General features: G+C 73.7%; 215 protein-coding genes, 1 tRNA gene and 3 rRNA genes (2 of these 219 only partly in view). 76 read left to right on the top strand and 143 right to left on the bottom strand.

The features are described from left to right. Positions 1–306: the 3' portion of a ParA family protein gene (locus FGG90_RS05670; RefSeq protein ID WP_094129420.1), read on the top strand. It extends 507 nt beyond the left edge of the window; only the last 306 of its 813 coding nucleotides appear in the window; its start codon lies beyond the left edge, outside the window; it ends in the stop codon at positions 304–306. Positions 307–510: 204 nt separating this feature from the next. On the opposite strand, the gene FGG90_RS05675 is transcribed toward FGG90_RS05670, so the two are convergent. From FGG90_RS05675 to FGG90_RS05690, 4 genes are all read right to left on the bottom strand, one after another. Beyond that, the gene (locus tag FGG90_RS05675; protein ID WP_012038569.1) at positions 511–1053 is read right to left on the bottom strand and encodes a MerR family transcriptional regulator; all 543 of its coding nucleotides are present in this window, start codon (positions 1051–1053) and stop codon (positions 511–513) included. Between the two features lie 324 nt (positions 1054–1377). Further along, positions 1378–2079 (bottom strand): transcriptional regulator FtsR, encoded by a 702-nt coding sequence (gene ftsR / locus FGG90_RS05680; RefSeq protein ID WP_086518227.1) that lies wholly within the window; start codon positions 2077–2079, stop codon positions 1378–1380. Next, complete coding sequence (locus FGG90_RS05685) at positions 2079–2561, bottom strand: FHA domain-containing protein (protein WP_094129417.1); 483 nt, start codon at positions 2559–2561, stop codon at positions 2079–2081. The genes ftsR and FGG90_RS05685 overlap by 1 nt, the downstream gene beginning before the upstream one ends. Positions 2562–2649: 88 nt before the next feature. Then, complete coding sequence (locus FGG90_RS05690) at positions 2650–4035, bottom strand: cation:dicarboxylate symporter family transporter (protein ID WP_094129414.1); 1386 nt, start codon at positions 4033–4035, stop codon at positions 2650–2652. A 144-nt stretch (positions 4036–4179) separates the two neighbouring features. Here FGG90_RS05690 and FGG90_RS05695 point away from each other — a divergent pair, with 144 nt between their 5' ends. The 5 genes from FGG90_RS05695 to FGG90_RS05715 all read left to right on the top strand — a co-directional run bounded on the left by FGG90_RS05695 (position 4180) and on the right by FGG90_RS05715 (position 8911). Continuing rightward, positions 4180–5928: a sensor histidine kinase gene (locus FGG90_RS05695; RefSeq protein ID WP_094129411.1), complete on the top strand. Its 1749-nt coding sequence runs from the start codon at positions 4180–4182 to the stop codon at positions 5926–5928. Continuing rightward, on the top strand, positions 5925–6632 hold the full coding sequence (locus tag FGG90_RS05700; RefSeq protein WP_094129408.1) for a response regulator: 708 nt from the start codon (positions 5925–5927) through the stop codon (positions 6630–6632). The genes FGG90_RS05695 and FGG90_RS05700 overlap by 4 nt, the downstream gene beginning before the upstream one ends. 93 nt (positions 6633–6725) lie before the next feature. After that, positions 6726–7772, top strand: a complete 1047-nt coding sequence (locus FGG90_RS05705) for a M4 family metallopeptidase (protein ID WP_094129405.1) — start codon at positions 6726–6728, stop codon at positions 7770–7772. Positions 7773–7811: 39 nt separating this feature from the next. Next, a complete protein-coding gene (locus tag FGG90_RS05710) occupies positions 7812–8054 on the top strand; it encodes a hypothetical protein (RefSeq protein WP_414146760.1) in 243 nt (80 codons plus the stop codon). Then, on the top strand, positions 8051–8911 hold the full coding sequence (locus tag FGG90_RS05715) for a DUF3097 domain-containing protein (protein ID WP_094129399.1): 861 nt from the start codon (positions 8051–8053) through the stop codon (positions 8909–8911). The genes FGG90_RS05710 and FGG90_RS05715 overlap by 4 nt, the downstream gene beginning before the upstream one ends. A 20-nt stretch (positions 8912–8931) precedes the next feature. Here FGG90_RS05715 and FGG90_RS05720 read toward each other — a convergent pair whose 3' ends face one another. Continuing rightward, positions 8932–10005 (bottom strand): LacI family DNA-binding transcriptional regulator, encoded by a 1074-nt coding sequence (locus FGG90_RS05720; protein WP_094129396.1) that lies wholly within the window; start codon positions 10003–10005, stop codon positions 8932–8934. A 112-nt stretch (positions 10006–10117) separates the two neighbouring features. Here FGG90_RS05720 and FGG90_RS05725 point away from each other — a divergent pair, with 112 nt between their 5' ends. Genes FGG90_RS05725 through FGG90_RS05745 form a run of 5 tightly spaced genes read left to right on the top strand, consistent with a single transcriptional unit; the run spans position 10118 to position 15848 of the window. Continuing rightward, entirely contained in the window at positions 10118–11326 is a 1209-nt protein-coding gene (locus FGG90_RS05725) for an extracellular solute-binding protein (protein ID WP_237583526.1), read from the top strand. Further along, positions 11323–12285 carry an ABC transporter permease gene (locus tag FGG90_RS05730; protein WP_094129393.1) on the top strand — a complete coding sequence of 321 codons (963 nt, stop codon included), beginning with the start codon at positions 11323–11325 and terminating at the stop codon, positions 12283–12285. Before FGG90_RS05725 ends, FGG90_RS05730 begins: the two co-directional genes overlap by 4 nt. Then, complete coding sequence (locus tag FGG90_RS05735) at positions 12285–13100, top strand: ABC transporter permease (RefSeq protein ID WP_086518237.1); 816 nt, start codon at positions 12285–12287, stop codon at positions 13098–13100. The genes FGG90_RS05730 and FGG90_RS05735 overlap by 1 nt, the downstream gene beginning before the upstream one ends. A gap of 7 nt (positions 13101–13107) precedes the next feature. Then, complete coding sequence (locus FGG90_RS05740; protein WP_094129390.1) at positions 13108–14280, top strand: ABC transporter ATP-binding protein; 1173 nt, start codon at positions 13108–13110, stop codon at positions 14278–14280. Beyond that, the gene (locus FGG90_RS05745) at positions 14277–15848 is read left to right on the top strand and encodes an inositol monophosphatase family protein (RefSeq protein ID WP_094129387.1); all 1572 of its coding nucleotides are present in this window, start codon (positions 14277–14279) and stop codon (positions 15846–15848) included. Before FGG90_RS05740 ends, FGG90_RS05745 begins: the two co-directional genes overlap by 4 nt. A gap of 4 nt (positions 15849–15852) precedes the next feature. Here FGG90_RS05745 and FGG90_RS05750 read toward each other — a convergent pair whose 3' ends face one another. Continuing rightward, entirely contained in the window at positions 15853–16809 is a 957-nt protein-coding gene (locus FGG90_RS05750; RefSeq protein WP_094129384.1) for an NUDIX domain-containing protein, read from the bottom strand. 40 nt (positions 16810–16849) lie between these two features. Between FGG90_RS05750 and FGG90_RS05755 the strand changes: the two genes are divergently transcribed. After that, positions 16850–17329, top strand: a complete 480-nt coding sequence (locus FGG90_RS05755; protein ID WP_094129381.1) for a hypothetical protein — start codon at positions 16850–16852, stop codon at positions 17327–17329. Between the two features lie 69 nt (positions 17330–17398). On the opposite strand, the gene FGG90_RS05760 is transcribed toward FGG90_RS05755, so the two are convergent. Further along, positions 17399–18406: an NADP-dependent oxidoreductase gene (locus tag FGG90_RS05760; protein ID WP_237583527.1), complete on the bottom strand. Its 1008-nt coding sequence runs from the start codon at positions 18404–18406 to the stop codon at positions 17399–17401. Between the two features lie 117 nt (positions 18407–18523). Here FGG90_RS05760 and FGG90_RS05765 point away from each other — a divergent pair, with 117 nt between their 5' ends. After that, the gene (locus tag FGG90_RS05765; RefSeq protein ID WP_237583528.1) at positions 18524–19324 is read left to right on the top strand and encodes a Pr6Pr family membrane protein; all 801 of its coding nucleotides are present in this window, start codon (positions 18524–18526) and stop codon (positions 19322–19324) included. 49 nt (positions 19325–19373) lie between these two features. On the opposite strand, the gene FGG90_RS05770 is transcribed toward FGG90_RS05765, so the two are convergent. Continuing rightward, complete coding sequence (locus FGG90_RS05770) at positions 19374–20867, bottom strand: flavin monoamine oxidase family protein (RefSeq protein ID WP_094129378.1); 1494 nt, start codon at positions 20865–20867, stop codon at positions 19374–19376. A gap of 43 nt (positions 20868–20910) precedes the next feature. Here FGG90_RS05770 and FGG90_RS05775 point away from each other — a divergent pair, with 43 nt between their 5' ends. Next, the gene (locus tag FGG90_RS05775; RefSeq protein ID WP_094129375.1) at positions 20911–21330 is read left to right on the top strand and encodes an RNA-binding S4 domain-containing protein; all 420 of its coding nucleotides are present in this window, start codon (positions 20911–20913) and stop codon (positions 21328–21330) included. 58 nt (positions 21331–21388) lie between these two features. On the opposite strand, the gene FGG90_RS05780 is transcribed toward FGG90_RS05775, so the two are convergent. Then, entirely contained in the window at positions 21389–22354 is a 966-nt protein-coding gene (locus FGG90_RS05780) for a 3-methyladenine DNA glycosylase (protein ID WP_094129372.1), read from the bottom strand. 92 nt (positions 22355–22446) lie between these two features. Between FGG90_RS05780 and FGG90_RS05785 the strand changes: the two genes are divergently transcribed. After that, positions 22447–22881 carry a hypothetical protein gene (locus FGG90_RS05785; protein ID WP_086517751.1) on the top strand — a complete coding sequence of 145 codons (435 nt, stop codon included), beginning with the start codon at positions 22447–22449 and terminating at the stop codon, positions 22879–22881. Positions 22882–22951: 70 nt separating this feature from the next. Continuing rightward, complete coding sequence (locus FGG90_RS05790; protein WP_094129369.1) at positions 22952–23209, top strand: hypothetical protein; 258 nt, start codon at positions 22952–22954, stop codon at positions 23207–23209. A gap of 96 nt (positions 23210–23305) precedes the next feature. Here the strand turns inward: FGG90_RS05790 and FGG90_RS05795 are convergent, their stop codons facing one another. The 3 genes from FGG90_RS05795 to FGG90_RS05805 form a co-directional block, all read right to left on the bottom strand. Continuing rightward, on the bottom strand, positions 23306–24283 hold the full coding sequence (locus tag FGG90_RS05795) for a J domain-containing protein (RefSeq protein WP_094129366.1): 978 nt from the start codon (positions 24281–24283) through the stop codon (positions 23306–23308). After that, positions 24280–25956, bottom strand: a complete 1677-nt coding sequence (locus FGG90_RS05800; protein ID WP_094129363.1) for a stealth family protein — start codon at positions 25954–25956, stop codon at positions 24280–24282. The genes FGG90_RS05795 and FGG90_RS05800 overlap by 4 nt, the downstream gene beginning before the upstream one ends. Before the next feature lie 137 nt (positions 25957–26093). Beyond that, positions 26094–26828 carry a hypothetical protein gene (locus FGG90_RS05805; protein ID WP_094129360.1) on the bottom strand — a complete coding sequence of 245 codons (735 nt, stop codon included), beginning with the start codon at positions 26826–26828 and terminating at the stop codon, positions 26094–26096. A 173-nt stretch (positions 26829–27001) separates the two neighbouring features. Between FGG90_RS05805 and FGG90_RS05810 the strand changes: the two genes are divergently transcribed. After that, the gene (locus FGG90_RS05810) at positions 27002–27919 is read left to right on the top strand and encodes an FAD binding domain-containing protein (protein ID WP_094129357.1); all 918 of its coding nucleotides are present in this window, start codon (positions 27002–27004) and stop codon (positions 27917–27919) included. Beyond that, on the top strand, positions 27910–30888 hold the full coding sequence (locus FGG90_RS05815) for a molybdopterin-dependent oxidoreductase (protein ID WP_094129354.1): 2979 nt from the start codon (positions 27910–27912) through the stop codon (positions 30886–30888). Before FGG90_RS05810 ends, FGG90_RS05815 begins: the two co-directional genes overlap by 10 nt. A gap of 84 nt (positions 30889–30972) precedes the next feature. Here FGG90_RS05815 and FGG90_RS05820 read toward each other — a convergent pair whose 3' ends face one another. Continuing rightward, positions 30973–32187: an APC family permease gene (locus FGG90_RS05820; protein WP_237583564.1), complete on the bottom strand. Its 1215-nt coding sequence runs from the start codon at positions 32185–32187 to the stop codon at positions 30973–30975. 98 nt (positions 32188–32285) lie between these two features. Then, positions 32286–33392 carry an XdhC family protein gene (locus FGG90_RS05825; RefSeq protein ID WP_094129347.1) on the bottom strand — a complete coding sequence of 369 codons (1107 nt, stop codon included), beginning with the start codon at positions 33390–33392 and terminating at the stop codon, positions 32286–32288. 250 nt (positions 33393–33642) lie between these two features. Between FGG90_RS05825 and FGG90_RS05830 the strand changes: the two genes are divergently transcribed. The 4 genes from FGG90_RS05830 (at position 33643) to FGG90_RS05845 (ending at position 37257) form a co-directional block, all read left to right on the top strand. Further along, the gene (locus FGG90_RS05830) at positions 33643–34284 is read left to right on the top strand and encodes a hypothetical protein (protein ID WP_094129344.1); all 642 of its coding nucleotides are present in this window, start codon (positions 33643–33645) and stop codon (positions 34282–34284) included. A gap of 71 nt (positions 34285–34355) precedes the next feature. Beyond that, complete coding sequence (locus FGG90_RS05835; protein WP_237583529.1) at positions 34356–34955, top strand: hypothetical protein; 600 nt, start codon at positions 34356–34358, stop codon at positions 34953–34955. Between the two features lie 13 nt (positions 34956–34968). After that, positions 34969–35601 (top strand): hypothetical protein, encoded by a 633-nt coding sequence (locus FGG90_RS05840; RefSeq protein WP_237583530.1) that lies wholly within the window; start codon positions 34969–34971, stop codon positions 35599–35601. A 207-nt stretch (positions 35602–35808) separates the two neighbouring features. Continuing rightward, a complete protein-coding gene (locus tag FGG90_RS05845) occupies positions 35809–37257 on the top strand; it encodes an amidohydrolase family protein (protein WP_094129341.1) in 1449 nt (482 codons plus the stop codon). Positions 37258–37279: 22 nt separating this feature from the next. On the opposite strand, the gene FGG90_RS05850 is transcribed toward FGG90_RS05845, so the two are convergent. The 6 genes from FGG90_RS05850 to FGG90_RS05875 form a co-directional block, all read right to left on the bottom strand. Continuing rightward, positions 37280–37567: a DNA-binding protein gene (locus FGG90_RS05850; protein ID WP_133065158.1), complete on the bottom strand. Its 288-nt coding sequence runs from the start codon at positions 37565–37567 to the stop codon at positions 37280–37282. Between the two features lie 122 nt (positions 37568–37689). Next, entirely contained in the window at positions 37690–38301 is a 612-nt protein-coding gene (locus tag FGG90_RS05855; RefSeq protein ID WP_094129335.1) for a nucleotidyltransferase family protein, read from the bottom strand. 97 nt (positions 38302–38398) lie between these two features. Further along, positions 38399–39112, bottom strand: coding sequence for a response regulator transcription factor (locus tag FGG90_RS05860; protein ID WP_094129332.1), 714 nt, complete (start codon positions 39110–39112; stop codon positions 38399–38401). Beyond that, a complete protein-coding gene (locus FGG90_RS05865; protein WP_094129329.1) occupies positions 39109–40500 on the bottom strand; it encodes a sensor histidine kinase in 1392 nt (463 codons plus the stop codon). Before FGG90_RS05865 ends, FGG90_RS05860 begins: the two co-directional genes overlap by 4 nt. An 80-nt stretch (positions 40501–40580) precedes the next feature. Next, entirely contained in the window at positions 40581–41369 is a 789-nt protein-coding gene (locus FGG90_RS05870) for a phosphatase PAP2 family protein (RefSeq protein ID WP_094129326.1), read from the bottom strand. Then, positions 41366–41734, bottom strand: a complete 369-nt coding sequence (locus tag FGG90_RS05875) for a hypothetical protein (protein WP_094129323.1) — start codon at positions 41732–41734, stop codon at positions 41366–41368. Before FGG90_RS05875 ends, FGG90_RS05870 begins: the two co-directional genes overlap by 4 nt. 67 nt (positions 41735–41801) lie before the next feature. Between FGG90_RS05875 and FGG90_RS05880 the strand changes: the two genes are divergently transcribed. Together FGG90_RS05880 and FGG90_RS05885 are read left to right on the top strand one after the other, a co-directional pair. Further along, on the top strand, positions 41802–42458 hold the full coding sequence (locus tag FGG90_RS05880) for a nucleotidyltransferase family protein (protein WP_094129320.1): 657 nt from the start codon (positions 41802–41804) through the stop codon (positions 42456–42458). A 159-nt stretch (positions 42459–42617) separates the two neighbouring features. Beyond that, entirely contained in the window at positions 42618–43895 is a 1278-nt protein-coding gene (locus tag FGG90_RS05885) for an LCP family protein (RefSeq protein ID WP_094129317.1), read from the top strand. A 22-nt stretch (positions 43896–43917) separates the two neighbouring features. Here the strand turns inward: FGG90_RS05885 and FGG90_RS05890 are convergent, their stop codons facing one another. Together FGG90_RS05890 and FGG90_RS05895 are read right to left on the bottom strand one after the other, a co-directional pair. After that, positions 43918–44451, bottom strand: coding sequence for an iron-sulfur cluster assembly scaffold protein (locus FGG90_RS05890; RefSeq protein WP_094129314.1), 534 nt, complete (start codon positions 44449–44451; stop codon positions 43918–43920). Then, positions 44448–46259 (bottom strand): gamma-glutamyltransferase family protein, encoded by a 1812-nt coding sequence (locus tag FGG90_RS05895; protein ID WP_094129311.1) that lies wholly within the window; start codon positions 46257–46259, stop codon positions 44448–44450. The genes FGG90_RS05890 and FGG90_RS05895 overlap by 4 nt, the downstream gene beginning before the upstream one ends. 105 nt (positions 46260–46364) lie before the next feature. Here FGG90_RS05895 and FGG90_RS05900 point away from each other — a divergent pair, with 105 nt between their 5' ends. From FGG90_RS05900 to FGG90_RS05920, 5 genes are all read left to right on the top strand, one after another. After that, entirely contained in the window at positions 46365–47804 is a 1440-nt protein-coding gene (locus tag FGG90_RS05900) for an MDR family MFS transporter (protein WP_094129308.1), read from the top strand. 105 nt (positions 47805–47909) lie between these two features. Further along, entirely contained in the window at positions 47910–48938 is a 1029-nt protein-coding gene (locus FGG90_RS05905) for an LLM class flavin-dependent oxidoreductase (protein WP_094129305.1), read from the top strand. Positions 48939–49052: 114 nt separating this feature from the next. Beyond that, on the top strand, positions 49053–49811 hold the full coding sequence (locus tag FGG90_RS05910; protein WP_237583531.1) for an SGNH/GDSL hydrolase family protein: 759 nt from the start codon (positions 49053–49055) through the stop codon (positions 49809–49811). Continuing rightward, the gene (locus tag FGG90_RS05915; RefSeq protein WP_094129302.1) at positions 49811–50494 is read left to right on the top strand and encodes an NAD(P)H-hydrate epimerase; all 684 of its coding nucleotides are present in this window, start codon (positions 49811–49813) and stop codon (positions 50492–50494) included. The genes FGG90_RS05910 and FGG90_RS05915 overlap by 1 nt, the downstream gene beginning before the upstream one ends. A gap of 158 nt (positions 50495–50652) precedes the next feature. After that, complete coding sequence (locus FGG90_RS05920; protein WP_094129298.1) at positions 50653–50940, top strand: hypothetical protein; 288 nt, start codon at positions 50653–50655, stop codon at positions 50938–50940. A 105-nt stretch (positions 50941–51045) separates the two neighbouring features. On the opposite strand, the gene FGG90_RS05925 is transcribed toward FGG90_RS05920, so the two are convergent. The 4 genes from FGG90_RS05925 to FGG90_RS05940 form a co-directional block, all read right to left on the bottom strand. After that, on the bottom strand, positions 51046–52074 hold the full coding sequence (locus tag FGG90_RS05925; RefSeq protein ID WP_094129295.1) for an NADPH:quinone reductase: 1029 nt from the start codon (positions 52072–52074) through the stop codon (positions 51046–51048). Positions 52075–52114: 40 nt separating this feature from the next. Beyond that, positions 52115–53680 carry an amidohydrolase gene (locus tag FGG90_RS05930; RefSeq protein ID WP_094129292.1) on the bottom strand — a complete coding sequence of 522 codons (1566 nt, stop codon included), beginning with the start codon at positions 53678–53680 and terminating at the stop codon, positions 52115–52117. Then, entirely contained in the window at positions 53677–54417 is a 741-nt protein-coding gene (locus FGG90_RS05935) for an FMN-binding negative transcriptional regulator (protein WP_237583532.1), read from the bottom strand. The genes FGG90_RS05930 and FGG90_RS05935 overlap by 4 nt, the downstream gene beginning before the upstream one ends. Before the next feature lie 124 nt (positions 54418–54541). After that, the gene (locus tag FGG90_RS05940; protein ID WP_094129289.1) at positions 54542–56269 is read right to left on the bottom strand and encodes an AMP-binding protein; all 1728 of its coding nucleotides are present in this window, start codon (positions 56267–56269) and stop codon (positions 54542–54544) included. Positions 56270–56393: 124 nt separating this feature from the next. Here FGG90_RS05940 and FGG90_RS05945 point away from each other — a divergent pair, with 124 nt between their 5' ends. Then, on the top strand, positions 56394–57230 hold the full coding sequence (locus FGG90_RS05945; protein WP_094129286.1) for an alpha/beta fold hydrolase: 837 nt from the start codon (positions 56394–56396) through the stop codon (positions 57228–57230). Positions 57231–57271: 41 nt separating this feature from the next. On the opposite strand, the gene FGG90_RS05950 is transcribed toward FGG90_RS05945, so the two are convergent. Further along, complete coding sequence (locus tag FGG90_RS05950; protein ID WP_094129283.1) at positions 57272–57619, bottom strand: LysR family transcriptional regulator; 348 nt, start codon at positions 57617–57619, stop codon at positions 57272–57274. A 117-nt stretch (positions 57620–57736) separates the two neighbouring features. Here FGG90_RS05950 and FGG90_RS05955 point away from each other — a divergent pair, with 117 nt between their 5' ends. From FGG90_RS05955 to FGG90_RS05985, 7 genes are all read left to right on the top strand, one after another. Continuing rightward, a complete protein-coding gene (locus FGG90_RS05955) occupies positions 57737–58354 on the top strand; it encodes a (deoxy)nucleoside triphosphate pyrophosphohydrolase (protein WP_094129280.1) in 618 nt (205 codons plus the stop codon). A 187-nt stretch (positions 58355–58541) separates the two neighbouring features. Continuing rightward, positions 58542–59438, top strand: coding sequence for a dienelactone hydrolase family protein (locus tag FGG90_RS05960; RefSeq protein ID WP_094129277.1), 897 nt, complete (start codon positions 58542–58544; stop codon positions 59436–59438). Positions 59439–59678: 240 nt separating this feature from the next. Next, a complete protein-coding gene (locus FGG90_RS05965) occupies positions 59679–61115 on the top strand; it encodes a threonine/serine exporter family protein (RefSeq protein ID WP_237583533.1) in 1437 nt (478 codons plus the stop codon). Between the two features lie 72 nt (positions 61116–61187). Beyond that, a complete protein-coding gene (locus tag FGG90_RS05970; RefSeq protein ID WP_094129272.1) occupies positions 61188–61865 on the top strand; it encodes a response regulator transcription factor in 678 nt (225 codons plus the stop codon). Between the two features lie 28 nt (positions 61866–61893). Continuing rightward, positions 61894–63228: a sensor histidine kinase gene (locus tag FGG90_RS05975; RefSeq protein WP_337249881.1), complete on the top strand. Its 1335-nt coding sequence runs from the start codon at positions 61894–61896 to the stop codon at positions 63226–63228. A gap of 82 nt (positions 63229–63310) precedes the next feature. Next, entirely contained in the window at positions 63311–63934 is a 624-nt protein-coding gene (locus FGG90_RS05980) for a PepSY domain-containing protein (protein WP_094129266.1), read from the top strand. A gap of 165 nt (positions 63935–64099) precedes the next feature. Beyond that, positions 64100–65335: an amidohydrolase gene (locus FGG90_RS05985; protein WP_094129263.1), complete on the top strand. Its 1236-nt coding sequence runs from the start codon at positions 64100–64102 to the stop codon at positions 65333–65335. 84 nt (positions 65336–65419) lie between these two features. Here FGG90_RS05985 and FGG90_RS05990 read toward each other — a convergent pair whose 3' ends face one another. Further along, positions 65420–65911, bottom strand: coding sequence for a DoxX family protein (locus tag FGG90_RS05990; protein WP_094129260.1), 492 nt, complete (start codon positions 65909–65911; stop codon positions 65420–65422). A 225-nt stretch (positions 65912–66136) separates the two neighbouring features. Between FGG90_RS05990 and FGG90_RS05995 the strand changes: the two genes are divergently transcribed. After that, complete coding sequence (locus FGG90_RS05995) at positions 66137–67138, top strand: trypsin-like serine peptidase (RefSeq protein ID WP_094129256.1); 1002 nt, start codon at positions 66137–66139, stop codon at positions 67136–67138. A 90-nt stretch (positions 67139–67228) separates the two neighbouring features. Here FGG90_RS05995 and FGG90_RS06000 read toward each other — a convergent pair whose 3' ends face one another. The 4 genes from FGG90_RS06000 to FGG90_RS06015 all read right to left on the bottom strand — a co-directional run bounded on the left by FGG90_RS06000 (position 67229) and on the right by FGG90_RS06015 (position 72247). Continuing rightward, positions 67229–68362: a hypothetical protein gene (locus tag FGG90_RS06000; protein WP_094129253.1), complete on the bottom strand. Its 1134-nt coding sequence runs from the start codon at positions 68360–68362 to the stop codon at positions 67229–67231. Next, on the bottom strand, positions 68359–69522 hold the full coding sequence (locus FGG90_RS06005) for a hypothetical protein (RefSeq protein ID WP_094129250.1): 1164 nt from the start codon (positions 69520–69522) through the stop codon (positions 68359–68361). Before FGG90_RS06005 ends, FGG90_RS06000 begins: the two co-directional genes overlap by 4 nt. A 116-nt stretch (positions 69523–69638) precedes the next feature. Further along, a complete protein-coding gene (locus tag FGG90_RS06010) occupies positions 69639–70880 on the bottom strand; it encodes an acyl-CoA dehydrogenase family protein (protein ID WP_094129247.1) in 1242 nt (413 codons plus the stop codon). Continuing rightward, positions 70877–72247, bottom strand: a complete 1371-nt coding sequence (locus FGG90_RS06015) for an LLM class flavin-dependent oxidoreductase (RefSeq protein WP_094129244.1) — start codon at positions 72245–72247, stop codon at positions 70877–70879. Before FGG90_RS06015 ends, FGG90_RS06010 begins: the two co-directional genes overlap by 4 nt. Positions 72248–72638: 391 nt before the next feature. Between FGG90_RS06015 and FGG90_RS06020 the strand changes: the two genes are divergently transcribed. From FGG90_RS06020 to FGG90_RS06030, 3 genes are all read left to right on the top strand, one after another. Continuing rightward, positions 72639–73673 (top strand): trypsin-like serine peptidase, encoded by a 1035-nt coding sequence (locus FGG90_RS06020; protein WP_094129241.1) that lies wholly within the window; start codon positions 72639–72641, stop codon positions 73671–73673. A gap of 319 nt (positions 73674–73992) precedes the next feature. After that, the gene (locus tag FGG90_RS06025) at positions 73993–75465 is read left to right on the top strand and encodes an MFS transporter (protein ID WP_094129238.1); all 1473 of its coding nucleotides are present in this window, start codon (positions 73993–73995) and stop codon (positions 75463–75465) included. A 128-nt stretch (positions 75466–75593) separates the two neighbouring features. After that, complete coding sequence (locus tag FGG90_RS06030) at positions 75594–76085, top strand: GNAT family N-acetyltransferase (RefSeq protein ID WP_094129235.1); 492 nt, start codon at positions 75594–75596, stop codon at positions 76083–76085. Positions 76086–76276: 191 nt separating this feature from the next. Here the strand turns inward: FGG90_RS06030 and FGG90_RS06035 are convergent, their stop codons facing one another. From FGG90_RS06035 to FGG90_RS06060, 6 genes are all read right to left on the bottom strand, one after another. After that, positions 76277–76603: a hypothetical protein gene (locus FGG90_RS06035; protein WP_094129232.1), complete on the bottom strand. Its 327-nt coding sequence runs from the start codon at positions 76601–76603 to the stop codon at positions 76277–76279. A 16-nt stretch (positions 76604–76619) separates the two neighbouring features. Beyond that, positions 76620–77930 carry a DUF2510 domain-containing protein gene (locus tag FGG90_RS06040; protein ID WP_094129229.1) on the bottom strand — a complete coding sequence of 437 codons (1311 nt, stop codon included), beginning with the start codon at positions 77928–77930 and terminating at the stop codon, positions 76620–76622. Between the two features lie 131 nt (positions 77931–78061). Beyond that, on the bottom strand, positions 78062–78493 hold the full coding sequence (locus FGG90_RS06045) for a very short patch repair endonuclease (protein ID WP_237583566.1): 432 nt from the start codon (positions 78491–78493) through the stop codon (positions 78062–78064). Between the two features lie 134 nt (positions 78494–78627). Continuing rightward, positions 78628–79083 carry a hypothetical protein gene (locus FGG90_RS06050; RefSeq protein WP_133065157.1) on the bottom strand — a complete coding sequence of 152 codons (456 nt, stop codon included), beginning with the start codon at positions 79081–79083 and terminating at the stop codon, positions 78628–78630. Positions 79084–79332: 249 nt separating this feature from the next. Then, positions 79333–79406: transfer RNA gene (locus FGG90_RS06055), tRNA-Pro, on the bottom strand. Positions 79407–79500: 94 nt separating this feature from the next. After that, entirely contained in the window at positions 79501–80049 is a 549-nt protein-coding gene (locus tag FGG90_RS06060; protein WP_094129220.1) for a hypothetical protein, read from the bottom strand. 332 nt (positions 80050–80381) lie between these two features. On the opposite strand from FGG90_RS06060, the gene FGG90_RS06065 reads away from it, so the two are divergent. Next, a complete protein-coding gene (locus tag FGG90_RS06065; RefSeq protein ID WP_210433059.1) occupies positions 80382–81749 on the top strand; it encodes an acyl-CoA dehydrogenase family protein in 1368 nt (455 codons plus the stop codon). 93 nt (positions 81750–81842) lie between these two features. Here FGG90_RS06065 and der read toward each other — a convergent pair whose 3' ends face one another. The 20 genes from der to tyrS all read right to left on the bottom strand — a co-directional run bounded on the left by der (position 81843) and on the right by tyrS (position 105912). Beyond that, positions 81843–83351 carry a ribosome biogenesis GTPase Der gene (der, locus tag FGG90_RS06070; protein ID WP_094129217.1) on the bottom strand — a complete coding sequence of 503 codons (1509 nt, stop codon included), beginning with the start codon at positions 83349–83351 and terminating at the stop codon, positions 81843–81845. Between the two features lie 42 nt (positions 83352–83393). Beyond that, the gene (gene cmk, locus FGG90_RS06075; protein WP_094129214.1) at positions 83394–84137 is read right to left on the bottom strand and encodes a (d)CMP kinase; all 744 of its coding nucleotides are present in this window, start codon (positions 84135–84137) and stop codon (positions 83394–83396) included. After that, positions 84134–85252, bottom strand: a complete 1119-nt coding sequence (locus tag FGG90_RS06080) for a prephenate dehydrogenase (protein ID WP_094129211.1) — start codon at positions 85250–85252, stop codon at positions 84134–84136. The genes cmk and FGG90_RS06080 overlap by 4 nt, the downstream gene beginning before the upstream one ends. After that, positions 85249–86109, bottom strand: coding sequence for a pseudouridine synthase (locus tag FGG90_RS06085; RefSeq protein ID WP_094129208.1), 861 nt, complete (start codon positions 86107–86109; stop codon positions 85249–85251). The genes FGG90_RS06080 and FGG90_RS06085 overlap by 4 nt, the downstream gene beginning before the upstream one ends. Continuing rightward, the gene (scpB, locus tag FGG90_RS06090; protein WP_094129205.1) at positions 86093–86707 is read right to left on the bottom strand and encodes an SMC-Scp complex subunit ScpB; all 615 of its coding nucleotides are present in this window, start codon (positions 86705–86707) and stop codon (positions 86093–86095) included. Before scpB ends, FGG90_RS06085 begins: the two co-directional genes overlap by 17 nt. Further along, entirely contained in the window at positions 86697–87554 is an 858-nt protein-coding gene (locus tag FGG90_RS06095) for a segregation and condensation protein A (protein WP_378143564.1), read from the bottom strand. Before FGG90_RS06095 ends, scpB begins: the two co-directional genes overlap by 11 nt. Next, positions 87538–88386, bottom strand: coding sequence for a ParA family protein (locus tag FGG90_RS06100; protein WP_250891237.1), 849 nt, complete (start codon positions 88384–88386; stop codon positions 87538–87540). Before FGG90_RS06100 ends, FGG90_RS06095 begins: the two co-directional genes overlap by 17 nt. A 104-nt stretch (positions 88387–88490) precedes the next feature. Further along, positions 88491–89477 (bottom strand): site-specific tyrosine recombinase XerD, encoded by a 987-nt coding sequence (xerD, locus tag FGG90_RS06105; protein WP_094129199.1) that lies wholly within the window; start codon positions 89475–89477, stop codon positions 88491–88493. Beyond that, entirely contained in the window at positions 89474–90145 is a 672-nt protein-coding gene (locus FGG90_RS06110; RefSeq protein WP_165771396.1) for an NUDIX domain-containing protein, read from the bottom strand. The genes xerD and FGG90_RS06110 overlap by 4 nt, the downstream gene beginning before the upstream one ends. Next, positions 90142–91881, bottom strand: coding sequence for a CTP synthase (locus FGG90_RS06115; RefSeq protein WP_094129196.1), 1740 nt, complete (start codon positions 91879–91881; stop codon positions 90142–90144). Before FGG90_RS06115 ends, FGG90_RS06110 begins: the two co-directional genes overlap by 4 nt. Before the next feature lie 62 nt (positions 91882–91943). Then, positions 91944–93659, bottom strand: coding sequence for a DNA repair protein RecN (gene recN / locus FGG90_RS06120; protein ID WP_094129193.1), 1716 nt, complete (start codon positions 93657–93659; stop codon positions 91944–91946). Beyond that, positions 93652–94569 carry an NAD kinase gene (locus FGG90_RS06125; RefSeq protein WP_372584815.1) on the bottom strand — a complete coding sequence of 306 codons (918 nt, stop codon included), beginning with the start codon at positions 94567–94569 and terminating at the stop codon, positions 93652–93654. The genes recN and FGG90_RS06125 overlap by 8 nt, the downstream gene beginning before the upstream one ends. A 5-nt stretch (positions 94570–94574) precedes the next feature. After that, complete coding sequence (locus FGG90_RS06130) at positions 94575–95372, bottom strand: TlyA family RNA methyltransferase (protein ID WP_094129187.1); 798 nt, start codon at positions 95370–95372, stop codon at positions 94575–94577. 34 nt (positions 95373–95406) lie between these two features. Continuing rightward, on the bottom strand, positions 95407–95658 hold the full coding sequence (locus tag FGG90_RS06135) for a hypothetical protein (protein ID WP_210433109.1): 252 nt from the start codon (positions 95656–95658) through the stop codon (positions 95407–95409). A gap of 9 nt (positions 95659–95667) precedes the next feature. Next, positions 95668–96708 (bottom strand): HAD-IIA family hydrolase, encoded by a 1041-nt coding sequence (locus tag FGG90_RS06140; RefSeq protein ID WP_094129184.1) that lies wholly within the window; start codon positions 96706–96708, stop codon positions 95668–95670. Continuing rightward, entirely contained in the window at positions 96698–97696 is a 999-nt protein-coding gene (locus tag FGG90_RS06145) for a hypothetical protein (RefSeq protein ID WP_237583534.1), read from the bottom strand. Before FGG90_RS06145 ends, FGG90_RS06140 begins: the two co-directional genes overlap by 11 nt. 1049 nt (positions 97697–98745) lie before the next feature. Beyond that, a 5S ribosomal RNA gene (rrf, locus tag FGG90_RS06150) occupies positions 98746–98862 on the bottom strand. 117 nt (positions 98863–98979) lie between these two features. Next, positions 98980–102099, bottom strand: a 23S ribosomal RNA gene (locus FGG90_RS06155). 426 nt (positions 102100–102525) lie between these two features. After that, positions 102526–104046 (bottom strand): 16S ribosomal RNA (locus tag FGG90_RS06160). The 16S, 23S and 5S rRNA genes sit together here, the layout of an rRNA operon. Positions 104047–104601: 555 nt before the next feature. Further along, complete coding sequence (gene tyrS, locus FGG90_RS06165) at positions 104602–105912, bottom strand: tyrosine--tRNA ligase (RefSeq protein ID WP_094129181.1); 1311 nt, start codon at positions 105910–105912, stop codon at positions 104602–104604. 217 nt (positions 105913–106129) lie between these two features. On the opposite strand from tyrS, the gene FGG90_RS06170 reads away from it, so the two are divergent. Together FGG90_RS06170 and FGG90_RS06175 are read left to right on the top strand one after the other, a co-directional pair. After that, the gene (locus FGG90_RS06170) at positions 106130–106840 is read left to right on the top strand and encodes a DNA-binding protein (protein ID WP_094129178.1); all 711 of its coding nucleotides are present in this window, start codon (positions 106130–106132) and stop codon (positions 106838–106840) included. Next, entirely contained in the window at positions 106837–107436 is a 600-nt protein-coding gene (locus tag FGG90_RS06175) for a hypothetical protein (RefSeq protein ID WP_094129175.1), read from the top strand. The genes FGG90_RS06170 and FGG90_RS06175 overlap by 4 nt, the downstream gene beginning before the upstream one ends. Before the next feature lie 31 nt (positions 107437–107467). Here FGG90_RS06175 and FGG90_RS06180 read toward each other — a convergent pair whose 3' ends face one another. The 19 genes from FGG90_RS06180 to infC all read right to left on the bottom strand — a co-directional run bounded on the left by FGG90_RS06180 (position 107468) and on the right by infC (position 125955). Next, positions 107468–108082, bottom strand: a complete 615-nt coding sequence (locus FGG90_RS06180; RefSeq protein ID WP_094129172.1) for a DNA-3-methyladenine glycosylase — start codon at positions 108080–108082, stop codon at positions 107468–107470. Between the two features lie 7 nt (positions 108083–108089). Further along, the gene (locus FGG90_RS06185) at positions 108090–108227 is read right to left on the bottom strand and encodes a hypothetical protein (protein ID WP_165771395.1); all 138 of its coding nucleotides are present in this window, start codon (positions 108225–108227) and stop codon (positions 108090–108092) included. After that, a complete protein-coding gene (gene argH, locus FGG90_RS06190; RefSeq protein ID WP_094129170.1) occupies positions 108224–109705 on the bottom strand; it encodes an argininosuccinate lyase in 1482 nt (493 codons plus the stop codon). The genes FGG90_RS06185 and argH overlap by 4 nt, the downstream gene beginning before the upstream one ends. A 4-nt stretch (positions 109706–109709) precedes the next feature. Beyond that, complete coding sequence (locus tag FGG90_RS06195; RefSeq protein WP_094129167.1) at positions 109710–110963, bottom strand: argininosuccinate synthase; 1254 nt, start codon at positions 110961–110963, stop codon at positions 109710–109712. 45 nt (positions 110964–111008) lie between these two features. Then, a complete protein-coding gene (gene argF, locus FGG90_RS06200) occupies positions 111009–111932 on the bottom strand; it encodes an ornithine carbamoyltransferase (protein ID WP_094129164.1) in 924 nt (307 codons plus the stop codon). 145 nt (positions 111933–112077) lie between these two features. Continuing rightward, positions 112078–113295, bottom strand: coding sequence for an acetylornithine transaminase (locus FGG90_RS06205; RefSeq protein WP_094129161.1), 1218 nt, complete (start codon positions 113293–113295; stop codon positions 112078–112080). Beyond that, positions 113292–114203, bottom strand: a complete 912-nt coding sequence (gene argB, locus FGG90_RS06210) for an acetylglutamate kinase (RefSeq protein WP_175345450.1) — start codon at positions 114201–114203, stop codon at positions 113292–113294. Before argB ends, FGG90_RS06205 begins: the two co-directional genes overlap by 4 nt. Before the next feature lie 23 nt (positions 114204–114226). Further along, positions 114227–115381, bottom strand: a complete 1155-nt coding sequence (gene argJ, locus FGG90_RS06215) for a bifunctional glutamate N-acetyltransferase/amino-acid acetyltransferase ArgJ (protein WP_094129155.1) — start codon at positions 115379–115381, stop codon at positions 114227–114229. Then, positions 115378–116427, bottom strand: a complete 1050-nt coding sequence (gene argC, locus FGG90_RS06220; RefSeq protein WP_094129152.1) for an N-acetyl-gamma-glutamyl-phosphate reductase — start codon at positions 116425–116427, stop codon at positions 115378–115380. Before argC ends, argJ begins: the two co-directional genes overlap by 4 nt. A 120-nt stretch (positions 116428–116547) precedes the next feature. Further along, positions 116548–119091 carry a phenylalanine--tRNA ligase subunit beta gene (gene pheT, locus FGG90_RS06225; RefSeq protein WP_094129148.1) on the bottom strand — a complete coding sequence of 848 codons (2544 nt, stop codon included), beginning with the start codon at positions 119089–119091 and terminating at the stop codon, positions 116548–116550. A gap of 2 nt (positions 119092–119093) precedes the next feature. Continuing rightward, positions 119094–120131 carry a phenylalanine--tRNA ligase subunit alpha gene (gene pheS, locus FGG90_RS06230; protein WP_094129145.1) on the bottom strand — a complete coding sequence of 346 codons (1038 nt, stop codon included), beginning with the start codon at positions 120129–120131 and terminating at the stop codon, positions 119094–119096. 120 nt (positions 120132–120251) lie between these two features. Further along, positions 120252–121076, bottom strand: coding sequence for an amino acid ABC transporter permease (locus FGG90_RS06235; protein WP_094129141.1), 825 nt, complete (start codon positions 121074–121076; stop codon positions 120252–120254). Beyond that, on the bottom strand, positions 121073–121720 hold the full coding sequence (locus FGG90_RS06240; RefSeq protein ID WP_086516347.1) for an amino acid ABC transporter permease: 648 nt from the start codon (positions 121718–121720) through the stop codon (positions 121073–121075). Before FGG90_RS06240 ends, FGG90_RS06235 begins: the two co-directional genes overlap by 4 nt. Positions 121721–121838: 118 nt before the next feature. Then, positions 121839–122762, bottom strand: coding sequence for a glutamate ABC transporter substrate-binding protein (locus tag FGG90_RS06245; protein WP_094129138.1), 924 nt, complete (start codon positions 122760–122762; stop codon positions 121839–121841). A gap of 157 nt (positions 122763–122919) precedes the next feature. Next, positions 122920–123708 (bottom strand): amino acid ABC transporter ATP-binding protein, encoded by a 789-nt coding sequence (locus FGG90_RS06250; RefSeq protein ID WP_094129135.1) that lies wholly within the window; start codon positions 123706–123708, stop codon positions 122920–122922. 163 nt (positions 123709–123871) lie between these two features. After that, positions 123872–124672: a TrmH family RNA methyltransferase gene (locus FGG90_RS06255; protein WP_094129132.1), complete on the bottom strand. Its 801-nt coding sequence runs from the start codon at positions 124670–124672 to the stop codon at positions 123872–123874. A 62-nt stretch (positions 124673–124734) separates the two neighbouring features. Then, the gene (rplT, locus tag FGG90_RS06260) at positions 124735–125127 is read right to left on the bottom strand and encodes a 50S ribosomal protein L20 (protein WP_063070530.1); all 393 of its coding nucleotides are present in this window, start codon (positions 125125–125127) and stop codon (positions 124735–124737) included. A 47-nt stretch (positions 125128–125174) separates the two neighbouring features. Beyond that, positions 125175–125369, bottom strand: coding sequence for a 50S ribosomal protein L35 (gene rpmI, locus FGG90_RS06265; RefSeq protein ID WP_012298616.1), 195 nt, complete (start codon positions 125367–125369; stop codon positions 125175–125177). Next, on the bottom strand, positions 125362–125955 hold the full coding sequence (gene infC / locus FGG90_RS06270; protein ID WP_081234801.1) for a translation initiation factor IF-3: 594 nt from the start codon (positions 125953–125955) through the stop codon (positions 125362–125364). The genes rpmI and infC overlap by 8 nt, the downstream gene beginning before the upstream one ends. A 393-nt stretch (positions 125956–126348) precedes the next feature. Between infC and FGG90_RS06275 the strand changes: the two genes are divergently transcribed. Beyond that, positions 126349–126810, top strand: coding sequence for a DUF1844 domain-containing protein (locus FGG90_RS06275; RefSeq protein ID WP_210433057.1), 462 nt, complete (start codon positions 126349–126351; stop codon positions 126808–126810). A gap of 117 nt (positions 126811–126927) precedes the next feature. Here FGG90_RS06275 and FGG90_RS06280 read toward each other — a convergent pair whose 3' ends face one another. The 5 genes from FGG90_RS06280 to FGG90_RS06300 form a co-directional block, all read right to left on the bottom strand. Next, entirely contained in the window at positions 126928–127695 is a 768-nt protein-coding gene (locus FGG90_RS06280; protein WP_094129128.1) for an SseB family protein, read from the bottom strand. Beyond that, positions 127695–128441: a bifunctional 1-(5-phosphoribosyl)-5-((5-phosphoribosylamino)methylideneamino)imidazole-4-carboxamide isomerase/phosphoribosylanthranilate isomerase PriA gene (priA, locus tag FGG90_RS06285; RefSeq protein ID WP_086516353.1), complete on the bottom strand. Its 747-nt coding sequence runs from the start codon at positions 128439–128441 to the stop codon at positions 127695–127697. Before priA ends, FGG90_RS06280 begins: the two co-directional genes overlap by 1 nt. A gap of 74 nt (positions 128442–128515) precedes the next feature. Then, on the bottom strand, positions 128516–129157 hold the full coding sequence (hisH, locus tag FGG90_RS06290; RefSeq protein WP_094129125.1) for an imidazole glycerol phosphate synthase subunit HisH: 642 nt from the start codon (positions 129155–129157) through the stop codon (positions 128516–128518). Then, positions 129154–129762 carry an imidazoleglycerol-phosphate dehydratase HisB gene (gene hisB / locus FGG90_RS06295; RefSeq protein WP_094131473.1) on the bottom strand — a complete coding sequence of 203 codons (609 nt, stop codon included), beginning with the start codon at positions 129760–129762 and terminating at the stop codon, positions 129154–129156. Before hisB ends, hisH begins: the two co-directional genes overlap by 4 nt. A 111-nt stretch (positions 129763–129873) precedes the next feature. Further along, positions 129874–130257: a LysM peptidoglycan-binding domain-containing protein gene (locus FGG90_RS06300; RefSeq protein WP_210433056.1), complete on the bottom strand. Its 384-nt coding sequence runs from the start codon at positions 130255–130257 to the stop codon at positions 129874–129876. A gap of 361 nt (positions 130258–130618) precedes the next feature. Between FGG90_RS06300 and lexA the strand changes: the two genes are divergently transcribed. Beyond that, complete coding sequence (gene lexA, locus FGG90_RS06305) at positions 130619–131299, top strand: transcriptional repressor LexA (RefSeq protein WP_086516356.1); 681 nt, start codon at positions 130619–130621, stop codon at positions 131297–131299. 81 nt (positions 131300–131380) lie between these two features. Here the strand turns inward: lexA and hflX are convergent, their stop codons facing one another. Next, positions 131381–132943, bottom strand: coding sequence for a GTPase HflX (gene hflX / locus FGG90_RS06310; protein WP_094129122.1), 1563 nt, complete (start codon positions 132941–132943; stop codon positions 131381–131383). A 41-nt stretch (positions 132944–132984) separates the two neighbouring features. Between hflX and FGG90_RS06315 the strand changes: the two genes are divergently transcribed. Continuing rightward, entirely contained in the window at positions 132985–133602 is a 618-nt protein-coding gene (locus FGG90_RS06315; protein WP_094129119.1) for a class I SAM-dependent methyltransferase, read from the top strand. A gap of 57 nt (positions 133603–133659) precedes the next feature. Here FGG90_RS06315 and dapF read toward each other — a convergent pair whose 3' ends face one another. The 16 genes from dapF to thyX all read right to left on the bottom strand — a co-directional run bounded on the left by dapF (position 133660) and on the right by thyX (position 151198). Beyond that, positions 133660–134538: a diaminopimelate epimerase gene (dapF, locus tag FGG90_RS06320; protein WP_094129116.1), complete on the bottom strand. Its 879-nt coding sequence runs from the start codon at positions 134536–134538 to the stop codon at positions 133660–133662. Positions 134539–134547: 9 nt separating this feature from the next. Further along, positions 134548–135471: a tRNA (adenosine(37)-N6)-dimethylallyltransferase MiaA gene (miaA, locus tag FGG90_RS06325; protein ID WP_094129112.1), complete on the bottom strand. Its 924-nt coding sequence runs from the start codon at positions 135469–135471 to the stop codon at positions 134548–134550. Next, positions 135468–137045, bottom strand: coding sequence for a tRNA (N6-isopentenyl adenosine(37)-C2)-methylthiotransferase MiaB (gene miaB / locus FGG90_RS06330; protein ID WP_094129110.1), 1578 nt, complete (start codon positions 137043–137045; stop codon positions 135468–135470). Before miaB ends, miaA begins: the two co-directional genes overlap by 4 nt. Positions 137046–137094: 49 nt before the next feature. Then, a complete protein-coding gene (locus FGG90_RS06335) occupies positions 137095–137952 on the bottom strand; it encodes a regulatory protein RecX (RefSeq protein WP_237583535.1) in 858 nt (285 codons plus the stop codon). Positions 137953–138259: 307 nt separating this feature from the next. After that, a complete protein-coding gene (gene recA / locus FGG90_RS06340) occupies positions 138260–139348 on the bottom strand; it encodes a recombinase RecA (protein ID WP_094129107.1) in 1089 nt (362 codons plus the stop codon). Between the two features lie 267 nt (positions 139349–139615). Next, complete coding sequence (locus FGG90_RS06345; RefSeq protein WP_094129104.1) at positions 139616–139840, bottom strand: DUF3046 domain-containing protein; 225 nt, start codon at positions 139838–139840, stop codon at positions 139616–139618. 123 nt (positions 139841–139963) lie between these two features. Beyond that, positions 139964–140272 carry a helix-turn-helix domain-containing protein gene (locus FGG90_RS06350; RefSeq protein WP_012298599.1) on the bottom strand — a complete coding sequence of 103 codons (309 nt, stop codon included), beginning with the start codon at positions 140270–140272 and terminating at the stop codon, positions 139964–139966. Between the two features lie 139 nt (positions 140273–140411). Further along, positions 140412–140942 carry a CinA family protein gene (locus tag FGG90_RS06355; RefSeq protein ID WP_094129101.1) on the bottom strand — a complete coding sequence of 177 codons (531 nt, stop codon included), beginning with the start codon at positions 140940–140942 and terminating at the stop codon, positions 140412–140414. Next, positions 140939–141565, bottom strand: a complete 627-nt coding sequence (gene pgsA, locus FGG90_RS06360) for a CDP-diacylglycerol--glycerol-3-phosphate 3-phosphatidyltransferase (RefSeq protein ID WP_094129097.1) — start codon at positions 141563–141565, stop codon at positions 140939–140941. The genes FGG90_RS06355 and pgsA overlap by 4 nt, the downstream gene beginning before the upstream one ends. 3 nt (positions 141566–141568) lie before the next feature. Further along, positions 141569–144409, bottom strand: a complete 2841-nt coding sequence (locus FGG90_RS06365; protein ID WP_094129094.1) for an FtsK/SpoIIIE family DNA translocase — start codon at positions 144407–144409, stop codon at positions 141569–141571. Positions 144410–144486: 77 nt separating this feature from the next. Next, positions 144487–145719 carry an ABC transporter permease gene (locus FGG90_RS06370; protein WP_094129091.1) on the bottom strand — a complete coding sequence of 411 codons (1233 nt, stop codon included), beginning with the start codon at positions 145717–145719 and terminating at the stop codon, positions 144487–144489. Next, entirely contained in the window at positions 145716–146423 is a 708-nt protein-coding gene (locus tag FGG90_RS06375; RefSeq protein ID WP_094129088.1) for an ABC transporter ATP-binding protein, read from the bottom strand. Before FGG90_RS06375 ends, FGG90_RS06370 begins: the two co-directional genes overlap by 4 nt. Further along, positions 146420–147397: an efflux RND transporter periplasmic adaptor subunit gene (locus FGG90_RS06380; protein ID WP_237583536.1), complete on the bottom strand. Its 978-nt coding sequence runs from the start codon at positions 147395–147397 to the stop codon at positions 146420–146422. Before FGG90_RS06380 ends, FGG90_RS06375 begins: the two co-directional genes overlap by 4 nt. A 300-nt stretch (positions 147398–147697) precedes the next feature. Continuing rightward, a complete protein-coding gene (locus tag FGG90_RS06385) occupies positions 147698–149374 on the bottom strand; it encodes a ribonuclease J (RefSeq protein WP_094129084.1) in 1677 nt (558 codons plus the stop codon). Between the two features lie 58 nt (positions 149375–149432). Then, positions 149433–150416, bottom strand: coding sequence for a 4-hydroxy-tetrahydrodipicolinate synthase (gene dapA, locus FGG90_RS06390; RefSeq protein WP_094129081.1), 984 nt, complete (start codon positions 150414–150416; stop codon positions 149433–149435). 32 nt (positions 150417–150448) lie between these two features. Further along, positions 150449–151198, bottom strand: a complete 750-nt coding sequence (thyX, locus tag FGG90_RS06395) for an FAD-dependent thymidylate synthase (protein ID WP_214582457.1) — start codon at positions 151196–151198, stop codon at positions 150449–150451. Positions 151199–151385: 187 nt separating this feature from the next. Between thyX and FGG90_RS06400 the strand changes: the two genes are divergently transcribed. Then, on the top strand, positions 151386–152306 hold the full coding sequence (locus FGG90_RS06400; protein ID WP_094129075.1) for a TIGR01777 family oxidoreductase: 921 nt from the start codon (positions 151386–151388) through the stop codon (positions 152304–152306). Positions 152307–152344: 38 nt separating this feature from the next. Here FGG90_RS06400 and FGG90_RS06405 read toward each other — a convergent pair whose 3' ends face one another. The 7 genes from FGG90_RS06405 to FGG90_RS06435 form a co-directional block, all read right to left on the bottom strand. Then, positions 152345–152797 carry a hypothetical protein gene (locus FGG90_RS06405; protein WP_094129072.1) on the bottom strand — a complete coding sequence of 151 codons (453 nt, stop codon included), beginning with the start codon at positions 152795–152797 and terminating at the stop codon, positions 152345–152347. Beyond that, the gene (gene dapB, locus FGG90_RS06410; protein WP_094129068.1) at positions 152797–153630 is read right to left on the bottom strand and encodes a 4-hydroxy-tetrahydrodipicolinate reductase; all 834 of its coding nucleotides are present in this window, start codon (positions 153628–153630) and stop codon (positions 152797–152799) included. Before dapB ends, FGG90_RS06405 begins: the two co-directional genes overlap by 1 nt. Positions 153631–153718: 88 nt before the next feature. Then, on the bottom strand, positions 153719–154321 hold the full coding sequence (locus FGG90_RS06415; RefSeq protein ID WP_094129065.1) for a histidine phosphatase family protein: 603 nt from the start codon (positions 154319–154321) through the stop codon (positions 153719–153721). 8 nt (positions 154322–154329) lie between these two features. Next, positions 154330–155685 carry a M16 family metallopeptidase gene (locus FGG90_RS06420; protein ID WP_094131470.1) on the bottom strand — a complete coding sequence of 452 codons (1356 nt, stop codon included), beginning with the start codon at positions 155683–155685 and terminating at the stop codon, positions 154330–154332. A 67-nt stretch (positions 155686–155752) separates the two neighbouring features. Continuing rightward, positions 155753–156232, bottom strand: coding sequence for a hypothetical protein (locus FGG90_RS06425; RefSeq protein ID WP_237583537.1), 480 nt, complete (start codon positions 156230–156232; stop codon positions 155753–155755). A gap of 398 nt (positions 156233–156630) precedes the next feature. Then, positions 156631–157050, bottom strand: coding sequence for a hypothetical protein (locus tag FGG90_RS06430; protein ID WP_237583538.1), 420 nt, complete (start codon positions 157048–157050; stop codon positions 156631–156633). 293 nt (positions 157051–157343) lie between these two features. After that, positions 157344–158480 (bottom strand): aldo/keto reductase, encoded by a 1137-nt coding sequence (locus FGG90_RS06435; protein ID WP_094129059.1) that lies wholly within the window; start codon positions 158478–158480, stop codon positions 157344–157346. A 555-nt stretch (positions 158481–159035) separates the two neighbouring features. Here FGG90_RS06435 and FGG90_RS06440 point away from each other — a divergent pair. Continuing rightward, entirely contained in the window at positions 159036–159566 is a 531-nt protein-coding gene (locus FGG90_RS06440; RefSeq protein ID WP_094129056.1) for a YbhB/YbcL family Raf kinase inhibitor-like protein, read from the top strand. A 16-nt stretch (positions 159567–159582) separates the two neighbouring features. After that, a complete protein-coding gene (locus tag FGG90_RS06445) occupies positions 159583–159966 on the top strand; it encodes a hypothetical protein (protein WP_094129053.1) in 384 nt (127 codons plus the stop codon). A 102-nt stretch (positions 159967–160068) separates the two neighbouring features. On the opposite strand, the gene FGG90_RS06450 is transcribed toward FGG90_RS06445, so the two are convergent. Both FGG90_RS06450 and rpsO read right to left on the bottom strand, forming a co-directional pair. Further along, positions 160069–162342, bottom strand: coding sequence for a polyribonucleotide nucleotidyltransferase (locus tag FGG90_RS06450; protein ID WP_094129050.1), 2274 nt, complete (start codon positions 162340–162342; stop codon positions 160069–160071). Between the two features lie 476 nt (positions 162343–162818). Next, positions 162819–163088 (bottom strand): 30S ribosomal protein S15, encoded by a 270-nt coding sequence (gene rpsO / locus FGG90_RS06455; RefSeq protein WP_012038735.1) that lies wholly within the window; start codon positions 163086–163088, stop codon positions 162819–162821. A gap of 202 nt (positions 163089–163290) precedes the next feature. On the opposite strand from rpsO, the gene FGG90_RS06460 reads away from it, so the two are divergent. Then, a complete protein-coding gene (locus tag FGG90_RS06460) occupies positions 163291–164643 on the top strand; it encodes an MFS transporter (protein ID WP_210433055.1) in 1353 nt (450 codons plus the stop codon). Between the two features lie 26 nt (positions 164644–164669). Next, a complete protein-coding gene (locus tag FGG90_RS06465; RefSeq protein WP_237583539.1) occupies positions 164670–165404 on the top strand; it encodes an HNH endonuclease family protein in 735 nt (244 codons plus the stop codon). Between the two features lie 262 nt (positions 165405–165666). Here the strand turns inward: FGG90_RS06465 and FGG90_RS06470 are convergent, their stop codons facing one another. From FGG90_RS06470 to FGG90_RS06480, 3 genes are all read right to left on the bottom strand, one after another. After that, the gene (locus FGG90_RS06470) at positions 165667–167274 is read right to left on the bottom strand and encodes a DASS family sodium-coupled anion symporter (RefSeq protein WP_237583540.1); all 1608 of its coding nucleotides are present in this window, start codon (positions 167272–167274) and stop codon (positions 165667–165669) included. Positions 167275–167378: 104 nt separating this feature from the next. Further along, complete coding sequence (locus tag FGG90_RS06475; RefSeq protein WP_210433054.1) at positions 167379–169655, bottom strand: HelD family protein; 2277 nt, start codon at positions 169653–169655, stop codon at positions 167379–167381. 105 nt (positions 169656–169760) lie between these two features. After that, positions 169761–170249 carry a VanZ family protein gene (locus FGG90_RS06480; RefSeq protein ID WP_094129038.1) on the bottom strand — a complete coding sequence of 163 codons (489 nt, stop codon included), beginning with the start codon at positions 170247–170249 and terminating at the stop codon, positions 169761–169763. A 241-nt stretch (positions 170250–170490) separates the two neighbouring features. On the opposite strand from FGG90_RS06480, the gene FGG90_RS06485 reads away from it, so the two are divergent. Further along, the gene (locus FGG90_RS06485; RefSeq protein WP_094129035.1) at positions 170491–171750 is read left to right on the top strand and encodes a cobalamin-independent methionine synthase II family protein; all 1260 of its coding nucleotides are present in this window, start codon (positions 170491–170493) and stop codon (positions 171748–171750) included. Between the two features lie 75 nt (positions 171751–171825). Here FGG90_RS06485 and FGG90_RS06490 read toward each other — a convergent pair whose 3' ends face one another. Next, positions 171826–172353, bottom strand: a complete 528-nt coding sequence (locus FGG90_RS06490; RefSeq protein ID WP_094129032.1) for an adenine phosphoribosyltransferase — start codon at positions 172351–172353, stop codon at positions 171826–171828. 124 nt (positions 172354–172477) lie between these two features. Between FGG90_RS06490 and FGG90_RS06495 the strand changes: the two genes are divergently transcribed. Further along, positions 172478–173209, top strand: a complete 732-nt coding sequence (locus FGG90_RS06495; protein ID WP_094129029.1) for a M50 family metallopeptidase — start codon at positions 172478–172480, stop codon at positions 173207–173209. An 80-nt stretch (positions 173210–173289) separates the two neighbouring features. Here the strand turns inward: FGG90_RS06495 and FGG90_RS06500 are convergent, their stop codons facing one another. Genes FGG90_RS06500 through FGG90_RS06520 form a run of 5 tightly spaced genes read right to left on the bottom strand, consistent with a single transcriptional unit; the run spans position 173290 to position 176870 of the window. Continuing rightward, complete coding sequence (locus tag FGG90_RS06500; protein WP_094129026.1) at positions 173290–174123, bottom strand: aldo/keto reductase; 834 nt, start codon at positions 174121–174123, stop codon at positions 173290–173292. Between the two features lie 20 nt (positions 174124–174143). Continuing rightward, positions 174144–174767: a signal peptidase II gene (locus tag FGG90_RS06505; RefSeq protein ID WP_094129023.1), complete on the bottom strand. Its 624-nt coding sequence runs from the start codon at positions 174765–174767 to the stop codon at positions 174144–174146. 9 nt (positions 174768–174776) lie between these two features. Then, complete coding sequence (locus tag FGG90_RS06510) at positions 174777–175298, bottom strand: hypothetical protein (RefSeq protein WP_094129019.1); 522 nt, start codon at positions 175296–175298, stop codon at positions 174777–174779. A 49-nt stretch (positions 175299–175347) separates the two neighbouring features. Beyond that, positions 175348–175914: a type 1 glutamine amidotransferase domain-containing protein gene (locus tag FGG90_RS06515; protein WP_094129016.1), complete on the bottom strand. Its 567-nt coding sequence runs from the start codon at positions 175912–175914 to the stop codon at positions 175348–175350. A gap of 53 nt (positions 175915–175967) precedes the next feature. After that, entirely contained in the window at positions 175968–176870 is a 903-nt protein-coding gene (locus tag FGG90_RS06520) for an SMP-30/gluconolactonase/LRE family protein (protein ID WP_094129013.1), read from the bottom strand. 297 nt (positions 176871–177167) lie between these two features. Here FGG90_RS06520 and FGG90_RS06525 point away from each other — a divergent pair, with 297 nt between their 5' ends. The 5 genes from FGG90_RS06525 to FGG90_RS06545 all read left to right on the top strand — a co-directional run bounded on the left by FGG90_RS06525 (position 177168) and on the right by FGG90_RS06545 (position 180832). Beyond that, the gene (locus FGG90_RS06525) at positions 177168–177728 is read left to right on the top strand and encodes a Dps family protein (RefSeq protein ID WP_086516392.1); all 561 of its coding nucleotides are present in this window, start codon (positions 177168–177170) and stop codon (positions 177726–177728) included. A 113-nt stretch (positions 177729–177841) separates the two neighbouring features. Beyond that, positions 177842–178639: an SDR family NAD(P)-dependent oxidoreductase gene (locus FGG90_RS06530; protein WP_094129010.1), complete on the top strand. Its 798-nt coding sequence runs from the start codon at positions 177842–177844 to the stop codon at positions 178637–178639. Continuing rightward, on the top strand, positions 178639–178848 hold the full coding sequence (locus FGG90_RS06535) for a hypervirulence associated TUDOR domain-containing protein (RefSeq protein ID WP_094129007.1): 210 nt from the start codon (positions 178639–178641) through the stop codon (positions 178846–178848). The genes FGG90_RS06530 and FGG90_RS06535 overlap by 1 nt, the downstream gene beginning before the upstream one ends. Positions 178849–178928: 80 nt before the next feature. Continuing rightward, positions 178929–180173: a sensor histidine kinase gene (locus FGG90_RS06540; protein WP_094129004.1), complete on the top strand. Its 1245-nt coding sequence runs from the start codon at positions 178929–178931 to the stop codon at positions 180171–180173. Next, positions 180170–180832 (top strand): response regulator, encoded by a 663-nt coding sequence (locus FGG90_RS06545; protein WP_094129002.1) that lies wholly within the window; start codon positions 180170–180172, stop codon positions 180830–180832. The genes FGG90_RS06540 and FGG90_RS06545 overlap by 4 nt, the downstream gene beginning before the upstream one ends. A 65-nt stretch (positions 180833–180897) precedes the next feature. Here the strand turns inward: FGG90_RS06545 and FGG90_RS06550 are convergent, their stop codons facing one another. The 5 genes from FGG90_RS06550 to FGG90_RS06570 all read right to left on the bottom strand — a co-directional run bounded on the left by FGG90_RS06550 (position 180898) and on the right by FGG90_RS06570 (position 186267). After that, positions 180898–182283 (bottom strand): D-alanyl-D-alanine carboxypeptidase/D-alanyl-D-alanine-endopeptidase, encoded by a 1386-nt coding sequence (locus tag FGG90_RS06550; protein ID WP_094128999.1) that lies wholly within the window; start codon positions 182281–182283, stop codon positions 180898–180900. Positions 182284–182365: 82 nt separating this feature from the next. Further along, the gene (locus FGG90_RS06555; RefSeq protein ID WP_094128995.1) at positions 182366–182965 is read right to left on the bottom strand and encodes a recombinase family protein; all 600 of its coding nucleotides are present in this window, start codon (positions 182963–182965) and stop codon (positions 182366–182368) included. A 101-nt stretch (positions 182966–183066) separates the two neighbouring features. After that, entirely contained in the window at positions 183067–183345 is a 279-nt protein-coding gene (locus tag FGG90_RS06560) for a DUF3072 domain-containing protein (protein ID WP_094128992.1), read from the bottom strand. 157 nt (positions 183346–183502) lie between these two features. After that, positions 183503–184708, bottom strand: coding sequence for a PrsW family intramembrane metalloprotease (locus FGG90_RS06565; RefSeq protein WP_094128989.1), 1206 nt, complete (start codon positions 184706–184708; stop codon positions 183503–183505). 113 nt (positions 184709–184821) lie between these two features. After that, positions 184822–186267, bottom strand: a complete 1446-nt coding sequence (locus FGG90_RS06570) for an FAD-binding oxidoreductase (protein ID WP_237583541.1) — start codon at positions 186265–186267, stop codon at positions 184822–184824. Between the two features lie 58 nt (positions 186268–186325). Between FGG90_RS06570 and FGG90_RS06575 the strand changes: the two genes are divergently transcribed. Then, positions 186326–187270 carry a DNA-3-methyladenine glycosylase family protein gene (locus FGG90_RS06575; RefSeq protein ID WP_094128986.1) on the top strand — a complete coding sequence of 315 codons (945 nt, stop codon included), beginning with the start codon at positions 186326–186328 and terminating at the stop codon, positions 187268–187270. A gap of 3 nt (positions 187271–187273) precedes the next feature. On the opposite strand, the gene ku is transcribed toward FGG90_RS06575, so the two are convergent. Continuing rightward, positions 187274–188368, bottom strand: a complete 1095-nt coding sequence (ku, locus tag FGG90_RS06580) for a non-homologous end joining protein Ku (protein ID WP_094128983.1) — start codon at positions 188366–188368, stop codon at positions 187274–187276. A 36-nt stretch (positions 188369–188404) separates the two neighbouring features. Here ku and FGG90_RS06585 point away from each other — a divergent pair, with 36 nt between their 5' ends. The 4 genes from FGG90_RS06585 (at position 188405) to FGG90_RS06600 (ending at position 193170) form a co-directional block, all read left to right on the top strand. Next, on the top strand, positions 188405–190912 hold the full coding sequence (locus FGG90_RS06585) for an ATP-dependent DNA ligase (protein WP_094128980.1): 2508 nt from the start codon (positions 188405–188407) through the stop codon (positions 190910–190912). Positions 190913–191008: 96 nt separating this feature from the next. After that, positions 191009–191887 carry a fumarylacetoacetate hydrolase family protein gene (locus tag FGG90_RS06590; RefSeq protein ID WP_094128976.1) on the top strand — a complete coding sequence of 293 codons (879 nt, stop codon included), beginning with the start codon at positions 191009–191011 and terminating at the stop codon, positions 191885–191887. A gap of 43 nt (positions 191888–191930) precedes the next feature. Next, positions 191931–192068: a hypothetical protein gene (locus tag FGG90_RS06595; protein WP_165771393.1), complete on the top strand. Its 138-nt coding sequence runs from the start codon at positions 191931–191933 to the stop codon at positions 192066–192068. A gap of 43 nt (positions 192069–192111) precedes the next feature. Continuing rightward, on the top strand, positions 192112–193170 hold the full coding sequence (locus FGG90_RS06600; RefSeq protein ID WP_094128973.1) for a hypothetical protein: 1059 nt from the start codon (positions 192112–192114) through the stop codon (positions 193168–193170). A gap of 81 nt (positions 193171–193251) precedes the next feature. On the opposite strand, the gene FGG90_RS06605 is transcribed toward FGG90_RS06600, so the two are convergent. Beyond that, positions 193252–194769 (bottom strand): aspartate ammonia-lyase, encoded by a 1518-nt coding sequence (locus tag FGG90_RS06605; protein WP_094128970.1) that lies wholly within the window; start codon positions 194767–194769, stop codon positions 193252–193254. A 104-nt stretch (positions 194770–194873) separates the two neighbouring features. Here FGG90_RS06605 and FGG90_RS06610 point away from each other — a divergent pair, with 104 nt between their 5' ends. Next, positions 194874–195725: a DUF429 domain-containing protein gene (locus FGG90_RS06610; RefSeq protein ID WP_094128967.1), complete on the top strand. Its 852-nt coding sequence runs from the start codon at positions 194874–194876 to the stop codon at positions 195723–195725. 63 nt (positions 195726–195788) lie between these two features. Here the strand turns inward: FGG90_RS06610 and FGG90_RS06615 are convergent, their stop codons facing one another. After that, entirely contained in the window at positions 195789–196535 is a 747-nt protein-coding gene (locus tag FGG90_RS06615) for a polyprenol monophosphomannose synthase (RefSeq protein ID WP_094128963.1), read from the bottom strand. A gap of 198 nt (positions 196536–196733) precedes the next feature. Here FGG90_RS06615 and FGG90_RS06620 point away from each other — a divergent pair, with 198 nt between their 5' ends. Next, a complete protein-coding gene (locus FGG90_RS06620; protein ID WP_094128960.1) occupies positions 196734–197267 on the top strand; it encodes a GtrA family protein in 534 nt (177 codons plus the stop codon). Positions 197268–197279: 12 nt separating this feature from the next. Here the strand turns inward: FGG90_RS06620 and FGG90_RS06625 are convergent, their stop codons facing one another. From FGG90_RS06625 to FGG90_RS06650, 6 genes are all read right to left on the bottom strand, one after another. Further along, the gene (locus FGG90_RS06625; RefSeq protein WP_094128957.1) at positions 197280–198557 is read right to left on the bottom strand and encodes an Nramp family divalent metal transporter; all 1278 of its coding nucleotides are present in this window, start codon (positions 198555–198557) and stop codon (positions 197280–197282) included. Positions 198558–198653: 96 nt separating this feature from the next. Then, the gene (locus FGG90_RS06630; RefSeq protein WP_094128954.1) at positions 198654–200129 is read right to left on the bottom strand and encodes an NCS2 family permease; all 1476 of its coding nucleotides are present in this window, start codon (positions 200127–200129) and stop codon (positions 198654–198656) included. A 126-nt stretch (positions 200130–200255) separates the two neighbouring features. Beyond that, complete coding sequence (locus FGG90_RS06635) at positions 200256–200507, bottom strand: hypothetical protein (RefSeq protein ID WP_094128951.1); 252 nt, start codon at positions 200505–200507, stop codon at positions 200256–200258. After that, positions 200504–201685 carry an inorganic phosphate transporter gene (locus FGG90_RS06640; protein ID WP_094128948.1) on the bottom strand — a complete coding sequence of 394 codons (1182 nt, stop codon included), beginning with the start codon at positions 201683–201685 and terminating at the stop codon, positions 200504–200506. The genes FGG90_RS06635 and FGG90_RS06640 overlap by 4 nt, the downstream gene beginning before the upstream one ends. Positions 201686–201800: 115 nt before the next feature. Continuing rightward, positions 201801–203537, bottom strand: a complete 1737-nt coding sequence (locus tag FGG90_RS06645; RefSeq protein WP_094128946.1) for a carboxylesterase/lipase family protein — start codon at positions 203535–203537, stop codon at positions 201801–201803. A gap of 22 nt (positions 203538–203559) precedes the next feature. Then, positions 203560–205143 (bottom strand): CYTH and CHAD domain-containing protein, encoded by a 1584-nt coding sequence (locus FGG90_RS06650; protein WP_094131467.1) that lies wholly within the window; start codon positions 205141–205143, stop codon positions 203560–203562. A 90-nt stretch (positions 205144–205233) separates the two neighbouring features. Here FGG90_RS06650 and FGG90_RS06655 point away from each other — a divergent pair, with 90 nt between their 5' ends. Beyond that, positions 205234–206499: a YihY/virulence factor BrkB family protein gene (locus FGG90_RS06655; protein ID WP_237583542.1), complete on the top strand. Its 1266-nt coding sequence runs from the start codon at positions 205234–205236 to the stop codon at positions 206497–206499. Here the strand turns inward: FGG90_RS06655 and FGG90_RS06660 are convergent. The 4 genes from FGG90_RS06660 to FGG90_RS06675 form a co-directional block, all read right to left on the bottom strand. After that, a complete protein-coding gene (locus tag FGG90_RS06660) occupies positions 206444–207463 on the bottom strand; it encodes an NADP-dependent oxidoreductase (RefSeq protein WP_094128944.1) in 1020 nt (339 codons plus the stop codon). The genes FGG90_RS06655 and FGG90_RS06660 overlap by 56 nt on opposite strands. A gap of 175 nt (positions 207464–207638) precedes the next feature. Beyond that, the gene (locus FGG90_RS06665; RefSeq protein WP_094128942.1) at positions 207639–208583 is read right to left on the bottom strand and encodes an NmrA family NAD(P)-binding protein; all 945 of its coding nucleotides are present in this window, start codon (positions 208581–208583) and stop codon (positions 207639–207641) included. After that, positions 208580–209194, bottom strand: a complete 615-nt coding sequence (locus FGG90_RS06670) for a MarR family winged helix-turn-helix transcriptional regulator (RefSeq protein WP_094128940.1) — start codon at positions 209192–209194, stop codon at positions 208580–208582. The genes FGG90_RS06665 and FGG90_RS06670 overlap by 4 nt, the downstream gene beginning before the upstream one ends. Before the next feature lie 85 nt (positions 209195–209279). Beyond that, on the bottom strand, positions 209280–209972 hold the full coding sequence (locus tag FGG90_RS06675; RefSeq protein WP_094128938.1) for an SDR family oxidoreductase: 693 nt from the start codon (positions 209970–209972) through the stop codon (positions 209280–209282). Positions 209973–210111: 139 nt separating this feature from the next. On the opposite strand from FGG90_RS06675, the gene FGG90_RS06680 reads away from it, so the two are divergent. Beyond that, positions 210112–210459, top strand: a complete 348-nt coding sequence (locus tag FGG90_RS06680; protein ID WP_094128936.1) for a hypothetical protein — start codon at positions 210112–210114, stop codon at positions 210457–210459. A gap of 128 nt (positions 210460–210587) precedes the next feature. Beyond that, positions 210588–211046 carry an Hsp20/alpha crystallin family protein gene (locus FGG90_RS06685; RefSeq protein WP_094128934.1) on the top strand — a complete coding sequence of 153 codons (459 nt, stop codon included), beginning with the start codon at positions 210588–210590 and terminating at the stop codon, positions 211044–211046. Between the two features lie 104 nt (positions 211047–211150). On the opposite strand, the gene FGG90_RS06690 is transcribed toward FGG90_RS06685, so the two are convergent. From FGG90_RS06690 to FGG90_RS06700, 3 genes are read right to left on the bottom strand one after another with little or no spacing between them, the layout of a single operon-like run. Then, a complete protein-coding gene (locus FGG90_RS06690; RefSeq protein WP_272930236.1) occupies positions 211151–213661 on the bottom strand; it encodes a GNAT family N-acetyltransferase in 2511 nt (836 codons plus the stop codon). After that, positions 213658–215028 carry a lysine N(6)-hydroxylase/L-ornithine N(5)-oxygenase family protein gene (locus tag FGG90_RS06695; RefSeq protein WP_094128932.1) on the bottom strand — a complete coding sequence of 457 codons (1371 nt, stop codon included), beginning with the start codon at positions 215026–215028 and terminating at the stop codon, positions 213658–213660. The genes FGG90_RS06690 and FGG90_RS06695 overlap by 4 nt, the downstream gene beginning before the upstream one ends. After that, the gene (locus FGG90_RS06700; RefSeq protein ID WP_094128930.1) at positions 215025–216668 is read right to left on the bottom strand and encodes a pyridoxal phosphate-dependent decarboxylase family protein; all 1644 of its coding nucleotides are present in this window, start codon (positions 216666–216668) and stop codon (positions 215025–215027) included. The genes FGG90_RS06695 and FGG90_RS06700 overlap by 4 nt, the downstream gene beginning before the upstream one ends. A gap of 208 nt (positions 216669–216876) precedes the next feature. Here FGG90_RS06700 and FGG90_RS06705 point away from each other — a divergent pair, with 208 nt between their 5' ends. The 6 genes from FGG90_RS06705 (at position 216877) to FGG90_RS06730 (ending at position 219817) form a co-directional block, all read left to right on the top strand. Next, the gene (locus tag FGG90_RS06705; RefSeq protein ID WP_094128927.1) at positions 216877–217188 is read left to right on the top strand and encodes a hypothetical protein; all 312 of its coding nucleotides are present in this window, start codon (positions 216877–216879) and stop codon (positions 217186–217188) included. 1 nt (position 217189) lies between these two features. Beyond that, entirely contained in the window at positions 217190–217342 is a 153-nt protein-coding gene (locus tag FGG90_RS06710; RefSeq protein WP_165771392.1) for a hypothetical protein, read from the top strand. Between the two features lie 100 nt (positions 217343–217442). Further along, complete coding sequence (locus FGG90_RS06715) at positions 217443–217727, top strand: hypothetical protein (protein ID WP_094128924.1); 285 nt, start codon at positions 217443–217445, stop codon at positions 217725–217727. Positions 217728–217729: 2 nt separating this feature from the next. Further along, complete coding sequence (locus tag FGG90_RS06720) at positions 217730–218023, top strand: hypothetical protein (RefSeq protein ID WP_237583543.1); 294 nt, start codon at positions 217730–217732, stop codon at positions 218021–218023. Between the two features lie 53 nt (positions 218024–218076). Beyond that, positions 218077–218973 (top strand): glucose 1-dehydrogenase, encoded by an 897-nt coding sequence (locus tag FGG90_RS06725; RefSeq protein ID WP_094128918.1) that lies wholly within the window; start codon positions 218077–218079, stop codon positions 218971–218973. Positions 218974–219085: 112 nt separating this feature from the next. Beyond that, positions 219086–219817: a hypothetical protein gene (locus FGG90_RS06730; RefSeq protein WP_094128915.1), complete on the top strand. Its 732-nt coding sequence runs from the start codon at positions 219086–219088 to the stop codon at positions 219815–219817. A 109-nt stretch (positions 219818–219926) separates the two neighbouring features. On the opposite strand, the gene FGG90_RS06735 is transcribed toward FGG90_RS06730, so the two are convergent. The 3 genes from FGG90_RS06735 to FGG90_RS06745 form a co-directional block, all read right to left on the bottom strand. Next, positions 219927–220193: a hypothetical protein gene (locus tag FGG90_RS06735; RefSeq protein ID WP_094128912.1), complete on the bottom strand. Its 267-nt coding sequence runs from the start codon at positions 220191–220193 to the stop codon at positions 219927–219929. A gap of 315 nt (positions 220194–220508) precedes the next feature. Continuing rightward, positions 220509–220940, bottom strand: a complete 432-nt coding sequence (locus tag FGG90_RS06740) for a hypothetical protein (RefSeq protein WP_094128909.1) — start codon at positions 220938–220940, stop codon at positions 220509–220511. A gap of 301 nt (positions 220941–221241) precedes the next feature. Further along, positions 221242–221673, bottom strand: a complete 432-nt coding sequence (locus FGG90_RS06745; RefSeq protein WP_094128906.1) for a hypothetical protein — start codon at positions 221671–221673, stop codon at positions 221242–221244. Positions 221674–221910: 237 nt separating this feature from the next. Here FGG90_RS06745 and FGG90_RS06750 point away from each other — a divergent pair, with 237 nt between their 5' ends. Further along, positions 221911–222792 (top strand): Rieske (2Fe-2S) protein, encoded by an 882-nt coding sequence (locus tag FGG90_RS06750; protein ID WP_094128903.1) that lies wholly within the window; start codon positions 221911–221913, stop codon positions 222790–222792. Here the strand turns inward: FGG90_RS06750 and FGG90_RS06755 are convergent. Continuing rightward, positions 222789–224021, bottom strand: a complete 1233-nt coding sequence (locus FGG90_RS06755; RefSeq protein WP_094128900.1) for an MFS transporter — start codon at positions 224019–224021, stop codon at positions 222789–222791. The two genes, FGG90_RS06750 and FGG90_RS06755, sit on opposite strands and share 4 nt — an antisense overlap. A 49-nt stretch (positions 224022–224070) precedes the next feature. Further along, positions 224071–224417 carry the end of an SPFH domain-containing protein gene (locus tag FGG90_RS06760; protein ID WP_094128897.1) on the bottom strand. 1105 nt of this gene lie beyond the right edge of the window, so 347 of the gene's 1452 nt are visible here — the last part of the coding sequence; its start codon lies beyond the right edge, outside the window; its stop codon occupies positions 224071–224073.

Genomic DNA, 224417 nt, shown 5'->3' on the forward strand with positions numbered 1-224417 from the left:
GAGGAGATCCGCCGCGGCCTCTCGCCGCGACTGCAGCCCCTCGGCATCATCGTCAACCGCGCCCGCGTCCAGTCGCTCGAGCACCAGTTCCGCATCAAGGAGCTCCGCGACATGTTCGGCCCGCTCGTGCTGAGCCCGCAGCTGCCCGAGCGCACGTCGCTCCAGCAGGCGCAGGGCGCCGCCAAGCCGCTGCACGTGTGGCCCGGCGAGAGCGCGCAGGAGATGGCGCGCAACTTCGACCAGCTGCTGGAGCGCATCATGCGCACGGCGAAGATCGGCGACTACGCGGAGAACGCCTCCCGCTGACCCGCACTCTTCCGGACGCCGCCCCTCCTCGAGGGGCGGCGTCCGTCGTCTGCGGGGCGCGCTCGAGGAGCTCCCCCGCCGAGCGAGGGCGAGGCCGTGGGCGCACGACGATGCACGGGTGCAGCGGAGGGCTGACGGGACGCGGGAGACGTGCGCGGACATCGCCCGCGACGGGGAGTCGCCGGGTGGAGCGGGCCCTCGGGCCTAGGAGGCCTTGACGGCGCGACGGGCGGCGAGCTCGTCGGTGGGGTCGACCGTCTGCGTGTCGATCTCGACGAGGGAGTGCTCGACCTCGCGGAGGACCTTGCCGACGGCGATGCCGAAGACGCCCTGGCCGCGGCTCACGAGGTCGATGACCTCGTCGTTGCTGGTGCAGAGGTAGACGCTGGCGCCATCGCTCATGAGCGTGGTCTGCGCGAGGTCGACGACGCCGGACTCGCGGAGCTGGTTCACGGCGGTGCGGATCTGCTGCAGGGAGATGCCGGTGTCGAGGAGGCGCTTGACGAGCTTGAGGACGAGGATGTCGCGGAAGCCGTAGAGGCGCTGCGTGCCGGAGCCGGAGGCCCCGCGGACGGTGGGCTCGACGAGGCCGGTGCGGGCCCAGTAGTCGAGCTGGCGGTAGGTGATCCCGGCGGCGCGGGCGGCGACGGCGCCGCGGTAGCCGGCGCTCGCGTCCATCTCGGGGAGGCCGTCGGTGAAGAGCAGACCGAGGTCGTAGCGCCCGGAGTCCGGGGTGGAGTCGCTCATCGTTCTGCCTTCCACCCCCCCAGCGCGGATCCCGGAGGGGATCGTGCGCTGATGCGGGTCGGTTCGTCGGGTTCGTGTTCTCACGGTAGCGGGGCCCGCGGGCCCGATCAACGACATCCGGCCTGAGCGCCCGGCGTGTCGTCCGGGCCCGAGCCGCGCCCCCGTCGGGGGTGCCGGTCGGCCGGCGCCTCTCGGATCCCCCGTCGTGCGGTGGCCCCGAGCGGACACGTCAGTCTACGGGCCGGGGCCCGCCGCGCGCTCCCCTGCGCGCGAGGATGCGGCGCCGATCCTCCGCGGGACCGCCCCCGGGCGCCTGCGGACCGCTCAGGACGAGAGGCGGCCGAGCGCGGAGCGGATGAGGCTCCCGCGCACCACCTCGAGCTGCGTGGCGATCTCCCGCGCGAGCTCGGCGGCGTGGGCCCGGCTCGACGCGTCGCGGCGCCGGGACACCGGCACCAGCGCCGACTCGATGAGGCTCAGCTCGCGCTCCGCCGCCTGGCGGAAGCCGCGGAGGTGGCGGGGTTCGATGCCCGTGCGCTGCAGCTCGACGAGCGCGCGCATGACCTGCACGGCCTCCTCGCCGTAGACCTCGGCCGGCATGAGCACGCCCGCGGTGATCGCGTCGCCGAGGAGCGGGGCCGTGGCGCCGGACTCGCGGACGAGCTCCGCGCGGTTGAATCGGCGCTCCTGGTCGAGCATCGAGGTGGCGGGCGCCGTGGCCGCTCCGGGGAGCGCGGGCGACAGGCCGGCGTCGAGGTCGCGGAGGTACGCGCGGATGACCTTGAGCGGGAGGTAGTGGTCGCGCTGCATGCCGAGCACCGTGCGGAGGCGCTCGACGTCGGCGGGGCTGAACTTGCGGTAGCCGGACTCCGTGCGGGAGGGCTGGACGAGCCCCTGCTCCTCGAGGAAGCGGAGCTTGCTGTTCGTGAGGTCGGGGAACTCCGGCGTGAGGCGTGCGAGCACCTGCCCGATGCTGAGCAGTCCGGGGGTGCGTGCGGGCGTCGGCCGGGCGGCGGACGCCGGCACTACTCGGTCGTCCGGCCGACGAGGTCGGCGCGCGAGGCGTAGAACGTGAGGCGGAACTTGCCGACCTGGACCTCGGCGCCGTCCTGCAGCAGGGCCGTGTCGATGCGGACGCCGTCGAAGTACGTGCCGTTCAGCGAGCCGAGGTCCTTGACCTGGAACGTCGTGCCCTCGCGGACGAACTCCGCGTGGCGACGCGAGACGGTGACGTCGTCGAGGAAGATGTCGGCGTCGGGGTGGCGTCCCGCCACGGTGACGTCGGCGTCGAGGAGGAAGCGGGCGCCCTGGTTCGGGCCGCGACGGACCACGAGGAGCGCGGATCCGGACGGGAGCGCCGTGACGGCGTCCTTCTCGTCGGCGGAGACGCCGCCGTCGAGGCCCGCGAGCGCGGCCCCGAGCTCGTCTCGGAAGGTGGCCGTGGTGTCCGTGCTCGTGTACTGCTCGGGCACGCGCGCGGCGCCGTGACCCTCTTGGCGTGCATCCATGGTCGTACCTCCTGTGACCTCACAGCGTAACGGATCGGACACGGCCGGGACCACGTCGGGATCGCCCCGGCGCCGCCCCGACCGAGCGTCACCGGCTGGTGCCGCGGGCCTCGTCGCCGAGGTCGCCGGAGCGCGTGACGTCCGCCTCGAGGGCGTCCGCCGGCGCCTTCAGCCCGGCGTCGTGCTCGGTGCCCATGCTCGTCTCGTCGAACGGGTCGCCGCCGCCGAGGACGAGGGCCACGCGGTCGGCGTCGATGCCGCGGGTCCAGGTGCCGATGAGGATCGTGGCGACCGCGTTGCCGGTGAAGTTCGTGAGGGCGCGCGCCTCGGACATGAAGCGGTCGATGCCCACGATGAGGCCGACGCCGTCCACCAGGTCCGGACGGTGCGACTGCAGGCCGCCCGCCAGCGTGGCGAGGCCCGCGCCCGTGACGCCCGCGGCGCCCTTCGACGCGATGATCATGAACACCAGCAGCGAGACCTGCTCGCCGAGCGCCAGCGGGCTGCCCAGCGCGCTCGCGATGAAGAGCGACGCCATCGTCAGGTAGATGGCCGTGCCGTCGAGGTTGAACGAGTAGCCGGTGGGGACGGTGATGCCGACGACGGGCTTGGAGACGCCCACGTGCTCCATCTTCGCGATGAGGCGCGGCAGCGCGACCTCGGACGACGAGGTCGAGACGATGAGGAGGTACTCGCGGCCGAGGTACCGCATCAGCTTGAAGATGCTGACGCGGGCCGCGAACCAGAGCAGCGTGCCGAGCACCACGACGATGAACAGCGCGCACGTGATGTAGAAGCCGATCATGAGGGTCGCGAGGCTGATGACCGCCTGGAACCCGGTGGCGCCGACCACGGCCGCGATCGCGCCGAACGCGCCGAGCGGGGCCACCCACATGACCATGCTGAGGATGCGGAACACGAGGACCTGGATGTTCCGGATGCCCTCCAGCACCGGCTCGCCGCGCTTCCCGAGCTGCTGCAGCGCGAAGCCGACGAGGAGCGCCACGAACAGCGTCTGCAGGATGCTGCCCGAGGTGAGCGACGACAGGAGCGACGTGGGGATGATCGAGAGGAGGAAGTCCTTCTCGTCGGTCGCCTCGGTCGAGCCCTCGGGCGCCCGCAGGCCGCTGAGGTCGAGGCCCTCGCCCGGGTGGATGAGGTTGCCGACCACGAGGCCGATCGCGAGCGCGAACGTCGACATGACGATGAAGTAGAGGAGCGCGAGCCCGCCGACGCGGCCGACGGTGGCGGCCTTGGCCACGGATCCGACGCCGAGGACGATGGTGCAGAAGATGATGGGCGCGATCATCATCTTGATGAGGGCGACGAACGCGTCGCCGATCGGCTTGAGCGCGACGCCCGTCTCGGGGGCGACGAGCCCGACGGTGACGCCGAGGATCACCGCCACGATGACGGCGATGTAGAGGTAGTGCTGGCGATCCAGGCGGCGGAGAGCGGCGATCGGGTTGGTCATGGGACGTCCTTGTCTCGTGAGCGGCGACGGGCACGGGGTGCCGGGCGACGGGTACCCGTCAGGATGGCGCAGGCGCGGGCGACCCCCGGCGTTGTGTTCATAATGTTCCTGCCGGGGTGACCGCCGCGGAGGCGAGGAGGCGGCATGGCGGAGCGCGCGCTCGCCGTACGACCGCACCGGCCCAGGCGCCGGCGCCCCGCCCTCCCCCGCGGCATCGCCGCCCGGCTCCTCGTGGTCCAGCTCACCGTGCTGCTCGTGGTCGCGGTGGCGGCCACCGCGGCCCTGTGGTCGGACTCGCGCCAGCGGGCGCAGCAGGCGGCCGCCGATCGCAGCCTCGCCGTCGCGACGACCGTCGCCGACTCGCCGCGGGTGGCGGAGGGGCTGGCGTCCGCGGATCCGACCGCTGCCCTCCTCGACTACTCGCTCGACGTGACGCGCGACACGGGCGTGGACTTCGTGACGATCATGGACCGCGACACCGTCCGGGTCACCCACCCCGACCACGACGAGATCGGCCGGCGCTACCTCGGCACGACCGGGCCCGCGCTCGCCGGCCGGCCGCTGACCGAGACCTCCACGGGCACCCTCGGTCCGAGCGTGCGGGCCGTCGTCCCCGTGCGGGACGCGGCGGGCGGGATCGTCGGGCTCGTCGCCGCGGGCGTGACCGTCGACCGCGTCTCCGAGGTGCTCGGCGCGCGGCTCCCGGGGCTCCTCGGCACGGTCGGCGCGCTGGCGCTGCTGCTCGCCGCCGGCGCGGTGCTCCTCAGCCGGTCGCTCGAGCGGACGACGTGGGGGCTCGGCCCCGAGGAGATGGCGCGCATGCTCGCCTACTACGAGTCGGTGCTGCACTCGGTGGGCGAGGGCATCGTGCTCGTGGACCGCGACCGGCGGCTCGTGCTGCACAACGACCAGGCGGCCGGGCTGCTCGACCTCGACGTGGATCCGGCCGCCGGGCCCGTCGAGGTCGCCGCGCTCGGGCTCCCCGCGCCCCTCGAGCGGCTGCTCGCCGGCGGCACGACGGCCGACGAGGTGGTGCACCTGCCCTCCGGCCGGGTCCTCGTCGTGACGCAGCGGCCCGCCCTGCCCACGGGCCGCACCGGGAGCGCCGCCCGGCTCGGGACGGTGACGACGCTGCGGGACCGGACGGAGGTCCAGCGCCTGTCGGGCGAGGTCGCGACGCTGCGGACGCTCTCCGACGCCATGCGCGCGCAGACGCACGAGTTCGCGAACCGGCTGCACACGATCGTGTCGCTCATCGAGCTGGAGCGGCCGCGCGAGGCGCTCGCGCTCGCGGCGTCGGAGCTGGAGACCGACCGGCGGGCCGCCGCGGGGGGCCTGGCCGACGGCGCGGATCCCGTCGTGCAGGCGCTCGTGCGCGGCAAGACCGCGCAGGCGGCGGAGCGCGGCGTCGAGCTCGCCGTGCGCGTCGCCGACGGCACGGGCGCCCCGGGCGTCGCCCCCGCCGACCTCGTGACCGTCGTGGGCAACCTCGTCGACAACGCCATCGACGCGGCCGCCGACCCGTCCCGCGCCACCGCGCGCGGCGACGACCGGGGACGCGTGGAGCTCGCGATCGCGCGGGCCGACGACGGCGCGCTCGTCGTCGAGGTGGCGGACGACGGGCCCGGCGTCGATCCCGCGGTGCGGCCGCGCGTGCTCGAGTTCGGGGTCTCGACGAAGCCGGACGCCGGGGCCCCGCGCGGCGTGGGCCTCGCGCTCGTCGCGCGCACGGCGGAGCGGCTCGGCGGCGCGGTCGAGGTCGGGGACGCCGACCCGCGGCTGGGCGGCGCGCGGTTCCGGGTCGTGCTGCCGGCGGATCCGGGTGCCGGGCGGGGCGACGACGCGCAGGCCACCGCTGGCCCGGGTGACGACGCGGCGGGGGTGCGCCCGTGATCCGCGTGCTGGTCGTCGACGACGACGCGCTCACCGCGGAGGCGCACGCGGCGTACGCCGGCCGGCTCGACGGCTTCGCGGTCGTCGGCGTCGCCCACACCGGCGGCGAGGCCCTGCGCCTCATCGCCGAGGCGGGCCCCGACGGGATCGACCTGGTGCTCCTCGACATGACGCTGCCCGACATGCACGGCCTCGAGGTGTGCCGCCGCCTGCGCGCCGCGGGACGGGCGACCGACGTGGTGGCGGTGACGGCGGTGCGCGACCAGGCCGTGGTGCGCAGCTCCGTGACGGCGGGGATCGTGCAGTACCTCATCAAGCCGTTCACGTTCGCGGCCTTCGCCGAGAAGATGGCGGCCTACGTCGGGTACCGCGAGGGCCTCGACACCGGGAGCGGGAGCACGACGCAGCTCCAGGTCGACCGGGCGCTCGCGGCGCTGCGCTCGCCCGCGCCGGAGGCCCGGCTGCCCAAGGGCATGTCGGCGGAGACGCTCGACCTCGTGCGCGGGATCGCCCGCGGGTCCGGGGCGCCCGACGAGCGCCCCGCGGACGGCGTCTCGGCGGCGGAGGTGTCGGCCGTGCTCGACGTCTCGCGCGTGACCGCCCGGCGCTACCTGGAGTACCTCGCGGACGTCGGCCAGGTGGAGCGCGTGCCGCGGTACGGGACGCCCGGCCGGCCGGAGCTCGGCTACCGCTGGACCGGCTGAGGCACCGTACGGCACGCGACCCCGACGCGCGACCCCCGGGCCGGATCCGCCCGCACCGGTGACGATGTCGTCGCCCCGTGCGAGTCTCGGGACATGAGACGCACGATCCTCCCGCCGTACCTGCTGACCCGCCTCGCCGAGGCCGACCCCGAGAGGATGTCCGCCGCCCGGCAGGCCGCGCGCCGCGCGCTGCGCGACCAGGGGCCGCTCATCCACGAGCGGCGGGGGCCGGGCGCGGCGCCCGACCCGTCGGCGCTCGCGGACCGCGACCCGTCCGGGATCCACCGCACCATCTCCGACGCGGGGAACCGCGAGGAGCTGCCGGGCCGCACGGTGCGCGTCGAGGGCGCGCCCGACACCGGGGACGCCGAGGTGGACGAGGCGTACGCCGGGCTCGGCGCCACCCACTCCCTCTTCTCCGAGGTCTACGGCCGGGAGTCGCTCGACGACCGCGGCCTGCCGCTGCTCGCGACCGTGCACTACGGCGAGGAGTACGACAACGCGTTCTGGGACGGCACGCGCATGGTCTTCGGCGACGGGGACGGCGAGGTGTTCGCGCCGTTCACCCGCTCGCTCACGGTCATCGGGCACGAGCTGACCCACGGGGTCACCGAGCTCACGCTCGGCCTCGTCTACCAGGGCCAGTCCGGCGCGCTCAACGAGTCGATCTCCGACGTGTTCGGCGTGCTCGTGGAGCAGCACGCGCTCGGGCAGTCCGCCGACGAGGCGACCTGGCTCGTGGGCGCCGAGCTGTTCCTCGACCGGTCGACCGGGCTCGCGCTCCGCTCGATGCGGGCGCCCGGCACGGCCTACGACGACGACGTGCTGGGGAAGGACCCGCAGCCCGGCCACCTCGACGACTACGTGGAGACGCAGGAGGACAACGGCGGCGTGCACATCAACTCGGGGATCCCGAACCGCGCCTTCTTCCTCGCGGCGACCGGCATCGGGGGCGCGGCCTGGGAGGGCGCCGGCCGCGTCTGGTACGACGTCATCGAGTCCGGGGCCGTGCGCCCCGACGCCGACTTCGCCGCCTTCGCCCGGGCCACGGTCGACGCGGCGTCCGCGCGGTACGGTGAGGGCGCGTCCGAGGTCGCCGCGGTCCAGGCGGCGTGGGAGGGCGTCGGGATCGAGGTCTAGGTGGAGATCGCCGTGTCACGCACGGGCGGGATGGCGGGCATGACCCGCACCTGGTCGGTGCGCGTGGACGACGACGGCGACGAGCTGCCCGACTGGAGCGCGCTCGTCGACGCGTGCCCGTGGGACGAACCGGCCGTGCCGACCCCGGGCGCCGACCGATTCGTCTACCTCGTGCGCGCGGGCGACCGCGAGGCCCGCCTCGGCGAGGCCGCGGTGGACGGCCCGTGGCGTCGGCTCGTCGACCGGGTGCGCGACGCGTCCCGTGAGAACCTCGGAGGATGACGCCGCCTCCCTCCCCCGACGACCGCTACGGACAGGACGTGCTCGCCGCCGGCTGGCGCGGGCCCGCGAAGAAGGCACCCCGGCCGCAGGACGCGACGCGCGACCTCGTGGTCGAGGAGCTGTCGACCGGGTTCTGCGGCGCGATCGTGCGGGTCGAGTCCGGCATGGTCGTGCTCGAGGACTACAAGCGGAAGCAGCGCACGTTCCCGCTCGGCGGGTCCTTCCTCCTCGAGGGCGAGCCCGTGGCGCTCCGCGTGCCCCGCGCCGCGCCCGCCGGCCCCGCGCGCACGGCGTCGGGCTCGCTCGCGGTCGCCGACCGGCAGGCCCGCGTGGCGCTGCCCAGCCGGATCTTCGTGGAGGGCCGGCACGACGCCGAGCTCGTGGAGAGGGTGTGGGGCGAGGACCTCCGCATCGAGGGCGTGGTCGTCGAGTACCTCGAGGGCGTCGACCACCTCGACGAGGAGCTCGACCGCTTCCGCCCCGGCCGCGGGCGTCGCGTGGGCGTGCTCGTCGACCACCTCGTGCCCGGATCCAAGGAGAGCCGGATCGCCGAGGCCGTCGCCCGCGGGCCGCACCGAGCGCACGCGCTCGTCGTCGGCCACCCCTACGTCGACGTGTGGCAGTCCGTGAAGCCCGCGCGGCTGGGCCTCCGGGAGTGGCCGGTGATCCCGCGGAACGTCGAGTGGAAGCACGGGATCTGCGCCGCGCTCGGCTGGCCGCACGCCGAGCAGGCCGACATCGCGCGGGCGTGGCAGCGGATCCTCGGCCAGGTGCGCTCGTACCAGGACCTCGAGCCCGCGCTCCTCGGCCGAGTGGAGCAGCTCATCGACTTCGTGACCGACCCCGCGGGGCGCTAGGGCCGACGGGCCCGCGCGGCTCAGGCGGGCGCGGCCGCGGTCTCGCCCGTGCGCAGCCGGACGGGCAGCACCACGCTCGCCGCCGCGCGTCCCGCGAGCAGCTCGCCCACCATGCGCCCCGCGTGCACGCCGCGGTCGTGCAGCGGCTGCTCGACCGTCGTGAGACGGCGGCCGAGCCACGGCAGGTCGGCGCCGTCGAAGCCCGTGACCGTGAGGTCCTCCGGCACCCGGATGCCCCGGGCGGCGGCCGCCTGGAGCGCGCTCGCCGCGAGCATGTCGTTCTGGGCGAGGATCGCGGTGGGCGGCGAGGGCAGGTCGAGCAGCACGCCGGCCGCCGCCTCGCCCGCCTCGAGGTCGCGCCCCCCGGCCTCGACGCGCACCGCGTCGGGGAACACGCTGCGTGCCGCGCGGAGGCGCTCGCGGATGGTGCGGTTGACGATCGCCTCCAAGCCCTGGCCGACGGGGACGACCGGGCCGGGCGGGCCGTCCTCCTCGATGCGCGTCGTGCGCATCAGGACGCCGACGCGGCGGTGGCCGAGCCCGCGGACGTGCCGGGCGAGCTCGCCCATGCCGCGGGCGTCGTCGATGTCGACCACGGCGACCCCATCGCCGTGCGGTCCCTCGACGCCGACGATGGGGATCCGGCGTGCCCGGAGGCCCGGCAGGAGCGCGTCGACCTCCTCGCCGCGGGTGAGGAAGACGACGGCGTCGACGGGCATGCCCTCGAGCAGCGGCGCGGCCCCCGCGTGCGGCTCGCGGCGGCCGGGCAGGAGCAGCTGCCCCACGTCGAGCTCGTCGAGCGCCTCCGAGAGGCCGGCCATGGTGGCGAGGGCGACGGGGTTCTGGAAGGCGCGGCGGATGCTGCCCGCCACGACGACGCCGACGATGCCCGAGCGGCCGCTCTTGAGCGAGCGGGCCATGGGGTCCGGTCCCGCGTAGCCGAGCTCGGCGGCGGCGCGCAGGATCCGGGCCCGCGTGGCCGGCGTGATGGACCCGGTGCTGCGGTAGGCGAGGGACGCCGTGGAGGTCGAGACCCCCGCGAGGGCGGCCACGTCGGCGAGCGTGACCGAGCCGCGCGGCGAGTTCCTCCTCATGCCGCTCACCCTATTCACGGCCCGCTCCCCGACGCGCACGTTCGCCCTCGGGGAGCCCGATCGCAACGTTCCGTTCATGTCCGGGCCACCGGCGGGCCGCACCATCGAAACGATGCGATCCGCATCGTCCCCCGAGCAGAAGGACACCCGACCCGTGATCCCCCGCCGTCACCTCATCGCCCTCGCCGCCGCCGCGTCCGCCGCCGTCGCGCTCGCCGGCTGCGCGCCCACCACGAGCAGCGAGGCGCAGGCCCAGAACCACGCCGTGACCGACGCCTCGGGCAGCGCCCGCGTCTTCATCTCCGGCGACACCAACGTCAAGAGCCTCTGGGACGACGGGATCATCCCCGCGTTCGAGAAGGCGAACCCCGGCGCCTCGGTCACCACGACCCTCGACCTCCACGGCGAGCACGACGCCCAGACCATGGCGACGCTCACGAGCTCGGTGCAGGGCGGATCCGACCCCGGATACGACCTCATCGACGCGGGCTTCACCGCGGCCGCCGGCACCGGCGGACTCCTCGCCCCCGTCTCCGCCGACACCATCCCGAACCTCGCGACCGTGCCCGACGCGACCGTGCAGTCCGGCGGCGGCTTCGGGATCCCGTACCGCGCCTCCTCCGTGCTCCTCGCCTACGACTCCACCAAGGTGACGACGCCGCCGAAGACGCTCGACGAGCTGCTGGACTGGATCACCGCGAACCCGGGCGAGTTCGCCTACAACTCCCCCGCGACGGGCGGCTCCGGCGGCGCGTTCGTCACGACCGTGCTCGACTCCCACCTCGACGACGCGACGCGCGAGAAGATGACGACCGGCTACGACCAGTCGCTCGAGGGCGCGTGGGACGCGGGCTTCGACCAGCTGAAGAGCCTGAACGCCTCCATGTACCAGGGCGGCGTCTACCCGAACGGCAACAACCAGGTGCTCGACCTGCTCGGCACGGGCGCCGTCGAGATGGCCCCCGTCTGGAGCGACCAGGTCATCACGGCCCAGAAGTCCGGCACGCTGCCGTCCACCGTGAAGTACGCGCAGATCTCGAACCCGGCCTTCACGGGCCACGCGTCCTTCCTCGGCATCCCGAAGACGGCCGCGCACGCGGACGTCGCCCAGAAGCTGGCCGACTACGTGCTCTCCGCCGAGGGCCAGGCCGTCATCGCGAGCACCATCGCGGGCTACCCCGTGATCGCGCTCGACCAGGTGCCGGAGGACCTCAAGGACCAGTTCGCGTCCGCCGACCCGACCAACCTGCGCCCCGGCTACGACAGCAAGATGGCCTCGGACATGGCGAACCTCTGGGACCAGAAGGTGCCCGGCCAGTGACGGCGATCCGGCAGTCGGCCCCCGCCGCGCCGGTCGCCCCCGCGCGGCGCGCGACCCGGGTCTCCCCGGGCGCGCGCCGCGCCGGCGTCGGCCTCGCGCTCGCCCTCCCGCCCGCGCTGCTGCTCGCGGTGTTCGTCGGGATCCCCGTGGTGCTGGCCATCGGCTTCAGCCTCGGCCACACGGGCGGGCTCAACAGCACCATCGCGTCCATCGGCCTCGGCACGCGGACCGCGACCGGCTGGTGGGGCACGCTCGACGCCTACGCCGACGTGTTCCAGGACCCGCGCTTCCTGCGCGACCTCGGCGTGACGGTGGTCGTCACGGTCGTCTCGACGGCCCTCGTGATCGCGCTCGCCCTGGCGATCTCGCTCAACCTCCGCCTCCGCGGCGGCCGGCTCGCGACGCTGTTCGCCGGGCTCGCGGTCGTGCCGCTGTTCATCCCCGTCGTCATCGCGTCGTGGGCCATCCTCACCTTCTACTCGGGCGACGGCTTCGTGCGCACCGTGTTCGCGCTCGTCGGCCTCGAGGGGCCGACGTGGGGCTACACGACCGTCGCGGTCGTCATCGGATCCGTGTGGACGAGCCTCCCCTTCGCCACGCTCATGGCCACCTCGGGCGTGCAGGGCATCCCCGACGCGATGATCGAGGCGGCGCGCGACGCCGGCGCGTCCACCTGGGCGATCGTCACCCGCGTGCTCGTGCCGCTCGCCGCCATCCCGCTCGTCATCGCGACGACGTTCACGGCGATCGGCGTGCTCGGCTCCTTCACGGTGCCGTACTTCACCGGGCCCAACGCGCCGAGCATGCTGGGCGTCGACATCTCGAAGTACTTCACCGGCTTCAACCACCCGCAGCAGTCCATCGTCATGGCCGTCGTGGTGTTCGTCCTGGCGTCGGGGATCGCGTTCCTCTACGTGCGGGCGAACTTCCGCTCCGCGAAGGCGGAGGGCCGGGTCTGATGCGCGCGCTCCTCTCCGCCCGCGGCTGGGTCCAGGCCGCGCTCTTCGCGGTCGTCGCCGTGTTCGTCCTCGGGCCGCTGCTGTGGCTCGCGGCGCACGCCTTCGCGACCTCGTGGGACTATCCGAGCCTCCTGCCCGCCGGCCTCACCCTGCACTGGTGGGAGGTCGTCCTGCAGGACGCCGAGCTCGCCGCGGCCGTCCGCAACTCGCTCTACTTCGCGCCGCTCACCGTGCTCGTCTCGGCGCTCGTCTGCCTCCCGGCCGCGTACGCGTTCTCGCGCTTCTCGTTCCCGGGCCGGCGGATCCTGCTGGTGGGCCTCTTCGCCACCAACGCGTTCCCGAAGATGGGCCTCTTCGTCTCGATGGCGTCGCTCTTCTACGGGCTGCACCTGATGAACACGGTCACGGGCATCGTCATCGTCCAGCTCATCGGCACGGTCGTGTTCATGACCTGGATCCCGGCCGCCGCGTTCAGCGCCGTGCCGCGCTCCCTCGAGGAGGCCGCGCGCGACGCCGGCGCCGGACGCGTGCGGACGTTCCTGCACGTGACCCTGCCGCTCGCGCTGCCCGGGATCCTCGTGGCCGTGCTCATGTCGTTCCTCGCCGCGTTCGACGAGGCCCAGGGCACGTACCTCGTGGGGGCGCCGGTCTACATGACCATGCCGACCGAGATGTACTCGCTGGTCCTCAACCACCCGGTGCAGGTCGCCGCGGTGTTCTCGATCCTCCTCTCCCTGCCCTCCGTCGCCCTCCTCCTGCTCGCCCGCCGCCACATCATGGGCGGGCGTCTGGCCGAGGGCTTCCAGATCCGTTAGGCCGGTCATGACCGCATCCGCATCCCCCACCACCGCCGCGGCGCCGCCGCTCCACCACGACGACGGCACGGGCACCCGTCCGGCGTCGGGCCTCGTCGTCGCCGGGCTCTCCAAGGACCTCGGCGGACGCACGATCGTCGACGACCTCCACCTCGACGTCGCGCGCGGCGAGCTGGTCGCGCTGCTCGGCCCGTCCGGCTGCGGCAAGACCACGACGCTCCGGATGATCGCCGGGTTCCTCGAGCCCGACCGCGGCTCCGTGGTCATCGGCGGCCGCGACGTCACCGCGTCCGGCCCCGACCGGCGGCCGAGCGCGATGGTGTTCCAGAACTACGCGCTCTGGCCGCACCTCACGGTCTTCAAGAACGTGGCCTTCCCGCTGACGCTCAAGAAGCTGCCGAAGGACGAGATCGCCCGCCGGGTGATGGCCGCCCTCGAGACCGTGAACCTCGCGCACCACGCGCACTCGCGACCCGCCCACATCTCGGGCGGCGAGCAGCAGCGCGCGGCGCTCGCCCGCGCGATCGTGCAGGAGCCCGACCTGCTGCTCCTCGACGAGCCGCTGTCGAACCTCGACGCGAAGCTGCGCGTGAAGGTGCGCGAGGAGATCCGCGACATCCAGCAGCGGCTGGGGATCACGACCGTCATGGTCACGCACGACCAGGACGAGGCGCTCGCCATCTCCGACCGCGTCGCCGTGATGCACCAGGGCCGCATCGAGCAGGTCTCGGCGCCGACCGAGCTGTACGCGCACCCGCGGACCCTCGTGGTCGCGTCGTTCATCGGCAGCATGAACCTGCTGCCCGCGCCGCGCCTGACGGGCACGACGCCGGAGACGGTAGGAGCCCAGGCGCCCGTCGCCTTCGCGCCCACCTCCGCGGACGCCGACGTGTGGGCGGTGCGCCCGGAGGACGTGGCCTTCGCGCCACGTGGTCCGCGCGCCGAGGCGGACGCGACGTCCGTCGTGGTCCGCCGGGTCCTCCCGCACGGCCACTTCCAGGAGCTCGTGCTGGACGCGGGCGGCGTCGAGGTGCGCGCCCTCACGACCGGCGTCGCGCCCTCCGTGGGCGACGGCGGCACCGTCACCCTCCGCGACGTGCGGCACTACCGCGGCGGGACGCTGGTGGGATCGTCCGCCGACTCCCCCGCGGGCGCCGCGGCGTCGGACGCGATCCGATGACGACCGCGACCGCCCACCGCGGCGACTCCTCGCGGCACCGCGAGAACACGCTCGCCGCGATCCGCTCCGCCGCGGAGTCCGGCGCGACGACCGTCGAGATCGACGTGCAGGTCACGCGCGACGGCGAGGTCGTGCTGGTGCACGACGCCACGCTCGAACGCCTCTGGGGCCTCGACGCCCGGGTCGCCGACGTGGACGCGGCCGACGTGCGGGCGCTCGGCGGCGGCGAGCTGCGGATCCCGCTCCTCGCCGAGGCGCTCGAGCTGCTCGCCGGCACCGGCGTGGAGCTCGTGATCGACATGGCGTCCCCGGATCCGGCCGCCGCCGCCCACGCGGTCGTCGCCCGGGCGCCGCGCACGCCGCGCGTCGCCTGGTGCGGGCACCTCGCGGGCATGCGGGTGATCCGCTCCCTCGACGCCGACGCCGTGATCTGGCTGCCCTGGGCCGACGCCGAGCCCCCGACCGCGGGCGAGCTCGCGGAGCTCCGGCCCGCGGTCGTCAACATGCCGCACCTCCTCGTGGGCCCCGCGCTCGTCGACGCCGTGCACGCGCAGGGCGCCCGCGTCGCCGCGTGGACGGTCGACGCGCCCGAGCAGATGGCGTGGCTCGCCTCCATCGGGGTGGACGCCATCACGACGAACCGGCTGCCGCTCCTCCTCGAGGTGCTCGCGCGCGGGGAGGCGGGCGCGGCGGAGGCCGTGTCGCCGGCGGCCGAGCGGATCCGCGCCCGCGCCGTCGCGCGCGACCTCGCCGCGTGGGCCGTGCACCGCGTGCGCTCGCACGAGGTCGGCGAGGTGGGCACCAAGGCGAACCCCGCCGACCACGTCACCGAGATCGACCGCGCCGTCGAGCGCGACGTGCGGGCCGTGGTCGGCGCGCAGTTCCCGCACCACGTGCTCGTGGGCGAGGAGTACGGCGGCGAGGCCGTGCCGGGCCGCCCCTGCTGGTACCTCGACCCCGTCGACGGCACCGCCAACCTCGCCAACGGCGTGCCGTGGACGAGCTTCTCGCTCGCGCTCGTCGTGGACGGGGCACCCGTCGTGGGCATCGTCGCGGACCCGTGGCGCGGCACGGTCGTCGAGGCCGCCGCGGGCGAGGGCGCCTGGTGCGACGGGCGCCGGCTCGACCTCGCGGCCACGCCGCACGGGGTCGCGCCGGACGCGGATCCGCTGCGGGGCCGCATGGTCAGCACCGAGCTGGCCGGGCACGCGCCGTGGCCGGGGATGCTGCCGCTCCTCGCCTCGCTCGCCGGGCGGTTCTGCACGATGCGCGTCATGGGATCCGGCACGCTCACGGTCGCGGGCGTCGCGCTCGGGCACGGCGCGGGCGCGGTGATCGGGTCCTTCGGGCCGGTCGACCACCTCGCGGCGACGCTCATCGTGCGCGAGGCCGGCGGCGTGGTGCTCGACGCGGACGGCGACGACACCCTGTTCCCGGCGACCGGCGGCGTGCTCGCGGCGCGCGACCGGCCGACCGCGGAGGCGCTGCACGCGCTGTGGCGGTCGGGGATCGCGGACGCCCTGGCGGCGGCCGTGCCGGTGCCGGCCGCGGAGGCGCTCGCGGGCTAGGCGGTCAGCCCGCGTCGCGGTCCGCGCGCGCGTCGAGCAGCGCGCGGATCCGGCCGGGGCCCGTCACGCGCGCGCCGAGCGCCTCGACGCGCGCGACCAGGCCGCGGTCGGCCGTGATCACGACGACCTCGCGGCCGGCGTCGCGGGCCGCCCCGACGACACGCACGATCTCCGCGTCGCCGTCGGCCGGGGCGGCGACCACGGCGACGCCGGGCGCGCGCAGGGTCGGCTCGTCCGGATCCGACGCGGGCGCCGCGGGCACCGACGCGTCGCGCGCGCCGCCCTCGACGACCGCCACGACGTCCGGCCAGCGCACGGCGCCCGGCAGGCCGAGGTCGGCGGCGGGCAGGCCGTCGCGCGCCAGCAGGTCGAGCTCGGCGAGGAGGCGGGACGTGGCTCCGGCGCGGTCGCGCCACCAGCCGTCCGGTCGGGAGCCGAGGAGGTTCGCGGTGTCGACCACGAGCGTCACGTCGCGCGCCAGCTCGTCGCGCAGCGTGGGCCAGGATCCGCCGAAACCCGGGTGCAGCGGCAGCGCGTCGACCTCGTCGACGGGCACCCAGCGCAGCTCGATGCTCTCCGCGTCGGCGACGCGGGGCGCGAAGGGCCGGAGGACGCGGGCGGTGACGGTCGTGTAGCTCCAGAAGCCGAGGTCGAGCACGGTCGCGAGCAGCGGCCGGATCCCCGCGGGCGGCACCCCCGCCTCCTCCGCCGACTCGCGCGCGGCGCCGTCGACCGCGGATTCGCCCGCGTGGCGCGCGCCGCCGGGCAGACCCCACGTGCCGCCGTGGTGGCTCCACGCGACCCGGTGCTGGAGCAGGACGCCGCGGTCGGGATCGTGCACGAGGAGGCCCGCCGCCCCGAACGCGCCCCAGTAGCGCTGGCCCTCGGGGCTCTCGACCCAGGCGTCGCCGCTGTCTCGGGGCGCTCCGCGCGGAGGCTCGGGCGGGCGGTCGGCGGTCATGGATCCACCATCTCACGGGCTCCTTCGATAGCGTCGGGGCATGTCGTGCATCAGGTTCACCACCGCCGCGCAGCTCGAGGCCCTGCACCGGACGGCGCCCGCCGTGCTCACCGCGGAGCAGGCCGCCGCGCTGCATCCCGCGCCCGAGGTCACGCCCAGCAAGATCCGCCGCCTGCGCCTCCTCGCCGAGCACCGCGACCCCAAGGTGCGCGAGAGCGTCGCGAGCAGCCGCCACGCGCCGCTCGACGTGCAGCACGCGCTCGCGCACGACGCCGACGAGGGAGTACGCGCCTGCCTGGCGCGCAACCCCGTCGCGCCGGCCGAGGTGCTGTCCGTGCTCGTGGGCGACACCTCGGAGCGCGTGCGCTCCTGGCTCGCGGTCAACGACGCGACGCCGCCGGCCGCGGTCGCGCTCCTGGAGTGCGACGAGTCGCCCGCCGTCCGCGACCTGCTGCTCTGGCGCGAGGCCCACATCGAGCGTCCCGCGGAGCCCGCGCCCGCCGAGGTCGTCGCGGGCTGACGCCGTCTGTCGCCCGGACGTCGCCCCGACCGGTAGGGGTGACGGTCCGCCGTCACCCCGACCGCCGGATCAGGCCCGACCGTCCGCCACGTCGCGCGCCTTCGCCGTGCTGCGGCGGTCCCCCGGGTAGTGCACGGGCCGCATGCCGAGCACGATCTTGCCGCGCGCGTGCCGGCGCTCGAGGTCGTCGAACGCCTCCTGCACCTCGGCCAGCGGGTAGAAGCCGGACACGAGCACGTCGACCTCGCGCTTGGCCGCGAGCTCCGCGACCGTCGCGAGCGTGCGGGAGCGGTGCACGTCGTCCTCGTCCACGGGCGGCAGCACGGCCTCGAGCTCCAGCTCGCGGCGGTCGTCGCTCGAGCTGAAGCGCTTGCCCTGCACGCCGAGCTCCTCCGCGACGGGCTCGCCGCCCCCGAAGTTGTCGATGAAGCCCTGGACGCCGTTCGGCGCGGCCTTCCGGATCCGCTCGGCGAGGCCGTCGCCGTAGACCACGGGCGTGACGCCGACCTGGCGGAGGTAGTCGAAGTTCCGCTCGCCGCAGGTGCCGATGACCCGGGCGCCGCGCCGCATCGCGAGCTGCGCCTGGATGCTGCCGACGCCGCCGGCCGCCGCCGTGACGACGAGCGTGTCGCCCTCGCCGACGGACACCGCGTGCAGCACGTCGTGCGCGACGAGGCCCGCGAGGAAGAGGCCGCCCGCGATCTCCCACGGGAGCTGCGCCGGCTTCAGCACGACGTTGCCCGCGGGCACGACCACGTGCGTCGCGTGCGCGGCCATGACCGTGTGGCCGAGGACGTCCTGCCCCTTCTTGAAGCGGGTCACGCCCTCGCCGACGGCCGCGATGCAGCCGGCGAAGTCGCTGCCCTGGCCGTTCGGGAACGCGGTGGGCACCTCGTCCGGGAAGCGGCCCTGGCGGATGTACGCCTCGATGTGGTTGATGCCCGCCGCGAAGACCTCGACGAGGACCTCGCCGGGGCCGGGCGACGGACGCGGCACGTCGACGACCTCGAGGACGTCGACGCCGCCGAAGGACCCGAACTGCACCTGCTGGGTGGTGGATCTCGATGAAGGGCTCATGCGCGTCATCCTGCCGTCCCCGCCCGCGGCGCGCGAGGGCACGGAGGCGATCGTGAGACTCGCGTTCGTAGACTGGATGCGGCCCGGCAGCCTCGAGCCGGCCGCGATCGGAGTGCCGTGCAGAGGATCCTCGGTGCCGTGCGCCTCGTCGCCGCGGTGGTGGGCGCAATCGCGCTCGCCGGGGACCTCGACTACGTGCAGGGCTTCACGAGCTTCGCGACGGCAAACTGGTTCAGCTACTTCACCACGCAGAGCGGCATGGCGGGCGTCGTCGTGCTCGCCGCGTCGGGCGTCCACGCGCTCCGCGGCGGCATCGAGCCGAGGCTGATGGCGGCCGTGCGCGCCGTGGTCGTCAGCTACGTGGTGGTGTCCGGCGTCGTCTTCGGGCTGATCGTGCTGGAGTCGAGCGCGCAGTCGTACTACGTGGAGGTGCCGTGGTCGAGCCGCCTCCTGCACTTCGTGCTGCCGGCGTACGCGCTCCTCGACTGGACCCTCGCGCCCGGCCGCCCGCGCGTCCCCTGGCACGCCGTCGGCTGGGCGATGGCGTTCCCGGTGGCGTGGTGCGCGTTCACGGAGGTGCGCGGGCCGCGGGTCGGCTGGTACCCCTACTTCTTCATGGATCCCGCGCAGGTCGGCGTGCCGCTCGGCATCGCGGCGTGGTTCGCGCTCGTGGCGGGCGTGCTCGCGGCGATCACGGCCGTGGTCGTGGCGCTCAGCCGCATCCGGCCGGCGGACGGGCCGGCGGGCGGCGTCAGGCGGGGACGCGGGCGGGCGGCGGCGCGCGACCGCGGGGTGGACGTCCCGGCGGAGATCGCGGACGATCGCGCCCGCGCCGGGGACGCCGAGGAGGACGACCCCCGCCCGGCCGAGGGCGCGCCCGAGCCGGCGCGACGCCGCCGGGCGGGCATCGGACGGTGACCCTCCCCGACGCACGTCCGGTCCGCGCCGGGCGCGCGTCCCGTCCCGCCTAGGGCGCCGGGGTCGCGCCGCCGTCGGGCGCGGGCGTCGGCGTGGCCGTGCCGTCCGCGACGAGCGCCGGATCCGCGAAGGGCGCGAGCGTGCGGAGCGCCGCCCGGCGCAGCGTGGCGTCGTCCATCCGCCCGACCCGCTCCGCCGCCTGGCCCCCGACCTCGGCCATGAGCACGGGCTCTCCCGTGACGGGCATCAGGTTGTACCAGCGCGTGTGGCTGCCGCCCGCGTCGTGCGAGGTCCAGACGGTGGCGGTCGTCGACCAGAACGGCTCGCGGAAGCGCATCCACACGCGGTCGGCGCGGCCGGATCCGAGCGCGCGGACAGCCGTCTCGTGCGCGGCGGGCAGCGCCGGGTCGAACGCGATGGCGCCCTCCTGCAGCACGCCGAGCGGCACGGTGACGACCACGCGGTCGACCGAGAGCGACTCGCCCGAACCGAGGCGGATGCCCACGCGCCCGTTCCCGTAGGAGATGCGCGAGACGGTGGACTCGCGGAGCACGTCGATCCGCTGGTCCTGGAGGAGGTGCTGCACGAGTCCCGCGAACCCGCCCGTGACGGCGACGTTGGCGACCGGCGCGGGCTCGTCGAGGCCGTGGGCCGCAGACAGGTCGCCGGGCGCCGCGCCGTGGGCGATGGCCACGTCGGTGGCGAGGAGGCCCGCGAGGCGCGCGGCGGGCGAGGCCGCGCCGCCGTCGGCGGAGAGCGCGTCGCCGCCGGTCGCCAGGAGGGCGGCGGAGACGCTGGCGTCGACCGGACGCTCGCGGGCCCAGGCGCGCGCGGCCGCGAGGGCGTCGGATCCCGCGGTCGACGGCTCGAGGACCCGGCCGTCGGGCCCGCGGTCCTCGGCGACGAGCGCGAGCCCGTAGCGGGATAGGCCCGCCTGCTCGACGGCGTCGCGGAGGGCGTCGTCGGGGTCGGCGGCGATCCAGAGCGCGCCGAGCTCCGCGGGCTGGGGCCAGTCCGGGCTGGTGACGGCGCGGATCCGGCCGCCGAGGTCGGCGCGCGCCTCGACGAGGACGACGTCGTGGCCCGCGTCGCGGAGGGCGCGCGCGGCGGCCGCGCCCGCGATGCCGGCGCCGACCACGGCGATGCGCTCGGATCCTGCGCCCGCCCGCTGCACCTCGGCGGCGGCCCGCAGGCCGGACGCGTGCGCGCCGGCGACCGTGCCCGGGCGGTCGGCGCTCGTGGCCTCGCCCGCGAAGAAGACGCGGTCGGCGACGGGACGCGCGAGCGCCTCGCGGTCGGCCGAGGTCGCGCCCGGGCGCAGGAAGCTGCCGGCCCCGCGAGCGAACGGATCGCCCGACCAGTCCGAGCGCGCGAAGGCGACGGGCTCGGGCACGCCGGCCGCGGTGACCGTCGGCGTCGGGCTCGGGGTGCCGGCAGGCGTCGGCGTCGCGGGGGCGGGCGTCGTCCGCGTGCACGCCGCGAGCCCGAGGAGGGAGAGCCCCGACGCGGAGGCGGCGAGGAGGGTGCGGCGGGAGATCGACATGCTCCGGTCAGCGTACCGGGGAGCCGTCGTCTAGGGTCGGGGCATGCCCATCGACGACGCGTCGGCCCCGGTCCCCGGCGGCCAGGCGGCCGTCCGGGTCGACAGCTGGCTCTGGGCGGTGCGCGTGTACAAGACGCGGTCGCAGGCCACGGCCGCGTGCCGCGCGGGCCACGTGCGCGTCGGCGACGAGCGGGCGAAGGCCTCGCAGTCGGTCCGGCCGGGCGACGAGGTGCGGGTGCGCGTCGCGGGCGCCGAGCGGATCCTCGTGGTGCGCCGCACGCTCGTGAAGCGCGTGGGGCCCGCGGTCGCCGCCGAGGCGATGACCGACCTCACTCCCCCGCCGCCGCCCCGCGACGCCGCGCCGGCGACCGTCGTGCGCGACCGCGGCGCCGGGCGGCCGACGAAGCGCGACCGGCGCGAGATCGAGCGGCTGCGCGACCCCGAGGGGATGCGCGGGCGCTGATCGCCCGCCTCCTCGCCGTGACGCGACGGGGTCGGCCCGGATGCGGATCCGCCGCGCGTCAGAGCCCGGCGTCGGCCGCGCGACGCGCGTGCGCGAGCTCGCCGAGGATCCGCCGCCGCAGCCCGTTCGACCGCTCGGCGAACCCGCGCTGCTCCGCCGCGTAGCGCGCCTTGCCGGCCGGCTCCTCGATCCGCACGGCCTCCAGCCCGAGCCCCGAGACGTCGTACAGGCTCGCGCGCATGTCGAGCGAGCGGATGTCGCGGGCCAGCTCGAACGCGTCGAGCAGCACCTCGCCGGCGACGAGCGGGCCGAGCTTGGTCGCCCACTTGTAGACGTCCATGCCGGCGTGCAGGCAGCCGGGCTGCTCGAGGTCGGGCTGCGTCTCGCGGGTCGGCGCGAGGGCGTTCCGGGGAACGGCCTCGGGCGTGAAGAATCGGAAGGCGTCGATGTGCGTGCAGGCGAGCCTGTGGGTCTCGACGACCTCGTCGGTCGCGGCGGATCCGAGGCGCAGCGGCAGCCGCTCGTGCCGCTGCTCGCCCGCTGCCACCCGGTAGACCATCGCCCACTCGTGCAGGCCGAAGCAGGAGAAGCGGCCGGGGCGCGCGGCGGTGCGGGAGAGGATCCGCTCGACGAAGGACGCGGTGGATCCGCGCGCCGCCAGGTACGCGGACGCGTCGACGCGGACGCCGCCGGGCGCGCGCTCCTCGTCGCCGACGTACCAGCGCCAGCCCGCCCGCTCCTCGCCGGCCGCGCCCGCGAGCACGACGCCCGCGCCCGGATGCCAGCGGCGCAGCAGCGACGGCTTGTGCGGGTAGTAGGTGAAGAGGAAGTCGTCGACCTCGTGCGTGCGGCCGGCCAGGCGGCGCTCCCGGAAGCCCGCGGAGAAGGCGTCGGCGCGGGCGGCGTGCCGGTCGGCCCGGTCGCGCCAGGCGTCGGGGTCGAGGACCGTCGAGGCGATGGCCTCCCCCGCGACGGTCGCCGGATCCGCCGCGGGCGCGGGCAGGAGGTCGGCGGCGGGGATCACCCGTCGAGGCTACCCGCGGCGGCCGCGGGATCCCGCGCGGGAGGCAGGCGGATCCCGCCCGCCAGGGAGCCGCGGATGGATAGCATTGGCGCATGGATGACGACTCCCCCCTCACGCCTCCCGGCGTCGCCGGCTACACGATCACCGAGATCGTCGAGAGCGAATCGGGCGGCGAGCCCCTGTTCATCTCCGCGATCCTCCTCGACGGCGAGCACGTGGCCAACTGGATCTCGACCGACCTCGACGAGGACGACGGCATCGTCGCCGACCTCGACCACGCGTTCGGCGGCCCGGCCACCGACCGCATGTTCCGCCAGGCCGCGGCGATCTTCCCCGACGCGGTGCTGTCCGAGATCCTCCCCGAGCTCGTGAGCTTCCTCTGGGTCGTGGCCGACGTCGCGGGCGTCGCCGACGACCAGGACCTCGACTTCGAGGCCGCCATCCGCATCGTCGCGGCCGAGGGCGACCTCGACGCGCAGGACCGCGACCTGCTCGGCCGCCTCGACGGCCTGAAGCGCATCGACTGACCGTCGTCCGCCGCACGACCGGAGCCCCGCCCGCCCTGACGCGCGCGGGGCTCCGGCGTACGGTCGAGTGATGAGCGACTCCGACATCGATCCCCTGTCCACGGTCCAGGGCGCCCCGGGCGTCACGCAGGACATGCCCGGCGAAGGCGACTCCGACTCGGCCGTCGGCGGCACGGTGCCCGACGGCGAGAGCATCCAGCACGTCGACGACGACGAGGCCCCCGGCGACGGCGGGCTCTCCAGCGGCGGCGACTCCCTGGGCTCCGACGAGGACGCGGCCGACACCGCGTCCGGCGCGGGCGACGCGCCGACGGACCTGCCCGCCTGATCAGCACCGCATCCCCACCCGCACCGCCGAGGGCCCGCCGCGATCCGTCGCGGCGGGCCCTCGCGCATGCGCCGGCCGAGGGCGGAGTCGGCCGGGTCAGCCCGCGTCCGGCCCCAGCAGCGTCAGCCGCTCGCGCAGCAGCGCCCGGACGGCGTAGGGATCCGCGACGCTGAGCCGCCCCTCCTCGGAGACGCCGTCGCGCAGCACCAGCGGGAGGACGGATCGGCGGACCACCAGCGCGCCCCGGTGCGGCCCGCGCTCCACGCGTTCCCGCGGTTGCGCGAGCGCGTCGTCGGGGACGACGACCACCGCGGCCGCGAAGCGCACGCCCACCGAGGCCGCGAGCGACCGGGCCGTCCCGACCAGCCACGCGACGGGCGCGTCGCCGGGCGCGAGGGCGCCGTCCGGATCCGGGTCGACGGGCTGCAGCTCCCCGCGCACCAGCTGCACGGGCTGGCCCCAGTCCTCGGAGCTCAACGCGAAGAGGCCCGCGGGCGCGAGGACGACGTGGTCGACCTTGCCGGCGCCCGCCAGCGGCCGCACGTCGTGGAAGACCGTGGCGCCCATGCCGAGCGACGCGGCGGCGCGGGCGGTCGCCTCCTCGGCCAGGGCCTTGGCGAGGAGCCAGCGGACGTCGCGCGGGGCGCGGCGCACGAGCTCGGGCGCCCAGGGGTCCACGCCGAGGTCGCCGCCGGGCGCTGTGCCCTGCCACGCGGCGACCCGCTCCAGGTAGTGCGCGCGGGCGAGCGCGCCCGCGGTGCCGTGCACGGTCGCGCCGAGGCGGGCGCCGGATCCGGGGGCGGGCGCGTAGCCGGCCTCGTCGGGGTGCAGCGGGTCGTCGTCGGAAGACGCGCGGCCCTGCCCGCGGTCGTAGCGGGCGCGGTCGTCCGGATCCCCGACCAGCTCCCACGCGCGCTGCACCGCGTGGAAGAGGTGCGCCTCGCCGCCCGTGTCCGGGTGGGTCGCGCGGACGAGGCGGCGGTACGCGGCACGCAGGGCGGAGGTGCCCGCCGCGGGATCCACGCCGAGCACCTCGTAGGGGGTGCGGTCGGCGGGGCTGCCCGCGGGGGTCACTCCGCCGGGTCGGCGGGGGCGGCGGGCAGCGCGGACGCGTCGGACGCGTCGGCGACCTCCGCCTCCCACGGCGCCGGGATGCCGTAGTAGCGCTCGAGGAAGTCCTGCACGCGCGCCTGGCGCTCGTCGGACGGGACCTCCGGGAAGGAGCCGTCGTTGAGGCAGAAGAAGTCCTGCGAGCGGCGCTTGAGCAGGCCGGGCAGCATGTCGAGGCCCGCGCGCGACGTGGTGTCGACGTAGGCGACCTTGGCGTTCTCCTGCTGCACCGCCCGGGCCGTCATCTGCGCGTAGTAGTGGTACAGCGAGTTGGTGACGGAGATGTCGGTGCTGGAGCGGAAGCGGCTGAGCTGCGTGCGGTGGAAGTCCTCCGCGAACTCCTGCTCGAGCTCGAGCAGCACGCTCTTGCGCAGCGGCGTGGCCGCGTGCTCGAGGTGGCGGGTGATGAGCCGGCCGAAGCGCTCCATGAGGAGCCGGCGGTTGACGCGCGCCGAGTTCTCGAAGCCGCTGCGGTCGCTGTCGTTGTCGCCGAGCCCGATGCGGGTGGACGCCTCGATGAACTTGGTGATGCCGCCGGGCGAGAAGAACATGCCGGGCTGCACCGGGCGGCCGAAGAACATGTCGTCGTTCGAGTACAGGAAGTGCTCGCTGAGCCCCGGGATGTGCTGGAGCTGCGACTCGACGGCCTGCGAGTTGTGCGTGGGCAGCGCGGCGGGATCCGTGAAGAACTCCTCGCTGCGCACGAACGTGACGCCCGGGTGCTCGGCGAGCCAGGCCGGCTTCGGGGAGTCGGTGACGATGAAGATGCGGCGCACCCACGGCGCGAACAGGTAGACGGAGCGCAGCGCGTACTTGAGCTCGTCGATCTGGCGGAAGCGCGCCTCGGAGTCGTCGCCCTCGCCGACCACGACGTCCTTCATCCGCTCGGCGCGGCGCTTCTGGAACTCGGGGTCGTTGCCGTCGACCCAGGAGAAGACCATGTCGATGTCGAAGGTGATGTCGGACGCCTGCGCGTCGAACATGCCCCGGAGCGTCTTCCACTCGTGGCCGTACATCTCGACCGTGGTGGGCACGACCTCGGCGGCCGGGAGGATCTCGCGCGTGAGCGAGTTCTCTACCGGCCACACGATGGTCTCGCCCTCGAAGCGGAAGAACTGCAGCTCGACGGCGGTGGACGCGCCGTACGCGAGGAGGCCGTCCGGCTCGATGCGCGGGCGGTAGAGGCGGAAGATCCCGGCGTCGGGGTTGTCGGTGAGGCGGCCGTCGGCGACGAGCAGCGGCGGGCGGCGGCGGCCGTCGACCGTCTTCGCGTAGAGAGGCTCGTCGGCGCACGCGGCGACGAGGGCGCGCACCACGGTGTCGCGGTTCTGCACGTCGATGGCGATGACGGGCCGCTCGTCGTTGCCGCGGATGAGCCAGAAGTCGATGCCGGTCGCGAGGAGCGCATCCCGGATGAAGAGGAGGTCGGTCACGAGCGCCTGGTGCGGCGTGAGCGTGCGGTTGACCAGCGTGGCGAGGCCCTTGCGGACGACGACGTCGGGCCGGTGGTGCGTGGTCGGCCACGTGGCGGGCGCGGGGGCGACCGCGTCGTCCTGGCGGGAGTACTCCTCCTCGCTGGTGGCCGGATCGACCGTCGGCTCGAGCGCCACGTTGAACTGCCGTGCGCTGCCCGCCATGGATCATCCCCTTGGTGCTTCTCGTGTGCCGATGCGTGCGCCTGGCCCGACGGGTGGCGACGGATCATTCTACCGAGCGACGGGGCGCGCCCCCGGTCGGGGGCGGTCGGCGGACGATGCGGTCATGACGGCGTCGGTCACCCCTCCACCTCGGCGGCCGGCAGCGGGTCGACCTCCCACACGACGGGGGCGTCGAGGAAGGGGTGGGTTGCGGGATCCGGCGCCTGGATGACCGTGCGCGGCACGTCGTGCCAGCGCAGCTCCGCGAGCTCCTGGCCGGCGGGCACGGCGTAGACGACGCACTCCATCCGCTCGTCGATCTCGTGGCCGTCCTGGAGGCCGAGGTCCGGGACCTCGTACGGGCACTCCGCGCTCGCGCTGATGCCGCCGAGCTGGCGCTGGATGATGTCGGCCTCGGATCCGTCGGCGAGGAACGGGCGGAGCACGGGGCCGTTCTGCGGGCCGGCCTCGCCCTCGAGCCAGCGGGTCTGCACGAAGGCGAAGTACGGGATCCGGTCGGCGAAGCGCTCGCCGTCCTCGTAGCCGGACCAGTAGGTGGGCTGGCCCTCCGCGACGCCGAGGAGGGTGGTCGCGACCAGGTCGGAGACGACACCGGTCGTGTCGACGCTCGGCAGGGCGACGGGATCGCCGACCGCGACGCGCTGGCCGGGGTCGGCCGTCGCGACGTCGGCGGGGAGCGTGATCGCGTCGAACGGCGGCGCGGGCGGACCGGACGGGCCGAAGGAGCAGCCCGCGAGGAGCAGGGACGCGGCGAGCGCGGATCCGGTCGCGGCGAGCGCCGCACCGCCGCGGGACCTCCGGCGGGGACGGGGCGTGCGGGTGGTCGGGCGTGCGGGCGTGCGGATGTCCATGGTCTCCCCCGGGTCTCCTCCCGAGCATGCCAGGAGCCCTGGGCGGCGACCACCGGGGGCGCCGGTTCGGGGGCGCGGCCCGCCGGATGCGAGGATCGCTGTCGAACGCCCGACGCGCGACCGCCCTCCCGACGAGGACGCGGCCGCCGACCGGGACGCCCGGGAGGAGACCCATGGACCAGCCGACCGTCCGCTCCGTCCTCGCCGCCCGCACGCGGGACGACCTCGCGGCCCTCGGCCCGGACGTCGCGGCGCTCGCCGGCGGGTCCGGGATCTTCGCCGAGCCGCATCCGCACCTCACCGGCCTCGTCGACCTGCAGACGCTCGGCTGGCCCGCGCTCGTCGTGACGGACGCGGGGCTCGAGATCGCCGCGACGTGCACCATCGCCCAGGTGGCCGGCATCCCGGCGCGCGACGGCTGGGCGGCGCACCCGCTCTTCCTCCGGGCGTGCACGGCGCTGTTCGGATCGACGGAGATCTGGCGCGTCGCGACCGTGGGCGGCAACATCTGCTCGGCCCTGCCCGCGGGGCCCATGACCGCGCTCGCCGCCGCGCTCGACGCCGAGGCGCTCGTCTGGCGGGCCGCGTCCGACGGCTCCCCCGCGCACGACGCGCGGATGCCCGTCGCCGAGCTCGTCACGGGCGACCGCACGACCGCGCTCCGGCCGGGCGACGTGCTGCGCTCGATCCACGTGCCCACGGCGTCGCTCCGGGCGCGCACGGCGTTCCGGAAGATCGCGCTGTCGCCCATCGGCCGGTCCGGCTCGGTCGTGATCGGGCGGCTCGACGAGGACGGCGCGTTTACGCTCGCGGTGACGGGCGCGACGCTCCGGCCCGAGCTGCTGCGGTACGCGTCCCTCCCCGCGGCCGAGGCGCTCGCGGACGACGTGCGGGCGATCGGATCCTGGTTCACCGACGCGCACGGCGCCGCCGACTGGCGCCGCGCGGTGAGCGCGCTGCTGGCGCAGGAGGTCCTGGCCGAGCTGGCGGGCGACGCGGCGGGATCCGGGGACGGCCCGCCCTCCGGCGAGCGCGGCACCCCGCTCGCCGCCGCGGCCACGACGACGGCGGGAGCGCGCGCATGGGCATGACGGTGGACGGCCGCGAGGTCCCCGGCGACCCCGCCCCCGGGCAGAGCCTCCGCACCTGGCTCCGCGAGCACGAGGTGTTCAGCGTGAAGAAGGGCTGCGACTCCGGCGACTGCGGCGCCTGCACGGTGCTCGTCGACGGGGATGCCGTGCACTCGTGCATCCTCCCCGCGTTCCGGGCCGCGGGCCGCGAGGTCACGACGGCGGCGGGGCTCGGGACGCCGGGCGACCTGCATCCGGTGCAGCGGGCGTTCGTGGAGGCGGCCGGGTTCCAGTGCGGGTTCTGCACGCCCGGCATGGTGGTGACCGCGTCGACCCTGGAGCCGGACGCGCTCGACGACCTGCCGCGGCTGATGAAGAGCAGCCTCTGCCGGTGCACGGGGTACCGGGCGATCGACGAGGCGATCCGCGGGGCGCACGCGCAGGGGGACGGCGACGCGGGCGACGGCACGGCCGGCGATGGCATCGCGGGCGACGGCACGGCCGGCGATGGGGCCCCTGCGCACGGTGCCGGCTGCGGCGGGCGGCCCGCGGGCCTCGGTCCCGTGCGGCCGACGGGATCGGCGCGGCCGACAGGACCCGCGCGGTCGACCGGATCGGCGCGATCGACCGGATCCGCCGCCGAGGCCGTCGCCCGCGAGGCCGAGCGCGCGCAGACCGGCCGCGTCGGCACGTCCCTGCACGCGCCCGCGAGCGAGCGCGTCGTCAGCGGCCTCGAGCCGTACACGCTCGACGTGGCGGTGCCCGGGCTCCTGCACGCGAGCCTCGTGCGCAGCCCGCACCCGCACGCGCGCATCCGCTCCATCGACGCGACCGCGGCCCTCGCGCTGCCGGGCGTGCACGCCGTCCTCACGCACGAGGGCTCCCCGGCGACGCTCTACTCGTCGGCCCGGCACGAGGACCGGTTCGACGACCCCGACGACAGCCGCGTGTTCGACGACGTCGTGCGGTTCCGCGGCCAGCGCGTCGCCGCCGTGATCGCGGACTCGGTCGGGATCGCCGAGGCCGCCGTGCGCCTGGTGCGCGTGGACTACGAGCCGCTCCCCTCCGTGCTCGACCCCGACCTCGCCCGGCAGCCGGGCGCGCCCCTGGTGCACGGCGACAAGGATCCGGCCGTCTCCCGCATCGCGGACCCGCGGCGGAACGTCGTCGCCGAGATGCACGGCGAGCACGGCGACGTGGCCGCCGGCCTGGCGCGGGCCGACGAGGTCGTCTCCGGCACGTGGTCCACGCAGCGTGTCGCGCACACGCACCTCGAGACGCACGCGACCGTCGGCTGGATGGAGGAGGGCCGCCTCGTCCTCCGCACCAGCTCGCAGGTCCCGTTCCTCGTGCAGCGCGAGATCTGCCGGTTGTTCGAGCTCGAGCCGGAGCGCGTGCGCGTCTTCACGGCGCGCGTGGGCGGCGGGTTCGGCGGCAAGCAGGAGATCCTCACCGAGGACGTCGTGGCGCTCGCCGTGCTGGCGACCGGCCGGCCCGTGCAGCTGGAGTTCACGCGCACGGACGAGTTCACCCTCTCCCCCGCGCGGCACCCGATGCGGGTGGGCGTGACGGTCGGCGCGACCTCCGACGGCGTCCTGACGGCGCTCGCGGTCGACGTGCTCAGCGACACGGGCGCGTACGGCAACCACGGGCCGGGCGTCATGTACCACGGGTGCAACGAGTCGATCAGCCTGTACCGCGTGCCCGCCAAGCGCGTCGACGCGCAGGCGGTCTACACGAACAACCTGCCGTCGGGCGCGTTCCGCGGCTACGGCCTCGGGCAGGTGATCTTCGCGGTCGAGTCCGCGCTCGACGAGCTCGCCCGGCGCCTCGGCATCTCGGGCTTCGAGATCCGGCGGCGGAACGCGGTCGTGCCGGGCGACCCGCTGGTCATCACCGACGCGGAGGGCCCCGATCTCGGCTTCGGCGGCAGCTACGGCCTCGACCAGTGCCTCGACCTCGCCGAGGCGGCGCTCCGCGACGGCGGCGGGGATCCGGTGCCGGCCGGCGACCGCTGGCTCGTGGGCGAGGGCATGGCCGCGGCGATGATCGCGACGATGCCGCCGCGCGGGCACTTCGCCGACGTGACGGTCGCGCTGGCCCCGGACGGCACGGTGACGGTGTCCGTCGGCACGGCCGAGTTCGGCAACGGCACCACCACGGTGCACGCGCAGCTCGCCGCGACGGCGCTGGGGACGACGCCCGACCGGATCCGCATCCGCCAGTCCGACACCGACGTCACGCGCTACGACACGGGTGCGTTCGGGTCCGCGGGCACGGTCGTCGCCGGGAAGGCCGTGCACCGGGCCGCGACCGCGCTCGCCGACCTGCTGCGGGAGGCCGCCTCGGCGCGCACGGGGATCCCCGGCGCCGCGTTCGCGCTGACGCCCGACGCGCTCGTGGCGGGTGCCGTCGCGGTCCCCGTCGCCGACTTGGTGGGCCCCGAGGGCCTCGCGGCCGAGGCGCACGAGGACGGCGCGCTGCGGTCGCTCGCGTTCAACGTGCACGCGTTCCGGGTGGCGGTGGATCCGGCGACGGGCGAGGTGCGCATCCTCCGGTCCGTGCAGGCCGTGGACGCGGGCACCGTCATCAACCCGGCGCAGCTGCGCGGCCAGGTCGAGGGCGGCACGGCGCAGGCGCTCGGCACGGCCCTGTTCGAGGAGGTCGTGCACGACGGCGAGGGGCGGATCCTCACCGACGTGCTGCGGAACTACCACATCCCCCAGCTCGCCGACCTGCCCGCGACCGAGGTGCTGTTCGCCGACACGCACGACGAGCTCGGGCCGCTCGGCGCGAAGTCGATGAGCGAGGCGCCCTACAACCCGGTCGCGCCGGCGCTCGCGAACGCCGTGCGCGACGCCGTCGGGATCCGGCCGCACGACCTGCCGATGTCGCGGGACCGCGTGTGGCGGCTCCTGCACGGCGGCGGCCCGCAGCCCGCGTTCGACAGCCCGACGACCCTCGGGGAGCGGGGGACGCGGGAGTCCTGACGCGGACTCCGGACGGGCCGGCGCGAGGACGGGCGGGAGCGGGGACGGGCCAGCGCCAGAACGCGCGGGCGCGGGCGCGGCGGCTCAGGCCGCGGTCGCGGATCCGCGCCGCCGCCGCGCGAGCACGACCGCCCGGCCGACGACGCCCACCGCCAGCACGCCGACGCCCGCGGCGATCGACGGCACGGGCAGCGTCGCCACGAGCACCAGGCACCCCGCGACGCCGAGCGCCTGCATCGCCCGCGGGTACCGCCGATCGGCGCGCCCCTGCGTGAAGGCGGCCGCGTTGGCGACCACGTAGTACAGCAGCACGCCGAAGGACGAGAAGCCGACGACGCCGCGGAGGTCCACCGTGAGCACGAGCGCCACGACGACCGCGGCCACCGCGATCTCCGCGCGCTGCGGCACCCGGTACCGCGGGTGCACGACGGCCAGGCCGCGCGGCAGGTCGCCCTCGCGGGCCATCGCGAGCGAGGTGCGGCCGATGCCGGCGAGGAGCGCGAGCAGGGCGCCGAGGCACGCGGCGGCCGCGCCGATCCCGACCACGGGCACCGCCCACGCCCAGCCGGCGGCCCGCACGACGTCGGCGAGCGGCGCGGTGGATCCGCCGAGCCGCGCCTCCCCGAGCACCCCGAGGAGCGTCACGGCGACGAGCGCGTAGACGACGAGGGCGCCGCCGAGCGCCAGCAGGATCGCGCGCGGGATGGTGCGGGCCGGATCCCGCACCTCCTCCCCCATGGTCGCGATGCGCGCGTATCCCGCGAAGGCGAAGAACAGGAGCCCGGCGGATTGCAGGACGCCGTAGGGGGTGGTGTCGACCACGCCCGCGACGGGCCCGGCGGCGGCGTCCGGCCCACCCGCTCCGCCCGCGGCGAGGCCCGCCACGAGCACGAGCGCGATCACGGCGAGGACCACCGCGACGATCACGCGGGCGAGCCGCGCCGTGCGGGTCACGCCGAGGCAGCCGACGACCGCGAGCGCGGCCACGGCGAGCGCCGCGACGGGCCGCTGCCACGCGGCGGGCACGGCGTACGCGGCGAAGGTCAGGGCCATGGCGGCGCAGCTCGCGGTCTTGCCGATCACGAACGACCACCCGGCGAGGAACCCCGGCCACTCCCCCAGGCGCTCGCGGCCGTAGAGGTACGAGCCGCCGGACGACGGGTAGCGGGCGGCGAGCTGGGCGGACGCGGTGGCGTTGCAGAGCGCGACCAACGCGGCGATCGCCAGGCCGACCAGGAGGCCGCCGCCCGCGGCGCGCGCCGCCGCCGGCATGACCGCGAAGATCCCGGCGCCGATCATCGCGCCGAGGCCGAGCACGGTGGCGTCGAGGAGGCCGAGGCGGCGGGCGAGGCCGGGCTGGCCGGGCTGGCCGGGCTGCGCGGATCCGGCGGCGGTGGTCACGCGTCCTCCCGGTGGATCGGCCCGGTGGTCGTCGTCAGCGGCGCGCCTGCGGATCCGGCGCGCGCCGCGAGCACCTCCGCGAGGATCGAGACGGCCGTCTCCTCGGGCGTCGACGCGCCGATGTCGAGGCCGATGGGCGACCGCAGCCGCGCGAGCTCCTCCTCGCCCAGGCCCTCCGCCACGAGCAGGGCCCGGCGGCGCACGTCGGTGACGCGGGACCCCATCGCCCCCACGAACGCGACGGGCAGCCGGAGCGCGGCGACCAGCAGCGGCACGTCGAAGCGGTCGTCGTGGGTGAGCACGCAGATCACGGTGCGGGCGTCGACCGCGGTGCGCGCCAGGTACTCGTCCGGCCACTCGGCGACGACCTCGTGCGCCGACGGGAAGCGCGCGCGGGTCGCGAAGGCGGGGCGGGCGTCGCACACCGTGACGCGGTAGCCGAGGAGCGCGGCGGCGTCCGCGAGGGCGGCGGAGAAGTCGACGGCGCCGAACACGAGCATCCGGGGCGGCGGCGCGACGACGAGGTGCAGCACCCGCCGCGGCCCGTCGGCGCAGCCGACCTCGGTCGCGCCGGAGCGGCCGGCGGCCAGACGGGCGGCGAGGCCGGCGCGGATCCGCCGGGCGGGCTCGGCGCCGACGGCCGCGTCGACCGCGGGGTCGGCGGCACCCGTGATCCACGTGCCGGCGGCCGGTCCGTCGAGCACGAGGGCGAGCGACGCGGCGCGGCCGGCGCGCGCGTCCTCCAGGGCGGCGCGCGCCGCGGCCGGGACGGGCGACCGGGCGTCGCCCGCGGGGTCGAGCGCGACGACGACCACGCCGATCCGCCCGCCGCAGGTGAGGCCGACCTGGAACGCGTCGTCGTCGCTGACGCCGAAGGACGTGAGCCGCGGGACGCCGTCGGCGAGCACCTCCTGGGCCACCTCCACGACCGCGCCCTCGACGCAGCCGCCCGAGATGGATCCGATGACCCGGCCCGCGTCGTCGACCGCCATCGCGGTGCCGGCCGTGCGGGGCGCGCTGCCGAGCACGTCGGTGACGCACGCGACCGCGAGCCGGCGGCCGGCGGCGAGGGCGTCGAGCACCTCGGCGGCGATCTCGAGCACGGCACCTCCAGGGCGGGACGCGGGGCGGACGGGGCGGACGGAGGGCGGCGGCGGGAACGCGGGCAGGCGGGCAGGCGAAGCGGATGCGCGCCGCCGCGCCCAGCCTCCCACGCGCCGGGTCGGGATCCGCTCGCGCGGGATGGTACCGCCGCCGTCGACCCCCTCCGACCCCGTGGATAGGGTGGGAGCGGATGTCGGGGGGCTCCCTCGATGTCGTGCGCGCATCCGCCGCGCAGGACGAGGAGGACCCATGACCCCGACCGCTCCCGCGCCCGATCGTCCGCAGCCGCTGTTCCGGCGGGTCCGCCGTGCATGGGCCGACGCGCCCGCGGTCGTGCGCGTGCTGCTGGTCGCCGCCCTGGCCTTCGCGTGGTTCACGGTGCTGGACACCGGCCGGTCGGAGACGGGCCCGGGCAGCCTGCTGCTCCGCGCCGTCATCGCGCTCGCCGTCGGCGGCATCGCGGTGGGATCCCGGTGGATCAGCCGCCTCGACCGGCCCGGGGCGCCGCGCGAGGTCGAGGTGTCGGAGGCCGCGGAGGACGGCGAGCTCCCGCCCGGAGCGGATCACGTCGCGTGGATCGCCGCGCTCGAACGGCGCCGCCGCGAGATCCGCCAGGAGGCGTGGGCCGTGCCGATCGCGCTGGCGCTGATCGTCGCGATGGCGTTCCTCCCGCGCCCGGACCCCTTCCGCTCGTCCGACGGGGCGTTCCTCGTGCTCCTCGCCGTCTTCGTGACGTGGGGCATGTCGAACGTCGTGTCGCGCTTGCGCCGCCGCGACGGCGTCGACGCCCTGCTCATCCCGCTGCAGGAGCAGGCGAGCCGGGACGCCGCGCAGCGCGCCGACTGGGCGCCGCCCTCCCCCGACGATCGGATTCCCCCGGCTGCTGGATAATGTGCACCGCGTGCGACGACCGGCGCCCGACCGATCCGAGGAGCGACCATGACATCGACGACCCGCCGCACGTGGGCCACCCCGGCATGAAGGCCCTGTCCGACCGCTTCCAGCGCGCTCCGCTCGGGGTCGTCTTCCTCGTCCTCTCCGTCATCGCGATCGTGGTCCGGCTCGCGGTGGAGGCGGTGCTGCTCGACGACGGCCTCTCGGTCGGGCGCGCGATCGCGAGCGTCATCGGCTCTCTGGTCCTCAGCGGCGTGCTGACGCTCGTCGTCGCCCGCCAGCGCCGTCGCAGCGGCGGCGCCGACACCATGGCCGACGTCACCACCGCTGTGAAGGCCCGCCGCCTGCCGCTCGACGCCGACCCGGCCGTCTGGATCCCCGCCCTCGAGTGGCGGCGCCGCGTGCTGCGCCGTTCGCTGTGGCTCACGCCGGCGCTGGTCGCCGTGATCATCGCCATGGGCGTCGCGGCGCTGGTCCTCATCCCCGACTCGCCCGCGGGCGGGGTCGTCATCGTCGTCTTCCTCGCCCTCGGCGTCGTGAGCGCGATGCAGACGAGCCGCACGATCCCGCGCATCGACGACCTGCTGCGCCAGCTCCGTGAGCGCGACGGGGCGCGCGGGCCGGTCGCGCCCGCGGACGCCGCGCCGTCGCCCGCCACCGGCGCCTGATCCGCATCCGCCCGTGACCGGCACCGCCCCTCCGACGCACGGCCGCCTCCGTCGAGCCCGCCGCCGGCTCGCCGACGCTCCCGCCATCGTCCCGGCTATGGGCGTGGCCGCCGCCTTCGCCGCGATCACGGCCTACTCGCGGGTCGCGCTCGGTCACGAGGTGAGCGCCGAGCGGATCCTCGCGACGCTCACGATCGGCGCCGTCGTCGGCCTCGTCCTCACGGCCGTCCTCTCCCGACGGCGCCGCGGCGCCCCGTCCCGGATGCGCTGGATAGACGTCTCGGAGGCGATCGACGACGGGCGCCTGCCGGCCGACGCCGACGCCGACTCGTGGCGGTGGCTGCTCCTCCGACGGCGCGAGATGCACGACCAGCTCGGCGGACCGTGGGCGGTGCTCCTCGCCGCGGTCGCGCTCGTCGGGACGGTCGTCCTGGGCGCGCTCGGCGGGCCGCCGCTCGCGTGGACGCTGCCCGCGGTGGTCGCCGTCGCGGTCGCGGGCATGGCCGTCGTGCGTCGCCGCCGGGTCGAGCGGATCGACGAGCTCCTGCAGCCGCTGCTCGACGCGGAGACGCCGGAGGGCGCCGACGCGGACCCGGACGCGGGACCGGGCACGACACCGGCACCGATCCGCCGACCTCCGGCGTGACGACGCCGGAAGGGGTCACCGCTTCCTGAGCGCCGCCGACGCCCGCGGCGTGTCGGGGCGCGCTCCCCATCCGGAGGTCGACGATCGACCGGGCTCCTGATCCCGCCCGACGCGACGCCGTGCCACCCCGGGATCCGGCCCGTCGCGCGGGCCCCCGGGCTCCCGCCGTCCAGCACCGCCGCGCATCAGCCGAGCGAACGGATCCGCATGACCGACCACCGGACCACCAGCACCCCCGCGTCCTCCCCCTCCCGCCGCGCCGTCCACCGCGGCCACGTGCTCCACATCACGGGATCCCCGCTGGTGCAGGACGCCCGCCGCCACCTCGTGTCCGTGCCCGACGGCGCGCTCGCGGTCGACGACGCCGGCCGGATCGCCTGGGTCGGCCCGTTCCGCCAGCTCCCCGCGTCCTTCGCCGACGCCCCGGTGCACGGCGACGCCTCCGACTTCCTGCTCCCCGGCTTCGTCGACGCGCACGTGCACTTCCCGCAGACCTACACGACGAGCGCGCACGGCGGCGGCCAGCTCCTCGAGTGGCTCGACTCCTGCGTGTTCCCGTCCGAGGCGCGGCTCGAGGACGAGGGCTTCGCGCGGATGATCGCCCGGGACTTCACCCGGCGCCGGATCATGGCGGGCACGACGAGCGCGCTGGTGTTCGGATCCGCGTTCCCGCACGCCCAGGACGCCCTGTTCGAGGCCTCGCGGGACGCGGGTCTCCGACTCGTGAGCGGCCGCGGGATCCAGACGGTCGGCTCCGGCCCCGCCACCCCGCTGCTCACCTCGGAGGAGGACGCGATCGCGCTGTCCTGCGCCGAGATCGACCGCTGGCACGCCGTCGACACGGGCGACGCGACGACGGCCACGCTCCAGGTCGCGATCGTGCCGCGCTTCAGCCTGTCGGTCACGCCGACGACGCTCCGCGGCCTCGGCGAGCTGTACGACGTGGCGCGCGGCGAGGGCGTGCACTTCCACTCGCACCTCAACGAGAACGACCGGCCCGGCACGGGCGAGATCGCCGCCGTCCGCGAGGTCTTCGGCACCGACACCTACCTCGACACCTACGACGGCCGGTTCCTGCCCGGGTCGGAGCGCGGCGCATCCAGCCTCCTCGGCCGTCGCAGCGTCTTCGCCCACGCGGTGCACTGCCAGGACTCCGAGCTCGCGCGCCTCGCCGAGACGGGCAGCAGCATCGCGCACTGCCCGACGTCGCAGCAGTTCCTCGGCTCGGGCACCATGCCGTGGCGGCGCACGATCGCGTCGGGCGTGAACGTGGCGATCGGATCCGACGTCGGCGCCGGCGACGAGTGGCTCGTCTCGCGCGTGCTCAACGACGCGTTCAAGGTGCACCTGTCGGAGCCGGGCGACGCGGGCGTGGAGATCGACGCCGCCGAGCTCCTCTTCACCGGCACGCTCGCCGGCGCCCGCGCGCTCGACATGGAGGAGCGCTACGGCAACCTCGACGTGGGCAAGGACGCCGACTTCCTCCGCGTCACGCCGGACCTCTGGGAGCCGCTCGCGCGGACGCTCGAGCACGGCATCCGCGCGGACGACGACGCGCGCGCCACCGACCAGATCCTCTTCACGCTCCTGATGGGGCTGCGCGAGCCGGCCATCGCGGGCGTCTTCGTGCAGGGGCGGCGGGTGTCGGCGGGCTGACGGCGCTGACGGCGCGCGGGCGTCACCTCGTTCGGGCGAGCACGTCCTCCATGGCCTCCACGAGCCGCCCCGCCCAGACCAGCGATCGGGTGGCGACGTCCGCGCTGGTCAGCGCCGGGCTGTACTGGGCTGCCGTCTTGATCTCCAGGAGCCGCCGCAGCTCCTTCGCGTAGGCGGGCCCCTGCGGGGTCGCCGTGCGCAGGAGCTCGACGGCCTGCGCGTGGTCCTCGCCCGAGGATGCGACCCGGAGCACGCAGCCGCAGATCGCGTCGCTCGCCGCGATGCCCGCGAGCACGGCGTTGGACGCCATGACATCGGTCCAGTCCTCGTGCAGCGTCTGCGTCTCGCGAGCGACCTCGAGAAAGCGACGCGCGGACTCTGCCCGCGCCCGCGCGTCCGTGAGGGACATCGGGCGCGTGCGTCCCCGGGGCATCACGCCGCTCCGATCACGCGCGTGAGGTCCTCCCCGGAGAGCGTGCGGGACTCGCGCCGCCATGACTCGACGAGGGGGTCCTCGTCACGCGCCATGCGCCGCAGCTGCGCCCGCGACACCTCGACCACCTGCACGGCGTTGCCCGTGAGCTCCTCGACCGTCTCCGTCAGGTCGTCGCGCAGCCGCTCGATCTCATCGGCCTGCATGTCGTCCCCGGCGACCAGCACCAGGTCGATGTCGCTGTCGGGACCGGAGTCCCCGCGCGCGACCGATCCGAACAGGGCCACGGTGCCCCGCGAGCCGGTGCGCTCGTGCACCATCTCCGCGATCACCTGCTCGACGCGCGCGGGGGACGCGAGGATCCGTTCGATCGGGTCCCAGAGGACGTGCTGGCGGTTCAGCGAGAAGAGCGTCGCGTGCGCGTGCTCGTCCCCGTGCACCAGACCGACGGTCCTCCACCGGGCGAGCGCGCGCCGGGTCGACGACTGGTTCTGGCCCGACAGCCGGGCGACCTCCCGACCGGACACCGCACGACCCTGGGATGCGAGCACGCGGAGCACCGCCGCGTCCGGCTCCCCGAACACGTCCGCTCCGACGTCGCTGATCCGCATGCACCTCTCCCGTCCCGCTGCGAGGCCGCAGCATCATGACGCTATTGTGCATCACATGAGTCATGAATGACTCGCGCTCTCCCCGGACTCGAGCGCGTCAGGACCGCAGCAGTCCGTTCTCGTACGCGTGCACGACGATCTGCGCGCGGCTGCGGAGGTCGAGCTTCGCCAGGATGCTGCTGATGTGCGTCTTCACGGTCGTCTCGCTGACGAAGGCGGCGGCCGCGATCTCGCTGTTGCGGAGGCCCTTGGCTGCCAGGAGGAACACCTCCCGCTCGCGCGGCGACAGCGCGGCGAGGGCGCGCTCGGGCTGCATCGCGGTGGATGCCCGGGCGTGCTCGGCGACGAGGTCGGTGAGCGGCATCGGGGCGGCGTCCCCCACGTGCACGGCGCGGATGGTCTCGAGCAGCGTCTCGGGCGTCGCGTCCTTGGTGATGAAGGCGCTGGCCCCGTGCTTCATCGATTGGAAGAGCGCCTCCTGCTGCTGGAACGTGGTGAGGATCACGACGCGAGGCCGCGAGCCGGGCTCCCCCTCGACCGCCTCCGGGTCGTCGCGCGTGATCCGGTGGGTCGCCTCGATCCCGCTCATCACGGGCATGCGGATGTCCATGAGCACGATGTCGGGCCGCGTCGACGTGACGAGGTCCACGGCCTGCCGCCCGTCGGTCGCGGAGCCGACGAGCTCGAGGTCGGGCTGCGACTCGATGAGCATGCGGATCCCGTAGATGAAGAGGCGCTGGTCGTCGACGACCACGACGCGGATCCGGCGGCTCGCGAGGGCGGGCGCGACGGCTTCGGCGTCGGCGCTCATGCCGCCGCCTCCGCCCGGTCGTCCTGCCCGTCGTCGCCGCGAGGATCGTCGGAGGGCGCACCGTCCGCGGGCGCGGCCGCTGGACGCCGCCCGTCCGCTGGGTGCTCGCCGTAGGTCGGCACGAAGGCCGTGACGAGGTGGCCGTCCGTCGCATCGCCCTCCTCCGGATCCGTGGGCTCGGCCCTCAGCCAGCCGCCCGCGAGCCGCGCCCGCTCCTGCATGCTGCCGACGCCGAAGCCGCCGCGCGGCCGGGCCGGCGGGAGCGTCGAGGCCGGCTCCGGCGCGGGCTCGGATCCGCGGCTCCGCACCGTGAGGGCGAGGCCCGGCCCCTCCCACACGAACGAGACGTCCACGGTGGCGGTCCCGCGCGTGTGCTTGAGGGCGTTCGTGAGGCTCTCCTGCACGATCCGGTAGACGCTGAGCTGCTGCGACGGCGTGAGCCCACCGGGCCGGCCGGTGGTGCGCAGGTCGACGCGCATCCCGGTGGCGGCCATGCCGCGGATCAGCGCGGGCAGGTCGGCGAGGTTCGGCTGCGGCCGGTGCGCGTCGTCGGTGAGCTCCTCGATGAGGCCGCGCAGGTCGAGCAGCGCGGACCGGGCCGTCCCGGCGATCTCGCGCAGCGCTTCCTCCGTCGTCTCCGGCCGGGTCTCCCGGAGGAACCGCGACCCGTCGGCGACGGCGACCACCACGGCGAGCGAGTGCGCCAGCACGTCGTGCACCTCCTGGGCGATACCGCTGCGCTCCTGCGCGATCCGCAGCTCGACGCCGGCGACCTCGAGGTCGGCCTCGGCGACCTCGAGCCGCTGCCGCACCTGTACGCCCCGGGTGCCGACCTGCAGGGCGATGCCCAGGCCGAGCGCCGCGAGGTAGACGGATGCCGTGACGCCCGAGAGGATCAGCGCCCACTGGAGTGAGACGCTGCCGCGGTCGATCGAGGTCTCCCCGTACCCGGTCCAGGAGGGCCAGCGGCCGCCGGACGTGATGGCGAACCCCACCAGGGCCGCCTGCAGGATCCCGACGCCCGCCGCGGCGAACCGGACGGGAGCACGGGCCGTCAGCCCCACGACGAACGCCACGATGGCCGCCGCGCCCGCGATGGGCCACGTCGTCGACTCGAGCGGCGCGACGAGGCGCTGGAGCGGCGAGAGCCCCGCCGACCCGACCATCTGCAGGAACGGGACCACGACGACGATGCCGAGAGCCCACTGCGGCGCGACCCGGGCGATCGCGATGGCCAGCGAGTACAGGCCGAGCATCACGTAGAAGCCGAGGTCCTGGAGGTTCGGGTGGCGGCCGACCTCCCCGATCATCCAGAGAACGAGGAAGACGGACCCCGCGACGGGCTCCAGCAGCGGCCGGAGCGGGGAGAGGACTCGGGAGGTCGGCATGCCCTCACGCTAGGGGCGCGCCCGCCCCGGATCCGAGCCGCCGCGGCCATCGTCATCCGAAGGGACGAGACGGCACCCGCTCACGCGCGGCCGGCGTCCCGCTCCCGCGCCTCCCCCATGCGCAGCCGCACGCGATGCGCCACCACGACCAGGGCGAGCCACGCCAGCGCGAGCAGCCAGCCGGCGATCACGTCGGTGAGCCAGTGGTGGCCGAGGTAGACGCGGCTGAGGCTGACCGACGCGGCGAACGCGATCGCGACGACGTACGTGAGCACGCGCGTCGCCCGCCGCACCTGCCGGAGCACGAGGAGGTACGCGACGATCCCGGCCACGACGCTCGCGTTGAGGGTGTGGCCCGACGGGAACGACGGCGACGTCTCGTAGGGCGGCACGGCGTCGGCGCGCGGCGGGCGGTCGCGGCCGACGAGCTCCTTGCCGACCTCGGTCATGGCGAGGGATCCGACGCCCGCGGTGAGCCCGAGCACGACGGGCACCCACTGGCGTCGGCGGATCGCGAGGACCACGATCACCGCGACGCCCACGATCGGCACGGCGTACACGCCCGCGGCCTCCGTGAAGACGGTGACGGCCGTGTCGAGCCACGGCGAGCGGACGTCCCTGGCGAGGTGCAGCACGGGCTCGTCGAGGAGGGCGACGCTGTCGTCGTCGATCACGGCGACGTAGAGGCCGGCGAACAGGCTCGCGGCGGCAGTGATCACGAGGAGGCCGAGGACCAGGAACGCGGCGAAGGCGCCGGTCGGGCCGACGCGGGTCGCGACGCCCGTGGCCGCGCGGCGGATCCGACCGGGCGGGCGGGTGCGCGCACGACGCGCGGGGAGGCGGTCGCCGGCGGGGGCGGGGCGGCTCACCCGTGGACGAGCGCGGAGGACGGCACGCGGTCGCGCTGGCGGACGGCGGCGGCGATGAGCCCCACCACGCCCGCGATGAGGCCGACGACGAAGGTCGCGACGCCGCCGAGGACGCCCATCACGACGATCCCGAAGGTGCTGACGCCCTCGTCGAGGTAGTCGACGCGCGTCTGCGCGGCCCAGGTGGCGAGGATCGCGAGGCCGAGCGCGAGCACGAGCGCCACGACCGTGCAGCCGACGACGTACCAACCCCAGGTCGCCCCGCGGGCCTTCGCGACGGCGAGGACCACGGCGACGAGGATCGCGAGCACGGGCACGCCGAGCGACAGGGTGAGGGCGAGCGCGGACGTTGTGTCGGGATCCATGCGTCGAGCGTAGGCCGCTCGTACGGCCGGGGCGAGGGCACGGCGGGTGCGCTCCTAGCATGGGCGGATGGTGGAGTCGGGATCGGCGGGGACGGCGGCGGATGCGCCGGCGGCCGCGGGGGCCGCTCGGGCCGGGGGCGTGGCGGGCGTCGCGGGCGTCGTGCTCGCCGCCGGCGCCGGCTCCCGCTTCGGCAGACCGAAGGCGCTCGCCGCGCACCCCGACGGGACGCCGTGGCTGGCGACCGCGATCCGGGCCCTCGCCGACGCCGGATGCTCCCCCGTCCTGGTCGTGCTCGGCGCACGCGTCGCCGAGGCGGAGGCGCTGCTCGCCGCGCTGCCCGAGGCCGCCGACGCGCGCGTCGTGCGCGCCGACGACTGGGCCGACGGCATGTCCGCCTCCCTGCGCGCGGCGCTCCGGGCGGCCGCGGCATCGGATCCGCCGCCCGTCGCCCTCGCGGTCGTGCCGGTCGACGTGCCGGACCTCGACGCGGCCACGGTGCGCCGCGTGCTCGACGCGGGGCCCGTGGATCCGTCGTCGCTCCGCCAGGCCGTCTTCCACGGCCGTCCCGGGCACCCCGCCCTGATCGGCCGCGCCCACTGGGGAGCGCTCGCCGCCGAGGTGCGCGGCGACGCGGGCGCCCGCGCCTACCTCTCCGCGCACGACGCGCGGCTCGTCGAGGCGGCGGACCTCAGCACGGGGGCGGACGTCGACCGGCGGGCCTGATCGTCGTCCGGCCGACGGGACGATCCGCCCGCCCCGCGGCCGGCCCGCAGTACGGTGACCCCGCGCGTCGGGCGCCCCGCGCGTCCGGTGCCCCGCGCGGATCGCGCAACCCGCGCCGCCCGCCGTCCACCGCGACGCCGATCCCGCACAGGAGCGACCATGCCCTTCGACGACGCCCCCTCGGCCGGCGACGACCCCTTCACCGGCGACGACCCGCTGTCCGGAGCGACGCGGTCCCCGGGCTCGGGGATCGCGCGGCACGGGCGCCTGCGCCGGCCGAGCGCCGCGCGGCACGTCGCCGTCGTCCTCACCGCGACCGCGGCCGTGGTGGCCATCAGCGTCACGTCGATCGCGGCCATCGCCGCCTGGGACCTGAGCCGCACCGTCTCCGCGAACTCCGTCGACATCTCGGACGGCGCCGCCCTGCCGCCGACGCTCGGCGGGCTGGACGGCGGCGTCGACATCCTCCTCGTCGGCAGCGACAGCCGCGAGGGCCAGGGCGACGAGTACGGCGACCCGAAGGTCGTGGGCACGGGCCGCTTGAACGACGCGAACGTGCTGGTGCACGTCAGCGCCGACCACACGCGGGCGACCGCCATCTCGTTCCCGCGCGACATGCTCGTCGACATCCCGTCGTGCAAGGGCGAGGACGGCAAGGCGGACGTCCCAGGAGCGACCCACGTGATGCTGAACACGGCGCTCAGCCGCGGCGGGCTGGGCTGCGTCGTCCGCACGATCAAGGCCATCACCGGGATGGAGATCCCCTACGCGGGCGTCGTGCAGTTCACGGGGGTCGCCGCGGTGTCCGACGCGGTCGGCGGGGTGCCCGTCTGCCTGGCGAAGCCCATCAAGGACAGGTACACCGACCTCGACCTCCCGGCCGGCCTCGACGTCATCCAGGGGAAGCAGGCCGCCGAGTTCCTGCGCACGCGCCACGGCGTGGGCGACGCGAGCGACATCGACCGCATCAGCAACCAGCAGGTGTTCCTCGGGGCCCTCGTCCGCACGGTCACGAGCAGCGGGACCCTGACGAACCCGGCGAAGGTCTACGGCATCGCCCGCGCGGTCGTGGAGAACATGAGCCTCTCGACGTCGATGGACAGCCCGGCCGCGATCGCCTCCATCGCCCTCACCGTGAAGGACATCCCCGCCGACCGCTTCACGTTCGTGCAGTACCCGAGCGTGCGACGCGCCGACGGCCGGGTCGACCCGGACACGCACGCCGGCAAGGACCTCATCGGCGTCGTGTCCTCCGACTCCGACTTCCGCCTCGCACCCGGCTCCGTCGGAGGTGGGGTGCAGGCCCCGACGCCCGCCCCCTCGGCATCCACGGATCCGGCCTCCGGCACGACGGGCACGACCCCCGACCCCGGCACCGTGCTGCCGAAGGACGTGACGGGCCAGACCGCCGCCGAGGAGACGTGCGCGCACGGCTGACCGGCGCGCGTCGGGACGCGCCTCAGCGCCCCAGCGCCTCCTCCAGCGCGTGCCAGGCGAGCAGCGCGCAGGTGCCGCGGAGCGGGTAGCGGCCGGAGTCCGCGAGGGCGAAGGCGTCGCCGAGGCGGTCCTCGGCGCCGGGCCGGAGCTCGTGGGACCGGATCAGGGCGCGCAGCTCGACGACGAGCGCGGCGGCCTCCGCGGCCGTCCGCCCCTCGACGAGCTCGGCGAGCATCGACGCGGACGCCTGCGACACCGTGCAGCCGCGGCCGTGCCAGCGGACGGCGATGCGCTCGGCGGGATCCACCGACGCGCCCGCGGAGGCGGCGGGGTGCGCCGGATCCGCCGCGAGCACCCGCAGGTCCACCACGTCGCCGCACGTCGCGTTCCGCTGCTCGGACGCGCCGAGCACGACGCCGACCGCGGGCGTGGCGGCGTCCGGCTCGGCGACGAACCGTCCGGGTGCCGAGGCCGCCCGCAGCTCCGCGGCGCTGCCGACGCGGCGGCGGGCGTGGTCGGCGATGAGGGCCGACGCGATCTGCCGGTCGAGCGTCATCGTCCGACCGCGTACCCCTGGGCCCCGCGCGGGTTGGCCGCGGCACCGAGCAGCCCGGTGGCGGGATCCCGCGTCACGGCCGAGAGGCGCCCGAGCGTCCAGTCCCCCGCCACCTCCACGACGTGCCCGCGCGCCCGGAGATCCGCGATGACGTCCTCGCCCACGCGCCCCTCGACCACGAGGCCGCCGGGCGTCCAGGTGCGCGGCCAGAAGGAGCCGGGGACGCTCGTCGTGTGGAACGTCGGCGCGTCCACGGCCTGCTGGGGGCTGAAGCCGCCGACGATCGTGCGCAGCAGGTACGGCAGCTGCCACTGGTCCTGCTGGTCGCCGCCGGGCGAGCCGAGCGCCTCCACGGGCTCGCCGTCGCGCGTGATCAGCGTGGGCGTCAGCGTCGTGCGCGGACGGCGGCCGGGGACGAGCGACGACGGGCCGCCGGGCTCGAGCCAGGTCATCTGCAGGCGCGTGCCGAGGCAGAAGCCGAGCGACGGGATGAACGGCGACGACTGGAGCCAGCCGCCGGAGGGCGTGGCCGAGATCATGTTGCCGAAGCGGTCGACGATGTCGAGGTGGCAGGTGTCGCCGCGGGTCTCGCCCGTGCGGGAGACCGTGGGCTCGCCCGTGCCGCCGGCGGACGCGGGCGCGTCGCCCTCGACCACGAGCGGCGGCCGGAACGGCTCCACGCCGTCGACGTGCCCGGGACGCAGCTCGTGCGACGCCTCGTCGGCGATGAGCGCGCGCCGCTCCGCCGCGTACTCCGCGCTGAGCAGCACGTCGAGGGGCGCCCCGCCCGGCACGGCGTCGCCGTAGTACGACTCGCGGTCGGCGAGCGCGAGCTTCTGCGCCTCGATGATGCGGTGGATCCCCGCGGCCGTCGCCGGGTCGATCTCCTCGTCCGTGAAGCCGTCGAGGATCATCAGCGCCTGCAGCAGCGCCGGCCCCTGGCCCCAGGCGCCCGTCTTCCAGATCCGGAGCCCGCGGAACTCGATGGACACCGCGTCCTCCCACGTCGCGCGCGAGCCGGCGAGGTCCTCGGCCGTGAGGAGGCCCGCGTGGTCGGCGCCCGTGGAGTGCCGGTGCGGATCCTGCACGCTCGCGACCATCTCCTCCGCGACGAAGCCCTCGGCCCAGACGGTGCGGGCGGCCTCGACGCGCTCCTCGCGCGTCGCGCCCGGGCCCGCGGCGGCCGACGACTCCGACAGGATCCGCTCCATGGCCGCCGCCCACGCGGGGTTCCGCACGAGGGAGCCGGCCGCGGGCGCCGCGCCGTCGGGCATCCAGAACCCGGCGGAGGCGGACCAGTGCTCGCGGAACAGGTCGGCGACGCCCGCGATGGTGCGGCGCACGCTCTCCAGCACCGGATGCCCGTCCCGCGCGTACCCGATGGCGAACGCCCAGGCGTCGGCGAGCTCCCACGTGCCGTGGTCGCGGAGCAGCAGCAGCCACGCGTCGACCGCCGCGGGCACGGCCGCGGCGAGCGCGCCGGCGCCGGGCACGCGGTCGAGGCCCTCCTCCCGGAAGCGCTCAGGGCTCGCGGCGGCGGGCGCGGATCCCTGCCCCATGAGGAGCTTCGGCCCGGCCTCCCCCGCGACCTGCACGACGGCGGTCATGTCGCCGCCGGGGCCGTTGAGGTGCGGCTCGACGACGTGCAGCACGAAGGCCGCGGCGACCGCGGCGTCGAACGCGTTGCCGCCGCGCTCGAGCACGGCCTGGCCGGTGCCGGAGGCGAGCCAGTGCGTGGAGGCGCTCATGCCGAACGTGCCGCGGAGCGTGGGGCGGGTGGTGAATGCGTCGGGGGCGCGGAACGTCACTCGGGGTCCTTCCGGTGGGGGTGGACCCAGTCGACCACATGGGATCCTCCCCGTGCGGGAATGCGGCCGGCCCCGCGCCCGTTCACCGTTCGACCCGGGAGGCTCATGACTGACACCAGCGGCGTCGGATTCCGATCCGAGCGCGGCCCGATCCTCATCGCCCTGATGATGACGACGGGCCTCGTGGCCATCGACTCGACCATCCTCGCCACCGCGGTGCCGTCCATCGTGGACGACCTCGGCGGCTTCGCCTCGTTCCCGTGGCTCTTCTCCATCTACCTGCTCGCGCAGGCGGTGTCGGTGCCGCTCTACGCGAAGCTCAGCGACACCGTGGGGCGGAAGCCGATCATCCTCGTCGGCATCGGCCTGTTCCTCGTGGGCTCCGTGCTGTGCGGATTCGCGTGGAGCATGCCCGCGCTCATCGCGGCCCGGGCGATCCAGGGCCTCGGCGCCGGCGCGGTGGCGCCCATGGCGATCACGATCGCGGGCGACATCTACACGGTGGCCGAGCGCGCCAAGACGCAGGGCTACCTCGCGAGCGTCTGGGCCGTCTCGAGCGTCGTCGGCCCCACCCTCGGCGGCGTGTTCTCCGAGTTCACGACCTGGCGCTGGATCTTCTTCGTCAACGTGCCGCTGTGCCTCGTCGCCGGCTGGATGATCGTCCGCCGCTTCCACGAGTCCATCGAGCGCACCCGGCACCGCGTCGACTACGCGGGCGCCGCGCTCCTCACCGTGGGCCTCAGCCTCCTGATCCTCGCGGTGCTCGAGGGCGGCCAGGCGTGGGCGTGGGACTCCGTGCCGAGCATCGGGTCGTTCGCGGTCGGCGGCGTGCTGATCGTCGCGTTCCTCCTCGTGGAACGACGCGCGGCCGAGCCCGTGCTGCCGCTCTGGGTGTTCTCCCGGCGGCTGCTGCTCACGACCACCCTGGTGTCGCTCGGCGTCGGCGCGATCCTCATCGGCCTCACCTCCTACGTGCCCACCTACCTCGAGGGCTCCATCGGCGTCACGCCGCTCGTCTCGGGCCTCGCGCTCGCGGCGCTCACGATCGGCTGGCCGATCTCGGCGTCGCTGTCGGGCCGTCTGTACCTCCGCATCGGCTTCCGCCGCACGGTGCTCATCGGCATGGCGCTCACCATCGTGGGCACCGGATCCATCGCGCTGCTCGCGGCGACGCCCACGCTCGTCGGCATCGCGGCCGGCTGCTTCGTGGTGGGCCTGGGCCTCGGCCTCGTCGCGACGCCCAGCCTCATCGGCGCGCAGTCGAGCGTCGGCTGGGGCGAGCGCGGCGTCGTGACGGGCGCGAACCTCTTCGCCCGGTCGATCGGCAGCGCGGTCGGCGTCGCCGTCTTCGGCGCGATCGCCAACGCGATCTTCCAGGCGTCGGACGGCGGCCAGCGGGATCCGGACGCCGTGATCGCCGCCTCGGGCGCCGTGTTCCTCGCGGTCGGCGTGTGCGCGCTCGCGACCGTGGTCGCGGGCCTGCTGATGCCGGAGTCGCGCGTCGAGGACACCGAGCTCGCGCGCGCGGAGCCCGTCGTCGACTGACCCGCCCGACGCCCGCCCGCGCCGCCCCGATTCGCGGGAATGCGATCCCCGCACCTAGGGTTGACCCAGATGCATACGTTCGCATGGATAGGGAAGCAGGGCAGCATGGCGCAGGAGATCGAGCTCGGACTGGACACGTTCGGGGACGTCACGGTCGGACCGGACGGCCGCGAGCTGCCCTACGCCGAGGTCATCCGCAACGTGGTCGCCGAGGGCGTCCTCGCCGACCAGGTCGGCATCGACTTCATCGGCCTCGGCGAGCACCACCGCGACGACTACGCGATCTCCTCCCCGGAGGTCGCGCTCGCCGCCATCGCGGCGAAGACCTCCCGCATCCGCCTGGGATCCGCCGTCACGGTCCTCAGCTCCGACGACCCGGTGCGCGTCTTCCAGCGCTTCGCGACGCTCGACGCCGTCTCGAACGGGCGCGCGGAGGTCATCCTCGGCCGCGGCTCCTTCACCGAGTCGTTCCCGCTGTTCGGCTACGAGCTGAGCGACTACGAGCGCCTCTTCGAGGAGAAGCTGGGCCTGTTCGCCGAGCTCGTCAAGGAGACGCCCGTCACCTGGAGCGGCTCGACGCGCGCCGGCCTCACCGAGCACGACGTGTTCCCGAAGACGGCCAACGGCATCAAGACCTGGGTCGGCGTCGGCGGCAGCCCCGAGTCGGTCGTGCGCGCCGCGCGCCACGGCTTCCCGCTCATGCTCGCGATCATCGGCGGCGAGCCGCACCGCTTCGCCCCCTACGCCGACCTGTTCGCGCGCGCCCTCGACCAGCTCGAGCAGCCGCGCCTGCCCGTCGGGATCCACTCGCCCGGCTACGTCGGCGAGACCGACGCCGACGCCCGCGAGGCGTTCTTCCCCGACTACCAGGTGATGCACGCCCGCATCGGCAAGGACCGCGGCTGGCCGCCGCTCGCCCGCGCGTCCTACGAGCAGGAGATCGAGCACGGGTCGCTGTACGTGGGATCGGCCGAGACGGTCGCCCGCAAGATCGCCGCGACGCTGAAGGCCGTCGGCGCCACGCGCTTCGACCTCAAGTACAGCGCCGGGCCCTTCTCGCACGAGCGGATGATGGGCGGCATCGAGCGCTACGGCACCGTCGTCGCGCCCATGGTCCGCGACCTCCTGGCCTGATCCGCCGGCCCCGCGCGGGCGGCCGATCCGCGTCGCCGCCGAACGGGGGCCCGAGCGCGGGATATCCTGCGTCTCGGGCCCGGCACGGGCGGGCATGAGGGAGGACGGGCGGCGATGACCAGCGCACCGCAGCCGCCCCCGCATCGGGGGCCCCGCGCCCTGGCCTCCGGCATGCTCGCCACGCTCCGCTCCGCCACCCTCGGCCGCGTCCAGTACCGCCTGCTCTACCGCGAGATGCGCCGCGCCACCTTCCCGCGCGACTCCCCCACGGGCTCGCAGCCGGGCCCGGATCCGTACGGCCTCGCCGTCGTGGGCGAGGGCACCGCGGTCGGCTACCAGACCGTCTCGCACGACCTCGGCATCGCCGGGCAGGTCGCCCACAAGCTGTCGATGCGCACGGGCCGCGGCGTCTTCTGGTCCGCGCAGCCGTTCCCCGACTTCACCGTGCGCTCCTGGCGCCCGGGGCTCGACGCGTTCCCCGCCTGGGCGAGCACCGACGTCGCGGTCATCGTGCTGGGCATCGGCGACGCGATCCGCTTCACGCCGACGCCGCTCTGGGAGTCGCTGCTCGGCGCGTGCATCGTGGGCGCGCACGAGCGGATGCCCGCCGACGCGCTGGTGCTGATCGCCGAGGTCCCGCCCCTCCAGGACTCGCCCGCCACGCCGCCGCTCATCGCGGGCGCGATCGGCCGCCACGCCGAGGCCCTCAACCTCGCCACCCGCCGCGTCGTCGCCCGGCACGCGCGCACCGCGAGCGTCCCGTTCCCCACGTGGCGCATCCCCGAGTTCACGGCGCCCAACCCCCAGGACACCCTCTACGGGCGCGTGTACCGGGCGTGGGCGGACCTGATCGTCGACGAGATCGCGCCGTAGTGGGGCGGATCGAGGACGGGTACGCGGCCGCGGACATCCGCGCCGCCGAGGCGCCCCTGCTGGCCGCGGGCGCGCAGCTGATGCGCGTGGCGGCCGCGGGGCTCGCCCGGGCCTGCCGGGAGGTCGCGCCCACCGGAACCCTGCTCGTGCTGGTCGGCGCCGGGAACAACGGCGGCGACGCGCTCCTCGCGGCGGCCGAGCTCGCGCGGGAGGGGCGCGAGGTGCGCGTGATCCGCACGGCCTCCCGCATCCACGATGCCGGCGCCGCGCAGGCGGCCGCGGCGGGCATCCGGATCTACCGCGCGGAGGATCTGGACGATGCCGCGGTGGCGGCGCTCGGCGCGGCCTCGGCGCTGGTGGTCGACGGGATCCTCGGCATCGGCACGACCGCCGACCCCGCCCTCCGCGGCCCGGCGCGTCGCGTGGTCGCCGCGCTGCTGCCCGTGGTCGCCCGGCCCGACGGCCCGCGCGTCGTCGCGTGCGACCTCCCGAGCGGCGTGGGCTGCGACGACGGCGCCGTGCCGGATCCGACGGTGCTGCCCGCCGACCTCACCGTCACGTTCGGCGCGGGGAAGGCCGGGTTGCTGCGGGACCCGGCGCGCGCGCTCGCGGGCCGCGTCGTGGTGGTCGACGTGGGGCTCGACCTGGCGGACGTCCCGCCGCTCGCCGTCGCCCGGCCCTGACGACGCGCCCGGGCCGTCGTGTGTCCCCCCTTCCGACGACTTCACCCGACGCTCCCGTCACGTCAGAGTGGGACCAGGCCGACCGGCCCGTCGAAGGGGGACGACACCATGCACGAGCACGCCAGGACATCCATCGCACCACCCGGGAGCGCGGTCTCGTGAGCGCCGCGCTCGTCATCGCCGTCGTGAACGCCGGGATCATGGCGCTCGTCGCCCTGGCCGCGCCGCGCCTGCCGCAGTGGACCCGCGGATCCTCGTGGCTGCTGCTCGTGCTCGCGCTCGTCGTGCTCGGGCTGCACCTCGTGGGCGACGCGTGGGGAATCCCCGCGACGCTCCTCGCGATCGCGTTCCTCGTCTCCACGTGCCTCAACGCGAGCGCGCTGGCGCCGCTGATCATGCAGGGCCTGATCGCCCGCGCGCCGGGTTCGCGCCGCGCGGTCGAGTAGACCGAGCCCGGCGCCCCGGCGCCCCGGCGCCCGGGCGACCGGCGCCCGACAGGCCGATGGCCGCACCGCCCGAGGCGGTGCGGCCATCGCCGTCGTGGGGTCGGATCAGGCGGGCGTCACGTCGATGAGCACCTTGCCGGTCACGCCGTCCTCGACCGCCTGGTGCGCGGCGGCCGCGTCCTCGAGCGCGAAGCGCGTGATCGGCAGGCCCGCCTCCTCGCCGACGGGCAGCGCGCCGTCGATCAGGGCGAGGTGGATGTCCGCGCGGGCGGTGTCGAGCGCCTCCCGGCCCACCGTGTACAGCAGCAGGAACTGGTAGCGGAGGTTCTTCACGAAGCTGTCGACCACGGGGAGCGTCACGGTGTCGCCGCCGTTGTTCGCGTACACGGCGACCGACGCGCGGTTCTTCGCGACCGCCTGGTTGAGCTCGGCGTTCTGCGCCGGGGCGACCTCGACGATCAGGTCGACGCCGTCGGGCGCGATCGACTGGATCTCCGCCACCGCGTCGCCGTGCTTGTAGTCCACGACGTGCTGCGCGCCGGCGGCCGTCGCGAGGGCGGCCTTCTCGGGCGAGCTGACCGTGGTGATCACGGTGGCGCCGGCCCAGCGCGCGAGCTGGATGGCCGCGTGGCCGACCGCTCCCGCGCCGCCGGCGACGAGCACGTGCTTCCCGGCGAGGGCGCCGGGCGCGAGCCGCGACGGGCCGTCCTCGGAGACGGTGAGCGCGCGGTGCGCCGTGACGGCGGGCACGCCGAGGCTCGCGCCGAGGTCGAAGGAGAGGCCGTCGGGCAGCGGCGCGACGCGGTCGACGGGGAGGACCGTCGTCTCCTGCGCGGTGCCGGTGGGGCGGCCGTGGGCGGCCAGCATGATCCAGACGCGGTCGCCGACGGCGAGGTCCGTGACGTCCGGGCCGACGGCGTCGACGACGCCCGCGCCGTCCTGGTTCGGGACGACCTCGGGGAAGGGCAGCTCCTGGCCGGGCGATCCGCCGTCGCGGGACTTCCAGTCGGTGGGGTTCACGCCCGAGACGACGATGCGGACGCGCACCTCGCCGGGGCCGGGCGCGGCCTCGTCGCGGTCGACCAGCTGCAGGACGTCGGGGGCACCGGTGCGGGTGTAGGCGATTGCTCTCATGCCCTGCCCAACGCCCGGCGCCCGCGCGGTGTTCCTGCCGTCAGCCGCCGAGCGTGTCGTGCGTGAACCGGCCGCCGAGCAGGGTGGCGGACACGCGCATGGCGCGGAGGTCGTCGGCGGTGGTGGCGTCGGCGAGCGGATCCGCGTCCACGACCGCGAGGTCGGCCCGCTCCCCCGCCGCCACGCGCGTGCGTACGGACGCGTCGAGCGCGGCCGCCCGGTCGATCGCCTGCTCGGGGTGCCACGGCGCCCGGCCGTCGCGCGCCCGGCCGACGGCGGCGCTCATCGTGGCCCACGGATCCAGCGGCGCGACGGGCGCGTCGGAGCCGAGCGCGAGGCGCGTGCCCGCCGCGCGGAGGTCGGCGAGCGCGAAGGCGCGGCCCGTGCGGCCGGCCCAGTAGACGTCGGCGACGTCGCGGTCGTCCATCGCGTGCTCGGGCTGCACGCTCGCGACCACGCCGAGCGCGGCGAACCGCGCGACGTCCTCGTGCGTGAGCAGCTGCGCGTGCTCGATGGATCCGGCGAGCCCCTCCGCGTCGCGGTGCGCGCCCCGGAGCTCCCGGTCGAGGTGCGCGAACGCGTCGAGCGCCAGGCGGTTGGCGTGGTCGCCGATGGCGTGGATCGCGGGCCGGAGCCCCTGGCGGGCCGCGCGCAGCATCAGGCCGCGCAACTCCTCGGGCGGGACGGAGAGCGTGCCGCAGGCGCCGCCGTGCGCGTCGCCGCCCTGGCCGTCGAGGTCGGGGTACGGGTCGAAGCAGTACGCGGTGCGGGTGTTGAGGGATCCGTCGGTGACGACCTTCGCGGGCCCCACGCGCACGAGCCCGCCGGTGCCCTCGAGCAGGTCGCCCGTGCGGAGGCCCGCGTCGCGGGCCCGGTCGAGGTCCTGCGGCCAGATGCCGAGCTCGACGCGGAGCGCGTCGTGCCCGAGGGCGGCCAGGCGGCGCCAGCGAGCCGGGTTCCAGTCGATCTCGAGGTCGACCACGCCGACCACCCCGCGGCGGGCGGCGTCCCGGGCGACCTCGACGGCGCGGGCGTCGAGCGCGGACGCGTCGCCCTCCTCCACGCGGTACATGAAGTCGAAGCAGTCGTCCTCGCGCAGGAGGCCGGTCGGGTGGTCGCCGTAGCCGTGCGGGGCGAGCGCGGCGGAGCTCGCCCAGCAGCAGTGCAGGTCGCCGCTGACGAGCAGGACCGGGGTGTCGCCCGCGACCGCGTCGAGGAGGTCCTTCGTGGGGAGGTCGGGCCAGAGGCCGTCGCGGAAGCCGTAGCCGACGAGCGCCTCGGGTGCGTGACCTGCGCCGGTCACCGCGCCGGAGGACGCGGCGTCGCGCGCGGCGAGCGCGTCCCGGACGAGCGCGACGGCCTCCGCGGCCGACGCGACGCGGGAGAGGTCGAGGCGGCGGGACACCTTGGTCCACTGGGTGAAGTGCACGTGGTGGTCCCAGAGGCCCGGGATCACGAACCGGCCGTCGAGCGCGCGGGTCTCGACGCCCGCGGCGTCGGCGGATCCGGCGGGGCCGACGGACGCGATCACGCCGTCGCGCACGAGCACGTCGACGGGCGCGGCGGATCCGGGCAGGCGTCCGCCCGCGAGCAGCAGCGCGGTCACTCGGGGCGCTCCGCCGTCGCGGCCGGGGTCGGGGCGGCGTCCGCGGCGGCGTCGGCGTCTGCGTCGGCGGTCGAGGCGTCAGCGGCCGGGGCGTCGGCGGCGCGCGCCTGCGCCCGGCGCATCTCCGCGGCGAGCGCCGGGTTCGGGTACTCCGCGCCGTGCTCCAGCTCGTGGAGCACGCGCTCGACGACGTGCGGCGGCTTGTTCTGGCTGAGCTTGGCCTTGGCGACGAACCGGGTGGCGACGAGCCGCAGGCCGACGGTGCCGGCGCTGATCCGGGCGGAGTACGCGGCGTCGGCGACCGTGCCCGCCATGCGGCGCGGCTCGGGCATGCGGTCCTCGAAGCGGTCCACCAGCTGCTCGAGCACCCGCAGGTTCTCCTCGGGCGAGAGGATCTCGACGCGGCAGGTCAGGTGCGCGCTGACGTGGTTCCAGGTGGGCACGGCGGGGTCGGCGTCGTACCAGCCGGGCGACACGTAGCCGTGCGGGCCCTGCACGAGGACGAGGACCTCGCCGTCGGCGCCGTCCCGCTGGCCGAGCTCGTGGATCCGCTCGTCGGGGCGCCCCACGTGGGTGAGGAGCGTGAGGTCGTCGCGGTCGGGATCCAGCAGCACCGGGTAGTGCGAGGCGACGAGCCCGGCGCCCGTGCCGCTGACGATCGTGGCCCACGGGTTCTCGTCCACGAGGCGGCGGATCTCGGCGACGTCCTCGAGCGCGAAGGACGGGTTCTCCCTCACCGGGCGGCCCGCCGCGGCTCGAGGGCGGGCGGGGACGCGAGGGGCATGACGGGATGCTACCGGCCGCCGGGCGCCGCTCCCGTCACCGGCGCCGGCCCGGCCGACCCGTGCGTCCGACGCCGGATCAGCGCGCCCGCAGCCCCGGGAACTGGTCGTCGCGCCACTCCCCGTCGAGCCGCTCCCCCGCGTCGGCGGCCGCGACCTCGCGCTGCCGCAGCTCGACCCGGCGGATCTTCCCCGAGGCGGTCTTCGGCAGCTCCCCGAACTCCACGCGTCGCACGCGCATGAACGCCGGGCACCGCTCGCGCGCGTGCTTCAGCACGGCGAACGCGGTCTCCTCGTCGGGCTCCCACCCGGCGGCGAGGTGCACGTACGCCTTCGCGACGTTGAGCCGCACGGGATCCGGCGCGCCCACGACCGCGGCCTCCGCGACGGCCGGGTGCTCGATCAGGACGCTCTCGACCTCGAACGGCGAGATCTTGTAGTCCGAGGACTTGAAGATGTCGTCGGTGCGGCCGATGAAGGTGATGGTCCCGTCGGGGTCGCGCCGGGCGACGTCGCCCGTGTGGAAGAGCCCGTCGCGCATCGCCTCCGCGGTGCGCTCCTCGTCGCCGAGGTAGCCGGCCATGAGGTTCACGGGCCGGGTGGCGAGGTCGAGGCAGATCTCGCCCTCGTCGGCGCGGTCGCCCGTGACGGGATCCACGAGCACGAGGTCGACGCCCGGCAGCGGCGTGCCCATCGAGCCCGGCACGACGGGGGCGCCGGGCGGGTTCGCGACGATGGCGGTGGTCTCGGTCTGGCCGTAGCCGTCGCGGATCACGAGCCCCCACCACTCCTCGATGCGCGCGATGACCTCGGGGTTGAGCGGCTCGCCCGCCGACATGATCTCGCGGAGCCTCCCCGGCCGCTCGCGGATCCCGGCCTGGATGAGCATCCGCCACACGGTCGGCGGCGCGCAGAACGTCGTGACCTCCGCGCGGTCGAGCTGCTCCACGAGCGCGTGCGCGTCGAAGCGCGCGTAGTCGTGCACGAACACGGTGGCCTCCGCGATCCACGGCGCGAAGAAGCAGCTCCACGCGTGCTTGCCCCAGCCGGGCGAGCTGATGGCGAGGTGCACGTCGCCGGGCCGCAGCCCCAGCCAGTACGTGGTCGAGAGGTGCCCGACGGGGTACGAGACGTGCGTGTGCACGACCATCTTCGGCTTGCTCGTGGTGCCGGAGGTGAAGTACACGAGCGCCGGATCCGTGGACGCGACGGCCACGCCCACGGGCTCGGCCGCTGCGTGGTCGGCGTCGCGGTAGTCGGTCCAGCCGGCCGCCGTAGGCGCGCCGTCGGACGCGCCGTCGGGCGCGCCGATCGCGATGCGCAGGAAGCCGCCCGGCACCTCGTCGAGCACGTCGGCGTGCGCGGCGTCGGCGATGACGGCGCGCACGCCCGCGCGCTCGACGCGGTCGGCGAGGTCCGCGGATCCGAGCACGGTGGAGGTGGGCAGGATCACGGCGCCCGCCTTCATGATCGCGAGCATCGACTCCCACAGCTCCACCCGGTTGCCGAGCATGAGCATGACGTGGTCGCCCTTCCGCACCCCGAGGCCGACGAGCCAGGTCGCGACCCGGTCGGAGCGCGTCGCCATCTCGTCGAAGGTGACGCTGCGCTCGGATCCGTCGCCGGCCACGACGCGCAGCGCCACCCGGTCGTTCCCGCGCGCGATCCCATCGAACCAGTCGACCGCCCAGTTGAAGGACTCCCCCACGTCCGGCCAGCGGAAGCGCGCCGCCGCGCCTGTCCGGTCGGTGCGCATCTCCTGCAGGAGGTCACGGGCGGCGCGGTAGAAGGAGTTGGCTTCGGTCATGGGTCCATCCTGCTGCCCGCGCCCCGGTGCGCGCCGCAGGCGATCCGGAGACCGCACCGCTCCGCGGACGGCTCCGAAGCATTTCAGTAGTGCACGAACTCATGAATGAGGGAAGGACGATCGCATGACCGAGATCACCGCCCACCACGGGCTCCTGAAGGACACGAACCTGCACGTCGACGACACCGGCGGCTCCGGCCGCCCCGTGGTCCTGATCCACGGCTGGCCCCTGTCCGGCGAGTCGTGGAAGAAGCAGGTGCCCGCGTTCGAGGCCGCCGGCTACCGCGTCATCACCTACGACCGCCGTGGCTTCGGCCGCAGCGACAAGCCGCTCACGGGCTACGACTACGACACGTTCGCGTCGGACCTCGACGCCGTGCTCACCGAGCTCGACCTCCGCGACGTGACCCTGGTCGGGTTCTCGATGGGCGGCGGCGAGATCGCCCGCTACATCGGCACCCGCGGCGAGGAGCGCCTGCACAGCGTGGTCTTCGCGTCCGCCGTGCCGCCGTACCTGGAGAAGACCGACGACAACCCGGACGGCCCGCTCACGAAGGACGCCGCCGCCGAGATGACCGCCGGCCTCACCAAGGACGAGGACTCCTTCTACGACGAGTTCACGACCGGGTTCTTCTCGGCGAACGGCGTGCTCAAGGTCACCGAGGCGGAGCGCCAGGAGGCGATCGCCCTCGCGCACCAGTCGAAGAAGCACGCGGCGCTCGCGTCGATGGCCGCGTTCGCGACCACGGACTTCCGCGACGACCTCACCAAGGTCACGGTGCCGACTCTCGTCATCCACGGCGACAGCGACGCGACCGTGCCGTTCGAGGGATCCGGCGAGCGCACGCACCAGGCCATCGCCGGCTCCGAGCTGCACGTCGTGGAGGACGCCCCGCACGGCGTCACGGTCAGCCACCCCGAGGAGTGGAACCAGGCCGTGCTGGAGTTCCTGAAGAAGTAGGACGCACCACCGCTCGCGCAGGGGCGTCGATCCGATCCGGGTCAGCGCCCCTGCGTGCGCTTGTAGGGCTTCGGCTGGCCCTTGACCACGGGCGCGCGGCCCTGGCCCTTGGACGCCTTCGCCTTGCCACCCGCGGGCGGCCGCGGCGGCTCGGGCGGGGTCGACGGCTTCGCGAGCTCCTCGAGCGCCTCCTCGTAGGCGAGGCGGCCGGCCTTGGTCAGGCGCGTCTCGGTGGCCTGCGGGTCGAAGACGGACTTGCCGTAGTGCTCCTCGACCGCGCGGATGGAGGAGGCGAGCTTCGCGCGCGAGATGCCGAGCTGATCCGCCGCCTTCGGGTGGTGCAGCACCTCGGCCGCGACCACGAAGTGACGCTGGTGGCTGATCTTCACGTGCGTGAGCCTCTCGTCGCGGCGGACGCCGGACCCCCACGGTACAGGGCGGGTGCCGCCGCCCGGGGCGCGGCCGGTAGCGTCGACGCGGGCGGACGACCCGGACGGAGGCGCGGCATGGCGGGACTCGAGGTCGTGGCGGCCGTGCTGATCCGCGACGGGCGCGCCCTCGCCTGCCGCCGCGCGCCGCACACGTCGGGCGCCGGCACGTGGGAGTTCCCGGGCGGCAAGGTCCAGCCGGGCGAGGCGCCGCGGGCGGCGCTCGCGCGCGAGATCCGCGAGGAGCTCGGGATCGACGTGACGGTCGGCGCGCTCGTCGACCGCTCCGAGGTCCCCGTGGGCGACCGCGTGATCGACCTCGCCTGCTACCTCGTGGGTCCGGTCGGCGACATGCCCGCCGCGAGCACCGACCACGACGAGCTCCGCTGGGTGCCGCTCGCGGACCTCGGCGGGCTCGACTGGTCGGCGCCGGACCTGCCCGCCGTGCGGCGGCTCGTGCTGCAGGCGCGGCATCCGCACGCCGACTGGGTCATCGACGTCGGGGCGGCGCGGCCGGTCCCGGATCCGGAGCGGGACCGGCACGCGGCGCGCCTCGCCGAGCTCTCCGCCGGCCACGCGGACGCCGGCGCGCTCCGGTCCGGCGTGCGCGCGGCCCACGCGGCGGGCCTCGACGAGCACCGCATCGCGGTCGCCGCGCGGCTGTCACTCGCGGACGTGCGCGCGCGCCTCGGCTGACGGGTCCTCTCGACGCGGGACGGCGGACGGCACGCGCGCGTGAGGCGCATCCCGGTGCCGCGCGCGGATCCTCAACAGCCGGCGGCGCTGGGGAGAGCGGCGGCGCCCGACTGCCCAGACACCCGTAACGTCTCGCCGCACCCTGCGGCGCTCGCCGCCGGGCCCCTCACGAACAGAGAGATGACCCATGTCCGTCATGTCCTCCGCCCTGCGCCGACCCGCCGCGGTCGCCGCCCTCGCGCTCGTCGCGACGCTGGCGATCCCGACCGCCGCGCAGGCGTCCGCGCCCGTCCACCACCCGGCCCCCAGCACCGCCCGTCACCACCACGCGCCGTTCGCCGTGCGCACCACGGTCGTCCCGAAGAAGTCCGTGAAGGCCTTCGGCGGCGGCGTCCTCTACGAGCCCCAGGACACCGGCAAGCCCGTCCTCGGCGCCGTCGTCATCACGCCCGGCTTCACGGACACCAGCGCCGACGAGAAGGAGTACGCGGAGCTCGTCGCCTCGCAGGGCTTCGTCGCGTTCGCGATCGACACGCTCGACGTCGGCGACGTCCCCGCCGACCGGGCCACCCAGATGCTCGCGGCCGTCGACTGGCTCACGGGCTCGAGCCCGGTGAAGCACGAGGTCTCGCCCGACCGCGTCGGCCTCCTGGCCTTCTCGTTCGGCGGCGGCGGCGCGATGCAGGCGGCGCAGTCGCGCCCGTCCATCAAGGCCGTGGTGGCCATGATGCCGTTCGACGGGCCGCCGGAGGACGACCCGAAGGCGACGACCCCGGAGTACCCGAAGCTGACGTCCCCGACCCTCGTCATCACGGGCCAGAAGGACGACATCGCCGTCCCGAAGGACTACGGCAAGCCCGCCTACGACTCCATCCCCGCCGGCACGCCCAAGCAGTACCTGGAGCTGACGGGCCTCGGCCACGGCGCCGGCGAGCACGTGCCGGCCGGCACGATCCGCGTCGCCGTCACGGCGTACCTCAAGCGCTACCTCGACGACAACCACGAGTACACGAAGTTCATCTGCCCGGCGCCGAAGGCCACCGGCCCCATCAGCGCGTCGGACAGCTCCTGCCCGACGGGCTGATCCGTCCGCTCGTCCCGCGCGGCGTCCGACCTCCCGGTCGGGCGCCGCGCCCGCGTCCGGGATCCGGGTCGTAGGGTATGGACGATCCACCATCCGCCCCCGCCTCGCGCGGGCCGGCAACCGAACGGAGCGCTGATCGCGCTGAGCACCACCCCGCCCGCGGATCCGCGCCGCCCCCGCCGGGACCCCGGCGCCGCGCGTCCGCCGCGCCAGCGCCGCCGCCGCGTCAACCCGCAGGAGATGCGCGACGTCCGCGCGCGCCTCCGCGGCACCATCTACGAGGGCACCGAGCCCGCCCACGGCCGCCTCGGCGACCTCTACTCCCCGCGCCAGATCGTCGACTTCTGCCTCGACCTCGGCGAGGTGATGCTCGCCTCCGGCGCCGACGTGCGCGCGGTCGAGATCGCCATCGTCGCCGTGAGCACGAAGTGGAACCTGGCGCCGCTGGAGCTCGACATCACGGGCACGGCCATCACCATCCAGTACGCGCCGCACGAGGGACCGCCGCTCGTGAAGCTGCGCGTGGTCACGGCCGAGGGCAGCGACCTCCACCGGCTGTCGCTCGTGTACCAGATCGTCGACGAGCTCCTCCACGACGACCGGGACATGACGAGCGCCGTCGACGGCCTCGTCGAGGTGCTCAAGTCGCCGCCGCGCTGGCCGTCGTGGATCACCGACGCGGCCATGGGCCTCTTCGGCGTCTCCGTCTCGCTGCAGGCCGGCGGCTCGCTCGCGGGCGCGATCGGCGCGTTCCTCCTGATGATCGGCTCGATGGTGCTCGGCCGGCAGCTCGCGCGCCGCGGCATCCCGCCGTTCTTCGTGGTGGCCGTGCAGTCGGCCGCCGTCGCCGCGGTCGGCACGCTCGCCATCTGGTCGGGCGTCATGCCGGCCGGCAGCGCGGCCGCGATGGTCGCGGCGGTGGTGGTGCTGATCCTCCCCCACGTCACGATCGTCACGTGGGCGCAGGACGCCATCTCGGGGTTCCGGGCCATGGCGCTGTCGCGGGCGATGATCATCGTGCTCATCGTCGCGGGCATCGCCGTCGGCATCCCGGGCGGCCTCGCGCTCACGGCGGGCGTCGACATCGAGGTGGACCCCACCGACATCACGCTCCGCTCCCTGCCCTTCTGGATGCTGCTCATCACCACGTTCTTCGCGGCCGGCGCGACCGGCATCACGCAGGGCGCCAACGCGCGCGTGATGCCCGTGGCCATCGCCGTCGCGCTCGTGGGCACGGCCTCGCTCTACGTCCTCAAGGCCGCGGGCGTGCCGCTGCTCGCCGCGACCTTCCTCGTCGCGACGCTGCTCGGCGCGCTCGGGACGGTGGTCGCGGCGCGCCTGCGCGTGTCGGCCACGGCGATCGCGGTGCCCGCCTTCTGCGGGTCGTTGCTGCCGTCGCTCGCGGTCGCCTCGGCGCTGCTCAACTCGATGGCCGGCACCTCCGGCGCGACGGGCGCGTTCGTCGGCGCGATGGCGACGACCCTCGCGATCGGCGCGGGCCTCGTGCTCGGCAGCCTCCTCGCGACACCGCAGGCGCGCCGGCACCTCCGCCGCCGCTCGAAGCGCGTGGTCGTGCAGTCGGTGCGGCTGGACACGACGCCCATCGGCATCATCCGGGACCCCGCGCTCCTGGATCCGCCGCAGCGGCCGGCGGGCGGCGGCGTCGACCTCGGCTGAGGCCCGGCGGCGCACGCCGCGGCCGCGCACGCCGCGGGCGCGTCCGGCGCGCGCGTCTGGCACGGTGGTGGGGTGAGGATCCTCGTGGTGGACGACGAGCGGCGGCTGGCCGACGGCATCCGGCGCGGGCTGCAGGCCGAGGGGTTCGCGGTCGACGTGGCGCACGACGGGGTCGACGGCCTGTGGTGGGCCCGCGAGAACCGCTACGACGCGATCCTCCTCGACCTGATGATGCCCGGCATGAGCGGCTGGGCCGTCTGCCGCACGCTCCGCGAGGAGGGCGTCTGGACGCCCGTCCTCGTCCTCACCGCCAAGGACGGCGAGTGGGACGAGGTCGAGGCGCTCGAGGCGGGCGCCGACGACTTCGTCACCAAGCCGTTCGCGTTCCCCGTGCTGGTGGCCCGGATCCGCGCCCTCGTCCGCCGCGGCGCCCCGGCGCGGCCGGTCGCGCACCGCATCGGCGACCTCGTCGTGGACCCGGGCCCGCGGCGGGCCTCGCGCGGCGGCGAGGAGATCGAGCTGACGAGCCGCGAGTTCGCGGTCCTGGAGTTCCTCGCGCGGAACGCCGGCCGCGTCGTGTCCAAGCGCGAGGTGGTGGCGAACGTGTGGGACGACGACTTCGACGGCGACCCCTCCATCGTCGAGGTGTACGTCGCGCACCTCCGCCGGAAGCTCGACCGGCCGTACGGCACGGCGACCATCGAGACGGTGCGGGGCGCGGGCTACCTGATGGGCGGATCCGATGCGTGAGCCGGCCCGTCGGCGCCGGTCCCTGCGCGTGCGGGCCACCACCGCGGTCGCGGTCCTCGCGCTCCTGCTCGGGGTCCTCGGCGCGGTCGCGTTCGCGCTGCTGCTCCGCGGATCGCTCGAGGACGGCGTGCGCGACGCCGCGGACCGGACGCTCGAGACGGTCGCCGACGCGGTCGCGGCCGGCGGACCGCAGGCCGTGACCGACCTCGGCGACGACGACCTCGTGCAGGTGCTCGACGGCGACGGCCGGGTGATCGCGCACGGCGAGGACGCGGACGGCCCGCCGCTGTACGACGGCGAGCGGGCCGACGACGTGGTCGTCGACGGGGAGCGACGGCTGGTGGTCGCGGGCGACGTGGAGGCCGCGGGCGACGTGACCGTGGTCGTCGCCGCGTCGCTCGAGGACGCCGACGAGGCCGTGGCCGCGGTCGTGCGCCTGCTCGCCGTGGCCGTGCCGCTGGTCGTCGCGCTCGTGGCGCTGCTGGCGTGGGTGGTCGTGGGGCGCGCGCTCCGGCCCGTGGAGCGGATCCGCCGCGACGCCGAGGCGATCGGGTCCTCCCCCGGCGACGCGCGAGCCGACGGGCGCGGCGACGCTCGCGTGCACGCCCGCGTCGACGAGCCCGGCACCGGCGACGAGGTCGACCGCCTCGCGCGCACCCTCAACGGCATGCTCGCCCGGCTCGACGCCGCCCGGACGGCGCAGCGGCGCTTCGTCTCCGACGCGTCGCACGAGCTGCGCTCCCCGCTCGCGACCGTGCGGCAGCACGCCGAGCTCGCCCGCATCCACCCCGACCGCACGAGCCTCGCCGAGCTCGCCGACGTGGTGCTCGCGGAGGGCGCGCGGCAGGAGGAGCTCGTCGACGCGCTCCTCGTGCTCAGCCGCCTCGACGAGGGCGCCGGGCTCGACGCCCGGCCGGTGGACCTCGACGACGTGGCGCTGGAGGAGGTGGCGCGGCTGCGGGGGCGGGCGGACGTGCGGGTCGACGGATCCGGCATCCGGGCCGCCCGCGTCACCGGCGACGCGCGCCTCCTCGCGCTCGCGGTGCGCAACCTCGCGGAGAACGCCGCCCGGCACGCGGCGTCGACCGTCGCCGTCTCCACCGCGGCGACGGACGACGGCGTCGTGCTCGCGGTCGACGACGACGGGCGCGGGATCCCGGCCGCCGAGCGCGAGCGCGTGCTCGACCGGTTCGTGCGCCTCGACGAGGGCCGCGACCGGGACTCCGGCGGATCCGGGCTCGGCCTCGCCATCGTGCGCGCGGTCGCGGAGGCGCACGGCGGATCCGCGCGCGTGGAGGAGGCGCCGGGCGGCGGCGCGCGCGTGGTGCTGCGGCTGCCGGCCGCCCCGGACGACGCCGGCTGACGACGGCCGACGACGGCCGACGGCCGACCTCGCCGGGCGCCGCTTAGGGTCCGATTAAGGTGCCCCCGGGCAGGGTGGCCGCATGACCACGCACACGACATCGACCCCCGTCCGCCGCGCCGCCCTGGCGCTCGCCCTCCCGCTCCTCGGCGGCATCGCCCTCGCCGGCTGCTCCGCCGGATCCGCCCCCGCGTCCGCCCCGGGCACCGCCCCGTCCGCCGCCTCCGCCGCCCCGACCGCGGGTGCCGGCACCGACGGCACCGGGCAGGCCCCGGCCGACGGCGCGCTCGCCGCGGCCGTCGACACCGCGATCGCCGCCGTCCCCGGCAGCGAGCTGGTGTCGGTCGACCAGGAGGCGGGCGGCACGTCGTGGGAGGTCGTCGTCGCCGAGCAGGACGGCCGCGAGCACGAGGTGCACACGGGAGCCGACGGATCCGCGGTCACGGCGGGCCCCGTCACCGACGCGGACGACGCCGACGACCTCGCCGACACGGCGGCGCTCCTCCGCGGCGCCAGCGTCGGCCACGCGGACGCGGCCTCCGCCATGACGGGCGCCGTCGCGGGCACCGTCACCGAGCTCGCCCTCGACGAGGACGGCGGCCGGATCCTCTGGGAGGGCGACGTCGTGGACGCCTCGGGCGTCACGCACTCGGTGCGCGTCGACGCGGCCTCGGGCGAGGTCGTCGACCGGTCCGTCGAGGACTGACGGCCCGCGCGGGCGCCCGACGCGGCCCGCACCGGACGCAGCGACCGGCGGGACGACGACGGAGCGCACCCCCGCACCGCCCGCCGCGGGCGCTCCCGAGGCCGGGCATAGCCTGGAGCGAGAGGTCCCCATGAGGGACGCGACCCACTCCCGAGGAGGATCCCCATGGACGTGCACCCCGGCGTCACCCTGCTGGACGACGACGTGCGCGACGCGCACGAGCTGTTCCGCTCGCTGCACGCGCACCCCGAGCTGTCGATGCAGGAGCACGCGACCGCCGCGGCGATCGAGGCGTACCTGGAGGCGATCGGCGCCGAGACGAGCCGCTGCGGCGGCACCGGCGTGGTCGGGATCCTCCGCAACGGCGACGGTCCCGTGGTCGCGTTCCGCGCCGACACCGACGGCCTCCCCATCCTCGAGGAGACGGGCCTCGCGCACGCGAGCCGCGACACGGGCATCGACCCGTCGGGGAAGGAGGTGCCGACGATGCACGGCTGCGGCCACGACTTCCACGTCGCCGCCGCGCTCACCACCGCCCAGGCGCTCGCCGCGAACCGCGACGCGTGGGCCGGCACGATCGTCTTCGTCTTCCAGCCCGGCGAGGAGACCGGCGAGGGCGCCCGCGCGATGCTCGCCGACGGCCTCTGGGAGAGGGCGCCGCGCCCCGAGGTGATCCTCGGCCAGCACGTCTTCCCGCTCCCCGTCGGCATGGTCGCCACGCGCGAGGGCGCGTTCATGAGCATGAGCGACTCCTGGCGCGTCACCGTGCGGGGCCGCGGCGCGCACGGCTCGCAGCCGCAGAACTCCATCGACCCGATCGTCGCCGCCAGCGCCATCGTGCTCCGCCTGCAGACCGTGGTCGCGCGCGAGATCGACCCGCAGGCCGCGGCCGTCGTGACCGTCGGCACGTTCCAGGCGGGCACGAAGGAGAACATCATCCCCGAGCACGCGGTGCTCGGCCTCAGCATCCGGACCTTCGACCCGGCCGTGCGCGAGCGCGTGCTGGCGTCGGTGCGGCGGATCATCCTCGCGGAGGCGGCCGCGAGCGGCGCCCCGGAGCCCGAGATCGAGGAGATCGTGTCGTTCCCGCTCAACCTCAACGACCCGGAGGCGACCCGCGGCGTCGTCGCGGCGCTCACCGCGCAGCTCGGCGAGGACATGGTGAGGGAGTCGCCGCCCATCATGGGCAGCGAGGACTTCGGGATCCTCGGGGAGGCCATCGGCGTGCCCACCGTCTACTGGGCGTTCGGCGGCGTGGAGCCCGAGGCGTTCGGCGGGGCGACCCCGCCGCCCGGCAACCACACGCCGCAGTTCGCGCCCACCATGGCCGGCACGATCGAGACGGGCGTCAAGGCGGCGACGGCCGCGCTGCTCTCGCGCGTCGGCGTGGCCCGCGCGTAGGGTCGAGCCGACACGCTCCGGTTCGGCCTCTAGGCACGCTCCGCCGATCCCGTCGGATCCGCCGCGCCCGCCGCTCGACCCCGGTCAGCGGCGGGCGCGCCTGTTCCGCCAGGCGGACCACGCGCCGGTCGCCCAGAGCGCCCAGATCACGAGGAGCGGCTGGAACACCAGGCGGGTCGCGCGGGCGGCGTCGGTCTCCAGGCCGAACGCGGGCGTGCGGGTGACGAGCTGCGAGATGTTGCCGGGGAAGATCGCGACGAAGAACGCGGCCACCACGAGCCCGACCCAGATCCGCCAGCGCCCGAGCAGCACGAGCGACAGGCCCAGCAGGATCTCCACGACGCCCGACGCGAGCACCACGAAGTCGGGATCCATCGGCAGCCACGTCGGCACCTGCGCCTGGAACGACTCGCGCGCGACCGTGAGGTGCCCGGTGCCCGCCATGACCAGCACGAGGCCGAGCAGGATCCGCGCGAGCGTGCGCGGGATCGAGCGCCGGCCGCCGTCCGGGGCGATGCGCGGATCCGCCGTCCGCTGATCGGCGTCGGTCGGGCGGGAGGCGGGGCGAGAGGTCATGCCCCCAGTCTGACGCGCGGCGGATGTGCGCCCGTCGGCCAGCCGACCCGTGCGACGCCCGCGCGCGGGGGCACCGTCGGCTCGGCAAGGCGGCCCGGCGCGCCCGCCCGGCCGCCCGCCCGCCCGGCCGGCTGTTCGGCGTCCGCGCGCGGGGGCGCGGCCGACGGATACCGTCGGTGCCTCGGCCGCCGGACCGGCGGTCGCTCCCCCACGGAAAGGCCGCCCATGACGCACGCGTCCCGCACCGCCGCACGGATCCTCGCCCGCACGCTCCTCCGCCGCCCGGCCCTCGCCGTGGCCGCCGGCGCCGCGGGCCTCCTCGCCCTCGTCGCCGTCTCCCCCGCCTCATCCGCCACCGCCGACGACACCGTGCCCGCTCCCACGACCGTCACCCGGTCCGCCGCCGAGGCGGCCGACGCCGTCGCCTTCTGGACGCCCGAGCGGCTCGAGGGCGCGGGCTCGCCCGAGCTCACGCGCGTGACCGGCACCCCGACCTCGCCGGACGACACCCCGTCCGCGGACGAGCTCACCACCTCCGCCGCCCTCGAGCAGCGCCTCGCCCGCCCCGTGATCCCGGTGGCCCAGCAGGTCGACCCCGTCCCGCACATCGGTATCGTCGCGTACGTCGTGGACGGCAAGGAGATGAGCTGCACGGGCAACGCCGTCGAGTCCGCCAACGGCCTCACCGTCGCCACCGCGGGCCACTGCGCGTTCCCCGGCAAGGACCCGTCGAGGATGGTCTTCGTGCCCGGCTACATGAAGGGCCAGCCGTACACCGTGTGGCCGGTCACCTCGGTGACGCTCGCGGCGGGCTGGCGCGAGACGCTGGATCCGGCGCGCGACACGGCGTTCCTCACGGTCGGCAGCCCCGACGGGCGCACCCTCACCGAGGCCGTCGGCGCCTCCCCCGTGGAGTTCCACCAGGGGCTCACGCACTACACGACGATCATCGGCTACCCCGCCTCGGGCCGCTTCACGGGCGACGCGCCGTTCCTCTGCAGCGGCACCGCCCGCGCCACGCACCTCGAGGGCCAGTCCGGCCAGGAGCTCGACTGCGACATGAAGGAGGGCGCGTCGGGCGCCCCGCTGTTCGACGGTTCGGGCCCCGGCGCCCGCCAGTACAGCGTGCTGTCCGGCGGACTGGAGGACCAGCCGCTCGTGGTCGCGCCCGTGTGGGACCGCGTCATCGAGGCGGCCTACCGAGCGGCCCAGGCGCACGTCGGCTGATCCCGCGCGGGTCGCGCGCCCTCCCCGCGAGGGCGCGCGACCTCCCCGCGAGGGCGCGCGGTCGGGGCCGCTCGGGGCGCGTGATCCCCGTCAGTCGAGCACCAGCACGGCCACGATCCCGGCCGCGAACAGGAGCAGGGGCACGCCCACCGCGATGACGCCGCCCAGCGTCGGCGTCATCCGCAGTCGGCGCACCGGCCGCGGACGGGATGCGCGGTCCGGCTCCGGCAGGCCCATCGCCCGCAGCACGGCGTCGAGCGCGGACGGGTCGTCGGGATGCTCGATCGGGTCGGCGCGCCAGCGCTCCCACCGGTCGACCTTCGCGACCAGCGCGGTCGTCGCCTCGATCACGTCGCGCCAGCGCTCGGGGTCGCGCGTCACGACGTCGTCGGACGAGGTGAGCAGCAGCCGGTCGCCCACGACCTCGACGTCGAGGCCGCGCACCCGGTCGATGAGCAGGGCGAGGATGTCGGGCGTGAAGAGGTAGAGGGCGTCGCGCTCGCTGCCGGCCGGGCAGTACAGGGCGAAGTGGCGGTCGACGTCGCCCTCGAGCGACAGGCGCTGCTCCCGCTCCGGCCGCGACATCATCGTCAGCGCCCGCCGCAGGAGGCCCCGCCGCGCGATCACGCGGATGTGCGGCATCTCGTGCGCGAGCCGGATCATCGCGTACCCGCCGAAGCGCGGCGCCCCCTCGCGCCGGCCCGCCGTGACGATCTCGTGGTTCCCGAACTCGACGCCGGGAGCCGAAGCCGGCCGCATCACCCGGGTGAGGTCGAAGTAGCGGCGCGCGGATCCGAAGTGCCCGTCGGACATCGGCCCCGGCAGGTACGTCATGCCGTTCGCTTCGGCGAAGCGCGCGAGCCGGAGGTGCGCGCGGTAGCCGCCGCGGCGCTCGCGCGAGCGGATCACCCAGCTGCCGAAGACGACCAGCAGGATCGCGGGCAGCGCGCCGATCAGCGCCTGCCAGGCCGCCTCGCTCGCGGCATCAGGGGCGCCCTCCTGGAGGGTGTCGGCCATGATCCCCGCGAGCAGGACCACCATGAGGGCGCTCGCGCCGGCGATGAACACCATGAGCGCGGTCCGCGCCTTCACGCCGATCCCCTCCGCCTCCGGATGCGCGCGGCGGAACCCCCGGCGGAAGGCGCGCAGGTCGCGCCGGCGGATCCGGTCGGTGAGCGGATCCGTGTCGAGCCGCGCCCGGGTGAGCGCCCGCTCGCCCGTCACGGCAGCGTCGTGATGAGGAAGCCGGCGCCGAAGAAGGCCGCGGCGAGCGCGATCAGCAGGAGCAGGCCGACCGTCGGCCGGTTGCGGAGGCGTCGCCCCGCGGCGGCGACCCCGCGCGACCGGCGGGCGCGCCGACGGGCCTTCCCAGGCGGCGGCACGGCGAGCGCCTCGTCGGACGCCGTGAGCACCGACGCCTCCTCGCCCTCGAGCGACAGCAGCCGGTCGTCGCGCCAGCGCTCCCAGCGGTCGACCTTGGCCATGAGGGCGGCGGTCGCGTCGATCACGTCGCGCCAGCGCGCGGGATCGAGCGTCACCATGTCGGCCGGCGAGCGCAGCAGCAGCCGGTCGCCGCGGATCTCCACGTCGAAGCCGCGCACCCGGTCGACGAGCACCGCCATCACGTCGGGCGTGAAGAGGTACAGGGCGTCGCGCTCGTACCCCTCGGGGCAGTACAGCGCGGCGTGCCGGTCGAAGTCGCCCTCGAGCTCCAGGCGCTGGCCGCGGGCCACGTCGAGGGTCGGCGTCATGGCGCGGCGGAGGCGCGTGCGGGTCGAGATGACCTGGATGTGCGGCAGCTCGCGTCGGAGCCCGATCATCGCGTAGCCGCCGTACTGGGTGATGCCCGCGGCCTTCGAGGCGCTGCTCAGCTCGTGGTTGCCGAACTCGACCGGGCGGGCCGTGCGCGGCCGCATCACGCGCGTCACGTACACCCCGCGGGAGGCGGCCTCGCCCATGTGCGCGTCGCTGATCGGGCCCGGCACGTATTTCAGCCCGTTGACCCGGCCGAAGCGGGCGAGGCGGTAGTGGGAGCGGATCCGGCTGCGGCGTCGGCGGGTGCGGACGAGGCGCCACGCGAAGAAGACGCCGGCGCCGAACATCGGCAGCGCGAACACGGACATGCCGAGGGCGTCGCCGCGGGTCTCGGGGTCGTCCGTGAAGATCGCGCCCAGCGCGCCGGCGAGGAGCAGGACGCCGCCGAGCGGGATGGAGACGACGGCGAGGATCCCCTGGGCGATGCGGCCGAGCGCGAACAGCGGCGAGACGAGCACCGGGAACCGGGCGGTGAACTCGCGGCGGAACCGGCGGAGGTCGGCGCGGTCGATGCGGCCGGTCAGCGGCGTCGTGTCCAGCTGCGGCCGGCTGGGCGCGTGCGTCGTCATGGATCCCCTCGTCCCGCGGCGTCGCGGCCGCGCCTCCACCGTACCGAGGGCGCCGGTCGCGATCGGGCGCGCGGACGCCCCCAGGTCGGGCGGCACGGCGACGCGCGGCGCGGCCCTCAGCGCGGGAAGGGCGTCGCGCCCACCTTCTCGTAGGCGGCCCACGCGTCCACCGGGCCGCGGCCCGCGACCGCGTGCTCCCCGATCACCCGCGCCTTGTAGACGGCCGGGTTGTGGCTCGCGACGACGCGCGCGTTCCGCCAGTGCCGGTCGAGCGCGCGACCGCCGGAGGTCGCGGACGCTCCCCCGACCTCGAACAGCCGCGTCGCGGCGGCGGGCACCTCGTCGACCGCGTGCACCTGCGCCCGGTAGACCGCGTCCTCGGCGGCGTCGAGCATCGGCCGGTCGAGGGGCTCCCCGGGCGGGGCGGTGGCGACGGCGTCGTCGAGGAGCGCGGCAGCGGCGAGGGTCGCGGCGCGCACGGCGAAGGCGGCCGCGGAGATCCGGCCGACGACCTCCAGCACCTGCGGGTCGTCCTTCGGCAGGGCCGCGGTCGCGTGGATGTAGGTGCGCGTGCGGCTCCGCACGAAGTCGACCGCGTCGCGCTCGACCTCCTCGGCGATGCCCGCCAGCACCGCCACGAGGTAGAGCTGGTAGAAGGCCTGGATGTGGCTCAGCGGCGCCTCGCGGTACGCGGTGACGGTCGCCGGATCCACCTCCACGCCCTGGAAGGTCGTGGTGCCGCTCGCGGTGAGGGTCTGGCCGAACGCGTCCCAGTCGTCGACCGCCGTGACGCCCGGCGCATCCGTGCGGATCGCGAGCGTCACGCGCTCCACGCCGTCGGCGGCCGCGCGGCCCGCGGCCAGGTAGATCCAGTCGGAGTAGAGCGTGCCGGTGGAGTAGTACTTGGTGCCGTCGAGGATCCAGCGGCCGTCGCGCTCGGTGAGCGTCGTGGAGATGTCGGCGAGCGTGGTGCCGGTCTGCTCGCTCGTGGCGTTGCCGACGAGGGCGCCGTCGGCGATGCGGCGGATCCACTCCGCGCGCGCCGGTCCCGGCGGCCGGCGCAGCACGAGCTCGACGTAGCCGAAGTGGCCGCGGAGCAGGTGCCCGACGTTCGCGTCGGCGGCCGACAGCTCGATCACGAGCTCGGTCAGCTGCGCGAGCGAGGCCCCGCGTCCGCCGTCGGCGACGGGGAGGCGGATCGCCCCGAACCGAGCCTCGCGGAGGAGCGCGACCGCGTCGAACGCGAGGTCCCGGCTGCGCTCCCGGGCGACGGCGCCCGCGCGGATCCGGTCGAACAGCGGCAGGAACTCGGCCCGCAGGTCGGCGGTGGAGGCTCCATCCGGCGAGGCGACCGTCACGAGAACGCGCCCCGGTACGCCGCCGCCGGGTGCGAGTCCGGCAGCCGGTCGCGCCCGGTGAGCTTGTGCCGGAGCGTGCCCGGCTCGTACTCGCGCTGCTGGAGGCCGCGCTCCTGGAGCACGGGCGTGACGTGGTCGACGAAGTCCTCGTAGCTGCCGGGCAGGGTCCAGTTGATGACGTTGATCCCGTCGACGCCCGCCTCCTGCCAGCCCGCGAGCACGTCGGCGATCTGCTCGGGCGTGCCCACCACGCGGCCGCGCAGCTTCGCGGAGAGCCGGGCGAGGTCGGCGATGGTCGGCTCGCGGTCGGACGACGCCTCGCGCAGCCAGTTCAGGTGGCTCTGCCCGGCCTGCGTCTCGACCTGGCTGAGCGGGGTGGACGGATCCAGCTGCTCGCCCGTCTTCGGGTCGAACCCGAGGTTGGAGTGCAGGAGGAAGCCGTCGGCGCTCAGGTACTCGTCGATCTCGGCCTCGTTGCGCTTCGCCTCCTCCTCCGTGCTGCCCGTGATGAAGGAGAGCCCGAGCCAGAAGGAGAGGTCGTCCGCTCGGCGTCCGGCGTCCACGGCGAGCGCCCGGGTGTCCTCGATGAGGGCGCGGGTCTTCTCCGGCGTCGACGACAGGATGAACTGCGCCTCCGCGTTCCGGGCGGCGAAGCGGCGGCCGACGGGCGAGGATCCGGCCTGGAAGAGCACGGGCGTGCGCTGCGGCGACGGCGACGAGAGGTGCGGCCCGGCGACCGTGTAGCGCGGCCCCTCGTGGTCGATGCGGTGGATCCTCGACGCGTCCGAGAACACCCCGCGCGCCTTGTCGCGCTGGAGCGCGTCGTCGTCCCACGAGCCCTCCCACAGCTTGTAGACGACCTCGAGGTACTCGTCGGCCCAGGCGTAGCGGGCGTCGTGGTCCTCGAGGCCGTCGTGCCCGAAGTTGCGGGCGGCGCCGTCGAGCGCGCTCGTCACGACGTTCCAGGCGATGCGCCCGTCCGTGATGTGGTCGAGCGTCGACACCTTGCGCGCGAAGTCGAACGGGTGCGCCTGGAGCACGGAGCTCGTGAACGCGAACCCGAGGTGCTCGGTGCTCACGGCGAGCGCGGAGATCAGCACGGACGGGTCGTTGCTCGGGAACTGGAGGCCCTCGCGGGCGTTCACGTCGTAGGCGCCGTCGCCCGGGCCGTAGAGCCCGACGACGTCGGCGAAGAACATGGCGTCGAAGCGGCCGCGCTCGAGGGTCCTCGCGAGGTCGACCCAGAGCCGCACGTCGTCGAACTCGTGCTGCCGGGCGGCCGGGTGCCGCCACAGGCCGTGCTGGATGTGGCTGGCGGTGTTCATCACGAAGGCGGCGAAGCGGAGCGGGGGCCGGGCGTCGGGCATGGGGATCCTCTCGTCGGGATCCCAGCGTCGCACGGGTGGGGAAATGCGGGTCGGGTGCGCGTAGCGGTCCGTCACATGGGCGCCCGCCGGCGCGCTGTGCAGGACCGGCCCGGCCGATCCGGGCCCGTCGCTACGGTCGGCGCGGGCTCCGGTCGGCGTGGGCTCCGTCCGGCGCGCGGGACGCACGGCGGCGGGGCCGCATCCGCCTCGACGCAGCGCGCACGACGCCACCCGCACCGCGCTCCACGCACGACGCACGACGCACCACGCACCACGCACCACGCACCACGCACCAGGCAGCCCGCACCACGCACTCGCACCGCGCACCACCGGCGCCGACGCCCGTCCGCGCCGTCCCCGCCACGCCCCGTGGCCCGCCCGAAGGATCCGCATGCCCTGTCGCCCTGCCCTCTCCGCGCGCCGGCCGCTCGCCGCCGTCGCCGTCCTCGGCCTCACGGCCGCCCTCCTCGGGGTCGCGTCCGCGGCCTCGGCCGACGAGGCGTCCGGCGCCGTCGTCGGCTCCTCGATGGCGAGCGCGGAGCACGCGAGCCCGGTCGCGGGGACGGCTGATGCACCCGACTCCGTAGCCGTCGACGTCACGAGCGCGCAGGCCGCCGACGCCGTCGCGTTCTGGACGCCCGAGCGCCGGGCCGTCGCGATCGACGCGGACGCGCGGACGTCCTCGTCCACGTCCACCGCGGACGACGCGGCGCGCTCCGACGCGGCCCGCACCGACGCCGTCGGCACGGACGCCGCCGCCGACTCCTCCCGCGCCGTGCAGGTCGCCCCCGTCTCCCACATCGGCCGGATGTACTACATGCAGGCCGGAGTCGGCTACGCGTGCACGGCCAACGTGGTCGAGTCGGCGAACCGGTCGACCCTCGCGACCGCCGGCCACTGCATCACCCAGAACCAGGTCTTCTCCGACCACATGGTGTTCTACCCGGGCTTCGACTCCGGCCCGTCGGCGTCCGGCGCATGGCCCGTCATCACCGGCTACGTCCCCTACGGCTGGTACGAGCGCAACGCCGGCGACCAGTTCGACGACAGCGGCTTCCTGGCCGTGAAGAGGGACGCGTCCGGGCGCGACATCCAGAGCGTCGTGGGCGCCTCGCCCGTGCTGTTCGACCAGTCGAACGCCGAGCGCGCGGCGGTCTACGGCTACCCGGCCACGGGGCGCTTCGACGGCCGGACGCTGCAGCGCTGCGGCGGCCTCACCGAGGGCGTGTCCGTCGAGGAGTTCGCGCTCCCCTGCGACATGAACGCCGGATCCTCCGGCAGCCCCGTCTTCGCGGGCGACGGCGCCGACGGTGCGCAGTTCGCGAACGTCGCGGAGCACTACGGCGACAGCAGCCACGTGCTCGGTCCGGTGTGGCAGGGCACGGAGCACGACGCGTACGACCTCGCGGCGGCCGTCGCGAACTGATCGGGACGGGTCGCCGGGAGGGCGGTCGGCGGGCGCGATGCCCGCCGGCCGCCCTCGTGCGTGCGGGGCGCCCGCAGGTGCGGTGTTCGCGATGCGGTCCTCGGCGCCGTGTTCGCGGCGCGGTCCGCGGAGCCGCGGCTCCGCGCTCGGCTCGCTGCGCCGCTCCCTCCGCGTGTGACGCCCCGTGACCGGCACGCGTTACGCACCGTGACCGCGGGTCTTCCCGGGCCGGGTGATCACGGGCCACGGTGGGCGGCACCCGAGCGGATCCCCGCCCGGACCGCTCCCCCTGCACCGCAGCCGCACCGCTGGAGACCCGATGACCACCGCACCGCCCGCCGCATCCGCCGCACCGACCGCCACGCCTCCCGATCCGCCCGCCGCACCCGAGACGCCCGAGGCGCCGGCCGACGTGTCGCGCCGCCGACGCCGCGTCCTCGCCGCGTCGTTCGTCGGCACCACCGTCGAGTACTACGACTTCTACCTCTACGCCACGGCGTCCGCGCTCGTGTTCGGCAGCCAGTTCTTCCCGAACCAGACGCCCGCCGTCGGACTCCTCTCGTCGTTCGCCGCGTACGGCGTCGGGTTCCTCGCGCGGCCCATCGGCGGGATCGTCGCCGGGCACCTCGGCGACCGCATCGGCCGCAAGCGCATGCTCGTCTACTCGCTCGTGCTCATGGGCATCGCGTCGACGCTCATCGGCGTCCTGCCCACCTACGCGACCATCGGGCTCGCGAGCGTCGTCGGCCTGGTGTTCCTGCGGCTCGTGCAGGGCATCGCGGCGGGCGCCGAGTGGGGCGGATCCGCGCTGCTCTCCGTCGAGCACGCCCCCGCCCACCGCCGCGGCCTCTTCGGCGCCTTCACGCAGATGGGCTCCGCGGGCGGCATGCTCCTCGCCACCGGCGTCTTCGCCGCGACCCGCTTCGGCCTCGGCGAGGAGGCGTTCCTCGCCTGGGGCTGGCGCCTCCCGTTCCTCCTCAGCGCCGTGCTCGTGGGCGTCGGCCTCGTGATCCGCCTCCGCGTGGAGGACGCCGCCGAGTTCCGCGACATCAAGGCCGCCGGGGCGGTCGAGCGCTTCCCGCTCGGCGTCGTGCTGCGGAGGCACCCGCGCGCCGTGCTGATCACCGCCGGCCTCCGCCTCGTGCAGCCCGCGCTCTACTCGATCCTCACCGTCTACACGCTCTCCTACCTCGCGTCGAAGAGGGGCGACTCCGGCGTCGCGCTCACGTCGGTGCTCATCGTGTCGGCGCTCAGCGTGCTGACCACTCCGCTCTGGGGCTGGATCTCCGACCGGGTCGGCCGCCGTCGCCTCACCATCGCGAGCGCCGCGGGCATCGGGATCCTCATCTGGCCGTTCTTCGCGTTCCTCGACTCCGGCCCGCTGCTGCTCCTCCCGCTCGTCTTCGCGCTCGGCATGAACGTCTTCCACGACTCGATCTACGGCCCCCAGGCCGCGTGGTTCGCCGAGCAGTTCCCGACGGGCGTCCGCTACAGCGGCGTCTCGCTCGGCTACCAGGTCGGCAGCATCTTCTCGGTCGGGCTCACGCCGCTCCTCGCGGTGCTGTTCCTGCAGTGGGGCGGCGGATCCCCGTGGATCCTCTGCGCCTACATCGGGCTGTACGCGGTGCTGACGATCGCGGCGGCGGTCGCGGCGAAGGATCCGGCGCGGGAGGCGATCGACCGGCGGCGGGGTGCCGCTGCCTCCGGGTCCGCTTCCGGCTCCGCCGACGACGACGCGCCCGGATCCGTCGCGGTCGAGCTCCGCGAGCGGGAGCGCGCGACGACGCGATAGGCGCGGGTAGCCGAGGGGCGAGGCGGATGCGCCCCGCCCCTCTTCGCGTCCTGCGGCCGTCCGCGCTCCCGGCCTGGTCGCGGAGGGACGGCTCGTCCGCGGAGGGACGGCACCCGTATCGTGGCGCCATGACCGCCGCGCCGACCGTCCGCCCCGCCGTGCCCGCCGACGCCGACGGGATCGCCGAGGTGCACATCCGCACCTGGCAGGAGACGTACGCGCACCTGCTCCCGGCGTCGTACCTCGACGGGCTCGACGTCGCGACGCGGGCCGAGGACTGGCGCCGGACGCTGACCTCCTCGTCCTCAGCGCCGCCATGGGTCGCCCTCGACGGCGACCGGATCGTCGGATTCGCCCTCTCGGGACCGGCGCGCGACGAGGATCCGCCCCGTCCCTTCCAGCTCTACGCGATCAACGTGATCGCGTCCGCGCACGGATCCGGCGCCGGCCAGGCCCTGTTCGACGCAGCCGTCGGCGACTCGCCCGCCTACCTCTGGGCCGCCGACGACAACCCGCGCGCCGAGGCGTTCTACCGCCGGAACGGCTTCGTCCGCGACGGCGGCGTGGAGCGGCAGGTGTACCAGGGGGCGGAGATGGTCACGGTGCGGATGGTGCGGTGAGGGTGGGCGTCGTGGGGTCGCCCGGGAAGATCGCCCCCGCACGGCCGTCAGGGACGAAAGTCGCCTGGCGTGGGAAGCGGGTCCTTTATGCGCATCACACGTTCGATCTTCCGCAAGCTCCCGATCAGCCGCCCCCGGAGCTGCATGAGTCTGAACTGCCAGAGCTCCGGCGTCTGCTCGTATGACTCCTTCTAGTCGGCGCAATACCGCACCATCTCGTGAAGGGCTTCTCGCAGGCGCTCGTTCGGAGAAATTTCATCACGGAGGGCGCTGATCCGCTTCTGAGCCGAGTGGACGCTGTCGAAGCAGTACTGAGCAGCCGGCTCATCGCCCGTCGCCTCCATGGGAGTGATCAGCTCGAAGGCACGCCGCACCGCCAGATCATCCGCCAGGTTGAACACCAGCTGACGGTTCTTGCGCCGAAGCTGAAGCAAGTAGGAGACGATCGCGATCCCGACCGTCAGCGATGCACCCACTGCCGTCACTATGAGGTCGGGAATGAATGTCGACCAGCTCATCAGATGTCCCTGCGCGTCACATCGTGTTCCAGTGGTACTTCCCGCTGGCGTCCGGGCCCTTGCCGCCGCACCTGTAGCTGCGTCCGTTGTCGGCCTGCGCCACAGCGCCCACCGAAGAGCAGAAGCCGCCGGGGTTGATGCCGCCGGTCTGCTGCGCCGGCTCGGGAGCAGGCGCAGGGGCCGCCGGAGCCGGTGCGGGCGCGACGGGCGCCGGAGCGGGAGTCGCCGGCTTCGGCGCGGGAGCCGGTGCGACGGGTGCCGGGGCCGGAGCCGGCGCGACCGTCGGCTCGACGGTGGGCGCCGGGGCGGGCGCCAGCAGCGTGAGCGTCACGATGGATCCGGCATCGACGCGCGACCCGGGCGCCGGGCTCTGCGACTTCACGGTCATGCCGTTCGTGAGGGCGGTCTTCTCGCCCGACTCGAGCACGTACTGGACGACGTAGCCGGCCTCGCGGAGGAGCGACCCGGCGCCCGCCGCGGTCTTCGCGCTGACGTCCTCGACGACGTGGACGACCGGCGTGGGCGTCGCCGACGGCGTGGGGGTGGGGCTGGGAGTCGATGACGCGCTCGCGCTGATCGCCTCCGCCGGACGCGGGCCGGGTGCCGAGGCGGCGACCGGGACGGCGGCGCCGATGATCAGGAGCAGGATCGCGCCCGCCGCGGTCGCGCTGTTGCGGGGTCGGGTGGCGAGCGCCGGGACCCAGCTGCGGCGTCCGGTGAAGAGCGGGTACAGCGCGGTCACGAGGGCGACCAGCCCGACGGAGACGAACATTCCCCCGAAGCCCCCGACCGCTGTCGTGATGAGCACCGCGAGCGCGACGACGGCCGCGATGACCCACGTCGTCGCCGGGTGTCGGCTCGGGCGCGTGTCGGTGACGACCGCGGTCGGGGCCGCAGGGAGGACAGGGGCGGCCGGCGCGGCGATGGCCTTGCGCGCCTTCCGCGCGGGCTTCGGCGCCGGCGTGGCGACGGTGGCTGCCGTCGCCCGCTGGGACCGCGCTCGCGTCGCAGCCGCCCGCTCCGCGGCCTTCGCCTGCATCGTCGCCTCCCGCTGCGCGACCTTCGCGGTCCGCTGCTGCTCGGCGACGACGGCGCGCTCGGCCTGGACCCGCGCGGCATCCGCGGCGCGAGCGGCCTTCGCCTGCTCGGCCTGCTGCGCGGCGGCGACGGCGGCCAGCGCCGCGGCGCTCGGCGCCTGCGCCTGGGGCGCGGCGGGCTGCCCCATCGGCGCGACGTGCTGCGTCCACGCGGATCCGTCCCAGTAGCGGAGCTGGCCGGATCCGTCGGGGAACCAGCCGGCGGGAGCGGCGGAGGGGACGTCGGGCATGGTGCTCCTCGGGTGCGTGCCGCGGCGAAGGGGTAGGCGGCAGGTGATGCCGTCGAGTGACGACGCTTGAGGCTATGAGCGCGCTCTCGCGGGCGTAAGCCCTCGTGTGGGGGTGAATGGGGGGGGCGGGACTACTGGGATCCGCTGCCACGACCGGCATCGTGCGGATCCCTCTCCGTCGACGTCGACGATCGCGCCTTCTCGACCGCAGCGATGATCCGGTCCGCCACCTCCGGTGCCGGCTCGTGCTCCCAGAACCGCAGCACGGTCCAACCCAAGCCTCGGAGTACGGCGGTCACCTCCGCATCCCGCTCGACGTTCCGCGTGAGCTTCGGGATCCAGTAGTCGGCGTTGGCCTTGGGGAGGTGCAGGTGCTCCGGGCAGCTGTGCCAGAAGCACCCGTCGATGAAGACGGCGATGCGCTGGCGGGTGAATGCGATGTCGGCTCGACTGCGGGTCTCGCGGACCACACGAGAGTCGATCCGGTACCTCATGCCCTCCGCGTGCAGGATCCGCCGCACGGCTAGCTCAGGAGCGGTGTCACGACGCCTGTTCGAGCGCATGACCCGCCGGGAAGCGTCGGAAGAGGCCCAGGACACGGGCAGAGGAGAACACGAACGTCCGACCTCGGCCATGGAGCGTCGGAGCCTCTTGCTGGACAGGCGTCCTCCCACGGCCAGCGCCGGGTCTCCTCCGGTCACTTGGAGCGTGACACCGTCCAGATCGAGTCCATGCCACGGTCGGGGTGGTACGACCAGGACACCTCGATGCCGTCGAACTCCTCCACCTGTCGGCCGTCCATCGAAGTCGTCTGCTCCATGTGCGAGACGATGCTCGCCGGCGTCTTCATCTCATCGACGAAGCACCACAGATCCGCGCTGCTCACTCCCGCGTAGTCGTCTTGGCCCCGGTTCTCCAGGTCGAGGGTCAATCCGCCATCCCCGATCTCAGCCTGCGACGAGTCGAGATTGCATGACGCCACGGCGTTGCTGAGAAGCGTGGATCGCGCTGCTTGGTCCCGGGCGACGGCCTCCTCCGCAGTGGCGCGTTCCTCAGCTTTCCTGCTGGCCTCAGCGGCATCGGAGAGCGCACTCCCGACACCGAAGAGCGAAACTCCGACGATCAAGCCGGCTAGCCCTCCGGTAGCGCCCACGACCAGCGGATGCACACGGAACCAGATAGGACGGGACGAATCAATCGGTGATTCCGGCTCACGAGGCGAAGCCTCCTGAGACGGGGAAGCAAAAGGAGAAGGAGGCGATTCGGGCACCATCTGAATCTATGCGTCACGCACGTACGCAGACCTCTCGGAGCGCGATGTCCGCTGCCCCCAGTTGGTGGGCGATCCCAGATGCGACGAATGCCCCGGCCGGACCCATAGGGTCCTTCCGAGGCATGTCCGTCGGGCTGACAGGATTTGAACCTGCGACCCCTTGACCCCCAGTCAAGTGCGCTACCAAGCTGCGCCACAGCCCGCTGTCCCATCGCTGGGCAACTCGTAGAGCCTACCGCATCAGCGGCACTGCTCCGGCACGCGCCGAGCGCGAGGCCGGCGGAGGCCGGCGCCGTGTCAGGCCGCCGCGCCACCCGACGGCCGAGCCGACGACGAGCCCGCCGCCGCGCCGCGCTCCGTCCGCGCCACCCGCGCCGGCTTCGGGAACGCATCCCGCATGTGGTCGCTGCGCAGGATGTCCGCCACCCCGATGAGCAGCAGCGAGAACACGATCTGCTCGATGACCATCCAGAGCGGGTAGAGGCCCGGGATCGCGGCGATCACCAGGGTCACGATGGGGAAGATCTGGCTGAAGAGGCGGAGTCGCGAGTACGCCCACCAGTAGCCGGCCGAGGCGCGCCAGGCGAAGTAGTAGAGCGTGACGGTCATCGCGAGCACCACGAAGGAGCGGAACCAGACGGCCGGGGCGACGGCGATGCCGTCGGAGGCGAGGGTCAGCGCGATGGCCACGGCGGTCGCGCCGACGGCGGTCTCGGCGACGAGGATCCACCGGATCCAGCGGAAGGCCCGCGCCGTGAAGGGGTGGTCGCGCTTGTCCTCGGCGATGACGTGGCCCGCCTGGCGGCCGGCCGCGATGCGGTCGAGACGGCTGAGCAGCTGGTCCACCGGTGTCGTCCTCCTCGGGTCGGGCGAGCGGGCGTCGGATGCGCCCGGATCAGGGTACGACGCCACGCCGCCCGCCCGCCGGGAACGAGCCGGGCTGCGCGGGACGGACACGTCAGCATCCCCTCATCTCGCCGCCGAGGCGCGGGGGCGACACGATCCGGGCACGCGCGCCGACGACCCGCCCGCTCCCCCGCATGACACGCCATGACGCCCCGCGTCGTCACACCCCGCAACCCCGCGTCACACCCCTCGCCAGCCCGCCGGACCCGCCCCTACCGTGGCCCCACCGCGAGGCGCGGCACCGGTCGCGCCCCTTCACGAGAGGACAGGACATGACCCTGATCGACCGCGAGCCCCGACCCGCATCCGGCTCCCCCACGCCCGCCCGCAGCACCGCGAACGCCAGCGCCGACGCCCACGCCAGCGCCAGCGCCAGCGCCAGCGCCCACGCCGACCGCCCGCGCCCCGCTCCCCTCGGCGACGCCCCCGTCGACCGCTGGAAGGGAGCCCCACGCCCCACGACGCCGGCGGCGTGGATCGCCCGTGCCCGCGAGGTCGGCGACATCCTCGCCGTCGACCAGGTCGAGCGCGATCGCGCCGGCGCGAGCCCGCACCAGGAGGTCGCGCTGCTCAAGCACGCCGGCCTCGTCACGCTGCTCGGCCCTGCGGAGCACGGCGGCGGCGGGCAGACGTGGGACACCGCGTACAAGGTGATCCGCGCGGTCGCCCGCGGCGACGGATCCATCGGCCAGCTCCTCGGCTACCACTACCTCTGGGCGTGGGCCGTGCGGCTCGTCGGCACGGACGCGCAGATCGCGGCCGTCGAGAAGCTCGCGACCACCGGGAACCTCCTCTTCGGCGGCGCCGTGAACCCGCGCGACTCCGACCTCGTCATCCGCGAGGACGGCGACGAGCTCGTCTACTCGGGCCAGAAGTCCTTCTCTACGGGCGGCGTCGTCTCCGACCTCACGGTGCTCGAGGGCGTGATCGAGGGCACCGATACCCACGTCTTCGCGATCGTGCCGACCGACCAGCCGGGCATCGTCTTCGGCCACGACTGGGACAGCCTCGGGCAGCGGCTCACGGAGTCGGGCTCTGTCGAGATCCGCGACGTGCGGGTGCCGTGGGCGGATGCGGCGGGCTTCGTCGACAGGGTGTTCCAGCCGCTCGTCTACGGAACGCTCAACGTGCCGGCCATCCAGCTGGTGTTCGCGAACTTCTACCAGGGCATCGCCGAGGGCGCGCTCGAGACGGCCGCGGCCTACACGCGGAGCACCACGCGCGCCTGGCCCTACGGCGGCGACGACAAGGAGCGCGCGACCGACGAGTGGTACGTCCTCGAGGGCTACGGCCAGCTGCAGTCGAAGGTGTGGGCGTCGGAGGCGCTGCTCGATCGGGTGGGCGCCGAGATCAGCGCCGTGCTGCACGCGCCGCGCGAGAGGCTGACGGAGCGGAAGCGCGGGGAGATCGCCGTGCGGGTCGCCGCGGCCAAGGCGCGCATCGCGGAGGACGGGCTGGAGGTCGGCACGCGCATCCTCGAGCTCACGGGCGCCCGCGCCTCCTCGGCGAAGGCCGGGCTCGACATCTTCTGGCGGAACCTGCGCACGCACACGCTGCACGACCCGATCCCCTACAAGCGCCGCGAGGTGGGCCGGCACCTGCTGCTCGGCGAGATCCCGGAGCCGACCTGGTACACGTGATCCCCGCCCGCACACGCACGGACGGCGCCGACCCCGAGAGGGATCGACGCCGTCCGTCGTGCTGCGAGCCGGAGCCCGCGGAATGCGCGAGCGCTAGCGCTTCCGCTTCTCCCGCACGCGCATGTTGACGATGATCGGGCTGCCCTCGAAGCCGTAGATCTCGCGCAGGCGACGCTGGATGTAGCGGCGGTACTGCGGGTCGAGGTACCCGGTCGTGAAGAGCACGAATGTCGGCGGGCGGCTCGAGGCCTGCGTGCCGAACAGGATGCGCGGCTGCTTTCCGCCGCGCACGGGGTGCGGGTGCGCCGAGGTGAGCTCCGCGAGGAACGCGTTGAACTTGCCCGTCGCGATGCGGGTGTCCCACGACTCCAGCGCGACCTCGAGAGCCGGGACGAGCTTCTCCATGTGGCGGCCGGTGCGCGCCGAGATGTTGACGCGCGGCGCCCACGACACGTGCGCGAGGTCGGTCTCGATCTCGCGCTCCAGGTAGCGGCGCCGCTCGTCGTCGAGGAGGTCCCACTTGTTGAAGGCCAGCACGAGCGCGCGGCCCGACTCGAGCACCAGCTCGATGATGCGGATGTCCTGCTCGCTGATGACCTCGGAGACGTCGATCATGACGACCGCGACCTCCGCCTTCTCCAGCGCGGCGCTCGTGCGGAGCGACGCGTAGAAGTCGGCGCCCTGGGCGAGGTGCATGCGGCGGCGGATGCCGGCGGTGTCGACGAAGCGCCACACCTTGCCGGCGATCTCGACCTGCTCGTCGACGGGATCGCGCGTCGTGCCGGCGAGCTCGTTGACGACCACGCGCTCCTCGCCCGCGGCCTTGTTGAGCAGGCTCGACTTGCCGACGTTCGGGCGGCCGAGGATGGCGACGCGACGGGGTCCGCCCACCTCCTCCTTGGCGACCTTGGAGACGAGCGGCAGGGTCTTCAGCACGAGGTCGAGGAGGTCCGCGACGCCGCGGCCGTGCAGCGCCGAGACGGGGTGCGGCTCGCCGAGGCCGAGCGACCACAGCACGGCGGCGTTCGGCTCCTGGCGCACGTCGTCGACCTTGTTGGCCGCGAGGAGCACGGGCTTGTTGGTCTTGCGGAGGAGGCGGACGACGTGCTCGTCGGTGCTCGTGGCGCCCACGTTCGCGTCGACGACGAAGAGCACGGCGTCGGCGAGGTCCATCGCGATCTCGGCCTGCATGGCCACGGACGCGTTGATGCCCTTCGCGTCGGGCTCCCAGCCGCCGGTGTCGACGAGCGTGAACCAGCGGCCCGCGTGCTCGGCCTTGTAGGAGACGCGGTCGCGCGTGACGCCGGGGGTGTCCTCGACGACGGCCTCGCGGCGGCCGAGGATCCGGTTGATGAGGGCCGACTTGCCCACGTTGGGGCGGCCGACGACCGCGAGCACGGGCAGCGCCGGCAGGTACGTGACCTGGTCGGGGTCGTCCGTGGCGGTCTCGAGGACCTCCAGGTCCTCGTCCTCGAGCTCGTAGTCCTCGAGCCCGGCGCGGAGCGTCTGCGCGCGCTGCGCGGCCAGGTCCTCGTCGATGCTCGACAGGCGCTCGTGGAGCCCGCTGTCGAGCTCGGGGAAGTCGTCGTCGTGATCAGCCATGCGTGTGTCCTCTGGCGTGTCGGCCCGTCACCGGGCCGCGCCTCAATCTGTTCGTGCGTGAACGAGATCGACCACCGCCTGGACGGTCTGGTCGAAGTCGATGTCCGTGGAGTCGATGGTGGTCACACCATCTGCGGCGTTCATGAAATCGACGACCTGCGAGTCGGCCCGATCCCGGGAGGCGAGTGATTCGCCGACCGCGGCGGCCGACTGATTCGTCGTCTCCGCGGAACGCCTCCTCATCCTAGCTTCCGGGGAGGCCGTGAGGAGAATGCGCACCTGGGCGTCCGGCGCGACGACGGTGGTGATGTCGCGCCCCTCGACCACGATGCCGGGCTTGTCGCTCGACGCCATGAGCGAGCGGAACAGCTCCACCATGTAGTGCCGCACCTCGGGCACGCGCGCCACGTGGCTGACCACGGCGGAGACGCGCGGCTCGCGGATCGCCTCGGTGACGTCGGTGCCGCGCACGCTCACGCGCGTCTCGGACGGGTCGATGCCGATGTCGTAGTCGAAGCCCTCGATGAGGCTCGTGACGGTCGCGGGGTCCTCGGTGTCGACGCCGCTCTCCAGCGCGAACCAGCTGAGCGCGCGGTACGCGGCGCCCGTGTCCTGGTAGTCGAAGCCGAGGGCGCGCGCGGCGGCGCGGCTCACGCTCGACTTGCCGCTGCCGGCGGGGCCGTCGACGGCGACGACCGTGCGGTTGAGCGTGGCGTCGACGAGGAGGGCGTCCTCGAGCGGGTCGGGTGCGGTCGTCTCGGGTGCGTCCACGGCGTCTCCGGTCATCCGGCGATCCTCCAGTTCCGTTCTTCGAGCCGCGCGACCAGGCGGTCACGGGCCTCGGGCAGCACGGCGATCTCGACGAGACCGACCTGCGCGCCCTGGGAGTGCTCGAGGCGCAGGTCCTCGATGCTGACGTCGGCGGCGCCGACGTCCGCGATCAGCGCGGCGAGCTGGCCGGGCCGGTCGTCGATCATCACGGTGAGGGCGGCGAAGCGCCGGTCCTGCCCGTGCTTGCCGGGGATGCGGGCGACGCCCGCGTTCCCCGCGTGGATCCGCTCGGCCACCCGCAGCCGGGCACCCTGCGCGTCGACGTCGTCGAGCGCGCCGATGACGTCGTCGAGGTCGGCGCGCATGGCGCGCAGGATCGGCACGATGCGGGAGGCGTTGGCGCCGAGGATCTGCACCCACAGCGCCGCGTCGCTCGACGCGATGCGCGTGGTGTCGCGGAGCCCCTGGCCGGAGAGGCCGAGCGCGGTCGCGGATCCGTCGGCGAGCCGCGACGCCAGCAGGCTCGCGACCACCTGCGGCACGTGCGAGACGAGCGCCACCGAGGCGTCGTGCTCCTCCGCGGTCATCTCGATCGGCACGCCGCCGAGGTCGAGGATCAGCTGCTCGACGGGCGCGCCCGCCGCGTACGTGATGCCGCCGTGGCCCGCGATGACCCAGGGCCGGCCGAGGAAGAGGTCGCCCGTCGCGGAGACGGGGCCGCCGCGCTCGCGCCCGGCGAGCGGGTGCGAGCCGAGGTAGCGGGAGAGGTCGGCGCCCATCGCGGCGAGATCCGCGAGCGGCGCGGCCTTCACGCTCGCGACGTCGGTGACGAGGGCGTCCGGATGCGCGGCCAGCTCGGCCGCGACCACGCGCGCGGTCACGTCCGGCGGCACGCACACGACCACCAGCGACGGCCGGTCGGGCGCGGACGACGCGTCCGCGATCCGCCCGGCGCCCATGTCCGCCGCGAGCCGCAACGTGGTCGGCGACGCGTCCGCGAGCACCACGTCGACGCCGCGGGCGGAGAGCCCGAGGCCGATGCTCGTGCCGAGGAGCCCCGTGCCGACGATCCGGACGGTCCCCTGCACGCGCGTGTCGGTCGCCTGGACGGCGCCCGCGGCCTCGCTCACTCGCCGTCCTCGCGGTCGACGTCCCCCTGCGCCTCGGCCGCCGCGCCGGCGCCCTGCGGGGTCGCGGGTCCGGCCTGCGCGCGGGCCTCGCGCGAGATGGTGAGGAGCTGGCCGAGCTCGTCGGAGGTGAGGTCGCGCACGCGGCCGACCCCGAGGGATCCGAGGTGCAGCGGCCCGAACTGGCGGCGCACGAGCTCCTCCACCGGGTGGCCGACCTCGTCGAGCATGCGGCGCACGATGCGGTTGCGGCCCGAGTGCAGCGTGATCTCCACGAGCGTCTGGTCGCCGCCGCCCGAGAGGATGCGCGCGCGGTCCGCCTGGATCGGCCCGTCCTCGAGGTCCACGCCCTGCGTGAGCCGCTGGATCGTCTGCGGCGTGACGCGGCCGGTGACCTTGGCGATGTACGTCTTCAGCACGCCGAAGGACGGGTGCGCGAGCACGTGCGCGAGGTCGCCGTCGTTGGTGAGGATGAGGAGCCCGCTCGTCTCCGCGTCGAGGCGGCCGACGTTGAACAGGCGCTCCTCGAACTCCTCGGTGAACTCGCGGAGGTCGGGGCGGCCGCGCTCGTCGCGGAGCGAGGAGTAGATGCCGACGGGCTTGTTGAGCATCAGGTAGCGCTTGGAGGTGTCGAGCTGCACGGCCTGGTCGTCGACCGCGACCTCGTCGACGTCGGGGTCGATGCGGCGGCCGGGCTCGGTGACGACCTCGCCGTTCACGGTGACGCGGCCCGCGGCGATCATGTCCTCGCAGACGCGGCGGCTGGCGACGCCGGCGGCGGCCATCACCTTCTGCAGGCGGATGCCCTGCACCGGCTCGTCCGGGTTCCAGGCGTGCTCGTTCTCAGTGGAGGGGGTCATGGAAGCCTTCCGCCCCGTCGGGGAGCAACGGGGAGATCGGGGGGAGCTCGTCGAGCGAGTTGATGCCGAGCTGCGTGAGCAGGTGGTCTGTCGTACCGTAATGGATCGCGCCGGTCTCGCCGTCGGTGAAGGCCTCCGTAACGAGGCCCCGCGCGAGCAGCGTCCGCACCACCGAGTCGACGTTGACGGCGCGGATCGCCGCGACCTGGCTGCGGCTGATCGGCTGCTTGTAGGCGATCACCGCGAGCGTCTCGAGCGCCGCCTGCGAGAGGCGCGTCGGGTTCTGCGTGAGCACGTGGTCGCGGATCACCGTGTCGTACTCGGCCCGCACGTACACGCGCCAGCCGCCGCCGACCTCGCGCAGCTCGAAGCCGCGGCGCACTCCCCCGGTGCGGCCGTCGAAGTCGTCGACGAGTCGCTGGATCGCGCGGCGCACCTCCTTCACGGGCGTCGAGGTCGCGGTCGCGAGGGTCGTCACGCTCTGCGGCTCGTCGGCCACCATGAGCAGCGCCTCGAGCGCGCGGTCGAGGTCGAGCGGCGCGTCGGACTCGGGCGCGGCGGCGGCGCCGTCAGCGGGATCCCCCGGCTCAGCTGTCATAGCCCGCCCCCAGGCTCGCGAGCGCGTCGTCGCTCCAGCTCTCGGCGGTCCAGCGCAGCGTCAGCTCGCCGAGCGCCTCGGGCTGGTCGAACTCGATGGCGGCGACGCGGTACAGCTCGAGCACCGCGAGGAAGCGCGCGATCACGACGCCCGTGAGCCCGGCATCCGCCACGAGCTCGCGGAAGGTGACGGGCACCCCGACCCGCAGCCGCGCGACGACCACGGCCGCCTGCTCCCGGATGCTCACGAGCGGCGCGTGCAGGTGGTCGAGTCCCACGGTCGGCACCTCCCGCGGCGCGAGCGCGAGCAGCGCGATGGCCGCGAGGTCGGCGGGCGAGGTCGTCCAGACGAGCTCCGGCACCTGCGCCCGGAAGCGCTCCTCGAGCGGCACGTCGCGGAAGGCGCGCGTCGACTCGGTCGCGAGGCGCTGCTGGAACCAGCTCGCCGCCTCCTTGAACGCGCGGTACTGCAGCAGGCGCGCGAACAGCAGGTCGCGCGCCTCCAGGAGCGCCACGTCCTCCGCGTCCACCAGCTCCCCCTGCGGCAGGAGCCCCACCAGCTTGAGGTCGAGCAGCGTCGCCGCGACCACGAGGAAGGAGCTGGCCTCGTCGAGGTCGTCCGGTCCGTCGAGCCCGCGGATGTGCGCGATGAACTCGTTGGTCACGAGGCTCAGGCTCACCTCGGTGATGTCCATCTCGTGGCTGCCGATGAGCGACAGCAGCAGGTCGAACGGCCCCTCGAAGTTGCCGATGCTGACACGGAACGCGCGCTCGGGATCCGTCCGCGGCGCGTCCTCCACCGCGAGGCCGGCGCCGGCCGGGGACGAGCCCCTACGCGACGGCGCCACGCGCGATGAGCTCCCGCGCCACCTTGCGGTACGCGAGCGCGGCCGGGTGCTCGGGCGCGAACTGGATGATGGGCTTGCCCGCCACGGACGCGTCCGGGAACTTCACGGTGCGGCCGATCACGGTCTCCAGCACGCTCGCGTCGAACGCCTCGACCACGCGCTGCAGGACCTCGCGCGAGTGCAGGGTGCGGGAGTCGTACATGGTCGCGAGGATCCCGTCGAGCTCGAGCCCCGGGTTCAGCCGGTCCTTGACCTTCTCGATGGTCTCGACGAGGAGCGCGACGCCGCGCAGCGCGAAGTACTCGCACTCCAGGGGGATCAGCACGCCGTGGCTCGCCGTGAGCGCGTTGACGGTGAGGAGGCCGAGGGACGGCTGGCAGTCGATGAGGATGACGTCGTAGTCGCCGCTCACCTTGCGCAGCACGCTCGCGAGGATCTGCTCGCGCGCCACCTCGTTGACGAGGTGCACCTCCGCGGCCGACAGGTCGATGTTGGCGGGGATGACGTCGAGGCCCTCGAAGCCCGTGGTCTGGATGGCCTCGCGCGGGTCCTTCACGGTGCCGAGCAGGAGGTCGTACACCGTGACCGCGTCGTGCGTCTGCACGCCGAGGCCCGCGGACAGCGCGCCCTGCGGGTCGAAGTCGACGGCCAGCACGCGGCGGCCGTAGCTGGCGAGCGAGGCACCCAGGTTGATGGCGGTGGTCGTCTTGCCGACGCCGCCCTTCTGGTTGCAGAGGGAGATGATCTTCGCGGGCCCGTGCCCCGCGAGCGGCTCGGGCTCGGCGAACTCGCGCAGCTCCCGGCCGGTGGGTCCGAGCACGGGGACGTCCATTCCCGGGAGCTCGGTCACATCTGGCTTGCGCGTCACGTGGGTCTCTTCCTGCCGCTCCTCCGACGCCGTCCGCCGGATCCTGCGAGTCTACCGGGGAGGGTCGCTCACGCCCGGCGGGCACGCGGGTGCGCGGTCGTGTAGACGTCGCGCAGGGTGTCGACCGTCACGCGCGTGTAGATCTGCGTGGTCGCGACCGACGAGTGGCCGAGGAGCTCCTGCACGACGCGCACGTCGGCGCCGCCCGCGATGAGGTGCGTCGCGAACGAGTGGCGGAACGTGTGCGGCGAGATCTCCTCGGAGACGCCCGCGCGCTCGGCCGCCGCCTTGATCACGAGCCACGCGTTCTGCCGGGAGAGCGCGTGGCCGCGCAGCCCGAGGAACAGGGCGGGGGTCGCGGATCCACGCGCGGCGAGGATCGGGCGGACGCGCACGAGGTACGCGTCGACGGCCCGGCGCGCGAACGACCCGACGGGCACGATCCGCTGCTTGCCGCCCTTGCCGAGCACGCGCACGAGCTCGTCGGCCGCGCCGTCGGGGCCGAGCACGTCGTCGACCGTCAGCGCCGTGATCTCGCTCACGCGCGCGCCGGTCGCGTACAGCAGCTCGAGCAGTGCCTTGTCGCGCACGCGGAGGGGGTCGTCGCCGTCGGTGGCGTCGAGGATCCGCCCCATCGTCTCGATCGAGACGGCCTTCGGCAGGCGGCTCGGCAGCTTCGGCGGCCGGGCGTCGGCGGACACGTCGACCTCGACGATCCCCTCCTCCAGCAGGAAGCGGTGGAACGACCGGACGCTGGAGAGCATGCGCGCGAGCGACGACGCCGTGAGGCCGCCCTGCGCGGGGTCGCGGACGCGCTGCGCGAAGCCGGTGACGTGCGCGGGCGTCGCGTCGGCCGGATCCCGCACGCCCGACGCGGCGAGGTGCGCCGTGTAGCGGGCGAGGTCGCGGCGGTAGGCCTGGACCGTGTTGCGGGAGAGGCCGCGCTCCACCTCGACGTGCCGGAGCCAGCGGTCGACGGCGCCACGGAGCGCGACCGGCACCTCGGGGGCGGCGTCGGGCGCCGCTCCCCCCGGTGCGTCGGCCGCGTCCGTCACGAGGCGGGCGCGGACCCGTCGTCGCGGAGCTTCGGGTGCCTTGGCCAGGGCGCGTCCGCGGGGCCGAGCGTCGTCCAGCCGCGCGAGCGCGCCACGTGCGCCTGGAGCACCGCGATCACGGTCGACGGGTTCTGGATCCGCCGCTCGAGCACCGCGGTGACGACCTCGTCGAGGTCCACCCAGCGCTTCTCGATGTCGGCCTCCTCGTCCGTGCGCGCGAACGCCTCCGCCGTGGCGGTGAGGCCGCGCGCGAGGTACACGCGGATCGCCTCGTCGCTGCCCCCGGGCGTCGTGAGGAACTCCGCGAGCACGCTCCAGTCGGCGGCCTCGAGGTCGGCCTCCTCCGCCAGCTCGCGCTGCACGGCGGCGAGCGGCGGCTCGTCGGTCACGTCGAGGAGCCCGGCCGGGATCTCCCACTCGCGCATCCGCACTGGGTGCCGGTACTGCTTGATGAGGAGCACGCGGTCCTCGTCGTCGATCGCGAGCACCGCGACGGCGCCCGTGTGGTCGACGAACTCCCGCGTGATCTCCGCGTGGCCGTACCGGAACGTCTCGCGCCGGACGTCCCAGACCATGCCCGCGAACGCCTTCTCGCTCGACGTGATCTCGTACGCGGCCGGGTCGTCGACCAGCTCGGCGTCGCCGGATCCGCTCACGGCGTCCGTCACGCGACGGCCTCGGCGTCGTCCTCCGCGAACAGCGTGCTGGCCGCCTGGCGGTCGAGGGCCGCGCGGACGAGGCCGGCGAACAGCGGGTGCGCGCGGTTCGGACGCGACCGGAGCTCCGGGTGCGCCTGCGTGCCGATGTAGAACGGGTGCACCTCGCGCGGCAGCTCCACGTACTCGACGAGCGTGCCGTCGGGCGAGGTGCCCGAGAACACGAGGCCGGCGTCCTGGATGCGCTCGCGGAACTGGTTGTTGACCTCGTAGCGGTGGCGGTGGCGCTCGTGGGAGACGGGCGCGCCGTACAGCTCCGCCGCGAGCGAGCCGGGCGCGAGCGCCGCCTCGTAGAGGCCGAGGCGCATGGTGCCGCCCAGGTCGCCGCCCGCGATGATGTCGACCTGCTCGGCCATCGTCGCGACGACCGGGAACTCGCTCTCGGGATCGAACTCGCTCGAGGACGCGCCCGCGAGGCCCGCCTCGTTGCGCGCGTACTCGATGACCATGCACTGGAGGCCGAGGCAGAGGCCGAGCACCGGGATCATGTTGTCGCGCGCGAACTTCAGCGCGCCGAGCTTGCCCTCGATGCCGCGGATGCCGAAGCCGCCCGGCACGCACAGCGCGTCCAGGTCGCTCAGCCTCTTCGCGGCGCCCTCGGGCGTCTCGCACTCGTCGGACGCGACCCAGCGCAGCTTCACGCGCGCCGAGTGGGCGAACCCGCCCGCCCGCAGCGCCTCGGTCACCGACAGGTACGCGTCGGGCAGGTCGATGTACTTGCCGACCAGGCCGATCGTGACCTCGTGCTTCGGGTCGTGCACGGCGTCGAGCAGGTCGCTCCAGCCGGACCAGTCGACGGCGTCCGCGGCCGGGAGGCCGAGGTGGTCGATGATGTAGCTGTCGAGGCCCTGCCCGTGCAGCATCTCGGGGATGTCGTAGATGCTCGGCACGTCGACCGCGTTCACGACGGCCTGCTCGTCCACGTCGCACATGAGCGCGATCTTCTTCTTGTTCGAGTCGGAGACGGGCCGGTCGCTGCGGAGCACGAGGGCGTCCGGCTGGATCCCGATGGAGCGCAGCGCCGCCACCGAGTGCTGCGTGGGCTTGGTCTTCTGCTCGCCCGACGCGCCCATGTACGGCACGAGCGAGACGTGCACGAAGAAGACGTTGTTCCGGCCGAGCTCGTGGCGCACCTGGCGCGCCGCCTCGATGAAGGGCTGGCTCTCGATGTCGCCGACCGTGCCGCCGATCTCGGTGATGATCACGTCGGGCTGCGGCTCGTCCGAGGACTGCAGGCGCATGCGGCGCTTGATCTCGTCGGTGATGTGCGGGATGACCTGCACCGTGTCGCCGAGGTACTCGCCACGGCGCTCCTTGGCGATGACCTCCGAGTAGATCTGGCCGGTGGTCACGTTGGCCGCCTGGTCCAGCTCGATGTCGAGGAAGCGCTCGTAGTGCCCGATGTCGAGGTCGGTCTCCGCTCCGTCGTCGGTCACGAAGACCTCGCCGTGCTGGAAGGGGTTCATGGTGCCCGGATCCACGTTGAGGTAGGGATCCAGCTTCTGCATGACGACGCGCACGCCGCGCGCCGTGAGGAGGTTGCCCAGGCTGGCCGCCGTGAGGCCCTTGCCGAGCGAGGAGACGACGCCGCCGGTCACGAAGATGTGCCGGGTGATCCTGCCGCCTGCCGTGCTGGTCGTGCTGTCCGTCGTGCTCGAGTCCGTGTCCGTTGTTTCGATGTCCGCCACGGGCTTCCATCCTACGTGGGAATCGGCGCGCCGCCACACCCCCGACGCGCCGCGTCCCCGCGTCAGCGCAGCGACGCCGCCGTCTCCACGAGCTCGCGCGCGTGCGCCAGGCCGCTCTCGCTGTCCGGCAGGCCCGAGAGCAGGCGCGCCATCTCCTGGATCCGCGCGTCGCCCTCGAGCTGCGTGACGCTGGAGGCCGTGACCTGCCCGTCGCCGCCCTTGACGACGCGCAGGTGGTTCGTGGAGAACGCCGCGACCTGCGCGAGGTGGGTGACCACGATGACCTGCGCGCGCTCGGCCAGCCGCGCGAGCCGCCGGCCGATCTCGATGGCGGCCGCGCCGCCGACGCCCGCGTCGACCTCGTCGAACACGAAGGTGGGCACGGGGTCGTCGCCCGCCACCACGACCTCGATGGCGAGCATCACGCGCGACAGCTCGCCACCGGACGCCCCGCGGCCGAGCGGCCGCGCCTCGGCGCCCGCGTGCGGCCGCAGCAGGATCTCGACGCGGTCGGCGCCCGACAGCGCGGGCTCCTCCCGCGGGCTCACGCGCACGTCGAGCGACGCGTCGGCCATCGCGAGCGCGCCGAGCTCCGCGGTGACGGCGTCCGCGAGACGCGCGCCGGCCTCCTCCCGGACGGCCGTGACGCGGGCGCCCAGCTCGCCGACGAGTTGCTCGTCGCGCTCCACCTCGACGCGCAGCAGGTCGATCCGGTCGGTGTCGCCGTCGAGCTCGAGGAGGCGCGCGCTGCCCGTGTCGAGGAAGGCGAGCGCGTCCTCCACGGTGGGCCCGTGCACGCGGGTGAGGGCCGCGAGCTCGGCCCGGCGGTCCTGCAGCGACTCGAGCTCGCGGGCGCCGTCGGCGTCGAGCCCCGCGAGGTAGCCCGAGAGCTGCACGGCGATCTCGGAGACGAGGATGCGCGCGCTGTCGAGCGACTCGATGACCTCGGCGAGCCCGGGGTCGTGCGCGGCGACGCGGTCGAGGCGCCGGTGCGCGGTGTCGAGCACCGAGGCGGCGTCGGCCGTCTCCCCCGCCGCGTCCTCCGACGACATGAGCTCGTGCGCGGCGGACGCCGCCGCCCGCAGGTCCTCGAGGTTCGTGAGGCGGTCGATGCGCTCGCGCAGCTCCTCGTCCTCGCCGGGCTGGGGCGCGACCGCCTCGATCGCGTCGATGGCCGCACGGAGGTCCTCGGCCTCGCGCGTGCGGGCGTCCTGCTCCGTGACGAGCCGGTCGAGCTCCGCGCGGGCGGCCTGCCAGCGCCGGAAGACCTCCTGGTACTCGGCGAGCACGGGCGCGAGCGCGGATCCGGCGAAGCGGTCGAGGGCCTGCCGCTGCGCCGTGGACGACCGCAGCCGCATCTGGTCGGACTGGCCGTGCACCACGACGAGCTGCTCGCCGATCTCCGTGAGCAGCGCCGCGGGGGCGCCCCGGCCGCCGACCGAGGCCCGGCTGCGCCCCTCGGACGACAGCTGCCGCGTGACGATGAGCTCGCCGCGCGTGCCGTCGCCGAAGGGGTCGACGTCTCCCCCGGCGTCGCGCACGCGTTCGGGCACGGGCCCGTCGGCCGCGATGATCCAGCGGCCTTCGACGACCGCGCGCTCGCTCCCCTGCCGCACGGCGCCCGAGTCGGCGCGCGCGCCGAGCAGCAGCCCGAGGGCGGTGACGACCATGGTCTTGCCCGCGCCGGTCTCGCCCGTGACGGCCGTGAAGCCCGGCCCGAGCGGCAGCGTGGCCTGGCCGATCACCCCGAGGTCGCGGATGGTGATCTCCTCAATCACGGTCGACGGGCCCCCTCCAGCCGGTGACCGGCAGCTCGAACTTGTTCACGAGGCGGTCGGTGAACGGCGACTGCTTGAGGCGCGCGAGGCGCACGGGGATGGTGGACCGCCGCGCCTCGACGCGCGCCCCGGGCGGCATGTCCCGCGTGCGCCGGCCGTCGCACCACAGCACGCCGGAGCCGGAGGTGCGGCTGAGCACCTCGACGGCGACCGTGGACTCCGGCCCCACGACGAGCGACCGCGCGAAGAGCGTGTGCGGGCTGAGCGGCACCACGAGCATGGCCTCGAGGCTCGGCCACACGATGGGGCCACCGGCCGAGAACGCGTACGCCGTGGATCCGGTGGGCGTCGACACGACCATGCCGTCGCAGCCGTAGGACGCGAGCGGCCGCCCGTCGATCTCGACCACCACCTCGAGCATCCGCTCGCGGCTGGCCTTCTCGACGGTCGCCTCGTTGAGCGCCCAGGTGCGGTAGACGATGTCGGCGCCGACCTTGAGGGTGACGTCGAGCGTCATGCGCTCCTCGACCGTGTAGTCCCGGTCGAGCACGCGACGCACGGTGGCCGTGAGGTCCTCCCGCTCGCTCTCGGCCAGGAAGCCGACGTGCCCGAGGTTGACGCCGAGCAGCGGCACCGACGTGCCGCGCACGAGCTCGGCCGAACGGAGGATGGTGCCGTCGCCGCCGAGCACGATGACGATCTCGAGGTCGGCCGTCTGCACGTCCTCGCCGAGCACCGCCACCCCGGCCATCTCGGGCGCGAACGGCAGGATGTCGGCCTTCTCCTCGGCGGTGAGCACGATGCGCACGTCGGCCTCGGCCAGCTGCGCGCACACGCTGAGCGCCGCGTCGATGGAGTCGCGCCGTCCCGTGTGGGACACGACCAGGATGTGCCTCGCGGGTCCAGCCACTTCGCTCACGCTCCTGTGATCTCGTTCGACGTCGATCTCCATTGTGTCGGATTGCTCCCCGCGCGACCGCTGAACCAGGCGAGGTACTCGTGGTTCCCGGCCCCTCCCACGATGGGGGAGGGGACGAGGCCGGCGGTCCCGAGGCCCAGGTCCCATGCGGCCCAGAGCACGCGCATCACGGCGTCGTCGCGGAGCCCCGGGTCGTGCACGATGCCCTCGCGGATCCCGGTGCGCCCCACCTCGAACTGCGGCTTGACGAGCAGCACGAGGTCGGCGTCGGGCGACGCCGTGCGGGCGAGAGCCGGCAGCACGAGCCCGAGCGAGATGAAGGACAGGTCCCCCACCACCAGGTCGGGCGCCTCCGCCTCGCCGCCGAGCGCGCCCGCGAGCGTCTCGGGCGTGAGGTCCCGCACGTTGAAGCCCTCCACGACGTCGACGCGCGCGTCCCCGCGGATGAGCGGATCCAGCTGACCGTGGCCCACGTCGAGCGCGACGACCCGCCGGGCCCCGCGCTCCAGCAGCACCTGCGTGAACCCGCCCGTGGACGCGCCGACGTCGAGCGCCCGCCGCCCCGCGACCCGCACGCCCGGGAAGGCGTCGAGCGCGCCGATGAGCTTGTGGGCGCCGCGGCTGACGTACGCGTCGGTGCCCGCGACGGCGACCGCGGATCCCGGGAGCACCCGGAAGGACGGCTTCACCACGACGCGCCCGTCGACCGTGACGAGGCCGTCGGCGATGAGCCGGGCGGCGTGCGTCCGCGATCGGGCGAGGCCGAGGGCGGGCAGGGCGGCGTCGAGCCTCATGTCCCCGCCCGAGGAGGAGGGGTCGTCCGTCGCGTCAGCCACGCGATGACGCCCCGTCGCCGCCCTCGAGCCGCGCGCGCAGCTCGTCGTGGAGCAGGGCGAAGGACGCGGCGCGCTCCCCCAGGGGCTGTCCCTCGATCAGCTCGAGCCGGGAGACCAGCTCCTCGGCGACGTCCGCGTCGCCGGCGGCGCCCTCGGCAGCGTCCGACGGCGCGTCGACGATGCCCACGGCATCAGCCGCGGCGGCCGCGTCACCCGATCCGCGGATGCCCGCCTCGTCGCTCACCCCGCCACGCTACGCCCGGCCGGCGCCGGTGGCGCCCGCCGCGACGTAGAGGGACTCGGGCACGTCGAGCCCGTAGATGGGCCGTCCGGAGTTCCAGATGACCGCGCACGCCGCACGCAGCGTGTCGATCGTGGAGCCGCCGTCCTTCACGACCTCGACCCGGTCGCCGACGATGCGGACGGACGCCTTCCCGACGGTCGCCACGCTCCCCTGCCCCGAGAACCGCGTCTCCGGGTAGGGCTCGTGCAGCTGACCGAGGTGCTCGAGGATGAAGGTGGGCCGCTGGTCCTCCTCCGCCGCGAGCAGCTGCTTGGCCCGGTCGATCCCCGTGAGCACGTGCACGGACGCCATGCCCGCGCGCGTGGCGCCCAGGATGTCCGTGTCGAGCCGGTCGCCGAGGAACACCGGCCGCTCGGCGCCGAACCGCTCGCGAGCGACGTCGAAGATCGGCGTCTCGGGCTTGCCGGCGACCACCGGCAGGCGCCCGACGGCCGTGTGGACGGCGGAGACGAGGGTCCCGTTGCCGGGCGCGATGCCGCGCGCGACGGGGATCGTCCAGTCGGTGTTGGTCGCGACCCAGACGACGTCCGGGTCCGCCAGCGCGAAGGACGCCTCGGCGAGCTGGGCCCAGCCGACCTCGGGCGCGAAGCCCTGGACGACGGCGATCGGGCGATCCTCGACCGAGCGGGTCACGACGTACCCGGCCTTCTCGAGCTCGTGCACGAGGCCCTCGCCGCCGACGACGAGCACGGTGGATCCGGCCGGTACGCGATCCGCGAGCAGCCGGAGGGCGGCCTGCGGCGACGTGACGACGTCCTCGGGCGCCACGGTCAGCCCGAGCGAGCTCAGGTGCTCCGCGACGGAGGCGTCCGTGCGCGATGCGTTGTTCGTGATGTAGCCGAGCCGCAGCCCCGCGGCGGCCGCGGCGTTCAGCGCGTCGACCGCGTGCGGGATGCTGTCGGGACCCGCGTACACGACCCCGTCGAGGTCGGCGAGGATCACGTCGACCCCGTCCAGCGGCGTGCTGCCCTTGGCCGCCCTAGCGAACATCGCGGTCGCCCTCCGCGTGCTCGGGCTCGAGAGCCGCGGCGTCGGTGGTGTCCGCGGCAGCGGGTGCGCGGTGCGCGTCGCCTTCGCCTTCAACGCCGTCGTCGCCGGCATCCTGCGCGATCTCGGCGTCCACGTCGACGGCGATGTCGTCGTCGTCCCCGTCCTCGCTCGGCGGCACGGGCACCGTGTCCGCGTCCGCGTCGTGAACGGCATCGGCGTCCGCGTCCGCCTGGTTCGCGTCGGCAGAGTCGGCCCCGTCAGCGTCGGCGTCGGCGTCGTACGCGCCCGTCTCGGCGCCGGCCTCGGCGTCGCCGTCGTCATCGGACGTGTCCACGACGAGGTCCTCCTCGACCACCTCGACGGTGTCGTCCCAGCCCTCGTCCGGATCCGCGAACGCCGCCTCGGCCGCATCGGCACGGCGGCGCCACTCGTCGGCCTCGCCGGAGCGGCCGAGCTCCTCCAGCACCTCCGCGTACGCGTGGAAGAGGTCCGCGCTGTAGGAGTACGCGACGTCGCGGTTCAGCTGCGCGATCGACAGCTCGTCGAGCGCCGCCTCGGTCTGCCCCAGGTCGAGCCGTGCGCCGGACATCGCGATCGCGAGCGCGACCTGCTCCGCCGCCGGCAGGCTCTCCTTCGGCACCGATCGACCCAGCTCCAGCGCCTTGTCCGGTCGCCCCTGGCCGCGCTCGCTGTCGACCATGAGCGCCAGCTGGTCGTCCTTCCCGGAGATGCGCCGGTAGGTCCGCAGCTCCCGGAGGGCCAGGGCGTAGTCGCCGACGGCGTACGCGGTGATGGCCAGCGACTCGCGGACCACGGCGATGCGTCCCGCTCGTCGTGCCGCCGAGATCGCGTGCCGGTGCGCCAGCTCGGGATCCTCCTCGATGAGCCGCGCGGCCATCACGAGGTGCTGCGCCACCCCCTCGGCGTTGTCCTTGCTCAGCGTCTTCAGCTCGTTGCGGGCCACGCGATCCAGGTCGCCGGGCTGCACGCCCTCCGGGATCTCCGGGTCATCGTGGCGCGGGCGGACGGACCGCAGCTCACGGGCGCGGAGCTGCTCTTCGGTGAGCGCCTCCTCGTACCGCGGGGCGTCCCGGTCGTTGCGGGCGGGACGACCGTCGCGCGTCCAGAGCTTGTCGCCGTCACGGGGAGGGCGAGCACCGCCCCGATCCCCTCCACGAGGTGCGTCCTTGGACCACGGCTTCCGCTCACCATCCCGCGCAGGACGGCCACCAGACGGCGCGTCCTTCGACCAGGGCTTGCGCTCACCATCCCGGACTGGTCGCCCACCGGAAGGTGCGTCCTTGGACCACGGCTTGCGCTCCCCATCCCGTGCGGGGCGCCCACCCGACGGCGCATCCTTGGACCACGGCTTGCGCTCAGCATCCCGGACCGGGCGCCCACCCGACGGCGCGTCCTTCGACCACGGCTTCCGCTCACCATCCCGTGAGGGGCGCGCACCGGACGGTGCGTCCTTCGACCACGGCTTCCGCTCACCGTCACGTTGCGGACGGCCGGCCCCCGTTCCGCGCGCACCCGAACCGGCTCCGTCGCCGCGAGGACCACGCGGCGCTCCCGACGACCCGCGATCGTACGGCGACTTCCCGCCGTCGCGTCCGCGCGCGGAGTGCGACGATCCGCGGTCCTGGCCCTCGGGCCGGCTGTCTCGATCGGATGAGTCGCTCACTGTGCTCCTGTCGGCCCCGCGGGCCAGATGATGTCTGTGGTGTTGTGGGACGTGCTCGAGTCCTCGACCAGGCTAGCCGTTCACGCAGGCCCGCTCCGCGTGGACCGGGCCTGGTCGGTCTCGGCTCGGGCCGCTCCACGGCCCGCGTCGGCGGCGCACGGATCGCGACGAACGGCCCAAGGCCGCAAGCCGCAAAGTGTGGCCTGCGAGCTGCGCGCTAGGGGCTCGGCAAGTGCAGCATGACTGCGTCACGCGCGAACCGGAAAGGAGCGAACTGCGTCTCTGGCCGTGCGTGTTAACGCAGAAAGGCCCGTCGCACGAATGCGACGGGCCTTCCCGTTTACCCAAGTTAAGTCCGGCGGTGTCCTACTCTCCCACAGGGTCCCCCCTGCAGTACCATCGGCGCTGAGAGTCTTAGCTTCCGGGTTCGGAATGTGACCGGGCGTTTCCCTCTCGCTATGGCCGCCGAAACACCTCATACACACCCACAAAGGGCATGAAATCTGTGATGAATCGACCAGTCAAGCTGGTTGTTCAATTGATACCCGACCGTATATCGGGAACCACATAGTGGACGCAAGCAAAGTGTTTTCAAGATATCGGCTTATTAGTACAGGTCAGCTCCACGAGTCTTTAGTCCTCGCTTCCACATCCTGCCTATCAACCCGGTAGTCTAGCCGGGAGCCTTCACCCTAAAAGGGATGGAAATCTCATCTCGAAGCCGGCTTCCCGCTTAGATGCTTTCAGCGGTTATCCGTTCCGAACGTAGCTAATCAGCGGTGCTCCTGGCGGAACAACTGACACACCAGAGGTTCGTCCATCCCGGTCCTCTCGTACTAGGGATAGATCTTCTCAAATTTCCTACGCGCGCAGCGGATAGGGACCGAACTGTCTCACGACGTTCTAAACCCAGCTCGCGTACCGCTTTAATGGGCGAACAGCCCAACCCTTGGGACCTACTCCAGCCCCAGGATGCGACGAGCCGACATCGAGGTGCCAAACCATGCCGTCGATATGGACTCTTGGGCAAGATCAGCCTGTTATCCCCGAGGTACCTTTTATCCGTTGAGCGACAGCGCTTCCACAAGCCACTGCCGGATCACTAGTCCCGACTTTCGTCCCTGCTCGACTTGTCAGTCTCACAGTCAAGCTCCCTTGTGCACTTACACTCGACACCTGATTACCAACCAGGTTGAGGGAACCTTTGGGCGCCTCCGTTACTCTTTAGGAGGCAACCGCCCCAGTTAAACTACCCACCAGGCACTGTCCCTGAACCGGATTACGGTTCGAAGTTAGATATCCAGAGTGACCAGAGTGGTATTTCAACAATGACTCCACCCGAACTAGCGTCCGAGCTTCACAGTCTCCCACCTATCCTACACAAGCCACACCGAACACCAATACCAAGCTGTAGTAAAGGTCACGGGGTCTTTCCGTCCTGCTGCGCGTAACGAGCATCTTTACTCGTAGTGCAATTTCGCCGAGTTCGCGGTTGAGACAGCTGGGAAGTCGTTACGCCATTCGTGCAGGTCGGAACTTACCCGACAAGGAATTTCGCTACCTTAGGATGGTTATAGTTACCACCGCCGTTTACTGGGGCTTAAATTCTCAGCTTCGCACTTGCGTGCTAACCGTTCCTCTTAACCTTCCAGCACCGGGCAGGCGTCAGTCCGTATACATCGTCTTGCGACTTAGCACGGACCTGTGTTTTTAGTAAACAGTCGCTTCCCACTGGTCTCTGCGGCCTTCAAACGCTTCAGGAGTAAATCCCTACACGCCTCAGGCCCCCCTTCTCCCGAAGTTACGGGGGCATTTTGCCGAGTTCCTTAACCACGATTCTCTCGATCTCCTTAGTATTCTCTACCTGACCACCTGAGTCGGTTTGGGGTACGGGCGATTGGAACCTCGCGTCGATGCTTTTCTCGGCAGCATAGGATCACTGATTTCGTCCGTGAGGACTACCCATCGGGTCTCAGGCTACATAGAAGACGGATTTGCCTATCTTCTGCCCTACATCCTTAGACCGGGACAACCATCGCCCGGCTCAGCTACCTTCCTGCGTCACACCTGTTAATACGCTAAACGCCCCAGCGTAGGGTCGTGTGCTAGGCCAAGACCGTCACCCCGAAGGGATCGAATCAAGGATTCAGACACTTAGCATTACTGGATTGTCTTGGGCGGTTCTTCATCGGTACGGGAATATCAACCCGTTGTCCATCGACTACGCCTGTCGGCCTCGCCTTAGGTCCCGACTTACCCAGGGCGGATTAGCCTGGCCCTGGAACCCTTGGTCTTTCGGAGGACGGGTTTCTCACCCGTCTTTCGCTACTCATGCCTGCATTCTCACTCGTGTGGCCTCCACGGCTGGTTCACACCGCCGCTTCGCTGGCCACACGACGCTCTCCTACCCATCCATACGGCTGGACCACGAAGGCCTGCCTGTAATATAAATGCCACAACTTCGGTGGCGTGCTTGAGCCCCGTTACATTGTCGGCGCGGAATCACTTGACCAGTGAGCTATTACGCACTCTTTCAAGGGTGGCTGCTTCTAAGCCAACCTCCTGGTTGTCTATGCAACTCCACATCCTTTCCCACTTAGCACGCGCTTAGGGACCTTAGATGGTGGTCTGGGTTGTTTCCCTCTCGACGATGAAGCTTATCCCCCACCGTCTCACTGCTGCGCTCTCACTTACCGGCATTCGGAGTTTGGCTGAAGTCAGTAACCTTTTGGGGCCCATCGTCCATCCAGTAGCTCTACCTCCGGCAAGAAACACGCAACGCTGCACCTAAATGCATTTCGGAGAGAACCAGCTATCACGAAGTTTGATTGGCCTTTCACCCCTATCCACAGCTCATCCCCTCCATTTTCAACTGAAGTGGGTTCGGTCCTCCACGACGTCTTACCGTCGCTTCAACCTGGCCATGGATAGATCACTTCGCTTCGGGTCTAGAACATGCGACTCATACGCCCTATTAAGACTCGCTTTCGCTACGGCTGCCCCTCACGGGTTAACCTCGCCACATATCACTAACTCGCAGGCTCATTCTTCAAAAGGCACGCTGTCACACCAACAAGGGTGCTCCAACGGTTTGTAAGCAAACGGTTTCAGGTACTATTTCACTCCCCTCCCGGGGTACTTTTCACCTTTCCCTCACGGTACTTGTCCGCTATCGGTCATCTGGGAGTATTTAGGCTTATCAGGTGGTCCTGACAGATTCACACGGGATTTCACGGGCCCCGTGCTACTTGGGATACTCTCCGGACAGGCGACGACATTTCGACTACGGGGTTCGCACCCTCTATGACTGGCCTTTCAAGACCATTCGTCTATATCGCGCTCATTGCCCTCACAGCTCGGTAGAACTGTACGGAAAGTCCCGCAACCCCGACCATGCAACTCCTACCGGATATCACACATGATCGGTTTGGCCTCTTCCGGTTTCGCTCGCCACTACTAACGGAATCGCTTTTGCTTTCTCTTCCTGTGGGTACTGAGATGTTTCACTTCCCCACGTTCCCTCTACCCGCCCTATATATTCAGGCGGGAGTCACCAGGTCACCCAAAGGGCCTGGCGGGGTTTCCCCATTCGGAGATCCTCGGATCAAAGCTCTATTATCAGCTCCCCGAGGCTTATCGCAGATTTATACGTCCTTCTTCGGCTCCAGATGCCAAGGCATCCACCGTTTGCTCTTAGAATCTTGAAATCACATGAGATTGAATCGTTTCGCCTCCCCTAGAGGAGACAGAATTGACCAATGATCTATAAATAGATCTTTGTGATCCACCGGAAAACCGGTGAATCTAAGATGCTCGCGTCCACTGTGTAGTTCTCAATATACGGGCGGTACCCCACCACCATCCACTCAGGGACGACGGAAAGGGTCCGACAAGAAACCAGACACACCCGAAGGTGCGGCCCGGTCCCTCAGGACCCAACAGCGTGCAACATGCCCTCGACACCCCGCACCACGTTCCCACCCCACAAGGAGGCGTACTAGCAGCACGACGAATCAGCCGGCATCAATGTCAATGTTCCACCCATGAGCGCCACCGCCAGGACGAACGCCTGACGCGTGACTTGGCACCCTTGATCTCCCTGTATACAGAGGAGAGGTGCACATGCTCCTTAGAAAGGAGGTGATCCAGCCGCACCTTCCGGTACGGCTACCTTGTTACGACTTAGTCCTAATCACCGATCCCACCTTCGACAGCTCCTCCCTTGCGGTTAGGCCACTGGCTTCGGGTGTTACCGACTTTCATGACTTGACGGGCGGTGTGTACAAGGCCCGGGAACGTATTCACCGCAGCGTTGCTGATCTGCGATTACTAGCGACTCCGACTTCATGAGGTCGAGTTGCAGACCTCAATCCGAACTGAGACCGGCTTTTTGGGATTCGCTCCACCTTGCGGTATCGCAGCCCTTTGTACCGGCCATTGTAGCATGCGTGAAGCCCAAGACATAAGGGGCATGATGATTTGACGTCATCCCCACCTTCCTCCGAGTTGACCCCGGCAGTCTCCTATGAGTTCCCACCATTACGTGCTGGCAACATAGAACGAGGGTTGCGCTCGTTGCGGGACTTAACCCAACATCTCACGACACGAGCTGACGACAACCATGCACCACCTGTATACCGACCTTGCGGGGCACACATCTCTGCATGTTTCCGGTATATGTCAAGCCTTGGTAAGGTTCTTCGCGTTGCATCGAATTAATCCGCATGCTCCGCCGCTTGTGCGGGCCCCCGTCAATTCCTTTGAGTTTTAGCCTTGCGGCCGTACTCCCCAGGCGGGGAACTTAATGCGTTAGCTGCGACACGGAGACCGTGGAATGGTCCCCACATCTAGTTCCCAACGTTTACGGCATGGACTACCAGGGTATCTAATCCTGTTCGCTCCCCATGCTTTCGCTCCTCAGCGTCAGTTACGGCCCAGAGATCTGCCTTCGCCATCGGTGTTCCTCCTGATATCTGCGCATTCCACCGCTACACCAGGAATTCCAATCTCCCCTACCGCACTCTAGTCTGCCCGTACCCACTGCAGACCCGAGGTTGAGCCTCGGGATTTCACAGCAGACGCGACAAACCGCCTACGAGCTCTTTACGCCCAATAATTCCGGACAACGCTTGCACCCTACGTATTACCGCGGCTGCTGGCACGTAGTTAGCCGGTGCTTTTTCTGCAGGTACCGTCACTTTCGCTTCTTCCCTACTAAAAGAGGTTTACAACCCGAAGGCCGTCATCCCTCACGCGGCGTTGCTGCATCAGGCTTTCGCCCATTGTGCAATATTCCCCACTGCTGCCTCCCGTAGGAGTCTGGGCCGTGTCTCAGTCCCAGTGTGGCCGGTCACCCTCTCAGGCCGGCTACCCGTCGTAGGCTTGGTGAGCCATTACCTCACCAACAACCTGATAGGCCGCGAGTCCATCCCCAACCGAAATTCTTTCCACGACCAGACCATGCGGCCAGTCGTCATATCCGGTATTAGCTACCATTTCTAGCAGTTATCCCAGAGTCGGGGGCAGGTTACTCACGTGTTACTCACCCGTTCGCCACTGATCCGCCAGAGCAAGCTCTGACATCACCGTTCGACTTGCATGTGTTAAGCACGCCGCCAGCGTTCGTCCTGAGCCAGGATCAAACTCTCCATAAATGCTTAAACGCACGACCACCCGAAAGCAGCCGGCACATCTAAAGCCAGACGTGAACGGGAATCGAACACGAACCAGCAAGTTTGAAACCGACAGAACAAATCATTACTGACTTGCTTGTTTGTTTAAATGTTTTCCAAAGGAATCCGGACACCATCCCAAAGGGACGATGCCACGGGTATTTGGCATTTGACATTGTGCACGCTGTTGAGTTCTCAAGGAACGGACGCTCCCGACACCGACCATCACAGCCAGCCATCGGAGCTCACACTCCACCGCTCCCCGTGGGAGTGATCCAGACCAAACAGCCCAGCACTCACGTCGGAAGCAGAATCAGACCCTAGCTCAGTTGGTGGTACACACGCAACCCGTAAGCCGCGGCAACTTCTGTTTCACCAGGATCATCACCCGCCAGAACAGCTCCGGAAGCTTTTCGCTTCCCGCCCGTTCCGGCGACAAGAGGAGACATTACGCGGACCACCCCACCCCCGCAAAACAACCCGCATCCCGGGCGTGTCGCGACGGTCTCCGAGGAGATCACCCGATCAACGGCGCATTCACGCCACGGTGACGCCGGCGAGGGTCTTCTTGCCCCGTCGGATGACGGCGAAGCGACCGTGCAGCAGATCGTCCACGAGCGCGCCCGCATCGCCGACGGCGACGTTGTTCACGTACACCCCGCCCTGCGCGATCGCCCGCCGGGCCTCCCCCGCGCTCGAGACCAGACCCGTGTCGATGAGGGCCTGGATGACGGTGGTGCCGGGCGCGAGCTCGGCCGACGGGAGCTCGCCCAGGGCGGCTCGGAGCGTCGACTCGTCGAGGGCCGTCAGCTCGCCCTGGCCGAACAGCGCCTGCGACGCCGCGATCGCGGACTCGGTCGCGGCCTGCCCGTGCACCAGGGTCGTGACCTCCCACGCCAGCTCGCGCTGGGCCGCGCGCCGGAACGGCTCGGCCTCCACGGCGCGCTCCAGCTCCTCGATCCGGGCTCGGTCGAGGAACGTGAACACGCGCAGGCGGTGGACGACGTCGGCGTCCTCGGTGTTGAGCCAGAACTGGTAGAACGCGTAAGGGCTCGTGATCTCGGGGTCGAGCCAGACGGCGTTGCCCTCGCTCTTGCCGAACTTCGTGCCATCCGAGTTGGTGATGAGCGGCGTGCCGATCGCGTGCACGGTGGCCCGCTCGCTGCGTCGGACGAGGTCCGTCCCGCTGGTGAGGTTCCCCCACTGGTCGCTGCCCCCGGTCTGCAGCACGCAGCCGTGCGCGCGGTACAGCTCGCGGAAGTCGAGCCCCTGGAGGATCTGGTAGCTGAACTCGGTGTAGCTGATGCCCTCGTCCGAGTTGAGGCGGGCGCTCACCGCGTCCTTCTTGAGCATCGTGCCCACCCGGAAGTGCTTGCCCACCTCCCGCAGGAAGTCGATGGCGCTGAGCGGCGCGGTCCAGTCGAGGTTGTTGACGATCCGCACGCCGTTGTCCCCCTGCGGACTGAGGAACCAGGACACCTGCGCCTGGAGTCGCCGCACCCAGTCGGCGACGGTCTCCGGGGAGTTGAGCGTGCGCTCTGCCGTGGGCTTCGGGTCGCCGATGAGGCCCGTCGACCCGCCCACGAGCCCGAGCGGGCGATGGCCGGCCAGCTGGAGCCGGCGCATGAGCAGCAGCTGCACCAGGTTGCCGAGGTGCAGGCTCGGAGCGGTCGGGTCGAAGCCGCAGTAGTACGTGATGGGCGGCCCCGCGAGCAGCGACCTCAGCGCCTCCGGGTCCGTCGAGACCTGCACGTACCCGCGCCAGACGATCTCCTCCCACACGTCCGCGAAGGACGGGTCGTTGCGCTGGGCGGAGAGGTGGGCGGGGATGGTGTCGGGCACCCGCACACGGTATCAGCGGGGTCCCGTCGGGACCGCGGAGCGCGTCGCGCGTCCGCCGGATCCGCCCGCCAGGGGACGACGCGGGGTCGGTGCGCTGTCGGTGGTGGCCGGGAGGATCGAGCCACGGGCCGGTCCTCGGATCAGGCCTTAGGGCTTGATCGGGGGAGATCAAGTGCCTAGCTTTGATGTGCGCCGACGCGTCCGTCGGCGCGGAGGGGGTCCCGTGTTCGCCATCACCGCCGACCAGAAGTCGAGCCGCCGGGACGTCGACCGCGCGGGCACCGTGCGCGACGAGCTCGCCGAGCGCTACGACGGGCGGCTCGTCCTCCCGGTCGACCGCACCTCCGGCGACGAGGTGCAGGCGCTCGTCGCCGACGCCGCCACCGCGCTCGACATCGTCCTGCGGCTCACGCGCGCCGGGCGCTGGAGCGTGGGTCTCGGCGTCGGCGAGGTGCGCACGCCGCTCCCCCGCGCCACGCGCGAGGCCACCGGGCCGGCCTTCATCGCGGCCCGGGATGCCGTCACCGCCGCCAAGCGCAGCCCGACCCGGTTCGCCCTCGCGGTGGAGGCCGGGGATCCGTCCCCGCGGGCGACCGACGACGACGCGCCGGGCGGTACCTCCACCGGTCCCACCGCGGGCGGCCTCCCCGGTCCCGCCGAGGTGGAGGCGCTCATCACCCTGCTGCTGCTCACCCGGGACCGCCGCACCCCCCAGGGCTGGGACGTCGTCGACCGCATGGCGGGCGGCGGGACCCAGCGCGACGTCGCGGCGGCGCTCGGGATCACCCCGCAGGCGGTGAGCACGCGGCTGCGCACCAGCGCATGGCGCGCCGAGCGCGACGCCCTCCCCGGGCTCGAGGCGCTGCTCGCGCACCTCGACGCGGGCGCGTCCGCCGGGGATCCGAAGTCGACCGCCAACGGAGGCCGCGCGTGATCCCCGGGGGCACGCCCGCGGAGGTCGGCGCCTGGATCGGCCTCTGCCTGCTCGTCACCGCGAGCCTCGTGCTGGCGATCCTGTCCGCGCGGGTGCCGCGCACCGGCCCGGTCGTCGGCGCGGCCGGAGCGCTCGCGGCCGCCCTCGCGCTGGGCCTCGCGCTCCTCGGCCCGGCGTCGCCGCTCGTCGTGGGCTACCTCGGGATCGCGGCGGTCGTGCTCGCGGTGCTGGGCGGCGGATCCGCGTCCACCGTCGTGCTCGCCTCCGCCACGCGCGGATCGGTGCCGCCGGGTGCGTTCGGCGGGATCCTCGTCGCGCCGCGCGGGCAGGACGACGACCCGTCGGCGCTCCGCCGCCCCACGCGCGAGGTGCTGCGCGGCGGGGCGACCATCGGCATGCTCGAGCGGCTCGCCGTCGTGGCCGTGATCCTCGCGGGCTACCCCGAGGCGCTCGCGGTCGTGATCGCGATCAAGGGGGTGGGCCGCTTCTCCGAGCTGGGCGAGGCCGCGGAGGCGCGCGAGCGCTTCATCATCGGCACGCTCGTCAGCTGGCTGTGGGCGGCGAGCTGCGCGGCCGTCGTGCTCGTCGTCCGCTGACGCGGCCGGGCCCGGCCCGGCCGGGTCAGGCTCAGCGGCGGACCCGCGGGACGTGCGCCCGGTACGGCGAGACCGTCGGGTCGCCGGGGATCCAGAACCGCCAGGGGAAGAGCTCCCCCGACCCTCCGGGACCCGACACCCCGACGCGCGGGCCCGAGGCGGGCAGCGCCAGCGGGACCGCGGGGAGGACCAGGGCGTAGGGCGCCGCGTCGAGGGGCGCCCCGTCGTCGGCCAGCGGGATGCCGAGCGCCACCGCCAGGCGCGCGGGGCCGCGCGCCAGGTCGCGGTCGCGGACGGCCGCGCCTCGACGGATCCGGGCGATGTCCGCTCCCTCGACGACCTCGCCGGCGCGGAGCAGGACGCCCGCGCTCGTGCCCTCGGGCCCGCACACGACGTTCGCGCACGTGTGCATCCCGTAGCTGAAGTACGCGTAGAGGCGCCCGGCGGGGCCGAACATCGTCGCGTTCCGCGCGCGCTTCCCGCGGAAGGAGTGCGACCCCGGGTCCTCGCCGACGCCGCGGTACGCCTCCACCTCCGTGATGCGGACGGAGACGCGGCCCTCCTCGGAATCGCGCGACAGCACGGCTCCCAGGAGGGCGGGCGCCACGTCGACCGCGTCGCCGGCGAGGAGCACGAGGTCGCTCACGCGCGGATCAGATCAGCTCGCCGTTGAGGCTCGCGACGACCACGACGAAGACGAGCACCGCGACGGCCAGGCCGACCACGAGCGGCAGCAGCCATCGGTGACGCGGCTCGGGGCGCTCCGGGCGCCGGCCGTCCGAGAGCGTCATGCGGACGCGCCCCCCGAGGCCGCCGCCCGGCGCTCCGCCACCGCATCCGCCCGGGAGCGGAGCTCGGCGACGCGGCGCACCAGCTCGGCGCGCTGCTCGTCGACGCGGACGCGGGCGGTTCCACCCACCCCGTCCCGGCTCGCCACGGACCCCTCGATGCCCAGCACCTCGCGGACCTCGGGCACGAGGTACGGCGAGACGCCCCGCAGGTCGTCGTCGGAGAGCTGTTCCAGGCCGACGCCGCGCGACTCGGCGAGCTTCACGAGCTCCCCCGTGATCTCGTGCGCGTCGCGGAAGGCCACGCGGTGCTTGACGAGCCACTCGGCCACGTCCGTAGCGAGCGAGAAGCCCTGCGGCGCGAGCTCGGCCATGCGGTCGACGTCGAAGCGGAGGGTCGCGATCATGCCGGTGAACGCCGGCAGCAGGACCTCGAGGGTCTGCACCGAGTCGAACACCGGCTCCTTGTCCTCCTGCAGGTCGCGGTTGTACGCGAGCGGGAGGCCCTTCAGCGTCGCGAGGAGCCCCGCGAGGTTGCCGATGAGCCGCCCCGACTTGCCGCGCGCCAGCTCGGCGATGTCAGGGTTCTTCTTCTGCGGCATGATCGACGACCCGGTCGAGTACGAGTCGCTCAAGGTGACGAACCCGAACTCGCGCGTGTTCCAGAGGATGATCTCCTCGCTCAGCCGCGAGAGGTCGATGCCGACCTGCGCGAGCACGAAGGCGAACTCGGCCACGACGTCGCGGGCGGCCGTGCCGTCGATGGAGTTCTCGGAGCTGCGGGCGAAGCCGAGGTCGCGGGCGACGGCCCCGGCGTCGAGACCGAGGGTCGAGCCCGCGAGGGCGCCGGATCCGTAGGGCGACACATCGGCGCGCGCGTCCCAGTCGGCCAGGCGCTCGAGGTCGCGGACGAGCGGCCAGCAGTGCGCGAGCAGGTGGTGCGCGAGCAGCACGGGCTGCGCGTGCTGCAGGTGCGTGCGGCCGGGCATGATCGCGCCGCCCGCGGCCTCCGCCTGCGCGGCCAGCGCGTCCACCAGCTGCACGAGCATCGCATGGATGGTCGCGGCGTGGTCGCGCAGGTACATGCGCACGAGCGTCGCGATCTGGTCGTTGCGGCTGCGGCCCGCGCGGAGCTTGCCGCCGAGCTCGGGACCGGCGATGTCCATGAGGCCGCGCTCGAGGGCGCCGTGCACGTCCTCGTCGGCCTCGGACGCGACGAGCTCACCCGACGCGACGCGGCCCTCCAGCGTGTCGAGCGCCTGCAGCATGGCCTGCCGCTCCGCGTCCGACAGGTAGCCGGCCGCCGCGAGGGCACGGGCGTGCGCCCGGGATCCGGCGATGTCGTACGGCGCCAGCTGCCAGTCGAAGTGCGTCGAGCGGCTGAGCGCGACGAGCTCGGGCGACGGACCGCCGGCGAAGCGGCCGCCCCAGAGGGCGCCCGCCTCGCCCGCCCGGGAGGACGGATCCGTGCTCTCGGTCATGCGGCTACTCCGCGGCGGGCGCGGACGCGGACGCCGCGTCGTCGGCGGCCAGCGCGGCCTGCTCCACGGCGAGGTCGCGGCGCGCCGAGATCTTGCTCGGCAGCGACCACAGCTCGATGAAACCCTTCGACAGCGACTGGTCGAAGGTGTCGCCCGTGTCGTAGGTGGCCAGGTCGAAGTCGTACAGGCTCGTGTCGCTGCGGCGTCCCGTGACGACCGCGCGACCGCCCCGGAGCGTCATGCGGATGTCGCCGGAGACGTGACGCTGCGAGTCCTCGATGAACGCGTCGAGCGAGCGCTTGAGGCCGGAGAACCAGAGGCCGTCGTAGACGAGGTTCGCCCAGTCCTTCTCGACGCCGCGCTTGTAGCGACCGAGGTCGCGCTCGATGGTGAGGGACTCGAGCTCCTCGTGCGCCTCGATGAGCGTCATGGCCGCGGGGGCCTCGTAGACCTCGCGGCTCTTGATGCCGACGAGGCGGTCCTCGACGACGTCGATGCGGCCGATGCCGTGCGCGCCGGCGGCGGCGTTCAGCTCCTGCACGATGCGCAGCGGCGAGTAGCGCACGCCGTCGATGGCGACGGGGACGCCGGCCTCGAACGTGATGGTGACCTCGGTCGCCTCGCGCAGCACGTCGGGGTCCTGGGTGTACTCGTAGAGGTCCTCGATGGGGCCGTTCCACGGGTCCTCGAGGAAGCCGGTCTCGACCGCGCGGCCCCAGACGTTCTTGTCGATCGAGTACGGGCTCTTCTTGCTCTGCTCGATGGGCAGGTCGTGCTCGTTCGCGTAGACGATGGCCTTGTCGCGCGTGAGGGCGAGGTCGCGGACGGGCGCGATGGAGGTGAGGTCGGGCGCGAGCGCCGCGACGGCGGCCTCGAAGCGCACCTGGTCGTTGCCCTTGCCCGTGCAGCCGTGCGCGACGCTGTTCGCGCCGAGCTCGTGGGCGACGCGGGCGAGGTGCTTGGCGATCAGCGGGCGGCTGAGGCCCGAGACCAGCGGGTAGCGCTTCTGGTAGAGCGCGTTGGCCTTGAGCGCCGGGACGATGTAGTCGTCCGCGAACTCGTCCTTCGCATCCACGACGACGGCCTCGACCGCGCCGCAGTCGAGGGCGCGCTGCCGGATGACCTCCATGTCCTCGCCGCCCTGGCCGACGTCGACCGCGAGGGCCACGACCTCCTTGCCGGTCGCGTCCTTGAGCCAGCCGATGCCGACCGAGGTGTCGAGTCCGCCGGAATATGCCAGTACCACGCGTTCGGCCATGCCGTTCTCCGTTTCCGTTGCTGAGATGTCTGAGGTGTGCGGGCGCTACGCCTGGCGGAGGAGCCAGACGAGCAGGGCCTTCTGGGCGTGCAGGCGGTTCTCCGCCTCGTCCCAGACCACCGATCGCGGGCCGTCGATGACCTCGGAGGCCACCTCGTACTCGCGGTCGGCGGGCAGGCAGTGCAGGAAGATCGCGTCGTCGACCGCGTGCGCCATGAGCTCGGTCGTGACCTGGTACGCGCCGAGCTCGGCGAGCCGCACGGCCTTCTCCTCCTCGCGGCCCATCGACACCCAGGTGTCGGTGACCACGACGTCGGCGCCGGTGACGGCCTCGACCGGATCCGTGAGGACGCGGACCGAGCCGCCGGTGGACGCGGCGATGCGCTCGGCATCCGCCACGACGGACTCCGACGGCACGTAGCCGGGGGGCGCCGCGATGCGGACGTGCATGCCCGCGGTGGCGCCGGCGAGCAGGTAGGACTGCGCCATGTTGCAGGCGCCGTCGCCGAGGAAGGTGAGGGTCTGGCCGGCGGGGTCGCCGCGGTGCTCCCGGATGGTGAGCAGGTCGGCCAGCAGCTGGCAGGGGTGGAAGTCGTCGGACAGCGCGTTGACGACGGGGACCGTCGTGCCCGCGGCCATCTCCTCGAGGCCCGCCTGCCCGTAGGTGCGCCAGACGATGGCGGCGACCTGGCGCTCGAGCACGCGCGCGGTGTCGCTCGCGGTCTCCTTGCCGCCCAGCTGGCTGTTGGCGGTGCTGATGATGAGCGGCACGCCGCCGAGGTCCGCGATGCCGACCGCGAAGGAGACGCGCGTGCGGGTCGAGGACTTGTCGAAGATGACGGCGACGGTCTGCGGGCCGGCGAGGGGCCGCTCGGACCATCGCTCGCGCTTGAGCTGCACCGCCAGATCGAGCACCTCGGCCTGCTCGGCCGGGCTCAGGTCGTCGTCGCGCAGGAAGTGGCGGGTCATCGCATCGCTCGCTCTCGGGGGACTCGGGATCGGTCAAGCCTAGGGGACGTGCGGGGGCCGTCCGGTCCGGCGGCGGCCCCGCGCGGGGGCGCCGGCCGGACGCCGGGCGGGGTGCGGGTCCGCCCCGCTCCCCGCCGCCCGGGGATCAGCGCAGGTGCGCCAGCGCGCGACCGAACCGCTCGCGGAAGTCGCGCACCTCGGCGTCGCCGACGATGAGCGGCGGCGCGATGCGGAGGCTGCGGGCGTTGGGCGCGTTGATGATGAGCCCCTCGCCGAGCGCGGCCGCCGCGATGCGCCCGCCGTCCTCGTGGTGGAGGCCGACGCCGATGAGGAGGCCGCGACCGCGGACCTCGGCGATGAGCGGCGACCCGAGGCCGGTGATGGCGGCGCGGATCTCCTCGCCGCGACGGGCGGCGTTCTCCACGAGCCCCGCGTCCTCGATCTCCGCGAGGACCGCGTTCCCCGCGGCCGTGGCGAGCGGGTTGCCGCCGAACGTGGATCCGTGCTGGCCCTTCTGCAGGAGGTCGGCCGCCGCGTCGAAGGCCACGAGCGCCCCGATGGGGACGCCGCCCGCGATGCCCTTGGCGATGGTGACCGCGTCCGGCCGCACGCCCTCGTGCTCGTAGGCGAACCAGCGGCCGGTGCGACCAACGCCCGTCTGGATCTCGTCGAGGACGAGCAGCGCGCCGTGCTCGCGCGTGAGCTCACGCGCGCGCCGGAGGAAGCCCTCCGGGAGGTCGACGACGCCGGCCTCGCCCTGGATCGGCTCGAGGATGAGCGCCTGGACGGTGTCGTCGATCGCGGCCTCGAGCGCCTCCATCGTGGGCGCGATGTGCTCGACGCCGCCGGGCAGCGGGAGGAACGGCGCCTGCAGCGCCGGCTGCCCGGTGAGCGCGAGCGCCCCCATCGTGCGGCCGTGGAAGGAGCCCTGCAGCGTGATGACGCGCGTGCGCCGCGCGGATCCGTTGCGGCGCGCGAGCTTGAAGGCCGCCTCGTTCGCCTCGGCGCCCGAATTGCCGAAGTAGACGCGGCCCGTGTCGCCCGCGCCCGTGATGCGGCGGAGGCGCTCGGCGAGCGCGATCTGCGGCGGCGTCGCGAAGTAGTTGGAGACGTGCGCGAGCGTCGACACCTGCTCGGTGACCGCGCGGATGAGCGCCGGGTGCGCGTGCCCGAGCGAGTTGACGGCGATGCCGGCGAGGAAGTCGAGGTACTCGCGTCCGGTCGAGTCCCACACGCGGCAGCCCTCGCCGCGCACGAGCATGGCGAGCGGCGGCGGGGACGAGCGCATCATCGCGGCCTGGAAGCGGTCGGACCACTCGCTCTCGGTCTGCGTGGTGCGCCGCTCTGGCTGGGTCGTGGTCATGCGGGCACGACCTCCGTTCCGATTCCGTTCGTGGTGAAGATCTCCAGGAGCATCGAGTGCGGGATGCGGCCGTCGATGATGGCGGCCTTGGGCACTCCGCCGTCGACGGCCTCGAGGCACGCGGCCATCTTCGGGATCATGCCCGACTCGAGCGACGGCAGCAGGGCGCGGAGCTCGTCCGCGCGGATGTCGGAGACGAGCGATCCGCGGTCGGGCCAGTCGCGGTAGAGGCCGGCGACGTCGGTGAGGATGACGAGCTTCTCGGCGCCGAGCGCCACGGCGAGCGCGGCGGCCGCGGCATCGGCGTTGACGTTGAGCGACACGGCGGGATCGGACTCGTCGGGCGCGATGGAGGAGACGACCGGGATGCGGCCCGCGTCGAGCTGCGCGAGCACGGCGGTGGGATCCACGGACACCACGTCGCCCACGAGGCCGAGGTCGACCTCGACGCCGTCGACGACCGCGCCGCGCCGGCGCCCGGTGAACAGGCCCGCGTCCTCGCCGGAGACGGCGGCCGCGAGCGGGCCGTGCGCGTTGATGCCGCGGACGACGTCGCGGCTGACCTGGCCGGTGAGCACCATGCGCACGACCTCGAGGACCTCGGGGGTCGTCACGCGGTATCCCCCGCGGAACTCGCTCTCGATGCCGAGGCGGGTGAGCATCGCGCTGATCTGCGGGCCGCCGCCGTGCACGACGACGGGCCGGAGCCCGGCGTAGCGGAGGTAGACGACGTCCTCGGCGAAGGTGCGCGTGAGCTCCTCGTCGACCATGGCGTTGCCGCCGAACTTCACGACCACGATGCGGTCGTGGAAGCGCTGCAGCCACGACAGCGACTCGATGAGCGTCGCGGCCTTCGACTCGGCCTGCGCCTGGTCGCGCTCCGCGGCGTCCTGCGTGATGGCGGTCACGTCCGTCCCGTCTGCGCCCGCCATCAGCTGGCGTACGCGCTGTTCTCGTGCACGTAGTCGTGCGTGAGGTCGTTGGTGAGGATGGTCGCCGTCGCGTCGCCCGCGTGCAGGTCGATCAGGACGTGCACGGCGCGCGGGTGGAGGTCGACCAGGTCGCGGCTCTCGTGCGGCTCGCCCGCGCGGCACACCTCGACGCCGTTGATGGCGACGTCGATGCCGTAGGGGTCGAACGCGGCGCCCGTCGTGCCGACGGCGGCGAGCACCCGGCCCCAGTTGGGGTCGTTGCCGAACACGGCGGCCTTGAAGAGGTTGCTGCGGGCGACCGCGCGGCCGACCTCGACGGCGTCGTCGTCGGAGGCCGCGTGCACGACCTCGATGGCGATGTCGTGGGACGCCCCCTCGGCGTCGGCCTGCAGCTGCGCGGCGAGGTCCGCGCACACCGCGGTGAGCGCGGCCTGGAACTCGGCGGCGTCGGGCACCACGCCGGATGCCGCCGAAGCCAGGAGCGTGACCTGGTCGTTCGTGGACATGCAGCCGTCCGAGTCGAGCCGGTCGAACGTGACGCGGGTGGCCTCGCGCAGCGCGGCGTCGAGCGCGGCGGCGTCGAGGTCGGCGTCGGTGGTGATCACGACGAGCATCGTCGCGAGTCCCGGCGCCAGCATGCCCGCGCCCTTGGCCATGCCGCCCACGGTCCAGCCGGCGCCGGACGCGCGGACCGACTGCTTGGGCTTGGTGTCGGTGGTCATGATGGCGCGGGCCGCGTCGTCCCCGCCGCCCTCCCCGAGCGCGACGGCCACGCGGGCCACGCCGTCCTCGAGCTTGTCGAGCGGGAGCTGCTCGCCGATGAGGCCCGTGCTGCAGACGAGCACGTCGCCGCTGGAGACGTCGAGCGCGCGGCCGACCGCCTCGGCGGTGGCATGCGTGACCTGGAACCCGCGGGATCCCGTGTAGCAGTTGGCGCCGCCGGAGTTGAGGACGACCGCGCTCACGCGCCCGTCGCTCATGACCTGGCGCGACCAGAGGATGGGGTTCGCCTGGCAGCGGTTGCTCGTGAACACGGCTGCCGCGGCCTGCGACGGGCCGATGTTGCGGACGAGGGCGACGTCGAGCGCGCCCGTGGACTTGAGGCCGGCGGCGACCCCTCCGGCGACGAAGCCGCGTGCGGCGGTGACGCTCACGGGGCCACCCCGTCCACCGGGAGGCCGAGGTGCTCGGGGAGCCCGAGCGCGATGTTGGCGGACTGGATGGCGGCGCCCGCCGTGCCCTTGACCAGGTTGTCGATGGCGGTGACCGAGACGACGCGGCCCGCGGCCTCGTCGACCGCGAGGCCGACGAGAGCGGTGTTCGAGCCCGTGACGTCGGACACGGCCGGGAACGACCCCTCCGGCAGCAGGTGCACGAACGGCTCGTCGGCGTAGGCGGACTCCCACGCGGCGCGCACGTCGTGGGCGGATGCCCCGGGTGCGAGGCGCGCGGTGGCCGTGGCGAGGATCCCCCGCGCCATGGGCACGAGGACGGGCGTGAACGAGACGCTCACGTGCCGGCCTCCCGCCGCCTCCAGGTTCTGGCGGATCTCCGGCGTGTGCCGGTGCGTGCCGCCGACCGCGTAGGCGCTCGCGGATCCGAGGATCTCGCTCGCCAGGAGGTTCGTGCGGAGCGAGCGCCCGGCGCCGGACGGGCCGACCGCGAGCACCGCGACGATGTCCTCCGGCTCGATGACGCCCGCGCGGATGCCGGGCTGCAGCCCGAGCGTGATGGCCGTGACGTTGCAGCCGGGCACCGCGATGCGCTTCACGCCGGAGAGGCGCGTGCGCTGGGTGCCGCCCTCGCCCGCGTGCAGCAGCTCGGGAAGGCCGTAGGGCCAGGCGCCCGCGAAGTCGCCGCCGTAGAAGGCGTCCCACGCGGCCTCGTCGACGAGGCGGTGGTCGGCGCCGCAGTCGACCACGAGCGTGGAGTCGTCGAGCTCGGCCGTGATCGCGCCGGACTTGCCGTGCGGCAGCGCGAGGAAGACGACGTCGTGGCCGGCGAGCTGCCCGGCCGTCGTCTCGACGAACGTGCGGTCGGCGTACGACGTGAGGTGCGGGTGCACCTGGCGCAGCCGCTCGCCCGCGTTCTGGAAGGCGGTGAGCGTCGTGACCTCGAGCTGCGGGTGGCCGGCGAGCAGGCGGAGGAGCTCCCCGCCCGCGTAGCCGCTGGCCCCCGCGACGGCGACTGAGAATGACATGCCTCAAACCTACCGCCGGTGCCGACGGGGCCCCGCCGGGAGAGGGGCGCCGGACGCACGCGCGGGCGGGCCCTCCCTGGGGAGGACCCGCCCGCGCGGACCGGAGCTGCCGCGGGCCCGCTACTCGCGGAGCGCGGCGCCGAAGCGGTCGGCGGCGAGCCGCACGGATCCGTCGCGCGCCTCGCTGGCCTCGGCCGCGGTGAGCGTGCGGTCGGGAGCCCGGAAGCGGAGCGCGAACGTGAGCGAGCGGGTGCCCGCATCCACGCCCGGGCCGCGGTAGTCGTCGACGAGCCGCGCGGTCTCGAGCAGGTCGCCCGCGCCCTCGACCACCGTGCGGAGGATCTCCCCGGCCGGGATCTCGAGCGGCACGACGAGGCTGAGGTCCTGCGTGGCGACGGGCATCGAGGTGAGCGTGCGCACCTCCACGGTGCCGCCGGCGAGCGCGACGACCCGGTCGAGGTCGACCTCGGCGAGCGCGACGCGCTCGGGCAGGTCGAGCTCGGCCGCGAGCGCGGGCAGGAGCTCCCCCGCGAATCCGACGATGACCGGCCCGTCCGCCGTGACGACCTCGACCGCGGCCGTGCGGCCCGGGTGCATGGCGCCGTGGACGCCCTGTTCGAAGCGGATCTCGACGCCCACCGCGTGCGCGAGCTGCCGGACCGCGTCGAGCGCGTCGACGAGCCCCGCGCGCTGCGCGGGCGTGCCCGGCTGCTTGGGCACGGCGTCGCCGAGGATCAGCACGCCGAGGTGCCGCGGCTGCGGCGGGATGCCCGCGTCGAGCGCGCGCAGCGTCTCCGCGTCGGGACGGGCGGCGCCCGGGGGCATCTCCGGGGACCCGTACGCGACGCCCGCCGACGGCAGGAACACCGTGCCGGTCTCGAAGAGCGCCAGGTCGGTGGCTCCGCGCGACAGGTTGCGCCGCGCGATGTCGACGAGCCCGGGCAGCAGCGAGCGCCGGAGCAGCGGGAAGGCGACGTCGAGCGGGTTGGCGAGCCGGACCGCGGGGGCGTCGTCGCGGTCGGCCGCGCCGAAGCGCGCGTTCTGCGCCTCCGACGCGAAGGGCGAGCCCATGACCTCGGTGAGCCCGCTCGCGGCGAGCGCGATGGAGGCCTGGCGACGGAAGCGCTGCGCCGTCGTGAGCCCGCGGCCGGGGGGCGCGACGGGCAGCACGGCCGGGATGCGGTCGTAGCCGACGATGCGCGCGACCTCCTCCACGAGGTCCGCGCGGTGGCGCAGGTCGGGACGCCACGTGGGGGGCGTGACGAGGAGGACGCCGTCGCGCTCCTCGAGCGCGCAGCCCACGTCGGCGAGCGCGTGGCGCACCTCGTCGGCGGTGTAGTCGACGCCCACGAGCGACGCGGGGTAGCCGAGCGGCAGCTCGATGGCGGCGGGCGGCGCGGTCGTGTCGAGGATCGAGCCGAGGCCCTCCGCGTGCCCGCCGGCGAGCTCCTCGAGGAGCTGCACGACGCGCGCCGCGGCGGCGGGCGCGATCGCCGGGTCGACGCCGCGCTCGAAGCGCTTGGACGCCTCGCTCGGCAGCTTGTGGCGACGGGCCGTGCGCGCGATGGAGACCGGCTCGAAGCCGGCCGCCTCGATCAGCACGCGCGTGGTGCCCGCGCCGACCTCGGTGGACGCCCCGCCCATGACGCCCGCGAGCCCGACGGGCCCGGAGTCGTCGGCGACGACGAGGTCCTCGACGTGGAGCGCGCGCTCGCGCCCGTCCAGCGTCACGAGCGTCTCGCCCTCGGCGGCGCGACGCACGACGAGACCGCCCTGCAGCCGGTCGAGGTCGTACGCGTGGATGGGCTGGCCGAGCTCGAGCATGACGTGGTTGGTGACGTCGACCACGAGCGAGATGGAGCGGACGCCCGCGAGCGTGAGCCGCGACACCATCCACGGCGGCGTGGGCCGCGACACGTCGAGGCCGGAGACGACGCGCGTGACGAAGACGTCGGCGCCGACGCGGCCGCGGATCGGGGCGGCGTCGTCGACGCGCACCTCGACGCCCTGGACGGGCGCGTCGGCCGCGAGCAGCGCGAGCGCGTCGGCGGGGTCGGTGAACCGGGCGCCCGTGGCGTGGGCGTACTCGCGGGCGATGCCGCGGATCGAGAACGCGTAGCCGCGGTCGGGAGTGACGTTGACCTCCACCGCGCGGTCGTCGAGGTGCAGGAGCGCGAGCGCGTCGGTGCCGACCTCGGGGTCGAGGCCGAGCGAGGAGAGCACGAGGATGCCGTCGTGCTCCTCCCCCAGGCCGAGCTCGCGCGCCGACGCGATCATGCCGTCGGACACGTGGCCGTAGGTCTTCCGCGCGCTGATGGGGAACGGGCCGGGGAGCACCGCGCCGGGCAGGCTCACCACGACCTTGTCGCCTACACGGAAGTTGTGCGCGCCGCAGACGATGCCGCGCACGTCCCCGCCGCCGTCGGCCGCCGTGGCGCCCTCGGGCGCGACGCGGACGGAGCACCAGTTGATGGTCTTGCCGTTGGTCTGGGGCTCGGGGGTCGCCTCGAGCACCTGCCCGACGACGACGGGGCCGGAGATCGAGAACGCGTGCACGTCCTCCTCCTCGAGGCCCACCTGGACGAGGGCGGCGTGGACGTCCTCGGGCGCGACGCCCGCGGGGAGCTCGACGTGCTCGCCGAGCCAGCTGATCGGGATCCTCACGACTACACCACCATCCCGAACTGCGCGCCGAACCGGATGTCGCCCTCGACGATGTCGCGCATGTCGGAGAGGTCGTTGCGGAACATGAGGGTGCGCTCGGTGCCCATGCCGAACGCGAAGCCCTGGTACTCGTCGGGGTCGATGCCCGCCGAGCGCAGCACGTTCGGGTTCACCATGCCGCAGCCGCCCCACTCGATCCAGCGGGGTCCGCCCGCGGCGGCCGGGTGCCAGACGTCCATCTCGGCGCTCGGCTCGGTGAAGGGGAAGTAGTTGGGGCGGAGCCGGATGCGCGCGTCCTCCCCGAACATCGACCGCGCGAAGTGCTCGAGCGTGCCGCGCAGGTGGGCCATGGTGAGGCCGCGGTCGATCGCGATGCCCTCGACCTGGCGGAACGCCGGCGTGTGGGTCGCGTCGAGCTCGTCGCTGCGGAAGGTGCGGCCCTGCGCGATCGTGTAGACCGGCAGCGCGTCGGCGAGCAGCGTGCGGATCTGCACGGGCGACGTGTGCGTGCGGAGCACCAGGTGCGCGTCGGTCGGATCCACGTAGAAGGAGTCCTGCATCGCGCGCGCCGGGTGGTCCGGCGGGAAGTTGAGCGCGTCGAAGTTGAACCACTCGCTCTCGAGCTCGGGGCCCTCGTTCACCTGCCAGCCCATCCCGACGAAGATGTCGGCGATGCGCTCCTCGAGCATGGTGAGCGGGTGGCGGGCGCCGGCCCGCCAGCGGCTCGGGAGCGCGGTGACGTCGACGGCCTCGGCGACGAGGCGCTCGGCGGCCTCCTGCTCCTGGATCTCCGCCTCGCGCGCCTGGAACGCCTGCGTGACGCGGGCGCGCGACTGGCCGACGAGCTTGCCGGCGTCCTTCCGCTCGGCGGGCGGCAGCGAGCGGAGCGATCCGTTCAGCCGGGCGAGCGGCGAGGCCTCGCCGATGTGGGCGGAGCGCGCCTGCGTGAGCGACGCGGAGTCGGTGGTCGCGGCGAGCGCGGCCATCGCCTCGTCCACGGCGGAGGCGACGCTCTCCTCGGAGATCTGGGGTTCGGACATGAGGCCCGAGTCTACCGATCGGACGGGACGCGACCCGCCCCGGCGAGGACGCACGACGGGCCCGCCGCGCGCACGCGACGGGCCCGTGACGGGTGGCGGGGAGAGCGCCCCGCGGAGCGGCTAGGCCCCCTGCGAGGTCCCGACCGCGACGGTCTTCGCGACGCGCGGTCCGCGCTTGCGGGCGAGGCGCCGCGCGATGGTCGACACCGTGAGGTTGAGCACGAGGTACATGCCCACCATCACCACGAAGATCGGCAGCGAGTTGGCGCGGCTCGTGGCCTCGAGGATCAGCTCGCCCTGCTTCGTGAGGCCGACGAGGCTCACGATGGTGCCGAGCGCGGTGTCCTTGATGAGCACCACGAGCTGGGCGACGATGATCGGCAGCATCGTGCGGAACGCCTGCGGGAACTCGACGAGCAGCCGGTTCTGCAGCGGCCGCAGCCCGATGGCGAGGCCCGCCTCGCGCTGGCCGCGCGGCAGCCCGAGGATGCCGGAGCGCAGCGCCTCGCCGATGATCGCGCCGTTGTAGAGCGCGAGCGCCGTCACCACCGACCAGTACGGGCCGATGGGGAAGATCAGGTAGATGAACAGCATCATCAGCAGCACCGGCATGCCCCGGAAGAACTCGAGCACCACCGTGACGGCGTAGCGCACGACCCGGTGCTCGCTCATCCGGAGGAGGGCCAGCACCATGCCGAGGAGGATCGCGAGGACGGCGGCGACCGCGGCCGACTGGAGGACCACCCACAGCCCCTGCAGGAGCAGGCCCCACACGAGCGGGTCGTTGAGCACGAGCCAGCGCTCGGCGCTGAACTGGCCGGCCTGCTGCAGCTTCACGGCGGCGAAGGCGAGCACCGCCACGAGGACGACGCCCGTGACGACGGAGAGGATGCGCGACCGCCGGCGGGCGCGGGGCCCGGGGACGTCGTAGAGGACCTGGCTCATCGGGAGACCGCCACTCGCTTCTCGAGGTGGTCCGCCAGCTGGCCGAGCGGGACCGTGATGATGAGGTAGAAGAACGCGACGCCCACGAACACCCAGACGACCGCGTTCCCGTTGGCGTTCGCGACGTCGCGGCCCACGTTGAACAGCTCGTAGATGAAGTACGCGCCCGCGATGGACGTGTTCTTCGTGAGCGCGATGACCACGTTGATCAGCGGCGGCACGACCGTCCGGAGCGCCTGCGGCAGGATCACGTGCCCGAGCGTCTGCGAGAACGTCAGCCCGATGCTCCGCGCGGCCTCGGCCTGGCCGACCGGCACGCTGTTGATGCCCGAGCGGATCGCCTCGGCGAAGAACGGCGCCGTGTAGAGCGTGAGCGCGAGCACCGCGGCCGTCATGAACGGCAGCGCGCCCGAGATCGACGTGATCACGACGCTGAAGAACGTGAAGACGAGGAGCAGCGGCGTGTTCCGCAGCAGCTCGACGTACACGGTGGAGGTGGCGCGGAGGCTCGCTACGGGCGAGATCCTCATCGCGGCGATCACGACCCCGAGCGGGAGGGCGAACAGCACGGTGAGGCCGAGCAGGCGCAGCGTGCCGCCGAAGCCCCGCAGGAACACGTCGAGATTGTCGAGGATCACGTCCACGGCACACCTCCTGGATGATGCGTCCGGCGGACCGGACGACGGGCGGATCCGGGCGCTCGGGCACCCGGACGAGGGAGGGTCCCGCGCGCGCGGTCAGCGCACGCGGGACCCGGTGGGACTAGTAGCGGTCGATCGCCGGCGGCTGCGGCGTCTCGATGACCGTGCCGGCCGTCGCCTCGAACAGGCGCGCCCAGGTGCCGTCGTCGTAGGCCTCCTGCAGCGTGTCGTTGATGAAGGTGCGGAAGGCCTCGTCGTCCTTGGCGACGCCGATGCCGTAGGGCTCCTCGGTGAAGGTCTCGCCGTCGCCGACGAGCTTGAACTCGCCCTCGTTCTGGTCGATGAAGCCGGAGAGGATCACGTTGTCGGTCGTGACCGCGGACACCTGGCCGTTGCGCAGCGGGTCGAGGCACTTGCTGTACACGTCGGTCGGCACGACGACCGCGCCGAACGTGGCCTCGATGTTCGCGGCGGGAGTGGATCCGGCGACCGAGCAGACCTGCTTGCCGCGGACGTCCTCCGGCGTCTTGATGGTCGTGTCGTCCGCGAGCACCATGAGCGCCTGGCCGGCGACGTAGTACGGTCCCGCGAAGCCCACGACCTCCTTGCGCTTGTCGTTGATCGTGTAGGTCGCCACGACCGCGTCGACCGAGCCGTTCTGGATGAAGGGCTCGCGGTTGGCGGACACCGTCTCCGTGAAGTCGATCCCGTCGAACGGGATGCCCATCTTGCTGGCGACGAGCGCCGCGATGGCGACGTCGAAGCCGGCGGGCTTGCCGTCGAGGCCCGCGAGGCCGAAGAGCGGCTGGTCGAACTTGGTGCCGACCTTCATCTCGCCGGCCGCCGCGAGGCGCGCCATCGTGGTGCCCTCGTCGAAGGTCGGGTTCTCCGCGAGCTCGAGCTTGTACGGGCCGTCGCCGTTCTCGGGGGCGTTCGTGCCGGCGTCGACGCCGCCGCCGGACGCGCTGCCCGGGGTGCCGCAGCCGGTGAGGCCGACGACGACCGCGGCGGCCGCCGCGAGGATGGTGAGGTTCCTGTGCTTCATGGTTCCCGTTTCTCTGCTGGTGAGGTGGATGACGGATGCGACGTGTCGCGCGTGGTGCGGGTCGTGCGGTGGTGCGGGTCGTGCGGGCGCCCGGACGCGCCTGCCTCGGCGGCGTCCGGATGCGGCGGACGGGCGGCTCGGGCGGCCCGTCCGCGCGTCAGTGGGCGAGGATCTTCGAGAGGAAGTCCTGCGCGCGCGGGCTCTGCGGGTCGTCGAAGAACGCCTGCGGGGTGGTGTCCTCCTCGATGGCGCCGTCGGCCATGAAGATCACGCGGTCCGCCGCCTTGCGCGCGAAGCCCATCTCGTGGGTGACGACCATCATCGTCATGCCGTCCTTGGCGAGGCCGACCATGACGTCGAGGACCTCGGTGATCATCTCGGGGTCGAGCGCGGAGGTGGGCTCGTCGAGGAGGATCAGCTTCGGGTCCATCGCCAGCGCGCGGGCGATGGCGACGCGCTGCTGCTGGCCGCCGGAGAGCTGGGCGGGCATCTTCTGCGCCTGGTTCGCGACGCCGACGCGGTCGAGGAGCTCCATCGCCCGCTTCTCCGCCTCGGCCTTGCCCTTCTTGCGCACCTTGATGGGGCCGAGGGTCACGTTCTCGAGCACGGTCTTGTGCGCGAAGAGGTTGAAGGACTGGAACACCATGCCGACGTCGGCGCGGAGGCGCGCGAGCTCGGCGCCCTCGGACGGCAGGTCCTCGCCGTCGATGGTGATGGTGCCGTCGTCGATGGTCTCGAGGCGGTTGATCGCGCGGCACAGCGTGGACTTGCCGGACCCGCTGGGGCCGATGACGACGACGACCTCGCCGCGGTTCACCGTGGTCGAGATGTCCTTGAGGACGTGGAGGTCCCCGAAGTGCTTGTTGACGTGGGATACGACGACCAGGGGCTCGCCGACCGCTGCTGCGGCGGGCGAGGCGGGGTCCGCCGTCGGGCTCTGCTCCATGCGAACACCATATCCATGACGGTGTTTCGTCCGCGTTTCCGCAGGGCATCGTCACCCCATCGTGACGCGCCTGCGGCGTTTCCGCCGATCAGGCGGGGTCGGCGCGCTCCGCGGGGAACCGATCGGACGTCAGGCGTCCGGATGGCGGACCGGACGCTCCCGCTCAGGAGCGCTGCGCGAACGCCGACTCGTAGAGGCAGACGGACGCGGCGGTCGCGAGGTTCATCGACTCCGCCTGGCCGTAGATCGGGACGACGACGGCGCGGTCCGCCAGCGCGAGGTGCTCGTCCTGGAGGCCCCTGGCCTCGTTGCCGAACAGCCACGCGGTGGGGCCGTCGAGGCCGCCCGACGTGCGCTCGGCGAGGAGGTCGTCGCCCTTCACGTCGGCGGCGAGGACCTGCAGGCCCTCCGCCTTCACCCGCTCGAGCACGGCGTCGAGCTCGGGCATGATCGCGACCGGCAGGTGGAAGAGCGATCCGGTCGTGGCGCGCACGACCTTCGGGTTGTAGAGGTCGACGGACCTCCCGGTGAGCACGACCGCATCGGCTCCCGCGGCGTCGGCCGCGCGGATGATGGTGCCCGCGTTGCCGGGATCGCGCACCTCCTCGAGGATCGCGATGAGGCGCGGCCCGTCGCCGAGGATCTGCTTGAGCGAGGTGGGGAACTGCCGGCACACGCCCACGACGCCCTGCGGCGTGACGGTGTCGGCCATCGCCGCGATGACGTCCTCCGTGACGAACTCGAGCTCGACGTCCGACTCGCGGACGGCGCGGGCGAGGTCCGGGTAGCGGTCGAGCGCCGTGGGCGTCGCGAAGAGCTCCTGCACGAGGTCGGGACGGAAGGCGAGCGCCTCCGAGACGGCCTGCGGCCCCTCGAGCAGGAAGAGCCCGGTGTCGGCACGGGCGTCCCGCTTCGCGAGCTTGGCGACGCCACGGACGCGGGGGGAGCGGGGGTTGTCGAGCATGGCCCAAGACTAATGGCGCGCCCCCGAGCGGGGACGCGCCATCAGCGGTGGAGCGGGAGGTGCTAGGCGTTCGCCGCGACCTTGGGGGCCGAGGTGTTCGCGGGCAGCGCGGCCTTGGCCGTCTGGACGAGCGAGGCGAAGGTCGCGGGCTCGTGGACCGCGAGGTCCGCGAGGATGCGACGGTCGACCTGGACGCCGGCGAGCGAGAGGCCCTGGATGAGGCGGTTGTACGTGAGGCCGTTCGCACGGGCGGCGGCGTTGATGCGCTGGATCCAGAGGCGACGGAACTCGCCCTTCTTGGCGCGGCGGTCGCGGTACGCGTAGACGAGGGAGTGGGTGACCTGCTCCTTGGCCTTGCGGTACAGGCGCGAGCGCTGGCCGCGGTATCCGGCGGCGCGCTCGAGGATGACCCGACGCTTCTTGTGGGCGTTGACGGCCCTCTTGACTCTTGCCATTTCAGTTGTTCCTATTCGAGTTCAGGTGTCGCGGGCGACGAGGGGGTCTAGCGACCGAGGAGCTTCTTGGCGACCTTCATGTCGGCCTTGGCCAGGGGCTGGTCCTGGTTGAGTCGCGCCTTGCGCTTGGAGGACTTGACCTCGAGGTTGTGGCGCATGCCGGCCTGCTGCTTCATGATCTTGCCGCTGCCGGTGACCTTGAAACGCTTCTTGGCACCCGAGTGGGTCTTCTGCTTAGGCATTGTTCTCTTCTCTCGCTTCTCGTGCGCTCGCCTTGTTGGCGTCGCGCTTCGCGTTGGCCTCGGCCTTGGCCTCGGACTTGTTCTTGTGCGGTCCGATGACCATGACCATGTTCCGGCCGTCGATCGTGGGGGTGGACTCGACGCTGCCGAACTCGGCGACGTCCTCCGCGAACATCTTGAGCAGGCGCACGCCCTGGTCGGGACGCGACTGCTCGCGGCCGCGGAACAGGATCATGGCCTTGACCTTGTCGCCGTCCTGGAGGAAGCCCTCGGCGCGCTTGCGCTTGGTCTCGTAGTCGTGCTTGTCGATCTTCAGGCGGAAGCGCACCTCCTTGAGGATGGTGTTCGCCTGGTTGCGACGCGCTTCCTTGGCCTTCTGCGCGGCCTCGTACTTGAACTTGCCGTAGTCCATGATCTTCGCCACGGGGGGCTTGGAGTTGGGCGCGACCTCGACGAGGTCGAGGTCGGCTTCCTGCGCGAGACGCAGCGCGACGTCGATGGATACGACGCCGACCTGCTCGCCTGCTGGGCCAACGAGGCGAACCTCAGGAACTCGGATTCGATCGTTGGTACGGGGATCGCTGATGGACTGCTCCTATTCGTGTCTTCGGGTGGCCCGGCGGCGCGTGAGCCGCTCGGATTCGAGACGAGGAGAGTTCTTCACCAGGGTGCGACGGATCCGTCGTACTCGGCAACACGCCCGTTCCCCGCCGAGGCGGGGCTCCCGTCCGCGGGTTCCCCTGCGGGATCCGTTCGGACGGGGGAGCGAAATCGACCCGGTAACCTATGGAGGCGGTCAAGCGCGGGTGGGAGATCAATCCTCTTTCGAACCGGGACTGTGACAGCCCCGGAGCCGTCGATCAGCATAGCAGACGCCGGGTCCGTCCCGGAAGGGCGGGGATCGACGCCGCGGCGGGTCACCCGCACGGCCGCATCCGCTCCCCCGCCGCACCGCCCGCACCACCAGCGAAGGACAGACATGACCGACACCCCCCGTCCCGACTCCGCGCCGGACGCGCACGTGCACCGCTTCGAGGAGCCGGATGCCGCAGGCAGCACCGCCGGCACCGTCGAGGGGGCCGCGGGCGTCGCCGACGACGGCACGGCCGACTTCGTCGCCGACCAGTACGCGCGGGACATCGCGGAGGTCTCCGCGGTCGAGGTCATCACCACCACCGCCGTCCACCTGATGAGCGCCGCCGCCGTCAAGTGCGGCCTCGCCGACGACCCCGCCACGCAGACCGACCTCGCCGAGGCGCGGAAGCTGATCATCTCGCTGGCGGGCCTGGTCACCGCCGCGTCCCCCGAGCTCGGCGACCAGCACGCGCGGAGCCTCCGCGACGGCCTGCGCTCGCTCCAGCTCGCCTTCCGCGAGGCATCGCCCTACCCCGACGCCATCGGCCAGGGTCCCGGCGAGAAGTACACCGGCCCGGTCTCCTGACGCCGGGCGCGGATCGGCGGCCGGCGGATCCGCGAGGCAGCACGTGCGACGTCCGGCCGGACGGGCAGCCGCGCGGACCACGGACCGCGACCGCTGCCGGCGGACCCAGGCGCCCGATCAGCCGGCGGAGGTGACGCGGAGCCCCATGCTGTCGACGCGGTCGGCGAGCACGGCGCTCCGCGACCACCGGTCCTGCACCCGCGCGAGGAGCCCGTCGAGCGCGGCCCGGTCGAGGCCGTCGACGAGCGCGAGCGTGATGAGGAGCTCCGGCCCCTCGAGCCGGGCCCGCGGATCCCCTGACGCCGCGCCGAGCGCCACGACCGCGGGCTCCTCCCGGACGCTCGCCTCGAGCTCCGCGACCACCTCCGGGTCCTCCGGGCTCGGGATCCACGGCAGCGAGCGGGCGACGGCCCACACGGCCGGCCGGCGCAGCACGAACTCGGTCTCGGACATCGGGTCGAGCACGACGAGGTCCGTCTCCTCGCTCGCGGCGGCCAGCGCGACGCGCACGGCGTCCGCCGGCACCGGGCGCGCGGCCGGGTTCCAGCGGCCCATCGCGGCGACGGACGTGAAGACCGGCATGACCGTGCGCCCGTCGGGACCGGCGACCGTGATGATCGACAGCTCGGCGCTCTTGTCCACCTTCAGCCCGGTGTCGCCGACGCCCTCCTCGCCGAGGCGCGCCACCAGCGGGATGAGCAGGCGGGCGTCGCGGAGCGCGTCCACGACGGCGGACGGCCCCGCCTCGCCGCGTCCGTGCCGGGCGAGCGCCTCGGCCAGGGCGGGAGGCGCGGATCCGTCGTCGCCCGGGAACGCGGTCGGCTCGAAGGAGCGGCCGGCCCAGGGGGTCCCGGCGGAGTCGGCGTGCGGCGTGGAGCCCGTCATCACTCCCCGGCGACGTCGAGCGCCTGGCCGAGCGTGAACGCGCCCGCGTACAGCGCCTTGCCGACGATGGCGCCCTCGAGGCCGAGCGGCACCAGCTCGCGGAGCGCCGCGATGTCGTCGAGGCTCGAGACCCCGCCGGAGGCGACGACCGGGCGCTCCGTGCGTTCGAGCACGTCGCGGAGCAGCTGCAGGTTCGGACCCTGGAGCGTGCCGTCCTTGGTCACGTCGGTGACCACGTAGCGCGCGCAGCCGGCCTCCTCGAGGCGCTCGAGGACCTCCCAGATGTCGCCGCCGTCCTGCGTCCAGCCCCGCGCGGAGAGGGTGCGGCCGCGGACGTCGAGCCCGACCGCGACGGCCTCACCGTGCTGCGCGATGACGCTCGCGGCCCACTCGGGGTTCTCGAGCGCGGCGGTGCCGAGGTTGATGCGCGTCGCGCCGCTCTCGAGCGCCACGTCGAGCGAGCGGTCGTCGCGGATGCCGCCCGACAGCTCGATCTGCACGCCGTCGATGGCCCGGATCACCCGGGAGATGACGGAGAGGTTGTCGCCCCGGCCGAACGCGGCGTCGAGGTCGACGAGGTGCAGCCACTCGGCGCCCTGCTCGGCCCAGTCGCGGGCCGCGTCGACGGGGTCGCCGTAGCCGGTCTCGGTTCCGGCCGCGCCCTGCGTGAGGCGGACGGCCTGGCCGCCGGCCACGTCGACGGCGGGCAGGAGGGTCAGGCGGGGCGTGCTGGTGAACTCGCTCATGGTCGCTCTCGTTCGGTCGTGCGGGCGGTCGGATGCCGTCGTCGACGGCGGGGAGGTCGGCGGTCGAGCCGGCGTCAGGCGGCACGGAGGGTGCCGAGCCAGTTGGCGAGCAGCCGGATCCCGGCCGCGCCCGACTTCTCGGGGTGGAACTGCGTCGCGGACAGCGGGCCGTTCTCCACGGCGGCGACGAACCGCTCGCCGTGCGTGGCCCAGGTGACGTGCGGCGCCGGCAGCGGCGGGAGCGGGTCGATGCCCCAGGTGCGCGCCGCGTAGGAGTGCACGAAGTAGAAGCGCTCGTCCTCGAGTCCGGCGAACAGCGCCGATCCGGCCGGGGCGTCGACGGTGTTCCAGCCCATGTGCGGGAGGACGTCCGACTCCAGCCGGCCGACCGTGCCCGGCCACTCCCCCAGGCCGGCCACGTCGACGTCGCGCTCGACGCCGCGGTCGAACATGACCTGCATCCCGACGCAGATGCCGAGCACCGGGCGCCCGCCGGCGAGGCGGCGGTCCACGACGCGGTCGCCGCCGGCCGCGCGGAGGGAGGTCATGACCGCGGAGAACGCGCCGACGCCGGGGACCAGGAGCCCGTCGGCCTCGTACGCCCGCTTCGGGTCGCCGGTGAGCTCCACGTCGGCTCCCGCCAGCTCGAGCGCCTTGACGGCGGAGTGGACGTTGCCGCTCCCGTAGTCGAGGACGACGACGGAGGGCCGCGTCACAGCGCGCCCTTGGTGGAGGGGATGCCGGACACGCGCGGGTCGAGCTCCTTCGCCTGGCGGAACGCGCGGGCGAACGACTTGAACTCGGCCTCCGCGATGTGGTGCGGGTCACGTCCGCCGAGGACCGTGACGTGGACGGTCAGCCCCGCGTGGAAGGTGATGGCCTCGAAGACGTGGCGGACCATGGATCCGGTGAAGTGGCCGCCGATGAGGTGCATCTCGAAGCCCGCGGGCTCGCCGGAGTGGACCAGGAACGGGCGCCCGGAGATGTCCACGACGGACTGCACGAGCGCCTCGTCGAGCGGGACGAGCGCGTCGCCGAAGCGGGCGATGCCGGACTTGTCGCCGAGCGCCTGGCGGATGGCCTGGCCGAGGACGATGCCCACGTCCTCCACCGTGTGGTGCACGTCGATGTGGGTGTCGCCGGTGGCCGTGACCTTCAGGTCGGTGAGCGAGTGCTTCGCGAAGGCGGTGAGCATGTGGTCGTAGAACGGGACCGACGTGCTGATCTCGGAGGCGCCGGTGCCGTCGAGGTCGAGCTGGAGCTCGATGCTGGACTCGCTGGTCTGCCGCGTGACGTGCGCGGTGCGCGCGAGGGTGCTCATGCCCTCCATGCTACCGAGCGGCTCCGGTTCCCCCGCTCGCTCCCGGCCGCCACCGGGAGACGAGCGGGCCCGTGGACACGTCGCCCGCCTGGGCGGGACGACGGACCGGGATCAGTGGGCGTACTGCGCCGGCACGGCGAGCTGCTGGCCGGCCGCGACGTCCGACGTGGGCAGCCGGTTCAGGTCGACCAGCGACGCGATGACGTCGCGGGGGTCGGAGGACGGCGCGATCTCCTCGGCGAGGTCCCATAGGGACTGGCCGCTCGAGACGGTGACGTACTCGAGGGCGGTGCCCGAGGCGTCCTTCGACGCGACGGCGGCGCCGCCGTTGAGGGCGACGAGCCCGACGCCGAGCGCGAGCGGCGCGGCGACGAGGGCCGTGAGGACGACGCGTCCCCGACGGGTGATGCGCAGGCGCGTGCGGGGCGCGACGGCGACCTCCGCGACGGCGGGCGTGATGGAGGGAGCGGTGGCGGCGGGGGCTGCGGTGTTCATGGTGACCTCTCGTGCGAGACGGTGGGGCGTCGATGCGACGCACCCGGCGGTGCAGTGCGGTGCGGCATGCGATGCGGGTCCGGCAGCTCGCACCCGGCTCTCGGCCGGGAGAGCCGGGTGCGAAGCTGTGTTCCGAACATACATTCGAACCCGGGGCTTCGCAAGCCCCCACCGCCCCGATCCCGTCGCCAGGGACGCGACACGCTCGAACAGGTGTTTGCCCGGGGCGCCTCGGCTGGATACAGTTTCGAGTGCCTGGTGTCCATTCCACCGGGCACCACCGACATCGCCCTCGCGAGCGCGTCGCCCCGCCGGGTCGCCGCATCACGGAGGGCGTCGGCGACGAGAGGCGGGCCGTGGCATGACGGACGAGCGAGCAGCGGGCGGCGGCGCGACGAGGCGCCGCAAGAGCCTCAGCGAGAAGCAGATCTCGATCCTGGAGTTCATCCAGCGCACCATCGCCGGGCAGGGCTACCCGCCGAGCATGCGCGAGATCGGCGACGCCGTCGGCCTCGCCTCGCTCTCGAGCGTCACCCACCAGCTCAACCAGCTCGAGCTGTCCGGCTACCTCCGCCGCGACCCGAACCGTCCCCGCGCCCTCGAGGTGCTCATCGACCTGCCCGGCAGCGGCGCCGCCGAGAGCGGCGAGCCGTCGACCCCGGTGGGCGACGCGGCCATGGTGCCCATGGTCGGGCGCATCGCGGCCGGCATCCCCATCACCGCCGAGCAGATGGTCGAGGAGGTCTTCCCCCTCCCCCGCCAGCTCGTGGGCAAGGGCGACCTCTTCATGCTGCGCGTCGTCGGCGACTCCATGATCGACGCGGCCATCTGCGACGGCGACTGGGTCGTGGTGCGCCAGCAGAAGACGGCGGAGAACGGCGACATCGTCGCGGCCATGCTCGACGACGAGGCCACCGTCAAGGTGTTCCGCCAGCGCGACGGCCACACGTGGCTCCTGCCCCGCAACAGCGCGTTCGAGCCGATCCTCGGCGACTTCGCCGAGGTCGTCGGCAAGGTCGTCGCGGTCATGCGCTCCGTCTGACGCCCGCACGACGCACGAGAGCGGCCGGTCCCCGAGGGGATCGGCCGCTCTCGTGCGTGCGGGTGGTGCGTCCGGCGCGGATCAGGCGGTGGGGACGACGGCGTACCGGGCCACCTGGGCCTGCTGCTCGGCCGTCACGAGCGCCCGCATGCGCGTGCCCTCCTCGACGTAGGACGTCTCGAGCACCTTCGCGCCGTCGTGCAGCATCGCGACGACCTCGCCGTGCTCGAACGGCACCAGCAGGTCGACCTCGATGGTCGGCTGCGGGAGCAGCTCGGCGATGCGACGACGCAGCTCCGCGACGCCCTCGCCCGTGCGGGCCGACACGAACACGCCCTGCGGCGCGAGCCCGCGGAGGACGACGCGGTCCCCGTCCGACGCGAGGTCGCTCTTGTTGAACACCACGATCTCGGGGATGCCCGAGGCGTCGACCTCCGCGATCACCTCGTGCACGGTGGCGAGCTGCGCCGCCGGATCCGGGTGCGACGCGTCCACGACGTGCACGAGCACGTCCGAGTCCGCGAGCTCCTCCAGCGTCGAGCGGAACGCCTCGACGAGCTGGTGCGGAAGGTTGCGGACGAAGCCCACGGTGTCGGCCAGCGTGTACAGCTGCCCCTGGTCGGTCTCCGTCTTGCGGACGGTCGCGTCGAGCGTGGCGAACAGGGCGTTCTCCACGAGCACGCCCGCCTTGGTCACGCGGTTCAGCAGCGACGACTTGCCGGCGTTCGTGTAGCCGACGATCGCCACCGACGGGACGGCGTTGCGGTCGCGGTTGGCGCGCTTGGTGTCGCGCGCGGGCTTCATGCCGGCGATCTGCTTGCGCAGCTTCGCCATGCGGGTGTTGATGCGGCGACGGTCGAGCTCGATCTTCGTCTCACCCGGTCCGCGGGATCCCATGCCGGCGCCCGCGCCGCCGACCTGGCCACCGGCCTGGCGCGACATCGAGTCGCCCCAGCCGCGGAGGCGAGGGAGCAGGTACTGGAGCTGCGCGAGCTCGACCTGGGCCTTGCCCTCCCGGCTCTTGGCGTGCTGGCTGAAGATGTCGAGGATCACGGCGGTGCGGTCGATGACCTTGACCTTCACCACGTCCTCGAGCGCGCGCCGCTGGCTCGGGGCGAGCTCGGTGTCGGCGATGACCGTGTCGGCGCCCACCGCGGCCACGAGCGCACGCAGCTCCTCGGCCTTGCCGCTGCCGAAGTAGGTGCTGGGATCCGGCGTGGGTCGGCGCTGCAGCAGGCCGTCGAGCACCACGGCACCCGCGGTCTCCGCGAGGGCCGCGAGCTCGCGCATGCTGTTCTCGGCGTCGTCGACGGAGCCCTGCGAGTACACGCCGATGAGGACGACGTTCTCGAGGCGCAGCTGCCGGTACTCGACCTCGGTGACGTCCTCGAGCTCGGTCGACAGGCCCGCCACGCGGCGGAGCGCCTGGCGGTCCGCGCGCTCGGTCTGGTCGCCGTCGAAGCCCTGCTCGGTGTCGGGGGCCGCGGACAGCGCCTGCGCGCCGGATCCGCGGAAGAGGGCGTAGCCGGCGGATCGGTCCTCCGCCCGTGCGAGGACGCGCGCGACGACGTCGTCCCCGGCGGTGCTCTCGGTGGACGTCGTCGTCGTGTCCGCGGGCTGGTCGTGCTCGTCGTGCGTGATCATGTGCTCCCATCGTAGCGTCGGCGTCCGGTATCGTCCCGTGCATGGCCGACGCGCATTACTTCTCCTCGTCGCCGGCCGGTCCCCTGCGCACCCGCGCGATCACGGTCGAGCTGGGCGGACGGACGGTCGACGTCGAGACCGCGGGCGGCGTCTTCAGCCCCGAGCACGTCGACCAGGGGACCCTGGTCCTGCTGCGGAACGTCCCCGCACCTCCCCTGGAGGGGCACCTGCTGGACGTCGGTTGCGGCTGGGGTCCGGTGGCGCTCGACCTGGCGATGCGATCGCCGTCGGCCACCGTATGGGCGGTCGACGTGAACGAGCGGGCGCTCGAGCTGACGCGGGCGAACGCCCGGTCCCTCGGTCTCGAGAACGTCAACGCCGTGCTGCCCGAGGATGTTCCCGCCGACCTCGCCTTCGCCACCGTGTGGTCGAACCCGCCCATCCGGGTCGGCAAGGAGGCGCTGCACGGCATCCTCGCGCACTGGCTCCCGCGGCTCGCGTCCGGGGCCGACGCGTGGCTCGTGGTGCAGCGGAACCTCGGGTCCGACTCCCTGCAGCGCTGGCTCGTCGAGACCATGCCCCCCGAGCTGGAGACGACCCGCGCCGCGTCCGACAAGGGCTTCCGCGTGCTGCGCGTGCACCGGGGCGAGGGCGCCTAGGGGCGAGCGCCCGTCGCGCGGCGCCCGGCGCCCGGCGCCCGGACGCGTTCGCGCCGGTCAGGCCAGCGCGACGACCCCGTCGAAGACGAGCTCGGCCGGACCCGAGAGGCCGACGTGCTCGCCGTCCTCCGCCGGGAACATGCGCACGCCGAGGACGCCGCCGGGCACCTGCACGCGCCACTGGTGCGGTGCCGCCGCGCCCGCCCAGTGCCGGGTCGCGAGGGCCGCGGCGACCGCGCCGGTGCCGCAGCTGAGGGTCTCGCCGCTGCCGCGCTCGTGCACGCGCATCGTGATGTGGCCGACGCCGTCGACCACGAGCGGGTCGGCGGGGACGACGAGCTCGACGTTGACGCCGTCCGCGGGCTCCGGATCCAGCTGGGGGACGAAGCCCAGGTCGGCCTGCGCGAGCTCGTCCTCGCTGGAGAGCGCGACCACGACGTGCGGGTTGCCGACGTCGATGCCGAGGCCGGGCCTCGCGACCTGGAGGTCCTTGGCGCGGACGAGGGGCTCGCCGCCCGCGAGGGCCCAGCGGCCGAGGTCGACCTGGAAGCCCGATCCGCTGCGCTGCACCTCGCGGACGCCGGCGCGGGTGCCGATCGGCACGGTCCGTCCCGGCGGCAGCTCGATGAGCCCGTTCTCGATGAGGAAGAGCGTGAAGACGCGGATGCCGTTGCCGCACATCTCGGCGGGGCTCCCGTCCGCGTTGCGGTAGTCCATGAACCACTCGGCGTCGGGGTCCTCGGCCAGGGCCGCCTGGCCCTCGGGGATCCGGCTCGAGAGGACCGCGCGGATCGTGCCGTCGGCGCCGATGCCGAAGTGGCGGTCGCAGAGGGCCTGCACCTGCGTGTCGGTCAGCTGGATCTCGCCCGCGGGATCCGCGAACAGCACGAAGTCGTTGCCCGTGCCCTGGCCCTTGGTGAACTGCAGGTCTGCCATTCCGCCAGCCTAGGGGCGCATCACCGGGAGGGCGTCGAGGGCGTGCGCCAGGAGCTCGTCGTCGCGCGCGTCGAGCCGCACGGCGTCCGAGTAGCGGCCGAACCAGGACACCTGCCGACGGGCGTACCGGCGGGTGAGGGCTCGCGTCTCCTCGACGGCCTCCGCCTCCGTGACCTCGCCCGCGAGCTGCCGCGCCGCCTGCGCGTAGCCGATGGCGCGGGATGCGGTGACGCCCTCCGCCAGGCCCGCGGGCAGGAGCCCGGCCACCTCGTCGACGAGGCCGGCCGCCCACATGCCCCCGACGCGGGCGTCGAGCCGCGGGACGAGCTCCTCGCGCGGGAGAGTGAGGGCCAGGATGCGCGCGGGATGCCACGCCCTCGGCTCGGCCGTCTCGCGCGCCGGCTGGGCACCCGAGATCTCCACGACCTCGAGCGCCCGCACCAGGCGCCGACCGTTGTGGGCGCCGATGCGCTGGGCCGCGGCGGGGTCGACCTCGCGCAGCCGACGGTGCAGCATCCCCGGCCCGGTCTCGACGAGCTCGCGTTCGAGGCGCTGCCGGACCTCGGGGTCGGTGCCCGGGAACTCGTAGTCGAACAGCACGGAGGAGACGTAGAGGCCCGAGCCGCCGACGAGGATCGGGACGGCGCCGCGCTCGAGGATCGCGCTCACCGCGGCGCGCGCGTCCTCCTGGTACGCCGCGACCGTGGCCTCGGCCGTGATGTCGAGGACGTCGAGGAGGTGGTGCGGTATCCCGCGGCGCTCCCCCTCCGGGAGCTTGGCGGTGCCGATGTCCATGCCCCGGTACAGCTGCATGGCGTCCGCGTTGACGATCTCGGCCGCACGCCCGTCGGAGCGGATCCGCTCGGCGATGTCGAGGGACAGCGCGGACTTGCCGGTGCCCGTGGCCCCGACGACCGCGACGATCGGGGTCACGCGCGGTGGCGGGGGTGGGCGGAGCCGCCCTCCCCCAGCGCCGCCACGCGGAGCGTGGGCAGCCCGAGCGAGACGCGCGGCGCCCCTCCTGCGCCGGGGCCGGCCGCGGGCGCGGCCGGCACGCCGCACGAGTCGGCCTGCGCGCGCTCGTACGCGTCCCCCGCACGCGTGCGGCGGATGCGTAGCGGGGCCCGGTCGACGGAGTCGGCGATGAGGTGGAACGGGGCTGCCCGGGTGATCTCGACCGTGACCGCGTCGCCGGGCCGCGGATCCGCGCTGCCCTCGGGCACGTCGAGGTGGACGAGGCGACCGTCCTGGGCACGGCCGGTGACGCGACGCGTGTCACCGTCCTTCCGGCCCTCGTGGGCGCTGACGAGCACCTCGACCGTGCGGCCGACCATGCGCTGGTTCTCCTCGTGGCTGATGCGCTCCTGCAGCGTGGTGAGCCGCGCGTAGCGCTCCTTCACGACGTCCGCCGGCACCTGCTCCTCCATGGTCGCGGCGGGCGTGCCCGGGCGGATGGAGTACTGGAACGTGAAGGCAGAGGAGAAGCGCGACGCCTCGACGACCCGCAGGGTCTCCTGGAAGTCCTCCTCGGTCTCGCCGGGGAAGCCGACGATGATGTCGGTCGTGATCGCCGCGTCCGGGATGCGCGTGCGCACCCGGTCGAGGATCCCGAGGAAGCGCTCCGAGCGGTACGAGCGGCGCATGGCCTTGAGGATGCGGTCGGAGCCGGACTGCAGCGGCATGTGCAGCTGCGGCATGACGGCGGGCGTCTCGGCCATCGCGTCGATCACGTCGTCGGTGAAGGCCGCCGGATGCGGGCTGGTGAAGCGGATGCGCTCGAGCCCGTCGATGGCGCCGGCCGCGCGGAGCAGCTTGCCGAACGCCTGCCGGTCGCCGAACTCGACGCCGTAGGAGTTGACGTTCTGGCCGAGCAGCGTGACCTCGACGGCCCCGTCGTCGACGAGCGCCTGGATCTCCGCGAGGATGTCGCCCGGGCGCCGGTCCTTCTCCTTACCGCGGAGCGCGGGCACGATGCAGAACGTGCAGGTGTTGTTGCAGCCGACGGAGATCGAGACCCAGCCGCTCGCGATCTCGTCGCGCTTGGTGGGGAGCGTCGAAGGGAACGTCTCGAGGCTCTCGAGGATCTCCAGCTGCGCCTCGCCGTTGTGGCGCGCCCGCTCGAGCAGCGTGGGAAGGGCCCCCATGTTGTGCGTGCCGAAGACGACGTCGACCCAGGGCGCCTTCTCGAGGACAGTGGCCCGGTCCTTCTGGGCGAGGCAGCCGCCCACGGCGATCTGCATGCCCTCGTGCCGTCGCTTCACGCTGGCGAGGTGTCCGAGGTTGCCGTAGAGCTTGTTGTCCGCGTTCTCGCGGACCGCGCACGTGTTGATGACGACGATGTCCGGCTCGGCGCCCTCGGCCGAGACGTAGCCGGCCGCCTCGAGCGATCCGGTGAGGCGCTCGGAGTCGTGCACGTTCATCTGGCAGCCGTAGGTGCGGACCTCGTAGGTGCGGGGCCGGACGTCGGTGGGACGGGACGCGCGGACGTGCTCGGCGATGGTGCTCATGATCGTCCAATCCTACGACCGGGCATGCGCCCGTCCCGCTGTCGTCGGATCAGCGGAACCGCACGCGCGAGGATCCCCGACGCGTGGCGAGCGCCGCCTTGGCCGCGTCGCGCACGACGGCGCCGCCGTAGCCGCGGCGCATGAGGAACGACGTGAGGCGCCGCTCCGCCGTCTCGTCGTCGTAGGACGACAGCTGGCCGACGCGCTTCAGGGCGACCTCGGTGGCGCGGGACAGCTCGTCGTCCGGCTGCTCGGCCATCGCCTCCTCGATGACGAGGGGGTCGAGCTTGCGGCGGCGCATCTCCATCTCGACGGACCTGCGGCCGAGGCCCTTGCGGTCGAGGTGCGTGTGCAGGATCTGCTCGGCCAGCGCGGCCTCGTCGATGTACTGCAGGGAGACGTACCGGGCGAGGGTCTCCTCGGCGATGTCGGGATCGATCTCCGCCCCGTCCAGCACCTCGCGGGCCTCCGCGAGCGACAGCCCGCGGCCGCGGAGGCGGTTGGCGAGCACGTTGTCCGCCCGCCGACGCTGGCGCTCGGGCGTGCGCTCGGCGGCCCGCTCTTCCTCCGCCTCGGCTTCGCGTCGCTCGTCCTCGACGCGATCCTCCTCCAGCTGGAGCATGTCGCGCCGGTAGGCCTCGTCCTGCTCGGCCTTCTCCCGCGCGCGGGTCGCCCGTTCCTCCTCCGCACGCCAGACCGCGGGGGTCTCCTCCTGCGTCGGAACGGGCTCGGGCTGCGCGACCGGCGCGGTCTCCGGTGCGCCCAGCGATCCGCGCGCCGCCTGCGCCTCGGCCTCCGCCAGCACGCGTCGCGCCTCCGCGATGCGCTCCTGCGCCGCCAGCGCGCGCCCGGCCTCGGACGCGTCCACGGCCGCGCCGATCGTGACGATGCCGTCGACCTCGGTCACGGTCCGACCGCGGGCGGGATGGGTGGGCTCCACACGAGGCCCAGGCGTCTCGACAGCATCCGGCGCGGACTCGGCCGCGGGCCGGGCCGCGGCGCGACGGGACCGTCGGTCGGCGAGGGACGCGACGGGCGCCACCTCGTCGGGACCGGGACCGGTGCCCTGCTCGTTCTCGGAGGGGAATCTGACCATGGTGCATCCGTCCTCGGGTGGTGCGTCCCCGCCTCGCGCAGGCGCGGAGGGCGGCGGACCGATGTCGTGCAGGGGGCGGGGCGCATCGGTGCGATGCGCCCCGCCGGGGTGCGCCGGGTCAGGCGCTCTTGCGTGCCGACGCCTTGGGCGCCACGGCCGCGACCGGCGCCGGAGCGGCATCCGCGGGGGCCTCGGCGACGGCGTTCGGGTCCTTCACGAGGCCGAGCTTCACCTTGATCTTCTGCTCGATCTCGGCGGCGATGTCCGGGTTGTTGAGGAGGTGCTTGCGCGAGTTCTCCTTGCCCTGGCCGAGCTGGTCGCCGTCGTAGGTGTACCAGGCGCCCGACTTGCGGACGATCTCGTGCTCGACGCCGAAGTCGATGAGGCTGCCCTCGCGGGAGATGCCCGTGCCGTAGAGGATGTCGAACTCCGCCTGCTTGAAGGGCGGCGCCATCTTGTTCTTCACGACCTTGACGCGGGTGCGGTTGCCGACCGCGTCGGTGCCGTCCTTCAGCGTCTCGATGCGGCGGATGTCGAGGCGCACCGAGGCGTAGAACTTGAGCGCCTTGCCGCCCGCGGTGGTCTCGGGGCTGCCGAAGAAGACACCGATCTTCTCGCGGAGCTGGTTGATGAAGATCATGGTGGTCTGCGTCTGGTTGAGCCCGCCGGTGAGCTTGCGGAGCGCCTGCGACATGAGGCGCGCCTGCAGGCCTACGTGAGAGTCGCCCATCTCGCCCTCGATCTCGGCGCGCGGCACGAGCGCCGCGACGGAGTCGATGACGACGAGGTCGATGGAGCCCGAGCGCACGAGCATGTCGGCGATCTCGAGGGCCTGCTCGCCCGTGTCGGGCTGGGAGACGAGGAGCGCGTCGATGTCGACGCCGAGCTTCTTCGCGTACTCGGGGTCGAGCGCGTGCTCCGCGTCGATGAACGCCGCGATGCCGCCGGCGCGCTGCGCGTTGGCGATGGCATGCAGCGTGAGCGTGGTCTTTCCCGACGACTCCGGACCGTAGATCTCGACGATGCGGCCGCGCGGGAGCCCGCCGATGCCGAGCGCCACGTCCAGCGCGACGGAGCCGGTGGGGATGACGGCGACGGGCGCGCGCTCGTCGCTGCCCAGGCGCATGACCGAGCCCTTGCCGAACTGACGGTCGATCTGGGCGAGCGCGGTCTCGAGAGACTTCTCGCGGTCTGCGGATGATGCCATGGGGTGCTCCTCGTGTCGAAGGTGGGTTGCCTGCAGGCTGTCGCTCCGATGCCGCGGGCTGCGGGATCCGGTGCCGACAAGGCGACGGGTGATCTCCGCGAGGTGCACGTTATGCGGCCCCGCCGACATCGCTGCCGGAGGCGCCTGACCTGTGCAGTCCTCGCTTCGAATCGCTCCTGTGGGGAGACTACGCGCGTTCGAAGGGATATTCGAACGACGCGCCGCGTGTCGCGGGCGTCGTCCGGGGAGCAGCGCCCGGAGGGCGGTTCAGGCGCGCGGCTCGGGCACGCCGGCGCCGTTCCACCGCGACCGCGGGACGTCCTGCGCGCGGCAGAGGGCGAGCCACGCCTCGCGGGCGGGGACGCCGTCCTTCAGCGCCTGCGCGCACGTGCGTCCGCCCAGCTCGCCGAGCACGAGGTCGGCGACGAGCACCGGCCCGTAGCCGGCGCCGAACTCGTCGGACACGGCCCGCTGGAACTCGCTCAGTCGCATGCCCTCACGCTACCCGCTGCTCTCCGACCGTCCACCCGACGTGGGCGCCGAGGCGGCCCCGGACGACGACGCCCCGCCCGTCGCGAGGACGGGCGGGGCGGGAGGTCGTGGGAGCGGTCGGGCTCAGCGCGCGACGAGGTCGCTGTCGAAGCCGGCGACGAGGTCGTCCGGGATCGTGTCGGGGATGGGGTTGAGCCCCTCGATGACGGCGAGCCGGTCGCCGACCTCGCGCATGATGACCGAGATGGGCGTGTCGAGCGCGTCGGCGACGGAGGCGAGGATCTCGCTCGACGCCTCCTTCTGGCCCCGCTCGACCTCGCTGAGGTAGCCGAGCGCGACGCTGGCCTTGCTGGCGACCTGTCGGAGCGTGCGCCCCTTCTGCAGGCGGAAGTCACGAAGGACGTCGCCGATCTCCTGACGGACTAGAACCACGGGACCCTCCTCGTTGCGCCTGGTGCCTGATCGAACCGGAGGTCCGGGGCTGATGCGCGAGCATCTGGCCGAGGACCCAGGCTAAGCAGGGGCACTGGGTGTTGCTTGTGAACCTGCTTACGGCAACGCGGGACGTCCCTCAGATGTTCCCATCGGATCCGAGCGCGTCCGCGAGGACCCGCAGCGCCTCGTGGACCACGCCCGCGCGCACCTCCTGGCGGTCGCCGTGGAGGTGCAGGGGGATGGCGCGGGAGTCGCCGTCGAGGGAGAGCCCGACGAACGCGGTGCCGGGAGCCTGGCCGTCCTGCGGATCGGGGCCGGCCGCGCCGGTGGTGGCGACGCCCACGTCGGCCGGGCGCCCGTCGACCTCGCAGGCCTGGCGCACGCCGTGCGCCATCTGCCGGGCGACGTCGGGGTGGACGGCGCCGTGCACCGCGAGGATCGACGACTCGACGCCGAGGAGCGTGCGCTTGAGCGCGGTGTCGTAGGAGACGATGCCGCCGGTCAGCGCGCGCGAGGCGCCGGGGACCCCGACGAGCGCCGCGGTGAGGAGCCCTCCCGTGAGCGACTCGGCCACCGCGAGCCGTCGTCCGCTCGCCACCAGGGCGGCGATCACGCGGGCGGCGAGCTCCTCGTCGGTGGCATCCGCGGTGCCCTCGACGCCCGTCACGACGCGCGCTCCGCCCGCAGCGCCTGCCGCATGTAGTCGAGGCCGGACAGCACCGTGAGCACGAACGCGATCGACATGAGCACCGTGTTCACGACGTGCATGCCGTCGCCCACCACGTCCCACAGCGGGAGCAGCGCGACGCTGATCGCGACCGCCTGCGCGACCGTCTTGAGCTTGCCCCCGCGTGACGCCGCGACGACGCGGTCCCGGAGCACGGCGAACCGGTACGCGGTTATCCCGAGCTCGCGCACGAGGATCACGATCGTGACCCACCACGGGAGCTCGCCGAGCACGGACAGCATCACGAGCGCGGCACCCGTGAGGACCTTGTCGGCGATGGGGTCGAGCAGCTTCCCGAGGTCGGTCACGAGGTTGCGGCTGCGGGCGATGTGCCCGTCGACGCCGTCGGTCGCGATCGCGAGGATGAAGAGCGCCGCGGCCGCGTAGCGGAGCGGGCCGTCGGCGCCGTCGTCCGCCGCGAGCAGCACGACGAAGACGGGGGCCAGCAGGATCCGCACGATCGTGAGGACGTTGGCGACGTTCCAGGGGCTCGCCGGGGAGTCGCCCGCGCGCCAGACGCGCGGCGCCCCGGAGGCGGCGCCCGATGCGCTCGGCTGGACCACGGCTCAGTCCCTGCCCGTCAGGCCCCAGGCGTCGTCGTCGCCCTCGGCCTCCACCTGCTCGTACGCGTCCAGGTCCTTGTGCAGCGGATCCGACGGGTAGCGGTTCCCGTCGTCCGCCTCGGCGGGAACGGCGGGCGCGGGCGCGGCTGCCGGGGCGGCGGTCGCGGGTGCCGCGGGCGTCTCCCCGCGCAGCGTCGCGAGCACGCCCGGCAGCTGCTCCGCGGAGACGAGGACGTCCCGGGCCTTCGACCCCTCGGACGGACCGACGATCTCGCGGGCCTCGAGGAGGTCCATGAGCCGACCGGCCTTGGCGAAGCCCACGCGGAGCTTCCGCTGCAGCATCGACGTGGATCCGAACTGCGTGCTGACGACGAGCTCGGCGGCCGCGAGGAGCACCTCGAGGTCGTCGCCGATGTCCGCGTCGATCTCCTTCTTCTCGGCGGCGACCGCGACGTCCTGGCGGTACTCGGGCCGGGCCTGGCGGGTGACGTGCTCGACGACCTTGGCGATCTCCGCCTCCTGCACCCACGCGCCCTGCACGCGGACGGCCTTGTTGGCGCCCATGGGGAGGAAGAGGCCGTCGCCCTGGCCGATGAGCTTGTCGGCGCCGGGCTGGTCGAGGATGACGCGGGAGTCGGTCATGCTCGACACCGCGAACGCGAGGCGCGACGGCACGTTGGCCTTGATGAGGCCGGTCACGACGTCGACCGACGGGCGCTGCGTCGCGAGCACCAGGTGGATGCCGGCGGCGCGGGCGAGCTGGGTGATGCGGACGATCGAGTCCTCGACGTCGCGCGGCGCGACCATCATGAGGTCGGCGAGCTCGTCCACCACCACGAGGAGGTAGGGGTACGGGCGGAGGGTCCGCTCGCTGCCCTCGGGGAGCACGATGGACCCGCTCGTGACGGCCTTGTTGAAGTCGTCGATGTGGCGGAAGCCGAAGCTGGCGAGGTCGTCGTACCTCATGTCCATCTCCTTCACCACCCACTGCAGCGCCTCGGCCGCCTTCTTCGGGTTGGTGATGATGGGCGTGATGAGGTGCGGCACGCCCGCGTAGATGGTGAGCTCGACGCGCTTCGGGTCGATGAGGACCATGCGCACGTCGCTCGGCTTCGCCCGCATGAGGAGCGAGGTGATCATGGAGTTGACGAAGCTCGACTTGCCGGAGCCCGTGGATCCCGCGACCAGGAGGTGGGGCATCTTCGCGAGGTTGGCGATGACGTAGCCGCCCTCGACGTCCTTGCCGACGCCGATGGTCATCGGGTGCGCGCTGTTCGTGGCGGCGGACGAGCGGAGCACGTCGCCGAGGGAGACGATCTCGCGGTCGGTGTTCGGGATCTCCACGCCGATGGCGCTGCGGCCCGGGATGGGCGAGAGGATGCGGACCTCGTTCGACGCGACCGCGTAGCTGATGTTCTTCGCGAGCGCCGTGACGCGCTCGACCTTCACGCCGGGCGCGAGCTCCAGCTCGTAGCGCGTGACCGTCGGACCGCGCGAGAAGCCCGTGACGGTCGCGTCGACCTGGAAGTTGGTGAGCACCTCGGTGAGCGCGCGCACCACCTCGTCGTTGACCGACGAGCGGGACTTCGCGGGCGTGCCCGGCGAGAGGGTGCTCGCGGCCGGCAGCCGGTAGGGCGCCTGCGGGGCGTCCGACTCCCCCGAGACGACGGCCGCATCGGATCCGTCGTCCTCGAAGCCCGGGAGGACGGCGGGCTCGTCGTCGTCGCGGATGCCGGTGGGGTGCACCGGGACGGACGGCAGGACCGCGGTCGCGGTGGCGTCGACGGGCGGGTCGAGGTCGATGCGGCGGGTCGCGGCCTCGTCGCCCGCGAAGGCGCCGGGCTCGGGGCGGGCGGCGTCGGGATCCACCGTGCGGTCGATGACCGTGGTGGGCGCCTCCGCGGCGGAGCGGTCGACGACGTCGTCGGATCCGGCGTGCGGGGCGAGCACCGGGCTGTCGAACGCGGGGGCGTCCTCGCGCTGGCTGCGGTTGCGGCGCCACCACGGGAGGCTGTCGGTGTCGACCGGGCCCTCGTCGTCGAGCCCCTCGAGCTCGACCTGCTCGGTCGCCTGCGCCTTCCGGGCGGCGCGGTCCGCGGCGCGCTGCTCCTCGTCCACCGGCGGGGCGCCGAAGAGGTAGGAGTAGAGCTCGCGGAGGCGCGCGCCGACGCGGTTCGGCGGCGTGCGCGTGATGATGAAGAGGGAGAGCAGGAGCAGGATCCCCGCGACGATGCCCGCCCCGATCGACGTGATGAGCAGCGACAGCGGGGCCGCGAGCACCCAGCCGAGGACGCCGCCGGCGCGGGCCAGGCCGAGCATGCCGTCGCGCGGATCCGGGGCGCCGGAGAGGATGTGGCAGAGCCCCGCGATCGAGACCAGGAAGAGGGAGACGCCGACGCCGATGCGGCCGTTGTCGCTGACGGACGCCGGATGGCGGAACAGCCAGAGCGCGAGGAGCACCATGACGATGGGCAGCGCGAAGGCGACCCGGCCGAAGAGGCCGCCGAACGTGTAGGCGTCGAAGGCCATGGCCACGTCGTTGAGCGGGTTGAACCACTCCACGACGACGCCGGCGATCGCGAGCACCACGAGCAGGAAGGGGATGCCGTCGCGGCGCTCCTCCTTCGCGAGCTTCTCCGGGCCGAGGGCCCGGAAGAGCGCGCCGGTGGCGTGGGCGAGGCCCATCCACAGGGCGACGAGGGGGCCGCGGCCCTCGGAGTGGACGGGGTAGGCGACGGTCTGCTGCTTCGTCTCCGTGGCGCGCCCCTTCCGCGGGGGCGTGGCGCGCGGCGCGCCCGAGGAGGTCTTCCCGGCGCGGCTGGTCGACCTGGTGCTCGTAGCCATGCGACCCACGTTATCCCGCGCCGCCGTCACGGGCCGCGCGCCGGGCCGGGTGGGGCGCTCGCCGCCCGGCCCGGGCATCAGTACCGGATCGCGTCGATGACGGACACGCGCACCGCGACGAGGGCCGGCAGCAGGCCCGCGACGGCGCCCACGGCGAGCGAGGCGCCGAGCCCGAGGAGGGCCGCCGAGAGCGGGAACGGCGGGAACTCGGTGACGCCCGAGGCGACGAACGCGAGCACCCACGGGCTCTTCACGATCGCGACCGCGGCCATGACGCCCACCACGCCCGCGGCGACCGTCGCGACCACGCTCTCCATCATCACCGCGAAGAACACGCGGCCCGCGCTGGCGCCGAAGCTGCGCCGGACGCCGATCTCGCGGATCCGCTGCTTCACGGTCACGAGGGAGATGTTCACGAGGCCGAGCGCACCGAGGAGGAGCACGAGGCCGGCCACTCCCCCGACGAGGATCTTGAGCGACAGCAGCGGGTCGTAGTCGTAGGTGCCGTAGTCGTTCCGGCTGACGCTCGCCTGCACGCCCTCGGGGGCGGAGGCGGCGACGTCCGACTGGATGGCGGCGGTGAGCCCGTCGGACTCCTCCTCCGGGACCCACAGCTCCATCTGCGGGCTCATCGCGGCCAGGGACGCGGAGCTCATCATCCGCTCGGCCGTCGACGACAGGACGTACATGGACGGCGGATCCTCGGCGTAGAGGTCGGGCACCTCGCCGACCACGACGGCCGTGAGCGCGCCCCGCTCCCCCTGCAGCGTGACGGTGGGGTGGGTCGCGACGTCGGGCGAGCCGAGCCGGGCGAGGAACGCCCGGTTCACGACGAGGGTGGGCGCGAGGAGGTCGGCGTCGCCGTCGTCGAACCAGCGGCCCTCGACGACGTCCACGCGGCGCATCTGCCCGTAGTCGGGATCCACCACGGTCGCGTACACCTGCTCCGCGCCGCCCGGCAGCTCGACGGCGAGCGGCGCGGAGCCGATGACGGTCGACCACGTGATGCCGTACCGGTCGGCGACCTCGGCGAGGAGCGCCCGCTGGTCGGCGTACGGCATGCCCTCCCCGCTCTCGGAGTACATGGAGACGGAGAGCGAGGCGGGGCGCCCCGACTGCCGCTCCATCTGCTCGGTCTGCGCCTGCTGCACGACCGCGCCGAGGCCGACGACGGACGTGATGGCCGTGACCGCGACGGCGACGCCGATGAGGGAGAGGAGCACCCGGGTCCGATGGATGCGCAGCTCCGCCCACGCCTCGACCACCGCCCCGACGAGGCCCGTGCCCGTGCGGGCGAGCCAGCCGCTCACGCGACGACCTCCCGCGTGAGGGCCTCGGCCGGCGCCAGCACGCCCGTCTCGAGGCGGTGGTGGCGATCGGCGCGGGCCGCGACGGTCGGGTCGTGCGTGATGGTCACCAGCGCCGCGCCGGACGCGTGCGCGACCTCCGCGAGGAGGGTCATCACGGTCGCGCCGGTCTCGATGTCGAGGGCGCCCGTGGGCTCGTCGGCGAGGATCAGCCGGGGCGAGCGGACGAGCGCCCGGGCGATGGCGACGCGCTGCTGCTCGCCGCCGGACATCGTCTCCGGCATCGCGTCGATCCGGTGGCCGAGCCCCATGCGGTCGAGCATGTCCGCGGCGATCGACGCCCGCCGCCAGAAGGTGCGCCCGGTCGAGTACAGCAGCGGGGTCATCACGTTCTCGCGGGCCGTGCGGCCCTGCAGCAGGTTGAACTGCTGGAAGATGAACCCGATGTCGCCCCCGCGGGCCCTATCGCGACGCGAGCCCGACACGTGCGCCATCGGCACGTCGTCGAGGAACACCTCGCCGGTGGTCGGGGTGTCGAGCAGCCCCAGGATGTTCAGCAGCGTCGACTTCCCCGACCCGGAGCGGCCCACGATCGAGACGTGGTCGCCGACCGACACGTCGAGGTCGACGCCGTGCAGGATCGTCAGCGGCTCGTCGTCCGGCCGCTGGACCGTGCGGGTCACCTGCTCCAGGCGGATGAGGCTCATCCGCCGTACCCGCCCTGCATCGTCATGGCGTCCTCCTCGGGCGCGGGCGCGCCGGGCACGAACTCGAGCACCATGTCGCCCTCGGCGAGGCCGGACGTGATCTGCACCACCTTCCCGTCGCTGATCCCGAGGCCCACGGCGCGCTCCTCCGGCTCGCCCGACTCCGACGCGAGCCACACGTTGCCCGTGTCGGCGAGCCCCTCGACCGCGGTGGTCGGCAGCGTCAGCACGTCGGGTGCCTCGCCCGCGGGGATCGTGATCTCGGCCGCGAGGCCCGGGAAGACGCGCGTGCCCGCGGGGACGGCGCACGAGACGGTCGCGCCCGCGGACGACGACCCGGTGCCCTCGGCCGACCCGGCGTCGCCCGAGGTCCCGGCCGAGCCGGTCCCGCTCGCGGCGGCCGGCTGCCCGATCCGCAGGTCGCCGCACGCGAACGGCGCGGGCCCCGAGGCGATGGCGACGGTCGCCGACGTCGGCTGCGTGACGAGCCGGTACTGCTCCTCCGCGGTGAGCGGCGCGGTCGCGCGGAAGGTGGGCGGCGCGATGCGGCCGACCGCGTCGCCGACGGCGACCTCCTGGCCGACCAGCACGCCGAGCTCCACGAGGGAGCCCGCCGCCGACGCCGTCACCGTCTCGGTGACGACCTTCGGCTTCGGCTGCGTGACGGTGCCGTCCGCGGCGACCACCGGGTCCACCGGCGTCTCCTGGCGGATCACGAGGATCGGGTCGCCCGCCTGGACCGTGGCGCCCTGCCCGGCGACGAGCTTCGCGACCTTGCCCTGCAGCGTCGCCTTGACGGGCACATCGGGATCCGGCTGGATGGCCCCCTTCACCGTCACGTCGTTGACGACGGTCGCCACGGAGGCGGCCACCTGCGACTGCACCACCGACCCGGTCGGCGTCTCGGCCGTGTCCTCCGCGGTCGTCCCGAAGAACGCCATCCGGACGAGCGCCACGGCGATCGCCCCGAGCACCACCAGCCTCGTGATCGGGAGGATCCATCTCCGCCAGACGCCCACAGCCGCTCCTTCCCCGGCGTTCCCCTGCGGCCCGTCCGGTCGATCCCGACGCTAGGGGCGGCGTCGTGCGCGCCGCTTCGTCCGCGGGGATGACGTGCCCACCCCCGACCGGGGGCCGCGAGGGGGGACGGGAGCGGCACGCGCGGCGGAGGCGATGCGGCACCCGCGCCCAGGCGCCCCGGGACGACGCGAGGGGGCGGGGTCTCCCCCGCCCCCTCGGGACGTGCTGCGCGCACCGGCGCGACGCGCTCCGGCCTACGCCTCGATGACCACCGGGATGATCATCGGCCGGCGGCGGTGCGACGAGTTGACCCAGCGGCCGACCGTGCGGCGGACGACCTGCGAGTACGCGTGCGTGTCCCGCGTGCCGTTGGCCGCCGCCTCCGTGAGCGCCCGGACGACGAGCGGCTTGACGCTGTCGAACACGCGGCTGTCCTCCGCGAAGCCGCGCGCCTCGATCTCCGGCCCGACGATGGCCTTGCCGGTCTGCGGCTCGACCACCACGAAGATCGTGACGAAGCCCTCCTCGGAGAGGATGCGGCGGTCCTTGAGGTCGGCGTCGGTGATCTCGCCGACCGTGGACCCGTCGACGTAGACGTAGCCGACGTCGAGCTGGCCCGTGACGCGCACGTGCCCGTCCTTCATGTCGAGGACGGTGCCGTCCTCCGCGAGGAACGTGTTGCGCTCCGGCACGCCCGTCTGGATGGCCAGCTGCTGGTTCGCGACCAGGTGCCGGTACTCGCCGTGCACCGGCAGGACGTTGCGGGGCTTCAGGATGTTGTAGCAGTAGAGCAGCTCCCCGGCGGCCGCGTGGCCCGAGACATGCACCTTCGCGTTGGCCTTGTGCACGACGTTCGCGCCGAGCTTGGTCAGTCCGTTGATCACGCGGTACACGGCGTTCTCGTTGCCCGGGATGAGGCTCGACGCGAGGATGACCGTGTCGTCCTGCCCGATCTCGATCTGGTGCTCGAGGTTCGCCATGCGGCTGAGCACGGCCATGGGCTCGCCCTGCGATCCCGTGCTCATGTAGACGATCTCGTCGTCCCGCAGGTTCACGGCCTTCTTCGCGTCGATGAGGATCCCGTCCGGCACCCGGAGGTAGCCGAGCTCCGCCGCGATGGTCATGTTGCGGATCATCGAGCGGCCGATGAACGCGACGCGGCGCCCGTTGGCGGCGGCGGCGTCGAGCACCTGCTGCACGCGGTGCACGTGGCTCGAGAAGCTCGCGACGATGACCCGGCGCGGCGCCTTGGAGATGACCGCCTCGAGCACCGGCCCTATCGAGCGCTCGGTGGGCGTGAAGCCCGGCACGTCGGCGTTCGTCGAGTCGGACATGAAGAGGTCGATGCCGGCCTCGCCGAGGCGCGCGAACGCGCGCAGGTCGGTGATGCGGCCGTCGAGCGGCAGCTGGTCCATCTTGAAGTCGCCGGTGTGCAGCACGCGGCCGGCCGAGGTGGTGATGGCGACGGCGAGCGCGTCCGGGATGGAGTGGTTGACGGCCACGAACTCGAGCTCGAACGGCCCGAGGCGCTCGCGGTCGCCCTCCTTCACCTGGAACGTGTACGGCGTGATCCGGTGCTCCTTGAGCTTCGCCTCGATGAGCGCGAGCGTGAGGCCGGAGCCGATCAGCGGGATGTCCTGCTTGAGCCGCAGCAGGTACGGGACCGCGCCGATGTGGTCCTCGTGGCCGTGCGTGAGGACGATGCCCACCACGTCGTCCAGCCGGTCGGCGATGGAGGAGAAGTCGGGCAGGATCAGGTCGACGCCCGGCTGGTGCTCCTCGGGGAAGAGCACGCCGCAGTCGACGACGAGGATCTTGCCGTCGATCTCGAACGTCGTCATGTTGCGGCCGATCTCGCCGAGGCCGCCGATCGGGGTGATGCGGAGGACGCCGGGCTTCAGCTCGGGCGGGTCGTAGACGGCCTGGGGCATGGATCTCCTCGGGTGGCGGTGCGGCGCGACGGCCGGCGACGGGATGCTCGGGCGCGCCTCAGCGCGTGGTGCCGGCGACCTGCGGCAGCGCTCCGCCGGCGGCGGCGTTGCGGTCGGGGCGGAAGTTGCGGAAGTCGACGCCGGGCACGTCGCGGACGAGGTCGATCTCGTCCTCGATCTGCGCGGCCTCCCACTCCTCCGGGCCCACGAGGGGCAGGCGCACGCGGGGGCTGCCGATGCGGCCGAGGCCGTGGAGGATGTACTTCGCCGCGACCGTGCCGGGCACGTGGGTCATGACGGCGCGGACGAGCGGCTCCAGCTGCTGGTGCGCGTGCGTGGCGGCGGCCAGGTCGCCCGCGTTCACGGCGTCGACCATGGTGCGGTACGGCGTCGCCGTGATGTTGGCGGTGACCCCGATGAGGCCCGTGCCGCCGATGGCGAGCGTCGGCAGCGCGTTCGCGTCGTCGCCCGCGAAGTACATGAGGCTCGTCTGGTTGAGCACGCGGCTCGCCTGCGCGAGGTCGCCCTTGGCGTCCTTCACCGCGAGGATGTTCGGGTGCTTCGCGGCGCGGAGGATCGTCTCGTACTGGATGGGGATGCCCGTGCGGCCGGGGATGTCGTAGAGGATGACCGGCAGGTCCGTCGCGTCCGCGATCATCCGGAAGTGCGTGAGCACGCCCGCCTGCGTGGGCTTGTTGTAGTACGGCGTGACGATCATGTTGCCGTCGGCGCCGGCCTTCTCGCTCTGGCGTGCGAGCTGCATGGCGTGCGCGGTCTCGTTGGACCCGCCGCCCGTGATGATCTTCGCCCGGCCGGCGCTCACGGAGCGGCCGACCTCGACCAGCTTGATCTTCTCCGGGTCGGTCAGCGTGCTGGTCTCGCCCGTGGTGCCGGTGACGACGATGCCGTCCGCGCCCGCGGTGATGACGTCGTCCATGTGCTTCTCGACGCCCGGCCAGTCCACCTCGCCGTCGGCGGTGAAGGGGGTGACGAGCGCCACCAGGACCTGACCGAAGGGATTCTCAGACGACACGGCTCCCATGGTAACGGTCGGCGGGCGCGCGATCCGGTGCGCTACGGCGCGACGCGGCCGTTCTTCTGGAAGGCCGCGTGCGTGAGGGGCATGAGCCGCGCGAACTCCGTCTCCATCTCCTCCGCGCACATCTCGATCTCGCGCTGGGGGAAGCTCGGGAAGGTCGAGTCCTCGTGCTTGGTGCGCAGGGAGAGGAAGTTCATGAGCGCGCGGGCGTTGAGCGTGACGTACATCGACGAGTAGATGTTGAGCGGCAGCACGATGCGGGCGACCTCGCGGGCCACGCCCTGCTCGAGCATCCGCTGGTACGAGGCGTAGGCCTCCTCGGACGTGCGCCGCGTCTCCGCCTGCACGAGCTCGGTCTGCTCGGGGCTCCCCGCGTGGAACTCGTAGGCGCCGGGCTTGCCGACCTGCACGAGGTTGCGCTCGGGTCCGGGCACGTAGAACACCGCGTCGAGCTCCTTGTAGCGGCCCGACTCCTCGTTGTACGAGGCCATGCGGTGGCGCATGAACTCGCGGAACACGAAGATCGGCGCCTGCACGTAGAAGGTCATGGAGTTGTGCTCGAACGGCGAGCCGTGGCGGTCGCGCATGAGGTAGTTGATGAGGCCGCGGTCGCGCTTGACGCGCTTCTCCTCCGCCTCGGTGTCGACGTCGCCCTCGAGGGCGCGGTCCTGCCCGTCCGGCTCGTCGAGCGCGCGCTCGAGGGTCTTCTCGCCGGCGGTGGAGACGCGGGCCGCGAAGATCACGTCGGAGTCGTGGGCGCTGGAGCGGACGAGCTCCACGGTCATGTCGGATCGGAAGGCGATGTCGTGGGGCACGACGTCACTGTACGCGACCGCCGTCGCGCGGGACGCCGGGTGGGAGGGCCGCCCGGGACGATCCGCGGCGCTCCCCCGACGCGCCGCGCACGCCCCGCGCCCGGCTCCCGTGCGGCGCCGCGTCCTAGGCTGTGAGGCACCGACGAAGGGCGCCACCATGGCCGACAGCACCGCATCCCCCGCACCGCTCACCGTCCTGATCTCGGGCGCCGGCGGCACCATCGGCACCGAGCTGCAGGCCCAGCTGCACGACGCGGGCCACCGGGTCCGGAAGCTCGTGCGCCATGCGCCCTCCTCCCCCGACGAGCGCCAGTGGCAGCCCGCGGAGGGGCGCCTCGATCCCGTCGCGCTCGACGGGGTCGACGCCGTGGTCAACCTCTCGGGCGCGTCCATCAGCCGCCTGCCCTGGACGAAGCCGTACCAGGAGGAGATCCGATCCTCGCGCGTGCAGGCGACGCGCACCATCGTCGACGCAATGGCCCGGGCCGCGACGCCGCCCGCGGTGCTGCTCAACGGATCCGCCGTGGGCTTCTACGGCGATCGCCCGCAGCAGCGCCTCACCGAGGACTCGCCGCGCGGCGCCGGCTTCCTCGCCGAGGTCGTCGAGGCGTGGGAGGCCGAGGCGCACGAGGCGCCGACCGGGGTGCGCGTCGCGACCCTCCGCACGGGCCTCGTGCTGGCGCAGGCCGGCGCGCTCGCGCCGCTGCGGCTGCTGACGAACCTCGGGCTGGCCGGCAAGCTCGGCACCGGCGGCCAGGTGTGGCCGTGGATCTCGCTCCGCGACGAGGCCGCCGCCATCGTGCACCTGCTGACGTCGTCGCTCTCCGGGCCCGTGAACCTCACCGGGCCCGAGCCCGTGATGGCCGACCGCCTCATGCGGCACCTCGCCAAGCGGATGCACCGGCCGTACCTGGTCCCCGCGCCCGAGGCGCTCATCCGGCTCGCCCTGCGCGACGCCGGACAGGAGCTGCTCCTCTCCAGCCAGCCGGCCCGGCCGGAGAAGCTGCTCGCGGACGGCTTCGCGTTCCGCGACCCCACGGTGGAGCTGGCGATCGACCGGCTGCTCGCGAAGGGCTGACGCGCCGGATCCCGCCGGACGCCGGCCGACGCGCCGGATCAGGCGGCGGGCTCGCGCGTGCCGTGCAGCGCGATCGCGCGGCGGATGGCCCCGCGTGCACGTCGGCGGTCGCCGCTCGCGTCGTAGGCGAGCCCGAGGCGGAACCACGCCCGCCAGCTCGCGGGCTCCTGCTCGACCTCGGCCTGGTAGACGGGGAACGACGCGTCGGCCGCGTCGCGCAGGGGGCGCCCGCTCGCGCGCGTCGGCAGGTCGTCGACCGGCAGGCCGCCCTCCTCCTCGAGGATCCGCGCGAGCCTCCCGCTGCGAACGCCGAACGCCAGCTCGCGGACCAGCGCCCACGCGCCGACGAGCGACAGGAGCACGAGGCCGATGCCGAGCAGGATCCCGACGGGCTGGCCCGACAGCACGAGCAGGACGGCGAACTGGCCGGCCACCGCCAGGTACAGCAGCATGAGCACGGCCATGAGGCCGACGCCGATGCGCGTCCCCATCAGGAGCTCGTGACGGCGGCGGCCTGGCCGCTCGGGCCGCCGTCGTCCACCGGGCCGGTCGTCGACGCGGGGTCGGAGGCACGGGCCGCGCGCTCGCGCGAGCCGTCGAGGTCGATGAGGCGGTCGAGCCCGACGCTCACGCCGCGCGCGCTGCGGGTCGCGCGGAGGGCGAGCAGGATCCCGGCCTCGTACGCGCTCGGGGCGAGCGTGTCGTGGCTGATGGTGAGGACCTCGCCGTTGCCGCCGAAGACCACGTCCTGCTTGGCGACGACGCCCTGCATCCGGAGGCTGTGCACGGGGATGCTCGCGACCTGCTGGCCGCGGGCGCGCTGGTCCGTGTGCGGCGCCTGCACCGGACCGCGGGTGCCGCGGGCCTGCGACATGAGCTCCGCGGTGCGCACCGCCGTGCCGGACGGCGAGTCGATCTTCGTGGCGCCGTGGGCCTCGACGATCTCGACGGAGTCGTAGAACCGGGCGGCCATCTGCGCGAAGGACGTCGCGAGCACGCTGCCGACGGAGAAGTTGGGGATGATGACGACGCCCACGGCGAGGTTGCCGGTGATGCGGCGCTCGAGGCCCTGGATGCGCTCGCCCGTCCACCCGCTGGTGCCGACGAGCACGTTCATGCCGTGCGCGATCGCGTACTCGACGACGCCCTGGCTGACCGCGGGGAGCGTCACGTCGACCGCGATGTCGGCGCCGAGCATGTCGGACAGCTCGCCCTTCGAGTCGAGGCTGGCGACGAGCTCGAACTCCTCGCTCGCCTCGACGATCTGCGTGATCAGCTGGCCCATCCGGCCCGTTGCGCCGACGACGGCGACCGTGGTTGTCATCCGGCCAGCGTACCGGGGACGCCTCGGCGCATGCCCGGGCGACGGCCACCCGCGGACGGCGACCGGCGGTGCGGGTCGCAGCTCGGGGCTAGTAGGGCTGCTGCTCCGGCAGGCCCGTGCGCAGCTCGACCGGCAGGTGGCCGAGGTCGTTGTGCACGACGAGGACCGGTGGCTTCGCCGAGCGCACGCGGATGATGGTGAGGCCGCAGTTGGCCTGGTTGATCCCCATCCAGCGCCACTCCGGGGCGTCGAACACGTGCCGCACGAACCACGCGATGACGAAGTTGTGGGTGATGAGCAGGTCGTGCCGGTCGCCGCGGGCGGGCGCCAGGAACTCGCTCACCGCATCCGCCATCTGGGCGCTGCCCGCGTCGATCTCCTCCTCGGTGATGCCGCCGAAGAACGACTCGAAGGCGTGCGGCATGTCGGGCACCGGGCCGGACGGGATGCAGTCGAACAGCAGCGACGACGGCTCGGGCTCCATCGCGGGCATGCGCTCCGCCATGATCGCGGCCGTCTCCTCCGCGCGAGCGAGCGGCGAGTGCCGGACCGAGGTGAACGGCACGCCGCTCAGCCGGTCGGCGATGCACTGCGCCTGCCGCTTGCCGCGGCCGGAGAGCGGACCGTCCGGGAGGCCGTGCTCGGCATCCTGCTGCTCGCCGTGGCGGACGAGGTAGATGTAGTGGGACACGGTTCCTCCTAGAGGAGCGAGGGGGTCGCGAGCAGCGGGGCGAACGCGTCGGCACCGACGGTGCCCACGGCGGCGATGGACAGCGGACGGGACGCGAGGTCGGCCGCGAGGGCGCGCACGTCCTCCGCGGTGACGCGGGAGAGGCGCACGAGCGTCTCGTCGAGGTCGACGAACTCGCCGGTGGTGATCTCGGAGCGGCCGAGTCGCGACATGCGCGTGTCCGAGTCCTCGAGCGCGAGCGCGGACTGGCCGGAGAGCTGGCCGAACGCGCGGGTCAGCTCCTCGTCGGTCACGTGCTCGTCGGCGAGGCGGCGGAACTCGTCGAGCATGAGGCGCGAGACCTGCGCGGTCTTGGCGGCCGTGCATCCGGCGTAGAGCCCGAAGACGCCCGCGTCGGAGTACGAGGCGCCGAACGAGTAGACGGAGTACGCGAGGCCGCGCTTCTCGCGCACCTCCTGGAACAAGCGCGACGACATGCCGCCGCCGAGCACGCTGTTGAGCATGGCGAGCGCCGGTCGGCGGTCGTCGGATGCCGCGAGACCCGGGACGCCGAGCAGGATGTTCGTCTGCTCGATGGGCCGGTCGACCACGACGAGCTCGCTTCCGCGCGTGATGGTCGGCGAGGCCCCCGTGCGGCGGGCGACGGGGGCGGCCTCGATGGAGAGATCCCAGCCCGCGCGCTCGAGGCCCGCGATGACCCGGGCGACGAGGGCATCGTGGTCGACGGCGCCGGCGGCGGTGATGACGAGGTCCTGCGGCCGGTAGTTGCGGCGGTAGTGCGCGACGACCGCGTCGCGCTCGGCGGCCTCGATGTCCTCCGGGCTGCCGCCGATGGGACGGCCGAGCGGGTGATCCCCCAGGACGGCCTCGAAGAAGCGCTCGCTCGTGACGTCCCCCGGGTCGTCGTCGGCCATCGCGAGCTCTTCGAGGATGACCCCGCGCTCGGTCTCGAACTCCTCGGCGTCGATGAGGCTCGAGGTGACCATGTCGGCGAGCACGTCGACCGCCATGCCGAGGTCGCGATCCCGGACCTTGGCGTAGTAGCAGGTGTACTCCTTGGCGGTCACGGCGTTGTGCTCGCCGCCGACCGCGTCGAAGGCCACCGCGATGTCGAGCGCCGAGCGCGACGCCGTGCCCTTGAAGAGGAGGTGCTCCAGGAAGTGGGTGGAGCCGAGGTCGCCCGGCTGCTCGTCCCGCGACCCGACGGCAACCCACATGCCGATGGTGGCGCTGCTGCTGCCCGGCACGTCCTCGCTGAGGATTCGGACGCCCGACGGCAGGACGCTGCGTCGGACCTCGGATCCGCCCGCCGCGCGGATGGTGAGCTCGGGCTGGTCGAGGGGGAGTTCTACGGGGCGGGACATCATCGTCACCATACGCCACGGGCCTGACGCCGGATCGGTGGCCGCGACGGCCGGGCGCGCACGCGGATCAGCATCCGGGCCCGGCGTCCCGGGCCCCGCACGCGCCGCCGACCAGGACAGTGGAGCCCTGCAGCACGTGGATCGTGACCGGCCCGACGGTGACCGGCAGGGTGCCCGGGATCTGCTGCCACGCCCCGCCGTCGAAGCGGTAGGACGGCGAGTACGCGATGGTGAGCGACACCCGCCGATCCCCCATCCGCCCGTAGACGTGGCTCGTGGGCGTGGCCGTGAACTCCTGCTGGCCGAGGTCGCGCCACGAGGCACCCGGACCCTGGACGGTGGTGGTCGTCCCGTCGCCGTGATCCCAGGCGAACGACACCGGCACGAACCGCACCTGCGCCGGCCGCCCGAGCAGCGTCCCGCCCACGACCTGCGCCCCGGCGTCGGTGAGGAGGTTGACCGGCGATCCCACCAGCGCCCACCCGTTGGGCTGCGACCGGATGGACGCGTCGCGCGGCACGAAGCCGGCCACGTCGTCCAGGGTCACGCCGGGCGCCGCGGGAGCCGCAGGAGCCGGATCCGCGGGCTTCGCTGGCGCCTTCGCGGGCGGCAGGAAGACGTGGTGCCCATCTGCGCACGACCCGGCGCCCGGCGTGCAGGGCGTGTCCGTGTCGGCGGCGAGGCGCCCGCGGGGTACCGGGGGTACTACCACCGGCTTGTGATCAGTTGCCTCGGTCGAAGCGCCAGATTCGAATTCGGGGCTTCTGGCTCCTGGATCGTCAACAACGCGCGCCCTTAGCGCTACACCAGAGCCCGCAATTTCGCCCGCTATGCAGCTACCCACGACTCCCGATGACTGACCACATGAACTTGCCATAGCTCGCAGGGGTAAAAAGATGCCGGCTAAAGACAGGATACCGACAGCCGCAACTAACCAAGTAAATTTCAATCGCACGCGTGAACCGTCTCGTTGCGAAGGGAATCACTAATCCTCCAAGAGCCAGCTTCCGACTTGATCGCTTTCATCTGCAAAGAAAGTCGATCATCTCGCTTTGGAGTTACGTCCCGGCCGCCGGAATCTAGTATCCGGGTTCCACTGACGTCAAGGCAAGCTTGCGCAACCATGTAGCTCACGCCCTGTGGATCCCTACCGCGACTCGTTACCTCGAATGCAGACATTCGCGACTTGCCCTCTTGACTTTCACCCTTTTGGGAAATATCACGCACTGATGCAATTTCGCTTTGTAACGCATCGCCGGTGAGAAGCTGTGAAAGCTTTTCGTCCGTCTCCTCGGTGGTACTCAAGTTGACGTAGCGGGCAAATACGTCCTGGAACGCCGCATCATCCTGCTGCTCCTGCGTCAAGGACGGCGTCGGCGCGGGCGTCGGCTCCGGGGCCGCCGTCGGAGCGCACCCGCCGAGGCCCGCAGCCGACAGGGCCACCAGCAGGGCGGAAGCGGCAGCTCGGCGTCGGCGCGACGCATCTCTCGGTCGTTCGTGCAAGGTCGTCTCCCCCGGGGCGTCGGATTCCGCGCGCGGACGTGGACGCGGAGGGCGTCGGCGTCGCGGTGGGGGAAAGGTAGCCGGGCGGGCGCCACGGGACGCGGCTCGATCCACATCCCAGGGAATCAGGAGCGGTGCGAGGGCCTGTGGGCGGACTACTCCGAGGCGCGGTCGAGGCGCGTCACATCGTGCCGCGACAGCTGCACGTGCGCCGCCTGCACCAGGTCGTGCACCTGCTCGGGCCGGCTCGCGCTGGCGACGGGAGCGACGACGCCGGGCTTCGCCAGCAGCCACGCGAGCGCGATGGTCGCGACGCTCGTCGAGTGGTGCTCTGCGATCTCGTCGAGGGCGGTGAGCACGCGCAGCCCGCGCCGATTGAGGTACTTCGCCGCCCGCTGCCCGCGCGCGCCCTCGCGCACCGAGTCCCGCGTGCGGTACTTGCCCGTAAGGAAGCCGTTCGCGAGCGCGAAGTACGGCATCACGGAGAGCTCCTGGCCGCGCACGACGTCGAGGTAGTCCGCCTCGTAGGGCGCGCGGTTCACGAGGTTGTAGTGGGTCTGCAGCGCGACGAACCGAGGCGCGTCGTAGAGGCCGCCGAGGATCCGCGCGTGCAGCAGCCGCTCCGCCGCGTAGTTCGACGCCGCGAGGTAGCGGACCTTGCCCGACGCGATCAGGCGCCCGGCCGCGGCGAGGCTCTCCTCGAGCGGCACGTCGAGGTCGTCCCAGTGGAAGTAGAGGAGGTCGATGGTGTCGGTGCCGAGCCGGGAGAGGCTCGCGTCGACGGCGCGCTCGATGCGGGAGGAGCCGAGGCCCGGGAAGTCCTCGCTCTTGCCGATCTTGGTGGCGACGACCATGGAGTCGCGGTTGCGGCGCTCGCGCATCCACGACCCGATCATGTGCTCGCTGCGGCCGCTGGCGTAGGAGTCGGCCGTGTCGATGAAGTTGCCGCCGGCCTCCTGGTAGCGGTCGAGGATCGCGGACGTGTCCTCGGCTCCCGCGGTCCAGCCGAAGACGTTGCCGCCGAGGGCGAGGGGGAAGACGCGGAGGTCGGTGTCGCCGATCGCGCGACGTCGCGCAGGGTGCGGGATGCTGCCGCCGGCGAGGAGGCCGGGCTCCGCGACGGCTTCGAGGACGAGGGCGCCGGCGGCCTGGACGGTCGTCTCGGCGATGGTCGGGGACGCGGTCGTGGGCTCCGCGGGCGAGCCGCGCCGGATGCCGGTCACCCCGCCGCGGCGACGTCGCGGGCTCGAGCCGGGCGCGACCGTCGGGGAGGTGGGAGGGGACGACGTCACAGCCATGATCCTACCGCCCAGCATACGAAAGGTTTGCGTACCAACGGATCCGCGGCGCACCGCTTCGCCCTGCGGACACACGGCGTGCGAAGGCGCCTGACGACGGGTCGGCGCATGGAGACGCGGGCCTCTCCGACACGGGATCCGCCGGCATCGCGTCGGGTCCCTCGTGGCGCTCACGACGGACGGCACGTGGAGCGCGCGGCCCGCAGGCCACGCGCTCCACCGGAAGGGGTGCCGTGGATCCCCCGACCCCGGCACCCCTCGGCGGTCTGCATCCCCCGATGCGTCCCCCGGAGGCGGGCGGCCCCTCGGCCGATCCCGCGGATTCCACGCTAGCGAGCGCCCACCGACGAGACCCAGCCCCTCTTCGGGGGCCTGCCAGGCGTCTCGTCACACGTCGGATCCGCCCTCCGCCGCGCGAGCCGACCCCGGCCGACGCGGTCCGGCGGACGCGCTCGGCGCGAGGCCGGTCCGGCCCCTGGGGCGGATCCCGGCCGAGCACGATGCCACCGTGCGAGGCTGGTCGGGTCAGCACCACCGAGAGGACCCCACGTGACCAACGACCCGCTGCACCGCCTGCCGGACGCCGCACCCTTCCACCTCACCAGCCCCGACTTCGCCGACGGGGCGCCGCTGCCGCTCACCGCGCGCGGCGCGTCGCAGGGCGGCGCCGACCGCTCCCCCGCGCTCGCCTGGACGGGCGCGGCGGCCGAGACCCGGAGCTACGTCCTCACGTGCTACGACCCCGACGCCCCGACCGGCAGCGGCTACTGGCACTGGGCCGTGAAGGACATCCCCGCGTCGACCACGTCGCTCCCCGAGGGCGCGGGCGATCCGGAGGCGGGCCTCCTGCCCGACGGCGCCGTCACCCTCCACAACGAGTCGCGCGAGACGCGGTTCGCGGGGGCGACGCCTCCCGAGGGCCACGGCACGCACCGCTACTTCTTCACCGTGACGGCGCTCGACGTGGACTCGCTGGACGTGCCCGAGGGCGCGACCCCGGCGGTCCTCGGCTTCCTCATGCTCCCCCACGTCGTCGGTCGCGCCCAGCTCGTGGGCACCGCCATCACCGTCGCGGGCTGAGCGGGAGGGGGCGGACGTGACCGGGGAGGTCGAGGACGCGGGAGCAGGCGCGGGCGACGGAGCCCGGACCGTCCGCCCCCGCACGCGGGTGCTGATCGCGCTCGCGGCGGTGCTCGTCGTGGTCGCCGCCGTGATCGCCGCCGTCGCGATCGCGCGCAGCGGAGGGGACCCCCTCGCGCCCGTCCCGGCCACCAGCGCGCCGAGCACGACGCCGGGCGGGGGCGAGGATCCCGGCGGGAGCACGGCACCGCCGACGACCGATCCCCCGGGCACCGTGACGCCGGACCCGGAGCCCGCGCCCAGCCCGCCGACGAGCTCGAGCCCGGATCCGGAGCCGTCCTTCTCCGTCGGCCCGGGCACCACCGTGCCCTACCCGGGCGACCCCAGCGACGGCAAGTAGCCCTCAGCCGGCGCGGCGCCGTCGGCAGCGCGCCCGGGAACGACGGATGCCCGCCCCACCGAGGTGGGACGGGCATCCGGTCCGTTCAGCGTGCGTCGGGGACTAGCCCTCCGCCGGCTCGTCAGTGCCGTGGCTGGCGGCGTCGCGGCCCTCCTGATCGGCGGCCTCCTCCAGCACGGGAGCGAGCGACAGCTTGCCGCGGTCGTCGATCTTGGTGATCTCCACCAGGATCTTCTGGCCGACGCCGAGCACGTCCTCGACGTTCTCGACGCGCTTGCCGCCGGCGAGCTTGCGGACCTCGCTGATGTGCAGCAGGCCGTCCTTGCCGGGGAGCAGCGAGACGAACGCGCCGAACGTCGCGATCTTGACGACGGTGCCGAGGAAGGACTCGCCGACCTCGGGGTTCGTCGGGTTCGCGATGGCGTTGACCTGCGCACGCGCGGCCTCCGCCGACGGGCCGTCGACGGCGCCGATGTAGACGGTGCCGTCCTCCTCGATGGAGATGTCGGCGCCGGTCTCGTCCTGGATGGCGTTGATCGTCTTGCCCTTCGGGCCGATCAGCTCGCCGATCTTGTCGACGGGGATGTTGACCGAGATCACGCGGGGCGCGGTCGGGGCCATCTCGTCGGGGGCGTCGATGGCCTGGTTCAGCACGCCGAGGATGGCCGTGCGGGCCTCCTTCGCCTGCTTGAGCGCGCCGTCGAGGACCGACGTGGGGATGCCGTCGAGCTTCGTGTCCAGCTGGATGGCCGTGACGAACTCCGACGTGCCGGCGACCTTGAAGTCCATGTCGCCGAGCGCGTCCTCCGCACCGAGGATGTCGGTGAGGGCCGCGTAGCGGACCTGGCCGTCGACGGTGTCGGAGACGAGGCCCATGGCGATGCCGGCGACGGGGGCGCGCAGCGGCACTCCCGCGTTCAGCAGCGACAGGGTCGAGGCGCAGACGGAGCCCATCGACGTGGAGCCGTTGGACCCGAGGGCCTCGGACACCTGGCGGATCGCGTAGGGGAAGTCCTCGCGGCTCGGCAGGACGGGGACGAGGGCGCGCTCGGCGAGGAAGCCGTGCCCGATCTCGCGGCGCTTCGGCGACCCGACGCGACCGGTCTCACCGGTGGAGTAGGGCGGGAAGTTGTAGTGGTGCAGGTAGCGCTTCTTCGTGATGGGGCTCAGCGAGTCGATCTGCTGCTCCATCTTGAGCATGTTCAGCGTGGTGACGCCCAGGATCTGGGTCTCGCCGCGCTGGAAGATCGCCGAGCCGTGGACGCGCGGGATGACCTGCACCTCGGCGTCGAGCGGACGGATGTCGGCGAGGCCGCGGCCGTCCATGCGGATGCCGTCGCGGAGGATCCGGCCGCGGACGACGGTCTTCGTGACGGACTTGTACGCCGCGGAGAACTCGGTGAGCGCCGATGCGGGCAGCTCGCCGGCCTCGACCTTGGCGGCCACGGCCTCCTTGGTGCGGGTCTTGAGGGCGTCGTCGGCGTCCTGGCGCTCGATCTTGTCGGCGATCTGGTACACGCCGCCGAGGTCGGAGAGCGCGAGCTCGCTGACCGCGTCGTAGGTCTCCTGCGCGTACGGCAGGAAGACGGGGTAGTCGACCGTGGGCTTCGCGGCCTGCTGCGCGAGCGAGGCCTGCGCGGCGACGAGCTGCTGGATGAACGGCTTCGCGGCCTCGAGGCCCTGCGCGACGACGGACTCGTCGGGCTTCGTGGCGCCGCCCTGGATGAGGTCCCAGGCACCCTCGGTGGCCTCGGCCTCGACCATCATGATCGCGACGTCCTCGTTGCCCTCGGAGTCGGTGACGACGCGGCCGGCGACGGTGATGTCGAAGACGGCCTCCTTGAGCTGCGAGTGCTTCGGGAAGACGACCCACTGGTCGCCGATGAGCGCGAGGCGCACACCCGCGATGGGGCCGGAGAACGGGATGCCCGAGAGCATGCTCGAGGCGCTCGCCGCGTTGATGGCGAGGCTGTCGTAGAACTCGTCCGGCGCGATGCTGAGGACGGTGATGACGACCTGGACCTCGTTGCGGAGGCCCGTGATGAACGACGGGCGCAGCGGGCGGTCGATGAGGCGGCAGACGAGGATCGCCTCGGTGGAGGGGCGGCCCTCGCGGCGGAAGAACGAGCCGGGGATCTTGCCCGCGGCGTAGCTGCGCTCCTCGACGTCGATGGTCAGGGGGAAGAAGTCGAAGTTGTCCTTCGGGTGCTTGCCCACCGAGGTGGCGGACAGCAGCATCGTGTCCTCGTCGAGGTACGCGGCGACCGCGCCCTGCGCCTGCTGCGCGAGGCGGCCGGCCTCGAATCGGACCGTGCGCGTGCCGTACTTGCCGTTGTCGAGGACTGCCTCGGCGAACTTGATCTCTGGACCTTCCATTGAGGTCTCTCTCCTTCGTGTTGCGCCTCTCGGCGACGCCCGTCGGGCGCTCGTCCTGCATCCCGTGTGGATGCGGACCTCCTGCGACAGAGGAGGAGCGGGCGAGGCGACACGTCGGTGCCCGCCTGATGCGGATCCCGGGTGCACGTGCGCGGCTGGTTCCGCTCGTCGGCCGGTGGCCGACGGCGGCGGGCGCATGTCTGGCCATCAGTGGGAATGCTCCGAGCGACTCGGAATACCACCACCAACGACCAGCTCCTGCCGGCCAGCTCCATCTGTCGTGATCGCATCGTGACGCTGGGCGCCCGCTGGATCACTGCGGCCATGGTAGCACCCGGCCCCTCGCGGGCCCGGGAGGACGGCGATCGCCGGGTGTCGGGCGGACGACGCGCGCCTTAACCGCAGACGAGCCGCCACCCCGGAGGGTGACGGCTCGTCCGCTTCGCACGTGTGCGATCAGCGACGCGTGGTGCGTGTCAGCGGCGGATGCCCAGGCGCGCGATCAGGGCGCGGTAGCGCTCGATGTCGACGTTGGACAGGTAGCCGAGGAGACGACGACGCTGGCCGACCAGGAGGAGCAGGCCACGACGCGTGTGGTGGTCGTGCTTGTGCTCCTTGAGGTGCTCGGTGAGGCCCGTGATCCGCTTGGTGAGGAGCGCGATCTGCACCTCGGGGGATCCGGTGTCACCGGGGTGGGTCGCGTACTCGTCGATGATCGCCTTCTTGACGTCTGCTTCCAGAGCCATGTGATGATCCCCTCTCGTGTTCGTTGCGCGGCGCCCGTCACAGGATGTGCGAGCTCTCTTGATCCGCGGCCGTTCAGACGGCAACCGCACGAGCATACCAGAGGGGCGGGGCGTCCCCCGCGGGCGAGGACCCGGCGCGGGGGCGGCGTCGGTGATCTCGACTAGCGTGGAAATCCACCCTACAGAGACGACGCAGCGACACGTGAGCATCCCGCCCGAGACCTCCCCCATCCCGATCCCCGACGAACGGCAGGTCCGCGGCAGCCACTTCGTCGACCTGACGCCGCTCAAGGAGAGCCCGGCCTTCGCGCGGCTCTGGGCCGGCAACGCCATCGCGGGCATCGGCAGCCAGATGACGATCGTCGCGATCGGGCTGCACGTGTACGAGCTGACGGGATCCACCGGCGCCGTCGCGCTCGTGGGCGTGCTGTCGCTCGTGCCGATGATCCTCGCGGGCCTCTACGGCGGCATGCTCGCCGACGCGTTCGACCGGCGGAAGGTCGCGCTCATCGCGTCGTGCGCGGCGTGGGGCTCCACCATCGCGCTGGCGGCGCTCGCGTGGACGCACGCGGAGACGGTGGGGTCGCTCTACGCGCTGAGCATCCTCAACGCGGTGGCGGCGACGGTGATCGGGACGAGCCGGCAGGCGATCCTCCCCCGCATCCTCCCGCCGCACCTGCTGCCCGCGGCCAGCGCGCTCGGCGGGATCAGCCTCGGCGTCATGGTCACCGTGGGGCCGGCGCTCGCGGGCGTGCTCGTCGCGTCGGTCGGGTTCCAGTGGACCTACACGGTCGACGCCGTGCTCTTCCTCGCGGCGTTCACGGGCGTGCTCGCGCTGCCGCGGATCGCGCCCGAGGGCGAGGTGCAGCGGCCGGGGCTGGCGTCCATCCGGTACGGGCTCGGGTTCCTCCGGACGGCGCCGAACATCCGGATGTCGTTCATCGTCGACATCATCGCCATGACCCTCGGGCAGCCCCGCGTGCTGTTCCCCGCGGTCGGCGCGGTCGTGCTCGGCGGCGGGCCGGTGACCGTCGGCATCCTCACGGCGGCCGGCGCGGTCGGCAGCCTCGTGAGCAGCGTGCTGAGCGGGTCGGTCGGGCGCGTCACGCGGCACGGGCGGGCGATCCGGCTGGCCATCGTCGCCTACGGGCTCTCCACGGCCGGCTTCGGGCTGGTGCTCCTGCTCGCGTCGCAGCCGGGCGTGCTGCACGGCATCGGGTCGCGGATCGAGGACGCGAGCGTGCCGGGCATCGTCGCCGCCTCGGTGCTGCTCGCCTGCACGGGCGCGGCCGACAACATCTCCTCGATCTTCCGCAACACCATGCTGCAGACCGCCGTGCCGGACAACATGCGCGGGCGGCTGCAGGGCATCTTCATCGTCGTCGTGACGGGCGGGCCGCGGCTCGGCGACGCGTACATCGGCATCGTCACGGCGTTCGCGGCGCTGTGGGTGCCGTCGCTCGTGGGCGGGCTGCTCATCGCGGTCGTGGTGTGGATCCTCATCCGCTCGCTCTCGTCGTTCGAGCGCTACGACTCCCGGGAGCCCACCCCGTGACCCGGCGGAGGAGCCGGAGGACGCCCGTGCTCGTGACGCTGGCGGCGCTCGTGATCGTGGTCGTCGCGGGGCTCGCGCAGTGGCACGGGGATCCGGCGCCGGCGCCCGCCGGCGGCGATGTCGCATCCGAGACCGGGCCCGGCGAGGAGCCGGGCGCACCCGGATCCGCGCGGCTCGCGCTCGAGGGCCTCGAGGTGCGCACCGAGGAGCGGGTCGAGGGCTACGACCGCGAGTCGTTCGCCTGGCGCACGGACGTCGACCGCAACGGCTGCGACACCCGCAACGACGTGCTGCGCCGCGACCTCGCCGACACCGCGATCCGCGACGGGACGCGCGGCTGCGTCGTGCAGTCCGGCGTGCTGACGGATCCGTACTCGGGCGAGCGCGTCGAGTTCGACCGGTCGCGGGATCCCGAGGCCGTGCAGATCGACCACGTCGTCTCGCTGTCGGACGCGTGGTCGTCCGGCGCCTGGCGCTGGGACGCCGAGTACCGCGCGGCGTTCGCGAACGACCCGCTGGAGCTCGTGGCCGCGTCCGCCGCGGAGAACTCGGCCAAGTCGGACGCGACGGCGGACGAGTGGCTGCCCGAGCACCCGGACGACGTGTGCGCGCTCGTGGTGCGGCAGGTGTCGATCAAGGTGCGCACGGAGCTCAGCGTCACCCGCGCGGAGCACGACGCGATGGCGCGCGTCCTCGACGACTGCGGGGACCTCCCGCTGCTGTCGTCCGACGACGTGCCGTGGCCGGCGCCCGCGCGCTGAGCGGAGCCCGGCCGGCGCCCAGGGACCCGTCACCTCCGCGGGCGAACCGATCGCGCGCCCGGTCCGAAGACACTGCGATGCGCCGGACCCCCAGAGACGCGATGCACCACGGGTCCGGATGTCATGGGGAGAGCGGTCGCACGGACGGCGCACGTAGAGGGGTCTCGGCGCCGGGACCACGACCGCAGGGCCGGCCCGTCATCGGGTCGGCCCATCTCCCTGCCCGCGGGTCGACGCCGCGGGGAGGGGAGAGCGGGCCGGCTCAGGAGAGCAGGCCGAGCACGCCCATCCACGCCGTGCCGACGACGCCCCAGATGACGATGAGCACCACGGCCATCACGAACCCGACGCGGAACCACTCCCTCGTCGTGACGTAGCCGGATCCGAAGACCACGCCGGACGGCCCCGACGCGTAGTGCGAGATGCCGCCGAAGAGGTTGCCGATGAAGCCCAGCACGAGCGCGGCGAACAGCGGCGGCGTGCCGGTCGCGACCGCGGCGCCGAGGAAGACCGCGTACATCGCGACGATGTGCGCCGTGTTCGACGCGAACAGGTAGTGCGAGAAGAAGTACACGAGCGCGAGCACCGCGAAGGCCCACGGCCAGGGCAGGCCGCCGACGGATCCGGAGACGGCGCCGCCCACGAGGTCGATGACGCCGAGCGCGTCGAGCTGGTCGGCCATGCCGACGAGCACCGCGAAGAAGATGAGCGTCGACCAGGCGGACGCGTTCGCCGCGAGGTGCGACCACTTGAGGACGCCCGTGACGAGCAGCACGGCGATGCCGCCGAAGGCCGCGGCCGTCGCGGGGATGCCGAGCAGGGATCCGCCGCACCAGAGCACGAGCAGCAGCACGAAGGTCGCCGCCATGATGCGCTCGTGTCCGGAGAGCGGGCCGAGCCCGCGCAGCTCCTCGCGCGCGTGGGCCGGCGCCTCGGGCGTGCGGGTGAGCGTGGGCGGGTAGACGCGCGCCATCGCCCACGGCACGACCACGAGGCTGAGGAGCCCGGGCACGAGCGCCGCCAGCGCCCAGCCGCCCCAGGTGACCTCGATGCCGAGGTCGGCGGCGGCCTTCTGCGCGACGGGGTTGCCGGCCATCGCCGTGACGAACATCGCCGACGTGACCGTGTTGACCTGCACGCTCGTGAGCGCGAGGTAGGAGCCGAGCCGGCGGCGCGACGCGTCGGACTCCGGGGTGGACCCCTGCACCCGGCTGAGCGACGCGACGATCGGGTACACGACGCCGCCCGCCCGCGCGGTGTTCGACGGCGTCGCCGGCGCGAGCACGAGGTCGGTGAGCGCCATGCCGTACGCGAGGCCGAGGCTGGATCCGCCGAGGCGCGACACGAACGCGAGCGCGATCCGGCGGCCGAGGCCCGTGACGAGGAAGCCGTCGGCGATGAAGAACGAGGCGACGATGAGCCAGATCGTGGGGTTGGCGAAGCCGACGAGCGCCTCGCCGTCGGTGGTCATGGTGCCCGTGAGCATCGCGACCGCGAGGCCGACCAGCGCGACGGGCGCGGTGGGCAGCGGCTGCAGGATGAGCGCGAGCACCGTGCCGACGAAGATCCCGGCCATGTGCATGCCGCGGGGGTCGACGCCCGCGGGCGGCGGGACGAGCGCGATGCCGATCGCGACGGCGACGATGACGACCACCTGGATCGCGCGCGTGCGGCGCGCGGCGCGGGCGGCGGCCGCGGGCGCCGCGGCGGCCGGTGCGCCGGGTGCCTCGGGCGCCGCCGGCTCGTCGGCGACCGAGGCCACGCCGCCGGGCGCGGGATCCGCGTCGTCGCGCGCCGGACCCCCTGGCGCCGGATCCGTGCCGGTTCCGGGGGCGGACGAGGGGCCGGGGTCTGCGGGAGGAGGGGTCATGACCGGCCCATCCTCCGCGCGTGCGGGGCCGCGTGCCACTTGTCTTCATAGTGTTCACGCGGGCGCCGCGGGCCGGTCGGACGGCGGCCCGCCGGCACCGCGGATCAGGCGGCGAAGCCCGTGGAGGTGACGATGTGCAGGCGCTGCGTGGGCCGCGTCATCGCGACGTAGAGGCCGGCCGCGCCGCGGGACGTGTGCGCGAGGACCTCGTCGGGCTCCGCGATGACGACCACGTCGAACTCGAGGCCCTTCGCCTCCTGCGAGCCGAGCACCGCGATGGGCCGGCCGAGGCCGCCCACGCCGATGCCGACCGCGGATCCGAACCGCTCGGCGAGCGCCCGGTGCAGCTCCACGACGCGGTCGTCGCGGGCGATGACCGCGAGCGTGCCGGTGTCGCCGCCCTCCCGCTCCTCGTCGACCACGTCGACGACCGCGGCCACGACCTCGTCGGCCTGGACCTCCACCGTGTCGATGGGGTGCTCGCCCTCGCGGACCGCGCGCGATCGGGTGACCGGGAGGCCGTGCGCGAGGGCCATGCGCTCGGCGGCCTCGGCGATCCGCGCGGGCGTGCGGTAGTTGACGGTGAGCTCCTCGAGGCGCCACTCGCGGCCGAGCACCGGGCCGAGCGCGTCCTGCCAGCTGGTGACGCCGACGGCGGAGCTGGCCTGCGCGACGTCGCCCACGATCGTGAACGAGCGCAGGGGGCAGCGGCGGAGGAGCACGCGCCACTGCATGGGCGAGAGCTCCTGCGCCTCGTCGACCACGATGTGGCCGTAGGTCCAGGTGCGGTCGGATGCGGCGCGCTCGGCGGTGGTGCGGCGCGCGGCCTGCTCGGCGAAGCCCTCCGCCAGGCGCTCGGCCGTGACCATGCCGCCGACGCCCATGTTCTCGATGGCCTGCTCGGCGTTCTCGATGTCGCGGAGGCGCTGCTGCTCGCGCTCGCGCGCGCTCGCGTCGGCCTGCGCGCTGAACTCGCCGAGGAGCTCGGCGGCCTCGTCGAGCAGCGGCACGTCGGCCACGGTGAAGGGGGCGTCGCGGTCGCGGCGGAGGAGCGCGCGCTTCTCGGGGCTCCAGCGCGGGGTGAGCGAGGCGAGCCAGTTCGGCCGGGCGTAGAGGTCCTGGACGAGCTTCTCGGGGGTGAGCGGCATCCACGCGGTGTTGAGCGCGACCTTCACGTCGTACGAGGTGCGGAGGTCCTCGCGGAGCATCGCGAGGTCGCTGTCGTCGAGGGCGCTGCCATTGCGGCGCATCTGCGACGCGAGGACCTGCGCGAGGGACCCGAGGGCGGCCTTGTTGAAGACCACGCGGGCCTCGTTGTGCGGCTTCCTGCTGTCCTGCGCGCGGCGGAGCGCGCTCGCGACGAGCGACGGCTCGAGGACGATGCGCTCGCCGTTCACGTCCAGCGTGACGGCCTCGGTGGGGACGACCTGGCGCGAGCGGACGGCGCGCTGCAGGAGGCCGGCCATCTCGGAGCCGCCCTTGACGGCCGCGACCTCGGGCGCGTCCTCGGCGGCGGCGTCGATGCCCGGGTAGAGCTGGCCGACGCTCGCGAGCACGACACCCGTCTCGCCGAGGGACGGCAGCACGGCCTCGATGTACTGGAGGAAGGAGCGGCTCGGCCCCACCACGAGCACGCCCGAGGACGCGAGCCGGTCGCGGTGCGAGTAGAGGAGGTACGCGGCGCGGTGCAGGGCGACCGCGGTCTTGCCCGTGCCCGGCCCGCCCTGCACGACGAGCACGCCGCGGAGGTCGGAGCGGATGATGCGGTCCTGCTCGGCCTGGATGGTGGCGACGATGTCGTTCATCCGGCCGGTGCGCCCCGCGGCGAGCGCGGCGAGCAGCGCGCCCTCGCCCTGGAGGCTGGTGCGGCCCTCGTCGAGCAGCGTGGGGTCGAACACCTCGTCCTCGACGTGCACGACCTCGCGGCCGCGCGTGGTGAGGTGGCGGCGGGCGCGGGCGCCGAGCGGGGTGGCGGCGGTGGCCTGGTAGAAGGCGCTCGCCTGGGGCACGCGCCAGTCGAGCAGGAGCGGCTGGAGGTCGTCGTCGCGGAGGCCGATGCGGCCGATGTACCGGTAGACCGGATCGCCGTCCCCCGCGGCGCGCGCGGGCGCGGCGTCGCGCGGCTCGTCCTCCGGCAGGTGCCCCGCCTCGAACTCGAGGCGCCCGAACACGAGGCGCTCGTCGACCTCGCGCAGCGCCTGCAGCCGGTCCTCGTAGATGCGCGCGAAGGCGTCGCGCTCGGACCGGTTCTGGTGCGTGCCCCCGGTGGGGCTGTCCCGCACCGCGACCAGCTGATCCCGGGTCTCCGCCCGCACCGCGTCGAGTCGTCCGTAGAGGCGCGTGACGTACGCGCGCTCGCGCTCCAGCTCCGTACCGGTCACCTGCACACCCCTTGGAATTCCGGCGTCAATCCTATCGAGGCGAGGGGGCGCCTCCCGACCGCGGGCGCCCCCGGCGGAGGCGGCGCGCGACGGCCGGCGCAGGGGTCAGCGGCGCGTCCCGACCAGGCGCTGCGGGCCCGTCGCGGCCGGTCGCGCGCGCTGGCGGAGGGCCCGGCGCCGGGCGTTCTCGGAGCGAGCCGTGAGGATCAGGACCACCACCACGCCGATGAGGGCGCCGAGGCCGTTGTGGACGATGTCGCGCACGTCGGAGACGCGCGTCGGGAGGAACGCCTGCGCGGTCTCGATGAGGGCGGAGAGGCCGACCCCGAGCGCGATCGCGAGCCACCAGCGGGATCGGCCGAGCAGGAGCACGAGGAACATGCCTACCGGCAGGAACATCGCGACGTTCGCGGCGCCCTCCACGGAGGAGTACGTGATCCACGAGGTGCCGTCGTGCCGGTGCAGCGCCCGCAGCGCGCGGAAGAGGAAGCCGTCGATGCGGCGGTCGTAGGGCTCCGGCGACAGCGTGATCCACGCGACGAGCCCGAGGTACAGGGCCGTCGCGGTTCCGAGGACGGGGTGGCGGAGGAGCATCCGTCCATCATCCGGGCATTCCCCTGGGTGCCGGATCCGCCGGAGGTGCCGGTTCCGTGACGTCATGTGGCGATCCGCCCCTCCTCGGGGCTGAGGCCGTGGCACCCTGTGCGTGCAGCGCATCCGCGAAGCCTCGCGTCCCGTCCGCACCCGCGACCGGGACACGCCTGCGATCAGTTCCCGCTCGCCGCGGGCGGTCGTGCAGGCCGCCCGACGGCACGAGAGACCCGCGGAGGTCCCCATGCCCGACAGCCCAGACCGGATCCTGACGTCCCACGCCGGCAGCCTGCCCCGGACGGACGCGCTCATCGCCGCCAACGCGGCGCGCGCCGAAGCCCGGGAGATCGCCGCCACGCGGCCGGACGCCGATGGCGGCGGCCCGGACGCCCCACCCGCCGACGACCTCGACGACGTCCTCGCCGACGCGGTCGACGGCCTCGTCGCCCGCCAGCGCGAGGTGGGGATCGCCCTCCCGGGCGACGGCGAGTACGGCAAGGCCATGTCGAGCGCGATCGACTACGGCGCCTGGTGGTCGTACTCGTTCCAGCGGCTCAGCGGCCTGGAGCTCGTGCCCGGCGGGCCGTTCTCCTCGGAGCCCGTGCGCAGCTCCCCCGGCCACGTGCGGCTGACGACCTTCCCCGACCGCCGCGACTGGACGACCTTCGCCGACGCCTACCGGGATCCGTCGAGCGGCATCACGGTCGGCGACGCCCCCCTCGACTTCCCGAGCGCCACCGGGCCCGTCTCCTACACGGGGCACCAGGCGATCCAGGCCGACATCGCGCACCTGAAGCACGCGCTCGACGCGAACGGGTACGAGCAGGGCTTCATCACGTCCCTCTCCCCCGGCAGCGCGTCGCGCATCGGGAACCTGCACTACGCGACCGAGGAGGAGTTCATCTGGGCGTGCGCGGACGCGATGCGCGAGGAGTACGTCGCGATCCTCGACGCGGGGCTCGTGCTGCAGATCGACGACCCGTCCATCGCGGAGAACTGGGACCAGATCAACCCGGAGCCGAGCGTGGAGGACTACCTGGCGTTCACGCGGATCCGGGTCGAGGCGCTCAACCACGCGCTGCGCGGGCTGCCGCAGGAGAGGATCCGCTTCCACCTCTGCTGGGGCTCCTGGCACGGACCGCACACGACCGACATCGAGTTCCGGCACATCGTGCGGACGATGCTCGACATCGACGCGGGCGCGTACTCGTTCGAGGGCGCCAACGCGCGGCACGAGCACGAGTGGCGCGTGTGGGAGGACGTGGAGCTGCCCGACGGGAAGGTCATCGTGCCGGGCGTGGTGGGGCACGCGACCAACGTGGTCGAGCACCCGGAGCTCGTGGCCGACCGGATCGAGCGCTACGCGCGGCTCGTGGGGCGCGAGCGCGTGGTCGCGTCGACGGACTGCGGGCTCGGCGGGCGGATCCACCCGCAGATCGCGTGGGCGAAGCTGGAGAGCCTGGCGCAGGGCGCGGAGATCGCGACCCGGCGGCTCTGGCGCTGAGGTCGCCGGCCGGGTGGAGCCCGGTGGACGGGGGCCGGACGCGTCGCGCGTCCGGCCCTCGGTCGCGAGGACGCGTCAGAGCGCGATGATCGCGTGCACGTCCCGGCCGGCGAGCCTCGCGCGACCGCCGAGGCCCTCGAGCTCGAGCACGACGCCGATGCCGGCGACCTCGTAGCCCGCGCGCTCCAGCAGGCGGGCGGCCGCGTCGAGCGTGCCGCCGGTCGCGAGGACGTCGTCGAGGAGCAGCACGCGGGATCCGGGCGCGAGCTGGCCGGGGTGCAGCTCGATGGCGGCCTCGCCGTACTCGAGGTCGTACGTCTCGCGCAGGACCTCGCCGGGGAGCTTGCCGGCCTTGCGCACCGCGAGGGTGCCGACGCCGGACGCGTAGGCCGCGGCCGCGGCGAGCAGGAAGCCGCGCGCCTCGACGCCGGCGACCGCGTCGACGGGACCGCCGGCGGCCACGAGGTCGTCGACCACGGCGCGGAGGGCGGGGCCGTCGGCGAGGACGGGCGTCAGGTCGCGGAACAGGATCCCGGGCTGCGGGAAGTCCGGGACGGTGAGCAGCAGGGAGCGGACGAGGTCGGATGCGGGGGTCTCGGGCACCCGACAACGGTAGTCGGTGGGCGGGCGGCGGCCGGCCGCCAGGTGGATGTGGTGGGCTGGGCGCTCCCCGCCCGCACCCGCATCCGCACCGCACCGCACCGCACCGCACCGCACCGAGGAGCCCATGGACCCCGTCAAGATCCTGCGCGACCTCGTCGCGCGCGCGACCGCCGTCGAGGCGCCGCTCGAGGCGGGACCCGCCCTCGTCGCCGTCGCGCTCGCCGTGGTGCTCGTCCTGGTGCCGGCCGCGTGGCGGATCACCCGCCATGCCGTGACGATCGTGCACGAGGGCGGCCACGGGCTCGCGGCGACGCTGAGCGGACGGCGGCTCGCCGGGATCCGCCTGCATTCCGACACCTCGGGCCTCACCGTGAGCGTCGGCCGGCCGCGCGGGCCGGGCATGGTCGTGACGCTGCTCGCCGGCTACCCCGCGCCCGCGCTCGCGGGCCTCGGCGCGGCCTGGCTCGCCGGGCAGGGCCGGTCCGCCGCCGTCCTCTGGCTGTGGCTCGTGCTGCTGGCGCTCGTGGTGATCCAGGTGCGCAACTGGTTCGGGCTGTGGTCGTGCCTCGTGGCGGGAGTGGTGGTCGGCGTGATCGCGGGCGTGGCGCCGATCGTCGTGCAGGGCGTCGCGGCCCACGCGCTCGCGCTGTTCCTGCTGCTCGGCGCCCTGCGCGCGACGCTCGAGCTGCAGCGCGCCCGGTCGCGGCGGGGCGGCGACGCCTCCGACGCCGACCAGCTCGGGCGGCTGACGCACCTGCCGGGGATCCTCTGGGTCGGCGTGCTCGTCGTCGTCGCGGCCGCCTGCCTCGTGGGCGGCGCGCTGCTGCTGGGGATCCCGACGCTCCTCGGCGCCTGACGCGGGCCGTCCACCCCGCGGACGACGCGGCCGCCGCGTCCCGGGGGACGCGACGGCCGCGGATGCCGGGACGGGTCCCGCTACATCTCCTCGTGCGTGTCCGGGTCGCCGTCCCAGAGGCGCGACTGCGGTCCGGATCCGATCAGGCGCACCTCCTCCTCGGTGAGCTCGAATCCGAAGACGTCGAGGTTGGTGCGCTGGCGCTCGGGATCCGTCGACCGCGGGATGGGCAGCGCGCCCGACTGGACGTGCCAGCGGAGGACCGCCTGCGCGGGGGTCACGCCGTGCGCCTCCGCAGCCGCCACCACGTGCGGGTCCTTCATCAGCTGCTCGCGCGTGCCGAACGGCGACCAGCTCTCGGTGACGATGCCGCGGCGCGCGTGCTCCGCGCGGAGCTCGGCCTGCGCGAAGGTCGGGTGCAGCTCGACCTGGTTGACGACCGGCAGCACGCCCGTCTCGTCCTCGAGGCGCTGCAGGTGCGCGGGCGTGAAGTTCGAGACGCCGATCGAGCGGACGAGGCCGCGCTCCTTCAGCTCGATGAACGCGCGCCAGCTGTCGACGTACTTGTCCACGCTCGGGTTCGGCCAGTGGATGAGGTACAGATCCACGTGGTCCACGCCGAGCGACGCGCGCGACTCCTCGAAGGACGCGAGCGTCTCCTCGTAGCCGTGGTGGCGGCCGGGCAGCTTGGTGGTGAGGAAGAGCTCCTCGCGCGGGACGCCGGAGCGGCGCATGCCCTCGCCCACCGCGGCCTCGTTGCCGTAGTTGAGGGCCGTGTCGAGCAGGCGGTACCCGGCGCCGATCGCGCCGGACACGAGCTCGGCGCCCGCGTCGTCGTTCAACCCGTACGTGCCGAGGCCGATGGCGGGGATGCGGTTCCCGTCGGACAGTTCCAGTGTGGGGATCGTGGTCATCCCCTCACGCTACGCCCGGGTCAGGCGCGGTCGACGGGAGCGGATCCCGCGCCGGTCGGGGCGTCGCCCGCGGCCGCGTCGTCCGTCTGGGCCGCGTCCCCGTCCGCCGCGTGGCGTCCGTCGGCGGCGTGGTCCCGGCCGAAGACCATCGTGACGGCCCACGCGATCATGCCGCAGACCGTGAGGATGTCGGCCACGTTGAAGACCGCGAACCACTCGACGGCGATGAAGTCCACGACGTGCCCGGACAGCGGCCCGTCCTCGGCCCGCGTGATGCGGTCGAAGAGGTTGCCGAGCGCGCCCGCCAGCACCGCGGTGAGCAGCAGCACCTGGAGCGTCGAGGCGCGGTGGCGGATCTGCCAGCCGACCCAGACGGCGAGGCCGAGCGCGAGCGCGATGATCCCGACGGTGAGCAGCGGGCCCACCTCGGCGCCCATGCCGAAGGAGACGCCGGGGTTGTAGACGAGGGCGAACCGCACGGTCGGGACGAGCTCGATCTGCCGGCCGCCGCCGAGGGCGTCCACGGCCCAGCGCTTGCTGATCTGGTCGAGGACGAAGCCGACGACCACCACGACCGCCGCGAGCGCCACGACGACGGGGCGGGAGGTGCGGGGACGGCGTGCGGCGGGGGGTGCGGTGGTCACGCGACGAGCCTAGGCGGTGGGCGCGGCGGGATCCTCCGGGCGGTCGTCGTCGGCGAGGGGCGCGGCGGCGGCGCGGTCGCGGATCCGCGTGGCCGCCTCGCGCGGGAACGTGCTGCGGACGAGGTGCCGCGTGCCGTCGGCCGACTCGAGGGAGACGGCGGGCCCGGCGTCCAGGAGGACGGCCGCTCCCCCGCCCGGCAGCGCGCGGACGCCGATGCCGCCGACGGTCCGCGGCCGGAGGTGGTCGACGACCGTGCAGTCGGCGATGGCCGCGTACGGGACGCGGATGCGCCGCAGCGGGACGAGGGCCACCTCGACGGCGTCGGCGTCCAGCGTGATGCGGATCCGGAGCGACCCGACCACCACGCCGGCGGCCAGGAGCACGAGCCCCGCGACGATCCCGACGGCGCCTCCGCCGGTCGCGACGACGACCACGAGGCCGAGCGCCGCGACCACCAGCCCGCCGAGGCGGATCGCGCGCGGGGCGGGCGTGGTCTGGCGGAAGCGCGCGTCGGGTGAGGGCGTGGTCACGCCCTCACCCTAGGTGGACGGGCCCTCCTGCCGGAGGTGCCGCGACGGGTCAGGCGTGCTGCTCGTCGTGCTCGCCCTCGGCGATCTCCTCGACGAGCTTCGCGCAGAACGCGGGCAGGTCGTCGGGGTTGCGGCTCGTGACGAAGCCGCTGTCGACCACGACCTCCTCGTCGACCCACTCGGCGCCCGCGTTGCGGAGGTCGGTGGCCAGCGTCGGGAACGAGGTCATGCGGCGGCCGTCGACCACGCCGGCCTCGATGAGGATCCACGGCGCGTGGCAGATGGACGCGACGGGCTTGCCCGCCGTGAAGAAGGCCTTCGCGAAGGCGACCGAGTCGGCGTCGACGCGGATGTCGTCCGCGTTCACGACGCCGCCGGGCAGCACGAGGCCGTCGTAGTCAGCTGCGTCGGCGTCCGCCACCCGCACGTCCACGTCGAACGTGTCGGCCTTGTCGATGTGGTTCAGACCCTGCACGGTGTCCGACTTCGGGGACACCAGCACGGGGGTGCCGCCGGCCTCCTGCACGGCCTTCCACGGCTCCGTCAGCTCGACCTGCTCGAAGCCGTCCGTCAGCAGGAAGGCCACCTTGCGGCCCTGGATGCTCTCTCCGGTCATGTGCGTTCCTCCTCGTGAGAGTGGTGCCGCCCGGTCGGACGGCGCTGTCGACGCTACGCGCGTGCGTCGCCGCCGACCACGGTGCGGAAGACGTTCACGGGTCGTCCGGAGACGGCCGTGTCGATCGCGAAGACGCCGCCCGAGAGCGGGTGTTCCTCGAGCTGCTCCTCCGTCATGTTCTCCCGCGCGGTGCCGATGACGAGGGTCCGGAGGTCGGGCCCGGCGAACGCGACCGACGTCACGTTCGGCGCGGGCACCTCGATCTCGAGGTCCTTCGAGCCGTCGGGCGCCCAGCGGATCACCTTGCCGCCGCCGTAGACGCCGTTCCACGCGTAGCCGTCGACGTCGAGGGTGAGGCCGTCGCTCATCTCGCCGTGGATCCAGCGCTCGAGGTCGCCGAGCTCGCCGTCGGCCGAGTAGGGCGCCCGGTAGACGGTCTGCTCCGACGTGTCGGTGAGGATCATGGTGCGACCGCCGTCGGTCCATTCGAAGCCGTTGGTGACGGCGAAGCCGCCGAGGAGCGTGCGCAGGGTGCCGGATCCGTCGATCGAGTAGACGGCCGCGTCCGGCTCGCCCTCGGTGACGTCCATGGAGCCGATGACGAAGCGGCCCTCCGGATCGACCTTGCCCTCGTTCATCCGGATGCCGTCGTGCGCGTGCGCGACGCGCGCGAGCTCGCGCGTGATCCGGCCCTCCCGGTCGACGAGCACGATCCGGTCGCCGAGCCCGGCGACGTACCCGCCGTCGTCGGCCGGCTGGAAGGACGCGAGCGGCGGCGGCAGCTCGAGCACCGTGTCGTCGGATCCGTCGACCGAGCCGGTCCACGGGCTCCGGTGCAGCGTGCCCGCGGTGATGTCGTTCCACATCACGTCGCCGGCGGGATCCCACCAGAGGCTCTCGACGAGGATCGCGCGGGCGTCGCGCAGGACGCGGAGGTCGGAGGTGAGGGCGCTCATGGATCCAGCCAAGCACCGGGAGCGGGCGGCCGTCCGGCGCGGTGGGCGACGCGGTGGCCGACGCGGTGGGCGACGGACCGCTCGTCCGCCGAGCGAACCGCCGGCCGCCCTGGCTGGACGCGCACTGTGAGCGCACTCACCGTTCGTGCGACACGGATCCGGCGGGCGTACCGTCGAAGGCAGGCCGGACGTCGCGCGAACGCGCGCCCGGCCCACGCGGGCCCGTCCCACCGGACGCCGCGCCGCACGGATCGGGAGACCCCCGACCCCATGAGAACGAGAACCGAGGAGTCGCACATGACCACGACCGTCGAACGCCCCACCGCCACCTCCGAGAAGGCCACGCAGCCCGAGGGCTCCAAGCCCACCAAGCGCCAGAACGCCGAACGCGGCTTCAAGGCCAGCCAGCAGCTGCACGAGAACATGCAGAAGGTGCTCGTCGACCTCATCGAGCTGCACATCCAGGGCAAGCAGGCCCACTGGAACGTCGTCGGCAAGAACTTCCGCGACCTGCACCTGCAGCTCGACGAGATCATCGAGTCGGCGCGCGAGTTCAGCGACGACCTCGCCGAGCGGATGCGCGCCCTGCACGCCACGCCCGACGGCCGCAGCGACACCGTCGCCGAGAACACGACGCTCCCCGAGTACCCGCAGGGCGAGGTCGACACGGCCGAGACCGTCGACCTCGTGACCCAGCGCCTCGAGGCCGCCGTGCACACCATGCGCGAGGTCCACGACGACGTCGACGAGGAGGACCCGACCACCGCGGACCTCCTCCACGGCTTCATCACGGCGCTCGAGCAGTACGCGTGGATGGTCTCCGCGGAGAACCGCCGCGTCGGATCCGCCGCCGAGTAGCGAGCGGCACCGACATCACGACCCGAGGGCCGCGCCACCAGGCGCGGCCCTCGTCGCGTCACGACCGCGACACCGCATCGACCGCCCGATCTGGGCACAGGAAGGAGACCGGGATGGACCTCGGGATCACAGGGAAGACCGCGCTCGTCACGGGCGCCGACTCGGGGATCGGGTGGGAGACCGCCCGCATCCTCCTCGCCGAGGGCGCGACCGTCGTCCTCAGCGACCAGGACCAGGGCTCGCTCGACGAGGCCGCCGCGAAGCTCGACGGGGGCGACCGCGTGCACGCGTTCGCGGCCGACGTGACGAGCGTCGAGTCGCTCGCCGCGCTACACGACAAGGTGCAGGAGGCCGTCGGCGACATCGACATCCTCGTGCAGTCCGCGGGCATCACCGGCGCGCAGGGCCTGTTCCACGAGATCGACGACGCGGGCTGGACGAACACCATCGAGGTCGACCTCCTGGGACCCGTGCGGCTCGTCAAGCAGTTCCTCCCGTCGCTCCGGAAGGGCGGCTGGGGCCGGATCGTGTTCCTCGCCTCCGAGGACGCCGTGCAGCCGTACGACGACGAGCTCCCCTACTGCGCCGCCAAGGCCGGGATCCTCGCGCTGTCGAAGGGCCTCTCGCGCAGCTACGCGAAGGAGGGCCTGCTCGTGAACGCGGTGTCGCCCGCCTTCATCCACACGCCCATGACCGACGCGATGATGGAGAAGCGCGCCGACCAGCTGGGCACCTCGAAGGACGACGCGATCGAGTCGTTCCTCGACGAGGAGCGCCCCTACATGGAGCTCAAGCGCCGCGGCGAGCCCGCCGAGGTCGCCAACGTGGTCGCGTTCCTCTGCTCCGACCTCGCGTCGTTCGTGAACGGCTCGAACTACCGCGTCGACTCCGGATCGGTGGCGACGATCTGATGGCCGGCCTCTCGAAGGGCGACCACGTCACCTGGAACACGCCCCAGGGCGAGACGCACGGGAAGGTCGTCGAGGAGAAGACGAAGGACTTCCAGCACGACGGGCAGCACTTCACCGCGTCGGGCGACGAGCCCGCGTACATCGTGGAGAGCGACAAGTCCGGCAAGACCGCGGCCCACAAGGGATCCGCGCTGACGAAGAAGAAGTAGCGCGGCCTCCCCCGCGGGTACCGGCGACCGGTACCCGCGGGGGGCGACCCGCTCTCGGACCCGCGCCTAGGCTGTGGCCGATGGACACCGGGACCGCCGAGACGACGCGCGCGCGCACGCCGCGCGCCCCGCGGCACCGCGACGGCGCCGAGGTCGCCGTGGACGCCGTCGTCGGGATCGTGCTCGCGGGCATCGCCGTGCGGCCGCCGCTGGACGTGCAGGAGGCGGGCCTCCCCGTGGCCGCTTTGGTGGTCCTCGCGGTCGTCGCGCGCTCGGCGCTCCCCGGGGTGGCGCTCGCGCTGGCCTGGGTGATGGCGCTGGCGCAGTGGCAGCTGGGCGAGCGCCCCGGCTTCGCCGACCTCGCCCTCCTCCTCGTGCTGTACTCCACCGCCCGGCGGGGGTCGCGCCCCACGGTCATCCTGGGCGGCGCGTCCGCGGTCGTCGGCGGCGTGATGGCCACGGTCTACCTGCTGCACACGGGCGCCCGCTACTCGCTCCTCATCAGCCCCGGCGGCCTCGGCGCCATGATCTTCGTCGCGGCACCGGTCCTGATGCTGCTCCTCGCCTGGCTCACCGGCCTCGTGGTGCGCGTGATCCGCGCCCGCTCGACCGAGTCGCGGCTCCGCGTCCAGGCCGAGGACACCGCCGTCAAGGCCGTCGACCTCGCGCACGCCGAGACGCTGCGGGCGAGCATGGCGCGCGACGTGCACGACATCGTCGGGCACTCGCTCGCGGTGATCATCGCGCAGGCCGACTCGGTGCAGTTCCTCGACGACGAGGAGCGGATCCGCGGCGTCTCCGCCACCATCGCCGACACCGCGCGCCGGTCGCTCGCCGAGGTGCGCGAGGTGCTGAGCGGCACGAGCACGGCCGAGTCCGACGACGGGCCCGAGGACCTCGACGCGGTCGTGGCGCAGGTGCGGGCGGCCGGGGTCGACCTCGTGCACGAGGTGCGCGGCCAGCGCCGCGCGGTGGATCCGGCCCGCCAGGTCGTCGTGCGCCGCGTCGCCCAGGAGATGACCACCAACGCCATGCGGCACGGCGCCGCCGGCGGCCGCATCCGGCTCCGCGAGACCTGGCGCGCGGCCGACGTGGTGCTCGAGGTCGAGAACCCCGTCGTCCCGCCGAGCGCCGTCCGCGACCGCACGGGCCCGCTCGGGCTCGAGTCACTGCGCCTCGGCACCGGCGTCGAGGGCATGCGCGCCCGGCTCGCGGCCGTCGGCGGCGACCTCGAAGCCGAGGCCGTCGACGACCTGTTCACCGCCCGGGCCAGGATCCCCCTGCCGGACGCCCGCCCCCTCACCGTGCCGGGAGGCCGCCCGTGATCCGCATCGTGCTCGTCGACGACCAGGAGCTGTTCCGCGGCGGCGTGCGCGTCGCCCTCGACGCCCAGCCCGACCTCCAGGTCGTCGGCGAGGCCGGGGACGGCAGGCAGGGGCTCGCGGTGATCGACGAGGTGCGACCCGACGTCGTGCTGCTCGACATGCGGATGCCCGTGATGGACGGCCTCGAGACCGTGCGGGCGCTCTTCGACGGCTCGCGCGCCGAGCCGCCGCGGGTCATCGTGCTGACGACGTTCGCGCTCGATCGCGCCTCGGCCACGGCCATCCGCGGCGGCGCGAGCGGCTTCCTCCTCAAGGACGCGACGCCCGCCTTCCTCGCCGCGGCGATCCGCGCGGTCCACGCCGGCAGCGCCGTGCTCGCGCCCGACGAGCTCACGCAGCTCTTCACGTCGGACGCCGCCGCCGCGCCCGCTCCCCCGGCGCCGCCCGCGTTCCGCTCGCTGAGCGCGCGCGAGAAGGACGTCTTCGGGCACGTGGCCAGGGGCCTGTCGAACGCGGAGGTCGCGGCGCTCGAGTTCGTCAGCGAGTCGACCGTGAAGACGCACGTCAGCAGCATCCTCGCCAAGCTCGCGCTCCGGGATCGCGTGCAGCTCGTCGTGTACGCGCACGACCACCGGCTCGTGGAGCGGTCGGGGGCGTAGGCGCCACCGGCCTGCCCGGCCGACGCGACCGGCGCGACCGGCCCGAGCGGCCCGCGACCCCGGCGTCAGCCGCCGAGCGCGCCGCCGCAGCGCTGAAGGTCGGTTGCGAGGGCGTCGACCTCCGCGCGCGCGGACTCCGCGGGGACGGACGGATCCACGTCCTCGGCCCAGATGGTGAAGGCGACCTCGGTGCCGTCCTCCGCGTCGGCGATGCCGGTGAGGCCGTGCATCCGCTCGAGCGTGCCCGTCTTGCCGCGGATGCGGCCGGCCGCCGCGTCCTGCTCGCCCGCGAAGCGCCCGCCCTCCGCGAGCGTGCCCGTGCGCCCGGCGACGGCGAGGCCGGCGTCGACGATCGCGAGGTCGTCGACGTGCCGCGCGATGCGCGCCATGAGCCGCGTGAGGAGCTCGGCCGGCACGCGGTTCGCGTCCGACAGGCCCGACCCGTCGACCAGCACGACGCCCGCCATCGGCAGGTCGAGCCCCGCGAGCGCCTCCGGGGTGCCGCGCTGGATGTCGGTGGCCGCGCTGCCCGCGCCCGTCTCGATCGCGACGAGGCGCGCGAGCGTCTCGGCGAGCGTGTCGTCGGAGTGCGTGAGCATGTGGCCGACGAGGTCGCGCACGGGCGCCGACTCGACCGTGGCCAGCACGGCGGATCCGGGGGCGGCCGTGACGAGCGGGCCGTCCGCGGCCACGTCGTCGCCGAGGAGCGCGGCGAAGGCGTCGGCGGCGCGCGCGACGGCCGCGTCCCCGCGACGGGAGTACGGGACCGCGGGGTCGTCGCGGTCGCCGTCCACCATGAGCGCCGTGATGTTCGACATGGATCCGCCCCGCCGTGCCGCGAGCGGCCACTCCGGCAGCCAGGCGGGCCCGGTGAAGAGGCTGCTGTCGACCTGGAGGCGGCGGATCGGGACGCCGGCGGTGGCGGGATCGGCGCGCCGGGCGTCGCGCACCTGGCGCGCGAGGTCGTCGAGGTGGGGCGCGCCCGGGTAGACGCCGTCGGTGCCCGTGGGCAGGCGGCTGAGGGTGGGGTCGCCGCCGCCCACGAGGACCACCGTGTCCGGGCGCGGGCCGGCGACGACGCGCGTGGCGATGCGGCGGTCCGGGCCGAGCGACTCCACGGCGGCCGCGGCGGTGAGGACCTTCATGGTGCTCGCGGTGGGGGCCGGCACGTCGCCGCGCACGTCGACCAGCGCGGCGCCCGCGTCGTCGCCGGCGTCCGCGGCGCTCAGGTGCAGCGTGCCCGTGGACCATCCGGCCGTGAGCGCGTCGACGGTGCAGGTGTCGGGGTCCGCCGACGCGCCGGCGAGGGGCGCCGGGAGGATCCCGGTCGCGAGGCCCGCGCCCACCACGGCGGTCGCGACCACGGCCGCGAGCAGCGCGTCCCGGCGACGGGCCACCCGGCCGCGGGGACGCCGGCGCGGCGCGGCGCGGGCGGGGCGGGATCCGGTCATCTCCCCAGGGTAGGAAACCCGTGTCGCGCGCACCTCCGCCGCGGGTGCCGCTGGCTCCCCCGCGCGGACGATCCGCCGCGGCTCAGCGCAGCAGGCCGCCCGTGCGCCCCGACTCGGCCCAGGCCAGCGCGCGCGTGACGACGCGCTCGCTGACGTCGAGCACGCGGGCGATCTCGCCGGTGTCGCGCCCCTTCGAGCGCTCCTCGACGGCGATCTGGAGCTTGCGACGCGTGATGCCCTTGGGCAGCGACGGCAGCTGGGGCGCCGTCGGCGCGGGTGCCGCGGCGGGCTCGGCGGGCCGGCGGCGGCGCTTCTCCTCGGCGGTGACCGCGTCCACCGTGGCGAGCGCGAGCGTGACCGCGAAGAGGCCGCGGCCGGCCTCGGTGCCCGCCTCCAGCCCGTCGCGGACGGCCCGGAACGCGATGCCGCGCGCCTCGAGGGAGTTGAGGATCCGCACGACGTCGGCCGATCCCGGCCCCAGCCGGTCGAGGCTGACGACGAGCAGCTCGTCGTTCTCGCGGAGGTAGTCGAGGGCGTCCTGGAGGCTCGGGCGCGCGGCCTTGGGGCCGGCGGCGACGTCGACGAAGATGCGCTCGCAGCCCGCCGCGTCGAGGGCGTCGACCTGGTCCTGGTACGACTCGTCGGCGCGCGCGACGCGCGCGTACCCCACCAGCGTGGTCATGCGCCCTCCCTCACGACGTGCTCCCCCTGCTCCCGCTCCCCCGATCCCATGCGACGACGGGCGGACGCCGCCCGGCGCCCGCCCGTCCGCTCACGCGCGGATCAGCTCGCGTCGTCGGACTGCGGCGACGCGGTCTCCTTCTTCTCCTGCAGGCGCTCGATCTGCTCGCTCGCCTCCGCCTTGTTGAGGTCGGCGGGGATCTCCTCGCCGGCCTGCGAGGCGAGCGAGTCGAGGTAGCTGCGCTGCGCGCCCGTCATCGGCTCGTCGCCCGTGACCCACGTGCTCGGGTCCTTCTCGGCGCTCTGGGGCGGCGTGGGCGTGGAGGAGCCGAGCATCTCCTTCTCGTCGCCGCCGGTGGTGTCCTGGTTGGCATCGCTCATGATCGTGTCTCCTCGTGGTCGTGGCTCCGACGCTACTCGCGACCCCCGACGTCGTGCCGGCCGGCCGGCGTCGCCCCGCGCGATCGTCGCCTGGCGGCCATCGCCCGCGCACCCGGCGCTCCCGCCCCGCTCGGCGGATCGGGAGGAGGCGGGCGGATCAGCGCCGGCCGCCGCCGAGGAGCGCCTCGCGGTGGTCGGTGACCGCCCGCAGCAGCCGGCGCTCGTCGTCGAGGTGCCCCGCCTCGGAGCGGCCGGACGCGGCGGGCCGCTCGGACAGCATCCGCTGCCGGGCGAAGGCGAGCCGCGTGGCGTCGCGCGTGAACAGCCCCATGGCCCGGCCCGCGTCGCCGCCGCGGGTGCGCGCCCACAGCCGCGCGCGCCGCCGACCCTGCCACGTGCTCAGCATCTCGACCTCGGCGGGCGTGAACCAGCCGACGGCCGCGTACTCGCGGAGGCGGCGGCGCGTCAGGTGGATCTCGTAGCGGCGCAGCAGGATCACGACCGTCACGAGGAACGCGAAGATCGGCACCTGCAGCAGCACGTAGAAGGAGAGGAAGTCGCCGGTGATGGTGACGCCCGTGTTCCAGAGGGCGTGCAGCACGATGGCGCCGACCAGCCCGATCGCGCCGGAGCCGAGCGCGGCGCCCGGACCGCGGCGCGCGCCGTAGCCGATGGCGATGCCGGTGATCATGGTGAAGGTCACGTGCGCGAAGGGCGAGAACAGGCCCCGCAGCACGAAGGTGCCGACGAGCTCGCCCGTGGTGCCCTGCACGAGCGGACCGCCGAAGTAGACGATGTTCTCCGTGAAGGCGAAGCCGGCCGCGATGGTCGCGCCGTAGACGACGCCGTCGACCGGCCCGTCGAAGTGGCGGCGAGCGACCCAGAACACGAGGAGCAGGCCGAGCGCCTTCGCGGACTCCTCCACGACGGGCGCCTGGACGGCCAGCTGCAGGAACTCCGTGTACCCCGTCGGCACGCCCACGGCGAGGCGCGCGTACTGCACGACGAGGTCGAACAGCAGCGCGATGGCCACCGACGCGGCCGCGCCCCAGAGCAGCGCGAACAGGAGCGCCAGGCGCGGCTCGGGCTCCCAGCGGTCGACCCAGCGGATCGCGAGCAGCACGCCGGCCAGCGGGACGAGCGCGAGGAGGGCGCAGATCGCGACGGCCTGCACCCCGAGGCTCAGCACGAGGTACGCGGCGACGACGAGGCCGACGAGCAGCAGCACGGCGACGCCCACGACGCCGAGCACGGCCGACGCGGTGATGCGGCGCGGCGCGTGCGGCGTGGGGAGCTCCATGGCGCGCGGCGGCGAGGAGGGCGACGGGCGGTGGACGGTCACGGGGACGGACGGGTCGGTCACGACGGCCCTCTCTTCGGCGGATCGGCGTCGCCAGCCTATCGACGGGCCCGACGGCCGTCCGAGCCGGCGACGCGCGCGGACATGCGGGCGTCGCCGGGTCGCGGATCCCCCGGTCAGGCGGCCTTGCCGGGGTTGAGGATCCCCCGCGGGTCGAACACGCGGCGGATCCCGGCGGCGAGCCCCATGACGTCGTCGCCCAGCTCGTCGGCGAGCCAGCGCCGCTTGAGCAGGCCCACGCCGTGCTCGCCCGTGAGGGTGCCGCCGAGGTCGACGGCCGCGCGGAAGAGGAGGTCGGCCGCGCGCCAGACGTCGTCGGGGATGCCGGTCGCCTCGCCGTCGGGCGTGGTCGGGTCCTCGGGGATGCAGAAGTTCGGGTGCAGGTTGCCGTCGCCCGCGTGCGCGACGGTGGGGATGCGGAGGCCGGTCGCGCGTTCGATCTCGCGGATCCGCGTGAGCATGTCCGCGAGGCGCGACCGCGGCACGGCCACGTCCTCGATGAGCACGCGGCCGCGGGCGGCGAGCGCCGGATGGAAGGCGCGGCGGATCGCGAGGAGCCGCTCGCCCTCGTCGGCGTCATCGGTCACGTCGGCCGTGCCGCCGCCCGCGACGACCACGTCGACCACGCGCGCGGCCTCCGCGGCGGCGTCCGGGCCGTCGCAGCGGACGAGGAGGTGCGCGGATCCGCGGGAGGAGTGGTCGGTGCCGAGGAACGCGTCGATGGCCTCGAGGGCGCCCGCGTCGAGCAGCTCCATCGCGGCCGGGCGGATGCGCGCGGCCGTGACGGCGGACGACGCGGCCGCCGCGGAGGCCGAGTCGGGGAAGAACGCGGCGACGGTCGACGGCGTCGCGGTCGGCAGCGGGCGGAGCCGGACGGTCGCGCGCACGATGACGCCGAGCGTGCCCTCGGACCCGATCATCAGCGCCGTGAGGTCGTAGCCCGTGACGCCCTTCACGGTGCGGTGGCCGGTCTCGACCACGCGGCCGTCGGCGAGGACGACCGTGAGCGCCAGGACGGCCTCGCGGGTCACGCCGTACTTGGCGCAGAGGAGGCCGCCGGCGTTGGTGGCGATGTTGCCGCCGATGGTGGAGATGGCCTTGCTCGCGGGATCCGGCGAGTACCAGAGGCCGAGCGGCGCGAGCCGGGCGTTGAGGTCGTCGTTGAGGACGCCGGGCTCCACGACCGCGAGCTCGTCGGCCTCGCTCACCTCGAGGATGCGGTCCATGCCCCGCACCGACAGCACGATCTCGCCCGCGGTCGCCGTCGCGCCGCCCGCGAGGCCCGTGCCCGCGCCGCGCGTGACGACGGGCGTGCCGGTGGCGCTCGCGATGCGGAGGGTCGCGACGACGTGGTCCACCTCGGTCGCGCGGACGACGGCGATCGGATCCGCGGGGCTGCGGTAGCCCGACCGGTCGCTGCGCGCGTCGTCGAGGGCGGTGGGATCGGTGGCCACGACGTCGCCGAGGGTCGCGACGAGCTCGGCGCGGACGGCGCCGGCATGGGCACCCGGATCGCGGGACGGCGCGTCGGCGGAGGGGGCGATGGCCGGGTCGTCGATCATGCGATCCACCCTAGGTCGGCCGCGCGCCCGGGTCGCCGGTCTCGGGCAGGCTGAGGGCATGGACTCCCCCGGCGCCGCCGCCCACGTCGCCCGCACCGTGCTCGACGTGCCCGCGCCCTTCGACGGCGGCGGCGTGATCCGCTTCCTCTCCTGGCACGCCGTCGCGGGCGCCGAGGAGGGCGACGCCACGACGTTCACGCAGTCGGCGCGGCTCGCGCACGGCGCGGGGACGGTGACCGTGCGGCTGCTCGACGCGTCGGCGTCCGACCCCGCGCCCGGCGCGCCCACCCGCCTCGAGGTGACCACCCGCGTCGAGCACGCGGACGACGCCGCCGAGCTCCTCGCCGGCACGCGCCGCCTCCTCGGCCTCGACGTCGACTCCGCCCGCATCGACGCCGACCTCGCCCGCGACCCCGCTCTCGCCGCGGCCGTCCGCGCGACGCCCGGCCTGCGGATCCCCGGCACGCTCGATGCGCGCTCCACCCTGTTCCGCACCATCGTCGGCCAGCAGATCTCCGTCGCCAGCGCCCGCGCCACCCACGGCCGCATGACCGCCGACCTCGGCGAGGACCTGCCCGCGTCGGTCGCGCATGGATCCGTCACGCGGCTGATGCCCTCGGCCGCCCGGATCGCGCGCGACGGCGCCGAGCTCCTGCGCGGGCCCGCTCGGCGCACGGCGACCCTGATCCGCCTCGCCGAGGCCCTCGAGGCCGGCGAGCTCGTGGTGGAGCACGGCATGCCGCGCGCGGAGCTCCGCGCCGCGCTCGTCGCGTTCCACGGCGTGGGCCCGTGGACCGCCGACTACGTCGCGATGCGCGCGCTCGGCGAGCCCGACATCCTGCTCTCCGGCGACCTCATCGTCCGCCGCGGAGCCGCCGCGCTGGGTCTCCCGGACGAGGCGCGCGCCCTCGACGCGCGCGCCGCCGCGTGGTCGCCGTGGCGCTCCTACTCGACCCTGCACCTCTGGCGCGTCATGACCGACGGGATGCCGGCCACGGGCTGATCCCTACGCGCTCCTCCTCTCGGCGGCCGGTGCCTTCGCGGTGCTCGCCTTCGTCGCGGTCGTGGACCTCTTCGCCGTCTTCGACTTCGTCGTCGACTCGCCCTTCGCCTTCGTCGTCGACTCGCCCTTCGCCTTCGCCTTCGTCGTCGACTCCTTCGCGGAGGACCTCGCCGGTGCCTTCTTCGCGCTGCCCTTCTTCGCCGGGCCCGCCTTCGCCGGCGCGTCGTCCTCGTGCTTCGCCGACCCCGCCTTCGCCTTCGCCGCCGACGCCTTCTTCGCCGGCGCCGCCTTCTTCGCGGAGGATCCCCCGCCCCGGCTCCGCTCGATGCTCCGCTTCAGCGCGTCCATGAGGTCGAGCACCTCGCCGCCCGAGTCCTCGTCGTCCTCGGACTCGCCGAAGGTCGCGTCGGTGTCGAGCGAGTCGCCCTGCGCGAGCTTCGCGTCGATCAGGGTCTTCAGCTGCTCCTGGTACTCGTCGCTGAACTTCGACGGGTCGAAGTCCTCCGCGAACCCCTCCACGAGCTGCGCCGACATCTTCAGCTCCCGCGGCGACACCTTCGGCGCGGCGTCGAGCGACGGGAAGTCGGCCTCGCGCACCTCGTCGTCCCAAAGGAGCGTCTGGAGCATGAGCACGTCGCCGCGCACGCGGAGCGCCGCGAGCCGGGTGCGCTGGCGGAGGGTGACGTGCACGATCGCCGTGCGGTCCGTCTCCTGCAGCGTCCGGCGGAGGAGCGCGTACGACTTGGGGCTCGAGGAGTCCGGCTCGAGGAAGTAGCTGCGGTCGAGCATCACGGGATCCACCTGGTCGCTCGGCACGAACTCGACGACGTCGATCTCGCGGCTCCTCTCCTCGGGGAGGGAGGAGAGGTCCTCCTCCGTGATCACCACGGTGCGGTCGCCGTCGTCGAACGCCTTGTCGATGTGGGCGTAGTCGACGACCTTGCCGCACACCTCGCAGCGGCGCTGGTACCGGATCCGCCCGCCGTCCGCGTCGTGCACCTGGTGCAGCGGCACATCGTGGTCCTGCGTCGCGCTGTAGACCTTCACGGGCACGTTGACGAGGCCGAAGGTGACCGCGCCCTTCCAGATGGCTCTCATGGGTCGAGTGAACACCCGCGGGGCCATGCTGGAGCGATGGCGGGCGCGAAGCAGCAGGTGGAGGTCGAGGGACGGCGGATCACGCTGTCGAACCTCGACAAGGTGCTGTATCCCGCGACGGGCACGACCAAGGGCGACGTCATCGCGTACTACGCCGCCATCGCGCCGCACATGCTGCCGCACCTCCGCGACCGTCCCGTCACCCGCAAGCGCTGGGTCGACGGCGTCGGCACCGACGAGCACCCGGGGAAGATGTTCTTCCAGAAGGACCTCGACGCGCACACGCCCGAGTGGGTGCTGCGACGGGCGATCCAGCACCGCGACCACGCGAACGACTACCCGCTGGCGAACGACGTCGCGACCCTCACCTGGCTCGGCCAGGTCGCGGCGCTCGAGCTGCACGTGCCGCAGTGGCGGTTCGGCCGCACGGGCGACGAGCGACGGCCCGACCGGCTCGTGCTCGACCTCGACCCGGGTCCCGGCGCCGGGCTCCCCGAGTGCGTGGAGGTCGCGACGGCGGCCCGCGCGATCCTCCGCGACATGGGCCTCGAGCCGTACCCGGTGACGAGCGGGTCCAAGGGCATCCACCTCTACGCGGCGCTCGACGGCAGCCACGACGCGGACGCGATCTCCCAGGTGGCGCACGAGCTCGCCCGCGCCCTGGAGGCGGACCACCCGGACCTCGTGGTGAGCGACATGAGGAAGGCCCTGCGGCAGGGCAAGGTCCTCGTCGACTGGAGCCAGAACAACCCGAACAAGACGACCGTCGCGCCGTACTCGCTCCGCGGCCGATCCCGGCCGACCGTCGCGGTGCCGCGCACCTGGCGCGAGCTCGCGTCGCCGACCCTGCGGCACCTGGAGATGGACGAGGTGGTCGCGCGGATGCGGAGGCGCGCGGATCCGCTCGCACCCGTGGAGGAGGGCCACCGCGAGAGCCTGGAGCCGACGCCCGAGCGGCTCGCGTCCTTCGCGCGGAAGGAGCCCGACGCCGCCGACGACCGCCTCGCGACCTACCGGTCCAAGCGCGACGCCGCCAAGACGAGCGAGCCGGTCCCCGCCGACGCGCCCGCGCCGTCCGAGGGCCGCTCCTTCGTGATCCAGGAGCACCACGCCCGCGCGCTGCACTGGGACTTCCGGCTGGAGCACGACGGCGTGCTCGTGAGCTGGGCCCTCCCCAAGGGCGTCCCCACGGAGCACGGCACGAACCACCTCGCGGTGCAGACGGAGGACCACCCCGTGGAGTACGGGTCCTTCGAGGGCACCATCCCCGCGGGCGAGTACGGCGGCGGCGAGGTGACCATCTGGGACGCGGGCACCTACGAGCTGGAGAAGTGGCGCGACGGGAAGGAGGTCATCGCGACGCTGCACGGCCGGGGCGCGGGCACCGGCATCGACGGGCCCCGGCGGTACGCGCTCATCCACACGGGCGGTCACGGCAAGGCCGACGCGAACTGGCTGATCCACCTCATGGAGCCCGCCGACGCCCCCGCGAAGGCGCACGCGAGGCCGGCCCGCGCGGCGGGGCTCGCGAAGGCGGGCGGGCGCACGCGCGTCGGCGCGCGGCGGAAGGGCGGCGCCGCATCCGCCCCCGCACCCATGCTCGCGACGGCCGCGACCGGCGCCGGCCTCGACCCCGACGGGGAGTGGGCCGTCGAGATGAAGTGGGACGGCTACCGCGCGATCGCCGTCGTCGCGGACGGCCGGGCCACGATCACGAGCCGCAACGGCGTCGACCTCACGGCCGCCTTCCCCGAGCTCGCCGAGCTGCCCGACGCGCTGGACGTGGACGACGCGGTGCTCGACGGCGAGATCGTGGTGCTCGGCGACGGCGGCCGCCCCGACTTCGGCCTCCTGCAGACGCGCCTGGGCCTCACGGGCGAGAAGGACGTCGCGCGCGCCCGGAGGTCCGCGCCCGTGCACCTCATGCTCTTCGACGCGCTCGCGATCGGCGACCGCGTGCTCGTCGAGGAGCCCTACCGGGAGCGCCGCGCCGCGCTCCTCGACGCCGTGCGGTCGCCGGGCCGCGGCCGGATCCAGGTGCCGCCCGCCTTCGACGGCGACCTCGACGGGGCGCTCGCCACCAGCCGCGAGCTCGGCCTCGAGGGCGTCGTCGCCAAGCGCGTCGACGCGCCCTACGAGTCGGGCCGCCGCTCCAGCGCGTGGATCAAGGTCAAGCACCACCGGGCGCAGGAGGTCGTCGTCGGCGGCTGGCGCCCCGGATCCGGCAGCCGCGCGTCCGGCGTCGGCTCCCTGCTGGTCGGGGTCCCCGGCCCCGACGGCCTCGAGTACGCGGGCCGCGTGGGCACGGGCTTCAGCGAGCGCGACCTCGCCGACGCCCTCCGCCGCTTCCGCCCGCTCGCGCGGAAGACGAGCCCGTTCGCGGACGTGCCCGCGGCCGACGCCCGCGACGCGCGCTGGATCACGCCGCGCCTCGTCGGCGAGGTCGAGTTCGCCGAGTGGACCTCGACGGGCCGCCTCCGCCAGGCGTCCTGGCGGGGCTGGCGGCACGACAAGTCGCCCGACGAGGTCGTCCGCGAGGACTGAGGCGCGGCCGCACGCGCCCGCGGGTGAGGCGGACCTTCCCATGCACGTTATGACCGCAACGGCGGTCGACCGCGACCGCCCGATACGCTCGGGGTCATGAAGTTCGCCCACCTGCTCGCCGACGACGGCGTGACCCCCCGACTGGCCGCGATCGTCTCGGAGGGCCAGGCGCTCTTCCTCGACGAGGTGCTCGACGACTCGCCCCGCGACCTCCAGGACCTCATCGAGCGCGGCGACGACGAGATGGCGCGCATCCGCGCCACCGTCGAGCGCGCCGTCGCGAGCCGCACCAGCACCACGCCGGTCGACGGCCTCACGCACGCCTCCGCCGTGCTCCGCCCGCCGGCCGTCTACGCCGTGGGCCTCAACTACTCCGCGCACGCCGAGGAGCTCAACATCACGAGCGCCTCCGCCCCCACCGTCTTCGCGCTCTGGCCCAACTCGCTCTCGGGCCACGAGGGCACCACGAGCTGGCCGCGCTCGCTCAGCGAGGAGGTCGACTACGAGGTCGAGCTCGGCGTGATCATCGGCCGCGCCGCCCGCGACGTGTCCGAGGCCGACGCGCTCGACCACGTCTTCGGCTACACGGTCGTCAACGACATCACGGCCCGCAACCTGCAGTTCTCCGAGCAGCAATGGAGCCGCTGCAAGAGCTTCGACGGCTTCTCCCCCACGGGACCCGTCGTCGTCACGCGCGACGAGGTGCCGGACCCGCAGGACCTCCGCATCACGACGGTCCTCGACGGCGAGACGGTGCAGGACGGCCGCACGAGCGGCATGGTCCGCACGGTCGCGCGCCTCGTCTCGTACCTCTCCACCTCGTCCACGCTGCAGCCGGGCACGCTCATCTCCACGGGCACGACGAGCGGCGCCGGGTACTCGCGCGACCCGCAGATCTTCCTCAAGGACGGCAGCACGGTCACGGTGTCGGTCGAGGGCGTGGGCTCGCTCACGACGCACACGCGCATCCTCTGACCGGGGCCGGGCGGGTCGGGGGCCCGCGCGTAGGCTCGACCGCATGACCGACCGCGCGCAGGACCCGATCCACGACCACTCCATCCCCGAGGACGCCGACATCTCCGCGCCCGACGCGGCGGATCCCGAGACGGACGAGCTGCACGACGCCACCGGCCGCCGGGACGACGCGGACGCGTAGCCCCTCCCGGCCGCCGCACGCCCGGCGCGTCTAGGCTCGACGCATGATCAACCGTCTCCTCTTCCTCGCCGGCATCGGCACCGGATACGTCCTCGGCGCGCGCGCCGGACGCAAGCGCTACGAGGGCATCGCCCGCACCTCGCGGTCCGTGTGGTCGAGCGAGCCCGTGCAGCGCGGCGTCCGCCAGGCGCAGACCGTGCTCGACGAGAAGGGCCCCGTCGTCGTCGAGCGCACGGTCGAGACCGCGCGCGAGGTCGCGGACTTCGTGGGCCACGCCGTCCAGGGGGCCGCGGTCGCCGTCGGCCGCACCGCGCACACCGTGGGCGAGCGCATCGGCGCCACCACGCAGGACGTGGCGGGCCGCGTCGGCAGCACCACCCAGGACATCGCCGGCCGCGTCGGCAGCACCACCCAGGACATCGCCGGCCGCGTCGGCGACACCGCCAAGGACCTCGGCACCCGCACCGCCGATCAGACCAAGCACGTCGTCGACCGCGTCGGCCAGCAGGCCACCGAGGTCGGCCACCGCGTCGCGGAGACCGCCGAGGACGTCCGCGGCCGCGTGGTCGAGGGCGCAGAGGAGGCGCGCACGCGCGTCCAGGCCACCGCCGAGGACCTCCGCGAGCGCGGCGAGGAGGCCGGCCGCCGCGCCGTCTTCACCGCGGCCGAGGCCCGCGACGAGGCGCTCGCGTCCTTCGACGACGAGGACGAGACCGGCCCGGTGGCGATCCCCGACGCCGGCGCCGCCCGCGCGGGCGAGCAGGACGCGTCGGCCGACGGCGCCGAGGACGAGGCCGACGAGGACCTCGACACGCTGGGCCCCGACGACCTCGGCGAGCCCGCCGACGCGGACGAGGTGTCCGGGGCGCCCGCCGCCGAGGCGACGCCGACGCCCGCGAAGCCCAAGGCCGCCCCGAAGAAGCCCGCCGCGAAGCCGAAGGCCGCGCCGAAGGCGACGACGCCCGCGCCCTCCGCCGGGCACGTCCCCACGCCGGGCGACATCGCCGGATCCGTGCACCGCGAGGAGCCCGCGCACCGCGCCCCCGCCGACGACGCGACCGGCACCACCCCGGCCCGCACCGCGACCGACCCGGACGCGTAGCGCGCCACCGCACCGCACGCCGCGCACGACAGCGCGCCGCAGCCCTCGGGCCGCGGCGCGCTGTCGTGCGGGGGGCGCGCGTCAGTGGACGGCGCCGCCCTCCTCGGCCGCATGCGCCGCGAGCATCTCCGGCGTGATCACGGTCATGGCCGCCGTCACGGGCTCGAGCCCCGAGAGGCGGTCGGGCGCGAGGATCTTCTCCACCTGCGTCCGCGTCATGAGCCCGGCCTCGACCACGAGGTCCGGGATCGACGCACTCGTCATCAGCGCCGTCTTCGCGAGGCTGGAGGAGGCCGCGTAGCCGATGTACGGCGTGAGCGCCGTGACGACGCCCACCGACGACTCCACCTGCGCCGCGAGCCGCTCGGTGTTGGCCGTGATCCCGTCGATGCAGTTCACCCGCAGCGTCTTCGCCGCGTTCCGCAGCCAGCTCAGCGACTGCAGCAGCGAGTGCGCGATGACCGGCTCGAACGCGTTGAGCTGCAGCTGCCCGCCCTCGGCCGCCATGGTCACCGTCACGTCGGCGCCCGCGATGGAGAACGCGACCTGGTTGACGACCTCGGGGATCACCGGGTTGACCTTGCCGGGCATGATGCTCGACCCGGCTTGCCGCGGCGGCAGGTTGATCTCGCCCAGGCCCGCCTGCGGCCCCGACGACAGCAGCCGCAGGTCGTTGCAGATCTTGGACAGCTTGATGGCGCCGCGCTTGAGCGTCGAGGACAGGGTCATGAAGACGCCCGCGTCGCTCGTCGCCTCGATGAGGTCGCTCGCGGTCACGAGCGTGTAGCCCGTGATGGCGCTGAGGTGCCCGCGCACGGCGGCCGCGTAGTTCGGATCCGCCGTGATGCCCGTGCCGATCGCCGTCGCGCCGAGGTTGATCTCCGACAGCAGCGGCACGAGCTCGCCGAGCCGCGCGTGGTCCTCGCCGAGCGTCGTGGCGAAGCCGTGGAACTCCTGCCCGAGCGTCATGGGCACGGCGTCCTGCAGCTGCGTGCGCCCCACCTTCAGCACCTGCGAGAACTGCGCGCCCTTCGCGAGGAACGACCGGCGCAGCAGGTCGAGCTCGTCGAGCGTCTGCAGCAGCGAGTGGATGAGGGCGACCTTGAGGGCGGTCGGGTACGTGTCGTTCGTCGACTGGCTGCGGTTCACGTCGTCCAGCGGGTGCATGTGCTGGTAGTCGCCGAGCGCGTGCCCGGCCTTCTCGAGGGCGCGGTTCGCGATGACCTCGTTGGTGTTCATGTTGGTGCTCGTGCCGGCGCCGCCCTGGATCACGCCGACGACGAACTGGTCGTGCAGCTGCCCGGCGATGATCTCGGAGCAGACCTCGTCGATCTGCTTGGCCTTCCGCGCATCCAGCACGCCGATCTGCACGTTGGCGCGCGCCGCGGCCTGCTTCACCTGCGCGAGGGCGACCACGAACTCGGGGTAGACGCTCAACGGCCGGAGGCTGATGGGGAAGTTCTCGAGCGCCCGGGCCGTGTGGATGCCCCAGTAGGCGTCCGCGGGGACGTCCAGGCTCCCCAGGCTGTCGGTCTCGGTGCGGACGGGGTGGCCGTCCGGCGTCGGGATGCGGTCGTCGTTCGGGCTCACTGGTGTCATGGGAGGCTCCATCGTCTCGTCGCTCGTGGCAGGAGGATCCCTCGACCCTACTAGCGGCCCGGAGCCCGCCCGGGGGTGCCCGGGCGCGCGGATAGGCTCGACGGATGCGCCGCTTCCTCGGGATCGACCTGGCCTGGGCGGAGGGCACCGCCGCCCGCCCGGCGCGCGAGACGGGGCTCGCCTGCATCGACGGATCCGGCCGGGTGCTGGACCTCGCCACCGCCCGCGGCGTCGACGAGGTGGTCGCCTGGATCGCCCGCTGGGACGGCCCCGGAGCGGTCGCCGCGGTCGACGGGCCGCTCGTCGTCGCCAACGCCACGGGCAGCCGCCTCGCGGAGAAGGAGGTCGCGTCGCGGTACGGCCGGCTCGGCATCTCCGCCTACCCGTCGAACAGGGGCCTGCCCGCCCAGGGCGCGGTCGCGCTCCGGCGGCGCCTCGAGGACGCGGGCTGGGAGTACGACGACGGCTCCCCCGCCGACCGCGCCCCCGACGTGCGCACGATGCTCGAGTGCTACCCGTACACGACGCTCGTCGGCGCCCCCGAGCTCGGCTTCGACGGGATGAAGCCGCGGTACAAGCGCCTGGCGCCGCTGCTCCCCACCGCCGAGCGCCGGCCCGCGCGCGCCGCCGAGTTCCGCGTCGTGCTCGACCGCGTCGCGGGGCTGGCGCACGCGGATCCGCCCCTCGACGTGTCCACGCATCCCGCCGCCGCCGCCCTCGTCGCCGACGGCCCCGCGATCGTCGAGCGGCAGCACAAGCACCTCGAGGACCTCCTCGACGGGCTCATCTGCGCCTGGACCGCCTCCTACTGGGCGCGCCACGGCACCGCCCGCTCGCAGGTGCTCGGCGCGACCGACCCGGTGGTCGACGAGCTCGGGCGGCGCGGCACGATCATCGCGCCGGCCCGCCCGCACCAGCGGGCGCCGCACGACCCGCTGCACGCGCCCGCCGCCTGAGCGCGAGCGGCACGTGCCCGAACCGACCTGGGCCCGACCGGTCCGCGCGGGCGGCGCGGAGGATCAGCCCCGGCGGAGCCCGAAGCGCAGCTGGAGCACGAGGAGCAGGTTCTTGACGAGCGTGTCGCTCGGGATCTTCGACTCGCCCTCGGTGCGGTCCATGAACACGATGGCCACCTCGGTCGGCTGCGTCGCCTCGCGCAGCGCGCGCTGCTTCATCTCGATCTGGAAGCCGTAGCCCGTGGTCGTGATGGTCGAGGGGCGGATGCGCCGCAGCAGCCCCGTCTCGTAGAGGTTGAAGCCGCCGGTGTAGTCGGTGATGCGCGAGCCGAGGAACAGGCGCGTGTAGAGGTTGCCGCCGACGCTGAGGAACCGGCGCTTGAGGTCCCAGTCGGGCGTCGCGCCGCCGCGGATGTAGCGCGAGGCCACCACGAGGTCGGCGCCGCCGCGGACGCGCCGCAGCATCTCGGTGATGTAGGCGGGGTCGTGGGAGAGGTCCGCGTCCATCTGGAGGATGTGCGTGGGCGGCTCGTCGGATCCGAGCAGGAGCTCGAAGGCCCAGATGTACGCGGCGCCGAGGCCGGCCTTCTCGGCCCGGGTCTCGACCCGCACGGAGAACGTGTCCGTCTCGACGCTCGGCGCGAGGGAGCGGACGAGGTCGGCGGTGCCGTCGGGCGAGGAGTCGTCGACGACCATCGCGGTGATCGCGAAGTCGGGGTTCTCCGCCGCCATGGCCGCGAGGCGGGGCAGCAGCTCGCCGACGTTGCGCGCCTCCTCGTAGGTGGGGATGACGATCGTGAGACTGCTCAAGCTGGTGGTTCCGTCTCCGAGTCGAGGGCGTGACCCGGTCTCGGGCCCCGACGAGTCTAGCCAGCCACCGTGCATCCGGCCGCGAGCCCCTGCGCGCGCCCGTTATGCGCTTGTTACACTCGTCACGGCTCGGCGCCCTGACGCCGTGAGCGTCCGCCGATCCGAACGGCGACCACGCCGGATGCCGGGAGGACGCGCGTGACCAAGCTCCTCGCCGACCGCCGCGTCCGCTTCCTCATCGCCGGGCTCCTCAACACGGCCCTCGACTTCGTGCTGCTCAACTGCCTGATCCTCCTGGCCGGCATGCCGGTCATCCCGGCGAACCTCGTGTCGGTGACGGTCGGCATCACCATCTCCTACTTCCTCAACCACTTCTTCGTGTTCCGGCACGGCGAGCCCGTCACGCTCGGCCGGTTCCTCCGCTTCCTCGCCATCACGGGGTTCAGCTCGCTGCTCCTGCAGAGCGGCGTCATCTGGCTGTTCGAGCAGGGCTTCGACACGACCTTCGGCCGCTCGCTCCTCACGTTCGGGACGACCGCCGAGATGGAGTTCCTCGAGATCAACGTGGCGAAGGCCACGGCCGTGCTCATCGGCCTGGTGTGGAACTTCACGCTGTACCGGCTGGTCGTCTTCAAGACGCCGGCGACGGGTGACGGCGACGCGGTCGGACCCGCGGGCGCGCCCGCCGTCGACGGGGCCCCCGCGGTCCGCGCCGGCGCCTCCGCCGACTGAGCCGCCCCTCCGCTAGAGGAGCTTCCCGACCTCGGTCACGAGCTGCTGCACGCCGAGCACCACGAACAGCAGCGCCGACAGGCCCATCACCGTGTTGCTGAGCGGTCGGTTCCGCCACGCGCGCGGCGTGCGGTCGGTGTTGAGGAGCACGAGCAGCGTGATGGCCAGGAACGGCATGAAGAGCGCGCCCAGCACGCCGTACGCGATGATCAGGCCGATCGGCTGGTCGAGGAACAGCAGGCCGATGGGCGGGATCGTCAGCCAGACGATGAACCCCCGGTAGTAGCTGCCGCCGAGGCGGCGGCGCGGGTCCTCGACGTCGAGGCCGCGGATCGTGCCCAGGAAGTCCGCGAACATGAGCGAGACGCCGTTCCACACGCCGAGGATCGACGAGAACGACGTCGCGAAGAAGCCGAGCAGGAAGAACCACGTCATGAACGCGCCGTACCGCTCCCCCAGCACGTCGGCGAGCTGCACGAGCCCGCCCTCGCCGTCGGCCAGCGCGATGTCGGCGGAGTAGAGGAGCTCCGCGCCGACCACGAGCATGGAGAGCACGAAGACGCCGCTCATCACGTAGGCGACGGAGTTGTCGATGCGCATGACCTTCATCCAGCCGGGCGCCACCCAGCCCTTCTCGCGCAGCCAGTAGCCGTACGCCGCGAGGGTGATCGTGCCGCCGACGCCGCCCGCGATGCTGAGCGCGACGACGAGGCCGCCCTCGGGGATCGTCGGGACGAGGCCCGTGAGGAGCGCCGGCACGTTCGGCAGCGTGACGATCGCGGCGCCCACGACGGTCACGAACATGAGGCCCACGAACACCGCGATGATCTTCTCGAACGCGGAGTAGCGGCCGAACCAGACGACCACCGCGCCGACGAGGCCGCACGCGATCGCGAACACCTTGAGGTCGACGCCGGGGAACAGCGCGGCCAGCGGGAGGGCGGAGGAGCTCATGGCCGCGGCGCCGTACACGAGGCCCCAGATGAGGATGTACGGCCCGAAGTACCACGTGGTCCAGCGGCCGACGCTGCGCCAGCCCTCGAAGATCGTGCGGCCCGTCGCGAGCGAGTACCGGCCGGCGCCCTCCACGAGGAAGATCTTGATGATGACGCCGAGGACCGCGGCCCACAGCAGGGCGTAGCCGAAGCGGGATCCGGCCACGAGCGTCGCGACGAGGTCGCCCGCCCCGATGCCGGTGGCCGCGACCACGAGGCCGGGTCCGACGATGCGCCAGCGCTTCGCGGACTCCTGGGGTTCGCGGACGTCGCCGCGGGTGTCGAGGTCGGTCATGTGCGGGCTCCCGTGCGTCGTCGAAAGGGGGTCCCGTCCCACCTTACGCACGGCTGGGCGCGTCGCGACGGCGGGGGCCGCCGCGACGGGCCCGGATCAGACGCCCAGCAGCTGCTCGATCGGCCCGCGCGCGAAGAAGACCAGGAAGCCCGCGGAGACGGCCCAGAGGAGCGGGGACACCTCGCGCGCGCGGCCCGAGAACGACCGCACGAGCACCCAGGAGAGGAAGCCGACGCCGATGCCGTTGGCGATCGAGTACGTGAGCGGCATGACCAGCACCGTGAGGAACACGGGCAGCGCCACCGAGAAGTCGGTCCAGGAGATGTCGCGGATCTGCGACGCCATGAGCGTGCCCACGATCACCAGCGCGGCGGCGGCGACCTCGAGCGGCACGACCTGCGTCAGCGGCGTGAAGAACATCGCGAGGAGGAACAGCACGCCCGTGACCATCGACGCGAGGCCCGTGCGGGCCCCCTCGCCGATGCCGGAGGCCGACTCGATGAAGACCGTGTTCGACGAGCTCGACGTGGCGCCGCCCGCGACCGCGCCGAAGCCCTCGACGACCAGCGCGCCCTTGAGGCGGGGGAAGTCGCCGCGCTCGTCGGAGAGGTCGGCCGCCTTGGCGAGGCCGGTCATGGTGCCCATCGCGTCGAAGAAGTTCGTGAACACCAGGGTGAAGACGAGCATCAGGCTCGAGATGATGCCGATGCGGCCGAACGCGCCGAAGTCGAAGGCGCCGACGAGGCCGAGGTCGGGCAGCGACACGGGCGCGCCCGGCAGCACGGGCGCGTTGAGGTTCCAGCCGGTGGCGCCCGAGGTGTTCGACGGGCCGATGTGGAAGACCTGCTCCACGACGATCGCGATCAGCGTGGTGGCGACGATGCCGATGAGGAGCGCGCCCGGCACCCGGCGGGCCATGAGCACGCCCATGATCACGAGGCCGACGATGAACACGACGGTCGGCAGCGAGGCGATGGAGCCGTCGATCCCGAGCGCGAGCGGCGAGGCCGGGACGCCCGTGCCGCGCACGAAGCCGGAGTCGACGAAGCCGATGAAGGCGATGAAGAGGCCGATGCCCACCGTGATGGCGGTCTTGAGCTCGCGCGGCACGGCCCGGAAGATCAGGGTGCGGAGGCCCGTGGTGGCGAGCAGCACGATCACGAGGCCGTTGATGACCACGAGGCCCATCGCCTCAGACCAGGTGACCTGGCCGACCACGCTGACCGCGAGGAACGAGTTGATGCCGAGGCCCGCCGCGAACGCGAACGGGAGACGCGCGACGAGGCCGAACAGGATCGTCATCACGCCCGCGGTGAGGGCCGTGGCGGCGCCGACCTGCGTGGCGCGCAGCCAGTTCCCCTCGACGTCGAGCGTGGCCGCGTCGGCGCTGAAGCCGCCGAGGATCAGCGGGTTGAGCACGACGATGTACGCCATCGTCACGAACGTGAGGACGCCGCCCCGGATCTCGCGGGCGTAGGTCGAGCCCCGCTTCGTGATCTCGAAGAACCGGTCGAGCGCGCCGCGCCCTCCGGAGGTCTCGGGGGCGGGGGACGACGTGCGCGCTTCGGTCATGGGCTTCTTCCGCGAGGGGTCGGGTCGGGCGACGGGGAGAGGAGGAGCCGACGACCTTGTCGGGACGGGATCGAGCCTAGGGGCGGGCGCTCGGACGGGACCCGCCCGGATCCGCGCGGCCGCGGGTCAGGAGTGCAGGGCCGGGACGATGAGGTACACGCCGTAGAGCACGGCGAGGCCGCTCAGCGCGAAGCAGACGTAGCCGCCGACGGTCGCGGCCTGCGGGCGGATGCCGGTGACCGACACCTTGTCGCCCTCGTCGTCGTACTCGGTGCCGACGGCGAGCAGCCGCACGCCGAGGGAGAAGAGGCAGACCACCGCGACGGCGCCCACGAGGGCCGCGACGGCGACGATGAGGAACGCGCTCCAGTCGATCATGCGGCCTCCCTGGCCTTCCGGGCGGCCTTGGTGGCCTTGCGACCGCGGACGGCGAACCCGGCCGCGTCGACCTCGACGATGGCGTTGCGCGCGTGCACCGCGTTGCGGCGGGAGCGCCAGAAGATCCAGACGATGACGGCCACGCCGACGACGGCGTCGATGACGAAGCCGACCGTGCCGGTGCTCGCGACGAACGCGGCGATGGCGCCCACGATGGCGGCGGACGGCAGCGTGAGGAGCCAGCCAAGCGCGATCTTGCCGACCGTGTTCCAGCGCACGGACGCGCCGCGGCGCCCGAGGCCCGAGCCGATGACGGATCCGGACGCGACCTGCGTGGTCGAGAGCGCGAAGCCGAGGTGGCTGGACGCGAGGATCGTGGCCGCGGTCGACGCCTCGGCGCTGAACCCCTGCGCGGGCTTCACCTCGGTGAGGCCGGATCCCATCGTGCGGATGATGCGCCAGCCGCCCATGTAGGTGCCGAGCGCGATGGCGACCGCGCACACCGCGATGACCCAGAACTCGGGGCCGGAGCCGGCCGCCTGGAAGCCGCCCGCGATGAGCGTGAGCGTGATGATGCCCATGGTCTTCTGCGCGTCGTTGGTGCCGTGCGCGAGGGCCACGAGCGAGGACGTGAAGATCTGGCCGTAGCGGAAGCCGCCGCGCTCGTTCGGGCCGCTCGAGCGGCGCGTGATCGAGTAGGCGAGCTTCGTGGTCGTGTACGCGATGAGGCCCGCGATGGCCGGGGCGAGGAGCGCCGGGAGGATGACCTTCGACATCACGACGCCGAAGTCGACGGAGCCGAGGCCCGCGCCCACGACGGCCGCGCCGATGAGGCCGCCGAACAGCGCGTGGCTGGAGCTCGACGGCAGGCCGCGGAGCCAGGTGACGAGGTTCCAGACGATGGCGCCCATGAGGCCCGCGAAGATCATGGTCGGCGTGATCTGCACGCCGCCGTCGCCCTCGCGGATGATGCCGCCGGAGACGGTCTTCGCGACCTCGGTGCTGAGGAACGCGCCCACGAGGTTGAGGACCGCGGCAATCGCGACGGCCACGCGGGGCTTCAGCGCGCCGGTGGCGATGGGCGTCGCCATCGCGTTGGCCGTGTCGTGGAAGCCGTTGGTGAAGTCGAAGAACAGCGCCAGGACGATGACCAGGACGACGATGAGGGTGAGATCCACTACCGGATCCCTCGAGCGGATGTCACAGTCGTCGATCCTAACGGCTTGCACACGGGCAGCCGGAACGGGCGACCTGCGGATGGCGGGCGGGTGAACGCCCGGGGCCGGATGCCGGTCAGATGTGCGGCACGAAGTCGCGCCAGGCGACGCGGCGGTCGGCGTGCGGGTCGTGCTCGACGCGGTCGACGACGTCGAAGACGTACGTGGCGCGGCGGCGCGGGCCGCTGTCGCGGATGCCGCCCGGGCGGATGCGGGCACGCAGGCCGGTGCCGGCGCCGGGGCGCGACGGGCCGCGCTCCCCCGCGGATCCGGTGCCCGCGGTGACGTCGTCGGCCTCCTCGAGGTCGCGCGCGACGTCCTCGTCGTCGCCGACGTACGCCGGCCACGACTCGTCCACGGTGCCGTCCTGCGCGAAGCGGAGCCAGGCGATCCGCATGCGCTCGCCGGCCGCGACGAACGCGCGCCGGCCGCCCAGCAGGGTCATGCCGCGGCCGATCAGCGAGTCCATGCGGTCGAAGAGGGCGAAGAGCTCCAGGCCGTGCGTGGCGTCGAGGCCCATGAGGCGCACGAGGCGCGGGGCGACGTCGAAGCGGTAGAAGTGCACGGGCGCGTGCCGGGCGTGGCGCTCGGCGACCTTGATGGACGGGAACCAGAAGGCGTAGTCGCCGCCGAAGTCGAGCGCGGCCCGGCGCTTCGGGAGGCCCGGGTACAGGGCGGCGAGCTCGTCGCGGTGGCCGTCGTCGGTCTTCGCGAACACCGCCTCGATGCGCGACGGCGTCGTCGCGAGGATGTCGAGCCGCCCCGTGAAGAGCGACCCCTCCCGCTCGTTGGTGCCGATGATGAGCGGCACGCGCGCGGCCCGGCCGTGCTTGAACGCGTCGAGCGGGCGCTCGGGCAGGACGTCGCCGTCGATGACGGGACTGAAGGTGATCGTGCCCGGATCCTCGTCGGGCGTCCGCACCATCAGCTCGTTCGCCGCGGCCGAGAGCGTGGACGAGCTCGCCGTGGTGAGCAGCCGCACGGCCTCCGCGTCGTCGGGCGCGCGGCCGGCCCGGTCGGCGAGGAGGGCGACGAACCGCTCCGCCCAGCGCGCCGTCTGCTCGGCCGGGTAGACGGCGTTCGTCGGCGAGCTCTGCGCGATGGCGCGGGCGAACAGCCCGTGCGCCGACGGCGTGGCCATGAGCGTGGTCACGGCGTTGCCGCCCGCGCTCTCGCCGAAGACCGTGACGTTCGCGGGATCGCCGCCGAACGCGCGGATGTTGTCGCGCACCCACTCGAGCGCGCGCACCTGGTCGCGCAGGCCGAGGTTCGACTCGATGGGCCGCTCGGGCGTGGAGTACCGGCTGAAGTCGAGGTAGCCGAGCGCGCCGAGCCGGTAGTTGAAGCTCACGTAGACGATGCCGCCCTGGCGCACGAGGCCCTCGCCCTGCACGGGGACCTCGCGCGAGGATCCGACGACGTAGGCGCCGCCGTGGATGAAGACCATGACGGGGCGCAGCTGCGACTCGCGGTTCACGCGCGCGGCGCCGGGGCTCAGCCCGGACGGCGCGATGACGTTGACGGTGAGGCAGTCCTCCCCCATCGGCGTGCCCTGCGGCGCGCCCATGAACGCGCCCGCGCTGACCTGCGGCGCGACCCGGCCGAAGTGCTGCGCGAAGCGCGCGCCCTCCCAGCCGACGACGGGCTGCGGAGCCCGGAAGCGGAGGTCGCCGCGGGGCGGTGCCGCGTACGGGATGCCGCGCCACGCCTCGACGCCGCGCTCGCGCACGCCGCGGACGGTGCCGCCCGTGACCGCGACGTCCAGCTCCGACGGGTCGTACGCCGGGGTCGGCGGATCGGCGTCGGGAGTCACCCGTCGAGCTTACGTGCCCGCCTCAGGCTCCCGGGACGGGCGTCGCGAGCAGCCGCTCGACGGCCCGCTGCGCCCGCCAGAGCGCCGACTCCGTGCGGAGCCGCTCGGCCTCGTGCAGCACGCCGAGCGCGAAGGCGTCCTCGCCGCGGGCCGCGAGGCGGCGGGCCTCGTCGCGGAGGACGCGCTGCATGGCGAGGCCGTCGCGGTGCTCGCCCAGCTCGTCGTGGACCTCCTCGGCGGCCGCGGCGAGGCGCATCGTCTTGCGGCCGAGGATCGGCGCCGTGCGGCCGCTGACCTCCTCCGCCGCGTAGCGCAGGCGCTTCGCGGCCTTGCGGACCTCGTGCAGCGCCTCGACGCGCGCGGCCTCGCCCGGCGCCTCCTGCGCGACGGCGGCGCGGCGGCCGACCCGCTCGGCGTCGCGGCGGAGGGCGGCGTGCAGGGCGGGCCCGGCGGGCGCGCTCGCGTCGTGCGTGAGCGGCGGATCCGCGACGAGCCGGTCGAGGTCGTCGAGCAGCGCGACGTAGCGCGCGGACGAGAGGGCGCGGACCACGCGCTCGCGGGCCCGCTGGTACCGCTCGTCGAGGACGTCGTGCAGGGCGTCGGCCACGTGGTCCGGGACCGTCGCGGCGTCGTGCTCGACCACGGACCAGACGACCCGGTCGCGCAGCACCTCCATGTCGCGGGCGTCGCCGAGCACGACGCCGAGCGCGGTGAGCTCGGCGCGGACGGGCGCGGTGGCGACGGGGTCGACGACGTCCTGGTGGGTGCGGAGGGCGCTCCGGAGGCGGCGGACGGCGACGCGCATCCGGTGCACGGAGTCGGGCTCGTCGGCGCGCACGTGCGGGTCGGCGGCGATCAGGTCGCGGACGCCGCGGGCGAGGATCGCGCGGGCGACGTCGGACGCGGGACCCTCCTTCGTGAGGGTGGCGGGATCCGGCAGCGCGGGTCCCGCGGGCGCCTGCCGGCCGAGCGCGTCGGCACCGAGGGCGCGGGCGAGCTTGGAGGCGCTGTCCGAGGGGCGGGCGCCCGCGTCGAGGACGTGCCGCTCGATCCGGTCGAGGAGCGCCGTGCGCTGCTTCCGCTTCGCGGGCGCGTCCGGCAGCAGCTCCACCTCCCACTCGTGCCAGGCGCGCACGGTGCCGCCACGCACGTCGGATCCGGTGACCCGGTCGTCGGCGAACTCCGCGACCGCGCGGCCCTCGTCGTCGTGCAGCGTGACGATGGTGCGCACGGTCTCGAGGCGCGCGAGCGGCGTGAGCTCGCGGCCGCGCACGTGCGCGGCGACCTGGTCGAGCACGGGGCCGGGGATCGCGCCGCCGTCGTCGTCGCCGTCCGCGAGCGGCCAGCCGAGCTCGGTGCGGCCCTCTCCCCCGTCGGCCGGCAGCTTCACGTGCCAGCCGGCGTCGTGCCCGCCCTCGCGTCGGCGCAGCACCATGCGGCGGTCGGCGAGCGCGTGGTCGGCCGTGTCGAGGTAGACCGCGACGAGGGTGACGGGATCCGCGGGCCGGGCCTCGGCGACCCCCTCGATCCCCGTGAAGGCCGGGACGGGGACGCCGTCCGGCACGTCGTACTTGCGCTCGATCTCGACGGACTGCGTGTGCACCATCCCCCCTGTGTAGCGCACCCGCCGGGGCGCGGCCAGCCGCTCCGCGCCCCGGGAGCGGCGGGGGCGCCCGCGTGGGTCAGACTGGCGGGCATGCCCCTCCGTCCGCGCGCCGCCGCGACCCGCGCCGCCGACCTCGCGCGCGAGCGGGTCGCGGCGGCCGGCGCCGCCGGGCGCACGGGACGCGACGCGGCCTCGGCCGTGCATCCGGGCGGCGAGGTCGACGACCGCGCGCTCCACCGCCGCCAGCGGATCGGCCGGGAGCTCGGCTGGTACGCCTGCCGCCGCGCGGTCTACGGCTTCATGAAGCACCGCGGCATCGACATGGCCGCGAGCCTCACCTTCTACTCCACGCTCTCGCTCGTCCCCGCCGCGGTCGCGGTGCTCAGCCTCATCGGCCTCGTGGGTGACACGCGCGCCGGCGTCGACGGCGTGCTGCGCGTGCTCACCGCCGTGCTGGGCGACTCCGCGGTCGACGTGATCCGCGACCCCGTCGAGCAGCTCGCCGACGGCCCGAGCTCCGGCATCGCCTTCACCGTCAGCTTCCTCGGCGCCCTCTGGACCTCGGCGGCGTACGTCACGGCGTTCGGCCGCGCGATGAACCGCGTGCAGGAGACCGAGGAGGGGCGCCCGCTCGTGAAGTACCGGGCGCTGATGCTCGTGGTGACGATCGTGCTGCTCGTCGTCAGCGTCGTGATGGTCGGCATGCTGCTGCTCACCGACGAGGGCGCCCGCGCGCTCGGGCAGCACCTCGGCCTCGGCGACACGACGCTCGTGGTGTGGGCGGTCGTCAAGTGGCCGCTGCTCGTGGTGCTGCTGACCGGGATCATCGGGGTGCTGTACGCGGCGACCCCGAACCTGCGCCGCCGCCGGGTGGACCTGCTCACCTGGGGCAGCCTCGTGGCGATCGTCGCGTGGGGCCTCGGCACGGCCGGGTTCGTCGCGTACGTGACCCACGTGGCCACCTACGAGTCGACCTACGGCGTGCTCGGCGCGGTGATCGTGCTGCTGCTGTGGCTCTACATCGGGAACCTGTCGCTCGTGCTGGGCGGCGAGCTCGACGTGGAGATCATCCGCGCCCGGCAGCTGCAGGCGGGCATCCCCGCCGAGCACGCGCTGCGCCTGCCCGTGCGGGACACGACGCGGGCGGAGCGCCTCGCCCGCCGCCGCGCGCTCCTCGAGGACGAGGGGCGGCGGCTGCGCGAGGCGCGGAACCCGCAGGTCGCGCCCGGGGACGACGACGGGGAGCGCCGGGCGGACGCGCCGCCGACGCTCCCCGAGGACGACACGAGGGAGGTGCGGGTCAGGCGGAGGCGCTGGTCCGCACGACCATCTTCCCGACGTTCTCGCCGCGCATGAGGCCGGTGAAGGCGTCGAACGCGCGGTCGATGCCGTCGATCACGGTCTCGTCGGCCGTGATGCGGCCCTCGGCCAGCCACGGGCCCATCTTCGACGCGAACTCGGGCGCGAGGTCCTGGTGGTTGCCGAGGGTGAAGCCGCGGAGCGTGAGGCCGCGCGTGACGATGCGGCCCGTGTTGCGGATCGCGATCTCCTCGCCCGTGGAGTTGTAGGTCGAGATCGACCCGCAGTTGGCGACGCGGCCGCCGTCCTTCAGGGCGCCCAGCGCGGCGGAGAGGTGGTCGCCGCCGACGTTGTCGAAGTAGAGGTCGATGCCGTCGGGCGCCGCCTCCGCGAGCTTCCGGTCGAGGTCGCCGCCGTGGTAGTCGAAGGCGGCGTCGAAGCCGAGGTGCGAGGTGAGGCGCTCGACCTTCTCCGCGGATCCGGCGCTGCCGACGACGCGCGAGGCGCCGAGCAGGCGGGCGATCTGGCCGACCATCGAGCCGACCGCGCCGGCGGCGCCGGACACGAAGACGACGTCGCCCTCCGTGATGGACGCGATGCGGGTGAGGCCGACGTAGGCGGTGAGGCCCGTGAGGCCGAGCACGCCGAGGTGCGCGGAGGACGCGACGCCCGGGACCTCGGGGACGGGGCGGAACGCGCCCGCCTGGCCCTGGGCGACGTCGCGCCAGCCGAGCATGTGGCTGACGAGCGTGCCGACGGCGAGGTCGTCGGAGCGGGACTCGACGACGCGGCCGACCGCGGATCCGGTCATGGTCTCGTCGAGCTGGAAGGGCGGCACGTAGGACGGGACGTCGTTCATGCGGCCGCGCATGTAGGGGTCGACGGAGATAAACTCGTTCTCGACGCGGACCTCGCCGTCCTGGAGGTCGGGCAGGTCGACCTCGACGCGGCGGACGTCGTCGGGGGTGGGCTCGCCGGTGGGGCGCTTCGCCAGCTGCCACTGGATGCTGCGTGCAGACATGGGTCTCCTTCGTTCTCGGGTGCGGGCGGTCGGACGGCCGACCCGCGGCGCTCGTGGCGCGGCCCCACCCTTCCACCGCCCGCTGGATGCGGCACCCAGCGAGCCGTGGCCTCGTGACGGGGCGGCCGGGCGCGTCGCCGCGTCCGCCGCCGCGTCGGGCACCCGCGGGTCGCGGCTAGGCGGCCGTCGCGGTCGCGCGGCTCGCGACGTGCGCGGCGAGCACGTCGCGCACGCCCGTCCACGTGTGGTCGCCGAAGCGCTCGCGGTCGACGCGCAGGAGCTCCGCCTCGCCGCTGTACATGCTCACGAGGTACTGCATCCCCTGCCAGGCGGGGAAGGCCTCCTGCTCGTCGCGGCCCACCCGGCGCATGACCTTGCTCGTCGCGGAGAGGGCGCCCGTGGATCCCGCCCACTGCAGCGCGAAGGGCGTGCCGGTGACCTCCGTCATGATCCGCGCGAGCTCGCGCGCCGTGACCCGGTCGCCCGCGACCTCGACCGCGCGGGGCGCGTCGTCGTCGAGCGCCACGAGCGCGACCACGCGCGCCGTGTCGTCCTTGGTCGTGAAGTCGAGCACCTGGTCCGCGGACGACCAGTAGAGGACGCGGCGCCGGTCGAACAGCACGATGGGCGCCTGCCCGGTGAGCATGTCGGCGAAGGCGCCGATGAACACCGAGGTCGCGCGCACCGGCGCCGCGTCGAGGTCGGCCGCGAACTCGCGCCGGAGCTCGAAGTTGCGGTTGCTCCCGGGGGTGACCCGGCGGTAGTCGGCGGAGTAGTCCGAGGGGATGAAGCGCGGGACGCCGGCGGCGACGGTCGCCGCGAGGAGCGCGCGCTGCGCTCCGACGATCACGGCGCGGGCGCCGCTGACGGCGGAGACGACGACGCGCGCGCCGGCCACCGCGCGGATCAGCGCGGCCCGGTCGGTGTAGGCGGCCTCGACGACCTCGACGCGGGGATCGTCGCCCCACGCCTCGGCGGCCGCGGTGCTGCCGGGGCGGGTGAGGACGCGGACGCGGGCGCCCGCCACGAGGAGCTCGCGGACGATGCGGCGGCCGATGTCGCCGGTGGCGCCCGCCACGACGACGGGGCCGGATGCGGATGCGGGGGAAGAGGTGGTCACGAGGGTTCTCCGTCTCGAGGGGTGCGGCGCGCCGGTCGGCGCGAACGATGGGGGGCGGCGACGGGCTGCTCGAGGCGCTCCGCGTCCGCGTGCTCGGCGGCGGGGCCGGCGGGCTCGCCGACGCTGAGGGCGACGCGGGCGAGGAGGCGCCGGAGGGCGACGCGCTCGTCGGGCGCGAGGTCGCGCATCAGGCCGTCCTCGACCTCGCCGAGCGCGACCCGGGCGGTCGCCAGCAGGGCGCGTCCGGCATCCGTCGCGACGACCTGCCGGATCCGGCGGTCCCGCGGATGCGGCTGCCGCTCGACGTGCCCGCCCGCGGCGAGCGCGTCGATCACGTACGTCATCTGCGTCTTGTCGATGCCGAGCCGCTGCGCGAGCGCCAGCTGCGACGAGGCCTCCTCCGTGGTGATCGCGACGAGCACCTGGTACCCGCGGGGCCCGCCCGGGACGTCGGCCACGGCGGTCTGCGCCGTGCGCACGAACCCCTGGTAGACGGCCTGGATGGACCAGCCGAACTGCGTCTCGATGCCGCCGGAGCCCCAGTCGATGCCGGAAGCGTCCACGTGGGGGTCGGCGCGGTCGTGGGCGCGGGTCGCGGCGAAGGAGGTCATGGGGAGATCATATCCAGCGGAGATCGTCTGTCGCAAATACGATCTCGGCGCGCGACGGATGATCGAGGCAGGAGCGCCGCCCGGATCAGCCCCCGAACGGCCGCAGCGACACCGACTCGATCGTGCCGTCGCGGGTCTGGTCGACGACGAGGCGCACGGCGCGCGCGACCGACGCGGGCTCGAGGTACCGCGTCTCGTCGTACTCGCCGCCCTCCTTCGCGCGGAGCTCGCGCTGCATGTCGGTGGCGACGCGGCCGGGGTGCACGCTCGAGACGCGCACGCCGTGCGGGCGCTCCTCCTCGCGGAGGGCGTCGCCGAGCGCGCGGAGGGCGAACTTGGATCCCGCGTAGACGCCGCCCGTGGGGTTCGCCGTGAAGCCGGATCCGGAGTTGACGAGCACGACCTGCCCCTTCGCCGCACGGAGCGCGGGCAGGAGCGCGCGCGTCACCTCGGCGACGGCGAAGACGTTGACCTCGAAGACGCGGCGCCACTCGTCCACCGGCGTCTCCGCGACGGCGTCCCCGCCGATCACGCCGGCGGAGTGCACGAGCACGTCGAGGCAGTCGAGGCCGGGCACGAGGTCGGCGAGGCCACCCGCGGCGAGGTCGGCGGCCCAGCCGACGGCGTCCGGCAGGGAGGCGGCGAGCGCGTCGACGGCGTCACGGTCGCGGCCGTGCACGATCACGCGGTGCGTGCGGCCGAGGTCCTCGGCGACGGCGCGGCCGATGCCGCGGGTGGCTCCCGTGACGAGGGCGACGGGGCGGGCGTGGTCGGTCATGGATCCTCCTGGGTCGCGGTCCCCCAGGCTACCGACGGCGTCCGGCCATCCCGTCGGGAGCGCTCCGGAGCATGACGTAGCGTGAAGGGACCGGCGGCCGCGAGGCGCGTCGTCCGCAGCCGCCCGAGAGGATCCGCCCGTGCACGCCCGCTTCCCCGCCAGCCTCGAGGTGCTGCGCCAGGAGGCCCGCGACGAGCTGGACGCCGTGATCGAGCACTGCTGCCGGAACGGCGACGACCCGTGGGAGGTCATCCCGCAGCTGCCGACGGTGGACGAGCACGTCGTCGCGACCCTCCGCCAGGACGCGCTCGAGGCCGAGGGGATGGCCGAGGAGCTCGCCCGCGTGCGGCATCCGTCGACCGAGCCCAGCGTCGTGGCGCGCTTCGAGTACCGGCTCCTGCGCGGCATCGCGCTGGAGCACCCCGACCTCTCGCGCGCGGTCTGGACCCTCATCGGCCGCATGGAGCGCGACCTCCGCCGACGCTGACGAAGAGGTGGTGAGAGCCACATTCGCCGTCAGCGAACGCCTTGGCACTCCCCTAGGCCGAGTGCTAATCTGATCGCAGTTGAGCCGAGAGGGCTCAACCCACAGATCATCGATCAGAGGAGTCGAGCATGAACATGGCCTTCGATCCGTTCCGCGAGCTGGACCGCGCGATGGGCGCGCTGGCCGAGACCCGCCAGGCGAACCGGCCGATGCCCATCGACCTGCACCGCGAGGGCGACACCTACGTGCTGGCCGCCGACCTCCCGGGCATCGACCCGGGTTCCGTCGACATCGACGTGGACGGCCAGCTGCTGACCATCCGCGCCGAGCGCACGCTCGCCGGCGACCAGAACGTGCGGTGGCTGACGCGCGAGCGCGTGGCCGGCACGTTCCTCCGCCAGCTGACGCTCGGCCAGGGCATCGACACGGAGCGCATCTCGGCGCACTACGCGAACGGCGTGCTGAGCGTCACCATCCCCGTGAGCGAGCGCGCGAAGCCGCGCAAGATCGCGGTCACGTCCGACGAGCCGCAGGGCCAGGAGGGCCGCACGCTGACGGTGGAGCAGGGCGCGCACGCCGCGAGCTGATCCGCCCGGGCGCCGCATCGGCGCCGACACGACGAGGAGCCGTCGTCCGCATCCGCGGGCGGCGGCTCCTCGTGCGTCCGCGCGCGCGCGGCCGGCCCGTCGCGTCAGCCGATGCGCGGCCGCAGCCCCCGATGGATCGCGAGCGGGTTCCGCAGCGAGCCGTGGATCTGCATGACCGGCGCCTGCAGGTCGACCATCCGCCGGTTGTCGCGCAGCTGCAGCCGGTTGAGGCAGGAGCGGTCGAAGGACGGCGTGAACAGGTCGAACCGGGCGACGCGGTCCGCGAGCTCCGGGTGCGCGCGCTCGTGGTCGGCGAGGGCCTCCGCCGCCACGCGCCACAGCCCGTCGGGGCCGAGGTCGTCGCGGTCCTCGACGAGCGCGGCGGCGAAGCGGAGGAAGCCGTCCATCACGTCGGTGAAGACCGTGAGGGTGCGCTCCTCCTCGGGGATGTCGAGGCGGATCCGGCGCACGTCCTCCGGCAGCTCGCGCTCCATGTCGAAGAGGGCGACCTCCTCGGCGATGTCCTTCATCAGCACGCGCACGACGACGTGGTCGCGCAGCACGAGGATCACGTTCTCGCCGTGCGGCATGAAGGCGAGGTCGTGCGCGAGGAGCGCGTGCGCGAGCGGCACGAGGTAGGCGTCGAGCCAGCGACGGATCCACGCGGGAGCGCCGATCCCCGACGCGTCGATGAGCGCGCCCAGCACGGTGTCGCCGTGGGCGTCGACGTGCAGGAGGCTCGTCATGCTCATCAGCCGCTCCCCCTCGGCGAGGCCCGGCACGGGCGACTCCCGCCAGAGCGCCGACAGCATCTTCCCGTGGGAGTGGCCGGGCGGCAGCGCGGAGTCGACCCGGGCGTCCCGCACGCCGACCGACGCGACCTCGCGGAGGATCCCGAAGCCCCGCCGCGCGAACTCCCCGTCGCCCGTCACGAGCGCGTGCACCCAGTCGTTGATCGCGGGGGTCACGGCCATGTACGCCGGGGACAGCCCGCGCGTGAAGCCCATGTTGAGGATCGACAGCGACGTCTTCACGTAGCAGCGCTCCGGGGTGGTGCGGTTGGCCCAGGTGCGGATCGACTGCTGCGCGCCGTACTCGTCGTCGCCCGTGCCGAGGAGCACGATGTCGCGCGTCGCGACCAGCCCCGCGAAGGTGACGGTGACGACGTTCTCCCACTGCCACGGGTGCACGGGAACGAGCACGCGCGCGGCCGGGTCGACGCCGAGGTCGGCCATCCGGGCGCGGAACCGCTCGCGGACGACCGGGCCGAGCTCCGCGTCGAGGAACGCCTCCCGGTCGAGGCCCTCGACGGCGGCGAAGTGCGCGAGGCGCTCGTGCACGGCGAGCCAGAGGATCCGCACGTCCTGCCCCGCCTCGGGCGCGTACCGGTCGTGGTCGTCGAGGTCGAAGCCGATGCGGCCGTTGGTCGCGACGAAGCAGGGGTGGCCCTCGTCCATCGTCGACTCGACCTCCGCGTACGACGCCGTGAGGAGGCCGCGCGCGTCGGGAACGTCGCGGAGGCGGGAGAACGCGGCGGCCGAGAGCGTGCTCTGGATCTCGTCGAGGTAGACGGGCAGGACCTCGTCGGTGATCCCGAGGCGGTCGCGGAGGTCGAGCACGAGGTCCACGGCGTCGAGCGCCGCGGGCTCCCCGTCGACCGTGCGGCGGATGCTCGCCTCGTCGACGTCCCAGTGGTCGAGCTCGAGGACCCGGGCCCGGTACGCGTACGCGCTCCGGCCGTCGGCGCTCGCGACCCGGTACTCGGCCCACCGCCTCGGGTCGTGCGGGGTGCGGGGCGCGCCGGGTGCCCGCTCCGGATCCACGCGCTCGGGTTCGACGAGCAGCTCGTGCGCGAACTCAGCGAGCGCCTTGCGCACGAGGTGGCGCGTGGCGGCGGCCCAGGCATCCGGGCGGAGGTGGTCGGCGCGGTGGACGCGGGGATCCGGCTCGGCGGTCCTCGACGCGGCAGCCGGCCGGGCCTCGGTGTGGGTGTCGAGGGGGTGGTCGTGGGTGAGGGTCATGTCGTGTCCATCCGTCGGGGAGGCGTGCAGGAGGGCGTCGTCGCGCGTGGCGACACTGAGGAGCGCGTGCTTCGAGCCGAGGTCGACGACCCGGAGCGGCCGGAACCCGACGAGCTCGTTGAGGCGCTGGATCCGGGTGTTGCGCACGTCCGGCTCGACGACGAGGCGCCGTACCGCGGGATCGCGCAGCAGGTGCGCGACCACGTGCCGCATGACGGCGGTCGTGAAGCCGGGCAGCGGGTCGCCGGCCGGCGGGGCCACGAGCAGGTGCATGCCGCGGTCGCCGGGCAGGGGGTCGAGGTGCGCGCCGACGGGGTCGTCGGCCGGGTCGTAGGCCTCGACGAGGAACGCGGGGACGCCGTCGTGCAGGCCGATCCAGGCCTCGCGCGCCGGATCCGCGTCGATCGACGCGTACTCGGCCCGCACCTCCTCGAGCGTCGCGTGCTCCATCTGCCAGAAGCGAGCGCGCGGCGCCGTGACCCAGGCGTGCACGAGGGCCGCGTCGCCGTCGGGATCGAGCGGGCGCATCGCGAGCGGGAGGCGGGGCTGGAACACGAGGTCCGGGTCGGCCGCGGCGGGCGCGGGCGCGCTCACGCGAGCACCCCCGATCCGGCGACGGGCGCGTCCTCCGGCAGCCCGAACTCCTGGAACGCGATCCGCTCCTCCACGGCGTAGTCCTCGCGCCCCGTGATCGCGCGGAGGATCCGCGAGTTGCGGTGCGCGGTCATCCCGAGGTCGGGCGCGACGAAGCCGTGCGTGTGCACTTCCGCGTTCTGCACGAAGAGCGTGCCGGCGTCGTCGACCGTGTGCTCGCGCGCCACGTCGAGCCGGCCGCGCGCGTCGCGGTGCACGCGGTCGCCGAGCCCGTCGAGGATCCCGGGGGCCGACGCGTCGTACCCGCTCGCCATGATCACCGCGCCCGTGGGCCAGTCGCGCTCCGCGCCCGTCTCCGCGTGCCGGAGCCCGAGGACCGCACCGCCGTCGGGCGTCGCGCGCGCCGAGACGACCTCCGCGTTGGTGAGAAGCCGCGTCGGCACGCCGGATCCCGCGTCACCGCCGGCCCCGAGCCGCCCCTCGGCCCGCAGCGCGTCGAACGCGAGCCGCTTCCGGTAGAGCGTCTGGAAGACGTCGTCGATGAGGTCGGAGTCGATCCCCTTGTAGAGGTTCCGCTGCTCGCGCAGGAGCACCTCGCGGGCGCCCGCGGGCAGGCCGAAGAAGTGGTCGCTGTACTCGGGGCTCGTCATCTCGAGCGTGAGCCGCGTGTACTCGAGCGGGAAAAACCGCGGCGAGCGCGTGATCCAGTCGAGCCGGTAGCCGCGGGAGTCCACGTCCTCGAGGAGGTCGCGGTAGATCTCCGCCGCGCTCTGCCCGCTGCCGACGACCGTGATCGCGTCCCGCTCCTGCAGCGCGTCCTTGGCGCCGAGGTAGCCGGAGCTGTGCACGACGCCCGGGAGGTCGCGCACGGCCTCGGGCAGCCAGGGCGGAGTTCCCACGCCGACGACGAGGTTCCGTCCGCGGTGCACGTGCGCGACGCCCGCGGCGTCGACCGACTCGACGACGTACGCGCCCGCGGCCTCGTCGAAGGAGACCGCCCGCACGTCGCGGTCGAGCTCGATCCCCCGTGCCCGCTCCGCCGCCCACCGGCAGTAGGCGACGTACTCGCTGCGCAGGACGAAGAAGTCCTCGCGGATGTAGAAGGAGTACAGCCGCCCGGTGTCCTTGAGGTAGGCGAGGAACGAGAAGCGCGAGGTCGGATCCGCGAGCGTCACGAGGTCGGCGAGGAACGGCGTCTGCAGGTGCGCGGTCGGCAGCATCATGCCGGGGTGCCAGTCGAAGCGGGGCTTCCTCTCCAGCACGACGAGGTCGAGGTCGAGCGGATCCGCGAGGCACGCGAGCCCGAGGTTCGCCGGGCCGAGGCCCACGGCGACGACGTCGTGGACGCGGTCGGGGGCGGCGCTCATCGGGTCGCCTCCGCCGAGGTCACGGGCGCGGGCGCGGGCGCGTGCGCGGACTCGTGCGCGGTCGCGGTCACGGTCGCCTGCGCCGCGTCGTCCAGCCCGGCGTCCAACGCGTCGCCCGCCGCCACGACCATCCCGAGGATCTCGCGGATGTGCGCGTCCGTCGTCGCGGGGTTCAGCAGCGTGAGCTTCAGGTGCGCACGTCCGTCGACGCGGGTCGCGGCGACCATCGCCCGGCCGGAGTCCTGGATCGCCTGCCGGATGCCGCGGTTCACGGCGTCCGAGCGGATCCTCGCGCAGGTCCCCGCGGACCCGTCCCGCTCAGCGGCTGGCACGTACCGGAACACGAGCGCGCTGATCTCGGGCCGCACCACCACCTCGAGCGCCGGATCCCGCCGCATCGCGAGCCAGGTGCGGTCGGCGAGCGCGATGACGTCGTCGAGCATCCGCCCCACCCCGTCGGCGCCCACCGTGCGGAGCGTGAGCCACAGCTTCAGCGCGTCGAAGCGCCGCGTGGTCTGCAGCGACTTGTCGACCTGGTTCGGGATCTCCTCGTGCGCGCGATCCGCCGGGTTCAGGTAGTCGGCGTGCAGCGTCGCGTGCCGGAGCGAGCGGCCGTCGCGCACGATCAGCGCGCTCGAGCTCACGGGCTGGAAGAACGTCTTGTGGTAGTCGACCGTCACGGAGTCGGCGTGCTCGATCCCGTCGAGCAGGTGCCGGTGCGCGAGCGAGGTGAGGAGCCCGCCGCCGTACGCGGCGTCGACGTGCAGCCGGATGCCCTCGCGGCGGCAGACGTCGCCGATCGCGGGCAGCGGGTCCACGCTGCCGAAGTCGGTCGTGCCCGCGGTCGCGACGACCGCGATCGGCAGGAGGCCCGCCGCGGAGCAGCGCGCGAGCTCGCGCTCGAGGGCGTCCACGCGCATCCGCATGGCGTCGTCGGCGGGCACGCGGATGACCGCGTCGGGCGCGAGCCCGAGGATCCGGGCGCTCTTCTCGACGCTGAAGTGGCCCACCTCGCTCACGAGGATCCGCATCCGCTGCCGGTCGTCCATCGACAGCCCGTGCAGGGCCGCCGCCTCGTCGCGCGCGAGGAGCAGCGCCTGCAGGTTCGACTGGCTGCCGCCGCTCGTGAAGACGCCGTCCGCGTCGGCGCCGAGGCCGATGCGACCTGCCGTCCAGTCGATGAGCGACCGCTCGATGAGGGTCGCGCCCGCGCTCTGGTCCCACGTGTCCATCGACGTGTTGACGCTCGAGAGGATGAGCTCCCCCGCGATGGCCGGGATGAGGATCGGGCAGTTGAGGTGCGCGACGTACGACGGGTCGTGGAACCAGACGGCGTCGCGGAGGTAGAGGTCGTCGAGCTCGTCGAGGGCGTCGTCGAGCCCGCCGAGCGGGCGGTCGAGGTCGAGCCCGGCGAAGGAGCGGCGGAGGCGGTCGGGCGTGATCCCCGTGAACGGCCCGTCGGCGCGCCGGGCGGCGGTGCGCACGTGGGCGGCGGCCGACCGGAGGGCGGCGTCCCAGCCGGGGAGCGTCCGGTCGGAGAACAGCTCGGCGGCGGGGTCCGGATCCGGCGCGATGGCGGCCGGACGGTCGTCGACGAGGGTCGAGGCGGTGGGGAGGGAGGCGTGCGGAAGAGGAGACATGGGTCCTTCGCGGTCGAGGTGGAGCCGTGTCCGGGTCACGAGCTGGCGTGCGAGTTAGGTAAGGCTCACCTACTATCGGGGTGGTCGGGCGCGAACGCAACCCGGCCGACGCCGACCCGCGGGGACCCTCCGCGGGGCGCTCGCGTGACCCCGATTCGGGGGCGCGGTCGGGCTCGTCGGCGCCCGTCAGCGCTCGTAGGGTGGGGGCATGAGCGACGCAGACGACCCGACCGACGGCATCCGCACCGGGCGCGGCCCCGGCGATCCCGACGGGCTGGTGACGGTCGACGACGTGGTCGCGGCCGACGGCGCTCCCGCCGGCGTCGGCGACGCGGTCCGCGAGCCGGAGGGCACGGGCTACGGGCACGCGGAGGAGGACACCCTCGAGGTGGAGGACGCGGAGCCCGCGAGCGCCGAGTACCCGGAGGTCCCGGATGCCCGCTCCGTCACCGCGGCCGACTCGCACATGAGCGCCCCGGCCGACGACGCCGCCGGCCACGTCGACCCCGAGGGCCGCTGACATGGCGGATCAGGCAGCGGACGCCCCGCGCCACCCGCTCGCCGAGCCCGCGCCCATCGACGCCGACTCGATCGCCGAGCACGCGGAGGCCGCCGAGGAGGACGCCCGCGAGGACGCTCCCGACCCGTTCGGCGAGGGCCCGGACGACCAGTGATCCGCCCCAGGCGGCCCCGTCCCCCGCCCCCGGGGACGTCACATGAGCGTTGCCTGAGCGCCACCACACAGCCCTCGGGGCCGAGCGTAGCGTCGAGCGCATGGACACCGACGACCCGCGCCTCCAGCCCGCGGACACCTCAGACACCCGGCAGGACAAGGACTTCATCTCACCCAGCGAGGACGACACGCAGGTGAAGCAGAGCGAGCAGATCGTCGAGAGCGAGGGCGTCTCCGACGACGTCCCCGCCGCCGCGGACGACGTGCAGGTGCTCCCCGGCTCGGGCGGACCCGACGACGTCGGCGAGATCGAGGTCGACCCCGACGAGCTCAACCTCAGCGGCGACTCGATCCCCGGCCACCCCAAGCCCGAGGCCGGTGAGTGACCGTGACGGACGCCACCTCCACCACGCCCGCTGACGACGCCACCGGCGACGACACGGCCCTCGACACCGAGGCGATGGCGCACGACACCGTCGTCAACGACGCCGTCGCGGGCGAGACCGTCCTCCCCGACGCCGACGAGCCCGTCGAGCAGATCGACGAGGACGACGCCGTCGCGGCCGCCGACGCCGAGCCCGAGGCCGACGCCCTGGGCGTCGACGGCGAGGCCGAGCCCGCGCTCGCCCCGAACGACCTCGCCGGCCAGGACATCGACCTGGACGACACTCCGCCGAGCTGACGCCCGGCACCCACCCTTCCCCGCAGCACGCAGCACCCAGAACCAGGAGAGCCATGAGCACCGACCAGTACACGTTCCAGGACCCGACCAAGATGTACGCCGACATCGAGCCGAAGGCGCAGCAGCAGGACGGGCCCGGCCTCGACGCCGACCTGGACGCGAGCGCGGATCGCGGCGAGAAGACGTACCGCGGATCGAACCGCCTCGAGGGACGCAAGGCCCTCGTCACCGGGGCCGACTCCGGCATCGGCGCGGCCGTCGCGATCGCCTACGCCCGCGAGGGCGCCGATGTCGCGCTCTCCTACCTCCCCGAGGAGGAGGAGGACGCGAAGAAGGTCGTCGCCCTCATCGAGGAGGCCGGCCGCAAGGCCGTCGCCATCCCCGGCGACATCGCCACGGCGGAGTTCAGCCGCGAGCTCGTCGCGAAGGCGGTCGAGGGCCTCGGCGGCCTCGACATCGTCGTCAACAACGCCGGCAAGCAGCAGAACGTCGACGCGCTCGAGGACATCTCGGACGAGGAGTTCGACCTGACCTTCAAGACCAACGTCTACGCGATGTTCTGGATCACCAAGGCCGCGCTCCCCCACCTCAAGCCCGGCTCGTCGATCATCAACACCTCGTCGATCCAGGCCTACGCGCCGTCGCCGAACCTCGTGCACTACGCGACGACCAAGGCCTCGATCAACGCGTTCTCGAAGGGACTCGCCGGCCAGCTGGCGCCCAAGGGCATCCGCGTGAACGTCGTCGCGCCCGGCCCCATCTGGACGCCGCTGCAGACCGCGGGCGGCCAGCCCGAGGACGCGCTGCCCGAGTTCGGCGAGCAGACCCCGCTCGGCCGCGCCGGCCAGCCGGCCGAGCTCGCGCCCGCCTACGTGTTCCTCGCCTCCAACGAGTCGAGCTACGTGATCGGCGAGACGCTCAACGTGAACGGCGGCATGCCGACGCCGTAGCGGCACGCGCTCCGGCGCATCGCATCACCGCCCGACGCCCGGGCCGGCCGACTGGTCGGCCCGGGCGTCGCCGCGTCCGGACGCCGGACGCGCACCGGAATAGGGTCGGGAGATGACCGGCACCCCGGCCCGCGTCGGCGGGAACGTCCTCGCGGGGCTCGTCTCCGCCGTCCGCCTCGTGCGTCGGCCCAGGCCGCTGCATCCGCACGGCGTCGCCCTCGGGGGGACGCTGACGCCCGTCGCGGGGCGTGCCGCATCCGGTCTCGCGTGGCTCGACGGGCTCGACGCCCAGCTCGACGTCGACGCCCGCTTCTCCCGCGGCGGCGGCCTCCCCGCGGCGCTGCCCGACGTGCTCGGCCTCGCGCTGCGGATACCCGACGGCGGCGGCACCACGGTCGACCTGCTGCTCGCGTCCACGGGCCTCTCGCCGATCGGCCGGTTCCTCCTCGCGCCGCGGCGCGCGCTCTCCGGGGCGCGGCTCACCACGCTCATGCCGTACCGCGGATCCGCGGGGCCGGTGCTCGTCGGCGTGCTGGTGGACGCGGATCCGCCGTTGCCCGCCGGCGCCGCGGACCTCGGGCGGGCGCTCGCGACCCGGTCGGTCGGGATGCGGCTCGTGCACGCGACGCCCCGCGGCCGGTGGCACGTGGCGGCGCGCATCGAGCTGGGCCATGACGAGACCGGTCCGCTCGACACCGCGACGCGCGCCGATCCCGTGCTCGCCGCCCCGCCCGGGGACACGACCTACTCGTGGACGCGCCGGCTGCGGGCGCCGGGCTACCGGGCGGCCCGGCGCGGCCGACCGGTCGCGTCCCGGCATGCGGCGCAGGATCCGGACGCCTGACGGGAAGCGGACGACCGGCGCGATGGTGATCGGTAGGCGGCCGTCAGGCGCTCATGGACGCAGGACGGGCCGGAGGACATCCCCCGGCCCGTCCGACACGTCGGATGCGTCAGGACTTGCGGCAGCGCGAAAGCTGGATGTAGGGGATCACCGCATCCATGCCGTAGGACTGGCACTCGTCGTCGTCGACCGCGTTGGTCGTGAGGAACAGCTTCTCGATGCTCTTGATGCACTCGTGGCCGAGGTGGTATGAGCGGCACACGTCCGCGGCGATGCCGTACGGACCGCTGGCGTAGTTGCGATCGAAGTACTTCGGAGCGATGTACAGCCGCCCCGTGGGCAGGCGCCGGGCGGCGCTGCTGATCGGAGATGACATGGGTGCTCCTTCTGCGCGCGAGATTAGGGGATCGCGGCGGATCGAGACGCTAGTGGGTCGTCGGGGCCGGGCCGTGCGCCCGGACCGCGCCTGTGCACTCGACCCCCGGCCTCCGGCCCCGGTCCGCGGGCCTCCGGACGACCCGCTGCGCATCCGGGCGGATCCCGGCGTGCATGCCGAGCGGGGACGGGCGCATGACCCGGGGACGACGGGACGGGCCGGAGGAGGAGACCTCCGGCCCGTCGGACCGTGCGGAGAGCGCCGACGCTCAGGAGGAGCCGGAGGGGTCCCGGCCGGGTGCGTGCCGCGCGACCGTCAGCGGCCGCAGCGCGACTGGAAGGCGTCGGGGAACACGATGGTGTATCCGCCGGTGATGTTGCAGGTGCGCCAATCCACCATGCCCTGTCCACGCCGGAGGACGTAGGAGGCGACCGTCACGCAGGCCCTCCCTGTGTGGTTCGCCGTGCAGATCTGGACCGCGAGCTTGTCGGGGTCGGTCTGGCCGTACGCGAGTCGCGCGAGGTCGTACGGCGTGACGAAGAAGGAGCGGTTGACGAGTCCCGCCTGGCTCGCCGTGATCGAGCCGGCGTCCGCGGTGGAGGACGAGGTCGGCGCGGCGGGGGCGGCGGATGCCGAGCCGGCCGGGGTGGAGATGGAGACGCCGAGACCGACGACCGCCGCGAGGACGGCCGTCGCCAGGAGGCGGCGAGAGGTGCGTCGCGGGGTGGTTCCGGGGCGAGAGGGCATGTGGACTCCTTGTGGTCCGCGGCGACCGTCGCCGGGGAGCGATCGAACCGTAGCGATGCGCCGCGCCGCGCCGGACCTCCTGTGGACGGGCGCCGCCGTGCCGGTGCGCACCGGTGCGGGGACGGACGCCTGACGAGGGCCCAGCCCGTGTCGTGGCACGCGGAACGGGCCGGAGGAGATCCTCCGGCCCGTTCCCTCCGTCATCCCGTCAGCAGCGTGAGCGCCGGATCCCGCGGACCATCGCACCCACGACGCGGGCCCGGCGGTCGTCGTGGTCCGGCACCGGCCGGATGCGCCTCCGTCACCGGCCGCAGTGCGACCGGTGCGTCGAGTAGTACGAGATGGTGAAGCCCTGACCGCGCTGGCACGTGCGCGGGTCGGTCGTCCCCGGCCCGCCCTGGAGCACCAGGGTGAGCGACTTGACGCAGGCCAGACCCGAGTGGAATTGGGTGCACACCAGGCCCGCGAGCGCGCGGGGCTGGAGCGTCCCGGACTTGATGTTGTCGACCGCTCGCGGGCTGACGAAGAAAGTGCGCTCGACGGGATCCGCCTGGCTCGCCGCGATCGGGTCCGCCTGCGCCGCGGAGGACGAGGTGGACGCGGCGGGGGCCGCGGAGGCGGAGCCTGCCGGAGCGGACATCGACACGCCGAGACCGAGGACCACCGCCAGGGCGGCCGTCGCGAGCAGGCGTCGGGTCGTGGATCGGGGGGCGGTTCCGAGGCGAGAGGACATGGGTCTCCTTGTGATCCGCGGCGACCATCGCCGCAGGGCGGTCGAACCGTATCGACGCGCCGCCCTCCGGCGTGCCGCCTGTGCACGAGCGGGCGCGGACGCGGAGAGGGACGCCTTGGGGCGCCGACCATGTCCGTCGCGGCATCGGATCCGCCCGCCCGGCCTTGCCACTGCTCGCCCGCAGGCGTTGCCTGGGAGCAGAGCGCCGACGGCGGCGCCCCAACGGACGGAGACCCCATGCGGGAGCTGAAGCTCGTCGCGGCCATCGCGAAGATCGAGGACGCCGAGGCGCTCGACCCGATCGTGGATCGCGTGAAGGGCGTCGTCACGGCGCTGCTGAAGCCGCGCGCCCTCGCCGACCTGCTGCACGGCGTCCCGTTCGGGCATCCGCTGCACCCGGTCGCCGTGCTGATCCCCACCGGCGCGTGGGTGTCCTCCGCGGTCCTCGACGCGCTGCCGGGCAACGCGAAGGCCAGCCAGGCGCTCGTGGGCGTCGGGATCCTCAGCGCCGCGCCCTCCATCGTGTCCGGCTACGCGGACTGGTCGCAGCTGCACGAGCAGCAGATGCGCGTCGGCATCGTGCACTCCGCGGCGAACGCGCTCGCGACGGGGCTGTACGGCCTCTCCTGGATCCAGCGCGCCCGCGGCAAGCAGACCAGCGGCAAGGTCCTCGGCCTCGCGGGCCTCGGGCTCGTGTCCGCCGGCGGCTTCCTCGGCGGCCACCTCGCCTACCGCCAGGCGGCGGGCGCCAATCACGCCGAGGACGTGCCGCACCGCTTCCCCGCGGGCTGGCAGGAGCTCGGGCAGCTCGACGACCTGCCCGACGGCCGCCTCGCCAAGCGCGACGTCGCGGGCCTGCCGGTGCTCGTGCGCCGCCACGGCATGACGGTGGATGCGCTGAGCGACACCTGCAGCCACCTCTCCGCACCCCTCCACGAGGGCGAGCTCGGCACCGACTCGAAGACCGGCGAGGCGTGCGTCACGTGCCCGTGGCACGACAGCGTCTTCAGCCTGAGGACCGGCGAGGTGATCCACGGACCGGCGACCGCGCCGCAGCCCCGCTTCGAGACGCGCGTCACCGCGGGGCTCGTGGAGGTGCGGCTGCCGAACGCGGGCTAGGTCGGTCCGGGAACGAGCCGGGTGCCGGCGTCGGCGTCGGCCCCGGGCAGCGCGACGACCGCGAGCACCGCGCAACCCGCGAACGCCACGGCCCCCGCGATCGTCGGCACCGCGATGCCCGTCGTCGCGAGCGCCCCGCCCAGCGCGGATCCGACCGCGAGGCCGAGCAGGCTGAGGACGCGGCCGGCGGCGCCCACCCGGCCGAGCAGCGGATCCGGCACCAGGCGCTGCCGGAGCGAGGTCGCGCAGACGCCCCAGACGACCGCGTGCAGGATGTAGAGCGCGAGCAGGACGCCGGCGACGACCGGATCCCGCGTGACCGCGAGCCCGGCGAGGCTCGCGCAGCCGAGCGCCAGGGCCGCCGTGATGGTCCAGCGGGAGCCGAGGCGGGAGCGCAGCGGCGCGGCGATCGCGGATCCGGCGAGGCCGCCGAGCGCGGACGCCGCGAGGAGCACGCCGTAGCCCGCCGCGTCGAGGCCCAGCCGGTCGCGGGCGAAGAGCACGAGCACCGAGAAGGGGAGCATGTAGCCGACGCTCGCCAGGCCGCCGAGGAGGGCGAGGGATCCGACCACGCGGTGCCCGGCCAGCCAGCGCACGCCCTCGGCCGCCTCACGGAGCACGGAGGGGCGTGGATCCCCGGGCTCGGCGGACGCGATCGCCTCGCGGGTGCGCCGCGGCAGCGCGAGCGCCACCGCCCCGGCCGCGACCCACAGCCCGCCGGTGGCGTACACGGGCACGGCGGCGGCGAGCGCGAACAGGATCCCGCCGAGCGGCGGCCCGACGAACTCGTCCGCCACGAGCTGCGTCCCCGCGATGCGCGCGTTGGCCCGGTCGAGGCGGTCGCGCGGCACGATCGACGGCAGCACGGCGACCGCGGCCCCGTCCGCCGCGCTCTCCAGCACGCCGACCACGGCCATCACCGCGTAGAGCACGACGAGCGAGGCGACGCCCGCCTGGATCGACGCCGCGAGCCCCAGCACGGCGACGCCCCGGAGGAGGTTCGCGACGACGATCAGCGTGCGCCGGTCGAGCCGGTCGACGTGCACGCCCACGGGCAGCGCCACGAGGAGCCGCACGAGCGCGTACGTGGTCGCGAGCCCGGCGACGCCGCGCGGGTCGTCGGTGAGGCCCGCCGCGACGAGCGGCATGGCGACGAAGACGAGCCCGTCCGCGAGGTTGGAGAGCGCGTTCGCACCCCACAACGCCCCGAACGGGCTCGTGCGTCTCACGCCGGGCTCCCCGGGGCGGCGTGCGCCCCGAGGAGCCCGGTCATCGGGATCAGATCCCGGCGCCCTCGGACGCGGCCGTCGCGGGGCCCACGTCCGTGGCGGTCGCGCCGGCGCCGGCCGTCGCGCCCGCGGCCGTCGAGCCGAGGAACGAGCTCAGCGCCGTGGCGACGTCGATGCCCGTCGTGTCCTTGAGGAGCTTCGGCAGCGTCGCCATGTTCTCGGCCACCGAGCGGTTGAGCGCGTTCGCGCCGTCCGCCGAGATGATCGTCATGTTGTCGACGTTGGCGAGCGGCGCCGCCATCTCGCGGGCGATCTCCGGCATCGACGCGATGATGCGCGCCTGCAGCGCCTCGCGCGACAGCTTGTTCTGCGCCTCGGCGAGCGCGGCGGCCGCCT

This window comes from Clavibacter michiganensis subsp. tessellarius (assembly GCF_021922985.1).
GTDB lineage: Bacteria > Actinomycetota > Actinomycetes > Actinomycetales > Microbacteriaceae > Clavibacter > Clavibacter tessellarius.

What these genes read in the sequence shown, in the direction of transcription:
- FGG90_RS05675 (WP_012038569.1), bottom strand. Translation starts at nt 1,053, where the DNA reads ATGAGCGACTCCACCCCGGACTCCGGGCGCTACGACCTCGGTCTGCTC.
- FGG90_RS05685 (WP_094129417.1), bottom strand. Translation starts at nt 2,561, where the DNA reads ATGGATGCACGCCAAGAGGGTCACGGCGCCGCGCGCGTGCCCGAGCAG.
- FGG90_RS05690 (WP_094129414.1), bottom strand. Translation starts at nt 4,035, where the DNA reads ATGACCAACCCGATCGCCGCTCTCCGCCGCCTGGATCGCCAGCACTAC.
- FGG90_RS05695 (WP_094129411.1), top strand. Translation starts at nt 4,180, where the DNA reads ATGGCGGAGCGCGCGCTCGCCGTACGACCGCACCGGCCCAGGCGCCGG.
- FGG90_RS05705 (WP_094129405.1), top strand. Translation starts at nt 6,726, where the DNA reads ATGAGACGCACGATCCTCCCGCCGTACCTGCTGACCCGCCTCGCCGAG.
- FGG90_RS05710 (WP_414146760.1), top strand. Translation starts at nt 7,812, where the DNA reads ATGACCCGCACCTGGTCGGTGCGCGTGGACGACGACGGCGACGAGCTG.
- FGG90_RS05715 (WP_094129399.1), top strand. Translation starts at nt 8,051, where the DNA reads ATGACGCCGCCTCCCTCCCCCGACGACCGCTACGGACAGGACGTGCTC.
- FGG90_RS05720 (WP_094129396.1), bottom strand. Translation starts at nt 10,005, where the DNA reads ATGAGGAGGAACTCGCCGCGCGGCTCGGTCACGCTCGCCGACGTGGCC.
- FGG90_RS05725 (WP_237583526.1), top strand. Translation starts at nt 10,118, where the DNA reads ATGCGATCCGCATCGTCCCCCGAGCAGAAGGACACCCGACCCGTGATC.
- FGG90_RS05735 (WP_086518237.1), top strand. Translation starts at nt 12,285, where the DNA reads ATGCGCGCGCTCCTCTCCGCCCGCGGCTGGGTCCAGGCCGCGCTCTTC.
- FGG90_RS05740 (WP_094129390.1), top strand. Translation starts at nt 13,108, where the DNA reads ATGACCGCATCCGCATCCCCCACCACCGCCGCGGCGCCGCCGCTCCAC.
- FGG90_RS05745 (WP_094129387.1), top strand. Translation starts at nt 14,277, where the DNA reads ATGACGACCGCGACCGCCCACCGCGGCGACTCCTCGCGGCACCGCGAG.
- FGG90_RS05750 (WP_094129384.1), bottom strand. Translation starts at nt 16,809, where the DNA reads ATGACCGCCGACCGCCCGCCCGAGCCTCCGCGCGGAGCGCCCCGAGAC.
- FGG90_RS05755 (WP_094129381.1), top strand. Translation starts at nt 16,850, where the DNA reads ATGTCGTGCATCAGGTTCACCACCGCCGCGCAGCTCGAGGCCCTGCAC.
- FGG90_RS05760 (WP_237583527.1), bottom strand. Translation starts at nt 18,406, where the DNA reads ATGAGCCCTTCATCGAGATCCACCACCCAGCAGGTGCAGTTCGGGTCC.
- FGG90_RS05770 (WP_094129378.1), bottom strand. Translation starts at nt 20,867, where the DNA reads ATGTCGATCTCCCGCCGCACCCTCCTCGCCGCCTCCGCGTCGGGGCTC.
- FGG90_RS05775 (WP_094129375.1), top strand. Translation starts at nt 20,911, where the DNA reads ATGCCCATCGACGACGCGTCGGCCCCGGTCCCCGGCGGCCAGGCGGCC.
- FGG90_RS05785 (WP_086517751.1), top strand. Translation starts at nt 22,447, where the DNA reads ATGGATGACGACTCCCCCCTCACGCCTCCCGGCGTCGCCGGCTACACG.
- FGG90_RS05790 (WP_094129369.1), top strand. Translation starts at nt 22,952, where the DNA reads ATGAGCGACTCCGACATCGATCCCCTGTCCACGGTCCAGGGCGCCCCG.
- FGG90_RS05800 (WP_094129363.1), bottom strand. Translation starts at nt 25,956, where the DNA reads ATGGCGGGCAGCGCACGGCAGTTCAACGTGGCGCTCGAGCCGACGGTC.
- FGG90_RS05805 (WP_094129360.1), bottom strand. Translation starts at nt 26,828, where the DNA reads ATGGACATCCGCACGCCCGCACGCCCGACCACCCGCACGCCCCGTCCC.
- FGG90_RS05810 (WP_094129357.1), top strand. Translation starts at nt 27,002, where the DNA reads ATGGACCAGCCGACCGTCCGCTCCGTCCTCGCCGCCCGCACGCGGGAC.
- FGG90_RS05815 (WP_094129354.1), top strand. Translation starts at nt 27,910, where the DNA reads ATGGGCATGACGGTGGACGGCCGCGAGGTCCCCGGCGACCCCGCCCCC.
- FGG90_RS05820 (WP_237583564.1), bottom strand. Translation starts at nt 32,187, where the DNA reads ATGATCGGCGCCGGGATCTTCGCGGTCATGCCGGCGGCGGCGCGCGCC.
- FGG90_RS05830 (WP_094129344.1), top strand. Translation starts at nt 33,643, where the DNA reads ATGACCCCGACCGCTCCCGCGCCCGATCGTCCGCAGCCGCTGTTCCGG.
- FGG90_RS05845 (WP_094129341.1), top strand. Translation starts at nt 35,809, where the DNA reads ATGACCGACCACCGGACCACCAGCACCCCCGCGTCCTCCCCCTCCCGC.
- FGG90_RS05850 (WP_133065158.1), bottom strand. Translation starts at nt 37,567, where the DNA reads ATGGCGTCCAACGCCGTGCTCGCGGGCATCGCGGCGAGCGACGCGATC.
- FGG90_RS05855 (WP_094129335.1), bottom strand. Translation starts at nt 38,301, where the DNA reads ATGCGGATCAGCGACGTCGGAGCGGACGTGTTCGGGGAGCCGGACGCG.
- FGG90_RS05860 (WP_094129332.1), bottom strand. Translation starts at nt 39,112, where the DNA reads ATGAGCGCCGACGCCGAAGCCGTCGCGCCCGCCCTCGCGAGCCGCCGG.
- FGG90_RS05865 (WP_094129329.1), bottom strand. Translation starts at nt 40,500, where the DNA reads ATGCCGACCTCCCGAGTCCTCTCCCCGCTCCGGCCGCTGCTGGAGCCC.
- FGG90_RS05875 (WP_094129323.1), bottom strand. Translation starts at nt 41,734, where the DNA reads ATGGATCCCGACACAACGTCCGCGCTCGCCCTCACCCTGTCGCTCGGC.
- FGG90_RS05880 (WP_094129320.1), top strand. Translation starts at nt 41,802, where the DNA reads ATGGTGGAGTCGGGATCGGCGGGGACGGCGGCGGATGCGCCGGCGGCC.
- FGG90_RS05885 (WP_094129317.1), top strand. Translation starts at nt 42,618, where the DNA reads ATGCCCTTCGACGACGCCCCCTCGGCCGGCGACGACCCCTTCACCGGC.
- FGG90_RS05890 (WP_094129314.1), bottom strand. Translation starts at nt 44,451, where the DNA reads ATGACGCTCGACCGGCAGATCGCGTCGGCCCTCATCGCCGACCACGCC.
- FGG90_RS05900 (WP_094129308.1), top strand. Translation starts at nt 46,365, where the DNA reads ATGACTGACACCAGCGGCGTCGGATTCCGATCCGAGCGCGGCCCGATC.
- FGG90_RS05905 (WP_094129305.1), top strand. Translation starts at nt 47,910, where the DNA reads ATGGCGCAGGAGATCGAGCTCGGACTGGACACGTTCGGGGACGTCACG.
- FGG90_RS05910 (WP_237583531.1), top strand. Translation starts at nt 49,053, where the DNA reads ATGACCAGCGCACCGCAGCCGCCCCCGCATCGGGGGCCCCGCGCCCTG.
- FGG90_RS05925 (WP_094129295.1), bottom strand. Translation starts at nt 52,074, where the DNA reads ATGAGAGCAATCGCCTACACCCGCACCGGTGCCCCCGACGTCCTGCAG.
- FGG90_RS05940 (WP_094129289.1), bottom strand. Translation starts at nt 56,269, where the DNA reads ATGACCGAAGCCAACTCCTTCTACCGCGCCGCCCGTGACCTCCTGCAG.
- FGG90_RS05945 (WP_094129286.1), top strand. Translation starts at nt 56,394, where the DNA reads ATGACCGAGATCACCGCCCACCACGGGCTCCTGAAGGACACGAACCTG.
- FGG90_RS05955 (WP_094129280.1), top strand. Translation starts at nt 57,737, where the DNA reads ATGGCGGGACTCGAGGTCGTGGCGGCCGTGCTGATCCGCGACGGGCGC.
- FGG90_RS05960 (WP_094129277.1), top strand. Translation starts at nt 58,542, where the DNA reads ATGTCCGTCATGTCCTCCGCCCTGCGCCGACCCGCCGCGGTCGCCGCC.
- FGG90_RS05965 (WP_237583533.1), top strand. Translation starts at nt 59,679, where the DNA reads ATGCGCGACGTCCGCGCGCGCCTCCGCGGCACCATCTACGAGGGCACC.
- FGG90_RS05980 (WP_094129266.1), top strand. Translation starts at nt 63,311, where the DNA reads ATGACCACGCACACGACATCGACCCCCGTCCGCCGCGCCGCCCTGGCG.
- FGG90_RS05985 (WP_094129263.1), top strand. Translation starts at nt 64,100, where the DNA reads ATGGACGTGCACCCCGGCGTCACCCTGCTGGACGACGACGTGCGCGAC.
- FGG90_RS05990 (WP_094129260.1), bottom strand. Translation starts at nt 65,911, where the DNA reads ATGACCTCTCGCCCCGCCTCCCGCCCGACCGACGCCGATCAGCGGACG.
- FGG90_RS05995 (WP_094129256.1), top strand. Translation starts at nt 66,137, where the DNA reads ATGACGCACGCGTCCCGCACCGCCGCACGGATCCTCGCCCGCACGCTC.
- FGG90_RS06005 (WP_094129250.1), bottom strand. Translation starts at nt 69,522, where the DNA reads ATGACGACGCACGCGCCCAGCCGGCCGCAGCTGGACACGACGCCGCTG.
- FGG90_RS06015 (WP_094129244.1), bottom strand. Translation starts at nt 72,247, where the DNA reads ATGCCCGACGCCCGGCCCCCGCTCCGCTTCGCCGCCTTCGTGATGAAC.
- FGG90_RS06020 (WP_094129241.1), top strand. Translation starts at nt 72,639, where the DNA reads ATGCCCTGTCGCCCTGCCCTCTCCGCGCGCCGGCCGCTCGCCGCCGTC.
- FGG90_RS06025 (WP_094129238.1), top strand. Translation starts at nt 73,993, where the DNA reads ATGACCACCGCACCGCCCGCCGCATCCGCCGCACCGACCGCCACGCCT.
- FGG90_RS06030 (WP_094129235.1), top strand. Translation starts at nt 75,594, where the DNA reads ATGACCGCCGCGCCGACCGTCCGCCCCGCCGTGCCCGCCGACGCCGAC.
- FGG90_RS06035 (WP_094129232.1), bottom strand. Translation starts at nt 76,603, where the DNA reads ATGAGCTGGTCGACATTCATTCCCGACCTCATAGTGACGGCAGTGGGT.
- FGG90_RS06040 (WP_094129229.1), bottom strand. Translation starts at nt 77,930, where the DNA reads ATGCCCGACGTCCCCTCCGCCGCTCCCGCCGGCTGGTTCCCCGACGGA.
- FGG90_RS06045 (WP_237583566.1), bottom strand. Translation starts at nt 78,493, where the DNA reads ATGCGCTCGAACAGGCGTCGTGACACCGCTCCTGAGCTAGCCGTGCGG.
- FGG90_RS06065 (WP_210433059.1), top strand. Translation starts at nt 80,382, where the DNA reads ATGACCCTGATCGACCGCGAGCCCCGACCCGCATCCGGCTCCCCCACG.
- der (WP_094129217.1), bottom strand. Translation starts at nt 83,351, where the DNA reads ATGGCTGATCACGACGACGACTTCCCCGAGCTCGACAGCGGGCTCCAC.
- cmk (WP_094129214.1), bottom strand. Translation starts at nt 84,137, where the DNA reads ATGACCGGAGACGCCGTGGACGCACCCGAGACGACCGCACCCGACCCG.
- FGG90_RS06085 (WP_094129208.1), bottom strand. Translation starts at nt 86,109, where the DNA reads ATGACCCCCTCCACTGAGAACGAGCACGCCTGGAACCCGGACGAGCCG.
- scpB (WP_094129205.1), bottom strand. Translation starts at nt 86,707, where the DNA reads ATGACAGCTGAGCCGGGGGATCCCGCTGACGGCGCCGCCGCCGCGCCC.
- FGG90_RS06100 (WP_250891237.1), bottom strand. Translation starts at nt 88,386, where the DNA reads ATGGACGTCCCCGTGCTCGGACCCACCGGCCGGGAGCTGCGCGAGTTC.
- FGG90_RS06130 (WP_094129187.1), bottom strand. Translation starts at nt 95,372, where the DNA reads ATGAGGCTCGACGCCGCCCTGCCCGCCCTCGGCCTCGCCCGATCGCGG.
- FGG90_RS06140 (WP_094129184.1), bottom strand. Translation starts at nt 96,708, where the DNA reads ATGTTCGCTAGGGCGGCCAAGGGCAGCACGCCGCTGGACGGGGTCGAC.
- FGG90_RS06185 (WP_165771395.1), bottom strand. Translation starts at nt 108,227, where the DNA reads ATGACGCTCTCGGACGGCCGGCGCCCGGAGCGCCCCGAGCCGCGTCAC.
- argH (WP_094129170.1), bottom strand. Translation starts at nt 109,705, where the DNA reads ATGACCGAGAGCACGGATCCGTCCTCCCGGGCGGGCGAGGCGGGCGCC.
- FGG90_RS06195 (WP_094129167.1), bottom strand. Translation starts at nt 110,963, where the DNA reads ATGGCCGAACGCGTGGTACTGGCATATTCCGGCGGACTCGACACCTCG.
- argF (WP_094129164.1), bottom strand. Translation starts at nt 111,932, where the DNA reads ATGACCCGCCACTTCCTGCGCGACGACGACCTGAGCCCGGCCGAGCAG.
- FGG90_RS06205 (WP_094129161.1), bottom strand. Translation starts at nt 113,295, where the DNA reads ATGACCACGACCCAGCCAGAGCGGCGCACCACGCAGACCGAGAGCGAG.
- argC (WP_094129152.1), bottom strand. Translation starts at nt 116,427, where the DNA reads ATGTCATTCTCAGTCGCCGTCGCGGGGGCCAGCGGCTACGCGGGCGGG.
- pheS (WP_094129145.1), bottom strand. Translation starts at nt 120,131, where the DNA reads ATGTCCGAACCCCAGATCTCCGAGGAGAGCGTCGCCTCCGCCGTGGAC.
- FGG90_RS06235 (WP_094129141.1), bottom strand. Translation starts at nt 121,076, where the DNA reads ATGAGCCAGGTCCTCTACGACGTCCCCGGGCCCCGCGCCCGCCGGCGG.
- FGG90_RS06245 (WP_094129138.1), bottom strand. Translation starts at nt 122,762, where the DNA reads ATGAAGCACAGGAACCTCACCATCCTCGCGGCGGCCGCCGCGGTCGTC.
- FGG90_RS06250 (WP_094129135.1), bottom strand. Translation starts at nt 123,708, where the DNA reads ATGGAGCAGAGCCCGACGGCGGACCCCGCCTCGCCCGCCGCAGCAGCG.
- FGG90_RS06255 (WP_094129132.1), bottom strand. Translation starts at nt 124,672, where the DNA reads ATGCTCGACAACCCCCGCTCCCCCCGCGTCCGTGGCGTCGCCAAGCTC.
- rplT (WP_063070530.1), bottom strand. Translation starts at nt 125,127, where the DNA reads ATGGCAAGAGTCAAGAGGGCCGTCAACGCCCACAAGAAGCGTCGGGTC.
- rpmI (WP_012298616.1), bottom strand. Translation starts at nt 125,369, where the DNA reads ATGCCTAAGCAGAAGACCCACTCGGGTGCCAAGAAGCGTTTCAAGGTC.
- FGG90_RS06275 (WP_210433057.1), top strand. Translation starts at nt 126,349, where the DNA reads ATGACCGACACCCCCCGTCCCGACTCCGCGCCGGACGCGCACGTGCAC.
- FGG90_RS06280 (WP_094129128.1), bottom strand. Translation starts at nt 127,695, where the DNA reads ATGACGGGCTCCACGCCGCACGCCGACTCCGCCGGGACCCCCTGGGCC.
- priA (WP_086516353.1), bottom strand. Translation starts at nt 128,441, where the DNA reads ATGAGCGAGTTCACCAGCACGCCCCGCCTGACCCTCCTGCCCGCCGTC.
- hisB (WP_094131473.1), bottom strand. Translation starts at nt 129,762, where the DNA reads ATGAGCACCCTCGCGCGCACCGCGCACGTCACGCGGCAGACCAGCGAG.
- FGG90_RS06300 (WP_210433056.1), bottom strand. Translation starts at nt 130,257, where the DNA reads ATGAACACCGCAGCCCCCGCCGCCACCGCTCCCTCCATCACGCCCGCC.
- lexA (WP_086516356.1), top strand. Translation starts at nt 130,619, where the DNA reads ATGACGGACGAGCGAGCAGCGGGCGGCGGCGCGACGAGGCGCCGCAAG.
- hflX (WP_094129122.1), bottom strand. Translation starts at nt 132,943, where the DNA reads ATGATCACGCACGACGAGCACGACCAGCCCGCGGACACGACGACGACG.
- FGG90_RS06315 (WP_094129119.1), top strand. Translation starts at nt 132,985, where the DNA reads ATGGCCGACGCGCATTACTTCTCCTCGTCGCCGGCCGGTCCCCTGCGC.
- dapF (WP_094129116.1), bottom strand. Translation starts at nt 134,538, where the DNA reads ATGGCAGACCTGCAGTTCACCAAGGGCCAGGGCACGGGCAACGACTTC.
- miaB (WP_094129110.1), bottom strand. Translation starts at nt 137,045, where the DNA reads ATGAGCACCATCGCCGAGCACGTCCGCGCGTCCCGTCCCACCGACGTC.
- recA (WP_094129107.1), bottom strand. Translation starts at nt 139,348, where the DNA reads ATGGCATCATCCGCAGACCGCGAGAAGTCTCTCGAGACCGCGCTCGCC.
- FGG90_RS06345 (WP_094129104.1), bottom strand. Translation starts at nt 139,840, where the DNA reads ATGCGACTGAGCGAGTTCCAGCGGGCCGTGTCCGACGAGTTCGGCGCC.
- FGG90_RS06365 (WP_094129094.1), bottom strand. Translation starts at nt 144,409, where the DNA reads ATGGCTACGAGCACCAGGTCGACCAGCCGCGCCGGGAAGACCTCCTCG.
- FGG90_RS06375 (WP_094129088.1), bottom strand. Translation starts at nt 146,423, where the DNA reads ATGAGCCTCATCCGCCTGGAGCAGGTGACCCGCACGGTCCAGCGGCCG.
- FGG90_RS06385 (WP_094129084.1), bottom strand. Translation starts at nt 149,374, where the DNA reads ATGCCCCAGGCCGTCTACGACCCGCCCGAGCTGAAGCCCGGCGTCCTC.
- dapA (WP_094129081.1), bottom strand. Translation starts at nt 150,416, where the DNA reads ATGGGAGCCGTGTCGTCTGAGAATCCCTTCGGTCAGGTCCTGGTGGCG.
- thyX (WP_214582457.1), bottom strand. Translation starts at nt 151,198, where the DNA reads ATGACCGTGGAGCTCGTCCGCTCCAGCGCCCACGACTCCGACGTGATC.
- FGG90_RS06400 (WP_094129075.1), top strand. Translation starts at nt 151,386, where the DNA reads ATGGCCGACAGCACCGCATCCCCCGCACCGCTCACCGTCCTGATCTCG.
- FGG90_RS06405 (WP_094129072.1), bottom strand. Translation starts at nt 152,797, where the DNA reads ATGGGGACGCGCATCGGCGTCGGCCTCATGGCCGTGCTCATGCTGCTG.
- dapB (WP_094129068.1), bottom strand. Translation starts at nt 153,630, where the DNA reads ATGACAACCACGGTCGCCGTCGTCGGCGCAACGGGCCGGATGGGCCAG.
- FGG90_RS06420 (WP_094131470.1), bottom strand. Translation starts at nt 155,685, where the DNA reads ATGTCCCGCCCCGTAGAACTCCCCCTCGACCAGCCCGAGCTCACCATC.
- FGG90_RS06450 (WP_094129050.1), bottom strand. Translation starts at nt 162,342, where the DNA reads ATGGAAGGTCCAGAGATCAAGTTCGCCGAGGCAGTCCTCGACAACGGC.
- rpsO (WP_012038735.1), bottom strand. Translation starts at nt 163,088, where the DNA reads ATGGCTCTGGAAGCAGACGTCAAGAAGGCGATCATCGACGAGTACGCG.
- FGG90_RS06470 (WP_237583540.1), bottom strand. Translation starts at nt 167,274, where the DNA reads ATGACCCCTCCTCCCGCAGACCCCGGCCCCTCGTCCGCCCCCGGAACC.
- FGG90_RS06480 (WP_094129038.1), bottom strand. Translation starts at nt 170,249, where the DNA reads ATGCTCCTCCGCCACCCCGTCCTCGGAACCGCGACGGCCCTGTACCTC.
- FGG90_RS06485 (WP_094129035.1), top strand. Translation starts at nt 170,491, where the DNA reads ATGCCCGACAGCCCAGACCGGATCCTGACGTCCCACGCCGGCAGCCTG.
- FGG90_RS06495 (WP_094129029.1), top strand. Translation starts at nt 172,478, where the DNA reads ATGGACCCCGTCAAGATCCTGCGCGACCTCGTCGCGCGCGCGACCGCC.
- FGG90_RS06500 (WP_094129026.1), bottom strand. Translation starts at nt 174,123, where the DNA reads ATGACCACGATCCCCACACTGGAACTGTCCGACGGGAACCGCATCCCC.
- FGG90_RS06515 (WP_094129016.1), bottom strand. Translation starts at nt 175,914, where the DNA reads ATGACCGGAGAGAGCATCCAGGGCCGCAAGGTGGCCTTCCTGCTGACG.
- FGG90_RS06520 (WP_094129013.1), bottom strand. Translation starts at nt 176,870, where the DNA reads ATGAGCGCCCTCACCTCCGACCTCCGCGTCCTGCGCGACGCCCGCGCG.
- FGG90_RS06525 (WP_086516392.1), top strand. Translation starts at nt 177,168, where the DNA reads ATGACCACGACCGTCGAACGCCCCACCGCCACCTCCGAGAAGGCCACG.
- FGG90_RS06530 (WP_094129010.1), top strand. Translation starts at nt 177,842, where the DNA reads ATGGACCTCGGGATCACAGGGAAGACCGCGCTCGTCACGGGCGCCGAC.
- FGG90_RS06535 (WP_094129007.1), top strand. Translation starts at nt 178,639, where the DNA reads ATGGCCGGCCTCTCGAAGGGCGACCACGTCACCTGGAACACGCCCCAG.
- FGG90_RS06540 (WP_094129004.1), top strand. Translation starts at nt 178,929, where the DNA reads ATGGACACCGGGACCGCCGAGACGACGCGCGCGCGCACGCCGCGCGCC.
- FGG90_RS06550 (WP_094128999.1), bottom strand. Translation starts at nt 182,283, where the DNA reads ATGACCGGATCCCGCCCCGCCCGCGCCGCGCCGCGCCGGCGTCCCCGC.
- FGG90_RS06555 (WP_094128995.1), bottom strand. Translation starts at nt 182,965, where the DNA reads ATGACCACGCTGGTGGGGTACGCGCGCGTCGCGCGCGCCGACGAGTCG.
- FGG90_RS06560 (WP_094128992.1), bottom strand. Translation starts at nt 183,345, where the DNA reads ATGAGCGATGCCAACCAGGACACCACCGGCGGCGACGAGAAGGAGATG.
- FGG90_RS06570 (WP_237583541.1), bottom strand. Translation starts at nt 186,267, where the DNA reads ATGATCGACGACCCGGCCATCGCCCCCTCCGCCGACGCGCCGTCCCGC.
- FGG90_RS06575 (WP_094128986.1), top strand. Translation starts at nt 186,326, where the DNA reads ATGGACTCCCCCGGCGCCGCCGCCCACGTCGCCCGCACCGTGCTCGAC.
- ku (WP_094128983.1), bottom strand. Translation starts at nt 188,368, where the DNA reads ATGAGAGCCATCTGGAAGGGCGCGGTCACCTTCGGCCTCGTCAACGTG.
- FGG90_RS06585 (WP_094128980.1), top strand. Translation starts at nt 188,405, where the DNA reads ATGGCGGGCGCGAAGCAGCAGGTGGAGGTCGAGGGACGGCGGATCACG.
- FGG90_RS06590 (WP_094128976.1), top strand. Translation starts at nt 191,009, where the DNA reads ATGAAGTTCGCCCACCTGCTCGCCGACGACGGCGTGACCCCCCGACTG.
- FGG90_RS06595 (WP_165771393.1), top strand. Translation starts at nt 191,931, where the DNA reads ATGACCGACCGCGCGCAGGACCCGATCCACGACCACTCCATCCCCGAG.
- FGG90_RS06600 (WP_094128973.1), top strand. Translation starts at nt 192,112, where the DNA reads ATGATCAACCGTCTCCTCTTCCTCGCCGGCATCGGCACCGGATACGTC.
- FGG90_RS06605 (WP_094128970.1), bottom strand. Translation starts at nt 194,769, where the DNA reads ATGACACCAGTGAGCCCGAACGACGACCGCATCCCGACGCCGGACGGC.
- FGG90_RS06610 (WP_094128967.1), top strand. Translation starts at nt 194,874, where the DNA reads ATGCGCCGCTTCCTCGGGATCGACCTGGCCTGGGCGGAGGGCACCGCC.
- FGG90_RS06625 (WP_094128957.1), bottom strand. Translation starts at nt 198,557, where the DNA reads ATGACCGACCTCGACACCCGCGGCGACGTCCGCGAACCCCAGGAGTCC.
- FGG90_RS06630 (WP_094128954.1), bottom strand. Translation starts at nt 200,129, where the DNA reads ATGACCGAAGCGCGCACGTCGTCCCCCGCCCCCGAGACCTCCGGAGGG.
- FGG90_RS06635 (WP_094128951.1), bottom strand. Translation starts at nt 200,507, where the DNA reads ATGATCGACTGGAGCGCGTTCCTCATCGTCGCCGTCGCGGCCCTCGTG.
- FGG90_RS06650 (WP_094131467.1), bottom strand. Translation starts at nt 205,143, where the DNA reads ATGGTGCACACGCAGTCCGTCGAGATCGAGCGCAAGTACGACGTGCCG.
- FGG90_RS06655 (WP_237583542.1), top strand. Translation starts at nt 205,234, where the DNA reads ATGCCCCTCCGTCCGCGCGCCGCCGCGACCCGCGCCGCCGACCTCGCG.
- FGG90_RS06660 (WP_094128944.1), bottom strand. Translation starts at nt 207,463, where the DNA reads ATGTCTGCACGCAGCATCCAGTGGCAGCTGGCGAAGCGCCCCACCGGC.
- FGG90_RS06670 (WP_094128940.1), bottom strand. Translation starts at nt 209,194, where the DNA reads ATGACCTCCTTCGCCGCGACCCGCGCCCACGACCGCGCCGACCCCCAC.
- FGG90_RS06675 (WP_094128938.1), bottom strand. Translation starts at nt 209,972, where the DNA reads ATGACCGACCACGCCCGCCCCGTCGCCCTCGTCACGGGAGCCACCCGC.
- FGG90_RS06685 (WP_094128934.1), top strand. Translation starts at nt 210,588, where the DNA reads ATGAACATGGCCTTCGATCCGTTCCGCGAGCTGGACCGCGCGATGGGC.
- FGG90_RS06695 (WP_094128932.1), bottom strand. Translation starts at nt 215,028, where the DNA reads ATGAGCGCCGCCCCCGACCGCGTCCACGACGTCGTCGCCGTGGGCCTC.
- FGG90_RS06700 (WP_094128930.1), bottom strand. Translation starts at nt 216,668, where the DNA reads ATGTCTCCTCTTCCGCACGCCTCCCTCCCCACCGCCTCGACCCTCGTC.
- FGG90_RS06705 (WP_094128927.1), top strand. Translation starts at nt 216,877, where the DNA reads ATGAGCGACGCAGACGACCCGACCGACGGCATCCGCACCGGGCGCGGC.
- FGG90_RS06710 (WP_165771392.1), top strand. Translation starts at nt 217,190, where the DNA reads ATGGCGGATCAGGCAGCGGACGCCCCGCGCCACCCGCTCGCCGAGCCC.
- FGG90_RS06715 (WP_094128924.1), top strand. Translation starts at nt 217,443, where the DNA reads ATGGACACCGACGACCCGCGCCTCCAGCCCGCGGACACCTCAGACACC.
- FGG90_RS06725 (WP_094128918.1), top strand. Translation starts at nt 218,077, where the DNA reads ATGAGCACCGACCAGTACACGTTCCAGGACCCGACCAAGATGTACGCC.
- FGG90_RS06730 (WP_094128915.1), top strand. Translation starts at nt 219,086, where the DNA reads ATGACCGGCACCCCGGCCCGCGTCGGCGGGAACGTCCTCGCGGGGCTC.
- FGG90_RS06735 (WP_094128912.1), bottom strand. Translation starts at nt 220,193, where the DNA reads ATGTCATCTCCGATCAGCAGCGCCGCCCGGCGCCTGCCCACGGGGCGG.
- FGG90_RS06740 (WP_094128909.1), bottom strand. Translation starts at nt 220,940, where the DNA reads ATGCCCTCTCGCCCCGGAACCACCCCGCGACGCACCTCTCGCCGCCTC.
- FGG90_RS06745 (WP_094128906.1), bottom strand. Translation starts at nt 221,673, where the DNA reads ATGTCCTCTCGCCTCGGAACCGCCCCCCGATCCACGACCCGACGCCTG.
- FGG90_RS06750 (WP_094128903.1), top strand. Translation starts at nt 221,911, where the DNA reads ATGCGGGAGCTGAAGCTCGTCGCGGCCATCGCGAAGATCGAGGACGCC.